227 protein-coding genes, 3 tRNA genes and 2 pseudogenes (1 of these 232 running past the window's edge) are annotated in these 206,423 nt (G+C 57.9%); 121 read left to right on the top strand and 111 right to left on the bottom strand.

The genetic code is table 11. The features are described 5' to 3' along the window. Positions 1–439 precede the first annotated feature (439 nt). The 4 genes from GOX73_RS09005 (at position 440) to GOX73_RS08990 (ending at position 4,363) form a co-directional block, all read left to right on the top strand. Positions 440–1,195: an allophanate hydrolase subunit 1 gene (locus GOX73_RS09005; protein ID WP_171124643.1), complete on the top strand. Its 756-nt coding sequence runs from the start codon at positions 440–442 to the stop codon at positions 1,193–1,195. Continuing rightward, positions 1,192–2,190, top strand: coding sequence for a biotin-dependent carboxyltransferase family protein (locus tag GOX73_RS09000; protein WP_171124641.1), 999 nt, complete (start codon positions 1,192–1,194; stop codon positions 2,188–2,190). The genes GOX73_RS09005 and GOX73_RS09000 overlap by 4 nt, the downstream gene beginning before the upstream one ends. A 12-nt stretch (positions 2,191–2,202) precedes the next feature. Further along, the gene (locus GOX73_RS08995) at positions 2,203–2,964 is read left to right on the top strand and encodes a LamB/YcsF family protein (protein ID WP_171124640.1); all 762 of its coding nucleotides are present in this window, start codon (positions 2,203–2,205) and stop codon (positions 2,962–2,964) included. A gap of 151 nt (positions 2,965–3,115) precedes the next feature. Continuing rightward, positions 3,116–4,363: a hypothetical protein gene (locus tag GOX73_RS08990; RefSeq protein ID WP_171124638.1), complete on the top strand. Its 1,248-nt coding sequence runs from the start codon at positions 3,116–3,118 to the stop codon at positions 4,361–4,363. 60 nt (positions 4,364–4,423) lie between these two features. On the opposite strand, the gene GOX73_RS08985 is transcribed toward GOX73_RS08990, so the two are convergent. Together GOX73_RS08985 and GOX73_RS08980 are read right to left on the bottom strand one after the other, a co-directional pair. Then, positions 4,424–5,806 (bottom strand): D-alanyl-D-alanine carboxypeptidase family protein, encoded by a 1,383-nt coding sequence (locus GOX73_RS08985; RefSeq protein ID WP_171124692.1) that lies wholly within the window; start codon positions 5,804–5,806, stop codon positions 4,424–4,426. Between the two features lie 280 nt (positions 5,807–6,086). Further along, positions 6,087–6,788, bottom strand: coding sequence for an HAD family hydrolase (locus GOX73_RS08980; protein WP_171124636.1), 702 nt, complete (start codon positions 6,786–6,788; stop codon positions 6,087–6,089). Positions 6,789–6,879: 91 nt separating this feature from the next. Here GOX73_RS08980 and clpS point away from each other — a divergent pair, with 91 nt between their 5' ends. Genes clpS through hemF form a run of 4 tightly spaced genes read left to right on the top strand, consistent with a single transcriptional unit; the run spans position 6,880 to position 9,940 of the window. Continuing rightward, positions 6,880–7,221 (top strand): ATP-dependent Clp protease adapter ClpS, encoded by a 342-nt coding sequence (gene clpS, locus GOX73_RS08975; protein WP_171123198.1) that lies wholly within the window; start codon positions 6,880–6,882, stop codon positions 7,219–7,221. A 30-nt stretch (positions 7,222–7,251) separates the two neighbouring features. Beyond that, positions 7,252–8,217, top strand: coding sequence for a class I SAM-dependent methyltransferase (locus tag GOX73_RS08970; protein WP_171124634.1), 966 nt, complete (start codon positions 7,252–7,254; stop codon positions 8,215–8,217). A gap of 36 nt (positions 8,218–8,253) precedes the next feature. Then, entirely contained in the window at positions 8,254–9,051 is a 798-nt protein-coding gene (locus GOX73_RS08965; RefSeq protein WP_171122384.1) for an SDR family NAD(P)-dependent oxidoreductase, read from the top strand. A gap of 4 nt (positions 9,052–9,055) precedes the next feature. Further along, on the top strand, positions 9,056–9,940 hold the full coding sequence (hemF, locus tag GOX73_RS08960) for an oxygen-dependent coproporphyrinogen oxidase (RefSeq protein WP_171124631.1): 885 nt from the start codon (positions 9,056–9,058) through the stop codon (positions 9,938–9,940). Between the two features lie 7 nt (positions 9,941–9,947). On the opposite strand, the gene GOX73_RS08955 is transcribed toward hemF, so the two are convergent. The 4 genes from GOX73_RS08955 to modA all read right to left on the bottom strand — a co-directional run bounded on the left by GOX73_RS08955 (position 9,948) and on the right by modA (position 13,017). Then, on the bottom strand, positions 9,948–10,355 hold the full coding sequence (locus GOX73_RS08955; protein WP_171124629.1) for a hypothetical protein: 408 nt from the start codon (positions 10,353–10,355) through the stop codon (positions 9,948–9,950). A gap of 92 nt (positions 10,356–10,447) precedes the next feature. Further along, entirely contained in the window at positions 10,448–11,545 is a 1,098-nt protein-coding gene (gene modC / locus GOX73_RS08950) for a molybdenum ABC transporter ATP-binding protein (RefSeq protein WP_171124627.1), read from the bottom strand. Continuing rightward, positions 11,542–12,234, bottom strand: coding sequence for a molybdate ABC transporter permease subunit (modB, locus tag GOX73_RS08945; RefSeq protein WP_171124625.1), 693 nt, complete (start codon positions 12,232–12,234; stop codon positions 11,542–11,544). The genes modC and modB overlap by 4 nt, the downstream gene beginning before the upstream one ends. A gap of 3 nt (positions 12,235–12,237) precedes the next feature. Next, positions 12,238–13,017 (bottom strand): molybdate ABC transporter substrate-binding protein, encoded by a 780-nt coding sequence (gene modA, locus GOX73_RS08940; protein WP_171124623.1) that lies wholly within the window; start codon positions 13,015–13,017, stop codon positions 12,238–12,240. Between the two features lie 224 nt (positions 13,018–13,241). Between modA and GOX73_RS08935 the strand changes: the two genes are divergently transcribed. Continuing rightward, entirely contained in the window at positions 13,242–14,495 is a 1,254-nt protein-coding gene (locus GOX73_RS08935; protein ID WP_171124621.1) for an aminotransferase class V-fold PLP-dependent enzyme, read from the top strand. Positions 14,496–14,568: 73 nt separating this feature from the next. Continuing rightward, positions 14,569–14,644, top strand: a tRNA-Val gene (locus tag GOX73_RS08930). Between the two features lie 272 nt (positions 14,645–14,916). On the opposite strand, the pseudogene GOX73_RS08925 reads toward GOX73_RS08930, so the two are convergent. Beyond that, a pseudogene (locus GOX73_RS08925) lies at positions 14,917–15,212 on the bottom strand (transposase); the annotation flags it as partial. Positions 15,213–15,487: 275 nt separating this feature from the next. On the opposite strand from GOX73_RS08925, the gene GOX73_RS08920 reads away from it, so the two are divergent. Next, positions 15,488–15,658: a hypothetical protein gene (locus tag GOX73_RS08920; protein WP_171124619.1), complete on the top strand. Its 171-nt coding sequence runs from the start codon at positions 15,488–15,490 to the stop codon at positions 15,656–15,658. A gap of 72 nt (positions 15,659–15,730) precedes the next feature. Here GOX73_RS08920 and GOX73_RS08915 read toward each other — a convergent pair. Further along, positions 15,731–15,796 (bottom strand) — tRNA-OTHER (locus GOX73_RS08915). Between the two features lie 107 nt (positions 15,797–15,903). Between GOX73_RS08915 and GOX73_RS08910 the strand changes: the two genes are divergently transcribed. From GOX73_RS08910 to GOX73_RS08855, 12 genes are all read left to right on the top strand, one after another. After that, complete coding sequence (locus GOX73_RS08910) at positions 15,904–17,043, top strand: tyrosine-type recombinase/integrase (RefSeq protein WP_171134872.1); 1,140 nt, start codon at positions 15,904–15,906, stop codon at positions 17,041–17,043. Between the two features lie 144 nt (positions 17,044–17,187). Continuing rightward, the gene (locus GOX73_RS08905) at positions 17,188–17,397 is read left to right on the top strand and encodes a hypothetical protein (RefSeq protein ID WP_171134871.1); all 210 of its coding nucleotides are present in this window, start codon (positions 17,188–17,190) and stop codon (positions 17,395–17,397) included. After that, positions 17,394–18,368 (top strand): toprim domain-containing protein, encoded by a 975-nt coding sequence (locus GOX73_RS08900; RefSeq protein WP_171134870.1) that lies wholly within the window; start codon positions 17,394–17,396, stop codon positions 18,366–18,368. Before GOX73_RS08905 ends, GOX73_RS08900 begins: the two co-directional genes overlap by 4 nt. Next, positions 18,353–19,633, top strand: coding sequence for a virulence-associated E family protein (locus tag GOX73_RS08895; protein WP_171134869.1), 1,281 nt, complete (start codon positions 18,353–18,355; stop codon positions 19,631–19,633). The genes GOX73_RS08900 and GOX73_RS08895 overlap by 16 nt, the downstream gene beginning before the upstream one ends. A gap of 423 nt (positions 19,634–20,056) precedes the next feature. Then, positions 20,057–20,566: a helix-turn-helix domain-containing protein gene (locus GOX73_RS08890; RefSeq protein WP_171134868.1), complete on the top strand. Its 510-nt coding sequence runs from the start codon at positions 20,057–20,059 to the stop codon at positions 20,564–20,566. Positions 20,567–20,897: 331 nt separating this feature from the next. After that, the gene (locus GOX73_RS08885; protein ID WP_171134867.1) at positions 20,898–21,068 is read left to right on the top strand and encodes a hypothetical protein; all 171 of its coding nucleotides are present in this window, start codon (positions 20,898–20,900) and stop codon (positions 21,066–21,068) included. Then, a complete protein-coding gene (locus GOX73_RS08880) occupies positions 21,061–21,288 on the top strand; it encodes a hypothetical protein (protein ID WP_171134866.1) in 228 nt (75 codons plus the stop codon). Before GOX73_RS08885 ends, GOX73_RS08880 begins: the two co-directional genes overlap by 8 nt. Next, positions 21,285–21,989 carry a hypothetical protein gene (locus GOX73_RS08875; protein WP_171134865.1) on the top strand — a complete coding sequence of 235 codons (705 nt, stop codon included), beginning with the start codon at positions 21,285–21,287 and terminating at the stop codon, positions 21,987–21,989. The genes GOX73_RS08880 and GOX73_RS08875 overlap by 4 nt, the downstream gene beginning before the upstream one ends. Before the next feature lie 199 nt (positions 21,990–22,188). Then, entirely contained in the window at positions 22,189–22,545 is a 357-nt protein-coding gene (locus tag GOX73_RS08870; RefSeq protein ID WP_171134864.1) for a hypothetical protein, read from the top strand. A 181-nt stretch (positions 22,546–22,726) separates the two neighbouring features. Next, positions 22,727–23,026, top strand: coding sequence for a hypothetical protein (locus tag GOX73_RS08865; protein WP_171134863.1), 300 nt, complete (start codon positions 22,727–22,729; stop codon positions 23,024–23,026). Next, complete coding sequence (locus tag GOX73_RS08860; protein ID WP_171134862.1) at positions 22,986–23,363, top strand: hypothetical protein; 378 nt, start codon at positions 22,986–22,988, stop codon at positions 23,361–23,363. Before GOX73_RS08865 ends, GOX73_RS08860 begins: the two co-directional genes overlap by 41 nt. An 89-nt stretch (positions 23,364–23,452) precedes the next feature. Further along, on the top strand, positions 23,453–23,743 hold the full coding sequence (locus GOX73_RS08855; protein ID WP_171134861.1) for a hypothetical protein: 291 nt from the start codon (positions 23,453–23,455) through the stop codon (positions 23,741–23,743). 888 nt (positions 23,744–24,631) lie between these two features. On the opposite strand, the gene GOX73_RS08850 is transcribed toward GOX73_RS08855, so the two are convergent. The 3 genes from GOX73_RS08850 to GOX73_RS08840 form a co-directional block, all read right to left on the bottom strand. Then, a tRNA-Arg gene (locus GOX73_RS08850) sits at positions 24,632–24,708 on the bottom strand. Positions 24,709–24,729: 21 nt separating this feature from the next. Next, a complete protein-coding gene (locus tag GOX73_RS08845; protein WP_171124617.1) occupies positions 24,730–25,206 on the bottom strand; it encodes a GNAT family N-acetyltransferase in 477 nt (158 codons plus the stop codon). Beyond that, the gene (locus GOX73_RS08840; protein ID WP_171122403.1) at positions 25,207–25,518 is read right to left on the bottom strand and encodes an ETC complex I subunit; all 312 of its coding nucleotides are present in this window, start codon (positions 25,516–25,518) and stop codon (positions 25,207–25,209) included. A gap of 181 nt (positions 25,519–25,699) precedes the next feature. On the opposite strand from GOX73_RS08840, the gene uvrB reads away from it, so the two are divergent. After that, the gene (uvrB, locus tag GOX73_RS08835) at positions 25,700–27,886 is read left to right on the top strand and encodes an excinuclease ABC subunit UvrB (RefSeq protein ID WP_171124615.1); all 2,187 of its coding nucleotides are present in this window, start codon (positions 25,700–25,702) and stop codon (positions 27,884–27,886) included. Positions 27,887–27,976: 90 nt separating this feature from the next. Continuing rightward, positions 27,977–28,405 (top strand): hypothetical protein, encoded by a 429-nt coding sequence (locus tag GOX73_RS08830; RefSeq protein WP_171122407.1) that lies wholly within the window; start codon positions 27,977–27,979, stop codon positions 28,403–28,405. A 121-nt stretch (positions 28,406–28,526) separates the two neighbouring features. Here GOX73_RS08830 and GOX73_RS08825 read toward each other — a convergent pair whose 3' ends face one another. The 3 genes from GOX73_RS08825 to GOX73_RS08815 form a co-directional block, all read right to left on the bottom strand. Further along, positions 28,527–28,817, bottom strand: coding sequence for an antibiotic biosynthesis monooxygenase (locus GOX73_RS08825; RefSeq protein ID WP_171122409.1), 291 nt, complete (start codon positions 28,815–28,817; stop codon positions 28,527–28,529). A gap of 210 nt (positions 28,818–29,027) precedes the next feature. Continuing rightward, positions 29,028–29,381, bottom strand: a complete 354-nt coding sequence (locus GOX73_RS08820) for an MmcQ/YjbR family DNA-binding protein (protein ID WP_171124613.1) — start codon at positions 29,379–29,381, stop codon at positions 29,028–29,030. Between the two features lie 9 nt (positions 29,382–29,390). Then, positions 29,391–29,687 carry an excalibur calcium-binding domain-containing protein gene (locus GOX73_RS08815; RefSeq protein ID WP_371808578.1) on the bottom strand — a complete coding sequence of 99 codons (297 nt, stop codon included), beginning with the start codon at positions 29,685–29,687 and terminating at the stop codon, positions 29,391–29,393. Positions 29,688–29,965: 278 nt separating this feature from the next. Between GOX73_RS08815 and GOX73_RS08810 the strand changes: the two genes are divergently transcribed. Beyond that, the gene (locus GOX73_RS08810; RefSeq protein ID WP_171134860.1) at positions 29,966–30,469 is read left to right on the top strand and encodes a HugZ family protein; all 504 of its coding nucleotides are present in this window, start codon (positions 29,966–29,968) and stop codon (positions 30,467–30,469) included. Here the strand turns inward: GOX73_RS08810 and GOX73_RS08805 are convergent. Together GOX73_RS08805 and GOX73_RS08800 are read right to left on the bottom strand one after the other, a co-directional pair. Further along, a complete protein-coding gene (locus tag GOX73_RS08805; RefSeq protein WP_171124607.1) occupies positions 30,454–30,861 on the bottom strand; it encodes a universal stress protein in 408 nt (135 codons plus the stop codon). The two genes, GOX73_RS08810 and GOX73_RS08805, sit on opposite strands and share 16 nt — an antisense overlap. Positions 30,862–30,927: 66 nt before the next feature. Further along, a complete protein-coding gene (locus tag GOX73_RS08800) occupies positions 30,928–31,254 on the bottom strand; it encodes an antibiotic biosynthesis monooxygenase (protein WP_171122419.1) in 327 nt (108 codons plus the stop codon). A 141-nt stretch (positions 31,255–31,395) separates the two neighbouring features. Between GOX73_RS08800 and GOX73_RS08795 the strand changes: the two genes are divergently transcribed. Continuing rightward, complete coding sequence (locus GOX73_RS08795; protein WP_171134859.1) at positions 31,396–32,058, top strand: hypothetical protein; 663 nt, start codon at positions 31,396–31,398, stop codon at positions 32,056–32,058. A gap of 31 nt (positions 32,059–32,089) precedes the next feature. Here the strand turns inward: GOX73_RS08795 and GOX73_RS08790 are convergent, their stop codons facing one another. From GOX73_RS08790 to GOX73_RS08780, 3 genes are all read right to left on the bottom strand, one after another. Next, a complete protein-coding gene (locus tag GOX73_RS08790; RefSeq protein WP_171134858.1) occupies positions 32,090–34,378 on the bottom strand; it encodes a glycosyl hydrolase family 28-related protein in 2,289 nt (762 codons plus the stop codon). A 232-nt stretch (positions 34,379–34,610) separates the two neighbouring features. Next, positions 34,611–35,774 (bottom strand): tyrosine-type recombinase/integrase, encoded by a 1,164-nt coding sequence (locus GOX73_RS08785; RefSeq protein ID WP_170794276.1) that lies wholly within the window; start codon positions 35,772–35,774, stop codon positions 34,611–34,613. Further along, entirely contained in the window at positions 35,771–36,331 is a 561-nt protein-coding gene (locus GOX73_RS08780; protein WP_171134857.1) for a hypothetical protein, read from the bottom strand. Before GOX73_RS08780 ends, GOX73_RS08785 begins: the two co-directional genes overlap by 4 nt. A 127-nt stretch (positions 36,332–36,458) precedes the next feature. Between GOX73_RS08780 and GOX73_RS08775 the strand changes: the two genes are divergently transcribed. From GOX73_RS08775 to GOX73_RS08760, 4 genes are all read left to right on the top strand, one after another. Further along, on the top strand, positions 36,459–36,662 hold the full coding sequence (locus tag GOX73_RS08775) for a hypothetical protein (protein WP_170794279.1): 204 nt from the start codon (positions 36,459–36,461) through the stop codon (positions 36,660–36,662). A gap of 60 nt (positions 36,663–36,722) precedes the next feature. Then, positions 36,723–36,944 carry a helix-turn-helix domain-containing protein gene (locus GOX73_RS08770; protein ID WP_170794280.1) on the top strand — a complete coding sequence of 74 codons (222 nt, stop codon included), beginning with the start codon at positions 36,723–36,725 and terminating at the stop codon, positions 36,942–36,944. A gap of 150 nt (positions 36,945–37,094) precedes the next feature. Further along, positions 37,095–39,437, top strand: a complete 2,343-nt coding sequence (locus GOX73_RS08765) for a DUF3631 domain-containing protein (RefSeq protein ID WP_170794282.1) — start codon at positions 37,095–37,097, stop codon at positions 39,435–39,437. 504 nt (positions 39,438–39,941) lie between these two features. Continuing rightward, a complete protein-coding gene (locus tag GOX73_RS08760; RefSeq protein WP_170794284.1) occupies positions 39,942–40,421 on the top strand; it encodes a hypothetical protein in 480 nt (159 codons plus the stop codon). A gap of 306 nt (positions 40,422–40,727) precedes the next feature. Here the strand turns inward: GOX73_RS08760 and GOX73_RS08755 are convergent, their stop codons facing one another. Next, the gene (locus tag GOX73_RS08755; protein WP_170794286.1) at positions 40,728–41,573 is read right to left on the bottom strand and encodes a GIY-YIG nuclease family protein; all 846 of its coding nucleotides are present in this window, start codon (positions 41,571–41,573) and stop codon (positions 40,728–40,730) included. Positions 41,574–41,882: 309 nt separating this feature from the next. On the opposite strand from GOX73_RS08755, the gene GOX73_RS08750 reads away from it, so the two are divergent. Genes GOX73_RS08750 through GOX73_RS08720 form a run of 7 tightly spaced genes read left to right on the top strand, consistent with a single transcriptional unit; the run spans position 41,883 to position 44,848 of the window. After that, on the top strand, positions 41,883–42,455 hold the full coding sequence (locus GOX73_RS08750) for a hypothetical protein (RefSeq protein WP_171134856.1): 573 nt from the start codon (positions 41,883–41,885) through the stop codon (positions 42,453–42,455). After that, positions 42,455–42,673 (top strand): hypothetical protein, encoded by a 219-nt coding sequence (locus GOX73_RS08745; protein ID WP_170794289.1) that lies wholly within the window; start codon positions 42,455–42,457, stop codon positions 42,671–42,673. The genes GOX73_RS08750 and GOX73_RS08745 overlap by 1 nt, the downstream gene beginning before the upstream one ends. Beyond that, positions 42,673–44,082: a hypothetical protein gene (locus GOX73_RS08740; protein ID WP_171134855.1), complete on the top strand. Its 1,410-nt coding sequence runs from the start codon at positions 42,673–42,675 to the stop codon at positions 44,080–44,082. Before GOX73_RS08745 ends, GOX73_RS08740 begins: the two co-directional genes overlap by 1 nt. Next, a complete protein-coding gene (locus GOX73_RS08735; RefSeq protein WP_170794293.1) occupies positions 44,082–44,309 on the top strand; it encodes a hypothetical protein in 228 nt (75 codons plus the stop codon). The genes GOX73_RS08740 and GOX73_RS08735 overlap by 1 nt, the downstream gene beginning before the upstream one ends. After that, on the top strand, positions 44,306–44,482 hold the full coding sequence (locus GOX73_RS08730; protein WP_170794295.1) for a hypothetical protein: 177 nt from the start codon (positions 44,306–44,308) through the stop codon (positions 44,480–44,482). The genes GOX73_RS08735 and GOX73_RS08730 overlap by 4 nt, the downstream gene beginning before the upstream one ends. Continuing rightward, a complete protein-coding gene (locus GOX73_RS08725) occupies positions 44,463–44,648 on the top strand; it encodes a hypothetical protein (RefSeq protein WP_170794297.1) in 186 nt (61 codons plus the stop codon). Before GOX73_RS08730 ends, GOX73_RS08725 begins: the two co-directional genes overlap by 20 nt. Then, complete coding sequence (locus GOX73_RS08720) at positions 44,645–44,848, top strand: hypothetical protein (RefSeq protein ID WP_170794299.1); 204 nt, start codon at positions 44,645–44,647, stop codon at positions 44,846–44,848. The genes GOX73_RS08725 and GOX73_RS08720 overlap by 4 nt, the downstream gene beginning before the upstream one ends. A 242-nt stretch (positions 44,849–45,090) precedes the next feature. Here the strand turns inward: GOX73_RS08720 and GOX73_RS08715 are convergent, their stop codons facing one another. From GOX73_RS08715 to GOX73_RS08685, 7 genes are all read right to left on the bottom strand, one after another. Then, complete coding sequence (locus GOX73_RS08715) at positions 45,091–45,387, bottom strand: hypothetical protein (RefSeq protein ID WP_170794300.1); 297 nt, start codon at positions 45,385–45,387, stop codon at positions 45,091–45,093. A 1-nt stretch (position 45,388) separates the two neighbouring features. Continuing rightward, entirely contained in the window at positions 45,389–46,219 is an 831-nt protein-coding gene (locus GOX73_RS08710) for an FkbM family methyltransferase (protein WP_170794302.1), read from the bottom strand. Between the two features lie 321 nt (positions 46,220–46,540). Beyond that, the gene (locus GOX73_RS08705) at positions 46,541–46,735 is read right to left on the bottom strand and encodes a hypothetical protein (RefSeq protein ID WP_170794304.1); all 195 of its coding nucleotides are present in this window, start codon (positions 46,733–46,735) and stop codon (positions 46,541–46,543) included. Between the two features lie 51 nt (positions 46,736–46,786). After that, complete coding sequence (locus GOX73_RS08700) at positions 46,787–46,960, bottom strand: hypothetical protein (protein WP_171134854.1); 174 nt, start codon at positions 46,958–46,960, stop codon at positions 46,787–46,789. Then, positions 46,957–47,562, bottom strand: coding sequence for a hypothetical protein (locus tag GOX73_RS08695; RefSeq protein ID WP_170794308.1), 606 nt, complete (start codon positions 47,560–47,562; stop codon positions 46,957–46,959). The genes GOX73_RS08700 and GOX73_RS08695 overlap by 4 nt, the downstream gene beginning before the upstream one ends. Beyond that, positions 47,549–48,205 (bottom strand): hypothetical protein, encoded by a 657-nt coding sequence (locus tag GOX73_RS08690; RefSeq protein ID WP_171134853.1) that lies wholly within the window; start codon positions 48,203–48,205, stop codon positions 47,549–47,551. The genes GOX73_RS08695 and GOX73_RS08690 overlap by 14 nt, the downstream gene beginning before the upstream one ends. Positions 48,206–48,227: 22 nt before the next feature. Further along, positions 48,228–48,440, bottom strand: coding sequence for a hypothetical protein (locus GOX73_RS08685; protein ID WP_170794310.1), 213 nt, complete (start codon positions 48,438–48,440; stop codon positions 48,228–48,230). 289 nt (positions 48,441–48,729) lie between these two features. Between GOX73_RS08685 and GOX73_RS08680 the strand changes: the two genes are divergently transcribed. Continuing rightward, positions 48,730–48,945: a hypothetical protein gene (locus GOX73_RS08680; RefSeq protein WP_170794312.1), complete on the top strand. Its 216-nt coding sequence runs from the start codon at positions 48,730–48,732 to the stop codon at positions 48,943–48,945. A 147-nt stretch (positions 48,946–49,092) separates the two neighbouring features. On the opposite strand, the gene GOX73_RS08675 is transcribed toward GOX73_RS08680, so the two are convergent. From GOX73_RS08675 to GOX73_RS08660, 4 genes are all read right to left on the bottom strand, one after another. After that, positions 49,093–49,494 carry a DUF4864 domain-containing protein gene (locus tag GOX73_RS08675; protein WP_171122423.1) on the bottom strand — a complete coding sequence of 134 codons (402 nt, stop codon included), beginning with the start codon at positions 49,492–49,494 and terminating at the stop codon, positions 49,093–49,095. A 48-nt stretch (positions 49,495–49,542) separates the two neighbouring features. Beyond that, positions 49,543–51,117 (bottom strand): lysine--tRNA ligase, encoded by a 1,575-nt coding sequence (locus tag GOX73_RS08670; protein WP_171124568.1) that lies wholly within the window; start codon positions 51,115–51,117, stop codon positions 49,543–49,545. Between the two features lie 134 nt (positions 51,118–51,251). Continuing rightward, positions 51,252–51,533 carry a 4a-hydroxytetrahydrobiopterin dehydratase gene (locus tag GOX73_RS08665; protein WP_254429142.1) on the bottom strand — a complete coding sequence of 94 codons (282 nt, stop codon included), beginning with the start codon at positions 51,531–51,533 and terminating at the stop codon, positions 51,252–51,254. Between the two features lie 78 nt (positions 51,534–51,611). Next, complete coding sequence (locus tag GOX73_RS08660; RefSeq protein ID WP_171124563.1) at positions 51,612–52,412, bottom strand: phenylalanine 4-monooxygenase; 801 nt, start codon at positions 52,410–52,412, stop codon at positions 51,612–51,614. Positions 52,413–52,520: 108 nt separating this feature from the next. On the opposite strand from GOX73_RS08660, the gene GOX73_RS08655 reads away from it, so the two are divergent. Both GOX73_RS08655 and GOX73_RS08650 read left to right on the top strand, forming a co-directional pair. Next, positions 52,521–52,988, top strand: coding sequence for an Lrp/AsnC family transcriptional regulator (locus GOX73_RS08655; protein ID WP_171124561.1), 468 nt, complete (start codon positions 52,521–52,523; stop codon positions 52,986–52,988). Positions 52,989–53,069: 81 nt separating this feature from the next. After that, complete coding sequence (locus GOX73_RS08650) at positions 53,070–53,492, top strand: tellurite resistance TerB family protein (RefSeq protein ID WP_170427104.1); 423 nt, start codon at positions 53,070–53,072, stop codon at positions 53,490–53,492. A 2-nt stretch (positions 53,493–53,494) separates the two neighbouring features. Here the strand turns inward: GOX73_RS08650 and dacB are convergent, their stop codons facing one another. From dacB to GOX73_RS08635, 3 genes are all read right to left on the bottom strand, one after another. Continuing rightward, positions 53,495–54,973, bottom strand: coding sequence for a D-alanyl-D-alanine carboxypeptidase/D-alanyl-D-alanine-endopeptidase (dacB, locus tag GOX73_RS08645; RefSeq protein ID WP_171124559.1), 1,479 nt, complete (start codon positions 54,971–54,973; stop codon positions 53,495–53,497). Positions 54,974–55,040: 67 nt separating this feature from the next. Continuing rightward, positions 55,041–55,661, bottom strand: a complete 621-nt coding sequence (locus GOX73_RS08640) for a nicotinate-nucleotide adenylyltransferase (protein WP_171124557.1) — start codon at positions 55,659–55,661, stop codon at positions 55,041–55,043. Between the two features lie 32 nt (positions 55,662–55,693). Further along, a complete protein-coding gene (locus tag GOX73_RS08635; protein WP_171124555.1) occupies positions 55,694–56,164 on the bottom strand; it encodes an MOSC domain-containing protein in 471 nt (156 codons plus the stop codon). Positions 56,165–56,302: 138 nt separating this feature from the next. Here GOX73_RS08635 and ettA point away from each other — a divergent pair, with 138 nt between their 5' ends. From ettA to GOX73_RS08605, 6 genes are all read left to right on the top strand, one after another. Then, positions 56,303–57,970: an energy-dependent translational throttle protein EttA gene (ettA, locus tag GOX73_RS08630; RefSeq protein ID WP_171122439.1), complete on the top strand. Its 1,668-nt coding sequence runs from the start codon at positions 56,303–56,305 to the stop codon at positions 57,968–57,970. A 66-nt stretch (positions 57,971–58,036) separates the two neighbouring features. Beyond that, positions 58,037–58,459: a hypothetical protein gene (locus GOX73_RS08625; protein WP_171134852.1), complete on the top strand. Its 423-nt coding sequence runs from the start codon at positions 58,037–58,039 to the stop codon at positions 58,457–58,459. A 4-nt stretch (positions 58,460–58,463) separates the two neighbouring features. Continuing rightward, a complete protein-coding gene (locus tag GOX73_RS08620; RefSeq protein WP_171124551.1) occupies positions 58,464–59,018 on the top strand; it encodes a DUF6680 family protein in 555 nt (184 codons plus the stop codon). 81 nt (positions 59,019–59,099) lie between these two features. Continuing rightward, positions 59,100–59,270 carry a hypothetical protein gene (locus tag GOX73_RS08615; RefSeq protein ID WP_171124549.1) on the top strand — a complete coding sequence of 57 codons (171 nt, stop codon included), beginning with the start codon at positions 59,100–59,102 and terminating at the stop codon, positions 59,268–59,270. A gap of 15 nt (positions 59,271–59,285) precedes the next feature. Next, positions 59,286–59,492, top strand: coding sequence for a cold-shock protein (locus GOX73_RS08610; RefSeq protein ID WP_170378838.1), 207 nt, complete (start codon positions 59,286–59,288; stop codon positions 59,490–59,492). Positions 59,493–59,684: 192 nt separating this feature from the next. Further along, on the top strand, positions 59,685–60,245 hold the full coding sequence (locus GOX73_RS08605; protein WP_171124547.1) for a L,D-transpeptidase: 561 nt from the start codon (positions 59,685–59,687) through the stop codon (positions 60,243–60,245). On the opposite strand, the gene GOX73_RS08600 is transcribed toward GOX73_RS08605, so the two are convergent. Then, a complete protein-coding gene (locus GOX73_RS08600; RefSeq protein WP_371808577.1) occupies positions 60,246–60,905 on the bottom strand; it encodes an arylesterase in 660 nt (219 codons plus the stop codon). A 26-nt stretch (positions 60,906–60,931) separates the two neighbouring features. Between GOX73_RS08600 and GOX73_RS08595 the strand changes: the two genes are divergently transcribed. Beyond that, on the top strand, positions 60,932–61,627 hold the full coding sequence (locus GOX73_RS08595; RefSeq protein WP_171124545.1) for an ABC transporter ATP-binding protein: 696 nt from the start codon (positions 60,932–60,934) through the stop codon (positions 61,625–61,627). Beyond that, complete coding sequence (locus tag GOX73_RS08590; protein WP_171124543.1) at positions 61,624–64,152, top strand: ABC transporter permease; 2,529 nt, start codon at positions 61,624–61,626, stop codon at positions 64,150–64,152. The genes GOX73_RS08595 and GOX73_RS08590 overlap by 4 nt, the downstream gene beginning before the upstream one ends. 2 nt (positions 64,153–64,154) lie before the next feature. On the opposite strand, the gene GOX73_RS08585 is transcribed toward GOX73_RS08590, so the two are convergent. Further along, positions 64,155–64,601, bottom strand: coding sequence for an Rrf2 family transcriptional regulator (locus GOX73_RS08585; protein WP_171122449.1), 447 nt, complete (start codon positions 64,599–64,601; stop codon positions 64,155–64,157). 95 nt (positions 64,602–64,696) lie between these two features. On the opposite strand from GOX73_RS08585, the gene GOX73_RS08580 reads away from it, so the two are divergent. After that, positions 64,697–65,266: a gamma-glutamylcyclotransferase family protein gene (locus tag GOX73_RS08580; protein ID WP_171122451.1), complete on the top strand. Its 570-nt coding sequence runs from the start codon at positions 64,697–64,699 to the stop codon at positions 65,264–65,266. A gap of 78 nt (positions 65,267–65,344) precedes the next feature. On the opposite strand, the gene gltX is transcribed toward GOX73_RS08580, so the two are convergent. Then, positions 65,345–66,670 (bottom strand): glutamate--tRNA ligase, encoded by a 1,326-nt coding sequence (gltX, locus tag GOX73_RS08575; protein WP_171124540.1) that lies wholly within the window; start codon positions 66,668–66,670, stop codon positions 65,345–65,347. Positions 66,671–66,808: 138 nt separating this feature from the next. On the opposite strand from gltX, the gene GOX73_RS08570 reads away from it, so the two are divergent. Beyond that, entirely contained in the window at positions 66,809–67,741 is a 933-nt protein-coding gene (locus GOX73_RS08570; protein WP_171124538.1) for an MBL fold metallo-hydrolase, read from the top strand. 3 nt (positions 67,742–67,744) lie between these two features. On the opposite strand, the gene GOX73_RS08565 is transcribed toward GOX73_RS08570, so the two are convergent. The 3 genes from GOX73_RS08565 to GOX73_RS08555 form a co-directional block, all read right to left on the bottom strand. Continuing rightward, positions 67,745–69,073 (bottom strand): FAD-binding oxidoreductase, encoded by a 1,329-nt coding sequence (locus GOX73_RS08565; protein ID WP_171124536.1) that lies wholly within the window; start codon positions 69,071–69,073, stop codon positions 67,745–67,747. A 141-nt stretch (positions 69,074–69,214) separates the two neighbouring features. Beyond that, positions 69,215–69,493 carry a hypothetical protein gene (locus GOX73_RS08560; protein ID WP_171124535.1) on the bottom strand — a complete coding sequence of 93 codons (279 nt, stop codon included), beginning with the start codon at positions 69,491–69,493 and terminating at the stop codon, positions 69,215–69,217. A 269-nt stretch (positions 69,494–69,762) separates the two neighbouring features. Beyond that, positions 69,763–71,421 carry an NAD+ synthase gene (locus GOX73_RS08555; protein WP_171124533.1) on the bottom strand — a complete coding sequence of 553 codons (1,659 nt, stop codon included), beginning with the start codon at positions 71,419–71,421 and terminating at the stop codon, positions 69,763–69,765. Between the two features lie 145 nt (positions 71,422–71,566). On the opposite strand from GOX73_RS08555, the gene GOX73_RS08550 reads away from it, so the two are divergent. Next, positions 71,567–73,027, top strand: a complete 1,461-nt coding sequence (locus tag GOX73_RS08550; RefSeq protein WP_171124531.1) for an MORN repeat-containing protein — start codon at positions 71,567–71,569, stop codon at positions 73,025–73,027. Positions 73,028–73,034: 7 nt separating this feature from the next. Here the strand turns inward: GOX73_RS08550 and GOX73_RS08545 are convergent, their stop codons facing one another. Then, positions 73,035–73,700 (bottom strand): SDR family NAD(P)-dependent oxidoreductase, encoded by a 666-nt coding sequence (locus GOX73_RS08545; protein ID WP_171124529.1) that lies wholly within the window; start codon positions 73,698–73,700, stop codon positions 73,035–73,037. A gap of 285 nt (positions 73,701–73,985) precedes the next feature. Between GOX73_RS08545 and GOX73_RS08540 the strand changes: the two genes are divergently transcribed. Beyond that, complete coding sequence (locus GOX73_RS08540) at positions 73,986–75,554, top strand: 2-isopropylmalate synthase (RefSeq protein WP_171122468.1); 1,569 nt, start codon at positions 73,986–73,988, stop codon at positions 75,552–75,554. A gap of 42 nt (positions 75,555–75,596) precedes the next feature. On the opposite strand, the gene GOX73_RS08535 is transcribed toward GOX73_RS08540, so the two are convergent. Further along, positions 75,597–77,330 carry an adenylate/guanylate cyclase domain-containing protein gene (locus GOX73_RS08535; protein WP_171124525.1) on the bottom strand — a complete coding sequence of 578 codons (1,734 nt, stop codon included), beginning with the start codon at positions 77,328–77,330 and terminating at the stop codon, positions 75,597–75,599. Positions 77,331–77,451: 121 nt separating this feature from the next. After that, positions 77,452–78,237 carry a 23S rRNA (adenine(2030)-N(6))-methyltransferase RlmJ gene (locus tag GOX73_RS08530; RefSeq protein ID WP_171124523.1) on the bottom strand — a complete coding sequence of 262 codons (786 nt, stop codon included), beginning with the start codon at positions 78,235–78,237 and terminating at the stop codon, positions 77,452–77,454. Positions 78,238–78,392: 155 nt separating this feature from the next. Between GOX73_RS08530 and GOX73_RS08525 the strand changes: the two genes are divergently transcribed. Genes GOX73_RS08525 through GOX73_RS08500 form a run of 6 tightly spaced genes read left to right on the top strand, consistent with a single transcriptional unit; the run spans position 78,393 to position 84,957 of the window. Beyond that, positions 78,393–79,439, top strand: coding sequence for a rod shape-determining protein (locus GOX73_RS08525; protein WP_039523195.1), 1,047 nt, complete (start codon positions 78,393–78,395; stop codon positions 79,437–79,439). A gap of 56 nt (positions 79,440–79,495) precedes the next feature. Beyond that, a complete protein-coding gene (mreC, locus tag GOX73_RS08520) occupies positions 79,496–80,398 on the top strand; it encodes a rod shape-determining protein MreC (protein ID WP_171124521.1) in 903 nt (300 codons plus the stop codon). Beyond that, on the top strand, positions 80,391–80,927 hold the full coding sequence (locus GOX73_RS08515; protein WP_171124519.1) for a rod shape-determining protein MreD: 537 nt from the start codon (positions 80,391–80,393) through the stop codon (positions 80,925–80,927). Before mreC ends, GOX73_RS08515 begins: the two co-directional genes overlap by 8 nt. Then, a complete protein-coding gene (gene mrdA / locus GOX73_RS08510; RefSeq protein ID WP_171124517.1) occupies positions 80,924–82,873 on the top strand; it encodes a penicillin-binding protein 2 in 1,950 nt (649 codons plus the stop codon). Before GOX73_RS08515 ends, mrdA begins: the two co-directional genes overlap by 4 nt. Next, a complete protein-coding gene (gene rodA / locus GOX73_RS08505) occupies positions 82,870–84,009 on the top strand; it encodes a rod shape-determining protein RodA (RefSeq protein WP_171122480.1) in 1,140 nt (379 codons plus the stop codon). Before mrdA ends, rodA begins: the two co-directional genes overlap by 4 nt. Positions 84,010–84,024: 15 nt before the next feature. After that, a complete protein-coding gene (locus tag GOX73_RS08500) occupies positions 84,025–84,957 on the top strand; it encodes a glyoxylate/hydroxypyruvate reductase A (protein WP_171124515.1) in 933 nt (310 codons plus the stop codon). Here GOX73_RS08500 and GOX73_RS08495 read toward each other — a convergent pair whose 3' ends face one another. From GOX73_RS08495 to GOX73_RS08470, 6 genes are all read right to left on the bottom strand, one after another. After that, complete coding sequence (locus tag GOX73_RS08495; protein ID WP_171124513.1) at positions 84,958–86,973, bottom strand: M3 family metallopeptidase; 2,016 nt, start codon at positions 86,971–86,973, stop codon at positions 84,958–84,960. It abuts the gene before it with no gap. Between the two features lie 58 nt (positions 86,974–87,031). After that, the gene (locus GOX73_RS08490; protein WP_171124511.1) at positions 87,032–88,069 is read right to left on the bottom strand and encodes a molybdopterin-synthase adenylyltransferase MoeB; all 1,038 of its coding nucleotides are present in this window, start codon (positions 88,067–88,069) and stop codon (positions 87,032–87,034) included. Continuing rightward, entirely contained in the window at positions 88,069–88,524 is a 456-nt protein-coding gene (gene dut, locus GOX73_RS08485; protein ID WP_171124509.1) for a dUTP diphosphatase, read from the bottom strand. Before dut ends, GOX73_RS08490 begins: the two co-directional genes overlap by 1 nt. A gap of 15 nt (positions 88,525–88,539) precedes the next feature. Then, entirely contained in the window at positions 88,540–89,736 is a 1,197-nt protein-coding gene (gene coaBC, locus GOX73_RS08480; RefSeq protein ID WP_171124507.1) for a bifunctional phosphopantothenoylcysteine decarboxylase/phosphopantothenate--cysteine ligase CoaBC, read from the bottom strand. Between the two features lie 63 nt (positions 89,737–89,799). Further along, the gene (locus GOX73_RS08475) at positions 89,800–90,615 is read right to left on the bottom strand and encodes a ChaN family lipoprotein (RefSeq protein WP_171122492.1); all 816 of its coding nucleotides are present in this window, start codon (positions 90,613–90,615) and stop codon (positions 89,800–89,802) included. Continuing rightward, positions 90,612–91,490 (bottom strand): RNA polymerase factor sigma-32, encoded by an 879-nt coding sequence (locus GOX73_RS08470; protein ID WP_171124505.1) that lies wholly within the window; start codon positions 91,488–91,490, stop codon positions 90,612–90,614. The genes GOX73_RS08475 and GOX73_RS08470 overlap by 4 nt, the downstream gene beginning before the upstream one ends. Positions 91,491–91,539: 49 nt before the next feature. Between GOX73_RS08470 and cobU the strand changes: the two genes are divergently transcribed. The 4 genes from cobU to GOX73_RS08450 are packed head-to-tail and all read left to right on the top strand — an operon-like array spanning position 91,540 to position 95,187. Then, positions 91,540–92,112: a bifunctional adenosylcobinamide kinase/adenosylcobinamide-phosphate guanylyltransferase gene (gene cobU, locus GOX73_RS08465; RefSeq protein ID WP_171124690.1), complete on the top strand. Its 573-nt coding sequence runs from the start codon at positions 91,540–91,542 to the stop codon at positions 92,110–92,112. After that, positions 92,109–92,687, top strand: coding sequence for a histidine phosphatase family protein (locus GOX73_RS08460; protein WP_171124502.1), 579 nt, complete (start codon positions 92,109–92,111; stop codon positions 92,685–92,687). Before cobU ends, GOX73_RS08460 begins: the two co-directional genes overlap by 4 nt. A gap of 58 nt (positions 92,688–92,745) precedes the next feature. Further along, on the top strand, positions 92,746–93,630 hold the full coding sequence (locus tag GOX73_RS08455; RefSeq protein WP_171124501.1) for a glutathione S-transferase: 885 nt from the start codon (positions 92,746–92,748) through the stop codon (positions 93,628–93,630). A gap of 45 nt (positions 93,631–93,675) precedes the next feature. Continuing rightward, positions 93,676–95,187: a YifB family Mg chelatase-like AAA ATPase gene (locus tag GOX73_RS08450; protein ID WP_171124493.1), complete on the top strand. Its 1,512-nt coding sequence runs from the start codon at positions 93,676–93,678 to the stop codon at positions 95,185–95,187. Here GOX73_RS08450 and gshB read toward each other — a convergent pair. The 3 genes from gshB to rsmI form a co-directional block, all read right to left on the bottom strand. Then, a complete protein-coding gene (gshB, locus tag GOX73_RS08445) occupies positions 95,184–96,116 on the bottom strand; it encodes a glutathione synthase (RefSeq protein ID WP_171134851.1) in 933 nt (310 codons plus the stop codon). The two genes, GOX73_RS08450 and gshB, sit on opposite strands and share 4 nt — an antisense overlap. Before the next feature lie 61 nt (positions 96,117–96,177). Then, positions 96,178–96,549 carry a YraN family protein gene (locus GOX73_RS08440; RefSeq protein ID WP_171124489.1) on the bottom strand — a complete coding sequence of 124 codons (372 nt, stop codon included), beginning with the start codon at positions 96,547–96,549 and terminating at the stop codon, positions 96,178–96,180. Position 96,550: 1 nt separating this feature from the next. Then, complete coding sequence (rsmI, locus tag GOX73_RS08435; protein ID WP_171124487.1) at positions 96,551–97,408, bottom strand: 16S rRNA (cytidine(1402)-2'-O)-methyltransferase; 858 nt, start codon at positions 97,406–97,408, stop codon at positions 96,551–96,553. Positions 97,409–97,496: 88 nt separating this feature from the next. On the opposite strand from rsmI, the gene GOX73_RS08430 reads away from it, so the two are divergent. From GOX73_RS08430 to murJ, 3 genes are read left to right on the top strand one after another with little or no spacing between them, the layout of a single operon-like run. Next, entirely contained in the window at positions 97,497–98,669 is a 1,173-nt protein-coding gene (locus tag GOX73_RS08430; RefSeq protein WP_171124486.1) for a penicillin-binding protein activator, read from the top strand. Continuing rightward, a complete protein-coding gene (locus tag GOX73_RS08425; protein WP_171124484.1) occupies positions 98,629–101,448 on the top strand; it encodes a [protein-PII] uridylyltransferase in 2,820 nt (939 codons plus the stop codon). Before GOX73_RS08430 ends, GOX73_RS08425 begins: the two co-directional genes overlap by 41 nt. Then, positions 101,445–102,986, top strand: coding sequence for a murein biosynthesis integral membrane protein MurJ (gene murJ, locus GOX73_RS08420; RefSeq protein ID WP_171124482.1), 1,542 nt, complete (start codon positions 101,445–101,447; stop codon positions 102,984–102,986). Before GOX73_RS08425 ends, murJ begins: the two co-directional genes overlap by 4 nt. Here murJ and GOX73_RS08415 read toward each other — a convergent pair whose 3' ends face one another. After that, on the bottom strand, positions 102,987–103,673 hold the full coding sequence (locus tag GOX73_RS08415; protein ID WP_171124480.1) for a rhomboid family intramembrane serine protease: 687 nt from the start codon (positions 103,671–103,673) through the stop codon (positions 102,987–102,989). An 86-nt stretch (positions 103,674–103,759) separates the two neighbouring features. Here GOX73_RS08415 and trpS point away from each other — a divergent pair, with 86 nt between their 5' ends. The 13 genes from trpS (at position 103,760) to GOX73_RS08350 (ending at position 115,318) form a co-directional block, all read left to right on the top strand. Beyond that, positions 103,760–104,788 (top strand): tryptophan--tRNA ligase, encoded by a 1,029-nt coding sequence (gene trpS, locus GOX73_RS08410; RefSeq protein ID WP_171124478.1) that lies wholly within the window; start codon positions 103,760–103,762, stop codon positions 104,786–104,788. Positions 104,789–104,847: 59 nt separating this feature from the next. Further along, positions 104,848–105,711 (top strand): branched-chain amino acid aminotransferase, encoded by an 864-nt coding sequence (locus tag GOX73_RS08405; protein WP_171124476.1) that lies wholly within the window; start codon positions 104,848–104,850, stop codon positions 105,709–105,711. 60 nt (positions 105,712–105,771) lie between these two features. Continuing rightward, the gene (locus GOX73_RS08400; protein WP_171122517.1) at positions 105,772–106,227 is read left to right on the top strand and encodes a universal stress protein; all 456 of its coding nucleotides are present in this window, start codon (positions 105,772–105,774) and stop codon (positions 106,225–106,227) included. Positions 106,228–106,236: 9 nt separating this feature from the next. Then, complete coding sequence (locus tag GOX73_RS08395) at positions 106,237–106,830, top strand: 2-hydroxychromene-2-carboxylate isomerase (protein WP_171124473.1); 594 nt, start codon at positions 106,237–106,239, stop codon at positions 106,828–106,830. Between the two features lie 69 nt (positions 106,831–106,899). After that, a complete protein-coding gene (locus tag GOX73_RS08390; RefSeq protein ID WP_171134850.1) occupies positions 106,900–107,463 on the top strand; it encodes a NifU family protein in 564 nt (187 codons plus the stop codon). Continuing rightward, entirely contained in the window at positions 107,453–108,040 is a 588-nt protein-coding gene (gene tsaB / locus GOX73_RS08385) for a tRNA (adenosine(37)-N6)-threonylcarbamoyltransferase complex dimerization subunit type 1 TsaB (RefSeq protein WP_171124469.1), read from the top strand. Before GOX73_RS08390 ends, tsaB begins: the two co-directional genes overlap by 11 nt. Then, positions 108,037–108,468, top strand: coding sequence for a GNAT family N-acetyltransferase (locus GOX73_RS08380; RefSeq protein WP_171124467.1), 432 nt, complete (start codon positions 108,037–108,039; stop codon positions 108,466–108,468). The genes tsaB and GOX73_RS08380 overlap by 4 nt, the downstream gene beginning before the upstream one ends. A 141-nt stretch (positions 108,469–108,609) precedes the next feature. Then, positions 108,610–109,608 (top strand): BMP family protein, encoded by a 999-nt coding sequence (locus tag GOX73_RS08375; protein ID WP_171124465.1) that lies wholly within the window; start codon positions 108,610–108,612, stop codon positions 109,606–109,608. 87 nt (positions 109,609–109,695) lie between these two features. Next, on the top strand, positions 109,696–111,225 hold the full coding sequence (locus GOX73_RS08370; RefSeq protein ID WP_171124462.1) for an ABC transporter ATP-binding protein: 1,530 nt from the start codon (positions 109,696–109,698) through the stop codon (positions 111,223–111,225). A gap of 1 nt (position 111,226) precedes the next feature. Next, positions 111,227–112,321 carry an ABC transporter permease gene (locus tag GOX73_RS08365; RefSeq protein WP_171122531.1) on the top strand — a complete coding sequence of 365 codons (1,095 nt, stop codon included), beginning with the start codon at positions 111,227–111,229 and terminating at the stop codon, positions 112,319–112,321. Beyond that, positions 112,321–113,289, top strand: a complete 969-nt coding sequence (locus GOX73_RS08360; protein ID WP_171124460.1) for an ABC transporter permease — start codon at positions 112,321–112,323, stop codon at positions 113,287–113,289. Before GOX73_RS08365 ends, GOX73_RS08360 begins: the two co-directional genes overlap by 1 nt. 338 nt (positions 113,290–113,627) lie before the next feature. Next, entirely contained in the window at positions 113,628–114,548 is a 921-nt protein-coding gene (locus GOX73_RS08355; RefSeq protein ID WP_171124458.1) for a sulfite exporter TauE/SafE family protein, read from the top strand. A 2-nt stretch (positions 114,549–114,550) separates the two neighbouring features. Further along, on the top strand, positions 114,551–115,318 hold the full coding sequence (locus tag GOX73_RS08350) for a TIGR02186 family protein (RefSeq protein WP_171122536.1): 768 nt from the start codon (positions 114,551–114,553) through the stop codon (positions 115,316–115,318). Positions 115,319–115,321: 3 nt separating this feature from the next. Here the strand turns inward: GOX73_RS08350 and GOX73_RS08345 are convergent, their stop codons facing one another. The 7 genes from GOX73_RS08345 to GOX73_RS08315 all read right to left on the bottom strand — a co-directional run bounded on the left by GOX73_RS08345 (position 115,322) and on the right by GOX73_RS08315 (position 122,233). Beyond that, positions 115,322–116,050, bottom strand: a complete 729-nt coding sequence (locus tag GOX73_RS08345; protein WP_171134849.1) for an SDR family oxidoreductase — start codon at positions 116,048–116,050, stop codon at positions 115,322–115,324. Continuing rightward, positions 116,047–117,579: an ATP-dependent RecD-like DNA helicase gene (locus tag GOX73_RS08340; protein ID WP_171124454.1), complete on the bottom strand. Its 1,533-nt coding sequence runs from the start codon at positions 117,577–117,579 to the stop codon at positions 116,047–116,049. The genes GOX73_RS08345 and GOX73_RS08340 overlap by 4 nt, the downstream gene beginning before the upstream one ends. Before the next feature lie 61 nt (positions 117,580–117,640). Beyond that, complete coding sequence (locus GOX73_RS08335) at positions 117,641–118,279, bottom strand: acyl-homoserine-lactone synthase (protein ID WP_171124452.1); 639 nt, start codon at positions 118,277–118,279, stop codon at positions 117,641–117,643. A gap of 83 nt (positions 118,280–118,362) precedes the next feature. Continuing rightward, entirely contained in the window at positions 118,363–119,082 is a 720-nt protein-coding gene (locus GOX73_RS08330; RefSeq protein ID WP_171124450.1) for an autoinducer binding domain-containing protein, read from the bottom strand. Next, positions 119,021–119,239, bottom strand: coding sequence for a hypothetical protein (locus GOX73_RS08325; RefSeq protein WP_171122368.1), 219 nt, complete (start codon positions 119,237–119,239; stop codon positions 119,021–119,023). Before GOX73_RS08325 ends, GOX73_RS08330 begins: the two co-directional genes overlap by 62 nt. Before the next feature lie 206 nt (positions 119,240–119,445). Beyond that, a complete protein-coding gene (gene ccrA, locus GOX73_RS08320; protein WP_171122546.1) occupies positions 119,446–120,732 on the bottom strand; it encodes a crotonyl-CoA carboxylase/reductase in 1,287 nt (428 codons plus the stop codon). Positions 120,733–120,868: 136 nt separating this feature from the next. Further along, a complete protein-coding gene (locus GOX73_RS08315; protein WP_171124447.1) occupies positions 120,869–122,233 on the bottom strand; it encodes a 1-acyl-sn-glycerol-3-phosphate acyltransferase in 1,365 nt (454 codons plus the stop codon). A 143-nt stretch (positions 122,234–122,376) separates the two neighbouring features. On the opposite strand from GOX73_RS08315, the gene GOX73_RS08310 reads away from it, so the two are divergent. The 3 genes from GOX73_RS08310 (at position 122,377) to deoD (ending at position 125,520) form a co-directional block, all read left to right on the top strand. Beyond that, positions 122,377–124,344, top strand: a complete 1,968-nt coding sequence (locus GOX73_RS08310; RefSeq protein ID WP_171122550.1) for a protein meaA — start codon at positions 122,377–122,379, stop codon at positions 124,342–124,344. A 128-nt stretch (positions 124,345–124,472) separates the two neighbouring features. Beyond that, the gene (locus tag GOX73_RS08305; protein ID WP_171122552.1) at positions 124,473–124,790 is read left to right on the top strand and encodes an H-NS family nucleoid-associated regulatory protein; all 318 of its coding nucleotides are present in this window, start codon (positions 124,473–124,475) and stop codon (positions 124,788–124,790) included. Between the two features lie 16 nt (positions 124,791–124,806). Beyond that, entirely contained in the window at positions 124,807–125,520 is a 714-nt protein-coding gene (deoD, locus tag GOX73_RS08300; RefSeq protein ID WP_171122554.1) for a purine-nucleoside phosphorylase, read from the top strand. A gap of 249 nt (positions 125,521–125,769) precedes the next feature. Here deoD and GOX73_RS08295 read toward each other — a convergent pair whose 3' ends face one another. The 10 genes from GOX73_RS08295 to GOX73_RS08250 form a co-directional block, all read right to left on the bottom strand. Continuing rightward, entirely contained in the window at positions 125,770–125,910 is a 141-nt protein-coding gene (locus GOX73_RS08295) for a hypothetical protein (protein ID WP_171124445.1), read from the bottom strand. Positions 125,911–126,047: 137 nt separating this feature from the next. Further along, positions 126,048–126,827: a succinate dehydrogenase iron-sulfur subunit gene (locus GOX73_RS08290; RefSeq protein ID WP_170414955.1), complete on the bottom strand. Its 780-nt coding sequence runs from the start codon at positions 126,825–126,827 to the stop codon at positions 126,048–126,050. Positions 126,828–126,839: 12 nt separating this feature from the next. After that, the gene (sdhA, locus tag GOX73_RS08285) at positions 126,840–128,648 is read right to left on the bottom strand and encodes a succinate dehydrogenase flavoprotein subunit (RefSeq protein ID WP_171124443.1); all 1,809 of its coding nucleotides are present in this window, start codon (positions 128,646–128,648) and stop codon (positions 126,840–126,842) included. Between the two features lie 22 nt (positions 128,649–128,670). Next, positions 128,671–129,042 carry a succinate dehydrogenase, hydrophobic membrane anchor protein gene (gene sdhD / locus GOX73_RS08280; RefSeq protein ID WP_171122560.1) on the bottom strand — a complete coding sequence of 124 codons (372 nt, stop codon included), beginning with the start codon at positions 129,040–129,042 and terminating at the stop codon, positions 128,671–128,673. A 10-nt stretch (positions 129,043–129,052) separates the two neighbouring features. Further along, positions 129,053–129,436 (bottom strand): succinate dehydrogenase, cytochrome b556 subunit, encoded by a 384-nt coding sequence (gene sdhC / locus GOX73_RS08275; RefSeq protein ID WP_171122562.1) that lies wholly within the window; start codon positions 129,434–129,436, stop codon positions 129,053–129,055. 203 nt (positions 129,437–129,639) lie between these two features. Then, complete coding sequence (locus GOX73_RS08270; RefSeq protein ID WP_171124440.1) at positions 129,640–130,302, bottom strand: DUF1194 domain-containing protein; 663 nt, start codon at positions 130,300–130,302, stop codon at positions 129,640–129,642. A gap of 57 nt (positions 130,303–130,359) precedes the next feature. Continuing rightward, positions 130,360–131,388 carry a MaoC family dehydratase gene (locus GOX73_RS08265; protein ID WP_171124438.1) on the bottom strand — a complete coding sequence of 343 codons (1,029 nt, stop codon included), beginning with the start codon at positions 131,386–131,388 and terminating at the stop codon, positions 130,360–130,362. Continuing rightward, on the bottom strand, positions 131,388–131,594 hold the full coding sequence (locus tag GOX73_RS08260) for a DUF1737 domain-containing protein (RefSeq protein WP_171124436.1): 207 nt from the start codon (positions 131,592–131,594) through the stop codon (positions 131,388–131,390). Before GOX73_RS08260 ends, GOX73_RS08265 begins: the two co-directional genes overlap by 1 nt. 10 nt (positions 131,595–131,604) lie before the next feature. Next, the gene (locus GOX73_RS08255) at positions 131,605–132,159 is read right to left on the bottom strand and encodes an NnrU family protein (protein ID WP_171122571.1); all 555 of its coding nucleotides are present in this window, start codon (positions 132,157–132,159) and stop codon (positions 131,605–131,607) included. 6 nt (positions 132,160–132,165) lie between these two features. Next, complete coding sequence (locus tag GOX73_RS08250; protein WP_171124434.1) at positions 132,166–133,023, bottom strand: CoA ester lyase; 858 nt, start codon at positions 133,021–133,023, stop codon at positions 132,166–132,168. Positions 133,024–133,194: 171 nt separating this feature from the next. Between GOX73_RS08250 and GOX73_RS08245 the strand changes: the two are divergent. Beyond that, positions 133,195–133,493: pseudogene (locus tag GOX73_RS08245) on the top strand (hypothetical protein). Here GOX73_RS08245 and GOX73_RS08240 read toward each other — a convergent pair. Further along, the gene (locus tag GOX73_RS08240; RefSeq protein WP_171122576.1) at positions 133,490–134,245 is read right to left on the bottom strand and encodes a sulfite exporter TauE/SafE family protein; all 756 of its coding nucleotides are present in this window, start codon (positions 134,243–134,245) and stop codon (positions 133,490–133,492) included. The pseudogene GOX73_RS08245 and the gene GOX73_RS08240 sit on opposite strands and share 4 nt — an antisense overlap. 147 nt (positions 134,246–134,392) lie before the next feature. On the opposite strand from GOX73_RS08240, the gene mdh reads away from it, so the two are divergent. The 9 genes from mdh to GOX73_RS08195 all read left to right on the top strand — a co-directional run bounded on the left by mdh (position 134,393) and on the right by GOX73_RS08195 (position 145,642). Further along, positions 134,393–135,355, top strand: a complete 963-nt coding sequence (gene mdh / locus GOX73_RS08235; protein WP_170353522.1) for a malate dehydrogenase — start codon at positions 134,393–134,395, stop codon at positions 135,353–135,355. 321 nt (positions 135,356–135,676) lie between these two features. Beyond that, positions 135,677–136,870, top strand: coding sequence for an ADP-forming succinate--CoA ligase subunit beta (gene sucC, locus GOX73_RS08230; RefSeq protein ID WP_170387497.1), 1,194 nt, complete (start codon positions 135,677–135,679; stop codon positions 136,868–136,870). Positions 136,871–136,953: 83 nt separating this feature from the next. Further along, on the top strand, positions 136,954–137,835 hold the full coding sequence (gene sucD, locus GOX73_RS08225) for a succinate--CoA ligase subunit alpha (protein WP_171134848.1): 882 nt from the start codon (positions 136,954–136,956) through the stop codon (positions 137,833–137,835). A 40-nt stretch (positions 137,836–137,875) separates the two neighbouring features. Next, a complete protein-coding gene (locus tag GOX73_RS08220) occupies positions 137,876–138,418 on the top strand; it encodes a DUF805 domain-containing protein (protein WP_171124432.1) in 543 nt (180 codons plus the stop codon). Further along, on the top strand, positions 138,415–141,372 hold the full coding sequence (locus tag GOX73_RS08215) for a 2-oxoglutarate dehydrogenase E1 component (RefSeq protein WP_171124430.1): 2,958 nt from the start codon (positions 138,415–138,417) through the stop codon (positions 141,370–141,372). The genes GOX73_RS08220 and GOX73_RS08215 overlap by 4 nt, the downstream gene beginning before the upstream one ends. Positions 141,373–141,375: 3 nt before the next feature. Then, the gene (odhB, locus tag GOX73_RS08210; protein ID WP_171124428.1) at positions 141,376–142,902 is read left to right on the top strand and encodes a 2-oxoglutarate dehydrogenase complex dihydrolipoyllysine-residue succinyltransferase; all 1,527 of its coding nucleotides are present in this window, start codon (positions 141,376–141,378) and stop codon (positions 142,900–142,902) included. 2 nt (positions 142,903–142,904) lie between these two features. Continuing rightward, entirely contained in the window at positions 142,905–143,174 is a 270-nt protein-coding gene (locus GOX73_RS08205; RefSeq protein WP_171122588.1) for a hypothetical protein, read from the top strand. Positions 143,175–143,246: 72 nt separating this feature from the next. Beyond that, positions 143,247–144,635, top strand: a complete 1,389-nt coding sequence (gene lpdA / locus GOX73_RS08200) for a dihydrolipoyl dehydrogenase (RefSeq protein WP_171124425.1) — start codon at positions 143,247–143,249, stop codon at positions 144,633–144,635. Positions 144,636–144,793: 158 nt separating this feature from the next. Further along, on the top strand, positions 144,794–145,642 hold the full coding sequence (locus tag GOX73_RS08195) for a TerB family tellurite resistance protein (protein WP_171124423.1): 849 nt from the start codon (positions 144,794–144,796) through the stop codon (positions 145,640–145,642). 9 nt (positions 145,643–145,651) lie between these two features. Here GOX73_RS08195 and GOX73_RS08190 read toward each other — a convergent pair whose 3' ends face one another. The 4 genes from GOX73_RS08190 to GOX73_RS08175 are packed head-to-tail and all read right to left on the bottom strand — an operon-like array spanning position 145,652 to position 148,557. Further along, positions 145,652–146,257 carry a pyridoxamine 5'-phosphate oxidase family protein gene (locus GOX73_RS08190; protein ID WP_171124421.1) on the bottom strand — a complete coding sequence of 202 codons (606 nt, stop codon included), beginning with the start codon at positions 146,255–146,257 and terminating at the stop codon, positions 145,652–145,654. Continuing rightward, positions 146,244–146,984 carry a 1-acyl-sn-glycerol-3-phosphate acyltransferase gene (locus GOX73_RS08185; RefSeq protein WP_171124419.1) on the bottom strand — a complete coding sequence of 247 codons (741 nt, stop codon included), beginning with the start codon at positions 146,982–146,984 and terminating at the stop codon, positions 146,244–146,246. The genes GOX73_RS08190 and GOX73_RS08185 overlap by 14 nt, the downstream gene beginning before the upstream one ends. Further along, positions 146,984–147,883: an ABC transporter permease gene (locus GOX73_RS08180; protein ID WP_171124417.1), complete on the bottom strand. Its 900-nt coding sequence runs from the start codon at positions 147,881–147,883 to the stop codon at positions 146,984–146,986. The genes GOX73_RS08185 and GOX73_RS08180 overlap by 1 nt, the downstream gene beginning before the upstream one ends. After that, positions 147,880–148,557, bottom strand: coding sequence for a cell division ATP-binding protein FtsE (locus tag GOX73_RS08175; protein WP_171122598.1), 678 nt, complete (start codon positions 148,555–148,557; stop codon positions 147,880–147,882). Before GOX73_RS08175 ends, GOX73_RS08180 begins: the two co-directional genes overlap by 4 nt. A gap of 184 nt (positions 148,558–148,741) precedes the next feature. On the opposite strand from GOX73_RS08175, the gene GOX73_RS08170 reads away from it, so the two are divergent. After that, the gene (locus GOX73_RS08170) at positions 148,742–149,518 is read left to right on the top strand and encodes a zinc-ribbon domain-containing protein (RefSeq protein ID WP_171124415.1); all 777 of its coding nucleotides are present in this window, start codon (positions 148,742–148,744) and stop codon (positions 149,516–149,518) included. Positions 149,519–149,527: 9 nt separating this feature from the next. On the opposite strand, the gene GOX73_RS08165 is transcribed toward GOX73_RS08170, so the two are convergent. The 5 genes from GOX73_RS08165 to argH form a co-directional block, all read right to left on the bottom strand. Then, complete coding sequence (locus GOX73_RS08165; RefSeq protein WP_254429141.1) at positions 149,528–152,068, bottom strand: TIGR02302 family protein; 2,541 nt, start codon at positions 152,066–152,068, stop codon at positions 149,528–149,530. A 37-nt stretch (positions 152,069–152,105) separates the two neighbouring features. Further along, positions 152,106–153,371: a diaminopimelate decarboxylase gene (lysA, locus tag GOX73_RS08160; protein WP_171122602.1), complete on the bottom strand. Its 1,266-nt coding sequence runs from the start codon at positions 153,369–153,371 to the stop codon at positions 152,106–152,108. Between the two features lie 65 nt (positions 153,372–153,436). After that, entirely contained in the window at positions 153,437–153,586 is a 150-nt protein-coding gene (locus tag GOX73_RS08155) for a hypothetical protein (protein WP_171124413.1), read from the bottom strand. A gap of 85 nt (positions 153,587–153,671) precedes the next feature. Then, positions 153,672–153,854, bottom strand: a complete 183-nt coding sequence (locus GOX73_RS08150) for an argininosuccinate lyase (protein WP_171122606.1) — start codon at positions 153,852–153,854, stop codon at positions 153,672–153,674. Further along, positions 153,854–155,242, bottom strand: a complete 1,389-nt coding sequence (gene argH / locus GOX73_RS08145) for an argininosuccinate lyase (protein ID WP_171124410.1) — start codon at positions 155,240–155,242, stop codon at positions 153,854–153,856. The genes GOX73_RS08150 and argH overlap by 1 nt, the downstream gene beginning before the upstream one ends. A 21-nt stretch (positions 155,243–155,263) precedes the next feature. Between argH and GOX73_RS08140 the strand changes: the two genes are divergently transcribed. The 10 genes from GOX73_RS08140 to GOX73_RS08095 all read left to right on the top strand — a co-directional run bounded on the left by GOX73_RS08140 (position 155,264) and on the right by GOX73_RS08095 (position 163,258). Further along, positions 155,264–155,830: a TlpA disulfide reductase family protein gene (locus GOX73_RS08140; RefSeq protein ID WP_171124408.1), complete on the top strand. Its 567-nt coding sequence runs from the start codon at positions 155,264–155,266 to the stop codon at positions 155,828–155,830. 90 nt (positions 155,831–155,920) lie between these two features. Then, a complete protein-coding gene (locus tag GOX73_RS08135; RefSeq protein WP_171124406.1) occupies positions 155,921–156,250 on the top strand; it encodes a hypothetical protein in 330 nt (109 codons plus the stop codon). Positions 156,251–156,311: 61 nt separating this feature from the next. Continuing rightward, positions 156,312–156,698 (top strand): hypothetical protein, encoded by a 387-nt coding sequence (locus GOX73_RS08130; protein WP_171122614.1) that lies wholly within the window; start codon positions 156,312–156,314, stop codon positions 156,696–156,698. After that, complete coding sequence (locus GOX73_RS08125; RefSeq protein ID WP_171124404.1) at positions 156,695–157,666, top strand: sterol desaturase family protein; 972 nt, start codon at positions 156,695–156,697, stop codon at positions 157,664–157,666. The genes GOX73_RS08130 and GOX73_RS08125 overlap by 4 nt, the downstream gene beginning before the upstream one ends. Positions 157,667–157,756: 90 nt before the next feature. Beyond that, on the top strand, positions 157,757–157,945 hold the full coding sequence (locus GOX73_RS08120) for a hypothetical protein (protein WP_171124402.1): 189 nt from the start codon (positions 157,757–157,759) through the stop codon (positions 157,943–157,945). A gap of 99 nt (positions 157,946–158,044) precedes the next feature. Next, positions 158,045–158,878 (top strand): EAL domain-containing protein, encoded by an 834-nt coding sequence (locus tag GOX73_RS08115; protein ID WP_171134847.1) that lies wholly within the window; start codon positions 158,045–158,047, stop codon positions 158,876–158,878. 182 nt (positions 158,879–159,060) lie between these two features. Beyond that, positions 159,061–160,236 carry an acetyl-CoA C-acetyltransferase gene (locus GOX73_RS08110; protein WP_171122622.1) on the top strand — a complete coding sequence of 392 codons (1,176 nt, stop codon included), beginning with the start codon at positions 159,061–159,063 and terminating at the stop codon, positions 160,234–160,236. 186 nt (positions 160,237–160,422) lie between these two features. Then, positions 160,423–161,145, top strand: a complete 723-nt coding sequence (phbB, locus tag GOX73_RS08105; protein ID WP_171122624.1) for an acetoacetyl-CoA reductase — start codon at positions 160,423–160,425, stop codon at positions 161,143–161,145. A gap of 302 nt (positions 161,146–161,447) precedes the next feature. Beyond that, the gene (locus GOX73_RS08100; protein WP_171134846.1) at positions 161,448–162,395 is read left to right on the top strand and encodes a transcriptional regulator GcvA; all 948 of its coding nucleotides are present in this window, start codon (positions 161,448–161,450) and stop codon (positions 162,393–162,395) included. Then, positions 162,392–163,258: a DMT family transporter gene (locus tag GOX73_RS08095; protein WP_171124395.1), complete on the top strand. Its 867-nt coding sequence runs from the start codon at positions 162,392–162,394 to the stop codon at positions 163,256–163,258. The genes GOX73_RS08100 and GOX73_RS08095 overlap by 4 nt, the downstream gene beginning before the upstream one ends. Here GOX73_RS08095 and GOX73_RS08090 read toward each other — a convergent pair. The 3 genes from GOX73_RS08090 to GOX73_RS08080 all read right to left on the bottom strand — a co-directional run bounded on the left by GOX73_RS08090 (position 163,255) and on the right by GOX73_RS08080 (position 164,526). Beyond that, a complete protein-coding gene (locus tag GOX73_RS08090; RefSeq protein ID WP_171124393.1) occupies positions 163,255–163,419 on the bottom strand; it encodes a YdcH family protein in 165 nt (54 codons plus the stop codon). The two genes, GOX73_RS08095 and GOX73_RS08090, sit on opposite strands and share 4 nt — an antisense overlap. Before the next feature lie 124 nt (positions 163,420–163,543). Further along, complete coding sequence (locus GOX73_RS08085; protein WP_171124391.1) at positions 163,544–164,314, bottom strand: tRNA1(Val) (adenine(37)-N6)-methyltransferase; 771 nt, start codon at positions 164,312–164,314, stop codon at positions 163,544–163,546. Beyond that, on the bottom strand, positions 164,311–164,526 hold the full coding sequence (locus tag GOX73_RS08080) for a DUF2007 domain-containing protein (protein WP_037316655.1): 216 nt from the start codon (positions 164,524–164,526) through the stop codon (positions 164,311–164,313). The genes GOX73_RS08085 and GOX73_RS08080 overlap by 4 nt, the downstream gene beginning before the upstream one ends. A 56-nt stretch (positions 164,527–164,582) precedes the next feature. Between GOX73_RS08080 and GOX73_RS08075 the strand changes: the two genes are divergently transcribed. Next, a complete protein-coding gene (locus GOX73_RS08075; protein ID WP_171124389.1) occupies positions 164,583–165,581 on the top strand; it encodes a polyprenyl synthetase family protein in 999 nt (332 codons plus the stop codon). On the opposite strand, the gene GOX73_RS08070 is transcribed toward GOX73_RS08075, so the two are convergent. The 4 genes from GOX73_RS08070 to soxR form a co-directional block, all read right to left on the bottom strand. Then, entirely contained in the window at positions 165,574–166,395 is an 822-nt protein-coding gene (locus GOX73_RS08070) for a 4-(cytidine 5'-diphospho)-2-C-methyl-D-erythritol kinase (protein ID WP_171124387.1), read from the bottom strand. The two genes, GOX73_RS08075 and GOX73_RS08070, sit on opposite strands and share 8 nt — an antisense overlap. Beyond that, entirely contained in the window at positions 166,385–168,100 is a 1,716-nt protein-coding gene (locus GOX73_RS08065) for a tetratricopeptide repeat protein (protein WP_174825613.1), read from the bottom strand. Before GOX73_RS08065 ends, GOX73_RS08070 begins: the two co-directional genes overlap by 11 nt. Before the next feature lie 101 nt (positions 168,101–168,201). Beyond that, positions 168,202–169,848 carry an electron transfer flavoprotein-ubiquinone oxidoreductase gene (locus GOX73_RS08060; RefSeq protein ID WP_171124383.1) on the bottom strand — a complete coding sequence of 549 codons (1,647 nt, stop codon included), beginning with the start codon at positions 169,846–169,848 and terminating at the stop codon, positions 168,202–168,204. Between the two features lie 135 nt (positions 169,849–169,983). Next, complete coding sequence (gene soxR, locus GOX73_RS08055) at positions 169,984–170,439, bottom strand: redox-sensitive transcriptional activator SoxR (protein ID WP_171122641.1); 456 nt, start codon at positions 170,437–170,439, stop codon at positions 169,984–169,986. A gap of 86 nt (positions 170,440–170,525) precedes the next feature. Between soxR and GOX73_RS08050 the strand changes: the two genes are divergently transcribed. From GOX73_RS08050 to GOX73_RS08040, 3 genes are all read left to right on the top strand, one after another. Then, entirely contained in the window at positions 170,526–170,906 is a 381-nt protein-coding gene (locus GOX73_RS08050) for a VOC family protein (RefSeq protein ID WP_171122643.1), read from the top strand. 141 nt (positions 170,907–171,047) lie between these two features. After that, positions 171,048–171,518 (top strand): transcription elongation factor GreA, encoded by a 471-nt coding sequence (greA, locus tag GOX73_RS08045; protein ID WP_171122645.1) that lies wholly within the window; start codon positions 171,048–171,050, stop codon positions 171,516–171,518. Between the two features lie 14 nt (positions 171,519–171,532). Next, positions 171,533–172,525 (top strand): hypothetical protein, encoded by a 993-nt coding sequence (locus GOX73_RS08040; protein ID WP_171122647.1) that lies wholly within the window; start codon positions 171,533–171,535, stop codon positions 172,523–172,525. On the opposite strand, the gene glp is transcribed toward GOX73_RS08040, so the two are convergent. The 5 genes from glp to GOX73_RS08015 all read right to left on the bottom strand — a co-directional run bounded on the left by glp (position 172,522) and on the right by GOX73_RS08015 (position 176,959). Further along, positions 172,522–173,787, bottom strand: coding sequence for a gephyrin-like molybdotransferase Glp (gene glp / locus GOX73_RS08035; protein WP_171124381.1), 1,266 nt, complete (start codon positions 173,785–173,787; stop codon positions 172,522–172,524). The two genes, GOX73_RS08040 and glp, sit on opposite strands and share 4 nt — an antisense overlap. Beyond that, the gene (gene mobB, locus GOX73_RS08030; RefSeq protein WP_171122651.1) at positions 173,784–174,275 is read right to left on the bottom strand and encodes a molybdopterin-guanine dinucleotide biosynthesis protein B; all 492 of its coding nucleotides are present in this window, start codon (positions 174,273–174,275) and stop codon (positions 173,784–173,786) included. The genes glp and mobB overlap by 4 nt, the downstream gene beginning before the upstream one ends. Next, positions 174,272–174,916, bottom strand: coding sequence for a molybdenum cofactor guanylyltransferase MobA (gene mobA, locus GOX73_RS08025; protein ID WP_171124378.1), 645 nt, complete (start codon positions 174,914–174,916; stop codon positions 174,272–174,274). Before mobA ends, mobB begins: the two co-directional genes overlap by 4 nt. A gap of 47 nt (positions 174,917–174,963) precedes the next feature. Next, the gene (locus GOX73_RS08020) at positions 174,964–175,917 is read right to left on the bottom strand and encodes an AEC family transporter (protein ID WP_171124376.1); all 954 of its coding nucleotides are present in this window, start codon (positions 175,915–175,917) and stop codon (positions 174,964–174,966) included. A 100-nt stretch (positions 175,918–176,017) separates the two neighbouring features. After that, the gene (locus GOX73_RS08015; protein ID WP_254429140.1) at positions 176,018–176,959 is read right to left on the bottom strand and encodes a formate dehydrogenase accessory sulfurtransferase FdhD; all 942 of its coding nucleotides are present in this window, start codon (positions 176,957–176,959) and stop codon (positions 176,018–176,020) included. Here GOX73_RS08015 and GOX73_RS08010 point away from each other — a divergent pair. Together GOX73_RS08010 and GOX73_RS08005 are read left to right on the top strand one after the other, a co-directional pair. Further along, complete coding sequence (locus tag GOX73_RS08010; protein ID WP_171124374.1) at positions 176,958–177,674, top strand: AzlC family ABC transporter permease; 717 nt, start codon at positions 176,958–176,960, stop codon at positions 177,672–177,674. The genes GOX73_RS08015 and GOX73_RS08010 overlap by 2 nt on opposite strands. Then, positions 177,671–178,003 carry an AzlD domain-containing protein gene (locus GOX73_RS08005; protein WP_171122659.1) on the top strand — a complete coding sequence of 111 codons (333 nt, stop codon included), beginning with the start codon at positions 177,671–177,673 and terminating at the stop codon, positions 178,001–178,003. The genes GOX73_RS08010 and GOX73_RS08005 overlap by 4 nt, the downstream gene beginning before the upstream one ends. Here GOX73_RS08005 and GOX73_RS08000 read toward each other — a convergent pair. The 7 genes from GOX73_RS08000 to GOX73_RS07970 form a co-directional block, all read right to left on the bottom strand. Beyond that, positions 177,992–178,624, bottom strand: coding sequence for a hypothetical protein (locus GOX73_RS08000; protein WP_171124373.1), 633 nt, complete (start codon positions 178,622–178,624; stop codon positions 177,992–177,994). The two genes, GOX73_RS08005 and GOX73_RS08000, sit on opposite strands and share 12 nt — an antisense overlap. A gap of 21 nt (positions 178,625–178,645) precedes the next feature. Beyond that, positions 178,646–178,780 (bottom strand): aa3-type cytochrome c oxidase subunit IV, encoded by a 135-nt coding sequence (locus GOX73_RS07995; protein ID WP_171122663.1) that lies wholly within the window; start codon positions 178,778–178,780, stop codon positions 178,646–178,648. A 68-nt stretch (positions 178,781–178,848) separates the two neighbouring features. Further along, entirely contained in the window at positions 178,849–179,409 is a 561-nt protein-coding gene (locus tag GOX73_RS07990; RefSeq protein WP_171124371.1) for a hypothetical protein, read from the bottom strand. Then, positions 179,396–181,234 carry a glycerophosphodiester phosphodiesterase gene (locus tag GOX73_RS07985; RefSeq protein ID WP_171124369.1) on the bottom strand — a complete coding sequence of 613 codons (1,839 nt, stop codon included), beginning with the start codon at positions 181,232–181,234 and terminating at the stop codon, positions 179,396–179,398. Before GOX73_RS07985 ends, GOX73_RS07990 begins: the two co-directional genes overlap by 14 nt. 64 nt (positions 181,235–181,298) lie before the next feature. Continuing rightward, positions 181,299–181,748: a DUF6173 family protein gene (locus tag GOX73_RS07980; RefSeq protein ID WP_171124366.1), complete on the bottom strand. Its 450-nt coding sequence runs from the start codon at positions 181,746–181,748 to the stop codon at positions 181,299–181,301. Between the two features lie 4 nt (positions 181,749–181,752). Then, positions 181,753–182,799: an MBL fold metallo-hydrolase gene (locus tag GOX73_RS07975; RefSeq protein WP_171124364.1), complete on the bottom strand. Its 1,047-nt coding sequence runs from the start codon at positions 182,797–182,799 to the stop codon at positions 181,753–181,755. Continuing rightward, positions 182,799–184,502, bottom strand: coding sequence for an acyl-CoA dehydrogenase (locus tag GOX73_RS07970; protein ID WP_171124362.1), 1,704 nt, complete (start codon positions 184,500–184,502; stop codon positions 182,799–182,801). Before GOX73_RS07970 ends, GOX73_RS07975 begins: the two co-directional genes overlap by 1 nt. Positions 184,503–184,639: 137 nt before the next feature. Between GOX73_RS07970 and GOX73_RS07965 the strand changes: the two genes are divergently transcribed. Further along, positions 184,640–185,590: an L-threonylcarbamoyladenylate synthase gene (locus GOX73_RS07965; protein WP_171124360.1), complete on the top strand. Its 951-nt coding sequence runs from the start codon at positions 184,640–184,642 to the stop codon at positions 185,588–185,590. Here GOX73_RS07965 and GOX73_RS07960 read toward each other — a convergent pair whose 3' ends face one another. Continuing rightward, positions 185,591–186,145, bottom strand: coding sequence for a YqgE/AlgH family protein (locus tag GOX73_RS07960; protein WP_171124358.1), 555 nt, complete (start codon positions 186,143–186,145; stop codon positions 185,591–185,593). 145 nt (positions 186,146–186,290) lie between these two features. Here GOX73_RS07960 and GOX73_RS07955 point away from each other — a divergent pair, with 145 nt between their 5' ends. Further along, positions 186,291–187,103 carry a protein-disulfide reductase DsbD domain-containing protein gene (locus tag GOX73_RS07955; RefSeq protein ID WP_171124356.1) on the top strand — a complete coding sequence of 271 codons (813 nt, stop codon included), beginning with the start codon at positions 186,291–186,293 and terminating at the stop codon, positions 187,101–187,103. Positions 187,104–187,108: 5 nt separating this feature from the next. After that, on the top strand, positions 187,109–187,528 hold the full coding sequence (locus GOX73_RS07950; protein WP_171124354.1) for an NUDIX hydrolase: 420 nt from the start codon (positions 187,109–187,111) through the stop codon (positions 187,526–187,528). Here GOX73_RS07950 and GOX73_RS07945 read toward each other — a convergent pair. The 7 genes from GOX73_RS07945 to GOX73_RS07915 all read right to left on the bottom strand — a co-directional run bounded on the left by GOX73_RS07945 (position 187,525) and on the right by GOX73_RS07915 (position 195,505). Continuing rightward, a complete protein-coding gene (locus GOX73_RS07945) occupies positions 187,525–190,923 on the bottom strand; it encodes an efflux RND transporter permease subunit (protein ID WP_171124352.1) in 3,399 nt (1,132 codons plus the stop codon). The two genes, GOX73_RS07950 and GOX73_RS07945, sit on opposite strands and share 4 nt — an antisense overlap. A gap of 6 nt (positions 190,924–190,929) precedes the next feature. Next, entirely contained in the window at positions 190,930–192,384 is a 1,455-nt protein-coding gene (locus GOX73_RS07940) for an efflux RND transporter periplasmic adaptor subunit (RefSeq protein ID WP_171124350.1), read from the bottom strand. Positions 192,385–192,488: 104 nt separating this feature from the next. Continuing rightward, entirely contained in the window at positions 192,489–193,031 is a 543-nt protein-coding gene (gene moaB, locus GOX73_RS07935; RefSeq protein WP_171124348.1) for a molybdenum cofactor biosynthesis protein B, read from the bottom strand. Between the two features lie 6 nt (positions 193,032–193,037). Further along, the gene (locus GOX73_RS07930) at positions 193,038–193,658 is read right to left on the bottom strand and encodes a LysE family translocator (RefSeq protein ID WP_171124346.1); all 621 of its coding nucleotides are present in this window, start codon (positions 193,656–193,658) and stop codon (positions 193,038–193,040) included. Beyond that, complete coding sequence (locus GOX73_RS07925; protein WP_171124684.1) at positions 193,655–194,254, bottom strand: metallophosphoesterase; 600 nt, start codon at positions 194,252–194,254, stop codon at positions 193,655–193,657. The genes GOX73_RS07930 and GOX73_RS07925 overlap by 4 nt, the downstream gene beginning before the upstream one ends. Further along, positions 194,254–195,018 carry a uracil-DNA glycosylase family protein gene (locus GOX73_RS07920; RefSeq protein WP_171124682.1) on the bottom strand — a complete coding sequence of 255 codons (765 nt, stop codon included), beginning with the start codon at positions 195,016–195,018 and terminating at the stop codon, positions 194,254–194,256. Before GOX73_RS07920 ends, GOX73_RS07925 begins: the two co-directional genes overlap by 1 nt. Before the next feature lie 97 nt (positions 195,019–195,115). Continuing rightward, positions 195,116–195,505: a hypothetical protein gene (locus tag GOX73_RS07915; RefSeq protein WP_171124343.1), complete on the bottom strand. Its 390-nt coding sequence runs from the start codon at positions 195,503–195,505 to the stop codon at positions 195,116–195,118. A 323-nt stretch (positions 195,506–195,828) separates the two neighbouring features. On the opposite strand from GOX73_RS07915, the gene GOX73_RS07910 reads away from it, so the two are divergent. The 6 genes from GOX73_RS07910 to GOX73_RS07885 all read left to right on the top strand — a co-directional run bounded on the left by GOX73_RS07910 (position 195,829) and on the right by GOX73_RS07885 (position 200,469). After that, positions 195,829–196,764: an aspartate carbamoyltransferase catalytic subunit gene (locus GOX73_RS07910; RefSeq protein WP_171124341.1), complete on the top strand. Its 936-nt coding sequence runs from the start codon at positions 195,829–195,831 to the stop codon at positions 196,762–196,764. Beyond that, complete coding sequence (locus tag GOX73_RS07905; protein ID WP_171124340.1) at positions 196,761–197,279, top strand: hypothetical protein; 519 nt, start codon at positions 196,761–196,763, stop codon at positions 197,277–197,279. The genes GOX73_RS07910 and GOX73_RS07905 overlap by 4 nt, the downstream gene beginning before the upstream one ends. Continuing rightward, on the top strand, positions 197,264–197,650 hold the full coding sequence (locus GOX73_RS07900) for a hypothetical protein (protein ID WP_174825611.1): 387 nt from the start codon (positions 197,264–197,266) through the stop codon (positions 197,648–197,650). The genes GOX73_RS07905 and GOX73_RS07900 overlap by 16 nt, the downstream gene beginning before the upstream one ends. Beyond that, a complete protein-coding gene (gene pyrC / locus GOX73_RS07895; protein ID WP_171124338.1) occupies positions 197,647–198,927 on the top strand; it encodes a dihydroorotase in 1,281 nt (426 codons plus the stop codon). The genes GOX73_RS07900 and pyrC overlap by 4 nt, the downstream gene beginning before the upstream one ends. Beyond that, a complete protein-coding gene (gene plsY / locus GOX73_RS07890; protein WP_171124336.1) occupies positions 198,927–199,532 on the top strand; it encodes a glycerol-3-phosphate 1-O-acyltransferase PlsY in 606 nt (201 codons plus the stop codon). Before pyrC ends, plsY begins: the two co-directional genes overlap by 1 nt. 460 nt (positions 199,533–199,992) lie before the next feature. Beyond that, complete coding sequence (locus GOX73_RS07885; protein ID WP_171124334.1) at positions 199,993–200,469, top strand: YHS domain-containing (seleno)protein; 477 nt, start codon at positions 199,993–199,995, stop codon at positions 200,467–200,469. 70 nt (positions 200,470–200,539) lie between these two features. Here the strand turns inward: GOX73_RS07885 and GOX73_RS07880 are convergent, their stop codons facing one another. After that, positions 200,540–201,523, bottom strand: coding sequence for a quinone oxidoreductase (locus tag GOX73_RS07880; RefSeq protein ID WP_171124332.1), 984 nt, complete (start codon positions 201,521–201,523; stop codon positions 200,540–200,542). Between the two features lie 194 nt (positions 201,524–201,717). On the opposite strand from GOX73_RS07880, the gene GOX73_RS07875 reads away from it, so the two are divergent. Further along, positions 201,718–202,575, top strand: coding sequence for a DUF2189 domain-containing protein (locus GOX73_RS07875; protein ID WP_171124331.1), 858 nt, complete (start codon positions 201,718–201,720; stop codon positions 202,573–202,575). 16 nt (positions 202,576–202,591) lie between these two features. Here GOX73_RS07875 and GOX73_RS07870 read toward each other — a convergent pair whose 3' ends face one another. Both GOX73_RS07870 and GOX73_RS07865 read right to left on the bottom strand, forming a co-directional pair. Next, positions 202,592–203,575, bottom strand: a complete 984-nt coding sequence (locus GOX73_RS07870; RefSeq protein WP_171124329.1) for an NAD(P)H-quinone oxidoreductase — start codon at positions 203,573–203,575, stop codon at positions 202,592–202,594. Between the two features lie 55 nt (positions 203,576–203,630). After that, positions 203,631–204,323, bottom strand: coding sequence for a COQ9 family protein (locus tag GOX73_RS07865; protein WP_171124327.1), 693 nt, complete (start codon positions 204,321–204,323; stop codon positions 203,631–203,633). A 111-nt stretch (positions 204,324–204,434) separates the two neighbouring features. Here GOX73_RS07865 and rpsU point away from each other — a divergent pair, with 111 nt between their 5' ends. Further along, positions 204,435–204,641, top strand: a complete 207-nt coding sequence (rpsU, locus tag GOX73_RS07860; protein WP_005614280.1) for a 30S ribosomal protein S21 — start codon at positions 204,435–204,437, stop codon at positions 204,639–204,641. 118 nt (positions 204,642–204,759) lie between these two features. Here rpsU and ppk2 read toward each other — a convergent pair whose 3' ends face one another. Next, the gene (gene ppk2, locus GOX73_RS07855) at positions 204,760–205,677 is read right to left on the bottom strand and encodes a polyphosphate kinase 2 (RefSeq protein ID WP_171122715.1); all 918 of its coding nucleotides are present in this window, start codon (positions 205,675–205,677) and stop codon (positions 204,760–204,762) included. Between the two features lie 345 nt (positions 205,678–206,022). Between ppk2 and GOX73_RS07850 the strand changes: the two genes are divergently transcribed. After that, positions 206,023–206,423: the 5' portion of a CPBP family intramembrane glutamic endopeptidase gene (locus tag GOX73_RS07850; protein ID WP_171124324.1), read on the top strand. It continues 388 nt past the right edge of the window; the window shows 401 of its 789 coding nt (coding positions 1–401); its start codon is at positions 206,023–206,025; the stop codon falls past the right edge of the window.

Below are 206,423 nucleotides of genomic sequence, written 5' to 3'. Positions count from 1 at the left end.
CGTCCGACCGTCTCTCCGATCCGTCAGCACCGCCTCAGCAGCGCCGGTGAAGGGGGTTCTAAGGTTTACCCCACAAAGCCGCAAGTGGAAAATTGCATATAGCGCGTTTTTTTTGCAATTCAGTTTTTTATAGTTCAATAACAATAACTTACATTACATCCATCTAGATGATTTCACACCTATTTACGATTATTGAATGAAGTACCAAGCAATCGCCACACCGCAGCACCCAAGTTCACCCTATATATAGTGAGATTTACTACTCCACCCACAACGCTGAAACGAGTCGGCCTTCCTGTTTTGAAGCACGCCAGACCCAGAATCAGGGGTTCGACACTCAGCTTTGAGTAAAATGCCCGGCAACAATGGCCAGAGGCTTGCGCAATCCAACTGAATGCGGTCAGGTCGACCGAAAAGGAACGCCTTAGATTTTCACGTCATGATATCGCCAGACTCATACCCCTTTCCAAGAATTCAACCCGTCGGCTTTGACGGTCTGCTTGTTTCATTTGCGGATACCATGGCGGAGTCATCAAACCGTGCGGCGCTGGCCTTTAGAAATGCTTTGGACCTAGCCCAATGGCACGGCGTTATTGAAACGTCCGCTTCGCTAGCCTCGGCCTATGTCCGCTTTGATCCCGACCAACTCCCTCACGCGGAAATCCGATCCCGTGTTTCCGAGTTACTTGGGCAGCAAAACTGGTTTGACGCCCCGATGCCCTCGGGCCGCAAATATTGGCGCGTCCCCACTGTCTATGGAGGGGACCTCGCGCCGCAACTGAACGAAGCGGCTGCCGCAGCCGGGCTGACACCGGATGAAGCAGTTCGACGGCTCAGCGACTCGCGCGTGCGTGTTTTGACGATCGGATTTGCGCCCGGGCAACCTTACCTTGGGCCTCTGGGGCCCGAGTTCAATATACCACGTCTGCAAGAGCTGACCCCTATGGTGCCCGAAGGGGCGTTAGTTCTGGCCATCTCACAGTTTGTGCTGTTCTCGGGGCCGACGCCAACCGGCTGGCGGCATGTTGGGCAAACCGCGTTTCGCTGCTTTCGGCCCGAGACCCCAAACAGCTTTGCCCTGACGCCCGGTGATGAGATGCAGTTCTATTCTGTTACTCAGGAGGACCTGGAAAATATTCGCGCGAACGACTTTGATGGTTCAGGCGGTGCGACGTATCAGGAAATCGGGTCATGAGCCTTTCCGTTCTGCGCATAGGGCCTGCTTGTACAGTGCAGGATCTGGGGCGTACCGGTTACTTGGATCAGGGTCTGTCCCGCTCGGGGGCTGCAGACATACTGGCCTTGCACGAAGGGGCCGCCTTGCTGGGCCAAGCGCCTGCATTGGCGGCTTTGGAAATGGCAGGCTTGGGCGGTGAATTCGATGCGACCGAACGCACACGCATTGCGCTGACCGGCGCGCCGATGCAGGCGAGCGTCGACGGAAACCCAGTCATTTGGAATGCGTCGCATGAATTAGATGCGGGACAGCGATTGACCATCGGCGCGGCAATATATGGGACCTATGGGTACTTGCATATCGGCGGCGGAATTGACGGCGACATGTTCCTTGGCTCTCGGTCTGCCCACCTAACGGCCAAGATCGGGCGGGCTGTACAAGCTGGTGACCGCTTGTCTGCCGGGGCCGGTTCAGGCGCTGTCGGGTTGAAACTGCAGCCGGACGACCGATTTTCAGGCGGGGTACTGCGGGTCGTCGCCAGCTTTCAAACCCCTTTGTTTGACCAAGATACTCTGGACCGGTTTGCCAATACGCAGTTCCAACGCGGTGCCCGGGCTAACCGAATGGGAATGCAGCTTGGAAGCGCCGGAGAAGGCTTTGCCGCCAAGGGTCAACTCAATATCCTGTCGGAGGTTATCACACCCGGCGACATCCAGATGACTGGCACCGGAAATCCGTTCATCCTGCTGCCGGAGTGCCAGACCACCGGAGGGTATCCGCGCATTGCAACCGTCCTTCCGTGCGATCTGCCGCGCGCGGCGCAAACGCCCGCTGGAGGACACCTGACATTCAAGTTTGTCACGATGGATGAAGCCGTCGCCCTGCACGCGGCTTTCCAAGGCGATCTGTCGCGCCTGCCCACTCAGGTTGAACCTCTGATCCGCGACCCACATGACATCCCTGACCTGTTGTCTTACCAATTGGTCGGCGGAATGATCTCTGCCACAGACTAAGGAGTTTTGCCGATGCCCAGCGTTGATCTGAATGCAGATATGGGAGAGAGCTTTGGCCCATGGAACATGGGTGATGATGCAAGCCTTCTCAAAATCATCACCTCGGCCAACATCGCTTGCGGCTTTCACGCCGGTGATCCGGACGTAATGGCACAGACGATGATACAGGCGGCAGAAAACAACGTTGGTATTGGCGCGCATCCGGGGTTTCCCGACCTTCAGGGATTTGGCCGCCGCAACATGAAAATCCCACATGACAGCCTGCGCAATCTTGTCCGGTATCAGTTGGGTGCAGCCATAGGGGTTGCCAAGGCCGTTGGCACCAAGGTCCGGCACCTCAAGCTGCACGGTGCACTGGCCAATATGTGTTCGGTCGACATCGACATGGCGCGGGCTTGCTATCAGGGTGCTCTGGATGTGGACCCGGACGTTATCATCATGGTTTTGGCCGTAACCAAACAGGAAGACGCCGTGCGCGAACTGAATTGCAAATGGGTCGGAGAGATTTTTGCAGACCGCGCTTATAACGACGACGGAACTCTGGTCGACCGCAGCAAACCCGGCGCGGTCATCTATGACCCGGAACTGGCCGGTCCGCGCATAGTGAATATGGTTCAGGAAGGGGCCATCATTACCGAATCCGGAAAACGACTGGAAACGTCGATCGACACCATCTGTCTGCACGGTGACGGGCCAACTGCTGTGCAGATTGCCCGCTCGGTTCGGGAAAACCTGATTGCGGGCGGCGTTGACGTGACAAAATTCATCCGTTGATCAGGTTGGCGTAACTCGGCCACCCCATGTCGTGACTGTTGCCCGGTACGGCCCCAGGCCCTAGCATGTGCGTAACTGTATGATCTGAGTACCACAAATTCCGGGAACGATCCGCGCCGATCGAGCGGCGCAACGGCAAGGAGCGCGCTTAATGTCTTTTGATTTGATGTCTTACGAACCCCGCGGCGACAAGAAGAACTCGGACTTCTTCAACGAATATCTGCCTATGATTTACGAACGCCGCTCAAGCTCGGGTATCGCAGATCAGGTCGGGCCGATGCGGGCCATTGTACTTCAGGTGGAACCGGATGCGCTGTTCGACACGCTAGTCGAACTCTACGTGATGACCCCCTATCGCCACACGGCCAGTTATCTTGGGCGAACGCACAAGTTTTCGGTTCTGCATTCTCATGCAGATTACCCCGCGCTAATCGTCATGGCTCCTCTCAGCCCGACATTCGAGGACTTCATTCCCCGTATCAATCGCATGTACCCGTTGGCCCGCAGCACGCCCCAGACCCGGTATGTCGGCGAGGTATTCGCGGCCTCCGACCTGAAGACGCTGACCAAAACGCTGGAAGATCAAAACATAAGATTTGAATATAGTGGCGATACCGAGAACCCGTTTTATACGCTGGACGGTTTCCGTTTCACGACGCCATCGGATTTCTCCTTCAATCGGGTCGGCTATTCCACGCTGGATTTCAACGACACGGACAGCCTTGGCCTGGGGGACCGTGTCTTGCTCAGCGACGCGGAACAAACCCGCCTGGATCAGGCAGCTGGTTTTGGGTCAGACAGCAAGATTGCACCTCTGATGTTGGGGATCGACCACCTTGCCACGCGGGTATTGGCCGGAGAGCGTGAGGATGCGATCCTCGAGTTTCTCACGATGGTGCCCTACTATTTCTGGGGTGCGTACAACATCTTTGACATGAATTCGTCCACCAATGTGAACCGCAATCCGAATGTCGACGATGACAAGAAATCGCCTGCCAAGGTATTCACGGCGAACAACACGCCCTCATTCGTGAATTCCTTTGCCAAGTTACCGATGCCCACCGAAGACTTCGTGCGCAACTTTGGCCGCCGCCTGCACCATATGGCCGTCGAGATACAGGATGGAGACCACAGCGCTGGTGAAAAGAACGTCGATTTCGTCGTGAACACCCTCAAGGACAAGGGCGTGCCTTTCCTGGCGCATGTAGTTGGCGAATGCAAAGACGACCCAAACCTGAAACAGATTTTCTCAAAACACTCCAAGCACACTCTGCTGATCACCGAGTATATTGAGCGCTGCCATCACTATGACGGCTTCTTCACCAAGGATAACGTCGCCGCGCTGACTGCCGCCGCCGGTCAGGATGAACAATATCAGCACGGCCACGTCTTCGACTAAGAAAAAGGGCTGCGAGTGTTTTCGCAGCCCATGTTCAGTCTGAAGATTGCATGTCGGGTCTTATGACGGCCCAATCATGAAACACGTCACGTTCCGTGCCTGAAGCCTGCGACAGGCCAAATCAGCCTGTTCGCGGGTCATGCCCTGAAACGTCGCATCAAAGCCGCGCGCGCTTTGGTTCACTTTGCGCAGCGTTCCTTCCAGAGTGGTCATTTCCGAAAGGGCTGTTTTCAACAGCACCTTTTCGGCCTCATATCGTGTTGTGTAGCGCCCGACATTCACACCCCAGAGGTGCCCACCCGAGGTGGACAGGCGCGTGACGATCTCCTGCTCGGGCTCGGGCTGTTCGATCGGGCCTGTAGAAGCAAGGACAAGATCTTCGGGACGGGCCGCCGGGCGGGTCGTATCCTCGGACGGGGTTTGTATATCTGCGGCGGCAATGGCTGCCGCAATCCCGTTCTGAATGCGCGTGCCGTTCTTCGCCGCGGTCGCCGCGACTGTACCGGCCACCTGAACGGCGGCCCCCGGTCCGGGGCGCAGTACCGGTCGTAAACTGGTGGTCGGCGCGCCGACCAACCGCGCCACTTGTACATTCAGACCCGCATTTCCTGCATATACAGGACGCGACGGTTTGCGAATGGGTGCGCGCGACGGTGCGCGGCGGAAACCCATGTCCAGCAGTTCTGCCACTTTGGCATTTCGCGACGCGCCGGATTTACCGCCGAATACCGTGGCAATGATCCGTTCGTCTTTGCGTTTGGCCGAGGCGACAAGGTTAAAGCCTGCTGCCCGCGTGTATCCGGTCTTGATCCCATCTGCTCCCCGATAAGCGGCCAGTAACCGACGGTTCGTGTTCGGCACCGTCTTGATCCCGGCATGGGTCGATTGACGCGAAAACAGGTTATAATACTGCGGGTAATCATACAGCAGATGCCGGCCCAGCGTGGTCATGTCCCGCGCGGTCGACAGGTGACCCGATTCCGTCAATCCATGAGCGTTCTTGAATGTCGTGCGGCTCATGCCCATGGCTTTGGCAGTCCGGGTCATGCGGCGGGCAAATGCTGCCTCGGACCCACTGATGGCAATGCCGATTGCTGTGGCCGCGTCATTGGCCGATTTAACGGCAGCGGCGCGGATCAGATACCGGAACGCGATCGTCTGACCCGTGCGAAGACCCAGTTTCGAGGGGGGTTCGGACGACGCTTTCTTGGTGATGCGAACCGGGGTGTCCAGTTCGATCTCACCGTTTCGCACGGCCTCAAACGCGATATAGAGCGTCATCATCTTGGTCAGCGATGCGGGGTGAAGCCGGGTGTCGGCGTTGCGCGAATGAAGCACCTCACCGGTGCGCGCGTCGATCACCATGGCCGCATAGGGCGCCGCCAATGACTGGAGTGGTGCAAAAGCAAGCAACCACACGAATGCTATAAGAATAAAGCCCATCCGGGCCGGAACTGTCCGCCGAACCTGCACGATCTTTGCCTCTGTCTACCTCGCGCTGCCGGGTTTTCCCGGTCAGCAAATCAATTATTTTATTATTCTTCAGGCTAACACAGAGACCCCATGAAATAAACCGTAAGCTGACAAATTCGTCGCTTTGTCGGCCACGATAGAAACACCATATGTTGCCCCACCTGCGCCCCAAACCACTAAATCCGGGACACCTAAGAATACAGCCCTTGTAATCGCTCTGTTTTTCCCGAACTGAGACCTATCGGCAACATCATCCAAGTGCCTGAACAAACCCTGTCAGCTCTCCCAGGTGTTGCAACTCTTTGAAGCGCGGATTGCCCAATGGTGTTTCTGCCTTTTCGATCTCCCAGACCAGTCCATGCGGAACATATACACCCCAACACCCTGCCTGAATCGGGGCGACCACGTCGGATCGCATCGAGTTCCCTACCATCATCGCCCGCTTGGGCCCCTCGCAATATCGGTGGAAAATCTCTCGGTAGGTCTCCGGGGTTTTCTCCGAGACAATCTCGACTTCATCGAACAACTCACCCAACCCTGACTGGGCAAGCTTACGTTCCTGATCAATCAGATCACCCTTGGTGATCAACACGACCTTATGTGTCGCGGCCACGCCCTCGATCGCTTCGCGTGCATGGGGAAGCAACTCAATCGGATGGGCCAGCATGTCCTGCCCTGCTTCGATCAACTGCCGAATGACTGACGCGGGAACGCGGTCTTCGGTTACTTCGATGGCGGTTTCGATCATCGACAGGGTGAAGCCCTTGATTCCGTATCCATAGTGTCGAATGTTGCGCTTTTCAGCTTCCAGCAAACGCTCCAGCAGGTGGTCGCGCTCGGCATGATCGGCAAGCAATTCCGCAAAATGGCTCTGCGTCAGTTGGAAGAACCGCTCATTGTGCCACAATGTATCATCCGCATCGAACCCGATTGTGGTCAGCTTATTTTCCATTGCAAATGCGTCCTGCTGGCTCTTTTCTCTGACCCCTTAGACGTTATATAACCGCACAGATAAACCGAAGCCTGAATCGGACAGCCGTGTGATGCTTATTGACCAATGGATGATGTCTGACAATTCCGACGACGATTCTGACTCGTCGGTTCTGGTCCAGACACGCCCCAAGACCAAGCGCCCGCCGCTGTATAAAGTCCTGCTTCTGAACGATGACTACACCCCGATGGAGTTCGTCGTTCATGTGCTTGAACGGTTCTTTGGAATGACACACGCCGAAGCGTTCGAAATCATGCTGACCGTCCACAAAAAGGGCGTTGCCGTGGTAGGTGTATTCAGTCACGAGATTGCGGAAACCAAGGTCGGGCAGGTTATGGATTTTGCCCGTCGGCACCAGCATCCTCTGCAATGCACCATGGAACGCGAAGAGTAACGCCAGCGGCGGCTCTTATCGGATTTGCCCATGTCCCCTCGCCTTGATCTTGCCCTGCAAAGCGGCCTTGTTCTGTCTCAACCGCTGACAGTCATCGGGCCGACACCGGCAAATGATCTGTCATCTTTGTCGCGCGGCACGCAGGTCGTTCAGCCCTTCAAACCGTTCCACGACCATTTTGCAGACCAGGGGTTTGCCGTAACGCCGCAGTCTCAGGATCCGTGTCAGGATGCGATCGTGATCCTGCCTCGCGCCAAGGCATTGGCCCGCAGCCATGTGCAGCAAGCCTCCGCACGCGCAAGCGGGGTGATCGTTGTGGACGGCGCCAAAACCGATGGCGTGGACAGTCTGCTGAAAGAGATCCGCAAGCGCACAGATGTTGAGGGGCCAATTTCCAAGGCGCATGGTAAAATCTTCTGGTTCCGCGCTGCGCCTGGTGCGTTTGACGACTGGGCCGCGCCACAAACCCAAATGGCGGACGGATATCAAACCGCTCCCGGCGTTTTTTCGGCAGATGGAGTCGATCCGGCGTCAACGCTGCTTGTGAATACGCTGCCGGACAAGATCGGAGCGCGGGTTGCTGATCTGGGGGCGGGTTGGGGATTTCTCTCAGCGTCGCTGATCCAAAAGGCGGGTTTGCGCCATCTGCACCTGGTCGAAGCCGACCATATCGCCCTGACCTGTGCGCAGGCGAATATCACCGATGAACGCGCGCTTTTCCACTGGGCCGATGCTGTAAAGTGGAAGGCGCCCGACGCGCTGGACACCGTCGTCATGAACCCGCCCTTCCACACGTCACGCAGCGCCGAGCCGGAATTGGGCCAAGGATTCATCAAGTCCGCCGCCCGCAATCTGGCCAAACATGGGGACCTGTGGATGGTCGCCAACCGCCACCTGCCATACGAAGCAACTTTGACTGAAAGTTTTGCGCGCGTTGAAGAAGTGTCCGGCGACGCACGTTTCAAAGTGTTCCATGCCTCTCGCCCTCGAAGGTGATCCCGGTTAACCTCCGCCTCAACTCAGGAGATTTGCATGTCCTTTTCCATCGCTGGCAAAACAGCAATCGTGACCGGCAGCGCCAACGGTGTCGGTTTGGCCATCGGTCGTCACTTTGCGGATGCGGGTGCCAATGTCATGTTTGCCGATATGGACGAAAAGCGTCTGGCCGATGAACTGGGCGAACAGGCCGATGACAGCAACATTCGCTTCTTTGCGGGTGATCTGCGGGAAAAGCTAACGATCGCCAATCTGCTTTCGGCCACCATAGACGCGTTTGATCAGGTGGATATTCTGATCAACGGGGCACGGCAGGTGATTCCGTCCGACCCTCTGGATACTGACGATGACTCGGTGCGGACTCTGCTGAACCAGAACCTGATGCCCGCTTTGCGGCTTAGCCAGGTTGTCGCCAAACGGATGATCAAACAGGCGGGTGACAACGAAAACCCCGCAGGGTCGATCATCAACCTGTCGTCGATTGCCGCCCGACGCACGCATCCGGATTTGATGGCCTATTCGGTTTCAACCGCCGCGCTGGATCAGATGACCCGGTCCCTGGCCGTGGCGCTGGCCCCGAGCCGCATCCGCGTCAACTCGATCGCACTGGGATCGGTGATGAGTGCTTCGCTGCAATCTACCCTGAAAGAGAACCGGGATTTCCGGGATGACATCGAAAAACACACTCCTCTGTCCCGTATCGCAGCCCCGACCGAGCTGACGGAGACTGCTCAGTTCCTTGCCTCGGACGCCGCCGGTTTCATCACCGGCCAAATTCTGACCATTGACGGTGGCCGCACCCTGCTGGACCCCGTCGCAGCCCCGGCGCACTAATCCAATGTTCGAAAAAGAAAAATCAACGGCCTCAGCCTGGTTCCGACACCTGCGTGATGACATCGTCGCGGCGTTTGAAGCGCTGGAAGACAGCCACGACACCGGCCCGCTCTCGGACGCCGAACCGGGTAGGTTTGAGGTCAAGGAAACGAAACGCCAAGCTGACGACGGCACGGATGCAGGTGGCGGCTTGATGTCCGTCATGCGCGGAGGCCGTGTGTTTGAAAAGGTCGGCGTTAACATCTCGACCGTTTACGGCACACTGGGTGAACGCGCGCAACAGGCCATGGCCGCTCGCAAAGGCATTCCCGGCATGACGGAAGACCCGCGTTTCTGGGCTTCGGGCATCTCATTGGTCGCGCATATGCAGAACCCGCATGTGCCGGCTGTCCACATGAACACGCGTATGTTCTGGACGCCGCATGCTTGGTGGTTCGGCGGTGGGTCCGACCTGAACCCCTGCATCGAGTATGATGAAGACACGGCCCATTTTCACGCCACCCAAAAGGCCCATCTGGACCCGCATGGGCCAGGGCACTATCCACGGCTTAAAGACTGGGCAGATGAGTATTTCTATATCCCGCACCGCAAACGCGCCCGTGGCGTCGGAGGCATCTTCATGGATGACTACTGCACCGGCGACTGGTCGGCGGATTTCTCGCTGACGCAAGACATCGGCAAGGCGTTCCTCCCTGCCTTTGCGCCACTGGTCGAAAAGCGCCGGGTTCAGGATTTTGATGCGGCAGATAAGGACGCCCAGCTTGTGCACCGTGGCCTCTATGCGGAATATAACCTTGTATATGACCGTGGCACCAAGTTCGGGCTGGAAACCGGCCATGACCCCGATGCCGTTCTCATGAGCTTGCCGCCGCTGGCGAAATGGGTCTGATCAGCGATCAGAACCCGAAATCCATGAAATTGTCATAACAATACCCCTGCGCGGATCCGGCGGACATGTTTTCACCGACGCGCTTGACCGTGACCGAGTAACCCGGAGTGGTATCGACCCCGTCGGGCGGGGTCAGCGAGAATTGCACGGTCCTCGTCTGTTTCTCGTAGGCCCGGGTGATGTAGATGCGCTGGGAGGCCTTGGTTCTGAGGGTGCGAATGGCAAAGTCGCCAATACCACACCAATACGCAACCGGCGCCGAAGAACCGGTAGTGGAAACCTGATAAATACCGTTCTTCAGGGGTGTAACCGTGGTTCTGAACGCCGGATACGCGCCGATCCCGAAACCGACTGCCTGCGCGAGTCCCGGCAGGGCAATCAACAAAGCCAAAAATGGTAGCTTCCAATTTCGCATAACAAAAATCCCGTGAAAAACCTGACCAGAACCATAGCAAACAAAGAGACCGAGTAAAGAATCCCGATCACAACGCAAGAAGGGCCGGTGGCCTAATAATTGCTCAGACGCCCGCCTACATCCTGCGGGGCCAAAGCGACGGTTTTGATCACCGCATAACAAACCCGACCGGGCTCCAGCCCCAAGGATGTGACCGAGCGGCGGGTAATCCTTGCCAGAACCGACCCAGCCTTGGTTTTTATGGAAACAATTGCGCCCGGCCCCTCACCTGCCCGGATCGTCTCAACCGTACCCTCAAGCATGTTCAAAGCAGAAAGCCCCTCGGGGCGTTTGCTGGACAGGATGACCTCTTGGGCCGGAATGCGGATACGCAGACTGGCTCCGATCTGATGAGGGATAAGCGGTAGAAACAGACTGGTGCCACCTGCATCCAGTTCGGTCAGCCCGTCTTCATGGTGCTTGGCCACGCGGACCTGCAGCACCGCACCGACGGATCTGACACCTGCTGGCGCAACCGACGGGTCGGCCAACACCTCGGACGCGGGACCATGGCGTACGGCTTTGCCGTCTTGCAAAGCCACCACCGAAGTGGCGAGGCGCGCGACCTCGGCCGCCGAATGTGTGACATACAGAATTGGAACGGACACTTCATCCCGAAGCCGCTCAAAATACGGAAGGATTTCGGATTTGCGCGCATCGTCCAGCGCTGCCAGAGGCTCATCTGCCAGGATCAGACGCGGGCTGGCCAGCAATGCGCGCCCAATCGCAACACGTTGCTTTTCACCGCCCGAAAGACCCGCTGGTCTGCGATCCAGAAGATGCCCGACCCCCAGCATTTCGATTACCTTCTCCGGGCTTTCCCTGCGGGCCCTTCTGGGCGCAAACCATCGCCCGAAGAATAGGTTCTGACGAACTGTGAGATGCGGAAACAGGCGCCCTTCCTGAAAGATATAGCCAAGCCGTCGTTTATGCGGCGGCAGCCACAGGCCACGCTCGGTGTCGAACAACTCCCAATCATCGATCGCGACGCGACCTGCCGACGGGCGCAACAAACCCGCGACCGCATTTACCACCGTGGTTTTACCCGCCCCGGATCGCCCGAATAACACCGTCACCCCGGGCGGGGCCTCAAAGCTAATGTCCAGTCTGATGTCTGGCAGATCGTGTTGCAGGCGTACAGAAAGACTCATGATCCGGCCACCCGTGCAGCGACCCGACGCCCTATGAATTCTGACAACAGCAAAGCGCCCATCGCGATCACGATCGAGATCACGACCAACCTTGTCGCGGCAGCTTCACCCCCCGGCACTTGCAGGAATGCGTAAACGGCCGAGGGCAGGGTCTGGGTCTGACCCGGAATGTTCGAGACGAACGTGATGGTCGCCCCGAATTCCCCCATCGCTTTGGCAAAGGCCAGTATCGCCCCGGCGATCACGCCCGGCAGGATCATTGGCAACGTTACGGTTGCAAAAACCAGCGGGCGCGACGCTCCCAGTGTGGCCCCTGCCTGTTCAAGTTTGGGGTCCACAGCCTCGATCGACAGCCGGATCGCCCGAACCATTAACGGAAACGCCATGATCCCAGCGGCCAGCGCTGCTCCGGTCCAGCGAAAGGCCACAACGATACCGAATTCCGCCAACAGCCTGCCCAAAGGCCCCTGAATGCCAAATGTAATGAGTAACAGATACCCTGTGACGACTGGCGGCAAGATCAAAGGCAAATGCACCAGCCCGTTCAGAACCTGCCGACCGGGAAACCGCCAGCGGGCCAAGGCATAGGCAACAAAGATGCCAAAAGGCAGCGTGACCAACGTGGCCCAGAAGGACACACGCAAGGATAGCTTCAGCGCCTCAAGCTCTTCCGGCCCTAGCCATCCCATGCGTTATCCACCCGGCAGGGCAAACCCCTGCTCTGCAAACACAAGGCGCGCCGCTTCCGAGTTGAGATGGGCAAGAAAAGCTTTGGCCCCGGCGGATGCTGGCAAGATCGCTGCCGCAGGGTAAATGATCGGCGGATGCAGGTCCGGTGAAAAGGTCGCAACGACTTGGACACGATCTTCAACCTTGGCGTCGGACCGGTAGACAATTCCCAAAGGCGCCGCCCCGGTTGCAACCAGCGCAAGCGCGGCTCGGACATTGTCTGTTTGCGCGACCTGATTTTGAACGCGGCTCCATTGACCCAGGCTTTGCAGCGCCGCTTTGCCATAGATCCCAGCGGGCACAGCATCCACCAGCGCCATAGCCAGATGCCGCCCATCCAGTGCAGCCTGCAGATCGACATCCGGCCTCATTTCGCCGATTGTGATTGCGTCACCACCAGCAATCAGGACAAGCCCGTTCCCCAAGAGATCGACACGAGAGGCCTCATCTATCAATCCCTGTTCCTGCAGGACATCCATCCAGTCCGCGTTGGCGGAAATGAATAAATCCGCGGGGGCCCCAAGCTGTATCTGCCGGGCCAAAACGGACGATGCTGCGTACGAGATGGTAACCTCCTGTCCGGATTGCTGTTCAAACGCGGGCGAGATCTCATCCAGCGCGGTTTTGAGGCTGGCGGCGGCAAATACCAATACGCCTTCCGCTTCCGCCCGCAGCGGACCCTGCAGCGACCCCACCAGAACGAGGGCCGCAATCAATACGCGGCGGGCACGTGACAGGAGCATATCCTTTTCGTTGGCATCGTTTCAGTCCCTTCGGGGATATCTGAGGCAACCGGGGGCACGCAAGCGCCTTTGCGGAACGCAGCCGCATATCAGGCAGATATTGAAAGAAAAATGCACAGCATCGCCATTTCCGTCAGTTGGTTTGCGACCAATGTCGCAAACGATATTGATCCAGACCCTTCACAGATGGATGCTGCAATCAACTCAGGAACAGGACGTCCACCATGCTGCACACTTCACCCGGTCTGATCGACGCCATTCGTTCACGCTTTGCCCATGTCGATGCCTGCCCCTTTCAAGGCCCCCGCATTTTTTTCGAGAACGCAGGTGGGGCTCTTACTCTGAACTCGGTCGTTGAAACCTCGGCCAAATTCGCCGCAATCCCTGACAATCAGGGACGAGACAACATAGCCAGCCATGCGCTTGTGGGCATCATCAACACCGCAAAGGCCGATTTGTCAGTATTCATGAACGCCTCGACAGGGCAATTCTTTGTCGGTGAAAGCGGAACTGAGTTGTTGTTCCGAATGATCCGAACGGCCTGTGTCAACGCACCCAAGGGCAGCAAAGTGATCGGCAGCTCGATCGAACACCCCGCAAGCCGTAGCGCCGCACGACGCTGGGCCGCGATTGCGGGGTTGGACTACGTCAACGTGCAGCATGATGACGAAACGGGTTTGGTCACAGCCGAAGATTACCGCGCAGCCCTGACGCCGGATGTGCGCGTCGCAACGATCGTTCACGCGTCGCCCGTTACCGGCATGGGCATGGACGTCGCGGCCATCGCGCGGGCTATACGTGACATCTCACCCGACTGTTTCATCATCGTCGATGGCATTCAACACGCGGCGCATGGGCAGTTGGACATCGACGGCTACCGCGTCGATGGCTATGCGATTTCGCCTTACAAAGTGTTTTCTCGCCACGGCTACGGAATTGCATGGATTTCAGACCGTTTGACCGCCCTGCCCCATGATCAATTGATCGACGCCCCATCAGAGGGGTGGGAGTTCGGAACCCGCGACACCGGGTCTTACGCAACGATGTCCGATGTTGTGGCCTATTTTGATTGGCTGGGGACTCAGGTCTCGGAAGAATCAGATCGACGCACCCGGATTGAGGCTGCGGGTCGCGCCATTCACGCCTATGAAACCCACCTGACCGACGCGATGATCAACGGCACCGGCAACCTGCCCGGCCTGCGAGACATGGATCACATCACGATTCTGGCTGGTGCGGACAACCCAGCGCGGGAAGGGCTGGTCTCAATCGTTGTGCGCGACACACCCTCCGCCCAAGTCGTGACGCGACTGAATCAGGAAGGTATCCGTACCCACATCAGAAAGGCCGACCACTATAGCGGCAATGTACTGACACCACTGGGCTTAAGCGACTGTATCCGTATCTCGCTCTGCCACTACAATACCGAACAGGAAGTGGCGCAGTTGCTGACCGTTTTGAACGAGATGGCGGACTGATCCGAAATCTGAGAAAGAAATTATGCAAGACCCTCTTGCACCCGCGCGCTGGCTTGGCTACATGCACCGTCACGGGTGATTAGCTCAGTTGGTAGAGCGCTTCGTTTACACCGAAGATGTCGGGAGTTCGAGTCTCTCATCACCCACCATTCTAACCTCTTGATAAAAAATAAAAGCCTTGCAAAATGGGGCATTTGGTCGTCGGACGGTCTTCTCTGCTGTGGGATCAATCTCCCGAATAATTCGGCGCGAAAAACACCATCAAGACAATCTCATCCGGTCCTTCGAAAGTATGTTTGGCGTGCGCTGGCACATAGACCAGGTCCCTCGGACTGAGTTCGACGGCCTTCGTGGTTCCATTTTCTTCGTTGACGATCAACTTACGCGTGATCTGCCCCACCTGAGTTGTCCATTCTGAATGTTAGTGCATGAGTGGCCTGGGTTCCACCGGGATGATGGTGTCCGGAGCCGGAGGGCGGTAGCCCAAAGCACTATGCGGTCGCTTGGTATTGTAGTGTTTCCTCCATTGTTCGATTAGTATTTTGCCTCCCTCAGGCTGTAGAAGACTTCTCCGTCAAGCAGTTCATCACGGAGCCGGACATTGAAGCTTTCACAGTATCCGTTCTCCCAAGGTGACCCTGGCTCGATGTAGGCGGTCTTGGCCCCGACCGCTGCAATCCAGTCTCGGACAGCCTGAGCAATGAACTCCGGGCCACTCATGCACTAACATTCAGAATGGACAACTCAGGTGGGGCTGGTCAAAGGGACTCGGTAATCCCCGTAATTTTCACTGAGAACCGACCCAGGTGAACAAATTGCCCCGACAGTTTTGTTTGGGGAGATTTGGAGTGATCGACATGGAGTTTTTAAGTGTCATACGGTGTTGGGCATTGCGTGACAAAATGCCGATGCGCGAGGTTTCACGGTGCACGGGATTTATTTGGCTATCTGTGATAGAGTGTCGTCCAGTTTATGAGTACCAGGATGTTGCAATGTTTGAATACGGAATAGCGACGGGCACTTTTACGGGCTCGGGTTCACGAAGTGGCGGCAGTAGCACAAACCTGTCTTATTGGGTCGGATATTTCGAACAAAACCCCGAAATATTGATTGCCTCGATTGTCGGAATTTTGCTGATCGCAAGGTACATTTTGGCCCGATAAAATATGCTCGGCACAACAGACGGACATACGCAGGCTGACCATTTCCAGTGGCTTTTCAGAGGGTGCTAAAAATGGCGATCCCGGAAGGACTCGAACCCTCAACCTGCTGATTAGAAGTCAGCATACCAATAGTATCACCAAGTTTCGAACAACCTCGTTTTCCCTTGTTTTACAGTTGAATGATTGGGTGTGAGACATTAGGATAGTTGGTAAGTCTGTAGCTAACTTTACCCAAGATTTACCCAATGCTGACCACCAAGCTAATCCGAACCGCGAAGCCGGGGATGTATACCGACAGCAAGAACGGGCTGTACTTGCGCGTCAGTAAGTCAGGCCGAAAGAGCTGGATGTTGCAGTTCATGTTCGGCACCGGAACGGATCGCAAGAACCGCAAAATCACCTTTGGCGAATGGCCCGACCTGTCATTGTCTGGCGCTCGTGAACGAGCCATCCAGTACAAAGCTATGATTGCAGATGGCAGGCACCCACATGATGATCACCCACTGCTGGATGATAACGTCCGTGAGGTTGTAGAGCTGCACATAGCAGAGCATTGCAGCAAGCTACGCTCTGGCCGAAACCCAGCCCGTGCGCTGCGCAGGGAGCTGGCAGAGCCATACGGACACCTGTCTATTAGTCAGTTGGGTGCAGAACATATTCGTGCCGCCATAGCGCGCATTCAGGATCGTGGATCACCCGTTGAGGCCGCTCGTTTCTATTCGTATGCGCACCGCTTTTTTAGTTGGGCAGTAAAGACCAAGGGTCTTGTTGCATCCAATCCCGTTGCGCTGGTCGAAAAGCCAAAGTCTGGTGCCAGTACAAGAGACAGAGTTCTGTCTGACAATGAGGTGACAAGAGTCTGGACAGCCCTGCAACACAACAACCCCGGCGACAGCCTAATCAAGCTGCTGCTTCTGACCGGATGTCGCCAAGGCGAGATTGCCAACCTCAAATGGGGCGATGTGAACCTTGATGAACGCTACTTCACACTGCGCAATACCAAGAACGGCGATACACGCGACGTACCGCTCAGCCCGTCAGCATTCGCCGTGATCAATGGCCTGCCTGTCATGGGTGAGTACGTTGTTTCAACAACAGGTGATCGCCCGTACAGCGGCTTTAGCCAACTGACCAAGCGCATCCAGCGCGACAGCAGTACAAGCGATTGGCGACAGCATGACTTGCGCAGAACAGTCGGCACTGGCCTGCAACGTCTTGGTACGGATCGTGAGGTCATACGCGCGGTGCTTGGACACCGACACTACGACGCAGCAACCCCAATCTATCTGCGTCACACGTTCTTTGATGAGGCGCGAGACGCCCTGTCCCAATGGGATAGGCATATCGTGCTGGCCTTGGCAGGTGAGCAGCAGCTAACCGCCTGACCCAAGGATACAGCGGCCTGCCCGCCGCAGCTGGGCAGCGTAGAAGGCACTACCCGACCGAGAAGGTCCAAGCGGTCACTGCCTTCGGTCAACGTCAACGACCTTCCTGCAACTGCAAGGGAGGCCATAGCTGTGCCTGCTAAAATGAGACGAGCTGCGGACTGCATCCGCGACCTGAACGGCGTCATGTCACCCGCCACCTTCTGGCGTAAGCAATCCGATCCCAACGACCCAATCCCGAAGATCGTTAAAATCGGGCCGCATATGTCAGCTATCCCGCTGGATGCGTGGACCCACTACCTTGAAAACATGGGCGAGATTTATGCCGGTCTCTATGACGGAGACGCAGCATGATCACCGACGAAACACGCGATGTCATTGCGGCCAACTGCTTTGCCATCGCTGAATATCTGCTGGGGCCCGCCGTTATCAAACGGCACGGCCAACTGCGCTGGGGCAACAAAGGGAGCCTGTCTGTCGAAGACAGCGGCACCTTCATGGACTTCGAAACCCGTGAACACGGCGACATGATCAAGCTCTGGTCGATTGCCCGAAAGGTATCCATTGGCGATGCAATCCGTGAGATCACAGACTGGCTCGGCTCTGGCACATTGCCTGTACAAAAGGAAGGTTGGGTGCGGCGATCCTCTAAGCCGAAAGGCATAGTCTGGCCCGAACACCTACACTCCGCTTGGACCAATGGACGCGACCTCAACATGCGCGACCTATGGCGATGGGAAAAACGCGGACTGCCCGTCACACTGGATAAAGACGGCCGAGTTGCCATGAATGTGTTTCCCAATGACATGCGCTGGTTTCCATTCACTCGCTACCTCAAGCAGTGGGGATGCATCGGAACCATCGCGTGGAAATACGATAACGGATACCTGCGCAGCTCAGCCCATCGGTTCTGGAACAAAAGTCAGGATCGAAAGTATGTCGCCGGGGCATGCGCAGCCAAGACAGCCCTGCACCTTGCATCAGATCGAACACGATCAGGTGTCGCTCTGGTTGGCGAAGGTATTGAGAACAGCATCGCCGCTTCCGTCTATTTGGCTGAACATATCAACCATCCCTTTTCCGTATGGGCAGGAGGTACCGCAACCCTGATGGAAGACTTCTGTCACGCGGAATGTGATCGCCTCTACATCGCGCACGATTGGGGCAAAGCAGGCGAAGCAGCCCGTGATGCAGTGGCCGAACGATACAGCGGGTACGGCGCGGAGGTGGCTGTGATGTCACCACCTCCAAACCGAGACTGGAACGACGCTCTGGTAGCCAACTGGACGCCAACAAAAGGACAGGCAACATGGAAAGAAACCTAAACCCTGTCCAGAGTATCGACGGGATCGACAGCAACGGCAAGCAAGTCGATCCAAGATTTGGCATCCCACCAGATAGGTTTGTGCGTGGTCGCGGCAATGAAGTTGTCTGGAACACAGCAAACGCAGAGCTGATGTTTGAGATGCACGATGATTGGAAAGGCTGCATCGTCTACGACCGGTTCAGCAGGCAATACGTTCTACTGAAGCCAATCGCAGGTAGCCGACAACCCGCAACATCATTCCCACGCGAATTCGAAGATCGCGACATCGTGTCAGCCGTTTCATGGTTCAATCGAAACGGTTTTCCAAAGGCATCTGAAAAGATCGTCAAGGCAACGCTGTTTGCTCATGCGGACGGGTTCACCATCAACCCGCTCGAAGACTACATGAACAATCTTCAGTGGGACGGAACCGAAAGGCTCAGCACTTGGGCCATCAGATATATGGGGGTGCAGGATAGTACATACGTGCGAGCGGTTTCGCGGCTGACACTCATATCCGCTGTTGCTCGGGCCATGAAGCCGGGGTGCAAGGTCGATACCGTCACAGTCTTCGAAGGTACCCAAGGCGCTAAGAAGTCCACGGCGATTGAAGTGCTATGCCCAAGGTCCGAGTGGTTTGGTGATAACTTGCCCCATCTGGCAGGCAACGAAAAGGAAGCGTCCCAGTATCTGCCGGGTCACTTCCTGATCGAACTCAGCGAACTCAAAGCCACCAAAGCCGAAACCGAAAAGGTGAAAGCGTTCATAACCCGTAAGGTCGAAGACTTTCGCAGACCCTATAAGCCGAACTATGGCAAAGAGCCGCGAATGAACATCTTCATCGGCACGACCAACAAAGACGACTACCTGACCGACCCAACCGGAAACAGGCGATGGTTGCCGCTCAGATGCGAAGACGAAATCGACATTAGTGGTCTTGCCGAGATCAAGCACCAGCTATGGGCAGAAGCAGTGGCCGCATTCAAATCAGGTGAACGATGGTGGCTTGTCGATGACATGGAGGCTGTCGCGCAAAAACAGCAATCCATGCGAATGCAGGATGAGCCGTGGCTTGAGCTGATCGCTGAATACGTCAAAGGGCTGGATCAAGTCTCACCCACACAAGTTCTCAACGGAGCAATCCAACTCACACCCGAGAGAATGGACTATCGCGCGACAGTCAGGGCAGGTGAATGCCTGCAAAGGCTGGGATGGGTGCGTAAAGGGCAAATCTCGTCGGGAGATTACAGGGGGAAATCCCGATACGTGAAACCGCAGAACTGAAAGTATGAGGGGGGCGTCTTCGCCCCTTTCACCACCCCGGCAGTGTAGAGGTGTAGAGGTGTAGAGGCTGTTTCCTATGTTTGTGATTTTTTTAAGTAGATATGTAGCTACTTTCTGGCATCCTGAATACAATCAATGACTTATAGGGTAGTGGCACTAACAATGTAAAACACCTCTACACCCTCTACATTTCTACTCAAATCGACGTTTTACCCTCTACACCCTCTACACCTTCTACACTTCTAAGCAGTGCCAGAGAGTAAGCCAGTAACCCCGTATGGGGTCTGGTCAGAGGGGTCCAAATACCCCCCGGTACCTTCTATAAAGAACGTCAAGGCATTACTGGCACTTACTATTCGGTTATTTTTGAGAATAGCTTCTCATTTCATTGCTTTTACAGAAGGCAATTCTTATGATTTTCTCATGGATAAGCTGCCTCTTTTGAAAGACGAGCGCCACGAAAAGGCGGTCATGTTGTTCTTCTGTGATGTGCCTGCGAAGGAAATTGCGAAGAAGCTGGGTGTGAGTTTGGCGACTGTGTATCGCTGGTTGTCGTTACCGGAGGTCAAGCAGACGCATGCTGATCTTGTACGGGCACAAATGCAGGGTGCCTTGCCTGAGCTGGTACAGAGTGCTGTTGAACAGGCGCGTAATCCGCGCACTGGATTGATGGCGAAGGTTAAGTTGATCGACGTTCTGATGAACGGGTCTGGCGTTGCTGAGCCGCCACCGGATCAAGGGTATCGCCCCTCTATCAGCATCAACCTCAATACGGATGGTGAGCGCGATCCAAGCGGCATGGTGTTTATCGACAGCAGCACGACGCACATCCCTGATTGGGGAAGCGAAGAGAGCGAGCTGGAACGCCTGCGCCGTGAGAATGAACAGTTGAAGCAGAGAATGCGCGACCCAGAACCACCGGAGGCCGCGTAATGCATCCGTGGAACAGGGGAATGGGTAAACCTGTTGTGGCTGGCAAGCAAGGGGATCGTTCGTTTAACGAGCAATTGATCCACGACATGCGGATCAAGACTATGCAGCAAGGCGCATCCTCTGGCCCTGATCCTAAGCCAGTGTCACCCCGATTGGAGCGCACCCAACGCTTCGATCCGTCTCCCCCGCCCAATCACGTTGCCCGCGATGCTGAGGACCGTGTTGGCTGTCGAGCTACAGACACAAGACAGCCTGCGGCGGGGGAAGACCGGAAAAAGATCGTCGCTGCAAAGCGAAGAACCAAGAAACTGAAGCTGAAAGGAGGGGAGTGATGCGCAAGCAGCCTCCTAAGCGTCCTCCAAAGAATGTGTCCATTCTGAGTGATCGCATCTTCTCACCGAAGCGCGGACAGGTGATCGAACCGCAGATTGAAGACAAACAACAACCGGGGCCGCATGTTCCGCTGCGCAGCCCAGATACGCGAGGACTGAAGAATGAGTGAAGGACCGAAGTTTACCGATCTGGTTGCGTCTGGCGACAGTGAAGCCCTGTTCATTCAGGATGTAATGCAGTCGTCCGATTACACCGCCATGAACGGCAACGAAAACACGGCTCATGCCCGTGAAGTTGTGTCATCTTACTTCCGTCGCAAGTTCGGAACCGGACCAGCGGAAGGCATGCGTCAGAAGAATACGGTTGGCAGAGGAGACCTATCCAAATGAGCAGCGAATATCAAAAACTGGTCGCAGTGCGTGACAAGGCTGTTCAGTCCGTTGCTGATACAGAATTGGCGATTGTCGAGATTGAGGCCAAGCTGACAGCCGCAGAGGAAGGGTCCAAGGTCACGAGTGTTGATCTGAAGGACGTTGATGGGGCCGCTCAGCGCCGCGCTGAGGAGCTGTCCAAGGTCATCGTGTTACGTGACATGCGAGACAAGGCAAAGGAGGCCCACGCAGCCGCTCAGCAAGCCGCGCGTGATGCCTATGCCGCCACCTGTGAGTGTGAGTACCGTGTTGCGCAGGAAGATGTCCTTTCTATCCTGTCCGACCTGTCGAAGATGGCCCTTGAATACCACGAACTGTTGGCTGATGCCGCGCGACTGTATTGGGCGCGTCTGGATCGACAGCCCGTCGCACACGCACAGTCACCCTTTGATCAGGCGCTGAATGATCTCTTCGATCTCGCGCTCAAGGGCGAAGGCTGCAGGGGAGGAACGAGTTTCCGCGACGTAAACACCGCTGCGAAGATCATCGAATTCTATCGCGGCAAGCTGGGCGGCGAGTACGGTTTGAAAATTCACACCCACCTCGAAACCAACAACCTGTGGCACCAGCAACCGCGTGACAGCGCGGCCTATCAAGGTGGATTGGCGCGGTACATGGATCAACGAAAGAAGCGGCGTGGTAAGAAATCCGCCGCCTGATGATCGTTCTTCGTACTGGCAAAGTGCCAGAGACCCCCAAGAAGCCTGTACAAAAGGCAAAGCGCACCTGTCTGATGTGCAGCAAGGTCTTCACGTCACAGCACGTAGGACATCGGCGCTGTGATCGCTGCAATAAGCACTTTCGTACCTACGGCGAACCGAGAGATGTCCTGTTCTGGTCCTCATGATGGAGTTACCTATGAAACTTGCCGGATCACCAATGAGGATCGAACAGGCCGAAGTCTTCAAAGACCTTGCCCTTACAAAAGACGAAATCGCTCTGATCAAGCGATACCGCGCGATGGATCGCGACGAAAAAGCAATCGTGATGAAAGAAAACCCAAACGGGTTTGCAGTCATGGAAAGCCTTTCCGTCAAAGCCCGCGTGTACCAGCAGGGCGTTGATGCGATGCTGTCCCGCACCAAAGTGTCCCGCGATGTCGAAACACTCAACACATTCGCCGCTGGTATTCGGGATGAAATCAAGCTGAGACAGCGGGTTCTCAAAATCCTGAAACGGGATGCCGCCCTGCTGAATAAAACGGTTACTTGGTAAATAGTGGATTCGTGTAATTACCAGATAAGCGTTGAATAGCCCTCAACACTCTATAGACTTGGTAACATGACACGTGGACCCGCATTCCGTAATCACGACATAACCTGTGCCGTGTGTGGCACCTTCGTTCCCATTGGCCTGCCTATTCGTACCGTCAGGATGCTCCAATCGCATCCAGACTATGTGGCAGGACATCCCGATGGAATGTGGCGAGACGATATGCGCAACCGCATCAACACATGCAGCGCCACATGCGCCGAACGCGGCAGATACCGCGCCCAAAACCATCACCCAATTGCTGATACAAAAAAGCAATGTCAGAATTGCAATACTGATTTCACGCCAAAACGAGCCACCGCACGCTTCTGCTCACCCAAATGCCGAGCCGCCGCTCACTACGCCAAAAGAAAAACCAACACTTCACGCTCAGAGTTCCAACAATGAAAAATTCAGAAAGAAATATTGCGAAACCCGTATCTGAGAGGGTGCGCTTTGTCATCGCGTATCTTCTTGCGAGCCCAGTAGCGGCAATGGGTTGGCATTCTTCGGATGACATGCTTATAGTTGTGGGGACTATCCTGTTATTTATAGTCAGCCTATGGCACGTTGATCGCTTAAACCGAAACTGGTTCTTTAGCCTATTAGGTGTCGTTCCAATCAGCGCATTGCTTCTGCTGTTTCTTCCGAAAAATAAGAAGAAAGAAGATAGCGAAAATGAAGAATGGCGCGCGCTCATGAAACTTCTAATCACGGTTACCGCATTTATCGCGATCTTCTTTACTGTTGGATTTACGCAAAAAAATGGCTCGCTGTTCTGATTAGAGTTAGGACCATTTGTTCAGCGTATACAGTCCTGCAATCGAGACCTCACACCCAATCGCGCAACAACTCAGTTCCGCTCAACGAAATGCCGCTCAACGATACATTACGCCAAAAGGAAGAAATGATGCACTACGGCGAAGCCCCACCATCCGATGACCCAAACGCACCACTGCACCTGTGGCAGCACTGGCGTACCGATATGCCGGAACCCATACCACCAGCCGAAGAACTCCCTATCATCGCCAACGCTAAAGCTATCATCGGTATCAGCGTCGTGGCACTTATCACATACCTCTTGTTCTTCTCTGAACCCGCGCAGGTTCAAAATGGTACTCAGGCCCAGTGGAAAGACGCCTTCGACGGGGTAAGGCGATAATCAATCACTGGACCAGCAGCACACCAAATAACCCGAACCCGAATTCACTCTGAATTCAGGAACCCATGACAGTTACTGCCTTTTTTGGGGAAACTCCTGTGACAATTTTAGTCTGCGGTACCCTATTACCAGCGGACACACTTAGATTTTTGGGGGGCCACCCATACACACAGGGGGAAGGCCACGCACCCCGGAGAAGTTCTAAACCAACCAAGCGAAGCGCACCGATCAACCAGTACTGCCCAGCCTGAAGAAGAAGAAGAAAGAAAGCAATGTCGTCCTGCCTTGCCTCCGCCCCCTTGGGGTGAGGGGGCGGCGTCAAGCCAGCCCTCACCACATTGAAAGAGAAGGGGTAGCATGAATACCACTGGCATTGCTGAGAGGAGAGGCAGGCACACACTGGCAAGCGAGAGCAGCAGGACCAGTGGCGAGAGACAGTGTATGGTCAGGCCACGCACCCAGCATCTGAAGCCAACCCAACGGCACAGCCCCGCTCAACTGAAGCTGAGGTACGAATTGAATTGCTCTGAATTCCCCAGTTCCTTCAGCTCTGCGGTATCAAGACTCTAGTCACTGCCCAGTGGGAGGGACAGGGTATAGCCACGCAGCCAGCACATTCAGGCCAGCACGCCGTACCTGAGTTGTCGTAGATGCTAAGCCAACTTGAATTGATCTTCCTTTAACTTCCCAGTTTTTCTGGCTCTGCCAAGACTGGGTTGATCGCCGCCGCAATGATGAACCGATCAACCCAGTCTTGGTTGCACCCAGCTTGCCAATGTAAGCGCGGTTGATCTGTCAGTGCTGATACAAAATAGAAAACAATTTACCCAAGATTTACCCAAACCTTCGTCACACTCTTCTTTGTAAAAGCATAAGGCATTGATTTGTTGGCGATCCCGGAAGGACTCGAACCCTCAACCTGCTGATTAGAAGTCAGCTGCTCTATCCAGTTGAGCTACGGGACCGCTGCGCCCTTCTTGCGGTTTTTATGACCGGGGTTCAAGAGCCAAGCGCATGAAGGCGCTGTTCGGATCCTCTTTGTAGCCAAAGATTGGCCCGCAATAGGAATAACCCAACGACTCATAGAGTTTTCGCGCCGCGTCATATTCAGGAAGAATGTCTGCTCCGGTCTCCAGAACCAACGCAGTCACGCCCTCGGCCCGAGCGATTTCTGCCAAACGGGTCATCATAATGCGCGCCAGTCCCCGCCCCCGTGCCTCTGCCAGGACATGAACAGATTTGACTTCGGCCGTCCCATCCGGAAGCTCCTTTAACGCACCGCAGCCTACGGCCTGACCCCCGTCATACATCGCCCAAAACCGAATTCCCGGCCCTGCCAGCCCTTCGGCATCCATCGTGTGATTGCTTTCAGCAGGACCTGCTGTTTCACTGTGGGCAAAATGAGCCTGAACCACCGGACGCAGCGCCGGTGAAGTCGGGTCGGCCAGCCGAATGTCGATCACTCAGTGTGTCCAGGGAGTGCGCCGGTCGGTGGCAAAATTCTCACCATAGCCGCGCGAGCGCAGGTTTGCTTTACGCTTGTGCGGCTCGCTGACCTGCGCGTCGATGCCGTTATCCTTGGCATAGTCCAACGCCTCTTCTTTGGTGTCGAACTTCAAACGCACCTGTGTCTGCGTGTCACTGGATGACGTCCAACCCATCAGCGGATCAACCTCACGCGCGGATGCCGGAGCGTACTCCAGTACCCACTTGCGGGTTTTGGCCATTCCCGAAGTCATTGCATTCCTTGCAGGCTGGTAAATCCGTGCGCGCATGTCGCCTCTCCGTACTCGCTTGGCTGAGGACGTTTATGCGTCAGAGCGCGCTCCGGGACAAGGTGGCAATTGTCGCGCCCATTCCCCTGCCTCAAGCCGCGTAATGAGACTAGAATCTGGATCAGGTCTTGCAGTTGGACAAAATAAGAACAAATGTAAGGACCTGATCCGGAGCCCGCCCATGCCTTATGCCCATTCCGACAAGACCCAACTGACCGCCGAAGACGTCCGCGCGCGCCTGAAACTGGAAGGCGGCAAACAGTTCGTTATGCACACTGAATTCAATGCGGCAGGGGACCAACCCACAGCCATCAAAGAGCTGGCGGGCGGCGTTATGGACGGCGAGCGCGATCAGGTTCTGCTGGGCGCTACCGGAACGGGCAAGACCTTCACCATGGCCAAGGTGATCGAGGAAACCCAGCGCCCGGCGATCATCCTTGCGCCCAACAAGACACTGGCTGCGCAGCTTTATGGTGAGTTCAAGGGCTTCTTCCCTGAAAACTCGGTCGAGTATTTCGTGTCCTACTATGACTACTACCAGCCCGAGGCCTACGTGCCGCGCAGCGACACCTATATCGAGAAAGAATCGCAGATCAACGAACAGATCGACCGGATGCGCCACTCGGCCACCCGCGCGCTGCTGGAACGCGATGACGTTATCATCGTGGCCTCGGTTTCTTGTATCTACGGCATCGGTTCAGTCGAGACCTATGGGGCAATGACGCAGGATCTGAAAGTCGGCCACGAGTATGACCAGCGTCAGGTGATGGCTGACTTGGTCGCCCAGCAATACCGCCGCAATGACCAGGCGTTTCAGCGTGGGTCCTTTCGGGTACGAGGCGACTCGCTAGAGATTTGGCCTGCTCATCTTGAGGACCGTGCGTGGAAACTGTCGTTCTTCGGCGAGGAATTGGAACAGATCACCGAGTTTGATCCCCTGACCGGCGAACGCGCTGCAACGATGGAACAGGTGCGGGTCTATGCAAACTCGCACTACGTAACGCCGAAACCGACGATGCAGCAGGCGATCATCGGGATCAAAAAGGAACTGCGCATCCGGCTGGATCAACTGGTCGGCGAGGGCAAACTGCTGGAAGCCCAACGTCTGGAACAGCGCACCAATTTCGATCTGGAAATGCTCGAAGCAACCGGCGTCTGCAACGGGATCGAGAACTACTCGCGCTATCTGACCGGTCGCGCACCTGGCGAGCCTCCCCCGACCCTGTTCGAATTCATCCCCGACAACGCCATTGTCTTTGCCGACGAATCCCACGTCTCGGTCCCGCAGATCGGCGGCATGTACCGGGGGGACTATCGCCGCAAGTTCACTCTGGCCGAACACGGGTTCCGCCTGCCGTCCTGCATGGACAACCGCCCGCTGAAGTTCGAGGAATGGGACGCCATGCGCCCTCAATCCGTATTCGTCTCGGCAACCCCTGCCAAGTGGGAGATCGAACAGACCGGCGGCGTCTTCACTGAACAGGTGATCCGCCCTACCGGCCTTCTGGACCCCGAGGTCGAAATCCGCCCCGTGTCGATGCAGGTAGACGACCTGCTGGATGAGGTACGCAAGGTCACCGCCAATGGATTCCGCACGCTGGTGACAACGCTCACCAAACGCATGGCTGAGGACCTGACCGAATACCTTCACGAGCAGGGAATAAAAGTCCGCTACATGCACTCGGATATCGACACGATCGAGCGGATCGAAATCCTGCGCGACCTGCGGCTTGGGGCCTTTGACGTGCTGGTCGGCATCAACCTGCTGCGTGAGGGGTTGGACATTCCCGAATGCGGTCTGGTCGCCATTTTGGACGCGGATAAGGAAGGGTTCCTGCGGTCCGAGACCTCGCTGATCCAGACCATCGGCCGCGCCGCGCGCAACGCCGATGGCCGCGTGATCATGTATGCCGACAAGATCACCGGTTCCATGGAGCGCGCCCTGAACGAGACCAACCGCCGCCGCGCCAAGCAGATCGCCTACAACGAGGAACACGGCATCACGCCCGAGACGGTGAAGAAAAACGTCGAGGATGTTTTGGCCGGGCTTTATGACGGCGACGTGGACATGAACCGCGTCACCGCCACCATCGACAAACCGATGCACGGCGCCAACCTCGAGGCCCATCTGGACGGGTTGCGTGAGCAAATGCGCAAAGCCGCCGAGAACCTGGAATTCGAAGAGGCCGCCAATATCCGGGACGAGATCAAACGTCTGGAAGCCGTCGATCTCGCCGTCGCCGACGACCCCATGGCACGTCAGTGGGCGGTCGAGAAGGCGTCCGAAGACGCGGTGAAATCGCGGGGGAGGTCAACGGCTGGTCGACCGGGGCAACGAGGTGGGAATGTGAAGCGACGGAAGCGTTAAACTGTTAACAACGCAACTCAAAGTCGCAGCACTTGGCGTTGTTTGTTTCAACCGCCTTGCCTAACCGCAGTCTGTGGCTAGGTTCAAGGTATGCGAGCCATTCTGATATCACTGATCCTTAGCACGCCTGCCTATGCGTGGGATGCAACAGTTGGTCCAATTTGCACGCTTTCGCACGAGACCGGCGCGGCGAAAATATTTCTCACATACGATCCATCGAAACCACTTTATTCAATCACCGTGACCCAAACGAACTCTGTTTGGAAACAGGCCCCTTGGTTTGCAATGCGTTTTGAAGGCTCGTCCCCGATCGAGATTGCTACATCGCGCCATGTTCTATCCGACGGCGCAACTTCTTTGACCGTCACGAATACGGGTTTCGGAAACGTGCTTGATGGGTTGGAGTACAACCGCATAGCCTACGCATTCACGCAGGATCATGTGGCCACATTCTCGCTGGACGGCGCTGCTGACCCCGTGCGGGTTTTTCGTGAATGTGCTGGAGCGCACCTATCTTAAAGCGTCCGGAACGCAACCATTCCTGACATAGTTCTCATTGCGTTTTCACAGCAATATGAATTAAGAGAGTAAGCCTCGAACGGTCTGAACCCGAGCGAGTGTTCCTCGCTCAGGTCAGTGTTCAGCCCTTATCCCAGTGGGCAACCACATCATACCCAACAGGCGTTGGCGGGCCTTCCATGAATTCGGCGAATTGGCCCCACAGCTCTGCCACTTTCGGGGCATTCGCGTTCGAGGTCGCCTCGCTCTCGACCACGGAGATCACATAGCCCGAGCCGTCTTCATTCATCACATTCGTAAAGCTATGCATGCCGGGCATGCCCATGATTTCTGACTTCAACGCGTTCATTTTCGCCGTCGCGGCCTCGCGTGTGCCTGGCTTCATTTTGAATTGAGTAATACGTGCAAACATGACTTTCCTCCCTCGTCTGGCGAAATTGCCGTAGGGCGCGACCAAAACGATCCCGCCGCGCGCAAGGTAGCATGGCGGCGTCAAATCCCGTATTGATACTTGTAGATTCAGAGTGTTTTCAACCGCGCGCCGTACCCGAGTATGCAGCCTAACACTCCAAGGTTGCAGCCCAGCGCGTAGAGCCGACATGTTGCAGGACTGCCGCGCAGCTTAAACCCCCAACTCCGCCCGCGCCTTCTTAGTCAGTTTCGTCACCACAAGATCATAAGACGTCACGATATGCTCGCACAGGGAGGCATCGCTCATCCCGCGTGCTTCGTAGACCTGAAGCCACTTCATCCCGCGCGAGGCCAAATAGGGCGCGGGACGGATGCCGGGTTGATCACTTAGCACCTCAAAGGCCAGATCGGTGGCTTTGAAAGTAAAGGCGTCGCGCCCCTCGTTCCAGCCACAGATCGCAAACACCTTGCCGCCCACTTTCCACACATCCGCATTGCCCCATTGCAAAACATGGGTGGTCGCCGTGAGGCCCGCGCAAAAAGCGTTGAAGTCGTCTCGTGTCATGTCAGAACCTTAGGGCCGAAGGAATTTTGCATTTCCAACCGCGCGACCAGCTGGGTCCGGTTGTGCTGTCTGCACGTCCTGGGGCGGTGCCGCCTGCAATTGCGGGTCACATGCAATTCCGTCGCCATCGGGGTCATTGCGCCGGTGATAGCCCGGCAACCCTTCAAAGAACGGTCCGGGTATGATGGCTTCAGCCGCTGGACAACCAGCCATAGCGATGAGGTGAAAAAGGGCTTCCTCCCGGCCGAATTCAGAGGTCCGTGTATAAACGGTTACCGCGATAGCCGCAGTCGTCACCGGCAGCATCAAAATCATGATCGCAATGCGCACGGGCGACAACGCGCGTCGTCGCACGGTATCGGCGCGCATGCGACGGGCCGGTGTATTCGGGTCTGTAAACAACTGTCGCGGGTGGGGGTCACGGGGCGGCATAGCTTATGATACATCGAATTTGCGGCGAATCCGAGGCCCCCTCGCCGATACTTCAAATTAGGTGGATTCGTTCTGTGGCACGTCATACCAAGTTCCCGCGGCCATAGATGTCGCAAAACCTGACGCACCCTGCCAAAGGCGCAAGAATTGACATGTCGAACACCGATCCATTCCGCCCTGTTGACGAAACGGCCCGTCAGTTGGCCCGCGATCTTATTGCCAGTGCAACCTATGGCGCTCTGGCGGTTTTGCGGCCAGATATGCCGGCTCCGTCAGTGTCGCGTATCGCTATTGCCGCAGACGAAAATGGAACGCCGTTTACCCTGATCTCGACACTGGCGGATCATACCCGTGCGTTGCAGGCCAACCCCGTTTGCGCAGTTTTACTGGGTGCACCGGGACCAACCGGAGACCCTTTGACCCATCCGCGGCTTACGCTGCACGCCAATGCGGTATTTGTTGCGCGTGGTACGGATGAACATGATCGCCTGCGCGCGCATTTCCTAAAGCTGCGGCCCAAGTCGAAGCTCTATGTTGATTTTACCGATTTCGGCTTTGTGCGGTTTCGCATTTCAGACGGTCTGCTGAGCGGCGGGTTCGGCAAGGCTTGGCGCCTTGCCCCATCGGACATATGGCCCGATCACCGCACCACGTGAACCGCGCAGGCTGCGTGGCGTACAACGTGGTTCGCCGTTGAACCAAGTAGCAAGTCCTGCATTCCTGGTCGGTGGGAGGCCATGATTATCAGATCGGGCTTATGCTCTTCGGCCCAGTCAAGAATGGTCCGCCCTGAATGCCCTTCGACCAATACACCATTGGCATTTGGCAGCTTCGCGGCCAAATCGTCCAATTCCGACTGCAGGGCCTTTCGTGCCTCGGCCAAATATTCGGGCGGCATGTATGAGATCGCATAACTGGGAATATGCTCGACCACATGCAGCAGGATCACCTGCGCATCCGGCGTCGCCAGCACCTCGGCCAGTTTCAGGGGGCCGGATATATCCCGTTCTGCATCAAACGAAATCGGGACAAGAATATTGTGATACATGGTGCGCACCTCCGTTCAATTTACGATAAAGATGCGTCGCAACAGAACGTGCTGCTTTGATTTAAGTCACGATCCGCCAAATGTTTCGGCGACATCATACATAACCGGCTCAAAGCTTCTGCACAATTCGTTGATCTTCCGGTTGCGCTCCCGCATTTCCGGGGTGCGCAGCATGGCCAGAAAATCCTCGCGACGCGCCCATTGCGAGTAATTGGCGATTCTGGTCTGCGCGTCATTCACATGCAAACCCGCAGCAACAAAACCAGGTTGTTTCGAGATGAAGTCCGCATAGGCGTCGGTCAAAGCCTCCAGCAGATCGTGACAGGTACCCGGGGTCATTTCAAAAGTGGTAATGACAGTCTGGACGCTTGCGTTCTTTGCAATCTTCGGCATCTGGATTCTCCCTTTTCCAATTGAACTTAACATAGGTTTCGGAAAGATCGCGGGTTTCCTTTGGCTTTTGCCCAAAGCTGCAATCATTGAAAATCAATACATCCTAACGATCCGTTAACCATGCTAACGGATGCTGCGCGAATGTGGCGGTTTGTTTCCCTTCTTCTGCTTATGTTGTCGGCTTCCCCCGCGTTGCCCGGCCCGTGGCTTCGCGAGAAGGACAGCGCCTTTACCGCCGCATCTGTCACGGCTTTCAAAGATGGGGACTATGGTTATGACTATAAGTCCGCGCTGTACGCTGAGTGGGGGTACAAAGATAACCTCACCCTTGGATTCGACTTTGAGGAAAACCGAGACCTTTACGGCCACGCAACCGTATTTGCGCGCCTGCCCTTGGCCAGCTTGGGCGAAAAGGGAAGGTTCGCGGCGGAATTTGGCGTGGGCGTGCACCACCGCCATAAGGGGGCGTGGGCAATGTACAAGGCAACTTTGTCCTACGGCAAAGGCTTTCAGACCGGCTGGGGCAATGGGTGGGTCGCGGTCGATACCACGTTGGAATACCGAACCCACAATGCCCTGATCCGAAAACTAGATCTGACTGCAGGCCTTAAATCACGACGCTGGGTTGACCCTTTGCTGCAGGTCGAAACCGCATATCGTTCCGGCGACGACCTATATTGGCGGGTGCGTCCGTCGGTCATGGTCCGCAATCCTGACAGTCCCACAACGTGGGTGCTGGGATTTGAACGCAATGATGCCCGTGATAACACAGGCATCAAGGTTGCGATCTGGGGAGAGTTCTGAGTGCACCGCGAACCACATGTGGAATTGCGGTTCAGTACTCCATGCGCACTATTGCCGACACTTGACCTCGGACACCTTGCGCCCATCGTAGTTGGATTTGGTCCCCGTTAGAGCCCTGCTCCAAGTTGACATACGGTGTGGTGTAGACCGTCGACCCGAACGTGTTCTTCAGTTGCCCAATAATTGTAACGGCATCGCATCCGCGTGCCCGGCCACCAAAAGGCAGACGCCCTTGGGTTCCGATCGTCCAGACCTGCGAGGTCGAACTTTTTGAGTATCGAAGCCGTAAGGGGTTTTCGACTTTTGCTGAAACGCCGTGGAACGTGTTGTCCTGAAACTTGACGTTAAGATGCGCCTTACGGTTCAGATCGGCAAAGGTCGTGTCCACTTGCTCCGCCCGGTTGATATTGCCGTTGGTCGAGCGGAACTTGTTGCCCGTCACCACGACACCGTTCAGAAAATGACCCGAACCATGGGGGCGAATAACGCTTGGACTAAACCACGGGGCGACGTGGCTGGAATAAAAGATATTGTCCGTGATGGTCATGGCGCTGAAAGAGAACCCACCACTGTAGACCGGATTGGCGTCCCTTTCATTCGTCCATTGGACAAAGCAGTTGTCGACGTAATTCTCGGAAATTGTCGAGCTGTTATAAGTGCCGATCATCACGAGGCCAGCCGTGCGGACGCCCTGCGGAATACTGTCGCCCTGAAAGAAATGGTTTCCCAGAACAAGGTTGTTCGTACCCGCAAGAACTGCAAAGTGCAAAAAACGTACCGCCCGATTGTGGCGCAGCTTGATGTCGTTTGCTGTCGCGTTCAACGCGATGGATTTGCGGTCCGAAACATTGAAGGATTCCTCGGATGACAGGAATTGGCAATTGTCGATCAGCATGCCCTGACACCCGGTTCCGATAGACGTAATCCCACTGTCCTTTGGGCGGCTGATAAAGCAATTGGTGATGGCGAATGTGCTGCCAGACGGCGCAAGGCGAATTGCACTGCAACGACCGTTGCACTGGAATTCAATCTCTTCCACTCCAAACTTGCGCAGTGTGCTGAAGCCACTGAAATCGAGAAGGTACTTAAAGTCGACAAAGGTGAATGTCTGCGTGCCTGAGGCGTCATAAATCGGAGCGTTCAGCGTGATCTCGCCCGCGCCGACGTTTTTGGATCGCACGTAGATTTCGCGCCCGACACCGCTGCCCTGAACCAGCGCGCCCACCGGGATATTGGCCACATTGGCGACATTTCTCAGGCGTGTCGGATCCGATGGATTGTAGGTCGCCACTGACGTGAAAGTCTCAGTATCCCAGGCAGAGCTGTTTCTGACATCAAATTGGCCATTGCGGATCACCCGGCGCGTTGAAAACCCGGCTTGTTTGTTTGGAACTGCCGCCGCCATATCAATTGGCTCGGTGATCGCAACCTTTCTGCCGCCCAGATCAAGGGACTCGTGGTCGGAATTGTTCAACAAGGCTTGAAACGCCTTTTTGAAAGCAAGCTCTTCATCACCAAACGCCGAGATGTAGGCCGGCAGATTGTAGTTCTTGGTCAAAAGCAACATCTTGTCGTCAGGCATGGTGACGGTGCCCTCGAATTCCACCTCTGACGACAGGGTCACGCTCTGCGCCAAAAAGTACGTTCCTTCGGAGACAAAAACGCGTCGCCCGCTTGCAGCCTGGTCGGCCGCCTCGAATGCGTCAGTGTCGTCAGCAACACCATCTCCTACGGCGCCAAAATCCCGCACATCGACTAGGCTGATCATGTCGCGCAGGAATACACCCGTGACATCCTCGATCTCGATATCGTCGACTCGGATAACCGAACCGTTCGCGCCTTCGATATCCAGCCCGAAATGCCCGTAGATCGCCTGAATTCCCCAAGGCATGTCCACACCGGCGCGCTGACCAGTGCCCACAATGGCCCTGACCTCGTGCACGGTGCCGTAGCCCGAAAGCTGCGTTGCCGAACCTTGTTCGACCACTCCGGTCACATGGGCATCCCCCGCGCCGCCTGCCCAGGCCGCGATGCGGACTTCGGGCAAAGGACCACTGATTGCTTTGACCCGCGCCTTGATCTGCAAGTAACAGCCCGGCAGCAGCGGGGTTTGCCCCATATATCGCAGCTTTTGCGTCGGGCTTACCTTCAGGATTTCAAGACAGCCTCCAAAATCCGCATCGGCGGGGACAAACGCGCCCGTGCCTGAACCGTCATATGTCGGCGATCCGGGCGTTCCGTCGCCGCTGGACCAAACATTGAGGCCATTTGCGAAAGCAGGCGGCATGAATACGATGCCGTCGGTGATTGCCTTGTTCATAGAAATCCCTTACCCATTAGCGCTACGGCAGGTCACCGTGCGCATAAACCCAGTGCCCGAGAGCCATGCCCAAGCGCGAAATCCTGAGTATCGAAAAGGAGTGAATAAACCGGCGAACCCTACGAACTGTGGATTCACAAAAGACGAACAGAGCGTGTTTTAGCGTACTCTGTGTGCTTCGATGGACGGTCGCCGCGAACTCCGCGAACTCGCTGTCCCCGTCCCGTCCCCGTCACTTCTTGGAAAAGAGCGAGGCCACGTGCGACACCGCTTTCCGCTGGTCGTCACTGTCTGGCCGGATGTAGTGCTGCTGCGCAGTCAAAGGCGTGTGGCCTAGTTGTTCGGCAACCACGTTGATTGGCACACCGGCGCGGACCATCTCTGTCCCCATGACTTTTCGCCAAACGTGGGTTGGTTGGAAGGCCGGGAGTTCGAGGCCCCGGCGGATGTCGGCCATCGCCTGCGTGTAGGTGTCGGTCTTTATCGCGTTGCCCTGCTGGTCCACGAAAACCAGCCCCAGTCCCTCGGTGTCCCAAGTCCCGGGTTCCGCCCGCAGCCGGTTCTTCCGGTTGACCTTGATCTGTTCGGTAAGAACCTCGACTGCATCGGGTGCAAGTGACAGGGTCCGCAGACTGGCTTCGGCTTTCACCGGGGCGATCTTGTAGTAGACCCGCCCGTCCTTGGCGACCCGCATCAACGACTGTTCTATCCGGATGGTCCCATGCTGCAGGTCGACCAGATGCTCGGGCAACCCGAACAACTCTGACCGGCGCAACCCGGTATATAGCTGGAAGCGCCCGGGCAGCCGCCACTTGGAATCGTCTATCGTGTCCAGATACATGCGCAACTCGCCCCGGGTCGGCATTGGCACCCGTGGCTTGGGCTGTGCTTTTGGGGCTTTGGCGGCTTCCGCTGGGTTCCACGACAACAACCGCTGCACACAGGCGTCCCGCAGACAAACCCGCAGGAGCGCTAGAACTCCGCTGACGGTTTTCGCGGCCAACGGCTTTTTCGACAACGATGCCTGCCCGGTGGTCAGGGCCACGAGGAATTCTTCGATGTTCTGAGTTGTCAGTTTCGACAGGGGCAGATGCCCGAAGTAGGCACACCATGCATCCACCCGGGTTTTGTGGGCGTAGTGGGTGTTCTCGCGGATATGGCCGAGGTCGAGCCGCTTTTGCAGCCAGTCCTCCGAAAAGGCAGTGACCGTGTCCCGGGTTTTGCGCACACCATCCTGATACTCGGCATCGTATGAAACCGCGAACTCCTTCGCTTCGGCGTGTGTCTTGAACACCCGGGTCTGGCGCACCCGCTTCTTCTTGACTGGGTCCCAGAACTCAGTTTGGACACGCCACCGGGGACCGGTTTTGCGTTGAACCTTTTGTATGCTGCTCATGACTTCGTCCTGTTCTTGCGCTGGATGAAAGTGTTCTTGTGCCGGGTGCTGCAAAAGGTCCGGCGACCGGTTGGGTTGATGAATACGCCCTCGCATTCGGGGCAAACATCCATGCGGTCCTGTTGCTCGACCGTCAGAAAAGCATCGACCAACACATCCCCTTCTGGCCGCAGGGCGACCCATCCGTGCGCACCGGGAGTGGGTCCAGAGGGCAGGAAGGCCACGAGCGGGGCTTCACCCGACATCAGGCGTCCCAAGGCCCCCGACAGGCTGACAACGCTGTTTTTCGGATAGGTCCATTCGTCGGGTGTCTGGCCAAACATCGACCGCAACTCCGAACAGACGACCACCAAGTCCCGCGCATACTCGCCCATCAATTCGCCGGGGGTCCCGCCGTACAATTCTTGAATCGCCAGTGACACGGGCAACCACTCGGGTTTTTCCGTGTCGAGTTCGGCGTCCCCAATGTCGAACCAGATGGCGTGTTTTCGTGATGGAATGTCTTTCGCGGCCCGCAGTCGCTCGACAAGTTCGGATGTATTGCTCGTAGAGTTCATAGAGTTCTCCAAAGTAAATTATATTGACAAAAAATCATACAACGACCCCCTAGACAAGTACCTATGTCATCTGTTGTTCTAGTTATAGATGATTCTTGAATGCCACTCAATCTAATTGGGAGATGACATGCCGCTTGAGATACATGGACATGGGGAAGTCCTGACCCCGAAAGAAGCAGCCGCCCGCGTTGGGCAGGTCCCCGCCACTATTCGCCGTTGGTGCCGGGAGGGGAAACTAACCGAAATCAGCATCGCCAACAAAAAGTACGTGCTGCCCGATGAGGTGGCCGAGTTGGTGAAGGTGAAGCCCCGAACTGTCGCCGCCGAATAACCGCTATCCCCAAGGGTCGCGGGGTAAGGCGACCCACCACTCAACTAAAAGGACGAAATCATGTCAAATTATCTGCCACCCAAGGACCGCCGTTTGACGACGGCGCAGGTTGCCCAGATCGCCGGGGTGTCCTCCGGGACGGTCAACCAGTGGGCCAAGAAGGGGCTGTTGCCCCGCTACTCCAAGGCCCCGAAGGGTATCAACACCCAGCAGTACTACTACGACGTTCGGGACGTCGAGGCGTTGTTTGCGAATGAGCAAGAAGCCGTAGCTGCTGAATAAGCAACAGGCCCCGGGGGACGAAACCCGGGGCCTATCTAATTGGCACCGAGGGAGTTGAAACCCGGTGCCTCCACCAACTGGGACGACCCGAACATGTCACATCATATCGTGTCAATTTCCTCGTTGCCCCGCGTTTCATAGGGGGAAACGATGACCATGCAACCGGACCAACACCCTGAACCAGAACTGTGTCGGGGTCACGGCATCAACGACAAACCCGGAGCCTCGTTCAACAGCATCACCGTGTCGGGTATCCGCAAACTGGCGGCCAGCCCGCAACGGGTACCCAAGGACAAGGCCGACTGGGTGATACCTTCAACCTATCGGGGGGCCGACGCCCGGTCAGCCATGCCCCAACTCGACAAAGGCGAGTTCTACATGCTCGTGGTTGATGTCGACGACGGGAACCCCAGTCTGGGCGAGGTGCGGGACGCGGTGGTGAAGGTTCTAGGCGTCTGCCAGACCATCATCTATTCGACCGCATCGGCCACCAAGGAACTGCGCAAGTGGCGGGTGATGATTCCGCTCCAAACGTCCATCGGCGGGGGCGAATACGAATTGTTCCAGCAGGCTTTGGTCGAGTTATTGGATGTCGCGGGCATCGACATGGATATATCGGGGACGCGGGTTGCCCAGTTGTCGTACCTGCCAAACCGGGGGCCGGATTTCTACGAACACCAATGCACTGACGACCCGGTGTTGTTTGTGGACCCGAAGCACCCACTGCGCAAACGCGCTGCCGCTATCCGAAAGGCCGCGCAGGTGGCAAACGAGGCCACGAAAGCCCAGCAGAAGGGCGGCGTATCGAACCAGATACAGAGATACAACGACGACCACCCGCTGGAAACCGAGTTCGAGCGGTTTGGGTACAAGAAGCAACGTGGCAAATTGTGGAGGTCGCCCAACGAAACACAGGGTGGCGGGACATCCATCCCGTTCCAGGGCCGGTGGGTTTCGTTCTCGGGCAAAGATACCGACGCGGGCATCGGGTTTGGCACCAAGACCGGCCACCGGTCGGGCGATGCGTTTGACCTGCTGGTGCACTACGAATACGGGGGCGACCGCGATGCCGCATTCAAGGCCATCGCCAAGGACTATCCATCGCTGTCCAAGCACCCCGAAAGGGACGCCATCGTTTCCGAGGTCGCCAAGGACCACGACCCCAAAGGGTTGTCGTCGCTCGGGGATGCAGTGGCCGAGATTGAGGCCCGGTTCAAGGGCGCGGGTATCCGGAAGCACAAAAAGCCCGAAATCGAGGCACTCGTCAAAGCCGTCTGGGAACGCGAATTTGCGCAGGAGGAAGCAAAAGGGTTGCCCGACGCCGTGCTGGAGTGGCCCAAACTCGAACCCAAGGGGGCCGAGGTGGTTTTGCCCGAACTGCTGGATGCGCTCGTGGACAGGTTCAAGAGTTATCTGTCGCTGGATGATCGAATCCTGGACCTGTTGGCCCTATGGGTCGTAGGCGCAGGAAATGCGAACCTGTTTTCCCAGTATCCCCGCGTCTTGATCAAAAGCCCCGAACCAAACTCAGGCAAGACGACCGTGTTGGAACTCATGGCCTTCACCGTCCCGCAAGCCGTCATACTGGACCGCTCGACCTCCGCTTCGGTGATAGCCATGTTTGATATCGCGAAAGGTTCTGTGGCGTTTTTCCTCGACGAACTAGACACGTGGGTTGCCACGAAAGAGGGCAACGACGACATGACCGGCATCTGGAACTCCGGTTTTGAGCGGGGTAAACAATCCGCAAAGATGGAGCAGATGGGGAACACGTGGCAACCCGTGTTTCGGTCGCTGTATGCGCCGGTCGCCGGGGCGTCACTCCACGACCTGCCTCCGGCAAACGAAAGTCGGGCCTACGTGGTTCGCATGGTGCCAGACCGCACCGGGACCAAGCAAAACATCCGGAAAGAAAAGAACGTGCTGGGAGGCAATCCGCTGGACGACCTTCGACAACAGGTGGTGGACTTCTGGGCTGGGGAACCCAAAATCGAACTGGCTCCGAGTACCGAGGACCTCGATGGGCTTGGGGGTCGGGACGCTGACCGGGCCGTGCCACTGATTTTGCTTGCGCGGTTCGCGGGCGGCGACTGGTACGACCGACTGCGGGCTGGGATGGCCTACATCCAAGACCGAAACGACCCAAAACAGGGGCCAAACCGAGAACTGTTGGAAGACCTGTGCCGGGTATACGTTGCTGACGACCCGGGACACCTGCCGAGTTCGGACGCGGTGTCACGTCTGGTGGATATGTCCGACCGTCCGTGGGGCGACCGGAACGCCGGGATGGGCATCACACAGGCCGAACTAGCGGACCTTCTGCGGCCCTACGACCTGCGCCCAAAGAACGTCTGGGTGGATGGAAAATCGCCCAAAGGCTATAAGCAGGATGAACTCGAACACGTGTTCGAGGTGTACCTTGGCCCCAACTGGCCTAGCGCCTATCTGGACGTACCTGCGGAAGACCCGTACCCCGACAGACCGGAGCTCTAACCGCTAGGGAAGCGCTCCTAGCGGGGCTTCGGGGCGATTGCTGGCGGGGATACGCTAGGAACCCAGAACCCCAAACGAACAAACCCCGCTCGTGCTCTGAGACATTGTCAACCGGGGGGTTGCTAGCGCCCTAGCGCCCCTCCAGGGCATGGAAAGAAAACACAGAAAGCGGACACCCCCGAACCCCGGGGCAGGTGCGCACAGGCCGTTTTATCCCCCGAAACCCCGCTAGGGCGCTAGGTGTTTATATTTAGATAATTTTTAGAACAAACTCCGTTCGGGTTCTTGGCGTATTCGAGGCCCTAGCACCTCCCATCGCTAGGGACCGCTAGCCGCGTTTGGTGCGGACCCAATCTATGCACGATTGGGTCGCTCGTGTTTTCATGGAAGCGAATGCGGGCGGAAATATTATGAGGAAGGGAACATCAAGCATTCGGGGATATATATACTCACACCACACCCCGCTAGCGTCTCCCTATCAAGCTACGAAGCGAGGATATTCGAATGCCAAAAGGAAGCGGTCTGACACCCCGGAAGAGTGTCGCGACATCGTCAGAACTTTGGAAGCATCTGGGTGACGACCCCATCGAATGGCCTGCAGATGTGGAGCCGTGGCAGCAAGACCAAGCGAAGGCCGAGCGCGTATTCCAAGAGGTGTTGTTGGGTCGTCCAAGATCTCGGTGGACGGGAACGGATGTCCATCTAGCCGCGATCTACGCTCGTACGCTTGTCGAACATGAGTACACGCATCTAATGGTGCAAAAGGAAGGTCACCTAACCCAAAACAGCAAAGGCGATTGGGTTCGGTCTCCATGGCTGAGCCTTCACATCAACCTGCAATCGCTTCTGATCGCCCAAGCCAAACAGTTGGGCATCGTGGCGCGTCCCGGAAACAACAAACCAGCAGACGATGAACGAGCATCAGCCGAGGCGGCAACCAAAAAGATAAACGAGAATGCTGTGCGACACGACCTGCTCGCTTGATTTGCGTTACAGATTAGGGTCAGGGCGTTTTAATTGAACCAAACCTCAAATACCGCTTCTTTGCGATAGCAGACGTTTAACAAAACTAAGTCAACGACTGAGTTGCGGACGAAGCTGCCGTTCGACCGTTTAGGCTAGCGGCGGCAAACGGCCCATAGCTGCCTATGAGACCAGCTAATGCGATTAGCAGTTCCCCGATCCTAGACAGACAAGAGCTCCGACGCAGGTGAGGCAACAAACACTGCAAGAATTAGAGACCAAATATAGAACTTTAAGAAATCAACCACCAAGACCTCAAGCAGACCCTTAAAAGCTACTAATAACACCTAGGTCAAAGCATTTTTTGACGCCAACGATGTTTACAACTACCCGGCTTTGCTGAGCATTCAGAGCAAATATTTCATCGACAGGATTTTCTGCTGCAATTATTGAAGCCATCTCCGTCAGAAGAATTCGGCAAGAAACCCCATTCTCGATTATGGCTGGAACGTCATCGACAATAAGTTTTCTCGGAATTTGACATGCTCCATCTAGAGACTTTCCGTTGATTGCTGCAGAAGCAACCAATACAGCAGCTTGCCTTAACGTTGGCCCCCCTTTTTTCTTTGGCAATATTAAGCTGGGCTTAACAGTTAGTTGTGAAATAGGCTTAATGGCAATTGAATCCATTACTCCAACACTAAGAAGATATCGGTTAACAATAGCCCTCTCTGGATTATTTTCGGGGATCCCGCCTAGTGTAGCGGCGTGCTTCCTTTTTGAAATGGGTGAAATACCAGTACTATTCCCTCCACCTGGAGCCAGGTTGGTTAGAGGGCCGCCTTCGTGTAACCTTCTAATCTGAGAAATTAGCCGAGCTTCTTCATCATAGGCATCCTGTTCATCGTCACCTTGATAGGCTATCTCATAAACAACACTACTGCCTTGCCTCCATAAAGACCTAATAACATTAAGCTTATAGGAGTTAGATTTTCGATCATTGGGGTGCCTGGCTTCAACTTCGTGATTGAAAACTCTATCCCCGATCCCCTTGCCGACGTAAAACGGGCGACCGTCCGGTCTTCTGAGAATATAGACATAATATCCCGAGTATTCAGAAAGGAACGCTTTGCATTCTTCTTTTGAGCCTTCAAAGATCTTTGCTTCACTCACTCAATTTTCCCTTTCCTCGCGTTGCCCCATGTTGATTGCTATCGCCGAAGCTCTCAACTGATAGCTGCGAAGCCTGGGTTCGTCAAAATAACGCATTACGAAACAATGAGTCGTGAACGATGCGGCGATCTGACAAAATCGCTCAGGTGACCGCTCAATGACCCAAAACGTGCCTGTTGCGGCTTCACCCAGCATGCTCTCATTGGGCTTGATCTTTGATCATCAACCATCACATATCAAAATCTGTCAATATTTTCAGCGATATATCAGCCGTGTTTTGTTGGGGTTAACGACCCGACGAGGTACACGATGCGGCTGACTGCCAAAACTGCTGAGCGCCACCTGCTTTCCTTACATAAGGACGGTGGAAGTTTGCGTCACCGCCTTTCCAAAGCCAGCCGTGCTGAGGAGGAAGGCACCCAAGGTGCAGCCGAAACCCGCGCCCGTATCTCGTCCCAAATCCGCCAAAAATATGCTTTCGCCGCTGCTGCGCGTTCGGCCATCGAACGCCGGGGTTTTGATGCCCGCCAAGCGGCCAGTGTTTTGCGTATACGTACCAAGTCCACCGCGTCGGTCTTGGGCGTTTCCCCCGACAGTCTGACAGCCTTTGCGCTTCTAGCCGTTCGTTTCGTGACTGGTTCAGAGCGGCTCGATTTGCTGGCTGTCAAAATGGATGCCTTGGCCCGCGACTGTCAGGATGCATGCGTTCGGTTCGACCGTCTGTCGGGGGAACTCACTTCGTCTATCCAATGCAGTTTGGCACTGGCCGAACTCGTGGACGCACTACCCGAGGCCGGGTTCAACCCCCGTTCCGGCAAAACCGAACAACTTCGCCGCACCTACACTGGTTTTGCGCGGCAAGCCAAAAAGGACTTTCGTTGATGCAGAACCCTTTTCGTGATCCGACCCCCGCGCCCCGCCCCACCACCAAGGGTGCGAACAACAAACAGATTGCCGAGGTGATGGGGCAACTCATCGTGAAGCACACCCGGGAAATCAACCGGCGGCTGGACGACCTAGAGGCCAAAGTTGACGGGATTGGGGAACAAACCGCAGCACATATCGAGGCGTCGTCGAAGGCGTTTCTGGAGGACAACTGATGCCCAAAGACATTTCCAACGACCCCCGCGTCCAAGCGCTGCCCGAAACGGTTCGTGGCAAGTTCATCAAGAAGGCCGAAGAACAACAGGCGGCCATTTTGTGGGATTCAATTGCGGAGGAGTACGCCGAAGCGAACGAGGCCCGCACCTACCTGCCGACCATCAAGGCCGAAATGGACAGCCTACGCCGTGCCGTAGACCGTCCCATCAATGTCGCGCTGACCCAGCCCAAACCGGCGACCGCCAAGAAGCCCCAGAAAGTGTTGCCCGCGTCCCGTCTGTTGGCCGCCAACATGACCGCACACATGATGCACAAGTTGGGTGGCAACAAGCCGGAATCGAACCTGCTCAAACTGCTGCCCGGGGACGAGCATCGTATCGCTCGGCGTCTGGCAAAATCGGCCACCGTGCCGGGTACAACGACGGATGCATCTTGGGGCGCAGAACTCGTCCAGTCGGATGTCGGGGCGTTCTATCGGTCCCTCTGCGAACGATCGGCTGTCGCACAACTGGCTGAGTTGGGCACCAGTGTTGATTTTGGCGGATCGGCCAACATCACCTTCCCCCATAGAAGCGCAAATGACGAAGGCAGCCTGAAACCGGCTTTCGTGCAAGAGCGGGCAACCATCCCAGTCAGTTCGGCGGCGCTTGGGTCGGTCACGATGTACAAGTTCAAGTTGGGCATCATCACCCTTGCAACGGACGAACTCATCCGGGTTTCCAACATCCTCGATGTGATGGAGCAACTCATCCAAGACGACGTTGCCGAGGGGCTGGATTTCCACGTTCTGGACCCGACCAGCACGTCAATTCCGGCAGTTCGTCCAGCCGCCATCACCGTTGCCGCGCCCAACCAAGCCAGCGCCGGGGATACGCTGGACAACGTGCTAACGGATATTCGTTGGCTTCGCGGCAACCTGAGCAACGCCCGCCGCCCTGCAATCATCATGCACAGCGACCACATGCGGGCCTTGGAAATGCTCCAAGTCGATGGCCGGTTCCCACTGGCCGCGATGGTCAATTCCGGCAGTCTTTGGGGGCTGACCCTGATACACAGTCCACACCTGACCAAGGGCAACGTCGTCGGAGTGGACGCCGCCGCCTACTACCATGCAAGCGACCTGCCCGAGTTGGATACGAGTTCGGCGGCAACCGTTGCGTTGGCTTCGGCCCAGCCACCCGACCCGCAGATGACCGCGACCGGGGCAACGGAAGATGCCGTGGACGACATCGACCTGACAGGCGGTTCCATACATATCTCGGATGCCGCCGGGACCACCCCGCCGACCAAGGTGGTCAGCACCTTCCAGACCAACAGCGTTGCCATGCGCATGGTCCATCCCGTGACTTGGAAGTCGATGCCGGATTCGGTGTCGTACCTGACCGGCGTGACTTGGGGAGGGGCATAATGTTTGAACCCAGCCCCAACCCCGACCTGTTGGTCGCAGTCGACAAAACCGGTGGCGACCTGTGTGCCGCCGTCCAACACAAGGTCACGCGGAGCGTTGTCGCGACCGTCACGGGCGACGGCGATGTGACCTACCACTGCGCCAAAACCAAGGTGATGCAAAAGGCGGTTGAGGAAGCGTTGTCCGGATATCGGGCAAGGCTCGAATACGAGAGGACCAAGACATGACCAAGGTTGTAACCCGGGGCGAATACACTGGCCTGTCCGACCGTTACTCGGCGGGCGTTCTGGTGCACGACTATTCCAAGCAAAAGACCCCGAAATCCACCGTCAAACCGAAGCAAAACAAGGTTTTCGGCGGGTCAATTCAGGAGACGCAACGTGGCACCCCTCAGGCGTAAAAACGGCGTCCTAGTCGGGCGTAACATCGACGAAACCGCCTTCGACCTGCAGGTTCCGGTTCAAGGCACCGTGCATCCCGGTCTGGTCCAGTTGGGCCGCAGCGAAGGTCTGAACCCGGCCCGGTTCTGGCCCTACTACATCGACCCGACCGAGACGACGCCATGAACCCGTCAGACCTCGACCTCGAAACGACCGTCCAGTTGATATCCGGTGTTGCATCCGAGGGCGTGTTGCAGGGCGTGATCCATCAAAGGGACGGAACCCCAATCGACAACGAAGCTTTGCAGCAAAGGATTTCGGAGGCCGTGTTGTTCGTCCTCCGGGAAATCGAGGCCAACCGCCTCGAAACGACCGGCCCACCGTAGGGCCAATTTAACCAGTGAGGAGAAATGACCATGGCCGTGAGAAACCGCCGAGACACTAGCCAGAACCCCGGGCCGACCATCCGGGTAGGTGTTGAGTACCGCAAGAACCAAGACCCGTCGTTGATTGTGACCGATCCGAGGACGGGCCGGTCCCACAGGATCGCGTTGAAGTTGGACGGACCGGAGGTTCGAGGCTTGTGCCTCAACAACCCGATCACGTTTAGAAACCTAGAAATCCCGATTTAAGCAAAGGACACCCCGGCGATGGTAAGCAAGATCAGAGGTGGCGCAAGTTTCGACTTGGTTGGGTTTAATTGTTCGTTCGATCTTTCGATGCGATCCAATCGGTTCATTAATTCATCATTCTTTGGATCGGCATTTGACGCATCGTCGAGGTCCGGCAGTTGATAGCTGTCGGTTGCATCCGAAGGATGGATCAAGGCTCTACGGCGCAGCTCGGCAGTATCGTAATCAAGGCAGGGGGCCGCACGTTTGATTGTGAAGCTTAATTGGGTGAAACTGGAGCCATGCTTGCGCAATCTATTTTATCAATTTGTTTGCTACTTCGAGGCTGGCAAAAAGGAAGTTTCCACCGGGGCGTTCTGAAACCTCTTTTGTCATAATTTCAGAGATATCATCGTTACTGATTTGCCTTAAATCTTTCCCAATAAGCCATGTATTATATCCAAAATCGCGCATTAGTTTGATTGCTTGAATATAATCTTCGTTTTCTTGTGGATGTCCCCGTTCATCCACCCAGCTTGGAAATATCTCGACAATCCAAGCTGTTTGTTGAACCCTAGACAACAAGCCGGTAGCCCCTCTCAACGCCTCAAGTTCAAAGCCTTCTACATCCATTAAGACCAATACTTTGCCCAAGTCGGACGAGCTTAAAACGTCGATTGGTACGATTGGTACTGCTTGTTTTTGTGTTTTGGGGTGGCGGTGGTTGGTTCGGAGAGTTGCCGTAGCAAAACCTCCGCTTATCTCAGTCACAGTAGGGTTTGGCCCTGCCGCTGCGTGAATGAGCGTCGCCTTATCCTGAAAACCATTATACGTCAGGTTCTTCATCAACATCTCAAAATTGGCATTGACGGGCTCAAACGCGATGATTGGCAGATTTAGGTGACGAGCAAGGCAACAATAAAAACCATAATGGGCGCCCACATTCAAAAACACGTCGAACTTTGGCAACGTCCGAGCAAGAAACTCCCGCTCTACTGTGTCCCAATCAGGGTCACGTTGGAAGTCAGCGCCATTGAATAAAAAGCCTTCTCTTGTTTGTTGAGGTGGTCTTGTCAATCTGCGCCTGTCAATTCTCCGACGGTTCCAAGTTCGCAGCTTATCGGAGAAGTTATCTAAAAGATCCATGAGACTCGTTTGGTTGCTGGCTGGAAAGTTATAGCATTTCTAAAGCATAGTTAGTGATAGCGGAACGAACAATGCACAAGCCGATCTTAATGTCTACATAGAGCGTTGATAAGCTTGGGGTCGCAAGCTCGGCGCGCACCTTTGAATTCCCAATGTCTGAATAATTATAATCACCGCTAGAACTGACACTCTGTCCAGTATGCAACAGTCAATTCGCGTTGTTGGGTCACGGGGGGCCATTTCGGGGCGCTCTCGGGTATTGATATAGCCCAGAACCCCGTCAGACCCGTCCCGTATACCTCCCGTTGGCTTCTTTGGGTGTCAGACGATGTCGTCCCAGTGGTTGGGGAGTTCCGATTCACGGGGCAAGACGTCCGGCGCGGACACTTCGTGCTTGGTCAGCCACTCGCGGATGGTGGTCCACTCGTCCTGTAGGCTGGGCTTCGAGCGCCATTCCTGCAGTTGTTCGAGTTTGCATTTGAAGTCAAAGGGGATAGTTCGGGGCCACTCGGTCATGGCCCATGTTCTACCTTTGTTCTTACTCAGGTCAAGTCACATTTTCGCGGATTACCGGAGTGCAAAATCCAGGATCACACACCCTATCGCGAACACGCATAGAAACAACGGACCCCAAGGGAAGTTCGCCTTGGGGGTCACTTGGATGTTGATTGTAATGTCGGGTTCTTGGGCCTCGGTTTCGGGCGTGTCCTTGGACCGGGGGAACTGAATGACGTTGGTCATGCCGTCAACCCCCTTTTCACAGCTTCCGCAACTCGGTCTAACTCTGCTTCCGACCGGCTGTGCCATTTGTTGTAGGCCGGTGGAGCCAGCGAGGGCATTTCGATAACGCAACTATTGGCGATGTCCAATCGAGCCAAATCGTTGGCCGCGCCGCGCCCATGCACAACTACGACCTTGGGCGAAATCCGGTTGTGGACCCACTCGAAAATCTTGGTTCCAACCCTGCGCTGATTTTCGGTCAGATCGGCGCTCATAGGCGTGGAAAAGCAGACCACGTTGGTTTCCAGAACCTTTGCTCCAACGTGTTTGAGGCGCTCCGATAACCGGTCGATGTTTGTCCGGGTCGGGGATGTCTCGCAAAGTTGTTCGTAGAGGCCACGGCACGACTGGCCGTTGCGATTGAACAGGGCATCAACGTGCCGCTCTTGGCTGCCAACGAGGTCCACAGAGTAGCCGTTGCGTTGGTTACGCCCGACGATGAAACAGTCGGCTTCGGATGGGTCCGACAGGTCAGTCATCCAAGGGCGCGGATATTGTCCCTCGCTGGGCGCTGTGTAGACGAACGCCTCATGATACAGGTCTTGGCTTTCACACACCCTCATATTTGTTGCCTTTGCTTCGGTTCTCAGACATTGGCACCACCCTAAGGTTCCATGGGGCGTGTAACATCGACTGAATAGCGCGGCAGGTGTTTTCACCTTGCAGTGGGATCACGTGGTCCACCTCATACCCTTCTGGGCAATTCTCATAGATGACTTCGATCTCATCATGCTCTGCCCATTCGGGCGTGGCGTCATAAAGTGCCGCGCGACGACGCGCCGCTTTAGCGTTGAACTTGCCGCGGTTTTTTTCAATCCACTTTCGCTGGTATGCTTGTTCGCGTTCGCGCAAATCTTCCGGCGTCCGTGCCGCTGCAATCGCAGAAATCTCAGCCTTTCGCTCACCCGGTGCCGCGTCAGTTCCGTGGTAATCTGCATACCAAGCATTGTACTTGTCGGTCCGACGGAATTCACGTTGATACTCGGCCTTAGCCTTACTCTCGCAGTCTTCCGATCCGCAAAAAATCTGATAGTTGCCGCTCTTGGTAAACTCGCACCCACAGATTTTACATTTGGGCTTAGGTCTTAACGCTGCTTTTGATTGGCGTCGGGCTCTTTGCGCTGCCGTTCTACAACTTTGGCATTGACGCCCGTGAACAAGAGCTTTGCTTTCGCCGCATTTGGTGCACGTCTTCACGTTGCTCATCTCCTAACCTCCTAGTGTGCACCTAGTTACGTGGCGTTAGTTTCGCTTGTGATTTCCTGCCAACTTTTACCTCTCGTACATCCACCTGTCCTAGGAACGAATCCAAGGTCACGGTTTCCCCGGCCATCAGCCGGTCTCGGGCCTCGTCTGGCATGGGCAGCATTTGTTCGAGTTCAACCAGCCCTTCGGCTGTCTCGGTGAACCCATTCGGGTGTGCAATAAGGTATGCGGTCATGTCGGTCGTCTCGCGGGTTATCTCTACCCCACGAATAAAATTATGCTGATGCTTCGCGACTATTTATCTTTTTATAACAGTATTTTATGGCGTTGCAATGCAACGATCTGACAACGACAGATTGACCCAAATATCGGGGACGTGATTTCTGGGGGAGTGGGCTTTGGTCGGCCCTCTCGCTGGTAAGTCGAACGCCCGGGGTCTGGTCGTCCCGGGCGTTGATTTGTACGCACACTTGAAATATGCAGACCGGCCTCTCAAGTTGATGAAACAAGCAAGGGAGGGACGAATGGAGTATGTGTTACATTCATCCGGTGGCTTTATCGCCAAAGAAGGCGGCAGATACATTGCTGGCACACTGACGAAAAACGCTCCAACAGCTGTTTTGCGAGTCACCTTTACTGCTGCAAAAGCGTTGCCCGTAGTCTTACCTTACGCCGCAGCTGGCGCAGTCGTTTTGTGGGCCGGGTATCAACTTTATCAATATGTTTACTCGAACGAGTGACGCCTCTCCCCGTCCCGCCCCCGCCTGATGACCTGTTCCATGGGCCAGAAACCACGTAGAGACGGGGTTTCGAGCGATATGCCCGAACCCCCTGTTAATCGAAAAGGAATTAATCGCCCATCACGCCTCCGTAACGGAGGCGTTGCATCAGGCGGACGGGTCGGAATTTCCAAGCAATTGGACGCCGTTGATCTTCCACCCGCTTTCAAGCTGGATCATTTGATAATCAAGGATATGGGCACGCCCGTCCCCATCCACGATCATCACCTTCTGCCACAGTGCCCCGGCAACTTCGCGCAACTCCAGAAACCTTACTTCGGACGGTCGCCAGACCATCGGATAGCCATTTCGCACCATCGCCCCGAAATTCTCGGGCGTGCGAAATATGTTCTGGATATTCGGGCTGGCAAAGGTAAAGGCGGTGACGAAATCATCCGCTTTGAACGCCTGAATCTGGGCTGCGATATTGGCCTCGATCTCGGCATCCTGAGCGGCACCGCTCGTGACCAGCCCAACACTGAAGGCTACGGCAAGAATAATACGGCGCATGGGGCCACCTCCTGATCCAAGAGTAGCCCCATGCGGTACTAGGTCAAATCAGACCAGTTCTCCGGCCAGCGCCTTGTCGATCAAGGCAATCGTTTCCGGCACGCCATACAGCGCGATAAATCCACCAAAACGCGGCCCTTGCGAGGCCCCCAAGAGGACTTCGTACAACGCGGTAAACCATCCCCGCAGCGGGTCGAACCGATCCCGCCCGATGGCATAGACCACGGATTGCAACGCCTCATCTTCGATCGGACCGTCATAGTCTGCAAGCGCGGCTTTTAGCGCTTCCAACGCCTCGCGCTCTTGATCTGTAGGTGCACGATGTTGGCGGGTTGGCTTGACGAAATCGTTGAAGTAGCGAACCGCAAAACCTGCCGCCTGATCAAGGTCAGGATGCGTTTCGGCCGTGGCTTCAGGCGCGTAGCGACGGATAAAGCCCCACAACGCCTCTTTGTCCTCGGCGCCGGACACAGACGCAAGATTCAACAACATCGCAAACGACACCATCAGCGTTGATTCAGGAACGTCGCCGCCGTGGATGTGCCAAACGGGGTTGTTCAACTGCGCCTTCAATTCTTGCCCCGGATAAGCCCGCAACTGCTGGTGATACTCATCCACCGCTTTGGGAATGACATCAAAGTACAGACGCTTGGCCGTCTTGGGCTTTTGGTACATGAAATACGACAGGCTTTCGGGCGCGGCGTAGGTCAGCCACTCCTCCATCGACAAGCCATTGCCTTTCGATTTCGAGATCTTCTGCCCCTGCTCATCATTGAACAACTCATAGCTCAGCGACTCGGGCGGCTGTTTGCCCAGCGCCCGGCAGATTTTCGACGACTGCGTGACCGAGTCGATCAGGTCCTTGCCAGACATCTCATAGTCCACGCCCAACGCGGCCCACCGCATGGCCCAATCCGGCTTCCACTGCATCTTGACGTTGCCACCAGTGACCGGGATTTCGACCTTTTCACCGTCGGGTTCCTGATAGACGATCGTCCCCTTGGCCACGTTACGCTCTAGCGTGGGAACCTGCAGAACGTGACCGGTTTTCGGGCTGATCGGCAGGAAGCAGGAATAGGTCTCGCGCCGCTCGGCCCCAAGGGTCGGCAACATGATTTCCTGAATCTTCTCGAACCGGTCCAAGGCCGTCAGAAGCATCTCATCAAACTTGCCGCTGGTGTAGTAATCGGTGGCCGAAGCGAATTCATATTGGAACCCGAAGCTATCCAGAAAGTCACACAGCATCGCGTTGTTGTGTTGCGCGAACCCTTCATGCGTCCCAAACGGATCGCGCACTTTGGTCAGCGGCAGGTGCAGGTCTTCTTTCAACTCTTCCTGCATTGGTACGTTGGTCGGCACTTTGCGGAAACCATCCATATCGTCCGAGAAACAAATCAGCTTGGTGGGAATATCGCTGATCTGCTCAAACGCGTGACGCACCATCGAAGTCCGGGCAACCTCGCCAAATGTTCCGATATGCGGCAGGCCCGACGGTCCATACCCTGTCTGAAACAGCACATACCCCTTTTCCGGAGCGCCCTTCTGATAGCGTTTGAGCACCCGGCGCGCCTCTTCAAAAGGCCAGGCCTTGGACGACATCGCGGTTTCACGCAGTTCAGACATTATTCGACAAGCTCCATCGGGAAAAACAGCGCCGGTCGCCGCATGCAACCGACCGGCCCCTCCTATTGTGCCGGTGCAGCATGAGTCAATAAAGGCTGGGGTTTTTCCTGACGGGAAAGCCTGGAAACGCGGGATCACTCGGTCAGTTGATCCAGTTTAGCCGCCCAAATGAAATCATTCTCGCTGAGCCCGCCAATTTCGTGCGTCGTCAATTTGACATCCACATAACCCCAGCCAAACGCAATATCCGGATGGTGGCCCTGTTGATCCGCAAGCCACGCACAAAGATTGGCCAAATACGTTGCCTTGGCAAACCCCTTGAACGCATAGTGGCGGCTCAGCGTTTTTGCGTCTGCGCCCAGTTTCCAGTCAGCGGCAAGCTCAGCCATATGCGTATTGGCCTCATCAGCCGTCAAAGGTGGGATTCCTCCAGAACAGGGCACACAGGTCCGGTCTGATAGGCTGCACGTCTCTCCAGATAGGGTCATTTTCATTCACTCCGCTGCAGTTACTTTTTCCGGAAATTTGTTCGGCAGCAGCCCAAGGGTCTGCGCTTGCCGTACATCAGCCAACAGGTCTCGGTCGGCGGCCTCAAACAGGTTTTCGGGCGAGTTTAGCACGAAATAGCCCATTTGATGCATGTCGATCCGATAAGGGGTACGCAGGATCGTAAGAACGTCGAACGGATCCCGGTCAGGTATGTCGCTTTCCACGGCATAGACCAACTCTGTCGGCGACGAGGCAAGACCCGATCCAAGCGCCTTGATCTGGCCGTTTTGACGGCGCAAACCAAATTCGATCGAGAACCAGTAGAGGCGGATCAGCCACGAATAATCCTTTGCACCGGCCTGAACACCGGCCTTGCCAATCGCATGGCTAAAGGCGGCGAAGCGCGGATCACTCAGCAAGGGAGTATGGCCAAAGATCTCATGAAAAATATCGGGCTCTTCGATGTAATCAAAATCCACGCGCGAGCGGATAAAGGATGCGGCTGGGAAAACGCGGTCGGCCAACATACCAAAAAAGGTTTTGAACCCAATCAGGGCAGGCACCGGCTGCACCCGCCAACCGGTAAGGTCCAAAAGCCGCTCTGAGATTGCGGCGCAAGAAGGTACGGACGTTTTCGGCATATCCAGACGAGCCAACCCGTCCAGGTAATCCTGAGCCATATAACGTTGAACATTTGCCTCTTGAGCTGCGTAGAGATCGGCCCAAACGGCGTCCTCTTCTGGCGTATAGGCAATATGTCCGCGCGCATCGGCGACTTTGGCGACGTATTTGGTCGACTTCGGCATCACGTTTCCTCCTCAAGAGAATTTTAGCTACGTCGACAGAGGGAATTGGTTTGGATTCATCCGAAAATTTCGATATTTTGGCAGATACATGTCGAAAAAATGAAAAATATGACACGAAATCTTCAAACCGCCGATATCACCATTCTGCAAGAGCTTCAGGCCGATGGTCGCTTGTCCATGCAGGAGCTTTCTGATCGAACAGGATTATCCGCGTCACAATGCTGGCGGCGCGTGCGCGATCTAGAGGCCGTCGGTATTATCGCAGGCTATACGGCTCAGATACGCGCCAAGTCCGTTGGGCTGAACGCAATCGCCTATGTCCATGTAGCCCTGCGCGAACATCAGGAAGACAGCATCAACGCCTTCCTGCGCCTGATCGAAACCGAACCGCAAATTGTCGAGTGCGCCTCAATTACCGGGGATCACGACTTTATCCTCAAGGTCTATGCCAAAACCCCCGAAGAGCTTGAGCATTTCATCATGCAACGCCTTTTAAAATCCGGTTTGGTTCGCGACACGCGCAGCAATTTTGTGCTGCGCCAGACAAAAACACGCGGGCCTTTGCCCATTCTCTAACAGCGGCAAAGCAAAATCCGTTGAACCTGCCTGCCAGCCCTCCTATCGTGCGGATGCAGAAAGCCTAATCAGGACGACACCATGACCGATCAAGTACCTCATCCTATGTCCCCCCAAGATTGCCTTGTCGCGATCATGGTTGCGATCTCTGCCTCTGACGAAACCATACGCACTGCTGAACTGGTCAAAATCGAAGGCGCGGTGAACATGCTGCCGGTCTTTGCCGAATACGACATCGACCGGACACGGCGTGTTTCGCAAATCGTATTTGACCTATTCGAACAAGAAGACGGGCTGGATGCGCTTTTCGGTCTGATCCGGGACAACTTGCCCGAACGCCTGCACGAAACGGCCTATGCTCTGGCTTGCGATGTTGCCGCGGCTGATGGATCTCTTGCGGAAACCGAGCTACGCCTGTTGGAAGAAATCCGGTACGAACTGAACATCGACAGGCTGCACGCCGCCGCAATCGAACGGGGCGCACGGGCGCGTCACACCACCTGATTTCAACTGCCGTTCAGGGTTCCCCAACGCTCGATCAAGGCGCGCTGTAATCTGCGAGAACGACTGTTCCAACTGCGCGCGCCCTGCGGACGCTCGCGCTGGGCCCGTGGGATCGTGGCCCGATGATCAACATCAGCCGTGAAGATAGCGAAAGCCAGTTCGGACCCATCCGGCGTCGTAATGAACCCGCCCAACCCGGACACAAAATTCAACGTCCCGGTTTTGGCGTCTACCTTGATTGGGTGGTCCTTGACTGGACGCCCCTGGCTGTCCGCCAAAGTGAACTTTTTCAACAAGGGCCGAAGGGCACCGGTTTTCTGTGCTTCGATCAGCGCCTTGACCAAATCTTCGGGAGCGACACGGGACGCATCACCTAGGCCCGAGTGATCAACCATTGCAATCCCGTTTACGCCATATGTCTCGGCAGCCCAGCGGTTCATCTCTGCGGCTGAGTCCGGTAAGGTCTGAAGGTCTGCGCCCCGTGCTTTCGACGCTGTCATTCCAACCAATTCAGCGGTCAAGTTGGTCGAATACTTCAGCATCCCACGAAGAATACTGTCAAGAGGATCACTTAGATGAACAACCAGGTCCGCACCCAGGGGCGGCTCACGCGTCACCTGAACGCGGTCCAGTACGATCCCATTAGACCGGGCCAGTGTTCGGAAGACATCACCCGCGTAAAGGGCGGGCTTGCGAACAGGTAACCAACGCGCCCCCCCATTGCCCAGTGCGGCCTTGGCGACAGTCCAACGATCCTGCCGCGCGCTTGGCTCATAGGTATAGATCGGAGTCTTGCGCCCCTCGACCCGCATAGTCGCCATATCGACCGCTGGATTATACCGCGCGCTTCGTGCGTCCATCGCAATGTCGTAGTCCGTCCCCTCGCGCTTCCATTCAAAATGTACCCGGTTGAAGTTAAGAGATATTCCACTGATGGCCGGGCTATAACCCAAGTGATCCGGCTGACCGGGGTCAATGCTGAACACGTAGGGCAAGGCTCCGTCATACACCTTGAACGCGCCGCGCACTTCGATGACACCCGCCTCACGCAGATTAGCCGCCATCGTCGCCAGCGCATCAGTGTCCAACAGCGGATCACCACCGCCAACAAGAACCAAATCGCCTTTCAGGACACCATTTTCAACCGGCCCGTCCGCAACCAGTTTTGTTTCGAACCGATAGTCAGGACCCAAAACATCCAATGCATAAAGGGCCGTCAAAGCTTTGCCCACGCTGGCCGGGGGCAAACCCAGATTACCGCCAACCGCTTCCAGCTTGGCCCCGGTTTCCACATCGGCAACGGCAAAGGCAACTTCACCTTTCAGACCGGCTGCTTTGATCAGGCGCTCCGCCCCGTTGGGCTGCGCTCCGCGAAGCTGCGGTCTCAGCGATACTTCGGGCGGATTACCGAAGGCCGCAACGGGGCCAAAGGCGGCGCCAAGCCCTCCTAAAAACTTACGACGTGAAAAACGATCAGCCATGGGTCAATTAAAATCCCAGAGATCACAGGCGCACAACCGGTCACAGATCATTATGCGCCCTCTGGGGCTATTCGGGCAACACCTCATTCGCCCAAGCGCCCCGAGACCGCAGATCGGTTGAACTGACATGGACCATCGGCACGTTCACGAAACACCACGCCGGGGCCTCAGCCCGCCCAAGCAAATGCCGCGCCTGCCCATCGATCCGATACTTGGAATAAATCCGCGCCGCAGGCGACATTCGGGCAGATATCCGGTCACCCGGGCGCGCAACAACGCCAACGGGCACACTGTCCATGATCAACCGCCAATCTTTCCACCGATGGAACTGAGCCAGATTATCAGCCCCCATCAACCATACGAACCGGACCCCAGGATAAAGCTTCTGCAATTTCATCAGGGTATCTGATGTCGCCCGCGTACCAGTAAGGGTCTCGATACCCGTAACCGCAACGCGAGGGTGCTGCATAACTTCACCCGCAGCCGCAAGCCGGCGCTCCAACGGTGCGGGCCCTTGATCTTTCAACGGGTTTCCCGGCGTCACCAGCCACCAGACCTGATCCAAACCAAAGGCTTTCATCGCTTCAAGCGTCACATGCACGTGTCCCTGATGTGGTGGATCAAATGACCCGCCAAACAGCCCAACGACCTGCCCCGGCCGCGCAAATGGAATATCGTGTCGAAACATCCCTTGCTGTTGTTCAGAACTGTGGCAGCTTGTCAATCAACAGGTTTCACTGCATCCCCCAGCTTGACCCGCCCGGGCCGGACCACTTCTGCACACCAACCGCCGTGTCCACGCACGGCAGAGTATCCGCCCTTGCCCAGCGCCTCTTCCATCCGGCTGCACGGCGCACAGATCACGGTAAAGCGCAAGATGGCCTCGCCCACCTGCACCTCACGCCCCTTGAGCGCGGCCAGATTGATCCCCGAAACCACCAGATTGCGCCGCAGGGTTTTCGGCGTAACCGGCCCCCGCCCCAGATAAGAGCCAATCGCGGCCAGATGTTCCTGCTGAATCAGCGTGACCGCCCGCTTGCCCGCGCGACTGCGATCGCCTGAAAGCCCTTCGTCAGAAATAAAGACGTCTATTTTCTGATTCATTTCTGCACGGCGATCCGTGCGCAATCCGATCCAATCGATCCGGCCGGGAATTGCCCAACCCGCAATTAATTCCGCCAATCCGCTCAATACACAGCCCTCGGTCGCTCCTGTTCATTTACCCCGCGACATTTCCAAATGAAATTCACAAAGTCACCAGCTTGCCCCGCCCGCCCTGCTTGGATATCTAGCGGTCTAACCTGATTTCCCCGACCCAGAGGACGCGACATGGCCGCCTATCAATATGTCTACCACATGCAGGGTGTCTCCAAGACCTATCCCGGTGGCAAGAAGTGCTTTGAAAACATCCACCTCAGTTTTCTGCCCGGCGTAAAAATCGGTGTCGTCGGCGTCAACGGCGCGGGTAAATCGACGCTGATGAAAATCATGGCCGGCCTCGATACGGACTTTACTGGCGAGGCTTGGGCCGCCGAGGGTGCAAAGGTCGGTTACCTGCCGCAGGAGCCACAGCTCGATGAATCGCTGTCCGTGCGTGAAAACGTCATGCTGGGTGTAGCCGCGAAAAAGGCCAAGGTTGACCGGTTTAACGAGATCGCCATGGAGATCGCCGAGAATTACTCGGACGAGCTGATGGAGGAAATGACCACCCTGCAGGACGCGATTGATGCGGAAAACCTGTGGGACCTCGACAGCCAGATCGACGTCTCGATGGAGGCGCTGCGCTGCCCGCCGGACGATGCCAATATTGCCAACCTCTCGGGCGGTGAGAAGCGCCGCGTGGCGCTCTGCAAACTGCTGCTGGAAGCACCCGACATGCTGCTGCTGGACGAACCGACCAACCACCTGGACGCCGAGACCATCGCCTGGCTGCAACAGCACCTGATCGACTACAAGGGCACCATCCTGATCGTCACCCACGACCGCTATTTTCTGGATGACATCACCGGCTGGATCCTCGAACTCGACCGCGGCCGCGGCATTCCCTACGAAGGCAACTACTCTGCATGGCTGGAACAAAAAGCCAAACGGCTGGAACAGGAAGCCCGCGAGGACAAGTCCAAGCAGAAGACGCTCCAACGGGAACTGGAATGGATGCGTCAGGGCCAAAAGGCCCGTCAAGCCAAGTCCAAGGCCCGGATCAACGCCTATAACGAGCTCGCCGAGCAGTCCGAACGCGAAAAGCTGACCCGTGCCCAGATCGTCATCCCCAACGGCCAGCGCCTTGGCGGCAAGGTGATTGAGGTCGAAGGTCTGTCGAAACACATGGGCGACAAGCAACTGATCGAAGGGCTGGACTTCGCCCTGCCTCCCGGCGGCATTGTCGGCGTCATCGGCCCCAACGGTGCCGGTAAATCGACCCTTTTCAAGATGCTGACCGGTCAGGAACAGCCCGACAGCGGCACCATCACGCTGGGCGACACGGTCGAGCTGTCCTATGTCGACCAATCCCGCGACGACCTTGCCGACAACGATACGGTGTGGGAGGCGATCACCGGCGGGGCCGAGATCATCCAACTGGGCGACGCGCAGGTCAATTCCCGCGCCTATTGCTCGTCCTTCAACTTCAAGGGCGGCGATCAGCAGAAAAAGGTCTCGCTGCTGTCGGGCGGTGAGCGCAACCGCGTCCACATGGCCCGCCTGTTAAAAGAAGGCGGCAACGTCCTGCTGCTCGACGAACCGACCAACGACCTCGACGTCGAAACCCTGCGCGCACTGGAAGACGCGCTGGTCGATTTCGCCGGCTGCGCCGTGGTGATCTCGCACGACCGCTTCTTCCTCGACCGGATTTGCACGCATATTCTGGCGTTTGAGGGCGATGCGCATGTTGAGTGGTTCGAGGGCAACTTCGAGGACTACGAAGAGGACAAAAAGCGCCGTCTGGGACCGGACGCGCTGGAACCCAAGCGGTTGAAGCATAAGAAGTTTGCGCGGTAATTGGTTCAGGTTCTTCGAGTTCTAAAAATGAACGTTTAACTTACTCGACTTCGCAGACTATTTTTCATGACCGCACAACATCTTGCGACGCAAGGTGTTGTGCGCAATATATGTTCTACAAATTCAACCATTTGGGAACAAAAATTTATGATCGACGGAATCTATACTGCATACCTCAGCGGCCAGGCTGGCCAAGCCATGGCGATGTTTGTTTTTCGCTCTGGAGCAGTCGCAGGAGCAGACATCGCTGGCCTAACCTATTCCGGTTCTTACACGACCAACGAAGGACGAGTTGTTGGTGAAATTGTTTATAGAATGCCAAAAGGCTCCGTCTCAATCACCGGTGCTTCATTTGAAGAGCCCTCTGGAGAAATAGCCGTACCTTTTGATTTCCCGGAAGTTTTAAATCCTAACGAGACTTATCGGATTAGTACGCCTATCGGTCCATTAAATGCCAAATTCCATAAGAACGTAGAGTTTGCGGAGTGAGCCAATGGACCAAACTCTTTACGCCATTCTGACCCTTGCAGCGATAGTGATAGGCCCAATCTCTGCAGTTCTCATCACCCGGTGGCTTGATGATCGCAGTGAAGCGAAACGCAGACGGTTTGAACTTTTTAAAGACTTAATGCAAACCCGTGGTATCAGACTTGATCCCGTCCACGTTGCGGCGTTGAACATCGTAGAACTAGAGTTTTACGACAAACAAGCCGTGAGGGCGGCTTTTCAAAAGTACATTGAACACCTTAGTGCGCCAGAGCCGAATAGCAGTGACGAAGATTTAAATCGACACTATGACCATCGCTCAGATTTGTTCATGGATCTTGTTCATCAGATCGGAATTGTAGTTGGGTACAACTTCGACAAACGGGAATTGGAACGCAGAAGCTATGTTCCCAAAGGCTGGAACGACGAAAACTTCATCCAACGCAAGAATGCGGTACTGCTCAATCAGCTGCTTGAAGGTCATCGCCCGCTACCTGTGTCAAATTTTATTGCACAAAATAGCCCTTTCCCTGAACCACCTGAGCTGGAACACAGTGAATGAGAACTCACTTTTCCAAACTTGGTGTCGCGGAGCTTTTGGGCCCAGACGACAAAAATAGCTTTCTTGAACAGGTGGAGGAAGATGGCGAAAAATATCTGCCTGAGTGATCCACCCTTGCCACACGCCCACCCCAATGCCATATCCAAAGGGCTTACGTTTTTCTATTTCGACCTACTGTCTCCTTCTACGGCGCTCAGTCACTCGATCCAGACCGACGACGCCAGGCTGCCGCATCCACGTGGGCAGCACTAAACAGGAGACACGGATATGCCTGCAGGCACCGTTAAATGGTTCAACACCACCAAAGGCTACGGCTTTATCGCACCCGAAGATGGCGGCAAAGACATCTTTGTGCACATCTCGGCCGTCGAACGCTCGGGCCTCACCGGTCTGGCCGACAATCAGAAAGTCACCTACGAGCTGCGCTCGGGTCGTGACGGCCGCGAAAGCGCTGACAATATCGAACTGGCGTAAGCCGTTCCAAGGGCAGGGATAATCCCCTGCCCTTTTTCTTTTTCGACTTGTTTTTTCGACCGGCGGCACCACGGCGATACTGTGTCCGCAGGAATACATCACTTTTCGGTTACTCTGTCCCGGTGATTGACCGGATCGGATATCATTCAACATTATCGTTATGATTTCCGTGTTAATTTGAAGAGAACCACCATGTTCACACGTCGCACATTCGTTACCACAGCCGCAGCCACCTGCTTGATCCCCGGAATGGCCACGGCAAAGAAAAAAGCCGTCGAATACGATCCCACGCCACAATATGTGCGGATCAAGAAAGAATTTCTGCCGGGCCAGTTGTTGGTGGTTCCGCGCTCTTTCTACCTCTACTACGTCACCGAACCGCGCAAGGCCATTCGCTATGGCTGCGGTGTCGGCAAGGCCGGGCTGGAATTCACCGGAACCGCTACGATCGACGTCAAGAAAGAATGGCCCACCTGGCGGCCGACCGAAGAGATGATTGAACGGGAACCAAGGACATATGCCCGCTTCAGGGACAACGACTATGTCCAACCGGGTGGGGGCGACAATCCATTGGGTGCCCGCGCTCTTTATCTGTTCCAGAACGGAGTCGACACCTATTTCCGAATTCACGGAACGACGCAGCCGCAGACGATCGGAACAGCGGCCTCGAACGGGTGCATCAGAATGCTGAACGCGCACGTCATCGACCTGTACGAGCGTGTTCCGGTCGGAACCGTTGTGACGGTGGTCTGATCAGTCGTTGATCTGGTTCACCAGGTCCAGAACACTTGGGCCGATCGCCTCGACAATCAGAGAAACACCCTTGGCGTTCGGGTGGATGCCGTCGGGCTGGAGGTACGCGCGGACGGCATTCGGATCGCCCTCTGCCACCAATCCCGCAAAAAAATCCGGAGCGTATCCGGTCTGAAACTGTGCGGCCAGATCGGGGTAAATTGCGTCAAATTCTGACTTATATGCCGCGCCGTAATTTCCCGGCGCTTGCATGCCGACCAGCAGGACCTCGACCATTGCGGCGTCCGTGGCCTGCAAGATCGCTTCGAGGTTAGAGCGTGACACGGCCGGGTCGATCCCCCGCAACAGGTCATTCCCACCCAATGCGACGATCATTCCGTCCACCTCGGGCGTCAGGGTCCAACCGACACGCGACGCCCCACCCGCAGTGGTATCGCCGGACACTCCGGCGTTAATCAGCCGCACGTCGGCCCCTTTGTCCCGAAGCCAGCTTGAAAGCTGCGGAACAAATCCCTCCTGTTCGGGTAACCCATAGCCTTGGGTCAGCGAGTCGCCCAAAGCCGCGATCACAACGGTTTCGGCTGTGACCGCAAAGCCGCAGCACGCAAACGCGCCCGACATCCAAGCCTTGCGCAAAATCCCAACCGCTCCATATCCCAATTGACCGCCTCCGATTGGATTGACCTATGACATCACCAGTACTCTCGCTTCAAAATGCTGCTTTGTCGCTGGATGGCAATGCCGGTCGGGTGGATATTCTGCACGACATCAATTTATCAGTAAACAAGGGGGAAACGCTGGGTCTGGTTGGCCCGTCCGGGTCGGGCAAGTCGTCATTGCTGATGCTGATGGGCGGGTTGGAGCAGGCAACAGGCGGCAGGATTACCGTGCTGGATCACGATCTGACCGACATGGACGAAGACGCACTGGCCCGTTTCAGGCGCAGCGCGATGGGTGTTGTTTTCCAGAACTTCCACCTCATCCCCTCGATGACGGCCTTAGAGAACGTCGCCACGCCGTTGGAACTGGCCGGACATCGCGATGCCTTCTCGCGGGCAGAAACGGAACTAGAGGCCGTCGGGCTGGCGCATCGTCGGGATCACTACCCCGCGCAACTATCGGGCGGTGAGCAACAGCGCGTCGCCCTTGCACGCGCCGTCGCGCCGCGCCCTCAGATATTGCTGGCCGACGAACCCACCGGAAATCTGGATGAAGCAAACGGTACTGCGATTGTTGACTTGCTGCTCGACCTACGGGATCGACATGGCGCCACCCTCATACTGGTCACACACAGCCACAGCTTGGCCCAGAAATGTGACCGGGTGATCCGGTTGCGCGACGGGCGCATAACCGAAGACACGCAGCAAGAGGCCGCAGAATGAGCCTGCGCCTTGCCGCGCGTTTGGCGCGTCGCGAACTGCGCGGTGGGCTGCGGGGGTTTCAAGTATTCCTCGCTTGTCTGGCGTTAGGGGTCGCGGCAATCGCCGCAGTCGGATCCGTTCGCCACGCCATCCAGACTGGACTGTCCAAAGAAGGCGCGTCCCTTTTGGGTGGCGATGCCCAGTTGGAGTTCACCTACCGCTTTGCCAATGACGACGAACGCGCCTGGATGCAGAAAACGGCAGAAGCCCTGTCCGAGGTCGTAGATTTCCGCTCAATGGCCGTTGTCCAGTTGAACGGCGAAACGCAACGCGCCCTGACACAGGTGAAATCTATTGATGACGCCTATCCGCTTTTGGGGTCGCCCGTGTTGGAGCCCGAGATGCCGCTCTCGGTCGCGATGGATGGGCAAGGGGTACTGCCTGGTGCCGTCATGGATCGAATTCTGATCGACAGGTTAGGTTTGTCGACAGGCGACCGAGTTACGCTTGGAACTCAGGACTTTGTATTGATGGCAGCCCTGCTGCATGAGCCGGACGGGGCCGCAGACGGGTTTGGGTTGGGGCCGCGAACGATGGTCCGCACAAAGGATCTTCAGTCGTCTGGACTGCTGGCACCGGGAACGCTGTTTTCAACAAAATACCGGTTGGAGCTGCCGCAAGACGCTGATCTCGGAACGCTATCGGCAAGTGCACAGACGTTCTTTGACGGAACTGGCATGCGCTGGACCGACGCACGAAACGGAGCACCGGGAATTTCCGAATTCGTCGCCCGACTAAGCGCCTTTCTGGTTTTGGTCGGGTTGTCCGGTCTGGCAGTCGGCGGCATCGGTGTTTCCGCCGCAGTGCGCGCTTATCTCGCCCAGAAAACCGAAACAATCGCAACCCTACGGACATTGGGCGCAGATAAAGCAACCATCTTTCAAACCTATATGATCCAGATCGGTATCCTGTCCGGCATTGGCATCGTGATGGGCCTGATATTGGGCGGAGTTGCGCCTCTGGTCTTGGCGCCTTTGATCGAAGCCCGCCTGCCTGTACCCGCTGTTTTTTCACTCTACCCGCAGCCCTTGGCAGAGGCCGCGCTCTACGGGCTTTTGACTGCCTTTTTATTCACACTTTGGCCACTGGCCCGAACAGAAGAAGTCCGCGCCGCAACCTTGTTTCGCGATGCCCTGACCTCGGCAAGGGTTCTGCCCCGCCCAGTGTATGTGATTGCGACTGGCATTGGTCTGGTGCTGCTGATTTCAGCCGTAGCGTGGTTCAGCGGGTCCGCGCGCCTGACGCTGTGGACCAGCGGAGGGTTGATTGCCGCGCTACTTCTTTTGTCGCTTTCTGCACTGGGTATCCGCAGGCTTACACGCCTCGCGGCAAAACCGGCACGTGGTCGCCCCGCCCTACGCTGGGCGCTGGCGGCGATTTCCAACCCCCGCGAAGGCGCAGCTTCGGTCGTGTTGTCCTTGGGATTGGGTCTTTCTGTATTAGCGGCAGTCGGACAAATCGACGGGACATTGCGCAATGCAATCTCAGGAAACCTGCCGGACGTGGCACCATCCTACTTTTTCGTCGACATTCAGAAAGACCAGATGCCCGGCTTTTCTGACCGATTGTCAAAAGATTCAGCCGTCACCCGCGTAGAGAGCGCACCGATGCTGCGGGGCATCATCACCCAGATCAACGGACGCCCGGCGCGGGACACAGCTGGTGATCATTGGGTTCTGGATGGCGATCGCGGCGTGACGTATTCGGCGCTGCCCCCAAAAAACACACGGATTACCGCAGGCCAATGGTGGCCAGAAGATTACTCGGGCGGCCCCCAAGTCAGCTTTGCAGCCGAAGAAGCCGAGGAAATGGGCCTAAAGCTCGGTGATGAACTGACGGTCAACATTCTGGGGCGTGATATTACGGCCAAATTAACCTCACTGCGTGAAGTAGATTTCTCGACCGCAGGAATAGGTTTCATCATGTCCATGAACCCGTCAGCCCTTGCCGGTGCACCGCATAGTTTCATCGCCACCGTCTATGCCGAAGAACAGGCCGAAGCCGCCATTCTGCGCGATCTGGCCGGGCAGTTTCCAAATATCACCGCGATCCGCGTGCGCGATGCGATCGACCGAGTGTCGGGCCTCTTGGCAGGTCTGGCGGCGGCAACGTCTTACGGGGCAGGTGTTTCGCTACTGACAGGCTTTTTGGTGTTGATCGGCGCAGCCGCCGCAGGCGAACCCGCCCGCAGGTATGAGGCCGCAATCCTTAAGACACTGGGCGCCGACAGACGCCGCATATTGCTGAGCTTTGCCCTGCGCGCAGTACTTCTGGGGGCTGCGGCAGGCTCCGTCGCATTGCTGGCCGGTGTTATGGGGGGATGGGCCGTGGCGACATTCATCTTTGACGCGGATTTTACCGTCATTTGGCCTTCGGCCATCGGCATCGTATTGGCCGGTATCTTCGTGACCCTGGGCGCGGGCCTTGGCTTTGCCCTGCGCCCCCTTGCGGTGCGCCCGGCCCGCATACTGCGAGCCAGCGATTAAACTTACCTTGCACAGGCCACCGGTTGCAGAATTTTCAACAACTGGTCGTTGTCACACACCAGCGCGTCCAAAGTGATCTCATCCAGCGAGGCATAGAATACTTCGGCCGCATCCTGCAGCGCCAGTCGCAACCGGCAGGCATCTGTCAACGGACAGGTATTATCGGCATCCGCAAAACACTCTGCCAGCGGCAGGTTGCCCTCCACATGGCGGAAAACCGACCCGATACGGATCTGATCGGCCGGACGCGCAAGCGCCAGACCACCGTTCCGCCCGCGTTGCGTGCTGAGATAATTCAGTTGACTAAGTTGATTGATCACCTGCGCCAGATGGTTTTCCGAGATATTGCAGGCTTCGGCGATCTCGGACTTGGTCACCAACCTGTCTTGATGCGCCGCACAATACATCAACAGGCGCACTGCTATGTTCGTCCTTTTGGTGATGCGCATGATGGCCTCCCAAATTTCAAGATGGGATCTTATTGCATGTCTGGCAAAAAGGCGGTTTGACATACATCAATTGCCCCAGCAGAACACAGGAAGACATGGCAGATCCCTATTTCTTTGGCTACGGCAGCCTCGTGAACCTCGCCACCCACGACTTTCCCGATCCCCGCCCCGCCCGGCTAAAGGGGTGGCGACGCGCATGGAAGCATACGGACCTGCGACCAGTCGCTTTTCTGACTGCGGTTCCGGACGCAGACTCTGAAATCGATGGCATGATCGCCCATGTTCCCAAAAACGATTGGGCCGCGCTGGATGAACGGGAATGGGCCTACGACCGCGTACCCGCGACGCATTCCATCTCGCATCCCCTGACCCACGATGTTGAGATCGCCGTATATGCCGTTCCGCATGAACGGCACGGCGAGCCGACGGACCAACACCCTCTATTGCTCAGCTATATTGACGTCGTCGTTCAGGGGTATCTGCGCGCCTTTGGCGAAGAAGGGGCCGAACGTTTCTTTACCACCACTGACGGGTGGGACGCGCCGATCCTGAACGATCGGGTCGAACCACGTTACCCGCGCCACCAACAGCTCAAACCCGACGAAACACGCTTTGTCGACGACCGCCTACAGCATCTCTCTGCAACCATCGTTAACGCCCAATAAAAAAGCCGAGGTCAAACCCCGGCCCTTCTTCTGTTCAAAAATACTTCCGTCGGAGACACGCGCCACAAGGCGCGTTCATCACCCCCGCGCGCGGATCACTTGCAGCAATGGCAACAAGGCGGCCATCTCGGGACCCCGTTCCATACCCGTCAGCGCCTTGCGCAAGGGCATGAACAGACCTTTGCCTTTGCGGCCTGTGGCCTCCTTCACGGCGCTCGTCCATTGGCCCCAGGTTTCCCCATCGAACGGACCTTCGGGCAGCAGCGCAACAGCCTCGGCGATGAACTCGCGGTCTTCGTCAGCGATCAATGGCTCGGCCCCATCGCGGCACAGCTCCCACCAGCCTTTCAGATCGGCCAGCGTGGTGATGTTCTCGCGCGCCATGGCCCAGAAGGGTTCAGCCAGTTCCGTCGGTACACCAGCGTCCGCCACGGCGTCGGCAACATCCGCCAGCGGCAAAGACTGTAGGTGCTTTGCAGTCAGAGGGAACAGGTCCTGCACGTCGAACTTGGTCGGCGCCGCACCGAAGCGGGTAATATCAAACCCGTCAATCAGATCGGCCATGTCCGGGCGCAATTCGACCGGGTCGGACGAGCCCAGACGCGCCATCAGGCTCAACAGAGCCATCGGCTGCACACCCTGTTCGCGCAGATCGCGCAACGCCAGCGTGCCCAGACGTTTCGACAGCGCCTCACCCTGAGGGCCGGTCAACAGCGAATGATGTGCAAAGCGCGGGCATGTGCCGCCCAGTGCCTCAATGATCTGAATCTGCGTCGCGGTGTTTGTCACGTGGTCCGAGCCACGCACCACGTCCGTCACACCCATCTCAGTGTCATCAACAACCGACGCAATTGTGTAAAGAACCTGCCCGTCGCCGCGGATCAGCACTGGGTCAGAAACCGATGCCGCATCAATCGAGATGTCGCCCAGAATGCCGTCATTCCACTCGATCCGCTCGTGATCAAGCTTGAAGCGCCAGACGCCGTTGCCACGTTCGGCGCGCAGGGCCTCTTTTTCAGCATCGCTAAGGTTCAACGCCGCGCGGTCATAGACCGGAGGCTTGCCCATATTCAGTTGTTTCTTGCGCTTCAGATCCAGCTCGGTCGGGGTCTCGAACGCCTCATAGAACCGGCCCATCTCACGCAGCTTGTCGGCAGCCTCGGCATAGCGGTCCAGCCTGTCAGACTGACGCTCAACCCGGTCCCAATGCAGGCCCAGCCACTCCAGATCCTGTTTGATCGCGTCGACATATTCTTCCTTCGAACGCTCGGGGTCGGTGTCGTCGATGCGCAAGATGAACGTGCCGCCAGCCTTGCGGGCGATCAGATAGTTCATCAGGGCGGTGCGCAGGTTGCCCACATGGATGTAACCGGTGGGCGACGGGGCGAAACGGGTGGTTGTCATAGGTGTCTCCTGTTGGCGCGGCTCTTGTCACAGGATGGGCGTTTTGTCCAGCCACGGCCCCGTTCACGGTAACTTCAAGTGGCAAGTTGATATTGACGACCTATCTTTCACCTGCTGGGATACACAGGGAGATCAAAAATGACCGTTAAACTGACCCGCCGGGCCGCTTTGGGCGCTGCGGCGGCATTGCCGTTTGCATCAGCAGCCACACCGCTTCTGGCTGCAGGGGCTGAAACCAAGGCCAACTCGACCATCGCCAAATCCTTTCAACTGGGTGATTTTACCGTCACGACCCTATTGGATGGCAGTCTGCCCCGTGATGGCGCCAAGGAAATCTTTGGCGGAGGCGCCTCGGATGAGGATTTCGCCAAGGTCTCGGCCGATAATTTCATCTCACCCGACGTAGCACAGTTCTTCTTCACCCCGACGCTTGTCAATACAGGGTCCGAGCTGGTTCTGTTCGACACAGGGCTGGGCCAAGGCGGCATTCAGGCCGCGCTGGCGGATGCGGGGGTGTCTACAGATCAAATCGACGTCGTTGTGATCACCCATATGCACCCCGACCATATCGGCGGCATGACCACAAACGATGCGCCCACCTTTGCAAATGCGCGCTTCGTGACCGCATCGCCGGAATATGATTTCTGGGCCGCGCAAGACGCCGGGAACCGCGTTGGCGATCTGGTGGCCGCCAAAGTCACCCCGCAGGCCGAGAAAATGTCGTTCCTTGAGGACGGGGACGAGGTCACCTCGGGCATTACCGCCGTGGCCGCATATGGACATACACCGGGCCACACGGTCTATCATCTGGAAAGCAACGGCCAGCGTCTGGTGCTGACCGCTGATCTGGCGAACCACTATGTCTGGTCTTTCGCGCATCCGGAATGGGAGGTCCGTTTTGACATGGACAAAGCCGCTGCGACACAGTCACGGCGCAACGTGCTGGGAATGCTGGCGGCAGACAAAGTTCCGATGATCGGATACCACATGCCCTTCCCGTCGGCAGGGTTTGTCGAAACCCGCGGCGACGGATTCCGCTTTGTCCCGGTCAGCTATCAGATGATGGGCTAACCCCTAATATCCAGGATCCGGCCGCACCTTCCAGCCGTCTGTAAACCGAGACAGACGAAACGCGGCCGGGTCCACGCATGGGGCGGCTCCGGTCACAAGATCGGCCATCAACCGCCCTGCCCCGGGCCCGATACCGAACCCGTGGCCCGAAAATCCCGTGGCGATGAACATTCCGGGCATCTCGTCGACGCTCGACATGACCGGAATTGCATCTGGGGTCACATCAATCAAGCCCGCCCAGCTTTGAACAATCTCTGCCTGCTTCAATGCAGGTACGCTTTTGCTGGCCCGTGACCAAACCTGTCTCAGAACTTTGCGTGACGGTTCCGGGTCCAGAACGCGGCAATGTTCAAACGGCGTGACATCCGTGGGCAGCCACCTCCGGTCCTGTTGTGCCTCAGCCGCCCATCGTTTGGAAAAGCGGAACCGCAGCGACCGCCACTCTTGCCTGTAGGCCGGCAGAAATCGCCGCGCCAACCTAAAACTGTCAGGAACGATATCGACCGTGTTTTCGTGCCCCGAGGCAATGGAATAGCCCCCGTCCGCGCGTTTTCTTATGGCAAAGTCATCAGACCACAATGCCGTTTCAGGTCCGTCAGCGGGCGAAGTGCGCAGCACCGTGTTCAACACCTTGAGTTGCGGCAGGTCGATCCCCGCATTTCCAGAAAAAAGACGCGACCAGGCACCGCCGGCCAGCACGACCTGTGTGCAGGTCACGCGCCCCCTTTCGGTGAAGACACCTGCGACGCGACCGCCTTGCACATCCACGCTGCGCACCGCGCAGTTGGTCATCACCGAGGCACCTCGGTCGCGCGCAGTTTCGGCCATAGCAGGCGCGGCCCATTGCGGCTCGGCACGGCCGTCCTGCGGCATATGCAAGGCCCAGTCCAAATCTGTGGAACACCCCGGCAAAAGCTCTTTCAGGTCCGCCCCGGACACCATTCTTGCACCTGTCTGCAGCCCGTCCACATGGGCCAGCCAACGCTCCAGATTGTTGCGGTCGCGGGGGCCCGATGCACCAAACAAAATTCCCGAGCGGACAAAACCTGTTCTTCGACCGGTCCTACGGTCCAGGTCATCCCACAGACGCTGAGATTCGATCATCAGCGGAATTTCCCGGGGATCCCGCAGCCCTGATCGAACCCACCCCCAATTACGAGAGCTCTGTTCGCCAGCGATATGACCCTTTTCGCAAAGCAACACCGACAAGCCGCGTTCTGACAGCTCCAAAGCGGTAGCACAGCCGATGATCCCGCCCCCGATGACAACGACGTCCACGGCTTTGGGTAAGCTCAGATCAGGTTCGACAGGAATAGGTTTCGGGCCGGGCATTTACCGCTCATTATTCATTGCTCCGACAGCAATGAATGCCCGTCAATCGTGCCGAAGCAATACGACCGAAGTCGAGTTTGACACTATTTTGATAATATGTGGCCGCTGCGCACGCTTCGCTTCTAGTCGCGACCGAAACGTTCAGGCAGCGCCGACCAATTCAGCCCATTTCTGGCGTAGGGCAGACGTGAAACCAATGACCGTTTCCGAGGAATCCTCGACCTTTTCGTCTTCGGCGTCCAACTCTGCGGTTTCAGCGGGCCGCGCGATTTCGGGTTCGACCGTCCGAGGAGAGGCCTCCTCGCTCAGGAGGTCGGCTATGACAGTGTCAATCTTCGCCTCGTCCAGCGTTTGCCCTTCGGATTCCATCGACTTCCACGGCAAAGGCGAGTGGAGAGGTTTATCATATTCCTCACGCATAATCGTACCAGACCATTACAACCAAAACCCATATCAGTGTTCCGCATTTGGCCAGATAGCTGTCAAAGGCTCGTTGCCCAGTGCAATGCGTCACACCCGCCCCACATGAGGCGATAATTCAACAAAACTATGGCGAAAAGATGTCAGATCATCAAGCAGCCACCCCTGCTCCCAAGGGAAGCGGCCACAAACCCATGGGATTTGGAAACAGTTCGATAAATGTGAATAATTTGTATCCGAAACTGGACGCTTTGCGGCCCGCGATACCTTTAGGATCGGTCGCGCCAGCGGTTCACAATTGGGTATCTGCGATCCAACCAAAAGGCACGGCTGGTCAAGCGTGTCCCCGGCGCGGACTGAAAGCGTTTGTATTCGCTGACATAGATCAGATGCTCGACCCGGCGCGCCACGTCGCCATCGAAACCAGCCGCGACGCAATCCGCAATAGACCCCTCCTGATCCACCAGAATATCCAAAATCGCGTCCAAAACAGGATAATCCGGCAAACTATCGCTATCTTTCTGATCCTCGCGCAGTTCCGCACTTGGGGGTTTGTCAATCACGGAAGGCCGGATCACCTCGCCCGATGGACCGGACATCCAGTCACGATGATTGGCGTTGCGCCAGCGACATGTCTCGAACACACGCGTTTTGTACAGGTCCTTGATGAGGTTATAGCCCCCATTCATGTCGCCATAGATCGTGGCATACCCAACGGCAACTTCGGACTTGTTGCCAGTGGTCAGCAGCATCTCGCCAAATTTGTTCGAGATCGCCATCAACAGCAACCCGCGCAACCGGGATTGGATGTTCTCTTCCGTCAGGTCCGCATCTCGACCAGCAAATAGCGGCGACAGCGTTTCTGTCACCGCAGCCCGGCTGTCCGAGATAGGGACAAAGTCATAGTGAACACCCAGCGCCTTGGCGACGGCCTCGGCATCATCCAATGACTCCTGGCTGGTATATTCCGACGGCAACATCACACAGCGGACATTCTCGGGTCCAATCGCGTCCACGGCGATTGCCGCAACAAGGGCCGAGTCGACGCCCCCCGACAATCCCAACAGCGCTTTCGGGAAGCCTGTTTTTCTCATATAGTCACGCAACGATTGAACCATCGCGCGATAGTCCTGCTCCCATTCATCAGGCTGCGGCGCAACGTCAGCGGGCGCGATCCGCCACCCCTCATCACCACGCTCAAGATCAACATGGCGCAGGGCTTCGTCAAAAACCGGCATTCTGAAGGCAAGTGTGCCGTCCGGGTTCAGGCCAAATGTGCCACCGTCAAAAACCTGATCATCCTGTCCACCGACCATATTGAGGTAGATCAGCGGCAAGCCCGTTTCGACAACCCGCGCAACCATATGATTCAGGCGCACATCGTACTTGTTGCGAAAATATGGGGAACCATTCGGAACAAGCAGAAATTCGGCACCTGTTTCCTCAAGCGTTTCGGCAACATCCGGGTGCCAACTGTCTTCACAGATAGGGCTGCCTATTCGCGTATTGCCGACAGAATAAGGGCCGCCTAGCGGGCCTGAGTCATACAACCGGACTTCGTCAAATACTGTCTCGTTGGGCAGGTGGTGCTTCAGCACCTTGCTGCCAATCTTGCCATTCTTGAGGATCAGGTAGGCGTTATGAAGGTTTTCATCCTCGACCCAAGGCCCACCGATGGCCATTGCCGGTCCGTCAGCGCATTTGGCAGCCAGTTCTTCGATTGCAGCCATGGCAGCCCGATGAAACGCAGGCTTCATCACCAGATCCTGCGTATTGTAGCCGGTAATGAACATCTCAGGCAGCGCAACCATGTCGGCCCCGGCCTCGCGCGCGTCTTCCCATGCGGCGATAGCCTTGGCGGCGTTGCCGTCAATATCCCCCACAATAGGGTTGAGTTGCGCCAGAGTGATGCGGAATCGGTCGGCCATGCTGCCCTCTTGCCCTCGTCTGTTCTAATGCCATTTAACAGATCGCACCGCGAGGAAAAGACAAATGCGGCAAAAGCCGTTGCCCTGCCCCCATCGGTATCTTAGTTTTGCGCAAAAGGACGATAACCGGGCAGGCTGAACAACCATGAACGCATTCCGCACTTCGATTGCCGCAACTGCGATGGCCTTGATGACACTGTCCGCCTCCGCGCAGGATGGTCAGGTGATTGTCGCGGATGACGAAGTTGGCGGTGTTTACGAAGGCACTTTCCTGAATGGTTTGCGCCACGGCACCGGAACCTATCGCCTGCCAAACGGATTCGAATATTCCGGCGAATGGGCCGAGGGCGAGATTCAGGGCAAAGGTGTTGCGCGATATGTGAATGGCTCGGTCTATGAAGGCATGTTTGCGAAAGGCCAACCGGAAGGTCAGGGAAAGATTATCTATCCCGACGGCGGCAGCTATGTGGGCGCGTGGGCCAACGGATCAATCAACGGCGACGGCATTGCGACTTATGCAAATGGTGTGATCTACGAGGGCGCATTCAAAGACGCGCGTTATCACGGCAAGGGTGTTCTGACTGACCCAAGCGGTTACGTATATGACGGCGATTGGGTGGACGGAACCAAACAGGGCAAGGCAAAGATCACGTCGGCACAGGGCAGCGTGTATGAGGGGGACGTCCAGAACGGCCAACGCCACGGTCAGGGCACGCTGACCATTCCCGATGGCATGACATATACAGGCGCATGGACCGAAGATCGCATGACCGGTAAGGGGCGTTTGCTTCAGGCGAACGGCGACCTCTACGAGGGTGATCTTGTGGATGGCCAGCGTCAGGGCAAGGGCAAGGCAACCTATGCCAATGGCGCGACGTACGACGGCGATTACCTTGACGACCGGCGCCACGGAAAAGGGCGTTTTCTGGGAACAGACGGGTTCGAATACAACGGTGACTGGGCGGACGGGCAGATCCAAGGGTTTGGCGAACTGACCTACCCCGACGGCTCGACCTACGTGGGTGACTTCAGCGCGGACCTGCCGCACGGCAAAGGGATGCATACATATTCCGATGGAATCATCTACGAAGGCGACTGGATTGCCGGTGTGTTTGAAGGAACCGGCAAGGCAACCTATCCAAATGGCGCTGTCTATTCCGGACAGTTCAAAAATGGTCTCAGTCACGGGACGGGTGTTCTGACATTTGCCAACGGATACCGGTACGAGGGCGACTGGGCAGAAGGCGCGCGGCAGGGAAAAGGAAAAGCCAGCTTTCCTGACGGAACCGTGTATGACGGCGAGTTTTCTGACGGAAAACGCCACGGACAGGGCACCATCACAACACCGCGCGGCTTCACCTATACCGGTGGATGGGTCGATGGCAAAATAAGCGGCACCGGGGTCGCAACCTATGCCACGGGGGATGTGTACGAAGGTGGATTTCTGGACAACAAGCGCCACGGTGACGGCACAATTCGCTACGCCAATGGTCAGGAAGAATCCGGTATCTGGGAAAACGGAGTGCTTCCAGAAGAAAACGTGGCAGAGCCTGCAGTAACACCTTCGACAGAGACCCCCGAAGAGGACACGCCCACGGCTGACTGAGCATCGCTCACCACGGCACGGTCTCACCTTTCCAATCAAAAAATCCGCCTGTCTGGGCCGGAGTAAGACGGTCTATAACGCCCAGCAAATTCTTGGCGGCCTCTTCTGGCGCGACAGATGGATGGCGTCCGGAATATTTTTGGGTAAAGCTGGTGCGAACTGTCCCTGGATGCAAGGCGACGCAAATGGATTGCGGATGCGTGCGCGCCAATTCTATCGCCGATGTGCGCACGATCTGGTTCAAGGCAGCCTTGGCTGCGCGATAGCTGATCCACCCACCCAGACGGTTATCGCCGATCGACCCGACGCGGGCAGACAGGATCGCGACGACGCATTGCCTGTCGCGCGGCAACAACTTATGTGCGTGCCCAAGTACCAGCGCCGGCCCGACCGCGTTGAGTGCAAATTGATCCATCATGACAGGTGCCGAGATTGACTTGATCGTCTTTTCTGGCTCGGCCCCGTTCACCTCCAGCGCGCCAGAGGCGATCAAGATCATGTCAAACGGGCCATTCAGCTTATCCAACCCCCGGTCCACGCTTTCAGGGCCTGTCAGGTCAAAACCATCAGACGACCGGGACAAGCCCGTCGCCAATACACCGCGCTGTCGCAATCCTTGGCACAAAGCGCTGCCAATTCCGCCTGATGCACCGATGACAAGAGCTGACTTCATCATCAGTGACCTAGCTGCCAGGTCGCATGGATCAACCGGGTCGAAAATGAAAACCTTCTGACGGCTATACGCAAATTCCTTCTTTTCATTCCCGGCATGGGTTGTATAACCTCAATCCTATGATCAACCGCGCAGATATCCTTGTTGCCGACACCGCCACCCGCGGTGCGTCACTGCGTGGCCTACTGATCCTAATCCGCCTCTGAGCGTGCCATCCGGCGCGCCCGCTCAGAGGAGGACGCCCGCGCGCCATAGGCTTTAGGACAGAAGAAGAAAGAGATTCCCATGACCAACGTGACCGACCAAGACCGCGTCTTGATCTTTGACACCACTTTGCGCGACGGCGAACAAAGCCCTGGCGCGACCATGACCCACAACGAAAAGCTGGAGATTGCCGAGCTGTTGGACGAAATGGGTGTCGACATCATCGAGGCCGGTTTTCCGATCGCCTCCGAAGGTGACTTCAAAGCAGTCAGCGAGATCGCCGAGCGGTCGAAAAACAGCCGCATCTGCGGTCTGGCCCGCGCCAATTTCGCAGACATTGACCGCTGCTGGGAGGCGGTGAAACACGCCGAGAAGAACCGGATTCACACCTTCATCGGCACCTCGCCCCTGCATCGCGCCATACCGAACCTGACCATGGACGAGATGGCCGACAAGATCCACGAAACGGTTAGCCATGCCCGCAACCTGTGCGAAAATGTGCAATGGTCGCCGATGGACGCGACGCGGACGGAATGGGATTACCTCTGCCGCGTGATTGAAATTGCGATCAAGGCCGGGGCCACCACGATCAACATCCCCGATACCGTGGGCTATACTGCTCCGGTCGAAAGCGCGGATCTGATCAAGCGCCTGATTGATACGGTTCCGGGCGCGGACGAGGTAGTTTTTGCCACCCACTGCCACAATGACCTTGGTATGGCGACCGCGAACTCGCTGGCTGCTGTCGCAGGCGGGGCGCGTCAGATCGAATGTACCATCAACGGTTTGGGTGAACGCGCGGGCAACACCGCGCTTGAAGAGGTCGTGATGGCCCTGCGGACCCGCAATGACATCATGCCTTGGACCACGGGCATCGACACCACCAAGATCATGCATATCTCGCGCCGGGTGGCGACTGTGGCGGGCTTCCCGGTGCAGTTTAACAAAGCCATCGTCGGCAAGAACGCCTTTGCCCATGAAAGTGGCATCCATCAGGACGGGATGCTGAAGAACCGCGAAAACTTCGAAATCATGCGCCCCGAAGATATCGGCCTGTCCGGAACATCCCTGCCGTTGGGCAAGCATTCAGGCCGCGCCGCATTGCGCGACAAGCTGGAAACGCTGGGCTATGAAGTTGGCGACAACCAGTTGCGCGACATTTTCGTGCGCTTCAAAGATTTGGCCGACCGCAAGAAAGAGGTGTTCGACGACGACCTCATTGCCCTGATGACGTTGGATGATGCCGACGACTACCTCCAACTGGTGTCCATGAAAGTCACATGTGGCACCGGGGGTCAGGCGGAATCGACGGTCGAGCTGGAAATGGACGGCAAGGACATCATCGCGACGGAACATGGCGACGGACCGGTGGACGCGACCTTCAAGGCGATCCGGTCGATCTATCCCAACAAGGCGCATTTGCAACTGTACCAGGTTCACGCGGTAACCGAAGGCACCGACGCGCAGGCCACTGTGTCCGTGCGGCTGGAAGAAGACGGCATGATCGCAACGGGGCAATCGGCGAATACCGACACAGTCGTTGCATCTGCCAAGGCGTATATCCACGCACTGAACCGGTTGATCATGCGACGTGAAAAGGCAGGCCCCGGCGCGGACGCCCGCGAGATCAGCTACAAGGATCTGACATAAACCGGACGGCCCGCACAAGCGGGCCGTTTTTCGTTTGGCGCGTCAGGCCAAACCGGCTTTTTCCAAACCCCGAACGAAATGGTGCAGATCGTCTTCCTTGGAATAGTGCAGGGTTGCGACGATATCCTCGATGCTGATGTCTGGTTGCGCGGCCTCGACTGCCTCGGCATGTTCGCGCGCTTCGGCATCATTTCCAAGCCAGGCATGACAAGCCGCAACATAGGCGTTTTGGACCATGTCCAAGGACGGCAAACGTCCGAAATCATCTAGCGCCTGATGATAGTTTTTGGCGCAGAACCGTGCCTTTCCCAGATGGCTCCAGAACCGGGCGGGGTGATGCGGGTTCAGGCGCATGGCTTTCTGTATCCATTCCGCCCCCTCGTCGGGTCGGCCTGACCAGGTCAACAACTCTCCCATCTGGACAACGACAAGATCGTAATTGGGATTCAGAGACAACGCTCTTTCCTGATGGTACCGCGCGCGCCCAAGATTGTTTCGCAAGATCTCGACCGCCGCCATCAGGCGATGCACGTCAGCGTCGTTGTCATCCAGCGATGCTGCCTTAAGTATGGCCTCTTCGCATTCGGCCAGCATCGCTTCGCGGTCGTCACACCAGCCGTACCCCCAGGCCTGTCCACGGATACAACCGCTCCAGGCGTGGGCATGCGCATAATCCGGATCCAGTTTGATTGCCCGGTCGATCATTTCGGTCGCTTCGACATTCGCTTGGCGCGTGCTGCGATGGTGCAGCACCTTGGCCGCCAAGACACACTCATACGCTGCGAAACTGGAGGGTGTCTTGCGCGTCAGACCCTCTTGCTGCGATGCTTCGATCCGCCCCGGCAAGGTGGCGACCACAGCGGAAATCACTTCGTCCTGAATCGCAAATATGTCGTCCAGATCGCGGTCGTATTTCTCGGCCCAGACGTGCCCGTCATTATCGCTGTCGATAAGCTGAACGGTGACCCGCACCCGGTTTCCGGCCTTTCGCACACTGCCCTCGACAATGTACTGCGCCCCCAGTTTTTCACCGACCTCCCGCACATTCACGGCCTGTCCCTTATAGACAAAACTGGAATTTCGAGAGATTACGAACAACTCGTGCCTTCGGCTAAGTTCGGTCAGCAGGTCCTCGGTCAGACCATCTGCAAAGAACTCCTGCTCGGTGTCGCCGCTCATGTTGGCGAAAGGCAAAACCGCAATCGAAGGCTTTACGACCTTGGTGTCCGCTTCTTCTATCGGCTCGACGTCGTCAGTAGGTCTATCCAACTCGACGCGATAAGCATGGACGGGTTGAGACAGGTTCTTTAGTTCGAGATTGCCCAAGTCCTGATATTGAAATTCAAGTCGACCAGACACCTGATCATGCACTGTGCCTGAAATCACCACACCTCCGGCATGGGCTGACTGCTCCAACCGGGCGGCAATGTTTACGCCGCTGCCAAAGATATCGCCGTCTTCGAAAATGATCTCATCAAGATTGATGCCAATCCGGAACTGTATGCGTTGATCCCTTGGGACATCTGCATTCCGCCGCAGCATCCGGTTCTGAACCTCGACCGCGCAGGTAACCGCATCGCTGGCGCTGGAAAACTCGACCAGCATCCCGTCGCCGGTGGTCTTGATGATCGTGCCCCTGTTCTTGTCGATGGCCGGATCAATCAGTTCTATTCGGTGCGTGCGCAACCGCGCCAGCGTGCCTTGTTCATCGTTCTCCATCAAACGGCTGTACCCGACCATGTCGGCAGCCAGAACCGTAGCAAGTCGGCGATCCATGGCACCCCTCCTCGCCCGAATTCTAGGGCCGAAAACCCCATTGTCATAAGGAATTTTCAAAAAACACCCTGTGCGTGTATAGGGTGGAGGTCAATGCGACCGACGCATGTATTCAGGCGTCTTAAAGCCCGGCAAAGAGTGAATCCAGCCGACGGGTTTCCTCATTGAACCCAAACGGGGCGTTCACAACGAACATTCCGGAACCGATCATGCGGTGCCCTTCGCGCGCGGCCGGAAACCGGACTTCATGACATTCGGCTTTCGGCAGGTTCTGTTTTACCAGCGCCTCAACCATCGCTTTGTGCCGCCCGTCGGACAGGATCGGATACCACAACGCAATCACCCCAACGTTCCACTTGCGGTGCAGCTTGGAAATGATCCCAGGCAAGCGATCGTACTCCGATTTCACCTCATAGCTTGGGTCGATCAACAGCAGCCCTCGGCGTGGTGTCGGTGGCAGCAACGACTGCGCCAGTTCGTAGCCATCCTGCTGGTAGATCTTTGCCCCGTAGGCAGACACCGTCAACGACAGTGCCGCGTATTCCTGCGGGTGCAACTCGGCAAAGTGCAAACTGTCCTGTTCGCGCAGCAGGCTGGCAGCGATCAGGGGCGAACCGGCATAGCTGTTCTCACCATTACGCGCCCGAACAATACTTAGCGCCTTTGACAAGGGATGATCCGCGCTGAACCACCCTTCGCGCCGCGCCCGTTCGATTCCGGCGGCGGCCTCGCCCGTCCGCACGGCCTCGGCTGCATCCAACTGATACAAGCCACGGCCCGAATGCGTCTCGAGATAGGTCAGAGGCTTGTCCTTGCGGGTCAGATATTTCAGCATCCATGCCAACAAAGCGTGCTTTTGCACATCAGCCAGATTTCCAGCGTGGTAAATATGTTGATATGAGAGCATGTTGCCTTCTAAAGTCCCTCTCAATAAGGCGGAAAGGTGCTGATTGACGCGGAATCAGCCCTTTTACCGGGCGAGATGGCACCCTATAAGACATCCGTCCCGGAACCGTCGAGTCGCGGGCAGTAGAAATTCTGACGAACGGGATCAGTGAACACATGGGAATCTTTGGCAATCTGGGCGGCTTGTTCACAGCGGACATGGCCATTGACCTTGGGACAGCGAACACGCTGGTTTATGTCAAAGGGCGCGGTGTGATCCTGTCGGAACCCTCAGTGGTTGCCTATCACGTCAAGGACGGTGTCAAAAAGGTTCTGGCCGTGGGTGAGGACGCCAAGCTGATGCTGGGCCGGACACCGGGGTCCATCGAAGCGATCCGCCCGATGCGCGAAGGTGTCATCGCGGATTTCGACACCGCCGAAGAGATGATCAAGCACTTCATCCGCAAAGTGCACAAACGCTCGACCTTCTCTAAGCCCAAGATCATTGTCTGCGTGCCCCATGGTGCGACACCCGTTGAAAAACGCGCGATCCGACAGTCGGTTCTGTCCGCAGGCGCGCGCCGCGCAGGCCTGATTGCCGAACCGATTGCAGCCGCCATTGGTGCCGGGATGCCGATCACTGATCCAACCGGCAACATGGTCGTCGACATCGGCGGCGGTACTACAGAGGTTGCGGTCCTGTCGCTGGGCGACATCGTCTACGCGCGATCGGTCCGCGTGGGTGGCGACCGCATGGATGAGGCAATCATCTCGTACCTCCGCCGCCAGCAGAACCTGTTGGTCGGTGAATCCACCGCTGAACGGATCAAGACCACCATCGGCACCGCCCGCATGCCCGACGATGGCCGCGGCCAGTCGATGCATATCCGGGGCCGCGACCTGTTGAACGGCGTGCCGAAAGAAATCGAGATCAGTCAGGCGCAGGTTGCCGAAGCGCTGTCAGAACCCGTCCAGCAGATTTGCGAGGCGGTGATGACCGCGCTGGAAACCACGCCGCCCGATCTGGCCGCGGATATCGTGGACCGGGGTGTCATGCTGACCGGCGGCGGCGCGCTACTGGGCGATCTGGACCTTGCGCTGCGCGAACAGACCGGTTTGGCCGTGTCGATTGCCGATGAAAGCCTGAACTGTGTGGCTTTGGGCACTGGCAAGGCGCTGGAATATGAAAAACAACTGCGCCACGCGATTGACTACGAAAGCTAAGGCGCGCACCCTTTTGGGGTGAAAACTCGGGCAAGAGCAGCACGGGAAGGTAACCTGTGGCAAAGGACCGATCACAGCGCGACGAATACACAACCCCCTTACGCCGCCTGCTGCTGGGGATCGTGGTTCTGTGTCTGCTGGGCATCTTTCTGGTCTGGCGCATTGACAGCCCGCGGGTGGAGCGGTTCCGCGCACAGGTCGTAGACACCGTCGTACCCTCGATGGATTGGGCAATGGTTCCGGTCACGGCCGTCGTAAACCTTGTACGTGATTTTCAAAGCTATCAGCGCCTGAGCGAGCAAAATCAGGAATTGCGCAGCGAACTGCGCCTGATGCGCGCGTGGAAAGAAGCGGCCCTTCAGCTTGAACAGGAAAACGCGCGCCTTCTTGACCTCAACAATGTGCGGCTTGATCCGCGCCTGACCTATATCACGGGCGTCGTAATGGCGGATAGCGGCTCGCCCTTCCGTCAGTCTGTTCTGCTGAATGTGGGCGAGCGTGACGGGATTATGGACGGCTGGGCCACGATGGATGGGATCGGCGTGGTGGGGCGCATCTCGGGCGTTGGCCCGGACACGGCGCGGGTGATCCTGATGACCGATGCCTCCAGCGCGATACCCGCAACGATTCAACCTTCTGGCCAGACCGCACTGATCGCGGGGGATAACACGCCTTCTCCGGCGGTCGAGTTTCTTGAAAACCGCGAACTGGTACGTCCCGGTGACCGGGTTGTCACATCGGGCGATGGCGGCGTTTTCCCGGGTGGTTTGTTGATAGGCCAGATCACGGCTGACCCCGGTGGGCGCCTGCGGGTCCGTTTGTCTGCTGATTTCGAAAGGCTCGAGTTTCTGCGGGTCCTACGGTTCCATTCTGCGCCTCCGATTGAGGATTCCGGCGATATCGTCGGGCCAAGACGACCCGAAACTGCCATAGCACCTGCAGAGGCCGGCGATGGATAGGCAGGTCTCGCAGCTTTGGACCAAGCGGGCGCTGTATCTGTTTCTGGCCTTTATGATCATGTTTCTGCATCTATTGCCGCTGAACACACAACCGGGGCGCTTGCCGTTTCCCGACCTGCTGATGGCCTTGACCTTCGCTTGGGTCTTACGGCGGCCTGAATACGTTCCAATCCCTTTGATCGCGATCGTGATGCTGCTGGCGGACCTGTTGTTGCAGCGCCCCCCGGGATTGCTAGCTGCGCTTGTTGTTCTGGGGTCAGCCTATTTGCGCGGGGCCGCGCCCGGTATGCGCGATGCCGGATTTTTTGCCGAATGGACAACCGCAGCCGTCGCGATCACGGCTGTTTTTGTACTGAACCGCATAATTCTTGCTATTCTAACCGTGCAACAAGCGGCATTGGGGCCGATGGTGATACAAGTGGTTCTGACAATTGCAGTTTATCCGCTGATCGTTCTGCTCAGCCAAAGCGGATTCGGCGTTCGACGCGCCTCGGCGGTGGATTCTGCTGCAGCGGGGCTTCGGTCATGAAACAGCGCAAGACCAAATCGCAGGGGCTTGCCTATAAACGCCTGCCGCGCCGCGCGGTGGTATTGGGCGGCTTGCAGGCGGCCTTCATCGGCGGGTTGGCGGCCCGAATGCGGTTCATGCAGGTGGATCAGGCTGACGAGTACCGCCTGCTGGCGGAAGAGAACCGCATCAATATCCGACTTATCCCCCCAACACGCGGACGGATCTACGACCGTAACGGACAAATTATTGGACAGAACTCGCCATCCTATCGGATCGTGATGGTCCGAGAGGATGCAGGCGATGTCGATGCCGTCATCTCCAAACTGTCCGATCTGATCCCGTTGACCGAGGACGAGATCGAACGCGCCAAGACTGAAATGCGCCGGTCGGCCCCGTTCCTGCCGGTAACGCTGGCGGATCAGGTGACGTGGGAAGATATCTCAAAAGTCGCCGTCAACGCCCCTGCCCTGCCCGGTGTCACCCCCGAAGTTGGCATGACCCGCCAATACCCAAGATACGAAGACTTTGCCCATGTCGTTGGGTATGTCGGCCCGGTCAGCGACTACGACCTCAGCCAGATCGAGGATCCCGAGCCGGTTCTTCGTATTCCCCGTTTCCAAATCGGCAAGGTCGGTCTGGAAGCCAAACAGGAAGGCACATTGCGCGGCAAAGCAGGCGCCAAACGGGTCGAGGTCAACGCCACAGGCCGCGTGATGCGCGAATTGGACAGGCAAGTGGGTGAGGCCGGTGCCGATCTTCAGCTATCCGTGGACGCAGACCTGCAGCAATACGCACAGGCACGTTTGGCAGGGGAAAGTGCCGCAGCCGTTGTAATTGATTGCGAAACCGGGGACATACGCGCCATCAGCTCTGCCCCTAGTTTCGATCCAAACCTGTTCGTGCGCGGCATTTCAGTCGCGGATTATCGGACGCTGACTCAGGACAACTACCGCCCGCTGGCCAACAAGACGGTGCAGGGCACTTACCCTCCCGGCTCGACTTTCAAGATGATCACCGCAATGGCCGCGCTTGAGGCCGGGGTAATCGGCCCGTCCAATACCGTGTACTGTCCCGGCCACCTGAAGGTCGGCAGTCGCAGGTTCCACTGCTGGAAGCGCGGCGGCCATGGCACCGTCGATCTGGAAACATCGCTCAAACGCAGTTGCGATGTTTACTACTATGACGTGGCTTTGCGCACCGGTATCGACCGGATCTCGGACATGGCGCGCATATTCGGACTGGGCGTGAAACACGACATACCGATGTCCGCCGTTGCCGCAGGGCTTGCACCGAACCAGGAATGGAAACAGCGCGTGCATGGTCAGGACTGGCTGGTGGGCGACACGGCGAATGCCTCGATCGGTCAGGGGTTCATGCTGGCGTCACCGTTGCAACTGGCGGTCATGACGGCGCGGATCGCCACAGGGCGTGCTGTCTCGCCGCGTTTGGTACGGTCAGTGAACGGTGTCGAAGAACCCTCGGGCGCGGGTGAACCTTTGGCGGTGAACCCAAACAACCTTGAGCAGGTGCGCAAGGCGATGTTCTCGGTCTCGAACGACCGGCGTGGAACGGCCTATCGCAGCCGGATTATCGCTGATGAGTTCCGCATGGCGGGCAAAACCGGAACCAGTCAGGTGCGCAACATCACCAAGGCTGAGCGCGCTGCTGGTGTTATCCGCAACGAAGACTTGCCATGGGAACGCCGTGACCACGCGCTGTTCGTCAGCTTTGCGCCGTATGACAACCCAAAATATGCCGTCGCTGTTGTCGTGGAACACGGCGGCGGAGGCTCCAAGGCGGCGGCGCCGGTTGCGCGGGATATCATGCTGCAGGCCCTTTACAACGGCACACCGCCACTGGAAGCCTACCCGGTGGCCGACCGCGACCGCATCAAGGAACAGCAAAAACGGCTTGAGGGTGATCGCCGCCCCAAAGCGCGTCCGTCCGAAAAGGACCGCGCATGAGCTATCTTGAATACGCCGTCAAATCCACTCCGTCAGGGTTTCGCAAGTTTCTGTTTATGAACTGGCCGCTCACCCTGTTGCTGATCAGCACGGCCAGCGCCGGGTTCCTGATGCTGTATTCGGTGGCCGGAGGGTCTTGGACCCCCTGGGCGGAACCTCAGATGGAGCGGTTCGGCCTTGGCCTAGCGGTCATGTTCATCGTGGCGCTTGTGCCGATCTGGTTCTGGCGCAACATGTCAGTGGTGGCCTATCTGGGCTCGATCGCTTTGCTGGTATTCGTGGAGCTGTTCGGCACTGTCGGAATGGGCGCACAGCGTTGGATTGATCTTGGGTTCATGCGGCTGCAACCATCCGAAGTCATGAAAGTGACGTTGGTGATGCTGCTGGCGTCGTACTATGACTGGTTGCCATCGCACAAAACATCGCGTCCGATCTGGGTGATCATCCCCGTTATCCTGATCTTGATTCCCACATTCATGGTGCTACGCCAACCGGATCTTGGCACCTCGATCCTGCTGCTCGCAGCCGGGGGTGGCCTGATGTTTCTGGCGGGCGTCCACTGGGCCTACTTCGCCGCAGTGATCGCTGCGGGTGTCGGTCTGATTGCCACCGTTTTCAACAGCCGTGGAACAGAATGGCAGCTTCTGAAAGACTATCAGTTCCGCCGCATCGACACGTTTCTCGACCCGTCTACCGATCCGCTGGGTGCGGGGTACCATATCACGCAGTCGAAAATCGCCTTGGGGTCTGGGGGGTGGAACGGGCGCGGATTCATGCAGGGCACACAATCGCGGCTGAACTTTCTGCCTGAAAAACACACCGACTTCATCTTTACCACGCTGGCCGAAGAGTTCGGCTTTGTTGGCGGCATCACACTGCTGACCCTGTACGGACTGATCCTGATCTTCTGCATGGTCACAGCGCTGTCGACGAAGGACAGGTTTTCTTCGCTGGTGACACTCGGGATTGCATTGAACTTCTTCCTGTTTTTTGCCGTGAACATGTCGATGGTCATGGGCCTTGCCCCGGTCGTGGGTGTGCCCCTGCCAATGGTCAGCTATGGCGGATCGGCTATGCTGGTTCTGATGGCAGCCTTTGGCATTGTCCAAAGCGCCCATATCCACCGTCCCCGGTGATCGGAAAGGCCCCCAATGTCCGTGAACGTCCTGTTTTCCGCCCGCCCCGAGCTTTGGCCGGTATATCAGCCGCTGTTGTCAAAGTACCTGACCGAAGCCGGATTGAACTTCCGTCTGTCAACTAACATCGAGCCGGATCAGGTGGACTATATCGTCTACGCCCCAGATGGCGGGCTTCTGGACTTCGCGCCATATACACGCCTGAAGGCCGTGCTGAGCCTTTGGGCCGGGGTTGAAAAGATCGCGGGCAACGAAACCCTGACCGTTCCTCTGGCGCGGATGGTAGATCACGGCCTGACGCAGGGCATGACAGAATGGGTGGTGGGGCATGTTCTGCGCTATCACCTTGGGATGGATCAGCACATTTCTGTTCAGGATGGCGTATGGGCACCGGACGCCCCGCCATTGGCGCCTGAGCGACGGGTTTGCATCCTGGGTCTTGGAGCATTGGGTGATGCCGCCGCGCGCGCCCTGGCCACGCTTGGTTTCGAAGTCACGGGCTGGAGCCGCACCGCCAAGGATATTCCGGGGGTAAGGTGTCTGCATGGTGACGCGGGGCTGCGTACCGCCCTGTCACAAGCTGAAATTGTCGTGCTGCTCTTGCCGGATACGCCTGTGACCGCAAATACACTGAACGCCGAAACGCTGGCCCTGCTGCCGAAAGGCGCATGCGTTATCAATCCCGGCCGGGGGCCATTGATTGACGATGACGCGATGTTGTCAGCCCTGAACTCCGGCCAGATCGGGCACGCGACGCTGGATGTATTTCGGGTGGAACCCCTGCCCGGCGATCATCCCTATTGGGCGCACCCCAAAGTGACGGTCACGCCCCACATCGCATCGGAAACCCGCCCGGCCACGGCCGCGCAGGTCATTTGCGACAACATCGTCCGAGGTGAAGCCGGGCGACCCCTGCTGCACGTCGTGAACCGCAATCTGGGATACTGATCAGGCCGAGATCAGGCCACGGCCTTTCAACAACGCCTCAACCCCCGGCAACCGGCCCCGGAAGGCCAGATACAGGTCTTCGGCCTCGCGCGAGCCGCCGGTGGACAGGATATTCTCCTCCAGAGCCTTGGCGCGGTCGGGATCAAATGCCCCTCCGGCCTCTTCAAAGGCGGCGAAGGCGTCGGCGTCCATGACCTCGGACCACATATAGCTGTAATAGCCCGCGCTATAGCCATCGCCCGCAAACACATGGGCGAAATGCGGCGTGGCATGGCGCATCCCGATGGCCGGGAGCATCCCCAGACCCTTTAGCACCTGCGCCTGTGTCGCCATCGGGTCTGCCGGGGCCGCGCCGTCGTGGAATTCCAGATCGACCAGCGCCGAGGCGACATATTCGACCGTCTGAAACCCCTGATCGAAATTGGCGGCCTTCAACACCTTGTCCAGCATGTCCTGCGGCATCGGCGCGCCGGTATTAGCATGGGTGGCAAACTCGGCCAGAACCTCGGGGACTTCCAGCCAGTGTTCATAAAGCTGGCTGGGCAGTTCCACGAAATCGCGCGCCACAGATGTACCCGAGATACTTTCATAGGTCACATCCGACAGCATCTGGTGCAGCGCATGACCGAATTCATGAAACAGTGTCCGCGCATCATCATAGGACAGCAACGCCGGATCGCCTTTGGCGAAGTTGCAGACGTTGATCACGACCGGAGCCTGCACCGTGGGGAATTTGGCCTGAGACCGCATCGCGCTGCACCACGCGCCGGATCGCTTGGACCCGCGCGCGAAGTAATCCCCGATGAAAACCGCGATATGCTGGCCGTTGCGCGTGACCTCCCACGCTCGGCAATCAGGGTGATAAAGCGGCACATCCAGCGGCGCGAACTCCAGCCCGAACAGGCGGTTGGCGCAGGCAAAGGCGGCCTCCCTCATCCGGTCCAATTGCAGGTAAGGCTTCAGCGCGGCCTCATCCAGATCATGCTCGGCCTTGCGACGTTTCTCGGCATAGTAGCGCCAGTCCCACGCGGCCAGAGGGCCATTGACCCCATCCGCCTGCATCATCTGCGTCAGAATCTCGGCATCCGCATCCGCGCGGGCCTTGGCCGGTTCCCAGACCTGCATCAACAGATCACGCACCTTGTCTGGTGTGCGGGCCATCTCGGTTTCCAACTTGTAGGCGGCGAAATTGTCATAGCCCAGCAACTTGGCGCGTTCTTCGCGCAGGGCGAGGATTTCGGCAGCGATCTCGCGATTGTCCGTCTCGCCCCCGTTCGCGCCACGCGCGGTCCACGCCTTATACGCCACCTCGCGCAGATCGCGGCGGGGCGAGAATTGCAGGAACGGCACGATGATTGAGCGCGACAGGGTCACGACCGGACCGTCTGCGCCCTTTTCCTGCCCTGCGGCGCGGGTCGCATCCACGACGAAATCGGGCAGACCTTCCAGATCATCCTCGGACAGAGGCATGAACCACTCACGCTCATCCGCCAGCAGGTTCTGGGTAAAGGATGTACCCAGCGAGGCCAGTCGCGCCTTGATCTCCTGCATCCGCGCGTCTGCATCCCCAGTCAGCGCCGCACCCGCGCGCACGAACCCGCGATGGGTCAGCATCAGCAACCGAGACTGTTCGTCCGTCAGGCTCAGATCGTCCTTCCGCGCCCACAGGTCGGCCAACCGCTGAAACAGCGCCTTGTTCGACGAAATGCCCGAGAAATGCGCCGCCAGCTTGGGCGAAAAATCCCGCTGCAATTCCTCGCGCGCCGGGTTGCTATCGGCCCCGGCCACGGTGAAGAACACCGACAGGACCTTGTCCAACTGCTCACCTGCGGCCTCAAGCGCCTCGACCGTGTTGGCGAAGGTGGGCGCGTCTGGGTTGCCAGCAATCGCGTCGATCTGCGCGTTGTGGGCCTTTAGGGCAGCGTCCAGCGCGGGGGAAAAATCGCTATCGGCAATCGTGTCAAACGGCGCAATTTCAAACGGTGTGGTCCAGTCGGACAGGATCGGGTTGGTCATGAAACTCTCCTTTGATCGCAACCTAGGAACGCGGGGCAGGATGATCCAGTGCGCGCACTCACTTACCGCAAATCGGACAATCGGCGCGGCGTGACAGGGTGATCTTGCGGCTTTCCCCATAAAGCGCGTCATAGATCAGCATCTCGCCGCGCAGGGCCTGCCCCGCCCCGGTGATCACCTTGATCGCCTCGACCGCCATCATCGAGCCGACAACGCCGGGCAGAGGGCCAATCACGCCGGCCTCAGCACAAGAAGGGGCCAGACCGGGGGCCGGGGCCTCGGGGAAAATGCACTGATAGCAAGGCGCGCCGTGGGCAGGGTCAAAGACACTCAGTTGTCCTTCCCATTGCGACAACGCGCCCGAGATCAGCGGTTTTCCCAACGCAACGGCGGTGCGGTTGGCCAGATAGCGGGTGTCGAAATTATCCGTTCCGTCGAGGATCAGATCAAAATCAGCGAACAGGTCTGCTGCGATCTCGTCAGTCAGGCGGCGGTGATAGGGAAGCACGGTCACGTTGGGGTTCTGCGCTTTCATGGCCTGCTGGGCCGAGAACACCTTGGGCATCCCGATATCCGCATCCCGATGGATCACTTGCCGTTGCAGGTTGGCATTTTCGACCTCATCATCGTCGATCACGCCGATGGTCCCCACCCCGGCAGCAGCCAGATATTGCAGCGCGGGCGCGCCCAGACCACCGGCACCAATCACCAGCACGCGGGCCTGTTTCATCTTTTTCTGACCCGGGCCACCCAGTTCCCGCAACACGATATGGCGGGCATAACGTTCCAGTTCGGTTTCAGAGAATTGGTCGGATGGCATGGCGGGCTCCTGCGTGGCGGGCGTCGCGCGGTTGCGTAACGCTTTCAGCACCCTTCCATAAACCAGAACCAGAACCGCGAAACCACCCAGTATAAGCCACATGGCAGCGGACCCGCCAGTTGCCGCACGCAGGGGGTGGCCGTCGGGCAGCACCAATTGGGCTGTTATTACGCCCAACAGCAACACCGCGACCGAAGCCAGACGCGCCGTACGGGACACTCCGGCAAGATAGCCGATACCCCACAACCCAGCGGCCAGAATGAGGACCAACAGCATCAGCCGCGCCCGGTTGACCCGAAACCGCCAGCCCCGCGCGCGGTGTCGCTGAGTGTATCGGCGGCCTCAAAAGTGGCCTGCACAACGGGGGCCACGATCAGTTGGGCGATGCGTTCCCCATGCGTGATCTCGAACGCCTCCTGTCCGGCATTGAGAACGATCACCCCCAACGGACCGCGATAGTCGCTGTCGATTGTGCCCGGCGTGTTTGGGAGCGTAATGCCATATTTCAGCGCAAGCCCGGACCGCGGGCGCACCTGCACTTCGAAACCCTGAGGGATTTCGATCCGCAACCCGGTTGGAATTAGCGCCCGTTCGCCGGGCTGCAAGGTGACTGACGCACCGTCCGGCATATTAGCCCGAACATCCGCACCGGCCGCACCGGCGGTTTCATAAGAGGGCAAGGGCACCGAGGGGTCCGCTCCGTCCTCGCGGATCACACGAATTGCAACCATCTGAGTTCCTTTTGCCTAGCCGTTCAAGGCATCCGCGATTTTGTCGGCCAGCCGCTTGGCCACGGCGTCCTTGCCCATACGGGGCCATTCTTCCGAACCCTGATCCGAGATCAGGACGACCGCATTTTCCGAGCCCCCCATGATCCCCGTCGCCGGGCTGACGTCATTGGCAACGATCCAATCACACCCCTTGCGTTTGCGTTTGGCCGTCGCGTGTTCAACCACGTTGTCCGTTTCGGCGGCAAAACCAACAACCAACGGGGGGCGTCCGTCGTTCATCTGCGCGACCCTTTTCAGAATGTCCGGGTTCTCGGCAAACTCCAGTGCAGGAAGACCGTCACGGGTTTTCTTCAGCTTCCGGTCCGAGGCGCTGGCCACGCGCCAATCCGCCACAGCAGCAGCAAAAACTCCGGCGTCCACAGGCAGCGCGGCGTCCACCGCGTCAGACATCTGCTGGGCAGTCTCCACAGGCACTACGTGCACCCCGTCCGGGGCTGACACATCGGCGGGTCCGGTCACAAAGATCACCTCTGCACCCAAAGCAGCCAGCGCACGCGCCACCGCAGCGCCCTGCGCACCCGAAGACCGGTTGGCAATATACCGAACCGGATCAATCGGCTCATGCGTTGGGCCAGAAGTTACAAGAATGCGTTTCCCCAAAAGCGGGCCATCACCAAGCTGGGCCTCGATCGCGGCAACGATTTCCAAAGGCTCGGACATACGGCCGGGGCCATATTCACCACACGCCATGTCGCCTTCATTCGGACCGACAAAGCCGACCCCATCAGATTTCAACGTCCGCAGATTGCGCTGCGTCGCGGGGTGATCCCACATGCGCACGTTCATGGCAGGAGCGCACAAAACCGGTGTGTCTGTCGCCATCAATAGGGTCGAGGCCAGATCATTGGCCAGCCCGCCCGCCATTTTCCCCATCAAATCCGCCGTGGCTGGCGCAACAACAAGCAGATCCGCCGACCGGGACAATTGGATATGCCCCATCTCGGCCTCATCCGTCAGATCAAACAGATCGCGATACACCTTTTCCCCGGCAAGCGCGGAAACAGACAGGGGTGTCACGAATTCTTCAGCCGCACGCGTCAGAACAGGCGTTACAGACGCGCCGCGTTCCTTCAACCGTCGGATCAGGTCCAACGATTTATAGGCCGCGATCCCTCCGCCGATGATCAGCAGAATGCGTTTCGATGCCAGCATGTTGTGCCCTTCCCATTCCGGTCGGCCCCGACATTAGGCAAGGCCGCCGAACAGTTCCAGCGGTTAATTCTGCGTCTCAAACGCAAGGCAGGGGTCTTCCCGTTCGACCGAAGGGCTGTCAATCACCGCGTCGAATTCACCTTCGATGCTGCCGTCCTCGGACTGTCCCAGAACGAATACCTTCAACCCCGGGCGCAACCGAGACAAAAAGGTCGGGACGCCCCAATCCTTGCGCGCATGGCCATTTCCCGTGATCACAGCAACCGGGCCACCCGTTTCATCCGTTGCACGCAGAATCGACCGTGTAAGAACGGCATCACGTAGCCGCTGAATGGCAACCATTTGCGGCAATGCGCTTTCGGGAATGGCATCGCAATGCGCGGCAAGCTGATCGGCCTCGCGCGCCATCTGCTCGGCGGTCGACAAGGGGATCGTCAGACCATATCGCGCCGCATCCGCGCCCAATGCGGTCGCGGCCCCCCGCTCCATCGCGGCGCGGGCAGCGGCGCGTGGAACCATCGCGCCATAGACCGGCGCATCTGTTGCCTGAAAAACGGGGTAATACATGCTCAATGGTGGCCAGCCGGACTCGGCCCACCGCAATATTCGCGACAATTCCTCGGGGTTGGAGGCCGCTTTCTGGGCAAGTCGCTGCGCCCCCTCCTCGGTCACCATTTCCCATACCACGGCCGAGGGCGACACGATCTTCAATGCCTCGGTCTGCACCATGTGGTGTTGGGGATTGTCATGGATTTCACCCAGAATAACCACGTCCGCCGACCGCATCGCGGCCGCAACGTCGTCTGGAATATGTTGATCAGCCCGGCCCTGACTGACCGTAACCATCAATGCACACAGCAGAATCGCAATCTGTTTCATGCGATGAAGTGTTGCACCTCGCGGGATTGCGCTTCAAGGTTCTTGCGCATTTTCACGAATGCCGCCGCTTCCAACTGGCGCACGCGTTCCTTGGACAGGCCAAGCTCCTGACCCAAACTTTCAAGCGTCCGCGCAGGTTCGCGCAGCTTGCGTTCGCGAACAATAAACCGCTCTCGCTCGTTGAGCGCCTTCATCGCGGTCACAAGCCATTCCCGCAACTGTTCGGTGTCGTGAGTGTTTTCGACTGTCTCAGCAGCCTGTTCGCGCTCGTCTTCCAACGCATCAATCCACTCGCGCCCGTCTTCATCGGCAGACTGCACAGCGTTCAACGAGAAATCGGAACCGGACAGCCGCCCTTCCATCATCTCGACGTCGCGCAGGGGCACGCCAATCTCAGCGGCAATCATCTGATGCAACTGGTGACGATCCAATTGCATTACTTCTGTCGCGGCTTCCCGCTCCAGCCGAGCCTGGACACGGCGCATATTGAAGAACAGCGATTTTTGTGAGGAGGTCGAGCCCGTCCGAACCATCGACCAGTTCCGCATCACATAGTCCTGAATGCTGGCCTTGATCCACCATACTGCATATGTGGAAAAGCGCACGCCGCGATCCGGGTCGAACTTGTCGGCGGCCTTCATAAGACCAAGCCCCGCCTCCTGGATCAGGTCATTCATGGGCGCACCGTATCGTTTAAACTTGGCCGCCATCGAAATCGCCAGCCGCATATAGGCCGTGATCAACCGATGCAGAGCTTGCTCGTCACGTTGGTCGCGCCATGCATACGCAAGTTTCAATTCAGTTTCCGCGTCCAGCAATTCCGCCTTCATTGCCTGTCGCGACATTGAAAAATCGTTTGAATTGTCCAGTGCCATGGAAATCTCCCCTTTTCACAGGCGCAGCACGGCCTTGCTTTGCCGACTTATGGTCGATACGCAGAACAAAACCGGGTGGATCACATGGAAGGTAAGAATAGTGTATCCGGATTTAACCTTTGTGATAGGGGGCGCGGCCTCAGGCAAATCTGGCTTTGCCGAACAACTTGTTGTTTCATCAGATAAAAACCGCACTTACCTTGCCACATCACAAGTGTTTGATGATGAGATGCGCCTAAAGATTGATCGCCATATCGCGCAACGCGGCCCGGATTGGTCAACGATCGAGGCATCGCTGGACCTTGAACCAGCCTTATCAGCTCTGACACCGGACGATGTGTGCCTGATCGACTGCGCGACCATGTGGCTGACCAACCATATGCTGGCCGAAAACGACCTGGTGCAAGCCCAGACTGCCCTGTTGAAGGCCCTCGCAGACTGCAAGGCCCCGGTCGTTATTGTTTCCAACGAAGTGGGTCAGGGCATCGTACCCGAAAACGCCCTGTCCCGCCGCTTTCGCGAGGCGCAGGGGCGGTTGAATATTGCGCTGGCGGCTCAGGCAGAACTGGTAGTTCAGGTTCAGGTCGGTCTGCCGCTGGTTCTGAAAGGACAGCTACCATGACTCGCCTGCATCTTGTCCGTCACGGCCCCACCCATGCCAAAACCATGGTCGGTTGGTCCGACTTGCCTGCTGACCTCAGCGATACGGCCGCTGTGGCGCGACTGCATGACCATTTACCGCCCGAGTCACTGGTGATTTCCTCGGACCTGTCCCGCGCGGTCGATACGGCATCGGCCATACAAGGCGCGCGCGCGCGCTTGCCCCATCACCCCGACCTGCGGGAAATCAATTTCGGCACGTGGGAGTTGTGCGGATTCAAAGATATCGAGGCCGACGACCCCGAGCTGGCCTTTGCCTACTGGGACAACCCAGGCGACGTGCGCCCGCCCGAAGGTGAAAGCTGGAATGAGGTCCGGGCGCGCGTGGATACCGTTGTTGACGCATTGATCACACAGCACACCGGGCAAGACCTGGTCGTTGTTGCGCATTTCGGGGTCATTCTAACCCAGGTACAACGCGCATTGGATGTTACCGCTCGAGAGGCGTTCAGCCACAAGATCGACAATCTGTCAGTCACAGAGCTGACCCATCACGGCGACGGGTGGTCTGTTGGGCGGATCAATCACCTTCCGTGATCTATACCCGCACAAATCACTGATTTACGGATAGGTTTTCACGCGCCATCCTGCGGTCATGACCTATGATCTGTTTATTGGGGACCGCCTGTTTTCCAGTTGGTCCATGCGTGGCTGGTTGATGCTGGAAAAGTTCGACCTGCCGTATCGAACGCATATGATCGGCCTTTATTCAGGCACAATGGCCGAAGATATGAAGCCACTTGCGCCAGCGCGCCTTGTACCTGCCCTGCGCCTGCCGGAAGGTACTGTTGTGGGAGAAAGCCTCGCCATGGCCGAAACGCTGGCCGAGCGGCACCCCGCGGCCGGACTGTGGCCCAAAGACCCGTCAGCCCGTGCAACGGCGCGGTGGTTGTGCGCCGAAATGGTGGCCGGGTTCTCGGCGTTGCGCGGGGAATGCCCGATGCAGCTCAAACAGTGTTGGCAGGGGTTCAAGCCTTCGTCAGGAACTCTGAACGATCTAGAACGGATCGAAACGCTCTGGCATCACGCGCGCGACGTGTCCGGTTCGACGAGCGGCCCGTTGTTCGGCACCTATTCTTTGGCGGATGTATTCTATACGCCGGTTGCAACGCGCATCGTCGGGTACGGGCTGCCCGTGTCCGATGCCAATCGGCAGTATTGTCTGGACCTTCTTTCTGACCCAACCGTCCGGCAATGGCGCGCGATGGGGCTGACCGTGAATTATACGCCATTTCCCTATCCACAGGATCTTTCATCACGGCCTTGGCCTGTTGGTGGGCGCACTGATGCAAGAGCCGTTTCCGGAACCAATTCAATCAACAGCGCCTGCCCTTACTCTGGCGAACCGGTCACTCATGTTCTTGAGTTGAACGAACGGCTTTGGGGTTTCTGTAATGCGTTCTGCCGCGACAAAACCGTTGCAGACCCTGAAGCTTGGCCAAAATTCACCGCGATGGTAGCCGACGTTAACGATTCCTAAACTGCCCGCGTGCCAGCAACGACCTGTTAACCAAAAAGGTCGTTCATGGTCGCCCGCTCACATACCGTCGCTTTCCAAGGGGTCGAGGCCCGCCCCGTCGAGGTGCAATGCGCTGTCTCGCCGGGCCTGCCCGCTTTTTCCATCGTCGGCCTGCCCGACAAGGCTGTGTCCGAGGCCCGCGACCGCGTCCGTAGCGCACTCAGTTCCATGGCGATCGCGCTACCGTCGAAACGTATCACCATCAACCTGTCCCCTGCCGACCTGCCGAAAGAGGGCAGCCATTTCGACCTGCCCATCGCCGTCGCGCTGCTGTCCGCACTGGAAATCATCCCGCCCGACGCCGCCGAAAGCGCGGTGTCGCTGGGTGAACTGTCGCTGGACGGATCGCTGGTTCCCGTGGTTGGCGCCCTGCCTGCGGCGATGACTGCTGCCGCCGAAGACCGAGCACTGCTCTGCCCCAAAGCCTCCAGCGCCGAGGCCGCTTGGGTCGACGCCACACAGGTCATAGGGGCCGGATCGTTGGGGGATGTGGTGCGACATTTCTCAGGCCAGGCCCCGTTATCCGCCGCCCAACCCGGCGAGGTCAGCCTTGCACCCAGCGCCCGCGACCTGCGCGATGTGAAAGGACAGGAACGGGCCAAACGCGCGCTCGAGATCGCCGCCGCCGGGGGACATCACCTGATCATGATCGGCACGCCGGGGTCGGGGAAATCCATGCTGGCCGCACGTTTGCCCGGAATTCTGCCGCCGCTGACCCCGGCCGAGGCGCTGGAAACCTCGATGATCCAATCGCTTTGCGGCTTGCTGGACGAAGGCGGCATCAGCCGCACCCGTCCGTTTCGGGAACCGCACCACACCGCTTCGATGGCTGCAATCGTTGGCGGTGGAAAAGGCGCGAAACCGGGGGAAATTTCTCTGGCCCACAACGGTGTGCTGTTCATGGACGAATTCCCGGAATTCCCGCGCACAGTTCTGGAAACCCTGCGCCAACCGATCGAGACGGGCGAGGTCATGGTCGCCCGGGCCAATGCGCATGTGAAGTATCCCTGTCGTTTTATGCTGGTGGCCGCCGCCAACCCTTGCAAATGCGGTTATCTGACGGACCCCGCCCGCGCCTGTTCCCGCGCACCGGACTGTGGCGAGGATTATTTGGGCCGCATTTCGGGCCCACTGATGGACAGGTTTGATCTGCGCCTCGAAGTGCCGCCAGTCGGCTTTACCGATCTTGATCTGCCCCCATCCGGCGACAGTTCGGCCACTGTTGCCGCGCGCGTGGAACAGGCACGTGCTGTTCAGGCGCAGAGGTTCGAGGGCACATCGACCCGACAGAACGCGGATGTGGAAGGTGCCATTCTGGAAGAAATCGCAGCGCCAGACGCCGAAGGCAAAGAATTGCTGTTGAAGGCCGCTGAACGGTTTGGCCTATCCGCGCGCGCCTTTCACCGTATTTTGCGGGTGGCGCGCACGATTGCCGATCTGGACGGAGCGCCGGATGTAAAACGGCCCCATGTGGCTGAGGCGCTGAGCTTTCGCGTCAGCGCACAAGCCGCGTCTTAGACCTTGGCCTCAATCGCGTGCCAGATTTTTTCAGCGATGTTGACGCCGTCAAACCGCTCCAGCTCCTGAATGCCGGTGGGCGAAGTCACGTTGATCTCGGTCAGGTAGTCGCCGATCACGTCGATCCCAACAAAAATCTGGCCCTTTTCCTTCAGTAACGGCCCAATCGCGGCGCAAATTTCAAGATCGCGCTCGGACAGGCCGATCTTTTCAGGACGCCCGCCGACATGCATGTTTGACCGGGTTTCGCCTGCCGCTGGTACACGGTTGATCGCGCCAACCGGCTCTCCATCCACCAAAATGACACGCTTGTCGCCATTGCTGACGTCAGGCAGGAACTTCTGAACGATCAGCGGTTCGCGCGAGAACCCGGTGAACAGTTCATGTAGCGACGTCAGATTGCGATCATTTGCATCCAACCGGAACACGCCCGCGCCACCGTTGCCGTAAAGTGGTTTTAGGATGATATCATCGTGCTTTTCCTTGAACGCCTTAATCGTCTGCAAATCCCGAGCGATGGTTGTGGGCGGGGTCAGTTCCGGGAAATCCAGCACCAGCAGCTTTTCGGGATAGTTCCGCACCCAGAACGGATCGTTGACCACCAGCGTCTGCCCTTTGAGGCGATCCAGCAAATGCGTCGACGTGATGTAATGCATGTCGAACGGAGGGTCTTGCCGCAGCCAGACAACATCAAACTCGGCCAGATCAACCTCACGCTCGGAGCCCAGCTCGGCCGGGTTCCCGGCAATCCGCTGCACCGTCATGTCCTGACCGCGCGCCGTTATGCGACCTTCCTGATAGGCCAGTTGATCCGGCCCATAGAAAAACAGGGAATGGCCGCGCTTCTGTGCTTCTTCCGCAAGGCGGAAGGAACTGTCGGCATTGATATCCACGGCCCCGATCGGGTCCATCTGAAAGGCGATTTTCATGGCGTGTCCCTCAGTTTCACGCCAGATACATGGCCCAGCGCGCCCAAGGGTTCAATGGGTGTCAGTCCTGACCAAAGGCGTTTTCAATAATTTGAACAGCGCCCGAGGCATCCACCAGCGCCGCGTCGAACCGAACATTAGTGAGTTGACCACCCGGTTCATTCTCCAGAAATTGCGCGGCAGAGGCGCAAATGCGGCTCATCTGTCGGCGATTGATCCGAGCGGCAGCCATTTCAAAGCTTTGGCTTTTCTTGACCTCGACAAAAACCAGCCCTTTGGCGTCTCGGGCGATCAGGTCGATTTCCCCGCCCGCGCCACGCCAACGACGATGCAGGATGGTGAATCCGCGACGCTCGTAATCTGTCGCCACTCGCAATTCCGCAGCCTGCCCCGCGTGAAAAGACACAGAGCTTTGCACGGATCGCCTGGACATTTCATCCCTTTCCCAGCTTCAATGCCTTCTGGTAGATCGGTCGGCGCGGCAACTTGTACATTTCAGATACAAGGTCAGCGGCATCGCGCACCGAATGCGTCTCCAAGGCACGTTTCAATGCCTCGTCTACGTCAGATTCGTTAACGGTTTCCGAATGCCCGCGATCCACCAGCAGAACAATTTCGCCTTTGACGGTTTGCCCCGCGATCTCGGTTGCAAGCGTGCCCAGCGTGCCGCGCCGAACCTCTTCGAATTTCTTAGTCAACTCGCGACACATTGCGGCCTGCCTATCCCCTCCCAGAACATGTGCCAGATCCGCCAAAGATGCGGCCACACGTTTTGGCGATTCGTAGAACACCAGCGTTCCGGGCACATCCCTCAACGCTTCGATCCGCGTTCGGCGCGCCCCCGATGCATTCGGCAGAAACCCTGCGAAAAAGAACGCATCCGTCGGCAGGCCTGCAAGTGTCAGGGCCATCAACGCAGCAGATGGACCCGGCGCACAAGTCACCATATGGCCGGCCTCAGCCGCCTGTTTTCCCAGATCATAACCCGGATCGGCGATCAGCGGCATCCCGGCCTCGGACGCATAGACCACCGACTGACCGGCCTGCAGCGCGTCCAGTATCTTACCCCGCGCACCTGCGCCGCTGTGATCGTGGTAGGCCAGTATCCGACGCCCCTCCAACGGAACTCCGTGGATCTCCATCAGCCGTCGCAGACTGCGCGTGTCCTCGGCCGTGATCATGTCTGCCGAAGCCAGCAGATCCAACGCCCTGAGCGTAATATCGCGCGCCGTTCCGATCGGAGTGGCAACAAAATACAGGCCCGCGCCCAATCTGACTTTTTGGTGATTCAAAGCTGGACCCTCACAGCGTGACGTTTATTATCGCGGCATAACAGACTTGCGGTACTCCAAGCCGCCGGGACAGGGAGTTTTCATTTAGATGTTTATCCATTGCAAGCCCGTTCGCAAACTGGCGAAAACCGCCGCCGTGCTGGCAACTGCCGCATTTCTGGCTGCCTGTGAGACAGGTAATCTGGGTGGTGGACCATCAATCAATACATCCGCGCCTGTTCCTGTTGCCCTGCTGGTGCCCGCGGGTTCACCCCAGTCTGGTGACGCAGCATTGGCACGCAGCCTTGAAAACGCCGCGCGCCTTGCAATGTCCGACCTACAAAACGTGACTATTGATCTACGGGTCTACGATACACAAGGCAGTTCCAACACCGCCGCCGAGGTCGCACAGCGCGCTGTGGCAGACGGGGCGAAAATCATCCTTGGCCCCGTTTACGCGCAGGCGGCAAACTCTGCCGGGCTTGCTGTCCTGAACAATAACGTCAACGTGCTGTCTTTCTCGAACAATACCAGCATCGCGGGTGGAAATGTCTTTGTTCTGGGCCCGACGTTCCAGAATACGGCCAATCGCCTTGTGAACTTCGCCGGTACGCAGGGAAAAACCGGTGCCGTGATCGTCCACAGCAATGACGCCGCAGGTCAGCTTGGCCAGTCGGCGATCGCCAATGCGCTAAGCAGCAGCCGGGTGAACAACGCCGGTACGGTCGCATATGACCGCTCACAGCAAGGTGTCATCAACTCGGTACCCACGATCAAGGCCACAGTCGATGCGTCAGGCGCCGATTCCATCTTTTTGACCGCTACCACAGCGGGGGCATTGCCGCTGTATTCGCAATTGCTGCCCGAAGCTGGTGTTTCGCCTGCAACGACGCAGTTTATGGGTCTGACGCGCTGGGACATCCCCGCCCAGACGCTTGAGCTGCCGGGCGTGCAAGGCGGGTGGTTTGCGCTGCCCGATCCATCCAAGGCACAAGCCTATCGCCAGCGCTATAACAATACCTATGGCGAAGCGCCGCATCCGATCAGCGGCCTGGCCTATGACGGCATCGCGGCGATCGCTGCGTTGGTCAGCCAAGGTAAGTCGAATGCGCTGACAGCGTCGGCACTAACACAAAATGCCGGTTTCCAAGGTGTTGGCGGAATTTTCCGCCTACGCTCGGACGGTACGAACGAACGCGGTCTGGCTGTCGCCACGATCCAGAATAAACAGGTAGTAGTGATTGACTCCGCCCCACAAAGCTTCTCTGGCGCTGGCTTCTGATCGGCCCGCGCTGACCCTCGTTCCGCGCGGCGAACTGATATGCCCGGCTGATGACATATTCGACAGTAACTCTGTTATGGCGCAACTGTCGGAAGCCTTCAAAAAGACATCGGAAAACGCCGCACGGCGCAATGAAACCGTGCGAGTACTGCGCGATGCCCAAAAAGCCGGACGTCAGGCCATTGCCGACGCATTTGCCAAACGTCCCTTCGATGCGCGTCCGCTCACCCGTTCTTATACCTACCTGACCGACGGTCTGGTCTGCACTGCCATGCAAGTGGCAAGCCTGGACCTGCATCCGCTGGCCACCCCGACGCAGGGTGAAAAGATTGCCGTACTGGCGGTGGGGGGATATGGGCGCGGTGAAATGGCCCCGGCATCAGACGTCGATCTTCTGTTCCTGACCCCCTACAAGATTACCGCCTGGGCCGAGAGCGTGATCGAGTCCATGCTCTATATCCTCTGGGACCTGCGGCTAAAGGTCGGGCATTCCTCACGCACCATCAAAGACTGCCTGCGGCTTGGCGGCGACGATTTCACGATTCGTACCGCGATGCTGGAACAGCGTTATCTGGCAGGTGACCAAACGCTTGCCGGCGATCTGACAAAACGGCTGCGCGAAGATCTATTCAAGGGCACCGAGCGTGCCTTCATCGAAGCCAAACTACAGGAACGTGACGAGCGACACATAAAGCAAGGCCAGCGCTACATGGTCGAGCCCAACGTGAAAGAAGGTAAAGGCGGGCTTCGGGATCTTCAGTCTTTGTATTGGATCGCCAAATACATCTACGGCGTACAGGATGTGGCCGAGTTGGTGCCCCTTGGTCTGTTCACGCCGGACGAATTCGCCACCTTTGTTCAGGCCGAGGATTTTCTGTGGGCAGTGCGTTCCCACCTGCATCTGGTGACGGGACGGGCCACTGAACAACTGACCTTCGATTTGCAAGTCGAAGTGGCCGATCGCATGGGGTACGAAGACAGGGCCGGACGCCGCGGCGTAGAAGTGTTCATGCAGCGCTATTTCCGCGAGGCCACGAAAGTCGGGGAACTGACGCGTATTTTCCTGACCAAACTGGAAGCAAGCCACATGAAAGGTGCGGCTTTGCTTGAACGTATTCTGCGTCGCCGCCCCCGGGTCAAACCCGGCTTTCGCGTCGTTCACGGTCGACTGAACGTCGCCGACCCGGACCAGTTCCTTGTCGACAAGCTGAACATGCTGCGCCTCTTTGAAGAGGGGTTGCGCACCGGAATGTTGATCCATCCCGACGCGATGCGACTGGTTACCGCGAACTTGCATCTGATCGACGAGGACATGCGCGAAAACAAGGAAGCCCAGCGCATTTTCCTTGATCTGATGCTGAAGCACGGAAACCCTGAACGGGCCTTGCGCCGAATGAACGAACTGGGGGTTCTGTCTGCTTTCCTGCCGGAATTCGAACACATCGTCGCAATGATGCAGTTCAACATGTATCACAGCTATACGGTGGATGAGCACACCATCCAGTGCATCGTAAACCTTGCCCAGATCGAGCGCGGTGAGTTGGTGGAATCCCTACCGTTGGCCTCGTCAATCCTGAAAGAGGGCATTAATCGCAAGGTCCTGTATGTGGCGCTGCTGTTACATGACATTGCCAAGGGGCGGCCCGAAGATCATTCTATCCTTGGCGCGCAGATTGCCCGCAAGGTCGCGCCCCGTTTGGGGCTGAACAAGAAGGATGCGGAAACCGTCGAATGGTTGGTGCGGTATCACCTGTTGATGTCCGACATGGCGCAAAAGCGCGATATTTCGGACCCGCGCACGGTAAGGGATTTTGCCAAGGCGGTGAAAACGGTTAAGCGGCTGGACCTGCTGACGGTTCTTACAGTCTGCGATATCCGCGGTGTGGGGCCGGATACCTGGAACAACTGGAAAGCAACCCTGCTGCGGGCCCTGCACGCCGAAACAAAGCGCGCACTTGAGACAGGAATGGAAGACCTCAACCGTGCCAATCGCGGTGCGGGTGCCAAGAAAGCGTTGCGCGCGAAACTGGCCGAATGGTCAAAGGGTGACCTGAAGACGGAAACTGCTCGGCACTATGACCCCTATTGGCAAGGTCTGCACCTTTCAACGCATGTCGAGTTCGCCGAGATGCTTAGGGACCTTGATCGCAACGGGGATTCAGGTGGGATGGAAATCCGCCTGCACCCGGACGAGGATCGTGATGCAACGCGTGCCTGTTTTGCCATGGGCGACCACCCGGGTATCTTTGCGCGAATTGCGGGGGCGCTGGCCTTGGTCGGAGCAAACGTGGTCGATGCACGCAGCTATACCACCAAGGACGGATATGTGACCGACGCGTTCTGGATTCAGGATGCCGAGGGACGCCCGTTCGAGTCCAGCCGACTGCCACGCCTGACGCAGATGATCCACAAAACGCTTAAGGGTGAAGTGGTCGCGCGCGATGCCCTGAAAACCCGCGACAAGATCAAGAAGCGTGAGCGCGCATTTAACGTACCCACCCATATCATCTTCGACAATGACGGGTCCGAGATTTACACAATCATCGAAGTGGATACGCGCGACCGCCCCGGGCTACTGTATGATCTGGCCCGCACGCTGGCCGCCGCCAATGTCTATGTGGCAAACGCCGTGATCGCGACCTATGGCGAGCAGGTGGTCGATACCTTCTATGTCAAAGACATGTTCGGGCTGAAATACCACTCGGAAGGCAAACAGCGCACACTGGAGGCCAAGCTGCGCAAAGCCATCACCGAGGGCGCCAAGCGCGCAGCCTCATGAAGCAGATCCGGCTGTTTTCGGGCCTGTTCACGGTCGGGTTCTGGACCCTCACCAGTCGGATATTGGGATTTCTGCGTGAAATTCTGCTTACGGCCTATATCGGGCCGGGGCCAGTGATGGACGCGTTTGTCGCCGCATTTCGCCTGCCAAACATGTTCCGCCGATTTTTCGCCGAAGGTGCATTCAACGCCGCGTTTGTGCCGATGTTCTCGAAACGACTGGAGGGCGAAGAGGACGCGCAGGGCTTTGCACAGGATGCCTTCAACCTGCTTGCGGCGGCGGTGCTGGCACTGGTCGGGCTTGCAATGGTTTTCATGCCCGCTCTGGTCTGGGTAACGGCCGAAGGGTTTTACGGCGATGAACGGTTCGATCTGGCGGTCGACTACGGCTATGTGCTGTTCCCATACATCCTTTTCATGTCATTGGCCGCGTTGTTTTCGGGCGTTTTGAACGCTACAGGCCGGTTTGCGGCTGCTGCGGCCGCGCCGGTTCTTCTAAATGTCTTTGCCTGTGCCGCCCTGATCGCCGGGGCCATGTCCGGCGGGGAAGTGATCCGCTGGCTAATCGCCGTAATCCCGCTGGCCGGTATTGCGCAACTGGCGTTGGTCTGGGTCGCGACCGAGCGTGCCGGATTCCGCATTCGCCCCGGGCTACCAAAACTCAGCCCCGAGATGCGGCGGATGGTGCGCATCGCTGTTCCTGCGGCGCTCGCCATGGGGGTGACGCAGGTCAACCTTGTGGTGGGACAGCTTGTGGCGTCCAAGACGGAAAAGGCCGTTAGTTGGCTATTTGCAGCCGACCGCCTGTACCAGTTGCCCTTGGGCGTCGTCGGCATCGCTGTTGGCATTGTCCTGCTGCCTGACCTGTCACGACGCCTGCGCGCCGATGACAAGGACGGCGCACGCAACGCGTTCTCGCGCGCGGGAGAGTTCACGCTGCTGCTGACGATCCCGTCGACCGTGGCTTTCGTGATCATTCCGAATCCGTTGGTTTCAGTCCTGTTCGAACGCGGTCAATTTAGCGCCGAAGACACGGCGGCGACGGCCCTTGCCGTCGCGATTTACGGAATTGGGCTGCCCGCCTTCATGCTGCAAAAGCTGCTGCAACCTTTGTTCTTTGCGCGCGAGGACACGCGGTCGCCCTTTCACTATGCGGTGGTCGCCATGATCATCAACGCTGGGCTGGCCTTTGGGCTGTATCCGGTGGTGGGATGGATTGCGCCTGCGATCGCGGCCTCGGTCGCAGGCTGGGCCATGGTCGGGCTGCTGATTATCGGGGCACGGCGCATGGGGGAAGAAGCCCGGTTTGACGACCGTTTCAAACATCGTGCGTGGCGCATCATGGCCGCGTCTGCCGGGATGGGCGTTGTGCTTTTCGCCGCCATTCATCTGTTTGGCTGGGCGTTTCACGTACCCGGCTGGCGGTATCTTGCATTGATGCTGCTGATCTTGGTTGCCGCCGTCACGTATTTCTTTCTTGGTCACCTAATGGGCGCTTTCAAGGTGTCTGAGTTCAAGACGGCTCTGCGCCGGTCGTGATCAATCCCGCCGTATACGCCCCACGATCCGCGCCCAGCCACCCGGAGCCAGAAAGAACGACAGGCCAAAGCCGGTGGCAAACCCACCCAGATCAGCGACCCAATCCAGCGTTCCGCCAAATAGAAGGCCGAACAGCAACTGAATGCCCATCAACACCACAATCAGGCTGAAGGCGCGCGACTGGTTCTCTCCGATCAGCGACAGCTTTCGCCACAAAATCCACGTGAACGCTCCAATCAGGCCGTAGACCGGGGGGAATCCTCCGACCAGCGGATATTGCGGATCAAGCGGCACAGCATAGATCAGTGCGCCGCCGATACCGGACAGCACAAAGATTACCAGCATCTGCACGCTGCCAAACACTTCGGCCACCATCTTTCCCATGGCCAACACAAAGACACAGACAAAGACGGCCTGGGTGAAATTGGCCGACACGAACGGATAGGTCACGAAACGGATCAGATGTTCGAAAGGCCACCGGCCATTCTCAGCCATCCAGTCAAAGATGTCGGGCGAAAACGAATACTGCTGCAACGCGTCCAGCCGCCAGCCGATAGCAGACGGCCCTCCGACCAGCCCGCGTGAGCCCAGCATAAAGATCAGCTCGATCCCGAAGATGAACAGAACCAACGCCACCACAACGGGCGGCAGAGGGTTCACGGCTGGCGTATAATGCTCACTGCTCATTGGGCTGGCCTTTCGCGGCTGTTGACGTCCCTTGACCTCATGGGTAAGCGACGGGGGCTGATTTTTCCAGACGGGAGTTCCCTTCGATGACCGAAACCCAGTTCACACCGCGTGTGTTTTCCGGCATCCAGCCTTCGGGAAACCTGCACCTTGGTAACTATCTGGGTGCGCTCAAGCGTTTTGTGGATATGCAGGGCGAAGATTACGAGACCATCTATTGCATGGTCGACCTGCACGCGATCACCGTCTGGCAAGACCCCGCCCGTCTGCGTGAAAAAACCCGCGAGGTTTGCGCCGGTTTCATCGCCGCCGGGCTGGACCCCGAGAAATCTATCCTGTTCAACCAAAGTCAAGTGCCCGAGCACACGCAACTGGCGTGGATTTTCAACTGTATCGCTCGCATGGGCTGGATGCAGCGGATGACGCAGTTCAAGGACAAGGCGGGCAAGAACGCACAGAACGCTTCGCTTGGCCTGTTTGCTTATCCGGCGCTGATGGCGGCGGACATTCTGACTTACCACGCAACGCACGTGCCAGTGGGTGAGGATCAAAAGCAGCATCTGGAGCTGACCCGCGACATCGCGATCAAGTTCAACCATGACTATGGTGTCGAGTTCTTCCCAGTGACCGAGCCCGTGATCGGTGGCCCCGCGCCGCGCGTGATGAACCTGCGGGACGGGTCGCGTAAGATGTCCTCCTCGGACCCGTCGGACATGACGCGGATCAACATGACTGATGGCGCTGACGCCATTGCCAAGAAAATCCGCAAGGCCAAGACGGACCCGGATGCCCTGCCCTCAGAAGTTGACGGCCTGTCGGAAAGACCCGAAGCGCGCAATCTGGTGAATATCTACGCGGCCCTCAGCGACCAAACCGCCGAGCAGGTTCTGGCCGAGGTTGGCGGCAAGCAGTTCGGAGAATTCAAGCCCATGCTGGCGGAATTGGCTGTGTCGAAACTGGCCCCGATCTCGTCCGAGATGGCGCGACTGATGGGTGAAGAGGCCGAGATTGATCGCATTTTGGCCAATGGCGCGGAAAAAGCACGCGCGATTGCCGCCCCGATCCTGCAGCAGACCTACGACATCGTGGGCATGGTCGGCGCAAAACAGGGCTGATTGCGCTGGACGTTGCCGTTGCGTCTTCCTAGGTTTGCCGCAAAGCTTGGGAGGGCGTCATGGCAGTCGGCAAAAACATCCGTACCTATTTCGAAGGTCAATGGCATGACGGGGACGCGCCGATCATGCGTGCGGCTGATCACGGTGCATGGCTGGGATCGTCAGTCTTTGACGGGGCGCGGTATTTCGATGGGCTGGCACCCGACCTTAAGGCCCATTGCGCCCGCGTGAACCGCTCGGCCGAGGCGCTGATGCTGACACCGACAGTGACGACAGATCAGATGGTCGAGATCGTGGGCGAAGGTCTTGAAAGCTATGCGCCCGACTCTGCCGTCTATATCCGCCCGATGTACTGGGGCATCGACGGGGACGCGACCGCGATTGTCCCGCAGGAAAACAGCACCGGCTTTGCCATTTGTCTGGAAGAAATTCCGATGGCCCCCGAGACCGCCTCAGCAACGCTGGGATACACGCGCTTCCGCCGTCCGGTTCTGGAATCAGCCGTTGTGAACGCCAAGGCGGGCTGCCTTTACCCGAACAATGCGCGGATGCTGCAAGAGGTCCGGTCCAAGGGCTTTGCAAATGCCCTGGTGGCTGACGCTCTTGGGCATGTAGCTGAAACCGCTACTGCCAATATCTTCATGGTTCGTGACGGCGAGGTCTTCACCCCCACCCCCAACGGCACTTTCCTTGCCGGGATCACGCGCGCGCGCCACATCGAAAACCTGCGTGCCGATGGTGTGACCGTGCACGAATCCGTCCTGACCTTTGATGATTTCCATAAGGCTGATGAAGTCTTCATGACCGGCAACATGAGCAAGATCACCCCGGTCACGGCGCTGGAGGACACGCAATATCAGGTCGGGCCCATCGCCCGACGTGCGCGCGAGCTGTATTGGGACTGGGCGGCCAGCACGCGTTAGGCATCGGTTGCCAGCGCGCATCAGGTCGGGCATGATCGCCCGAAATGAATGAGGACACCCATGCGTAAGTTCCTGGTCGTATTGGATGACAGCCGCGAATGCCTGAACGCGATGCGGTTTGCAGCGATGCGTGCGGCCCATACGGGCGGCGGTGTGACGATCCTATCGGTCATTCCCCCCGATGAATTCAACCATTGGATCGGTGTGGCCGAAGTGATGCGCGAGGAAGCCCGCGAACGTATCCACGCCCATTACGAGGTATTCGCGAAGTGGATGCGCGACAAACAGGGTGTCGACCCGGAACTGGCCATTCGCGAAGGCGAACCGGTGGCGCAGATCATAGAACATGTACAGTCCGACCCCGAGATCGGCGTGCTGGTGCTGGGCGCTGGTGTCGAAAAGAAAGGCCCCGGGCCATTGGTAACTCAACTCACCAAGAATTCTGGCAGCATGCCCATTCCGATCACGATTGTTCCCGGCGATCTAAGCAAGGAAAAGCTGGAAGAAATCACCTGAGGCCTAACCATGCCGCATAGCATTCAGTTCTGGTTCGAATACGCTTCGACCTATTCTTACCTCAGTGCGATGCGTATCGAGGACGTCGCGACCAGCCACGGGGTCACTGCCGAATGGCAGCCTTTTCTGCTGGGGCCGATTTTCGCGTCGCAGGGTTGGGATAATTCTCCGTTCAACCTGTACCCGGCCAAGGGCCGCTACATGTGGCGCGACATGGAACGACTGACGGCGCAGCGAAACTTGCCCTTCCAAAAACCCAATCCATTTCCACAAAACGGCTTGAAGGCGGCGCGGCTTACGTTGGCCATCGAAGATCACGCGCAAAGAGCCGCGTTCAGCCGCGCAGTTTATTCGGCAGAGTTTGCAAACGGGCAAAACATCGCGGACGACGCTGTATTGCGCGCATGCCTTGCCGAAGCCGGATTATCGCAGGACCTGCTTGACAAGACGCAGGACCCCGCAGTCAAGGCCGCGCTTATAACACAGACAAAAACAGCGCAGGATAATGGGCTGTTTGGCGCCCCCAGCTTTCTGGTGGGCGGGGAACTGTTTTGGGGGGATGATCGGTTGGAGGATGCGGTCAGGTTTGCCACCACAATTTAGAACGGTTCCAAATCTTGACTTCCTGCGCGCGGACCCGCATATCATGAGCAACGAAAACGGAGCCGCGCCATGTTCATCCAGACCGAATCCACGCCGAACCCTGCAACGCTGAAATTCCTGCCCGGCCAAACCGTGCTGGAGGTTGGCACCGCAGACTTTCCAACAGCGGAAGCGGCAGAAAAATCGCCTCTGGCGAGCCGTATCTTTACCGTTGATGGCGTGACTGGCGTTTTCTTTGGCAACGATTTCGTGACCGTCACAAAATCGGATGACGTGCAGTGGGACCATATCAAACCGGCCATTCTTGGCGCGGTCATGCAGCACTATCACTCCGGCCAACCGGTCATGGCGTCGGACGCGACCACAGCTTCTGGCCATGCAGAACACACCGGTGAAGATGCTGAGGTTGTGAACCAGATAAAAGACCTTCTGGACAGCCGCGTTCGGCCTGCCGTGGCGCAAGATGGGGGCGACATTACCTTCCACGGATTTGACCGGGGCGTGGTCTATCTGCACATGCAGGGCGCCTGCGCGGGCTGCCCTTCCTCGACCCTGACGTTGAAAATGGGGATCGAGAACCTTCTGCGCCACTACATTCCCGAAGTGACCGAGGTTCGCCCAGTTGCCGTCTGAACCGGTTATTCTGGCTTTCGACACATCGGCCGCGCATTGCGCGGCCGCTTTGTTGCAGGGCGACCACATTGTCACGTCAAAGGTCGAGGTTATGACCCGCGGCCAGGCCGAACGCCTCATGCCATTACTGGAAGAGGTTCTTGCAGAAGCTGGGCGCACATGGGGTGATCTGTCCGCGATTGGCGTCGGGATCGGGCCGGGCAATTTCACTGGTATTCGGATTTCAGTTTCTGCTGCGCGCGGGCTGGCCCTTGGTCTGGGGGTTCCCGCAGTCGGTGTGTCGGGCTTCGAGGCAATATGTGCGGATTTTCAGGACAGAATTCCAGCAATCCGCGCGCCGCGAGAGCGGGTATATATCTCAACCCCGGAAACCGGTCCTATGCTGCAAACTCTGGAATCCGCAGAATCACTTGGCCCGCTGGCCTTCAATGATGACGCCGATCAACAGGTCCGGGCCATCGCACGCATCGCGGCGCATCGTTGGCGAACTGTGACTGAACCTCCGGCACCTCTTTACATAAGGTCGGCCGATGCCGCCCCTTCACGGGACGTTCCACCGGCATTGCTGGACGAATGACACCGGAAGAGCTGGCCGAAACTCATGCGGCGGCGTTCACGCAATCCCGCCCGTGGACGGCTGCCGAATTTGCCGACCTGCTGTCAAACCGGTTCACGCATGTCGTTGGAAATTCAAAATCTTTCGCTCTGTTTCAGGTGATCGCGGACGAAGCGGAATTGATCACCATTGCAACGCACCCCACACTTCTGCGTCAGGGGCTGGCAAAACTGCGTATGAACGAATGGCACACCAAAGCCAAAAATTTAGGCGCATCCCGTTCGTTTCTGGAAGTGGCCAAAAACAACTCTCCTGCGATCGCTCTTTATGAGCAGATCGGATACCGCCCCTGCGGGTTGCGCAAAGGGTATTACCAGCAGGAAAACAATAATAAAATTGATGCCGTTGTCATGGAATTCACCCTGACCCGACATCAGGCAGCGAATTAATTCGACCAGATGGTCAAAAATCTGTTGACCACGGCTGTTGCAAACGTCCTTAATTCCCGCCATCACAAGAGTTATGCTCGCTCATAGTGGGTAAACGGGGCTATTTTGGCTCCGACCGACAATAACAAACGGGAGTATGAAATGAGCCTGATGAAATCCTTGATGGGCGCTGCCGCCGCCGTCGCTCTGACTGCGGGTGCCGCATTGGCCGAACCGGCCCTGATCTTTGACCTGGGTGGCAAGTTCGACAAGTCGTTCAACGAAGCCGCACATAACGGCGCACAGCGTTGGGCCAACAAGACCGGCGGCACATACCGCGAGATTGAGCTTCAGTCCGAAGCGCAGCGCGAACAGGCCCTGCGCCGCTTTGCCGAAGCAGGCGCGAACCCGATCATCACCATGGGCTTTGCGATGGCCGACCCGCTTGCCGCCGTTGCAGGTGACTATCCGGACACCAAGTTCGTCGCTGTTGACGTGAACTGGCTGGATGCACCGAATATTCGTCAGGTCAGCTTTGCCGAGCATGAAGGCTCTTATCTGGTTGGCATGATGGCGGCTATGGCGTCTGAATCCGGGACTGTTGGTTTCATCGGTGGCATGGATATCCCGCTGATCCGTCACTTTGGCTGCGGCTACGCGCAAGGTGCCAAGGCAGTGAATCCTGATATCGAAGTGGTTGCCAACATGACCGGCACCACCCCTGCCGCATGGAACGACCCGGTGAAGGGCTCGGAACTGACCAAGGCGCAGATCAGCCAGGGTGCTGACGTGATCTATGCAGCCGCAGGCGGCACCGGCGTGGGTGTTCTGCAAACCGCTGCCGACGAAGGCATCCTGTCGATCGGCGTTGACAGCAACCAGAACCACCTGCACCCGGGCAAGGTTCTGACTTCGATGCTGAAACGTGTGGACGTTGCGGTTTATGACGCAATGACCGCAGGCGAAAACGTCGAAACCGGCGTGTTCACCATGGGTCTTGCCGAAGACGGTGTTGGCGTTGCCATGGACGACAACAACAAGGAACTGGTCTCGGCACAGATGGCCGATGCTGTCGAAGCCGCGCGCAAGGGCATCATTGATGGCGACATCAATGTGGTTGCGTACTACGAGAACGACACCTGCCCGGCACTGCAGTTCTGATATCGCGCGAGGCGGGGGCTGACCTCCGCCTTGCACCCATTTTGCCGCGTTGTGCATCGCGGCCTTTCGGCAAACCAAGGACAAGACATGACCGTCCCCGCCATTGAGCTCAAAGGGATTTCCAAAGCCTTTGGGCCGGTTCAGGCCAATAAAGACATCTCGATCAGCGTTGCCCCCGGTACGATCCACGGGATCATCGGTGAAAACGGTGCGGGCAAATCCACGCTGATGAGCATCCTCTACGGCTTTTACAAAGCCGATAAGGGCGAGATCTGGATCAACGGTACCAAAACCGACATCCCAGACAGTCAGGCAGCGATCGCAGCCGGCATCGGGATGGTGTTCCAGCATTTCAAGCTGGTGGAAAACTTCACCGTTCTGGAAAACATCGTTCTGGGCGCCGAAGACGGCGGGCTGTTGGCCCCGTCGCTGTCAAAGGCGCGTAAGGAACTGAAAGCGCTTGAAGAAGAGTATGAACTGTTCGTGGACCCTGACAAACGCATCGACGAGATCGGTGTGGGGATGCAGCAGCGTGTGGAAATCCTTAAGGCGCTGTATCGTCGGGCTGAAATTCTGATCCTGGATGAGCCTACGGGTGTGTTGACGCCGGCCGAAGCGGATCAATTGTTCCGCATTCTGGACCGCCTGCGTGCCGAGGGTAAAACCATTATCCTGATCACCCACAAGCTGCGCGAGATTATGGAGGCCACAGACACCGTTTCCGTGATGCGGCGCGGCCAGATGACGGCAACCGTCAAAACGGCCGAGACCAACCCACAGGAACTGGCCGAGCTGATGGTGGGCCGCAAGGTCCTGTTGCAGGTCGACAAGGTGCCCGCTCAACCGGGCAAACCCATTCTGGAAATCGAAAACCTGCGGGTCGTCGATGAGGCCGGTGTCGAACGCGTCAAGGGCATTGACCTGACCGTACGCGCAGGCGAGATCGTGGGCATCGCGGGTGTCGCCGGAAATGGCCAGTCCGAGTTGCTGGAGGTATTGGGCGGAATGCGCCCCGGCCTTGGTTCGATCAAGCTGAATGGCTCTCCTCTGGCGCTGAGTGGTGCTGGATCGGACGGGCAGGCCCGGCGCGCCCAACACATCGCCCATGTGCCCGAGGACCGTCAGCGCGAAGGTCTGATCATGGACTTCCACGCGTGGGAAAACGTGGCGTTCGGCTATCACCGGGACCCGGAGTATAAGCGCGGCATCTTCATGGATAACGCCGCCCTGCGCGCAGACACCGAGCGTAAGATCGAAAAATTTGACGTCCGGCCGCCAGATGGGTGGCTGGCCGCCAAGAATTTTTCGGGTGGTAACCAGCAAAAGATCGTCGTGGCCCGCGAAATCGAGCGCAACCCCGACCTGTTGCTGGTCGGTCAGCCCACGCGAGGCGTGGATATCGGCGCGATCGAGTTCATTCACAAACAGATTGTCGCCCTGCGTGATCAAGGAAAAGCAATCTTGTTGGTTTCTGTCGAACTGGAAGAGATATTCTCGCTGTCCGACCGGATCGCTGTGATGTTCGACGGACATATCATGGGTGAGCGTCTGCCCCATGAAACGGACGAAAAAGAACTGGGCCTGCTGATGGCCGGTGTTGCGGGAGAGGCCGCGTAAAATGGATAAAATGCCCAAATGGGCCGACGTCATCCTGATCCCGCTGATCAGTCTGATATTGGCCGCAATCCTGTCGGCGCTGGTCATCCTCGCCATCGGAGAAAACCCTCTCGAGGCTGTAAACCTGATGGTCACCGGCGCGTTGGGGTCCACCTATGGCTGGGGCTACACCCTGTATTACGCGACCAACTTCATGTTCACCGGGTTGGCGGTGGCTGTCGCCTTTCACGCCCGGATGTTCAATATCGGCGGCGAAGGACAGGCCATGTTGGGCGGGCTGGGTGTTGCCATGGTCTGTCTGTATATTGACTGGCCACATTGGAGCATCGCGTTGCTGGCCGCATGTGTCGGCTCGGCGCTGTTTGGCGCGATGTGGGCTGCAATTCCGGCCTATCTGCAGGCAAAGCGTGGCAGCCATATCGTGATCACCACGATCATGTTCAATTTCATAGCCGCTGCGTTTCTGAACTATATGCTGGTCAACGTGATGCGTCCGCAGGGCTCGCAAGACCCCGCGACGGCACGCTTCCCCGAAACTGTGCATCTTCCGACGTTCCAGTCGATGTTCTCGACCGCCGAGAATGCCCTGTTCCGCGGCGCGCCTGCGAATATCTCGTTCTTTGTCGCTTTGCTGGCCTGTGTCGTGGTCTGGGCGCTGATCTGGCGCACTCGGCTGGGATACGAAATCCGCGCCTACGGCCATTCCGAAACCGGTGCTGTTTATGCCGGGATTTCACCCGTGCGTATCACCATCATCGCGATGCTGATTTCGGGCGCGCTGGCCGGCATGATGGCCATCAACAACGTAATGGGCGAGGCCGAACGTCTGGTTCTGAACTCGACCGAGGGCGCAGGCTTCATCGGGATCGCTGTGGCCCTGATGGGTCGATCTCATCCGTTTGGCGTGTTCCTTGCCGCGCTCCTGTTCGGCTTTCTGTATCAGGGCGGCGCGGAACTGGCGTTGTGGACCTCGATCCCGCGTGAGCTGATTGTTGTTATCCAGGCCCTTGTGATCCTGTTCACCGGAGCACTGGACAACATGGTTCGGATGCCGCTTGAAAAGCTGTTCCTCAGCCTGCGGAAAGGAGCACAGTGATGGAGTTCTTCGTAACGCTCATCCAGGTCCTTGATTCCACCATCCGTCTGGCAACGCCCTTGCTGCTGGCATGTCTGGCAGGGCTTTATTCAGAGCGGGCGGGTATTTTTGACATCGGTCTGGAAGGCAAGATGCTGATGGCCGCCTTCTTTTCGGCTGCGGTGGCTGCCGTGACCGGCTCGGTCTGGCTGGGCCTTCTGGCGGGGATCGGGGCTTCGCTGATCCTGTCGGCGCTGCATGGCGTGGCATCAATCACGTTTCGTGGCAATCAGCTTATTTCGGGGGTCGCCATCAACTTTCTGGCGTCGGGGCTGACTGTCCTAATCGCTCAAAGCTGGTTTCAGCAAGGCGGCCGCACTCCGTCGCTGTTTGGCGGCGGCCGTTTTGAGCCGATCAATTTCCCCTTCGCAGACGCCCTGAGCGACGTTCCCATTATCGGACCTATCTATTCCGAACTGCTGTCGGGGCACTCAATTCTTGTCTACGTCGCGTTCCTGATGGTCCCTGCGACATGGTGGATTCTGTATCGCACCCGCTTTGGCCTGCGCCTGCGCGCTGTGGGTGAAAACCCTGCAGCGGTGGATACGGCCGGCGTTTCCGTTGTTGGCCTTCGGTTCGCAGCCGTCGCGATCTGCGGCGTTTTGTGTGGTATTGCCGGAGCGTATTTGGCCACCGCCCTGCAGGCCGGGTTCGTCAAAGAGATGACAGCCGGGCGCGGCTTTATCGCACTGGCTGCGTTGATCTTTGCAAAATGGCGCCCGTGGCACGCGATGTGGGCCTGTCTGTTGTTCGGCCTGCTGCAGGCCGTGGCGTTGCGGTTCCAGAATATCGACCTTGGCGGTGTTGTCATTCCGGTTCAGGTCATGGACGCCCTGCCCTATATCCTGACCGTAGTCATTCTGGCCGGGTTTGTGGGCAAAGCAATCCCACCGCGCGCAGGTGGCGAGCCTTATGTGAAAGAGCGCTGATAAGTCCAGATATGGACATATTTCAGTCCTGTTCGCTGCAGAGCGGCATGCAGAGTTGATTTTGCATGCCGCAAAGGTTCTAAAGAGGTATGCGCGTGTTTCCTGTGATATCCGACCTCGAACAAAGACCCACCGGGGTCCGGGGCGCACTGGAACACAATTGGGAAAAGGCGGTATCGCAATTTCCATTACGTAACACGGGTGTTTTCATCGGACTGATCGCAACCGGGTCGCCAAGCTGTTTCACTGCCTCAGGATGCGTTAATGCGCAACTACGTCACTTTTCGCCGGACCGTATCGCAACGTGCGATGCATCCAGCCTCAACCGTTAAATAGTCATGCAGATTTATCTACCAATCGCCGAAGTCTCTGTGAACGCCTTTCTGTTGCTGGGGCTGGGCGGGATGGTTGGCATCTTGTCGGGCATGTTTGGTGTCGGCGGCGGCTTTCTGATGACGCCGCTGTTGTTCTTTATCGGAATTCCCCCGGCCGTGGCCGTGGCGACCGAAGCCAACCAGATCGTCGCCTCTTCGTTTTCCGGCGTTCTGGCGCATTTCCGACGACGAACTGTCGACTTCAAAATGGGCACGGTCCTTCTGACAGGGGGGTTGATCGGTGCGGCGCTTGGGGTAGTCGTCTTTAACTATCTCAAAAGTCTGGGCCAGGTCGATCTGTTGGTGACGCTGTGCTATGTCGTCTTTCTTGGGGTCGTGGGCAGCCTGATGTTCGTCGAGAGCCTGAACGCATTGCGCAAATCAAAGAAGGGCGGCGGTGCCCCTGCCCCCCGGCGGCAGCGCGGCTGGGTTCACGCGATGCCGTTCAAGATGCGTTTCCGCACCTCGGGCCTGTATATCTCGGTCATCCCGCCTATGCTGGTCGGCCTTTGCGTCGGCGTTCTGTCCGCGATCATGGGAGTTGGCGGCGGATTTATCATGGTTCCTGCAATGATCTATCTGCTGGGGATGCCCACAAAGGTCGTTGTCGGAACTTCGCTATTCCAGATCATCTTTGTGACCGGCTTTACCACAATGCTACATGCGACCACCAACTATACGGTGGATATCGTACTGGCTGTCCTGCTTTTGGTCGGCGGGGTTGTCGGCGCGCAGATCGGAACAGTGATCGGATCACGGATGCCTGCGGAACAGTTGCGCGTGCTTCTGGCGGCGTTGGTTTTGGTTGTTTGCGGCAAACTGGCCCTGGACTTGCTGATCGAACCCTCCGAGCTTTACTCGCTTGGCACGGAAGGGGGGCATTGATCATGCTGAAACGCCTGATCCTGCTTTTTGCGTTATGCGTCACCCCTGCCCTTGCCGAGGATGAGCAGGTCGTGCTTGGCCTTAGTCATGACCGCGTGGCCATCACTGCCACATTCGATGGTTCTGAAATCCTGATCTTTGGCGCGGTCAAGCGTGAAACTCCCATCCCCTCGGGCCCACCGCTGGAGGTCATTGTGGCCGTTGCTGGCCCCTCGAGCCCTGTCATGGTTAGACGCAAGGAACGCAAGCTGGGGATTTGGGTAAATACCGACAGCGTCCTGGTGGACCTTGCGCCCAGCTTTTATGCCGTTGCGACCAGTTCACCGCTGGATGACATTCTGTCGGATACCGAGGATCTGCGGTACAGAATTTCAATTGAACGCGCCATCCGTTCCGTTGGTGCAGCGATGCATATCCGAAGCGCACAGGACTTTGCCGATGCCGTCGTCCGCATTCGCGAAGATGAAGGGCTTTACTCGATCCGTGAAGACACCGTGGCCGTGGACGAACAAACCCTGTTTCGAACCTCGATCGCCATGCCCGCCGACTTGACCGAAGGCGACTATACCGCGCGCATTTTCCTTACCCGGGACGGCAGCGTGATTTCACAGTTCGAAACCACGATCGACGTTCGCAAAGTCGGTCTGGAGCGGTTCCTTTACAACATGTCCCGTCAGCAACCGGTTTGGTACGGGCTGATGTCTCTGGTAATAGCCATTGCTGCGGGCTGGGGCGCGTCCACCGCTTTCCGTTTACTGCGCGAGAACTAAAGGCTACCCGCGACCGATATAGGGCATGGTTGTCGCCATCACGGTCATGAACTGGACATTGGCCTCAGCCGGCAAGGACGCCATGTGAAGCACGGACTGGGCCGCATCCTCAACCGCCATGGTTGGATCGGGCTGCTCACCCGCCGCAATCGCATTGTCGACCAATCCCTGAACCATCTGCGTCCGCGCGTTGCCGATATCAATCTGGCCGCAGGCAATCCCGAAGTCGCGCCCATCCAAGGACAGACTACGGGTCAAACCGGTGATTGCATGTTTCGTCGCTGAATAGTGGACCGAGTTCGGGCGCGGCACATGCGCTGCAATCGAACCGTTATTGATGATCCGCCCACCCTGCGGGGATTGGTGCCGCATGATCCGAAACGCCTCGCGCGCAGATAGGAACATCCCATTCAGGTTGACGTTGACGCTTTGGTACCAATCCTCCAACGCGATTTCGTCAATCGTGCCGCCGGGCGCAAAAATACCCGCATTGTTGAACAGCACTTCCAATCGTCCGGCCTTGTCCAGAAAGCGGTTGAACGCGCCCGAGACCGCCTCGGGTTCTGTCACATCCGCCGGCAAGGGAACAGCGTTAGATCGGCCACTGGACATCGCCGCCAAAGTGTCCGCGCTGCGCGCCAAAAACCCAACGGTCCATCCCTCATCCAGAAAAAGCTCGGCCGTCGCGCGCCCAATGCCCGCGCTGGCCCCAGTGACTATGATCGTCTTCATGTTTCTTCTGCCTCCAAAGTCAGCGAGGCCGCCGGATGCGCACGCAGATCATCCACCAGCAGCGGGTGGGTGGGTTTGGCCAAGCGGTTGCGCACCACCCAGATCAACCTCTCTTGTGCGCGGGTGATGGCCACATAGGCCAACCGCTTCCACAACGGCTGCCCGGCCTCTGTCCGGCCCATCCGGGCGGCTGCATAAATGTCCGGGGCAAAGACCTGAACCGTGTCCCACTGCGACCCCTGCGCCTTGTGGATCGTCACGGCGGCCCCATGCAGAAAGGTTGCGCCCATTCGCGCGGCATAGGGGATAAAGGGCTCTTCCTCATCCGGCATCTCAATTTTCACAATCGACGCAGCGCTGACCTGCGGGTCTTCGGCCCCCATGACGTGCAACCGGGAAAACCCCGGTTTACGTCCCGGCCCCAGATAGATGACCTGAGCACCCTTGATCAGCCCGCGCGCCTCAAGGTCCAGACGCTTTTTGCGATGTTTCAAGGGCAGCTCAATCCCATCGCAAATCAACGGCTCACCCTCCAACAACTCGGTGTCGGGGGCGCCGTGGACGTGCCGGAACGCCTGAATCAGACGGATACGCGTCGCATTGCGCCAGACCAGAACGGGGCTGCGAGCCATCAGATCAACTTCGACTCTTTGTCCCCAGACAACACGCTCATCCTTTTGGGCGGTCTGTTCGACCAGCCGTTCGAAATCTTCGAAACCCATCTGCGGGTCTGCCAGCGCATGAGCGAGGTCCAGAATAGGGTTATCCGCAGTCTGTCTGTGTACCCGGTGCAAAATCTGCTTACGTGGTTCGGGCAATGCGTCAAACACCATGCTGCCGGATTGATTGACCGGGGCCAACTGGGCGGGGTCGCCAAAAAGCAACAGCGTTGGGAAAATCTCTTGCAAATCCTCGAATTGGCGATCATCCAGCATCGAGGCCTCGTCCACGAACCCGATATCAAGAGGTTCATCCCGACGTTTCCAACCCGTTATGAAATCGGACCCGCGCAACCCCGCGGCTGCCAAAGCGCCGGGGATGGACTTGTTGTTCTGATAAAACGCAGCCGCGCGGTCCAGCGCTTCGTCCGTCAGCCCTTCGATCTCGGGCTGCTCATCGTTGCCCGCCAGCCATTCGGCGATGCGTTCGTATTCCGGGTCATATACTGGCGTATAAAGGATACGATGGATCGTTGTCGCGGGCACCCCGCGCAGGCGCAACACACTTGCTGCCTTGTTGGTCGGCGCAAGGATGGCCAAGCTGCGCTTTTCGCGGGCCTTGCGGCTTTCGAAATCGCCCGAGACAACCTGAACGCCCGTTTCTGCAAGGGCCTTGTAAAGCTCGGCCAGCAAAAGGGTCTTCCCGGATCCCGCCTTACCGATAACCGCCATGACACCGGATTTCCCGTTGCCCGGAAGCTTCAGCAGGGCGTCGTCATCCAGATCAACTCCGGCGGATTTGAGCATCTCGGCAATGCTGTCATAGGCGGCGGCCTGATCATCAGAGAAGGTCACGGGGGGCAAAGACATGGCGCGACCCTACAGGGCCACGCCAGCTATCACCAGATACGGAATTACGTTTTCGCGTGCTTCAGGCTGACAAGGAAAATCGGTGTTGCCGCCCGGTCCCGAACGCGGTCTTGAACCACAGCCGAGACAATTCCCGCGGGATACCCGCGCGCTCTGCAACCCGATAGCAGTCTTCAGCCGAATAGGGCCAAAGCCCCACGGAAATCTGGTCACGGCCTTTACCTTCGGAGCCTAAAACGTTCGGCGATGACCCGATAAGGCGATAGATCCGAATCATCCGCGCATCAAAAACACCCGCGATGTGAGTCAGGCCGAATCCTTCCATGATTTCACCCCCACTCAACATGATTGCCCCAGCGGTATGAGGGCTAGCCGTGCGGGACAGGCAAAAGCGAGTCACCTCCCAGATCACGGGGCTGTTGATCGGCTCACCCCCTGTCAGATGTCCGAAAACCTCATTCACCATGACGCGGCCCGTTGTCGGCAGAACCCGCATGGACCCGCCATGGCTGCCGTCCTCCTCCTCCCAGATGACATAGAGCGGGTTCAGATCATCGTATTGATCCCGCTCCTCTCCGTTTTCATTGACGTAAACATCCCAGCCCAGCCGGGTTTTGAACTGATCCGCGCGATCGCGGAACATTCCGTCGGCCAGCTTCGGAAACTTGTGCAATTCATCTGCGAACAAATAGCGCAACATGACTTTTTCCCCTTGTCGTCCTGTGCAGGAACGAAGGGGGTACAAAGTCGTAGTTAATTTCCCGTTCGAGGAGCGCCCGACCGTTAAACCACTATTAATCCTCGGCTGAGTGCGGTGGCGATGGCGTGGGTGGTGTTCTGCGCCCCAAGCTTGGCACGGGCGCTTTCGATGTAAACACGTAGCGCATGCTCTGAGATTGACAGGGAATGGGCCACCTGCGCCCGGTTATAGCCCAGCGCCAGCAATGTCATGGCATCCACTTCTCTTGGAGACTGCCCGCGGGTCGCGTCCGGCTGCCTGTCACTTTCAAACTCCAGCGCCTTGCGATTGAAAAAATGAGCAATCAGGATCAATTCGCGCCCATGGGTTTCCATGAAGCTTTTCCAGGTGTCATCGTCACAAGAGTGATTTACCGTAAACAGGGCGAATTGCCCGTTCGGGCCACGGATCGGGATTGAATAGCCCTGATTACCTACCCCATGTTCCAGTGCATCTTTATAGAAGTTTTTTGCGACCTTTCTCGACCAATCCAATGTCTTCCAGTCAACAGGATGGAATCTTTGGAAACACCCCAAAATCACAGGGTCAATTCGGTGGTAGTTTTTCTCTCGGTATCTTTCGGCCCACCGATCAGGATACGTAGTATAGCCGTATTGATCACCGGCCCCGTCAACCCAATGGTAAATGATATGTTCGATCTGCAGCCTGTCGCGAAGCCGAACGGCGACATCGCCAAGTTCGTCAAGCGTGCTGGTGTTTTCCAAGTCCTCCAGAACTTGACTCAAATCGAGTTGTATTCCCATCCGCGGGTGCCCGTGCCTCGTTGCTTGCGGACGCAATCTCGGCTGCGGCGATCAGTTTGGTGTCATCCAACTGTTCGGCAAGCGCGGTCAGACCGTTTTCAACCGCAAAGGCGTTGAGGTCCGACAGAACGTCCAGTATCCACTCATTTCTCGCCATCTAGGGTCGCTCCGAAAGGGTTAACGAAGGGTTAACACAACTATAGCATATGGGATGTTTTTTGCCCTATTCACCGGTTTCTACTCCCCCAAAATAGGGGGCAGCGTTTTGGTAACTTATTGAAACAAAAAGATATGGATGAAATAGAAAACGCCCGCGAACCGAAACAACGATTCGCGGGCGAAACTGTTTAGGATTCAGCCGGTTTAGCTGCGTGCGTCCAGAACCTCTTCCAGTGTACGCATTCCTGTCCGCGGTGCCTGTACCAGAACCGACATGTTGCCTGGCTTGTGCTCGTTCCGCATCATCTTCATGTGCGCTTCGGGCAGTTCATTCCACGAGAACACTTCGGACATGCACGGATCCAGACGACGCTCGACCATCAACTGGTTCGCGGCTGACGCCTGCTTCAGGTGAGCAAAGTGTGAACCTTGCAGACGCTTCTGGTGCATCCACATGTAACGCACATCGAAGGTTAGGTTATAGCCGGTGGTCCCCGCGCAGATCACAACCATGCCGCCCTTTTTCACCACGAAGGTCGACACCGGGAATGTGCTTTCACCGGGGTGTTCGAAGACCATGTCGACGTTCACACCCTTGCCGGTGATGTCCCAGATCGCCTTGCCGAATTTGCGGGCTTCTTTGAACCACTCGGCATATTCCGGTGTGTTCACCGTGGGCAGTTGACCCCAACAGTTGAAGTCTTTGCGGTTCAGAACGCCCTTGGCACCAAGGCCCATCACAAAGTCACGCTTGCTTTCGTCCGAGATCACACCGATCGCGTTTGCACCAGCGGTGTTGATCAACTGGATAGCATAGGACCCCAGACCACCCGAGGCACCCCAGACCAGTACGTTCTGGCCGGGCTTCAGGTCATGCGGCTCATGCCCGAACAGCATCCGGTAAGCAGTTGCCAGCGTCAGCGTGTAACAGGCGCTTTCTTCCCAGGTCAGGTGCTTGGGACGCGGCATCAACTGCTGTGCCTGCACGTTGGTGAACTGAGCAAACGATCCGTCGGGCGTCTCATAGCCCCAAATCCGCTGGCTGTCCGAATACATCGGATCACCACCGTTACACGCTTCGTCGTCACCATCATCCTGGTTGCAGTGGATCACGACCTCGTCGCCCACTTTCCAGCGCTTAACCTTGTCACCGACGGCCCACACGATGCCCGATGCATCGGAACCTGCGATATGGAAAGGCTGACCGTGGCCGTCAAACGGGCTGATCGGCTTACCCAGCGACGCCCAGACGCCGTTATAGTTCACACCGGCGGCCATAACCAGAACCAGCACCTCGTGGCTGTCCAGCTTGGGAACATCGACCACTTCAAGCTGCATTGCCGTGTCCGGCTCACCATGGCGTTCTTTGCGGATCGCCCATGCATACATTTTCTTTGGAACAAATCCCATCGGGGGGATTTCGCCCATCTCATAGAGGTCTTTTTCCGGCGCGTCGTAGGACGCGATACCGCTTTCGGTGTCCAGAGCCATGTTGGCCTCCTATTATTTCAACCCTTCGCCGCGATGCAGAATCGCAGCATTAACAGATGAGATATTGGGCATTGAGCAACATTGCAATAGAATTTGCACCTATTTTGTAATTTTATGACCCAGCAGACGCAGAAATTTACTTTGCTGCCGCAGCATTCATGCCTTCGACATCTATGGGCGCGGACGCCGCGTAATAGCTCAACAGGTCAACCCTTTGGCCGGATTGAGATATTTTCCCGTCCACCTGTTTCAGAATCCGCCGCTGCACGAGTTGATCCAAAGCCTGTGTGATTGCTGTGTCCTCGGGGCCTACCAAAGTTCCGTCACGTCGCATGAGTTCAGACACGAAGATACGCACGTCATCTTCCAGCAATTCCCCGCGTTCTTGAATCAGTTTGCAGATGGCAGGCAAGGGAACCAAAGGAATCGCGTCGCGGATTTGGCCCATCAAGGCGCGGGCAAGATCTGTCATGACATCCCGGTCGTGATCTGATCGGAAGTCCTGCAAAGAAATCGGCTGACCATACCGGACCGAGGCCAAGCCAAATCGCGTGTATCGCCCGATCAGCTTTCGCCCAATCTGTTTCATGATCCAACCGGTGATCACCCCGATCCGGGCGCGAAAGCGCCGATCGCTTCCGAGGGCCGCTTTGGTCAGGATCGTATCCTCCAACACCCGGTCATAATTCAGGGCCACTGGAACAAAGACGACGTCTTTCCCTTCTGGACTGGTGCCATCCAGAATATATTTCAAAAGCCCCAGCTTCGGCCGCCCCAATGCTCCGGTCAGGCTTAGCCCCCCCTCTGGGAACATGGCCTGTGTCACCCCGGCTTCGGTTGCATGTCGCACGTAGCAGGCCAGCACCTGACGATAGAGTTCACTGCCCGATCTGCGCCGAATAAAGTAAGCCCCCATCGCCCGAATCAACCGGCTAAGAGGCCAGACCCGCGCCCACTCACCGACGGCATATGACAGTGCAGAGTGCTGAGCCGCCAGGTAGGTCACCAGAACATAGTCCATATTGCTTCGGTGATTCATCACGAACACAACGGTCGCGTCTGGATCAATGTTCTTGATGGCCTCTTCGTCCTGATAGCTAAGGCGCACATCATAGAATGCGTTGCTCAGCATCCGCGCCAATCTGATTGCAAAGCTGAAATAGGCAACTGCGGAAAAGGATGGCACGATCTCACGCGCATATTTTCGCGCCTGCTCGAACGCGACCGCCTCGGGGACACCTGTTTCGCGTGAATGATCCTGCACCGCCTGCCCCACCTGAGGATCGTAGATCAGGCGCTGAATCATGTCATGACGTTCAGCCAGCTTGAACGGTTGGATCGGTCGTTGAAGCCGTTCGTTCAGGCGTTTGACCGCGCGCTCCAGTCGACGTCGAAAGAACCACCTCACGGATGGGAACAGGAAATGCGATGCCAACGTGACCGCGGCAAACACCAGGATCAGCAAAAAAAGCCAAAGCGGAAGCTCAACGGTCTGAGTCATGCGCGCACCCTGCCAGCAAACGTTGCGTCCTACAATCAGAACAAGCCAGAATGCCGCGTCGCAGCGAATTGACATATCCCGAAAATTGCGCTTTAGAACCCATGGACGTAATTTTCTTACCCACCTGAGATACGAGGCACGTTATGACGCAGACGCAGAAAGATCGCCCCTGGCTCATCCGAACCTATGCCGGTCATTCCACCGCCAAGGCATCAAACGCACTGTATCGTGGGAACCTTGCCAAGGGTCAAACCGGGCTTTCTGTGGCCTTCGATCTGCCGACGCAAACCGGTTACGACAGCGACCATACCCTGGCACGCGGCGAGGTTGGCAAGGTGGGTGTGCCGATCAGTCATCTGGGCGACATGCGGGTTCTGTTCGACCAGATTCCGCTGGAACAGATGAACACCTCGATGACCATCAACGCGACCGCTCCTTGGTTGCTGGCGCTGTATATTGCAGTCGCCGAAGAACAGGGCGCGGATGTCTCGAAACTGCAAGGGACCGTTCAGAACGACCTGATCAAGGAATACCTGAGCCGCGGCACTTATGTATGCCCGCCCAAGCCCTCGCTCAAGATGATCGCGGATGTGGCCGAGTATTGCTATTCCAATGTGCCAAAATGGAACCCGATGAATGTGTGTTCCTATCACCTGCAAGAAGCGGGCGCGACACCTGAACAAGAGCTGGCCTATGCGTTGGCAACCGCAATCGCCGTTCTGGACGAATTGCGCCCGCGCGTACCGGCCGAGGATTTCCCGGCGCTCTGTGGTCGGATTTCGTTCTTCGTGAACGCAGGCATCCGGTTTGTGACCGAGATGTGTAAGATGCGCGCCTTTGTCGACCTGTGGGATGAGATTCTGCAGGACCGCTACGGCGTCGAAAATCCAAAGTTCCGCCGCTTCCGGTATGGCGTGCAGGTGAACTCTTTGGGTCTGACGGAGCAGCAGCCTGAAAACAACGTCTATCGTATTCTGATCGAGATGCTGGCTGTGACCCTGTCCAAGAAAGCCCGTGCCCGTGCCGTGCAATTGCCTGCGTGGAACGAGGCATTGGGCCTGCCCCGCCCTTGGGATCAGCAATGGTCCATGCGGATGCAGCAGATTCTGGCCTATGAAACCGACCTGCTGGAATATGACGACCTGTTCGAAGGCAATCCCGCCGTGGATGCCAAGGTCGAAGAGTTGAAAGAAGGGGCGCGCGCCGAACTGGCCAACCTGGATTCGATGGGCGGCGCGGTCGCGTCGATCGAATACATGAAGTCCCGCCTCGTCGATTCGAACGCCGAACGCCTGAACCGGATTGAGCGGAACGAAACCGTTGTGGTCGGTGTGAACAAATGGACTGACGGCGAAGCTTCGCCCCTTCAGACCGAGGATGGCGGCATCATGGTTGTCGATCCGGCGGTCGAACAGGAGCAGATCGACCGCCTGAACGAATGGCGCACTCAACGTGACGAGGCGGCAGTAACCGCGGCACTGGCTGCACTCCGCAACGCGGCACAGACGGGCGCCAACGTCATGGAGCCGTCGATTGCCGCAGCAAAAGCAGGTGTAACCACAGGTGAGTGGGCGGAAGAAATGCGCAAGGTCTACGGCACCTATCGCGGCCCGACAGGGGTTTCAGGGTCTGTGTCCAACAAGACCGAGGGGCTGGACGACCTGCGTGCCGCCGTTGACGCGGTTAGTGATCAATTGGGACGCCGCCTGAAGTTCCTAGTTGGTAAACCCGGGCTGGACGGCCATTCCAACGGGGCCGAACAAATCGCCTTCCGGGCACGCGATTGCGGCATGGATATCAGCTATGAAGGTATTCGCCTGACACCCGAGGAAATCGTGGCTGCTGCATCAGAAGACAAGGCACACGTCATTGGATTGTCGATCTTGTCTGGCAGCCACATCCCGTTAGTTCAGGACGTCATGACCCGACTGCAAGAGGCTGGTCTGACGGATATCCCTGTTGTCGTCGGCGGGATCATTCCTGATGAAGATGCAGCAAAACTGAAAACTATGGGCGTCGCGAAAATCTACACGCCAAAGAATTTCGAGCTGAATACGATAATGGGCGACATTATCACTCTGGCTGATCCGCAGAATTTGGCAGCAGAATAGCCGACCCTCTCGTTTCTTTTATCGGTATGCCTATTCCCTTTGGTAAAGGGGATAGGTAAAACCCATGCCTGCACTTAAAGTGAGCCTTAAGGGAGGCTGCCCATTCGGGCATGGCATGGAGAATAATAATGACAATTGATCTCGAGGTTATGTCGCGCAAGGAGCTAATTAAACTGCGTGATAAAATCGAAAAGGCGCTTAAAAAGGCGGAAATACGGGAACGGCAAGAAGCATTGAAAGCCGCTGAACAGGCCGCTGCTCAATACGGGTTCTCTTTGTCTGAATTGGCTGCAGACGGCGCTGGGTCGGGAAAAGGGTTTAAGGCCAAGGCCAAGTACCGCAACCCCGCAGACCCCTCACAAACCTGGTCTGGTCGGGGACGCAAGCCGCAATGGATACACGACGCGCTTAAGTCTGGTGCAAGTATCTCGGATCTGGAAATCTGATTGGAATAAAAAACAAATGACGATTCATATTGGCGCTGAAAAAGGCGAAATCGCAGAAACTGTTTTATTGCCGGGTGATCCCTATCGGGCAAAATGGGCGGCGGAAACATTTTTGGATGACGCGAAACAAGTCAATAATGTGCGCGGCATGCTGGGATTTACCGGAACCTGGAAAGGAAACCCCGTTTCCATTCAAGGTAGCGGAATGGGAATGCCGTCATTGTCGATCTACGCGAACGAATTAATTCGCGACTTTGGCGCAAAAACGCTGATCCGGATCGGATCGTGTGGGGGAATGCAAGATAGTGTCAATGTCCGCGATGTCATTCTGGCAATGACTTCGACAACACTAAGCACCCCGTCGCGTGGCATCATGAAGGAACTCAACTTTGCGCCTTGCGCGGATTGGGGTCTGCTGCAAGCAGCAGCTCAAGCGGCCGAGGCCAGCGGCACTCCGACCCACATCGGGGGAATCTACTCCTCGGACGTGTTCTATGATGAACGGCCCGACCTGAACGAACAGATGGTCCGTCACGGAATTCTTGGCGTCGAAATGGAAGCAGCCGAGCTTTACATTCTGGCCGCACGGCACAAGTGCCGGGCTCTGGCCGTTCTGACCGTATCCGATCACCTGCTAACCGGTGAGGCTCTGCCCGCATCCGAACGGGAAAGCAGCTTTGGCGACATGGTTGAAATCGCTCTGCGTGCGGCGTTCCCAAATGCCGCCTAAACAGGACGGGACGATCAGAGTATCCTTTTGAGATTACTTCCTTAGGCAGGTTTTAGGGCTATCAGCCCCAACCTGTTGCGCCCCGCAATAGGCGCAAATCCAGACACCCTCCTTACGGTGCTGACGCCAGCGGCAGTCACGTGTCAAAGACGATGTTCGTGACCGCCAGATGAAATACGCAAAAACGCCAGCGGCCAGCAAAAGCAATAGAATGGGCATGCTTATGCATTACCCATTCCTTTAATGCGTTCAAGCGGCGTTCGCATATTCGAACAAGTCTGGTTCATGGGTGTCAGACGCAACAGGTTCCGGCGTGTAATAGGCCCAAGCCTGTTCCAGTGCCTCAAGCGCTTCGTCTGCTTTGGTTTTTTTTTGGTTTTGATCCCGCATCGGAGCGATCCCTTTTACAGTTGAATCACTCCTCCCTGCGCACAAGATAGTGCCAAGCAGGGAAGGCTGCATCGCATTGTTTTGCAACCTCGCCATGCGCTTGCCGCAATGCGGCAAGCACTGATTTTGCGCGCACCTTAAACTGCGCGTTCGACCATCATCTTCTTGATCTCGGCAATCGCCTTGGCCGGGTTCAGACCTTTAGGGCAGGTCTTGGCGCAGTTCATGATCGTGTGGCAGCGGTACAGCTTGAACGGATCTTCCAGCTCATCCAAACGCTCACCGGTCGCCTCATCACGGCTGTCGATGATCCAGCGATAGGCATGCAGCAATGCTGCAGGGCCAAGGTAACGGTCGCCGTTCCACCAGTAGCTGGGGCATGAGGTCGAGCAACTTGCGCACATCACGCACTCATACAGACCATCCAGCTTTTTGCGGTCTTCGATGGACTGCTTCCATTCTTTCGCGGGCCGGTTGGTCTTGGTTTCCAGCCACGGCATGATGGACGCGTGTTGCGCATAGAAATGGGTCAGATCGGGGATCAGGTCCTTGACAACCGGCATATGCGGCAGCGGATAGATTTTCACGTCGCCCTTGATCTCATCCATGCCATAGATACAGGCCAGCGTGTTGATCCCGTCGATATTCATCGCGCACGACCCGCAAATCCCTTCGCGGCAGGACCGGCGGAAGGTCAGCGTGGGATCAATCTCGTTCTTGATCTTGATCAGCGCGTCCAGAACCATCGGGCCGCAGCTATCCATATCAACGAAATACGTATCGACACGCGGGTTCTGCCCGTCATCCGGGTTCCAGCGATAAATCTGGAACTTGCGCACATTGGTTGCGCCTTCGGGCTTTGGCCATGTCTTACCGGTGGTGATCCGGGAATTCTTGGGGAGGGTCAGTTGTACCATAAGTTCCTCTCCTTAGAACGTCCGCGCCTTGGGCGCGATTTTCTTCAGGCTGATGCCGCCTTCATCCTCGGTGGTCAGAGGATCGACGATAACGGGGCGATAGCTGAGTTCGACCTTATTTCCTTCAACCCGGCTGACCGTGTGAACGCGCCAGTTTTCGTCGTCACGCTCGGTGAAGTCCTCATGCGCGTGGGCACCGCGGGATTCCTTGCGCGCCTCGGCCCCAACAATAGTGGCAAGCGCGCTTGGCATCAGGTTGGTGAGTTCCAGCGTTTCCATCAGATCGCTGTTCCAAACCAACGAGCGGTCGGTAACTTTAAGGTCATCCATCTTGGCGGCAATCGCCGTCATCTTCTCGACGCCTTCGGCCATTGTCTTGGCGGTCCGGAACACGGCTGCGTCGGCCTGCATGGTTTTCTGCATCTCAAGCCGCAGGTCAGCCGTTGGGATAGACCCGCTAGCGTTGCGAACAGCATCAAACCGGTCAAATGCCTTATCGACCGAAGCTTGGTTCAGCACCGGGTTCGGCGCGTCGGCATCGACAACCTTACCCGCCCGGATCGCAGCCGCGCGACCAAACACCACGAGGTCGATCAGAGAGTTAGACCCCAGACGGTTCGCACCGTGGACCGAGGCACATCCGGCCTCACCCACGGCCATCAGACCCGGCACAACTGCGGTCGGATCTTCGGCAGTCGGGTTCAGAACCTCGCCCCAATAGTTTGTGGGGATACCGCCCATGTTGTAGTGGACAGTCGGCAGAACCGGGATCGGCTCTTTGGTGACATCGACACCCGCAAAAACGCGGGCCGACTCCGAGATACCCGGCAGGCGTTCGGCCAGCGCTTCGGCTGGCAGGTGGCTGAGGTTCAGGTGAATGTGGTCGCCATTGTCGCCATGGCCACGCCCCTCGCGGATCTCCATCGTCATCGAACGGCTGACATAATCGCGCGGCGCAAGGTCTTTATACTGGGGCGCATAACGCTCCATGAACCGTTCGCCTTCCGAGTTGGTCAGGTATCCGCCCTCACCCCGTGCGCCTTCGGTGATCAAACAGCCTGAGCCGTAGATGCCAGTCGGGTGGAACTGCACGAATTCCATATCCTGCAGGGCCAGGCCCGCACGTGCCACCATGCCACCACCGTCACCGGTGCAGGTATGGGCCGATGTTGCGCTGAAATAGGCGCGGCCATAGCCGCCGGTCGCCAGCACCACCATCTTGGCGTTGAAGACATGCATCGTGCCATCGTCCAGCTTCCAGCAGACGACGCCCTGACATTGCCCGTCATCGGACATCACAAGGTCGATGGCGAAATATTCAATATAGAACTCGGCATTGTTCTTCAGCGATTGACCATAGAGCGTGTGCAGGATCGCGTGACCGGTCCGGTCGGCGGCGGCACAGGTCCGCTGCACGGCGGGGCCTTCGCCGAATTCCGTAGTATGACCACCGAACGGGCGCTGATAAATCTTGCCCTCTTCGGTGCGGCTGAATGGAACGCCGTAATGTTCCAGTTCGTACACCGCCTTTGGTGCCTCACGCGCCAAATACTCCATCGCGTCGGTGTCACCCAACCAGTCCGAGCCCTTGACGGTGTCATACATGTGCCACTGCCAATGGTCTGGTCCCATGTTTGACAGGGATGCAGCAATACCGCCCTGCGCCGCAACCGTGTGCGAGCGGGTCGGGAAAACCTTGGTGACACAAGCCGTGCGCAGGCCTTGCTCGGCCATGCCCAGAGTGGCGCGCAAACCGGCGCCGCCGGCGCCGACAACAACCACGTCATAGTCGTGTGTTTCGTATTCGTATGCAGCTGTCATTTGTTTTTATCCCTACCGCGCCTTAAAGCGCCAGCTTCACAAGGGCAAAAAGCCCCGCAGCAATCAAAGTGTATCCAAAAGCTGCAACTGCCATCAGGCTCAGCTTTTCTGCGACGCCGTGCACATAGTCCTCAATCGCCACCTGTGCCTCGCGGACCAGGTGAATAATAACGACGACCAGCGTCAGCCCAGTTATGATCGCCGGGAACGGACGGCTGTAATAGGCAAGAACCTCTTCGTAGGTTCCGCCCAGCCCGTTCGCGAAAGTGAACACAAATAGTGGAACAAGGAAAACCAGTGCCGTCGAACTGGCCATCATTTGCCAGTGATGATGTGTCCCCTGCCGGCCTGCACCTGTGCCCTGCGCACGTTTACGGTCTGTCAGATAACTCATGGTGTCCCCCTTAGACCGCAATCGCTGTTATGAACGAAAGAACGGTGGCCAGCACCAACATGCCGATCCCCAGCTTTTCCGAGATGTTGACGTCCACGCAATACCCCAGATCCCAGATCACGTGGCGCAACCGCCCGAGCATGTGATAAAAAATCGCCCAGGTCGCGCCAAACATGACCAGATCGCCCAACCAGCTTCTCATCAAGCTATCAATAAAGTTGAACGCGGACTCTGACGTTGCGGCTGCCAGCAGCCACCACACAACGAAGAATGACATCGCCAAGGCTGCGATTCCGGTGATCCGCACCAGAATAGAGGTCGCTGAGGTCAACTGCGGGCGATAAATCGTAAGATGTGGTGAAAGAGGGCGATTGCCCCGATTTACATCGGCCATGTCGGATTGGCTCCTTTTCGGTTGCTTCCGAAGGTTTTACTGTTTTTTGCAAGTCTGTCACGCGCTGCAACTGCAAAAAAGCTCATATTTGGCGCAAAATGGTGGATATTTTGAAATTGTGATCACACAAAATAATGACGTGATCACAAATGAAATCACAGCTTTCAGATGTTAGCGCCTTCACCTCCGAATCTGACCCAAAGCTATTCCAGCCCGGCGGTTTGCTGTGTCACTTCGCGCAGCAGTTTCTTACGAATTCGTTCGGGGTAATCTTCGAAACCGGCGGCAGAAACGACGAATGCGCCTTCGCCAACAATAACATTCTCAAAGAAATATGCGGTCAGGTCCGGTTCGGTTTCCTCGATGGCAATCGCGTTCACAGTCACGCCCCGGCTGCGCAAAACGCCATGAATTTCCGTCGGTTCAACCCCTTCATTTGAAATTCCGTCGCCCGAGATGTCAATCAAGTGCCTTTTGCATTCAGAAACCGTATTGAAACTGGTTAGGGTCATTTCCAGTGCTTCGCCTATCGCCGTTGAGAAGTTGCGCCACACACGCGGGTCCGATGCCACTTGTCCAGCAAAGGCGTCCAGCGTTTCGAAACTGTCAATTCGCGTCCATGGTATCGTCACTTTCTGACGCGATGCGCCAGTCCACTGCACCAGCAATAGGCGCGCGTCACCGCGCACCAATGCCTCGGACACAATGGGATCACGCAACCCGGCCGCAAGGCCGTCCATCTGGATACGGTACTCGGTGGAATCAACAGACCCCGAAACGTCCACAGCCAAAGCTAAGGCCAGATCACAAGCCAAAGCAGGTGGGGTCAGGCAGACAAAAACAGCAATCGAGCGAAACACGAGCATGACCGCAGCCTAGCACGTTTGGGAAAGGCTGCGATCACATGAATGTGGGCAGGCTGATCAGATGGGCATCAGGGCCCAATAGTCTAGATCAAGCAGGATGTTCGGCATGTACCGGCCATCTTCGTTCTTAAGCTCAAAAGGCTCCCCACCTTTGGTCGCCACCAATCGCAAACGGATCGCCCCAACTCCGGGAACATCTGTCTCGGCCTTGTCCAGAACCTCGGACCACGCCTTGATCGTATCGCCAGCGAAGCACGGGTTGGCGTGTGCACCGCCGTTCAGGCCAACCACCATCTGTGCATTGGCTAAACCGTTGAACGACAGCGTCCGCGCCATCGAGATCACGTGTCCGCCATAGATCAACCGCCCTTCGGGTCGAAAGGTCAGGTCAAAATGCACCTTGGCAGTGTTCTGCCACAGACGCGTGGCCAGCATATGCTCGGCCTCTTCCACGGTCACACCATCCACGTGGTCAATCTTTTCGCCGATCTCATAATCGCCCCAGCGATGCGCCTCACCCGCTAGGGCGAAATCGTAGTTCGAGAAATCCAATCCCTGCGGGATGACCAGATCGCCCGGCTCCAGCGCCTTTTTCAGTTGCGGCACAACCGCTTCGGGCGCTGGGGAGGACAGGTCCGATTTGCGCACCATCACCCAGCGGACATATTCCATGACCGCCTCGTCGCGCTGGTTCAGACCACGGGTGCGCACGTAAACCACCCCGGTCTTGCCATTCGAGTTCTGCTTAACCCCGATTACCTCGGATTCCGACCGCAGCGTGTCCCCGGGATAGACCGGCTTCAGCCAGCGCCCCTCGGCATAACCCAGATTGGCCACCGCGTTCAGCGAGACATCCGGCACGGTCTTGCCAAACACCACGTGAAACGCCGCCATGTCGTCCAACGGGCTTTGCGGCAGGCCCGAGGCCCGGGCGAACTCATCCGAGGAATACAGCGCATGGCGCGCCGGATACAGCGCGTGATACAACGCACGTTCGCCATCGATCACGGTGCGCGGTACCGCGTGCTGCAGCACCTGCCCGACGGAATAATCCTCGAAAAAGCGGCCCGGATTGGTTTTTGCCATTATTGCTGTCCCAGTTTCATGTCAGAAGAATAATCTGCCGCGACCTCTTTGGTCACAGCCTGCGCACAGCGCATCACGTTATTGGCGGTGTCAAAGGCATAGGACGGGTCGCCATACAGTTCCCAGCCTTTGGCCAGCGCGTCGGACACTTTGTGGCAAAAGGCCGAGGTGTCCTCTTCCGTCAGCAGACGATAAAGTTTTGCCATCCTCAGCCCCTTATGATCCGAACGGCGACGGGCCAACCAACCCGTGAATATAGCCGATCACGCCCAGCAGCACGATTGAGGCCACAAAGAACATCGCATCCTTGCCATAGGTGCCGGGCTCACCAGGGGTCCAGTCGGGTTCGGCCCGGTTGATCATAACCACCTCGACCAACGCCCACAGGAACAGCCCGCCAAACAGGATGATCGAGGCTAGATCGCCATTGACCAGCAAATGCGCAAATGCCCAAGCGCGGAAGCCTGCCAGTTGCGGGTGGCGCATCTTGTTCAGCAGACGGCCTTTTTTCCCAGCGGGGCTCATCATGAAGATGGCGATCAACACCAACAGATTGTTGATGTGAACCATGAAAGTCGGCGGTGCCCAGACATAGATGAAATCGGTCATGCGATAACCGAAGATCATCAGCAAGATCGCCGCCACCAGCGCTAGCGCCACCGCGCCTTTGCCGCCATTGCCCATCGCCGCGCGTTGCGCTGGCATCACACGTTTGAACAGATGCGCGGCCCACCAAAGCGCCACACCAAGGATCAGAAGAACAAAGCCCATGCTGGCTTACCCCGCTTGCAAAGCTGAAATCGCCTCTGCTTTTGCCAGAATTTCGCGGGCGGTTGCAACGTGCAGGTTTTCCACGATCTTGCCATCCACGACAGCAACGCCCTGCCCTTGTGCTTCGACCTCTTCAAAGGCGGCAATCTGACGTTGCGCCAGGTCAATTTCGGCGTCCGACGGGGCGAAGGCCGCGTTCGTTATCTCGACCTGAGCGGGGTGGATCAGGGTCTTGCCGTCAAAGCCCATGTCACGGCCCTGCGTGCATTCTGCGGCCAGACCTTCGTCATCCTTGAAAGCGTTATAGACGCCATCCACGATGATCAGCCCCTCGGCCTTGGCGGCCAGCAGACACAGGCCCAGCGACGTCATCAGCGGCAGGCGGTCGGGGCGGAACCGGGTCTGCAATTCCTTGGCCAGGTCGTTGGTTCCCATAACAAAGCCCGCCATCAGCGGATGCGCGGCGATCTCGGCGGCGTTCAGCATTCCGCGCGGGGTCTCCATCATCGCCCAGATCGGGATATCGCCAGTGATCGCGGCCAGCGCGTCCACATCAGCGGCCGAGTTCACCTTGGGCAGCAGAACCACATCGGCGTCCATGTCCCGCACGGCCTCGGCATCGGCGCGGCCCCATTCGGTGTCCAGTCCGTTGATCCGCACAATCTTAACCCGCGCGCCATATCCACCCGCGGCCAAAGCGACCTTGAGCGTTTCCCGCGCGTTGTCTTTTTCGTCGGCGGCGACGGCATCTTCCAGATCAAAGATAATCGCGTCGACCGGCAAGGTGCGCGCCTTGTCCAGCGCCCGATCTTTCGAGCCGGGGATATACAGAACAGAACGATAGGGGCGCTGACGGGGGTCCATTGGCCTCTCCCTTGTGAAATAAAATTGCGCGGAATGGGGCATTTTTTGTCGGAAAGTTCAAGGACAAAATCGCCGCGTTGCAGCATTCGCGACGCAACGTGCGTCGGTTTAACCAGATTTCGGCACGTCACTTGCACCCTTTTGGACAGATGGAATCGAAAGGGTGCAAGGATGCAGAATACGCTGTTCAAGATGACGATGGGGCTGGGCATCATGGTTCTGGCCGCCGTTCAGGTGCAGGCACAAACCTGCGCGCCCCGCGAGGAGATCATAAAGCGACTGGCTGAAACCTATGGCGAGACCCGACAGGGTATTGGCATCGCGCGACAAGGTGCGGTGGTGGAGGTCTATGCCTCGACCGCAAGCGGTAGTTGGACGATTACAGTGACGTACCGGACGGGATGACCTGCCTGATCGCGTCCGGTCAGTCCTACGAGGACACGGCCGAGGCACTGCCGCCCAACGTCTAAGTCAGTGCATCCCAGATCAGCTTGCTTCCCGTCAGAGTCAGCAGGACATAGGCGATGCCAAAGAATAAGCGTTCGGACATCATAAAATGTGCCCGGACACCCAACCACGCGCCAAGAATGGCGAAGGGGGCCAGCAGCAAGTCCGCCAGCGCCGTGTGCCACGTAAACAGGCCCAGATAAGCGAAGGGCACGAATTTCACCGCGTTGATGACCCAGAAGACCAGCACGGTGCTGGCTTGAAACTCGGTCTTCGTCAAGCGTTGCGACAGCAGGTACACGGCGGCAGGCGGACCGCCAGCATGGCTGACAAAACTGGTGAACCCGGCCACCAACCCTGCAAACAGCCCGGCCGACGGCGGAAGACGGTTGGCAAAACCGCGAATCCAGCCCCTGCTTTGCGCCACATGCCAAATCACGAACCCGACCGAGATCCCTCCGATCAGCAGGCGAAGCAAGTCGTCGTCGGTGGCACGATAGAGCCACGCGCCCAGCGCGACACCCGGCACAGCCCCCAGAATCAACAGGCGCGAATCCGGCCAGCTCCACCGTTTCCAATAGGGTTTCAGGGTGGCAACGTCGATCACCATCAGAATCGGCAACATCAACGCCAGCGCCTGTCCGGGCGTCAGGATCAACGCCAGAATCGACGAGGACGCAAAGGCCACGCCCGACCCGAACCCTCCCTTGGAAATGCCTGCAAAGATCACGGCAGGGATAGCCACGGCAAAGAACATCAAGTCCAGTTCGAACATTCAGCATTCCAGAAAAGCAAGAATTCACGCCCCTTGGACGCTAGGAAAATCGGTATGCGGTTGTATGCCACGCAGCAGAACACTTGCACAAATCCGTTTTACCGACTAGCACAACCGCGATTTCAAAACCCATCGGAGATATTCCAAATGGCCAGACCCAAGATCGCGCTGATCGGCGCAGGTCAGATCGGCGGCACGCTCGCCCACCTCGCTGCAATGAAAGAACTGGGTGATGTCGTCCTGTTTGACATCGCCGAAGGCACACCGGAAGGCAAGGCGCTGGACATCGCTGAATCCGGCCCCTCCGAAGGGTTCGACGCCAAGCTGAAAGGCACCCAGTCCTATGAGGACATCGCTGGCGCCGACGTCTGCATCGTCACCGCCGGTGTTCCCCGCAAACCGGGCATGAGCCGCGACGACCTGCTGGGCATCAACCTGAAGGTCATGAAGTCCGTGGGTGAAGGCATCGCCGCCAATGCGCCCGATGCGTTCGTCATCTGCATCACCAACCCATTGGACGCGATGGTCTGGGCGCTGCGCGAATTCTCGGGCCTGCCCCACAACAAGGTCTGCGGCATGGCAGGCGTTCTGGACTCGGGCCGTTTTGCGCATTTCCTGTCGGAAGAGTTCAACGTGTCCATGCGCGACGTCACAGCATTTGTTCTGGGCGGCCACGGCGACACGATGGTTCCGTCGGTGCGCTATTCGACCGTTGCTGGTATCCCGCTGCCCGATCTGGTTGAAATGGGCTGGACCACACAAGAGAAACTGGACGCCATCGTTCAGCGTACCCGTGACGGTGGCGCCGAAATCGTTGGCCTGCTGAAAACCGGCTCGGCCTTCTATGCTCCGGCAACATCGGCGATCGAAATGGCCGAAGCCTACCTGAAAGACCAGAAGCGCGTCCTGCCCTGTGCCGCCTATTGCAACGGCGAACTGGGCGTTGACGGCATGTATGTAGGCGTCCCCACCGTGATCGGCGCGGGCGGCATCGAGCGTGTTGTCGACATCAAACTCAACGAAGAAGAGCAAGCCGGTTTCGATAACTCGGTCAACGCTGTGAAGGGCCTGATCGAGGCATGTAAGGGCATCGACAGCTCTCTGGCCTAATTTCGGCCGTTTCGACATTCCAAACCGGCCCACAAGTTGGGCCGGTTTTCTTTTGTACTGGCCTCTTGATCCGCAATACTTGCGGGAAGAGTATTAGCGCAAACACCTCAAACACCCTTTTTGAATGTGTTTTCAAAGGCGCGAAACGATTTATCGAATCATAAATTTAACTTCCGTCATTTTGTGATCACACCCCAAAAAAGTGTGATCACAAACAGTAAAAATCTCTGTGAAAAAGGGCTTTGAAAACAAAAAAACCTTTAAATTTACCCTTCGGACATTTCTATAACGAAGTAATCGTAGTCAAACGGGACAGTTTCGATGAACATTCACGAATATCAGGCCAAGGCTCTTCTTCGCAGCTATGGCGCTCCGGTCTCTGAAGGTCGCGCGGTTCTGCGCGCCGAGGAAGCCAAAACCGCAGCCGGTGAACTGGACGGCCCCTTGTGGGTTGTAAAGGCCCAAATCCACGCGGGTGGCCGCGGCAAGGGCTCGTTCAAAGAGGCTGACGCCGGTGAAAAAGGCGGTGTCCGTCTGACCAAGTCGGTGGAAGAAGCCGCCGAAGAAGCCAAAAAGATGCTGGGCCGCACGCTGGTCACACATCAGACCGGCCCCGCAGGCAAGCAGGTCAATCGCATCTATATCGAGGCTGGTTCCGGCATCGAACGCGAACTGTATCTGGCCCTTCTGGTGGATCGCCAAACCAGCCGCATCTCGTTCGTCTGTTCGACCGAAGGCGGCATGGATATCGAAGAAGTGGCCGAGTCCACGCCTGAGAAAATTCTGTCCTTCTCGGTGGACCCTGTGACAGGCTATCAGGCCTATCACGGCCGCCGCATCGCCTTCTCGCTGGGTCTGGAAGGCGCGCAGGTCAAGCAATGCGTCAAGCTGATGGGTCAACTGTACCAAGCCTTCGTTGAGAAGGACATGGAGATGCTGGAGATCAACCCGCTGATCGTGGCCGAAGGCGGCGACCTCAAGGTACTGGACGCCAAGCTGGGCTTTGACGGCAACGCGGTTTACCGCCACCCCGACATCGCCGAGTTGCGCGACGAGACCGAGGAAGACCCCAAGGAACTCGAAGCCTCCAAGTACGACCTGAACTACATTGCGCTGGACGGCGAGATCGGCTGCATGGTCAACGGTGCCGGGCTTGCGATGGCGACCATGGACATCATCAAGCTGTATGGGGCTGAGCCTGCCAACTTCCTCGACGTGGGCGGCGGTGCGACCAAAGAGAAAGTCACTGAGGCGTTCAAGATCATCACCTCGGACGAAAACGTCAAAGGCATTCTGGTCAACATCTTCGGCGGCATCATGCGCTGTGACGTCATCGCCGAAGGCGTGGTCGCCGCGGTGAAAGAGGTCGGCCTGAAGGTTCCGCTGGTCGTGCGTCTGGAAGGCACGAATGTCGAGAAAGGCAAAGAGATCATCAACACCTCTGGTCTGGACGTGATCGCGGCGGACAACCTGAAAGACGGTGCCGAGAAGATCGTGAAGGCGGTAAAAGGCTGATTGTCATCCCGTAAGGCGGGCTTCAGCCCGCCTTTCCCAAGATTTTGGCGGGCCAAAACCCGCCCTACAAAGGAGAACGCCAGATGGCAGTCCTCATCGACAAAAATACCAAAGTGATCTGTCAGGGCTTTACCGGCTCGCAGGGCACATTCCACAGCGAACAGGCCATTGCTTATGGCACCAAGATGGTCGGCGGTGTAACCCCCGGCAAAGGCGGGATGACCCATCTTGACCTGCCCGTGTTTAACTCGGTCCACGAGGCCAAGCATGTGACCGAAGCCAACGCCAGCGTGATCTATGTGCCGCCGCCTTTCGCGGCTGACTCGATCCTCGAAGCGATTGACGCCGAGATGGAGGTGATCGTCTGCATCACCGAAGGCATCCCGGTTCTGGACATGATGAAGGTGAAGCGCGCGCTGGAAGGCTCGAAATCGCGCCTAATCGGCCCGAACTGCCCCGGTGTCATTACGCCCGACGCCTGCAAAATCGGCATCATGCCCGGCCACATCCACAAGCGCGGCTCGGTCGGCGTTGTGTCGCGTTCCGGCACCCTGACCTATGAGGCCGTCAAGCAGACCACCGATGTGGGTCTAGGCCAGTCCACCTGTGTGGGCATCGGCGGCGATCCGATCAAAGGGACCGAGCATATCGACGTGCTGGAATGGTTCCTGGCGGACGACGAAACCCACTCGATCATCATGATCGGTGAGATCGGTGGCTCGGCCGAGGAAGAAGCCGCACAGTTCCTGGCGGATGAGGCCAAGAAGGGCCGCAAAAAGCCGGTTGCCGGTTTCATCGCAGGCCGCACAGCCCCTCCGGGCCGCCGTATGGGCCACGCGGGCGCGATCGTCGCCGGCGGCAAAGGCGGTGCCGAAGACAAGATCGAAGCCATGCGCTCGGCCGGTATCGTTGTGGCAGAAAGCCCCGCGACGCTGGGTGAGGCCGTGCTGGAAGCGATTGGTTAAAGCGGCGGCTTAGCCGTCTACTTTGGGAGGAACGGAAAACATGACCTTTGGTGAGGCTGTCAAAACGTGTTTCTCAAAGTTCTTAACATTCTCGGGCCGCGCCTCGCGGCCCGAGTACTGGTTCTTTTTCCTGTTTATCGTGATCTGGAATATCATCGCCGGGATTATTGACTGGCAGTTTTTCACTCAGGTCACCACGACGGAAACGGACACGACGAAATCCGTCACCGCCACATCAAGCCAACCGGTACAGTCGATCGTCGGCGTAATCGTCTTTTTCCCGCATCTCGCGGTCGCATGGCGCCGGATGCATGACACCGGGCGCAGCGGGCTTTATGCGCTGCTGCCGATCCTGCTGATCCTCGGAGCCGCCGCAGTTCTGATTTTCGGAATTGGTCTGGCGTCCAGTTTCCAGCACGGTGGCAATCTGGACATCCTGTTTACCCGCGCCACTTTGCTGGTCGTCATTCCGACGCTTCTGGTTCTGGTGGTGTCGCCTCTCCTGGTGCTGTGGTGGCTGACCCGCCCCAGTCAGCCGGGCACAAATCAATACGGTCCCAACCCATATGAGGTAACCCAATGACCGAACACTCGCCCAACTCTGCCTTTCATGCCTCAAGCTTTATGCAAGGGCATAATGCCGAATACCTAGAGCAGCTTTATGCTCAGTACACAAAAGACCCCGGCGCGGTAGACGCGGCCTGGGCCGAGTTTTTCAAGGCCATGGGCGACGCGACGCCGGACGTCCAGAAAGAAGCCGAAGGGCCATCATGGGCGCGAACCGACTGGCCGCCGATGCCAGCGGATGATCTGACCGGGGCGCTCACTGGGGAATGGGCCGAGATTGACGCCAAGGCGGCGGGAAAAAAGATCAAGGACAAGGCGGCAGACAAAGGCGTTGAGGTCAGCGACGACCAGATCAAGCGCGCCGTTCTGGACAGTCTGCGGGCGCTGATGCTGATCCGGGCCTATCGCATCCGGGGCCATCTGGCCGCCAATCTGGATCCGCTGGGGATGCGGGCGGCCAGCACCCATCCTGAACTGGACCCCAAGACTTATGGGTTCACCGAGGCCGACATGGACCGGCCGATCTTTATCGACAACGTGCTGGGTCTGCAGATGGCCTCGATGCGGCAGATCGTCGATATCGTGAAGCGGACCTATTGCGGCACCTTCGCGCTGCAATACATGCATATCTCCGACCCTGAACAGGCCGCGTGGCTGAAGGAACGGATCGAAGGATACGGCAAGGAAATCGCGTTTACCAAGGAAGGCCGCAAGGCGATCCTGAACAAGATGGTCGAGGCCGAGGGCTTCGAGAAATTCCTGCACGTCAAATACATGGGTACCAAACGGTTCGGTCTGGACGGGGGTGAGGCCCTGATCCCCGCGATGGAGCAGATCATCAAGCGTGGCGGTGCCTTGGGCGTCAAGGAAATCGTCATCGGGATGCCGCACCGTGGCCGTCTGAACATTCTGGCCAACGTGATGCGCAAGCCCTATCGCGCGATCTTCAACGAATTTCAGGGCGGCAGCTTCAAGCCCGAGGACGTGGATGGCTCGGGCGATGTGAAATACCACCTCGGTGCTTCTAGCGACCGTGAATTTGACGGCAACAGCGTGCACCTGTCGCTGACCGCCAACCCCAGCCATCTTGAGGCAGTGAACCCGGTGGTTCTAGGCAAGGTCCGCGCCAAGCAGGATCAGTTCAAGGACGCCGAGCGTACCTCCGTGATGGGCATCCTGCTGCACGGCGACGCAGCTTTTGCCGGTCAGGGTGTTGTTGCCGAAGGGTTTGGCCTGTCTGGTCTGCGCGGTCACAAGACCGGCGGCACCATGCATATCGTGGTAAACAACCAGATCGGCTTTACCACCGCGCCGCATTTCAGCCGCTCCAGCCCATATCCGACGGATATCGCGCTGATGGTTGAGGCACCTATCTTCCACGTGAACGGCGACGACCCCGAGGCCGTGGTTCACGCCGCCAAGGTCGCCACTGAATTCCGCCAGAAGTTCCACAAGGACGTGGTCATCGACATCTTCTGCTATCGCCGGTTTGGTCACAACGAGGGCGATGAGCCCATGTTCACTAACCCGATCATGTATAAGAAGATCAAAACGCATAAGACCACGCTGTCGCTGTACACCGAGCGTCTGGTCAAAGATGGCCTGATCCCCGAGGGCGAGATCGAGGACATGAAGGCCGCGTTCCAGGCTCATCTGAATGATGAGTTCGAGGCCGGAAAAGACTACAAACCCAACAAGGCCGATTGGTTGGACGGGCGCTGGTCGCACCTGGACAAGAACAAGGAAGAATATGTGCGTGGCGACACTGCGATCACGCCCGAGACAATGGCCGAGATCGGAAATGCGCTGACCCATGCGCCTGCGGATATCGCCGTTCACAAGACGGTGTCGCGCCTGCTCGATCACAAGAAGCAGATGTTCGACAACGGCAAAGGTTTTGATTGGGCAACGGGTGAAGCGCTGGCCTTCGGGTCCCTGCTGACCGAAGGCTATCCGGTGCGTCTGTCCGGCCAGGACGCGACGCGCGGCACATTCAGCCAGCGCCACTCTGGCTTTGTGCATCAGGAGACCGAGGAACGGTATTACCCGCTGAACAATATCCGCGCCGGCCAGTCGCAGTATGAAGTGATCGACTCGATGCTGTCCGAATACGCGGTGCTGGGCTTTGAATATGGCTATTCGCTGGCCGAACCCAACGCCCTGACCCTGTGGGAGGCGCAGTTCGGCGATTTTGCCAACGGCGCGCAGATCATGTTCGACCAATTCATCAGCTCGGGTGAATCGAAATGGCTGCGTATGTCCGGGTTGGTGACGCTGCTACCGCACGGGTTCGAAGGGCAAGGCCCGGAACACTCGTCCGCCCGGCTTGAACGGTTCCTGCAGATGTGCGGTCAGGACAACTGGATCGTGGCGAACTGTACGACGCCCGCGAACTATTTCCACATCCTGCGCCGACAATTGCACAGGACATTCCGCAAACCGCTGATCCTGGTAACGCCCAAGTCGCTGCTGCGTCACAAGCTGGCTGTCAGCACGGCCGAGGATTTCACCACCGGGTCCAGCTTCCACCGGGTGCTGTGGGATGACGCGCAGCAGGGGAATTCCGACACCAAGCTGGTCGCAGACAAAAAGATCAAGCGGGTCGTTCTGTGTTCCGGCAAGGTCTACTATGACCTGCTGGAAGAGCGCGACGCGCGCGGTATCGACGATGTCTATTTGTTGCGGATCGAACAATACTATCCCTTCCCCGCGCACTCACTGATCAACGAGCTTGAGCGATTCAAAGGGGCCGAGATGGTCTGGTGTCAGGAAGAACCCAAGAACCAAGGGGCCTGGACCTTTATCGAGCCGAATATCGAATGGGTCCTAACCCGGATCGGTGCCAAGCATACACGGCCACGCTATGTCGGCCGCGCGACGTCGGCCTCGCCCGCAACGGGTCTGGCCAGCCAACACAAAGCCCAACAAGAAGCGCTGGTGAACGAAGCGCTGAGCATTGAAGGAAAATAAGCAATGTCCATTGAAGTTCGTGTTCCCACGCTGGGCGAGTCGGTCACCGAGGCCACGGTTGCAACCTGGTTCAAAAAACCGGGCGACGCAGTGGCTGTGGATGAGATGCTGTGCGAGTTGGAGACCGACAAAGTCACCGTCGAAGTCCCTTCGCCTGCCGCTGGTGTGATGGGTGAGATTGTTGCAGCCGAAGGCGAAACCGTAGGCGTTGACGCTTTGCTGGCGACGATCGCAGCCGGAGAAGGCGCCGCCCCGGCTCTGGCGGCGGCCCCAAGCCCTGCACCTGCCGCCGCACCCGCGGCGTCTGGCGGAAGCGTGGACGTGATGATTCCTACGCTGGGCGAATCCGTCACCGAAGCGACTGTGTCCACTTGGTTCAAACAGGTCGGCGACAGCGTCGCGCAAGACGAAATGCTGTGTGAGCTTGAAACTGATAAGGTCTCGGTCGAGGTTCCCGCCCCGACGGCTGGCGTATTGGCCGAGATTGTAGCGCCCGAAGGCACCACCGTAGACGCAACGGCAAAGCTGGCCGTGATTTCCGGCGCAGCGGCAGGTGCAGCCCCGGCACCGTCAGCACCGGCAGCGGCACCTGCCGCGGATACCGGCGATGGCGGTGGCAAGGATGTCGCCAACGCACCGTCCGCTGAAAAAGCTATGGCCGAAGCAGGACTGTCTGCAGATCAGGTCACCGGAACCGGGCGCGATGGCCGCATCATGAAAGAGGACGTCGCAAACGCTGTTGCAGCGGCCGCTACGGCACCAGCACCTGCGGCGGCTGCCCCCGCCCCTGCTTCCCCTGCCCCACGCGCGCCGGTTGCCGCAGAGGATGCCGGGCGCGAAGAGCGTGTGCGCATGACCCGTCTGCGCCAGACCATCGCCAAGCGCCTGAAAGACGCGCAGAACACGGCCGCGATCCTGACCACCTATAACGAGGTGGACATGACCGAAGTGATGGCCCTGCGCAGCCAGTACAAAGACCAGTTCGAGAAAAAGCACGGCGTCCGTTTGGGCTTTATGTCCTTCTTCACCAAAGCCTGCTGTCACGCGCTGAAAGAAGTACCTGAGGTGAACGCCGAGATCGACGGAACGGATATTGTCTATAAGAACTTCGTCCACATGGGCGTGGCTGCGGGAACTCCGCAGGGTCTGGTGGTTCCGGTCATCCGCGACGCGGACAGCATGTCCTTTGCCGAAATCGAAAAGGCGATCGCAGAAAAAGGCAGACGTGCCCGTGACGGCAAGCTGTCCATGGCCGAGATGCAGGGCGGCACCTTCACCATCTCGAATGGCGGTGTCTATGGCTCGCTGATGTCTTCGCCGATCCTGAACCCGCCGCAATCGGGCATTCTGGGTATGCACAAGATTCAGGACCGCCCCATGGTGATCAACGGTGAGATCAAGATTCGCCCGATGATGTATCTGGCCCTGTCCTATGATCACCGGATCGTTGACGGCAAAGGCGCGGTGACGTTCCTTGTCCGCGTAAAAGAAGCGCTGGAAGACCCACGCCGCTTGCTGATGGATCTGTAATCATGGCGACTCATGTACTTTGGGAGGCTGACGTGGCGGACTTTGATGTCTGGCTGAAAGTCTTCCGCGAAGACCAAAAAATGCGAGAGGCCGCGGGAATCCGCGACCTCCACATCTGGAAAGACCCAGATCAGAAAGACCACGCAGTTGCTTTGTTCGAAATCACGGATCTGGAGCGCGCTCAGGACTTTATTGAATCTGAGGAACTGGCCATGCATCACGAGCGTGGCGGAGTTGCCCATATCAAAACAAAAATTCTGACACCGGTCTGACTATTGCCGGGTGCGCCATCCCATGATGGCCACCCGATTTAAATTTAACTCCTCAGGTTCTAGGAGAATAAAATGGCAAACTATGATGTCATCGTTATTGGCGCCGGCCCCGGCGGCTATGTCTGCGCGATCCGCTGCGCCCAGTTGGGTCTGAAGACCGCTGTCGTTGAAGGGCGTGAAACGTTGGGCGGCACCTGCCTGAACGTAGGCTGCATCCCATCGAAGGCATTGTTGCACGCATCGCACCAGCTTCATGAGGCCGAGCATAACTTTGCCAAGATGGGCCTGAAGGGCAAAAGCCCCTCGGTCGATTGGAAGCAGATGCAGGCCTATAAGGACGAGGTGATCGACGGTAACACCAAGGGCATCGAGTTTCTGTTCAAGAAGAACAAGATCGACTGGCTTAAGGGCTGGGGCTCAATCCCTGCCGCAGGTCAGGTCAAGGTGGGCGATGAGGTCCACGAGGCCAAGAACATCATCATCGCCTCAGGGTCCGAGCCGTCCTCGCTGCCGGGTGTCGAGGTGGACGAGAAAATCGTCGTGACTTCGACCGGTGCGTTGTCGCTGGGCAAAATCCCGAAAAAGATGGTTGTGATCGGCGCGGGCGTGATTGGGCTGGAGTTGGGCTCGGTCTATCAGCGTCTGGGTGCCGAGGTGACTGTGATCGAATTCCTCAACGAGATCACGCCGGGTATGGACCCCGAGGTACAAAAGACGTTCCAGCGGATTCTCAAGAAGCAGGGCCTGAAGTTCGTCATGGGCGCCGCGGTGCAAAAGACCGAAGCCACCAAGACCAAGGCCAAGGTCACCTACAAGCTGCGCAAAGATGACAGCGAGCACGTGATCGACGCCGACACCGTGCTGGTCGCCACCGGGCGCAAGCCGTTCTCGGATGGTCTGGGACTGGATGCTCTGGGCGTCGAGATGACGCCGCGCGGCCAGATCAAGGTTGGCAGTGATTGGCAGACCAACGTGCCCGGCATCTACGCCATCGGTGACGTGACCGAAGGCCCTATGCTGGCCCACAAGGCCGAAGATGAAGGCATGGCCGCCGCCGAGCAGGTCGCAGGCAAGCATGGCCATGTGAACTACGGCGTCATTCCGGGCGTGATCTACACATGGCCCGAGGTCGCCAATGTCGGCGAAACCGAAGCCACGCTGAAAGAGGCGGGTCGCGCCTATAAGGTCGGCAAGTTCATGTTCATGGGCAATGGACGCGCCAAGGCGAACTTTGCCGCCGACGGTTTCGTCAAGATTCTGGCCGACAAGGAAACCGACCGCATTCTGGGCGCACATATCATTGGCCCCGCTGCAGGTGACCTGATCCACGAAGTCTGCGTCGCGATGGAGTTCGGTGCGTCGGCTGAAGACCTGGCCCTGACTTGCCACGCCCACCCGACCTACTCGGAAGCCGTGCGCGAGGCTGCGCTGGCCTGCGGGGACGGCCCAATCCATAGCTGACCTTTCAGCACTCAAAACATCAAAGGCGGGCCAAAGTGTCCGCCTTTTTTATTCCGCGACTCTGCCTTAGTTTTGCTCTCGCTTAGGTTGATCAACACCTTGTGACCGCTGGGCGCGTCCCTGCGGCTGGGATCGAACAAATTTTTTTTGAGGCTGATATGAGATTTCTTTCACTTTGCGCTGCGGCGCTGATTATCGCGTTATTTTTCGGACAAGAGGCACAGGCGGGGCGCGCGGGTGGCGTCTGGGGTACATCCGAGCAGATGACCCTGATTACCCCCACGGATATTGAAGACAACAACGGTCAAAATCTGTCGTTGTGCCATCTGACCAAGAAAACGCACATCATGTTCGCCGGGGTTTGGCGCAGCTCTATCGGCTATGTGATGGCGCCGAATAAATGCGACAGCGACAGTTACTACAACATGCCCGCAGACAGGCTGGAGCTTGGGAAAGCACTGGGAGACTTTCCTTCGGACTTGTCAACGCAACCCAAAATGTCCCGTGCGGACATGGTGTCCGGCTTTTGGGGCTTGGGCGCAATCGCCGTTCTTCTTATTTTGGCCGGAGCAAAAAAGGCGGGGCAATCCAAGCGCACGAAAGAACGCTATGCGGAAATGGGCATAGCAAATCCTGCAGCGTTGCAGGCAATGGATGCGATGTGCCACGCTGCAAAAGCGGACGGTTCGCTTGATGCGGTGGAAATTGCAACGATGGCCAACATCGCCCAGCAGATGACGGGTGAAACCTTTGATGAATCCCGTATTCGCCGCATCTATAATATGGCCGAGGCCAAACCAACGGATGCGCAATTTGCGGCCTTTGGCCGTGGGCTGACTGCCGATCAGAAACGCATGGTCATGCAAGCCACGCTGATGATCGTGGGCGCAGATGGCGATCTGGACAAGGCTGAAACAGTGTTTATTCACAAACTGGCCAAGGGTCTCGGCATCAGCGTGGACGAGGTCAAGGCGATGTTCCAGAACATGGCCGCTCAACCCGCCTGATCTGCGGATTTACCACATCGTTTTCGCGGCGCGTGCTTGCCATTCCAGATCATAGCGCGCGCCGCCCTCTTCTCCGCTTGAGGCTTCGGCCAGAATTTCACCGATCGTGGGAAGGTTGGCGCTTTCGTCACCGCTGTTCCAGGTGCGCGCCCGGATAAGCGCGCGGGCGCATTGTGTGTAGACCTCGGCGATGTCGACAACGATCACCGTCGCTGGACGTTTGCCGTTTTTCTCAAACCGCCCTGTCAGAGCCTTGTCTGCCGTCAGTCGGGCCGTGCCATTCACACGTACGACATTGTTTGACCCCGGCACCATGAACATCAGGGAAACGCGCGGGTCGCACACGATGTTGCGCAGGCTGTCCAGCCGGTTGTTGCCCCGCCAGTCGGGCATCGCCAGCGTTCTGTCATTCAGTTCCAGAACCACGGGCCCGTCATCTCCGCGCGGGCTGCCATCCACACCTTCCGGACCGACCGTGCTGAGGACGCACAAGCGCGACGCCATGATCCATTTTCGGTACAAAGGGGTCATCCGGTCCGCCACTTTGCGTAGGGATGGCGCGCCTGGCGTACCATAGAGGCTTTCGAGCGTTTCTATGTCCTCAATGAACTCCATCTGGATCAAACCCCACTTCCCGCATCAACGCATATGAACGCGTTTCGATTGCCTCTTCCAGTCGGGTCAGAAACGCCTCCCGCTCGACACCCGGCTCGATCGGGTCCAGGAAATCGACAATCGCCAGACCGGGTTTTCGCATCACCCCGGTCCGAGGCCAGAAAACTCCGGCGTTAGTAGCCGCCGGAACACAGGCAAAACCCAACCCTTCGTACAGCACTGCGGCACCAACCTTATAGGGTTTCCGCGCGCCGGGGGCGACACGCGTGCCTTGCGGATAGATGACCAACTGACCCGGCTCGGCAAACTCTGTCGCGACGTCCTTTACCATCTTGGCCACCGCTGCGCCTTTCTTGCCGCGATTCACCGGGATACACCCAAGCCGACGAGCGTAAAGACCAATCATCGGAGTCCATAGCAATTCCCGCTTCATGATGAACTTTCCATGCGGGACCGCGTGGAAGATTATCATGATATCCAGAAACGACTGGTGTTTGGCCCCGATTACCACTTCATCCACGGGCACCGTGCCGCGAACTTCGAAGCGAATACCAACCATCCAACGTGCCAGCCATAGGGTTGTGCGGGCGTACAGCTTGCAGGCCTGCAACGCGCCTTTCTTGGCAAACAGGGCGTAAGGCGCAAAGACAATGCCCAGAACCAACATCCAAGCGTAAATCACGATCATGAAAATCAACGATCGAATCCACTGTATCGCATCAGCCATCACGAAAGCTCCGTCAATTTGCGGGTTGCCGCGGTCCAGGTGGCCAGAAACGCAACTGCGGCTCCCATAAGGGGGATAAGTAACGGCAGAAACCAACCCAGCCCCTGAAACCCGAGGCCGGTCAGGAACCCACCCTCATCCGAGGCTTCGGGCAGCAGCAAGACCCCTGTCATCCCAAGCACAACGCCGACCAAGGCACCAAAGAACGCGCGATACGTAAACCGACGCACGAAAGCATTTGCGATGAATCTGTCGCGCGCGCCCACAAGCCGTAGAACTTCGATAATCTGCGCATTGGCCGCAAGTGACGCGTTTGCAGCCAATGTGATCATGGCCGCCGTCGCAACACCGATCAGCAGGATTGAAATCCACCCCAGCCGTCGCAGCGACGTCGCCGCATCGACCAGTGGCTCGCGCCAACGGGTATGGTCATCCAGCACAGCGCCCGGCACCTCGGCCCCAAGCCGCAAGCGAAGGCCGGTTACATCCAGCCCTGGCGCGCCCTCGACGATCTCGATCAGTTGCGGGACGGGCAGCGTATCCAATGGCAGGTCCGGGCCGAACCACGGAGACAGCAGGGCCAATTGCTCATCCGATGTCAAAGCCCGCGCAGATGCAACTCCGGGCGTTTGCGACAGCACCGTCAACGCGGCCTCGGTCTGCGCGGCAAGCTGATCGGACGGGGCATTGATGCGCAACGTAGCGGCCCCTGCCAGCTCGGTCGCCCAACGGTCCGCCAGTCGCCCCGATGCCAGTGACAGGGCCAGTGCAAACACCGCAAGGAAAGCCATCGCGCCTGAGACAAACACTGTAAGCTGCGCCGTATACCCCGTTGGGGGAACAACGCGATCAGCCCGCTTGTCCCGTTTCAGCAGATTGCGAATGGTACCCTCGCTCATAGATCTGCTCCGGCCAGTTGGACCTGTCGTTGCGAGATGCGCAACACACGCGCCTGAACCTGGCTTTTGGCCGCCCGGATGAGGCTAAGGTCATGGGTGGCGATCAAAACGGTTTTTCCCATCTTGTTCAGCTCCACCAATAGACGCAGCAGACGCTGGGACATCTCCCAATCGACGTTCCCGGTGGGCTCGTCTGCCAGCACGACATCCGGCGACAGGATCACTGCCCGGGCCAGGGCTGCGCGTTGACGCTCACCACCGGACAGTTCGGGCGGAACCGCCTCTTGCCGCGTGCCAAGCCCGACCCAGTTCAACAACTCGGTCAAGTCCTGCTGCTGCGCAGATTCGGCACGGCCCGACACCATCAGCGGCAGGGCCACGTTCTCGGCCAATGTCATGTGATCCAAAAACCGGCAATCCTGATGCACGACTCCGATCCGGCGGCGCAGCAACGCCATTTGATCGCGGTCCAGCGTGGCAACATCTTGCTCAAATGCCTTAAGCTGGCCTGAGGTCGGCAACAGCGCCCCATAGCAGAGTTTCAAAAGGGTCGTCTTACCCGCCCCCGACGGCCCGGTCAGAAAATGGAACGAACCCGGGTTCAACTGTAGGGAAACATCGCTCAGCAATGCCCCTCCACCATAGGTATAGCTGACGTTTTCCAGCTCGATCACAGGCGCCCCCCGGTTATTCTGTTGTTCTTCTTGCCCGAGCATGGTGACGGTTTCAATGCCTGCACCGGGTCGAATTGGTGACACTTGCGGCGTGAAACCGAAAACACTCTTTGCTGTCAGGTCTTAACGGAATATCATTCCTGAAAAAACTATCATCAGGTCAATACTATGGCCGGGAGGCAGCATGCGTCTTACTTGTCCTAATTGCGGTGCCCAATACGAGGTGCCAGACGAGGTTATCCCTTCAGAGGGGCGTGACGTTCAATGCTCCAACTGCGAAAAAACATGGTTCCAAAGCAAAAACCCAGAACCCGTGGCCACGCCCGAACCAGCGAAACCCGAAACCGGCACGGCTGAGAAAACCCCGGCAGAACCTGCGCCGGAACCACCGCAAAAACCTGCAGCGGACGCGGAACCGGAAACCCCAACGGCCGAGGACAAACCGTCCGAGGACTCAGCGTCGGGCAACGTTGATCCTGCCGTAGCGAACATCCTGAAAGAGGAAGCCGCGCGTGAGGCTGACCTGCGCGCGAAAGAAGCTGAAACTCTGGAAACGCAGCCCGATTTGGCGCTAGACGCGCCTCCAGAGCCTGAGCCAGAGCAGGCAATCAAGGACCTGACGGCAAGGGAAACGGCCGAGGATGCCGGTCGGAAAGACGCGCTTCCCGATGTCGACGCAATCAATTCCTCGCTGCGTAGCGAAGAACCCGCACCCAAGAAAAAAAAGAAAAAGAAAGAAGAGGTGGAACTGGTACCGCGCAAGTCTGGCGGTGGGTTCCGGCGTGGTTTCCTGCTGATGATCATCATTGGCGTTATCCTGTTCCTGATCTACGGCAACGCACAACGCATTTCCGAGGCCGTACCGCAGGCTGATCCTGTCCTTGATGGCTATGTGACACTTGTCGATCAGGCACGCGTTTGGCTTGAGGCGCAGACCGGAGCCGGCACACCGCAGAACTGACCTGTCGCGTTAGAACCGCTCCAGCAGTCGCTTGAGATATTCCAGTTCAATCTCAGGCCGGTCCGATTCTCCGGTCCGTCGGCGGATTTCGTCCAGCAATTCCCGTGCCCGGCGATAGACATCTTCGCCCTGCAGCAGGTTGTCATCGGTTGAAATCGACCCTGCTGCACCCGGGTTACGACCCAGAGGATCGCGATTGTTGGCCTGCATGTCGCCTTCCTGCGCGCCTTGACCGCGCTGGTTCTGCTGGTTCTGGGCTAACGCTTCACCCAGTGAACGCATACCTTCGCGCAGGGCTTCCATCGCCTCGGACTGGCGATCAATCGCCTCGGCCAGATCGTCACCGCGCAGCGCTTGCTCGGCCTCGTCCATGGCGCGGCCCGCACGACCCAGCGCGTCGCGGGCAGATTCGCCCTCGGGCGTTCCAGCGCCGGGCAAGTTCTGTTGCTGTCGACCAAGCTCATCGCGCAAGGCTTGCTGGCGATCGGCCAGCGATCCCTGACCCTGCTGACCTTCTCCGGCCTGATCCGAACCCTGACCCTGACCACCTTGGCCTTCGTGGCTTTCGCCACGGCCCTGACCCCCATTTCGGCCTTCATTGCCCTGATTTTCACCAGCTTGCGCGCCGGGATTGAACTGTTCCTGCAAATCGCGGAAAGCCTGATCGCTCAGCCCCTGCTGTTCGCGCAGCGTCTCGGCCAGACCTTCCATCGCCTGCTGGCCTTCGGACTGCTGGCCCTGACCCTGACCTTGCGTGATGCGCATGTTTTCCATCATCTGCTGGAACTCTTCCAACGCCTGCTGCGCCTCGGCCATACGGCCCTGTTCCATCAGTTCCTGAATACGGTCCATCATGCGTTGCAGGTCGTCCTGCGTCATTTGCATGGTTTCGCCGTTCTGGCCTTGCTGACCTTCCTCACCGCCATTTTCCTGCGCCAGCCGCTGAAGCTGCCGCATATAATCCTGCGTAGCCTCGCGCAGTTCTTGCATCAACTCGGCGATTTCTTCATCGGTTGCGCCGTTCTGCATTGCCTCGGTCAGGCGTTCCTGCGCGCGACGCATCCGTTCCAACGCATCCGCCAGCGTTCCTTCCTCGATCAGAACCGCCAGATCCCACAGGGACTGAGCAATCTCAGCCTGCTGTTTCGGTTTCAGGCCGTATTCGGTGAATGTCTCAAGCCGCCGAAGCGTCACGCGCAACCGCAGATAGGCCGTATCCGATCGGAACACGTCTTCGGGCAAATGAGACACTGCCCGCAAAAGCTGCGCAACGCGCGTGGCGTTCTCGCGTGTCCATAGCAGATCGCGCCGCTGTTCGATAATCGCCGCCGCCAAGGGATCGAAAAAACGACGGGCAGGCAGCGCCGTCATATACGGTTCGGACTGCGTTTCCTGATCTGCGGCATCGCGCGCGGTCAGAGTGATTTTGACAGGCAGATGCGCCCAGGGGTGTTCCGAGAAATCCTCGATAAAGTCCTCGATAAAGTCGGTGCGATCCCCTGTAATCGGCATCGGCAATTCAACGGAAATTACATCGCGTGGTTCTGGCTCATGCGTCAGACCATAACGGCGGTCAACAGAGGCAAGGTCGAGTTCGATGGTGGCCGAACCGGATTGAACGCCATAGTCATCACCAGCCGCAAAGGGCAGCTTCATCTGCCCTCCAGCTTCGGCCTCGGCTATATCCGCAACGGCAATCTGGGGCGGCGCGTCCGCTATGATATCCAGCGTCCAATCTCGTCCAGAAGGACCATCAATCCTCAAAAGCCCGGACCGGTCAGCAACAAATTCCTGCTCGGGCGCGGTTGCAGCTTCGGTCCCCAGCAGAGTGGTTGTTTCGGTAAGGCTGTGCGCACCAACTTCGCCATAAAAGCGAAGCGTTACCCGGCTGCCCTGCGGGATCGACAGCGTTGGGTCGGATTGATCGGCCAAGTAGAGCGTCGGCAGGCCGGTATATCGGGGCGGCTCTACCCAGCCTTCCCAACTTGGCCCCTGCCCCGCCATCGCGGCCCCCGGTGTCATCTCGGCCACCGATCCGATGCGCCAGAACGACCCGAACAAGGCAGCGATCACCAAGGCCAGCAGCGCCGAATAGCGCAGGGCATAGGGGTCGCGATCCGCAAGGCGCAAGTTTGGCTTGACCGGTTCGGCCTGTGCCGCACGCTGGGCCATCCGGTTTTGGTGCGCGTGCCACAAAGCGACAGAGTCCGCATCCATCGCGCCAATTGCCTGACTGTCCATAAGCGCCTGAATAGGTCTGCCCGGAAGGGTCTCATCCAGACGCATCAACGCTTCGGCCCGGGACGGAAGATGGAATCGCCTTGCCCCCAAAGCCAGCGCAGCCAAAAGGCCCAGCATCGAAAGTGATCCGACGATCCAGACGGTTTCAACCGTCACAAGATCTTGCAGGCCCAGCATTAACGCGGCCAGAATCACCATAAGTACAGAAAAAAACGGCCAAAAAGCACGCCATACTCGCTCGGCCAGCATCCCTGCATGCGTCAGCAGCAGGGACAGTCTTGGGATCGGCAAGGTCGGTCTTGTGCGCAAGGCGGGCCTCCGTCAACGGGCCCGCGCGCCTATCGCGTCAAAGCCACTCTGGTATGGTATCGCGGTTTATCATTTCGTCAAAGCTTGGGCGTTCACGAATTACGGCGAATTGATCGCCATGCACCAGAACTTCGGGGATCAGAGGGCGCGTATTGTATTCGCTGGCCATCACCGCACCGTAGGCCCCGGCGCTGCGGAAGGCGACCAGATCGCCCGGCGCAAGCGGCGGCATGCTGCGCTGTTTGGCGAATGTATCGCCGGTTTCGCACACGGGGCCCACGATGTCATAGGGTTGCTGTTCCACCCCCGGCGCGGGTTCATTCACAGCGACGATATCGTGATGCGCCTCATACATCGCAGGGCGGATCAGGTCGTTCATGGCCCCGTCGAGGATCAGGAAATCACGGCCTTCACCCGATTTCACGTAGATTACTTTGCTGACCATCAGACCCGCATTGCCCGCAATCAAGCGACCCGGTTCGATCTCGATCTCACAGTCCAAATGGCCCAGTGTCTTTTTGATCAGTGCGCCATATTCCACCGGCAGCGGCGGCGCATCATTCGCGCGAGTATAGGGGATACCCAAGCCTCCGCCCAGATCCAGACGACGGATATTGTGACCTTCGGCGCGCAGCTGCTCGGTCAACTCGGCGACTTTGGTATAGGCTAGCTCAAACGGTTCCAGCTCGGTCAGCTGCGAGCCGATATGAACATCGATGCCGATCACCTCCAACCCCGGCAGGCTGGCTGCATGGGCATAAACCTCGGACGCGCGGGCGATCGGAATGCCGAACTTGTTTTCCGACTTGCCGGTGGCGATCTTGGCGTGGGTCTTGGCGTCCACATCCGGGTTCACCCGCACGGTGATCGGTGCCACAACGCTCAGTTCCAGCGCAATCGCGTTGATCACTTCCATTTCAGGTTCGGATTCCACGTTGAACTGGCGGATACCGCCGGTCAGCGCGGTGCGAATCTCATCCGCCGTTTTGCCAACACCCGAGAATACGATCTTGTCGCCCGGCACGCCTGCGGCCTTGGCCCGCAGATACTCCCCGCCCGAGACCACATCCATCCCCGCGCCCGCCTGCGCCAGCGTCTTCAGGATCGCCTGATTGCTGGCTGCTTTCATCGCATAGCAGACAAGGTGGTCCATGCCGTCCAGCGCATCATCAAACAGCTTGAAATGCCGCAGCAGGGTCGCTGTGGAATAGACATAGAAAGGGGTTCCGACGCTCGCGGCGATTTCGGAGATTGGGACATCCTCGGCGAAAAGCGCGCCGTCGCGATATAGAAAGTGATCCATACCCGCGCGCTTAGACCAAAAAGGGCGCGCGGATCAATGGATTCTGCGCGCGCCCTTGCGTTGCATTAGTTGGATGTTGAAACGCCGACCCGTCCGTGGCCGGAAATCTTGATCCCTGACCCGCCCGAGTTGGTCTCGGGCTCTGGGCGCGGGTTGTACGAAGGATCACACGCCGCCAGAACGGCAAGCGACAGGATCAGGCCAATAGTTTTCATTCGTGTCTCTTCGGAGTTAAGGCGCCAAAGCGCCAGTTACCGGGTGCAAATGGGCGCGGAGCCAGAGAATTGCAATCTTCGCTCGTCAGCGGCCCAGGTAAATTCCCAACCCGCCGCGTTGCAGACCAATTCCGCCACCCACATGCGTGCCGCTGCTGCCGACGCCGATGCTGGCATTCATCGTCGGCTGAATCGGCTCGCCGTCCGCGCCGCACCCGACCAGTACCGCTCCGAGCGAGACCAAAAGCAAAACTCGCATGATCTGCATTACACCAACGCCTTCCACCGCTTGATCTGGGCACGCACCTGATCCGGGGCTGTGCCGCCGTAGGACTGACGCGAGTTTACCGAGTTTTCGACGGTAAGAACAGAATAGACATCCTCGGTGATATCCGCGTGAACCGATTGCATGTCTTCCAGCGTCAGGTCAGGCAAATCGCAGCCCTTGCTTTCGGCCATCGCGACCAACGAACCGGTGACGTGGTGCGCGTCGCGGAATGGCAGGCCCAGCACCCGCACCAGCCAATCGGCCAGATCGGTCGCGGTCGAGAACCCAGACCCCGCCGCAGCAGCAAGGCTTTCCCGGTTGGCGGTCATGTCCTTGACCATCCCCTCCATCGCGGCCAGCGCCAGCATCCAGTTGTCGGCGGCGTCAAAGACCTGTTCCTTGTCTTCCTGCATGTCCTTGGAATAGGCCAGCGGCAGGCCCTTCATCACCATCATCAGGGCGGTATTCGCGCCGTAAATCCGACCCACCTTGGCGCGGATCAATTCCGCCGCGTCGGGGTTTTTCTTCTGCGGCATGATCGACGACCCGGTCGAAAAGCGATCCGAAAGCGTCACAAACCGGAACTGGGCCGAGGACCAGATCACCAGTTCTTCGGCAAAGCGCGACAGGTGGACGGCGCAGATCGAGGCGGTTGACAGGAATTCCAGCGCGAAGTCGCGGTCGCTGACGGCGTCCAGCGAATTCGCTGCGGGGCGGTCAAAGCCCAGCGCCTGCGCGGTCATGTCCCGATCAATCGGGAAGGACGTTCCGGCTAGCGCCGCAGCACCAAGGGGGGATTCGTTCATCCGTGCGCGCGCATCGCGCACACGCGACAGGTCACGGCCAAACATCTCAACATAAGCCATCATGTGATGGCCCCACGTCACCGGCTGCGCGGTTTGCAAGTGGGTGAAACCGGGCATGACCCAATCGGCCCCGGCCTCGGCCTGTGTCAGCAGTGCACAGATCAGGGCCAGCAGGCCGGTTTCGGCGGCATCAAACTGATCGCGGACCCAGAGTTTGAAATCCGTCGCGACCTGATCGTTTCGCGAACGCCCTGTGTGCAAACGGCCTGCGGGTTCTCCGATCACCTCTTTCAGGCGCGCTTCGACATTCATGTGGATGTCTTCCAGCGCGGTCGAAAACTGAAACGAACCGGACTGGATTTCTGACAAGACTGTGAGCAGCCCTTCCCGAATGGCCTGCGCATCACTATCACTTATGACGCCTGTGGCAGCCAGCATGGCGGCATGGGCGCGCGAGCCTGCGATGTCTTGGGCTGCCATCCGCTGATCGAACCCGATCGAGGCATTGATTGCCTCCATGATCGCGTCTGGACCGGCGGCAAAGCGGCCGCCCCACATCTGGTTCGAGGATTGATCGGTCATGTAAGAAAACCCGGAGTTGATATGCGCCTATTTCGTCTGATCCCCCTTTATATGGCCCTTGCGCTGGGTGCAAATGCGGCTTTGGCTGCGGATGTCGAATCTCTGAAGCCGCTCCGTGACGGCACGCTGAAACGGCTGATCCTGCACAGAGAACCCAAACCTCATGAGTTGGTCGAATTCCAGCTTGAAGATGACGGCGGCACCGCAACGCTGGCGGATTACAATGGCAAGTATGTTCTGGTGAACTTCTGGGCCACGTGGTGCGCCCCTTGCCGTAAGGAAATGCCCCAGATTGCTGAGCTGCAGGAAGAGTTCGGCGGCGACAAGTTCGAGGTTGTCACCCTGGCCACAGGCCGCAACTCGGCCGCCGGGATCAAGAAGTTCTTCGAGGAAAACGGCATCGATAACTTGCCCCGCCATCAGGATGCGGGCTCGGCTGTTGCGCGTGAGTTCGGTGTGATTGCCTTACCGATTACCGTGATCCTGGATCCCAATGGCGACGAGATCGCCCGGCTTATCGGAGATGCCGAGTGGAATTCAGACAGCGCGAAAGCGATTATCGCGGCTCTGGTGGGTGCGGAAAGCTAGGCCCAACGCACCAAACTCCATTCTGTGCTAAACTAAAACCGGCCCCAACGGGCCGGTTTTAGTTTGTAACCTGCAGAAAAGGAGACAGCGATGAAACCGGTAGTCTTACTGATTGGCCGCTTGCCAAATGTGATCGGTGATGTTGCACGGCAATTGGACCATATGCCCATTCAATGGCTCGGCGCGCATGATCAGGATGAAGTCAGGCGGCAACTGGATGCCGAACCGCAGATTGCCTGCGCCATAATTGGAGCAGGGCTGGACGACAAAATACGTGGCGAACTGGTTGGAATAATTGCGTCACGCAGGCCGGATATCTGTATCCACCTCAAAGATCGGGCCTCCGGTCCCGAAGGGTTGGTCCCGTTCGTCAGACGCGTTGTTCAACACGAAGTCTTGACCGACGCTCAGGCAAGCTGACGCCACGCCACCTTTGACAGTTTCCGCCGGGATTTGCACTCTGCCCGTCGGGAGGAAGGCTATGCCGCTTGAATTACTGCTGGTTCTGGTGGTTGGAGGAATCGCCGGGATCACGTTGATGATGCATCTCTCGGGCAAATCCCGTGTGCGTACCCTGACGCCGGAAAGCGCGCGGTCGGAATGGCTGCGCCATGTGCCGGATGATGACATCATAGATGTGACAGTGGCCCATGATGGCCATAGCGCGCTGATCCGCACCCCTTCTGGTAGCGGGCTGGTGTGGTCCTTTGGCGCAGACACTGTGGCCCGTCATTTGCTGGACTTTGACTGGATGGACCATCCGGACGGATTTGAAGTCTTTTTCCACGAATTCGGCACACCCAAAGTCCTTGTCCGCCTAGACGAATTCGAACGCCAGCACTGGCAACTTCTTTTGGAGCCTGCATGACCGATCAAGCTACATTTCCAGACGCCGTGCAATGGGCCATTCCCTTTTTCATTGCCGCCATTCTGGCCGAATTCATATGGATCGCCGTGAAAGGCAAAGGGGGCCGGTACGAGACCCGGGATTCTGTCACTTCGTTGATCATGGGGGCCGGCAATATCGCCTCGGATCTCATGGTGGGGTTCCTGATATGGGCCGGGTTCATGTGGCTTTGGCAAATCACTCCGCTGAATCTGGGCACGTCGATCCCGGTGATTATCCTGTGCTTCGTGCTGGATGATCTCCGGTATTACTGGGTGCACCGTTTCGGTCATCGCATCCGCTGGGTCTGGGCCAGCCATGTGAACCACCACAGTTCGCAGCACTACAACCTGACAACGGCGTTGCGACAGACCTGGACCTATTCATTCACCTTCATGATGGTCGTCCGTTCACCATTGATCCTGCTGGGGTTCCACCCTGCAATGGTGCTGTTCTGCGGCGGTGTGAACCTCGTCTACCAGTTCTGGATTCACACTGAAGCCATCAAGAAAATGCCCCGCTGGTTCGAGGCCGTAATGAACACCCCTAGCCATCACCGCGCCCACCATGGCCGCAACGCACGCTATCTCGATTGCAACTATGCGGGCACCTTCATCATCTGGGACAAACTGTTTGGCACCTTCGTCCCCGAGCAGGAAGACGACAAAGTCGATTATGGTCTGGTTCACAACATCGGCACGTTCAACCCATTGCGGGTCGCCTTCCATGAATGGGTCGGTATCTGGCGTGACGCCACGCAACCGGGGCTGACAGTGCGGCAGCGGCTTGCCTATTGCTTCGCGCCTCCGGGCTACAGCCACGACGGAAGTCGCGACAACTCGGAACAGATCAAAGCCAAGCACATTGCCCGCCATCCCGAAGATCGCGGGTCGCCCGGATTTGAACAATTCGAAACAGAAATGCCCAATTCGCAGGCAAAGCGCGTCTGACGCCTCCACCCAACTTATGTCTGATCTTGAAATGTGATGCGCGCAATCCATATCAACGGGATACGCGAAACACACAGCAGGAGGCAGGACATGACCCGATTTATGACCGCATCGACCATATTGGGTCTGACTGGTTTGCTGGTTGCAATGTTCGCCGCGTTAAGCGGAGCGTTGCCCCTGTTGATTGCAATTGGGTTTTCCATGTTGGCGCTTGGCTTTACCGGAGCCGTAATCGGGGCCGCTGCGTCTCTGGGGCGAGCTTGGGAAGCGGCACGATAACGCTGACGCACGGATCATTCCCACCCACCGTTAACTGCAAATTCACGAGTATGCCTTGAAATCGAAACCTGACCTATGGCGGCAGGGATTGGCAGACTCATGCAGGACAAAACACTGGCAGACATGCCCGAGGGGTCGGAAAACCCCCTGAATGCGGCTGTCACTTCGCGCGATGCGACGGCGGTACAAATGGCCTCCGAAGCGATAAAGCACAAACAATGCAAACTGGCTTTCCAACCCGTCATACAGGCCAGTCCTCCGCACAGCGTCGCATTCTATGAGGCGTTCATCAGGGTTCTGGACGAAACAGGCCGGGTGATCCCTGCGCGTGAATTCATGCCGCAACTGGAAAAGACTTCAATCGGTCGTGAAGTGGACTGCGTCGCGCTTGAGATGGGATTGCGCACGCTGGCCCGGAATCCCGACATCCGAATGTCGATTAACATGTCCGCACGTTCGATCGGGTATGGGCGATGGTCCCGCGTGATGGAACGGTTTCTCAAGAAGGACGTTAGCATAGGTGAGCGCTTGATTTTGGAAATTTCGGAAAGCTCGGCCATGACCTTGCCTGATCTTGTGGTCGATTTCATGGACCGTATGCAGCCTCGGGGGGTTGCGTTTGCACTGGATGATTTTGGCGCCAGCAATTTCAGCTTTCGCCATTTCCGCGAGTTCCTGTTCGATGCGGCCAAAATAGATGGCCAATTTGTCCGCGGCATCAGCACCAACCCTGACAATCAGGCACTGGTGCGCGCCCTGATCGCCGTCGCGCGTGAGTTTGAAATTCTGGTCACCGCCGAATCGGTAGAAACCAGAGAAGACGCGGAATTCCTTATCGCTAACGGCGTTGACTGCCTTCAGGGTTTTTTGTTCGGCTCGCCTTCGATCAAGTCTCCGTGGAAGGCGGAAAAAACACCTAAAACAGCAAGTTAACCGGGAACAATCCGCCCAAACCCCGCCTGAGACAAGCTGACCATTGCTGCAACTGCAGCATTGCGCTATTCCAAGTGCAGTTGGAGCGGGGGATCACGAGGCGCTCTTTCTGTCAGGGGGCCACCCCTGCGACCTGCGCCGTCATGTTTCCCACAGAACCTTGATGGTAAAGGATTGTCTTAATGACCAACGTAGTAATTGCATCCGCAGCACGCACAGGCGTCGGCAGCTTCGGCGGATCATTCGCCAACACCCCTGCCCATGACCTCGGCACGGCAGTTCTTGAGGCCGTGGTTGAGCGTGCCGGAATCGAAAAAGGCGAAGTCAGTGAAACCATCATGGGTCAGGTACTGACCGCCGCGCAGGGTCAGAACCCCGCGCGTCAGGCGCATATCAACGCCGGTCTGCCCAAGGAAAGCGCCGCCTGGGGCATCAACCAAGTCTGCGGTTCGGGCCTGCGGGCGGTTGCGCTGGGCGCGCAACACATCCAGTTGGGCGATGCGGATATCGTCGCCGCCGGTGGCCAGGAAAACATGACCCTGTCCCCCCACGCCGCTGCGCTGCGAGCCGGTCACAAGATGGGCGACATGAAATACATCGACACCATGATCCGCGATGGTCTGTGGGATGCGTTCAACGGCTACCACATGGGTCAGACCGCTGAAAACGTGGCCGAGAAATGGCAGATCAGCCGCGATGCGCAGGACGAATTCGCAGTCGCCAGCCAGAACAAAGCCGAGGCCGCGCAAAAGGCCGGCAAGTTCGCTGACGAGATCACGCCCTTTACCATCAAGACCCGCAAGGGCGACATCGTGATGGACAGCGACGAATACATCCGCCACGGCGCAACGATGGAGGCTATGGCCAAGCTGCGCCCCGCGTTCACCAAGGACGGCTCGGTCACGGCGGCGAATGCGTCCGGTCTGAATGACGGTGCGGCGGCGACCCTGCTGATGTCGGCCGAGAATGCTGAAAAACGCGGGATTGAGCCTCTGGCCCGCATCGCATCTTATGCCACCGCGGGTCTGGACCCGTCGATCATGGGCGTCGGCCCGATCTATGCATCGCGCAAAGCGCTGGAAAAAGCCGGCTGGTCGGTTGACGATCTGGATCTGGTCGAGGCCAACGAAGCCTTCGCCGCACAGGCCTGCGCCGTCAACAAGGACATGGGCTGGGACCCGTCGATCGTGAATGTGAATGGTGGCGCGATTGCCATCGGCCACCCGATCGGTGCCTCGGGCTGCCGGGTTCTGAACACGCTTCTGTTCGAAATGAAGCGCCGCGACGCGAAAAAGGGTCTTGCGACCCTCTGCATCGGCGGCGGCATGGGCGTCGCCCTGTGTGTGGAGCGCGACTAAGTGGCTTGAAACCCGAATACAAAGGGGCGTCCGGTGGGCGCCCTTTTTTGTTACACTGGGGCTTGCCCCACAGATGCGACGATATTACCGTGCGGAACTTCAAAACTCAGAGCGAAATAATATTGCGCAAGATCACCTCTCAAAGTAACAGCATTACCAAGACGATATGAATTGGAGGAGTCCTAAATGGCACGTACAGCACTCGTCACCGGCGGTTCCCGCGGCATCGGCGCAGCAATTTCCAAGGCGCTCAAGGCCGAAGGATACAATGTTGCAGCCACCTATGCCGGCAATGACGAAGCCGCAGCAAAATTCACCGAGGAAACCGGCATCGCCACGTACAAATGGAATGTTGCCGACTATGACGAGTCCAAGGCTGGGATCGAAAAGGTCGAGGCCGAGGTCGGCCCGATCGACATCGTGGTCGCCAATGCAGGCATCACCCGCGATGCGCCGTTCCACAAGATGACCCCGGAACAGTGGCATCAGGTAATCGACACCAACCTGACAGGTGTGTTCAACACCGTGCACCCGGTCTGGCCTGGAATGCGCGAGCGCAAGTTCGGCCGCATCATCGTCATCAGCTCGATCAACGGTCAAAAGGGCCAGTTCGCACAAGTGAACTATGCCGCGACCAAGGCAGGCGATCTGGGCATCGTGAAATCCCTCGCGCAAGAAGGCGCGCGCGCAGGCATCACCGCAAACGCGATCTGCCCCGGCTACATCGCAACCGAGATGGTCATGGCGGTCCCTGAAAAAGTGCGTGATTCCATTGTTGCGCAAATTCCGGCTGGTCGCCTGGGTGAGCCCGAGGAAATCGCACGCTGCGTTGCGTTCCTGGCGTCGGACGATTCTCAATTCATCAACGGCTCGACCATTTCGGCCAATGGTGCACAGTTTTTCGTGTAATCCGAACACGGAAAACAAAAAAACGGGCCGGTCTTTTCAGACCGGCCCTTCTTTTATCCCGTAAGGACGCGCGCGCTGCGTTCAGCGGGAACCAAAAAGCCAGTTCATGGCCTGCTTAAGCATCTTACCGCGTTCAGCATGGGCCCGCTGAAAGGCGCGGGCGGCTGCGGGGTTTGTTGTCATCTCGATCATGGCAGACATCCTTTCAGTTCAGCTTTGTTTGACTTGAGCTGAATATGCGCCTTATCAGTGTTGGCGACAAACGAGCTTTCTGCGAACTTCAGTTAAGAATTTCTTATGCCATGAGCGACTACCTTCCCCCTCTGACCGCGTTGCGCGCCTTTGATGCCGCCGCGCGCCATATGTCCTTTGCGAAAGCCGCCGAAGAACTGCATGTCACCCCTGCGGCCCTGTCCTTTCAGATCAAATCGCTTGAGGAACATCTGGGCCGCCCGTTGTTTCGCCGCCTTAACCGAGCCGTCGAACTGACCGAGGCAGGGCGCGCACTGGCACCCGGCGCAGCAGAGGGCTTTGCCGCATTGCAGGCCGCCTGGCAGGCGGCCCGAAGACAAGGAAACGATACCAGCCTGACCGTGACCGCAGGCCCGGCTTTGACCGCCAAGTGGCTTGCCCCGCGCCTTTATGAATTTGCACGGGCGCATCCTGAGATTGACCTCAAATTCTCGGCCACCTTGCGCAATATGGATCTGGAGCGTGACGACGTAGATGTGGCGATCCGGTTTGGCTATGGCGATGACGAGGGATTATATTCCCTGCCCGTGCGCAAAGAATGGCTGACCCCAGTCATGACACCTGAAATGGCCGAACGCTATGCAACGCCCGACAGCCTGAAAGACGCCCCCCTGATTTTTGACGACTCGATTGCGTTTCTCCAACCGCCCAGTGACTGGCCCACATGGTTTCGGGCGGTCGGCGTAAATTATGCGCCCACACATGGCGCCCATTTTTCGAATGCAGACCACGCGATCGACGCAGCGGTTGCGGGGGTTGGGGTTGTGCTTGGTCGCCGCGCGATGATCATCAAGGACCTGACCGAAGGGCGCTTGGTCGCGCCGTTCAAGACGGCCATCGAAACGCGGGGGCGGTTTCGTTTTTTGTGCCTCCCGGGGGCAGAGAACCGCCCCCAAATCGCCGCCTTCCGGGATTGGTTCATGGACGAGATTGAAAAAACCGCGCATATCTCGGATGAATTCGAAATCATTCCGGTGGAAGAGGTCCCTGCCCTATGACAAGAACCCGTGCGACAGGGATCGGATTTATCGCGGTCCTACTTTGGTCTTTGCTCGCCTTGTTCACGGTAGGATCTGCGCCCACACCACCATTGCTGTTAAACGCCATATGCTTCTCAATCGGCGGCACGCTTGGGTTAATGTGGACCTGGGCCAACGGTGGCCTGTCTCAGCTTCGAAACGTGCGCTGGACAACCTACCTGTTCGGAACGATCGGGCTGTTTGGCTACCACGCGCTGTATTTCTCGGCCTTGCGCATGGCACCTGCGGCCGAGGCTGGCTTGATCGCATATCTCTGGCCCTTGCTGATTGTCCTCTTTTCCGGGCTGCTGCCGGGCGAGAACCTGCGTCTGGGACATCTGTTCGGTGCCTGTCTGGGGTTCGCCGGGGCCGCTGTGATCATTGCCGGGGGCGGAAGTGCAGGATTCCAATCGGATCACCTGCCGGGATACGCCCTGGCCCTGTTATGCGCGCTGACATGGTCCGGCTATTCGGTGCTATCCCGGCGCTTGGGCGACACGCCGACAAGCTCAGTCGCCGTGTTCTGCGTTGCTACGGCCATAGCGTCCGCTTTACTGCACCTGGCCGTTGAAGAGACCGTGTGGCCGGACACAGCGACAAGCTGGGTTTCCGTGCTGGCCTTGGGTCTGGGGCCGGTGGGACTGGCGTTTTATGTCTGGGATATAGGGGTTAAACAAGGCGACATTCAGATTCTGGGAACGGCGTCCTACGCGGCACCCTTGTTGTCTACGCTTATTTTGGTAGTGGCCGGGATCGCGGCCCCCTCGTGGGAGTTGGCGATCGCGGCCGTTTTAATTACGGGCGGCGCGACAATCGCGGCACGCGCCAGTGTGAGCAGTTAACTGGACAGGCGCTCGATCTCTTCTTTCAGTTTCAGCTTCTGTTTCTTGAGTCGAGCGATATGGAGATCATCGATACCTGGCGAGCGTTGGGCTTGTTCTACTTCGAGACCGAGAGTTTCGTGCTTTTTCTTCAGTTCCGTCAGATGTGCGCTCACGCTCATGGCGATACTCCTTTGTTGGTGCCTCAGGTTTACGTAAGAAGTTGACCACATCGTTTCCAGCCTGTCACGCTGCAGACGCACAGAATCTGTAATAAATCCGACAAATTCGGCTGGTTAATGCCTATCAATCCGGGAAACAGCCCAACGCAGCGCCATCGCGCAACACCGAAGATACGTGCGGCGTATAGCTTTCCCCGTCTTTTTCGTGGCGCTCTCCTGCGTGCAAAATCAGGGGTGCATGCAGTTGGAAAGCTGCGCGCCCCCCCTTTTTTGCCCGCAAAATCACCAGCTCGGTCTTGCGCCCGGACCGGGCTGACAGCGGCACAACTTCGATTGATCCCAGCCGCCCAGAACACGAGGTCAGCATTTCCGGCAACCGATCCGCCTTTTGGATCATGTGTAGGGAACCCTTCGGCGCAAGGCGTTTGGCTGCAGCGTCAAACCAAAGGTCCAGCGGTGTATCTCCGCCCAATGCGACGCTTCGTCCCTGATCCACGGACGGGCTATGCGCCCCGACACGGTAATAGGGCGGATTGGCGATCACATGATCAAACTGACGCTGTTTCAGGTCCGACGGCATGGCAGTCAGGTCCGCTTGAATAACTTCCAGCCGTGCGGCGTTTTCAACAGCGTTCCGACGAGCCAGATCAGCATATGGCGCCTGTAATTCCACCCCGACAGCCTGCAACCCCGGCACACGTGCCATCAGCGACAGCACCGCTGCCCCAGCCCCGCAGCCCAACTCCAGCACGCTTTGGCCCTGTTTTGCCGGAACACAAGCGGCCAGCAGGATCGGGTCCACCCCGGCGCGGTATCCGCCACGAGGTTGCCACAGGCGCACACGGCCACCCAGAAAGTCATTCAGGGTCAGGTCATCATCGTCAAACAGGGTCATCGGCCCAACGGAATTTCATTGTCACGCATCACGCGCTCGGCCCGCGTCAGGTCATCGGCCCGGACCATCAGGCGGCGCGGGAAAATTCCTATGCCACCTTCGAGGATGCTCATATTTACGTCCATCTGAAAGCAGTCTATATCCTCGCCTTCAAGAAGGGCGGATGCAAACGCCAGGATCGTTGGATCGGTGCTGCGCAAAAGTTCTTTCATGGGGATGGATGTAAGGGCAAGGTGCGGCAGAAGTCGAGCCTTGTATCAGGAGTGTGATGACGATCAGCACGGTCTCAAAACCGCATGAGCGGCTGGCGGAAATTCTCGCGGGTGAAATGGACGCAGTAAATGAACTGATCCGAACCCGCATGGCGTCCGAGCACGCCCCGCGTATCCCGGAAGTAACGGCGCATCTGGTCGAGGCGGGCGGCAAGCGTTTGCGCCCGATGCTGACCCTGGCCGCAGCGCAACTGTTTGGCTATCAGGGCAGCCACCATGTACGGCTGGCAGCGACTGTTGAATTCATCCATACCGCCACCTTGCTGCACGACGATGTTGTGGACGAAAGCGGCCAGCGACGCGGACGTCCCACCGCAAACCTTTTGTGGGACAACAAGTCCAGCGTTTTGGTGGGCGACTACCTGTTCTCGCGCAGCTTTCAGTTGATGGTCGAAACAGGATCGCTGCGCGTGCTTGATATCCTGGCAAACGCGTCAGCGACGATTGCCGAAGGTGAAGTCCTGCAAATGACAGCGGCCACCGATCTGGGCACCAACGAAGCGATCTACTTGCAGGTTGTACGCGGCAAAACGGCGGCATTGTTTTCGGCCGCGACCGAAGTGGGCGGTGTCATCGCCGGTGCGGCAGAAGAGCAGGTTCAAGCCCTGTATGACTATGGTGATGCGCTGGGGATCGCCTTTCAGATCGCGGATGACCTGTTGGATTATCAGGGCGACAGCACTGCGACCGGCAAAAACGTCGGTGACGATTTCCGCGAACGCAAACTGACCTTGCCCGTAATCAAGGCCGTCGCGCAAGCAACCCCAGAAGAACACGCATTCTGGGAGCGTACGATTGGCCGTGGCCGTCAGGAAGACGGTGATCTGGACCACGCGCTTGGGTTGATGGCCAAATACGGCACGCTGGACGCCACGCGCTCGGATGCGCTGGGATGGGCGAATAAGGCCAAAGCGTCGCTCGACATTCTACCCGACCATGAAATTCGCACGCTGCTGCGCGATTTGGCGGATTATGTGGTGTCTCGCCTCAATTGAGCTGAACCGCGCGACACCACCAGTCGGGATAGGCTGCGCCAATCTCGTAGGCTGCGTAATGGGCCGCCTTCATACTGGGATAGAGCGCAAAGCACGTCGACCCTGACCCTGACATCCGAACAAGCAGAGCCTCCTTGGTGGCGGCAAGTTCATCCAGAACCCGACCAACCTCGGGTGCAAGCTCCTTGGTCGGGCCTTCAAGATCGTTTCGTTGATCGCGCAACCATGTGGCACAGTCCTCAGCGGCGGCAAAGATCGGTATATCATCCGGCATGGGGTCGTTGTTGCGGCTATCCAGTGCAGAGAAGACGGCCCCTGTGGGAACCTCAACGCCCGGATTGACCAAAAGGGCTGGCATTTGTGGCAAAACAACCGGTGTCAGCCCGTCGCCAATGCCGCGCATTCGGCTGGCCTGCGCAGCAATGCAGACGGGGATATCCGCGCCAAGTGACAAAGCGATCTCATCTGGAATGCTGCCGCCCTGATCGCCAACCATGCGCAAAGTGGCCGCGGCATCGGACGATCCGCCACCGATCCCGCCACCGTGCGGCAGCACTTTGTTCAGGTCGATATGCCCTGCCCAACCTGCGGCTTTGGCCGCTTTCCAAACCAGATTACGGTCATCCGCAGGAACGCCCGCCGCATGCTCACCTGTAACCGTGATCGACAGGTGATCTCCGCGCGTGAAGCGCAGCGTGTCACCCACATCCGCAAATACCACCAGTGAATCCAGCAGGTGATACCCGTCGGCCCGTCGACCGGTCACATGCAGAGTCAGGTTGATCTTGGCGGGCGCGAAAGCCTCAGCCTTCATTTGCGACCTTCAAAGGGTCAGCCCCCTCTTCGGCCAGAACTGCATCCAGCCCGATCTCTAGCTTGCGGCGAATTCGGCCCGGGTCGGCTTCACCATCCGTATCATCTGGGTCAATAAAGGACAGGGCACGCTTCCACTGGAATTCAGCCTCGCGCGCGCGTCCGACGGCCCAATAGACATCCCCCAGATGGTCGTTCACCACGGGATCCACCGGCATCAACTCAACAGCGCGCTCCATATGCTCAACCGCTTCGTCATAGCGTCCGAGACGGAACAGAACCCAACCCAAGCTATCCACAATGTAGCCGCTGTCAGGCCGCGCGGTGACAGCGCGTTCGATCATGTTCAATGCTTCGTCCAGCTTTTCGCGCCGCTCAACCAGCGAATACCCCAGATAGTTCAACACCTGCGGCTGATCCGGGTTCAGTTCCAGCGCCTGCCGGAAATCGGCCTCGGCCTGATCCCAGTTCTTGAGCCGCTCGTGCGAGATGCCACGCGCGTAATACAGGAACCAGTTTCCCCCGACACCGCCTTCAATCAGTTCGATGGCCTTGTCATAGGTTTCCACCGCATCAGCATAGTTCTCCTGCCGTCGCTGAAGATCGGCCAACGCAACATGAACGCTGGGCAGGTTCGGACTTTGGGTGGCAAGGGTCTGCAAGACTTCGGCGGCCGCATCGGTTTTACCTGCGCGGCCAAGCACCTCGGCGCGGCCCAACTCGGCTGCGTGATAATCGCTGCTTTCGGCAGGCACTTTGCGATATGCCTCAACTGCCAGATCATATTGCTCGAGCTCGTCCAGCAACTCAGCGCTCAGCAAAATTGCGTCAACGTGGTCAGGCCGTAAGAAAGCTGCGGTTTGTGCGTAAAGCAGAACGTAGTTCTCCGCCGCCTCGGTGCTGAGCGCAGCCCCCACGGAAAAGAACACTTCTGCCATGCCGTCCTGCGCCGTTCGCACATGCGTGAAGGGCAGGGTTTCTTCCGCTGTCAGGCGCGCCTCATAGCTTTCGATGGATGGGTCGCTGCCAGCGGCAAACACGTCATCCAGAAAGGCCAGCGCATCCTGGTTGCGATCAAGCTGTGACAGCACCTCAACCCGTGCCAGTGCCGCACGTCGCGTGAATTTAGCAACCGCCCCTTCGTCGGCTGCAAAAATCGCTTCGGCCCCTTCGAAATCCCCGACCGAGGCCAATGCCAGCGCCTTGTGGTAAAGCGCGAATTCCCGCAGTCCTTCCTGTGTCGCCACCTGATCGAACTGATCCATCGCTTTGGTCATGGACCCCTGACCAATGTGGGCCCATCCCAGCATCAAACCGTCGACCAACGGTCCGACGCCCTGCGTTTCGGGATCAAGTGCCAACAACTCGTCCAGCTTGTCATCCGCAACAAGGTTGGCGGCGATAACCATCCGAGCCGCCTGACTGGGAAGGTCCATTTCAACAACTGTGCGGGCCACAGGCTGAGCGCGCTGCAACTCGCCCAGCGACAGCCTGGCAACAACGACGCTTTCCAGCAGCTTGTGGTTTTCGGGGTCAGCGCGCAGGGCCTGAGCAAAGTAACGCTCGGCTGCGGTATAATCGTTCTGGAAAATCGCCTGACGCCCGGCCAAATATGGCCCGGACCCGGTATCCGAAAAAGCCGGAAACGTGACTGACGAAGAAAGCAGCGCAACCAGCGCTGCGCGACGGAGGAGGGAAGCCACCAAAATCCTGCCTTGCTATTGTTTACTGACCAACAAGCTAGGACTTTGGTAGGTAAGAGGCAATGGCAGAGCCTTCACGACCCTGCCAGTGCCCGTCTTTTCGCTTACATGTTGGGATAGTTTGGCCCGTCACCGCCCTGTGGCGTGGTCCAGGTGATGTTCTGGCTGGGATCCTTGATATCGCAGGTCTTGCAGTGAACACAGTTCTGGAAGTTGATGACGAATCGCGGTCCGTTCTCATCCTCGACCATCTCGTACACGCCTGCCGGGCAATAGCGTTGCGCCGGTTCGTCGAACTTGGGCAGGTTGACATTGACCGGAATCGCCGGATCGGACAGCCGCAAGTGGCAGGGCTGACTTTCCTCATGATTGGTCATTGCAAACGAGACATTGGTCAAACGGTCGAACGACAGCACGCCATCGGGTTTGGGATAGTCGATGGGCGTGTGCTTGCTGGCCTCTTCGGTTGCTTCGGCATCGTTCTTGCCGTGACCCAAAGTGCCAAACAACGAAAAGCCCAGCGTGTTGGTCCACATGTCCAGACCACCAAAGGCAAGAGACGCCGTCAGGCCCCATTTCGACCACATCGGTTTGACGTTGCGCACCTTCTTCAGGTCGCTGCCGATGGCACCGTCGCGCACGTCGGCCTCGTAAACAGTCAGCTCATCGCCCGCACGGTCGGACTTGATCGCGTCAAACGCGGCCTCGGCCGCGGCTTTACCCGACAGCATCGCATTGTGGTTACCTTTGATGCGCGGCACGTTGACCATACCCGCCGAACAGCCCAGAAGCGCCACGCCCGGCGCGACCAGTTTCGGCATCGACTGATAGCCGCCTTCGGTGATCGCACGCGCACCGTAAGCCACGCGCTTGCCGCCTTTCAGCAACTCGGCCACCATCGGGTGATGCTTGAAACGCTGGAATTCCATGTAGGGATACAGGTGCGGGTTCTTGTAGTTCAAGTGGACCACAAAACCGACGTAGACCTGATTGTTTTCCAGGTGATAGATGAACGACCCGCCGCCTGCGTTGCTGCCCAGGGGCCAGCCCATCGTGTGCGTGACCGAGCCTTCCTTGTGCTTGGCCGGGTCGATCTCCCAGATTTCTTTCATGCCGACGCCGTATTTCTGCGGCTCTTTCCCGGCTTGCAGATCGTACTTGGCGATGACTTCCTTGGACAGCGACCCGCGCACGCCTTCCGACAGGAAGACGTATTTGCCGTGCAGTTCCATCCCCGGCTCGGTGTTGGGGCCATATGAGCCATCGGCTTCCAGACCAAAGACACCGGCGACCACGCCTTTGACTTCGCCGTTCTCGCCGTAAACCAGCTCGGAACACGCCATGCCGGGGAAGATTTCCACGCCCAGCTCTTCGGCCTGTTCAGCCATCCAGCGGCAGACATTGCCCATCGACACAATGTAATTGCCGTGGTTGTTCATCAGTGGCGGCATCGGCCAGTTGGGGATGCGGATCTGTCCCGCCTCACCCAGCATATAGAAGTTGTCCTCTTCGACCGGCGTTTTCAGCGGCGCGCCTTTTTCTTTCCAGTCTGGGATCAGCGCATCAAGGCCACACGGGTCAAGAACCGCACCCGATAGGATATGCGCGCCCACTTCCGAGCCCTTTTCCAGAACCACAACATTCAGGTCCGCGTCCAACTGTTTCAGACGGATGGCCGCCGACAGGCCCGCGGGGCCTGCACCCACGATCACCACATCGTATTCCATCGCTTCGCGTTCAATCTCGGCCATCGCGGGCTCCTTAGCTAACTTTCCGAATTGGCGCTTTCACTGCGTGGTCTGCGCAATTTTGTTTCACGGGTGATTACATGGTCACAAAGACCTTGGTCAATCAAAACACGGCGTAACATTGCTGCAATGCGGCAGTTATGCCTCGGGAGAGTCCCCCATCAGATACCTGGGACCGCTACCATAGGACTTGGCACGGTCATCCGGGTTGTAAAGCGCGCATTTCGGCAGGCTTAGGCACCCGCAACCAATACAGCCGTCCAGATTGTCGCGCAGTCGTGTCAGTGTCTCGATTCGCTGATCCAGATGGGTCCGCAACCCGACACTGATTTTCTGCCAATCCTTAGGGGTCGGGGTCCGATTGCCCGGCAAGCCTGACAACACTTCACGGATTTCGGGCAAGGTCAGGCCGAACTGTTGTGCGATCATGACAAAGCTCAGCCGACGAATATCGGCGCGTTGATACCGTCGCTGCCCGCCCGCATTCCGCCAAGGCGCGATCAGGCCCTGCGCCTCGTAATATCGAATGGCCGAAACTGCCAACCCCGTACGCCGTGCAAGAGCGCCAATTGCAAGCCCCTCAGATACCGCCATTTTATCCTCATAAATATCTTGACCTAAAGTTAGGTTTAGAAATTACGGTGAGTCGGGACAAGCTTCAAACTTAATAAGGAGTTCCCATGATGGCGACGCTTGAACACACAAACTTCACGGTCCGCGACCCTCAGGCTTCGGCCAAGTGGATGCACGATGTCTTTGGCTGGAAAACCCGCTGGGAAGGACCGGCGATCGCGGGCGGATATACGGTCCACGTGGGCAGCCCGCACACCTATCTGGCACTTTACGCACCCAGCGATCCCAAACCATCAGGCGAAAGCAGCTATGACATCATTGGCGGGCTTAATCATGTTGGTGTTCTGGTCGAAGATATCGACGAAACCGAAGCCCGGGTTGTCAAAGCCGGGTTCACGCCAAAGTCGCACGCGGACTACGAACCCGGTAAACGGTTCTACTTTGATGACGAAAACGGCATAGAATTCGAAGTCATTAGCTACGACTAGGCTGTAATCCGCAGGTTGGGCGGCTTCGCCCCCTTGCATTTCCCGCGCCATTTGGGTCAGGTAATTGACGACCCATCAATTCGCCCCGACGCTTGTCTCATGCGGCGGGGCGAAACAATTTTATGCGTGGACGAAAAGAACATGGAAAAAATTCCGATGACGCCCGCGGGCAATGCCGCGCTCGAGGCGGAACTGAAAAACCTCAAGTCGGTCGAGCGCCCGGCGATCATCGAAGCCATCGCCACGGCCCGCGAGCTTGGCGATCTGAAGGAAAACGCCGAATACCATTCGGCCCGTGAAAAGCAGGGCTTTATCGAAGGCCGCATCAAAGAGCTGGAAAGCATCCTGTCGCTGGCAGATGTGATAGACCCTGCCAAGTTGTCGGGCGCGATCAAGTTCGGTGCAAAGGTCACGCTTGTCGACGAAGACACGGATGAGGAAAAGACCTGGCAGATCGTGGGTGAGTATGAGGCCAATATTGAAAACGGCCTGCTCAACATCAAATCCCCCATCGCCCGCGCCCTGATCGGCAAGGACGAGGGTGACAGCGTCGAAGTCCGCACCCCCGGCGGTGTGCGCTCTTATGAGATTTTGAACATAGAATACGCCTGACCGGAGCGGTAACCATGTCCGAGCCCACGCCAGAGCAGGAAGACGAACGGCCGACCGCACTGGGCATATATGACAAGCCTGCAACGTCGTCAGTGACCGAAATCGAGATTGTCGCGATCGCGCTCAGCGTGATCTGGCTGATCGTGTCGGTCGTGTTTCTGGTCCTGCCCGGCAAGGTGGAAGGCGGCAGCTTTGTCGTCACCTTGCTGGCTGTCTTCATGCCCGTCGCGATGATCTGGGTTGCGGCCACGTCGATGCGTGCCAGCCGGGTCATGCGCGAGGAAAGCGCCCGGCTGCAAACCGCCATTGACGCGATCCGGCAGGCTTACGTGGTGCAACAACAGCGCGCCGCCAGCGGGTACGAACCCGCCGTTACCAAGAAACTGGATGAAATCGCTCAGACCGCAAAAAAGACCGAAAGCGCACTGGCAACCTTTTCGACCCAGCGCACCGAACCCGCGCGTAGCACAATCAACAGTGGGACAGGGGACCAAACTTCGCTGGAGCTGGGCACGCAGGCCGACGAGATTGCCCCGCGGCTGAGCACGGATGTCTTTATTCGCGCGCTGAATTTTCCCGAGACACAGGAAGACACCGAAGGCTTCGACGCGCTGCGGCTGGCCCTGAAGGATCGAAAAACGGCGCAGTTGGTGCAGGCGTCACAGGATGTTCTGACCCTGCTCAGTCAGGAAGGCATCTATATGGACGACCTGCGCCCCGACATGGCGCGACCAGAGGTGTGGCGGCAGTTCGCCCAAGGCGCGCGCGGTCGCGCCGTTGCGGCATTGGGCGGAATTCGCGACCGATCGTCCCTTGCACTGACAGCTGCACGCATGAAGCAGGACCCGATTTTTCGGGACGCGGCACATCATTTCCTGCGCCGGTTCGATCACATGATTGTCGAGTTTGAACCGGATGCCAGCGATGCCGATCTGACCGCGCTTGGTGATACGAGAACCGCGCGGGCTTTCATGCTTTTGGGGCGTGTGGCCGGTACGTTCGACTAAAGCCCGAAACTGCCATAGGGAATAAACCGCACCGTGTCGCCCGGCTGAATGTGGCGGGCACCGTCCTCGATCTCGACCAGACCCTCCGCCCAGCTCAGCCCGCTGATCCGACCGGACCCTTCCGAGGCAAAGACTTCGACTCGGCCCCCGCGAACACGGCCGCGCAGGTATTCACGTCGTCCGGGTTTCTTGTGTTTTTCAAACGCGGCAGGAAGATCAAAGCCCTGCGGCGTCGACCAGCCCTCGCCCGCCAAAAGACCAAGCGCTGGCCGTGCAAAAATCAGCGTGCAGACCAGCGCCGCCACGGGATTACCCGGCAGGCCGAAAACAGGGGTTTCCTTCCACATCCCAAGCGCCAGAGGGCGCCCCGGCTTCAATGCAATCCGCCATTCCTGCATCGCACCGGCCTGTTTCAACAAGGCTGACACGTGATCTTCATCCCCCGCCGATGCCCCGCCGCTTGTCAGGATCACATCCGATTGCCCGGCTGCAAGATCCAACCTGTCCTTTAGGATCGCACGGTCATCGGGGACACGCCCCAGATCAACCGCTTCGAATCCCATTTTCCCGATCATCGACAAAAGCATCGGGCGGTTGGCGTCGAAAATCTGACCCGGCCCAGCGATGTCGCCGGCTTCAATCAGCTCATCGCCTGTCGACAGAACGGCAACGCGCAACTTGCGGCGGACCGTCACCTTGGCAATCCCTATCGCCGAAAGAAGCGCAAGGTCTGCCGGGGTCAACCGTCGCCCGGCGTGCAAAACCGTATCGCCTTCGTTCACGTCCTCTCCGGCGCGGCGGGCGTTTGCGCCTTTCCTGAGCGGGCCGTGAAAGGCGATATGGCCATCCTTGACGGTGACGTCTTCCTCGAGAACGACAGTGTCCACGCCCTCGGGCAAGGCGGCGCCCGTCAAAACCCGCAGGGCATGGCCCGAGGCCACCCGCCCCTCAAAGGGTATCCCTGCCGCTGCACGTCCATCTTGCAGGGGCATCACCTGCGGCCCTTCCGGGGCAGCGCCAGAAAACCCATACCCATCCACGGCGGAATTCGGCTGCGGCGGGTTTGAACGCAGCGCCTGAATATCTTCAGCCAGAATTCGCCCCTCGGAGTCCGAGACCGGAGTCGTCTCAGACCCGGTCACACCTGTCAGCCTGTCCTGTAACAGGGCCAGGGCATCATCCACCGGCGTCCAGCTCACCCCGGCGGGCAGCGCAAAACAATCGTTGCTCAATGGGGGCGGTGCGATGTTCGGTTTGCTCATAACCCGACTTCCTGCAGGATAAAATCTGCGATGGCCTTTGTGTCGTTCAGGTCGAAAACGGGCACATTCAGGTCCATCAGGGTATCGCTAGCCACGGCGCGGATCGTGTCATTCTCCTCCGCCAACAAGCTATTACCGGGCTCGGCCCTGAAAGCTTCGATCTTGGGATGGGCTTCACGTTTGAAACCTTCGATCAGAACCAGATCAACCGGGGTCAGTCGGGCGAGAAGGCTTTTCAAGGACGGCTCGGGCGCTCCGCGCAATTCCTGCATGATGGCGATCCGTTGGCCCGAAGCCAGCAAAACCTCATTGGCGCCGGCGGTACGATGGCGATAGCTGTCGGTGCCCTTCTGATCGACATCTACACTGTGATGCGCGTGTTTGACGGTGGAAACGGAAAATCCGCGCCCGCTGATTTCCGCCACCAAACGTTCCATCAGCCCGGTTTTACCTGCGTTCTTCCAGCCGGTGACGCCATAAACTCTCATGCCTGCGCCAACAATTTCTGCGCCCGGTCCAGATCATCCGGCGTGTTGACGTTGAAGAAAGGATCAAACGGATCAACAGGAAACAGCGCCTCGCGCCCCGCATGTTGATCCGTCCACAGCACGACTTTGCGCAAACCACCCTGCAAAGCCGCGCGCAGGTCGTCACGCAACGCCACGGGCCACAGTCCAAATGTCGGATGCCGGTTGATCTTTTTGCCACCCCCGGATTTCAGGGTCTCATCCCCCGTGCGCGGTGTGGTTGCAAGAACCAGCGGGTTGGCCTGCCCTTCTGCTGCCTCGGTCAGGCGCACAACCAGATCGCGCGGAAAGAACGGCGTATCGGCGGCGGCAGTAACGATACATTCGGCACCCTGTTCAGCCGCCCAGTCGAGCCCGGCCAGAACGCCCGCGAGCGGGCCTGCAAACCCTTCGATCGTGTCGGGAACAATCGGCAGGTCGTACCCACCAAACCGGGTCGGATCGCCATTCGCGTTCAGCGCCAGATCAGCCACCTGCGGGCGCAACCGGCCAATCACGTGATCCAGCAAGCTTTTGTCGCCAATTTTCAGCAGGCCCTTGTCTCCACCCCCTATCCGGGTGGCCAGACCGCCTGCAAGGATAACGCCGAGAGGTTTGTTCATTCCTGTACCTGATTGGGATCAGTCGCTTACAACCTTGTAAATCGAACTCAGTTCAATTGGAACGCGGTTGGATAAAGGTTGTGTAAAACAAATAACCACATGATCAACGTTCCCACCGACAAAAACGACGTTGCGGAAACGATGTGCGCGGCCAGTTGCGGTTCCTGATCATAGTGCTTGGAAAGCAGAAAGATGTTCTTGGCGGTCGGAACCGCCGCTGAAACCGTTGCGGCGATTGTCCAAAGTGGGTCCAGACCAATCAGATGCGCCGCCAGAAGCACCAGCCCGGGCGCAGCGATCAGCTTGACCAGTGTCAGAAGCAGGATCAAAGGCCCCGTTTGAATAATCGTCCGCACGCTGGTCGTGAAGCCGATTGCAAACAGCGCAACCGCGGCCAAAGCTTGGCTCAGAAGTTCAAGGTAATCGGATACCGAGTCCGAAAACCCGATCCCGGTGAAGGAATACGCGACCCCCAGCAATGTGGCCGCGATGATCGGATTTTTCAGCACGTTCAGGAAAATCCTGTAGATTGGTGTCTTGGCGCTGGCCTTATGTCCAGCCGAGCTTTCTAACACGGTCGTCATGACCAAAAGCATCAAGGCGACAACCAAATTCGCCAACACAGCCGGTAGCGCACCCTTGGCTCCGAAAATCGCGTGTAGAACGGGCAACGCAACTAAAGCCGTGTTCGAGGCAACCCCGGCAAAGGCCGCGACGGTGGCAGAACCGGTCTCAAATCCCGTGAAACTTTTCAATCCTGCGAAAAGCAGCACAAACAAAAGCAGCAACGTCCCGCCGTAAGACAGATAGAACCCATAATTAAGAAGATTTTGGAACTCTTCCTGCCCGATCAGATAGAACATGATGGCCGGGATCAGGACATAAACCGCAAACTGGACCAGCGCGTCAGACGTGTCCTGGCCCAAAAGGTTCGTCCAGGAAAATACGTATCCGGTCAGGATTACCGCGAAAACCGGCGCGATAAGATTGATCAGTTCCATGTTGCCATCAGGTGGGAATTCACCTGCGCTTCTGTTTACCCTGCCCCATCCTAGGGCATATCCGGCGGAAATCGCAGAATTATTTACAAAGGGTCCAATTCTAGCCCAATGCACTTTTCCTTTTGTGCTTTTTCTCTTCAACCGGAACGGTTGCCGGGTCCACGTCCCGCACCAGCCGATTTTCACCGGCCAGACACACGAAACGCTGCCCGCGCATCCGACCGATCAGCGTCAATCCAACCTCGCGCGCGATCTCAACGCCCCAGGCAGTGAAACCCGAACGGGATGCCAGAACAGGAATACCCATCATCGCCGTCTTGATCACCATTTCCGAGGTCAAACGACCGGTGGTGTACAGGATCTTGTCCTCTGCCGCTTCGCCCTCGGACAGCATCCAACCGGCGATCTTGTCGACCGCGTTGTGCCGACCCACGTCCTCCATATAAACCAGCGGACGGTTTTCCCGGCACAACACCGTGCCATGGATCGCACCCGCCTCAAGATAGAGCGAGGGTGTGCGGTTGATCTTGGCCGCCAGATCATAAAGCCACGATGTGCGCACGGTGACCTGAGGCAAGCGCACGTCTTCGAGACCCTCCATCATATCCCCAAAGACGGTTCCAACGGCGCAGCCACTGGTTCGGGTCTTTTTCTTGAGCTTATCCTCATAAGACGTCTCGCGCGCCGTGCGGACAACGACGGTTTCCAGATCTTCATCGAAATCGACACGGGTAATCTGGTCGTCAGGCAGCAGCATGCCCTGATTGCGTAGAAAACCCAGCGCCAGATATTCGGGGTAATCGCCAATGGTCATGGCGGTCACGATTTCCTGTGAGTTCAGGAAAATCGTCAGCGGACGTTCTTCCACCACTGAAATCTGGCTGGCTTCGCCGTTCTGATCCACACCTTCGACGGCACGTGTCAGGCGGGCCGCCCTGGGGTCGGGGGCGATGATGTAGTCTGACAGGTTCTGTTCCGTGGCCAATTGCAACCCTTTCCCAAGACCGCTACTGCTGCGATCAACACCATAGGATTTAGCCATGGCAGACACCACATCCAAGTCATACTTCTGGAAAGGGTTTCGGGACGGGACCCCGTTTATCTTTGTTGCGATCCCGTTCGGCACACTGTTCGGCGTGTTTGCGACCGAAGCAGGCTTGAACATCGTCCAGACGATGGCTTTCACCTCAACCGTTTTTGCCGGGGCCGCCCAGTTTGCCGCCCTGCAACTGCTGCAAGATCAGACCCCGACCGCGATCATTCTGGTATCCGCCTTGGCGGTGAACCTGCGCATGGCGATGTACTCGGCCTCATTGACGCCGTTTCTGGGCGCGGCCCCGATGTGGCAGCGTGCTTGCGCGGCCTATCTAACTGTCGACCAATCCTATGCCAGTTCGATCGTTCAGTTCGAGAAAGAGCCAAACATGAGCGTCCCGCAACGGATGGCCTATTTCGTCGGCTCGGTCACGCCGATCACACCTCTTTGGATACTGGCAACCTACCTCGGCGCGGTTCTAGGTACGCGTATTCCGGAAAGTTGGGCACTGGATTTTGCCCTGCCGATCACATTTCTGGCGATGATCGGCCCGATGATGCGCACCCTGCCCCATGTGGTGGCGGCACTTGTGGCGATCATTGTGTCCCTGCTGACGGTGGCGATTCCGTTCAATCTGGGCCTGCTGATCGCCGGGTGCGCCGGCATGATCGCAGGCGCGCAGGCCGAATTGATGGCCGAACGCAGAAAGGCCGCCGCATGACACAGCCTGATCCTGTCACTATCTGGACCATCATCATCGGGCTTGCCATCGGCAGCTATGCCCTGCGCTTTGTCTTTATCGGCCTGGTCGGAGATCGCCCGATGCCGCCATGGTTGCTGCGCCATCTGCGCTATACGGCCGTGGCAATCATTCCTGCGCTGATCGCGCCGTTGGTCGTCTGGCCCACGGCAACAGGCGGTCAACCCGACGCACCGCGCATGGCAGCGGCGGCTGTGGCCATAACTGTCGGACTATTCACCAAGAACGTGATCGCGGCCATCTTCAGCGGGGCCGCAACGCTTTACGGGCTGCTCTACCTATTGGGCTGAGTCAGCCTCCAACTGGTTCAAACGCGCATTGTTGAAGGCGAGACCGGTTTGAAGATCGGCGTCGTCGTTTTCCCGGTATTCAGCGGTTTGAACACCCGGTAGCTGGGCAAACTGGTCCGACAACTTGACGGGATAGAACGTGGTTTGGATCTGCTCGAATCCCGGCACCTGCTGCAGCAACTGGGCCGTCGAATTGGCACAAAACGCACCCGCAACCGGCCCCGACTGCTTGGCAAGCTGCAGGGCAATCTCGGCCTGTTGGGAGGTCACTTCGACAGTTTGAATGCGCGCATAATGCGTTTCGCGCGCGTGGCTGCTGCGATAAGCGCGTTCCACATTCGGGGTAATGCCGTACAGGACGTCGTCCTTGATCGGCACCACATCCGCCCTGAATGATCCGGCGGGGTCAAAGATTACCCGCTCGCTGCCGCTGATCATCAGCGACGTATGGGCACCTGAACCCGTCCGGGTGCTGATCATTGTATAAAGGGTCAGGGTCGACGGCCCCGGATCGCGATAGGACCGCGCCGAAATTTCAGCCAAATCCGCCTGCGGACGCTGTGACCCAGCGCAACCCGCAAGTGTCACAGCCAGCAGGCAGGCAATCAAAACCCTGATCACGGCCAACCCCGTTTTTCGGATTTAAGCGGCAAAGACCGCCAGGAAAAGGCAGAGGAAGGCGATGGCAACCACACACCATGTGGTCGCTTTGATGAACCCGTTGAAGGTTTTGGTTTGGACGGTGATGTCCATTTCGCCGTGCTTGTGTTCAGCCATGATTGTCAGAATCCCAATTCGCGTGTTTGAGATGTTGGATAATCGAAAATCCCGGGCCTGTCACCACGTCATTCGCGCGCAGGGGTCAGGGGTGGAAACACCGAACATCCCGGATAGCCGAACCCCCAGCGCCACGGAAGCCCGGAACACGGAGCTCCGCCAAATCGGACGGCTGCGTGCATTGCCTCGGCGGTCACGGAGTGCGCTAGGCGAATCTGATCCGGCGTCATGTCATAGCGCTGTGCGTAGCCATCGGCGTGGTCTTCTCCGTGCTGTTTGACACAGGCGCGCAAGGCGCTGTCCGCTGCCACGCGTGCCTCGAAACTGTCATCGGCCGTAAGCGCGCCACCGGCATTATGATAGGCGCGGTCATGGGTGACGCAGCATCCCTCCCACGGCGGGTGGGCTTCGTAGAGCGCGCTGAACTTGGGAAATGTATCCGCAACAAAACGCCAGCTTGCCGACAGGCCGCCCGAACAGCCATCTGTTTCAAACGGCGTCAAGGCGGCCTCGTCCAATTGCGCGACCAAGGCGCGATGCGCGGGCATTTCGATGCTGCGCAGGACATCCTGCGAATGCGCAGGTGATGCGATCAGCCCCACCGCAAAAATCAGGTTACGGGCTGTCATCTCGCATCGCCTCTGTGTCTATTGACAGACCAAACGCGTTGGCCAGCCACAGCACCAACCGCTCACCCGGCCCCATTTCGGCACGTGCGCGCAGAACTTCGTTTGCCATAGCGGGGCGGTCTGTGATCAGCCCGTCCACGCCCATCGACGCCATCGCAGACATCTGCAGCGGATCATTGACCGTCCAGACATAGATGTCCTTGCCCGCCGCCTGAACCGAACGCACCAGCCCCGGCGTGGCCATCGCAGCATTTACAGCGACAAAATCCCCTTCAAGCCCTGACAGATCACCGATTGCGGTGGCCGCAAGAACCCCGGCGCGCCAGTCCGGGCGCAATTTCTTCATCTTTTGCACGGCCGGATACTTCAGCGACATCGTGGCGATGTCGTCCTGCATATCGAATTCCTCGACCAAGGCCGCCACGCGGTTTTCCAGATCAACGTCGTGACCATAGTATTTCAATTCGATGATGACCTTGGACTTGCCCTTGGCCGCCGCCAGCACGTCGCGCAGGGTCGGGGTGCGTTCTTCCGCGTATTCGGGGTCAAACCAACTGCCGATGTCGATCTCGGCCACCTCTTCCATGGTCACATCCCAAACCTTGGTGGGGACGCCCGCCAGTTTCATGAAATCGCTGTCATGAGCAACGATCACCACATCATCCGCAGTTTCCTGCACGTCGATCTCGACCCAGTCGGCGCCGTCCTCGATCGCCTTCAGGACAGCCGCCATCGTGTTTTCCGGCCGCAAGGCCGCGGCCCCGCGGTGGCCAATGACCTCGGCCCGGTCGGGGGCCTGTACCTGTTCCAAAAGATGCTGACCAAACCACAGACCGATCAGCACCGCGACCACAGCGCCGCCGACTGCGGTGAACAACGGCACCCGCAGGCTGCCGGGTTCGGGGTGTGGAGGCTCATCCGTCCTGATTTCAAAGAACCTGTCCAGAACCACGGCCAATGCGCCCAGCGCGGTCGCTGCCAAAACCAGCCCCGCCAGCGACCATAACCCGGCAATCAAAAGGCTGTAGGTCAATGCCAGGCGCAGGTTCGAGCTGTCCTGAAGTGGCACGATGGCGAACAGCACCCCGGCAACCCATGCAATCAGCGTCGCAATCAGCAGCCGCACTATCAGCCACACCGCAAGTTCGATCTTTAGCTGCCCCCGTTTCCCTTCCATCCTTTCGGTGCTGAGGGCGAAGGTCTCAGCCGGGCGCACCTGTTCGAACAGAACCAGATGCAACGACAGCGCCCATCCCGACAATCTACGGATCAGAACCCAGGTCATGACCAGCAAAACAGCCCCGATCAGAACCACGGCCACCCAAAAAGAGGGCGGTTTGAAAGTCAGGTAATAGTTGATGTCATATTCCGTCAGTGTCCACCAAGCGATCAGGGCAGACACCGCAGCGAAGGGCAAAACCAACAGCAAGACCCGCAGAACAAACCGCACCGCGAAGCCAAACAGCGCTGGAAGGCTCGACAAAATCAGGCCAATGGCAGCGCTTCCTGCGCGCCATGGGTCAGATTCCCCCATCCGCAGCGATCCCGTCATGACAGAAAATACGAACACTTCGGCCAGCAGAAACAGGCTCAGAACGGCGACAGCGACCAAAAAACCGGCCGGAGATAGGACAAAGGCCGCGATGTCCTGATCCGTCAGCGCCGTCTGGCTGGACAGTGAAACTGCAAGGTTCGCGGCAATCGCCAGCCCCGGTGTGATAAGCGCGATCAAAAGCAGACGCACCACGAAATAGATCGGAACAAACACGCGGCGGCGCGCCCATGCGCCTTTGTAGGCATTTGTAACGGCTGAGAAACTTGTCACCTGACGCCCCCCTGAATGATCCCTTCATTCAAGGCCGCGCCGTCACGAATTGCAAGTCAGGCGATCAGCTTTCTTCCAGATTAGCCGCCAGCCGGAACCCGATGCGATTTGCGGGTTTGTCTTCGACCGATTTCGGCAGGGCGCGCAGCATCACGTTCAATTGGCTCACATGCTGCACAAGCTGGGTTCGCGCACCAGTCGCGTCCGAACCGTAGAAAGTGAGGACATCGGGGTCAAAATACCCCATCCCTTCGATCCGCATTACACCCGCATCGCCGCCGGTAAAGCCCATCGCGATCTCGTGGTCGCTGTCCAATGTCTGCTCAAAGTTCTGGATGTACAGGATCAGACGCTCATAGGCCCATTGCGCAGGGCTTTTGGTTTCTACGGGCGTCTTCAACGGGTCGGGCAGGTCTTTTGCACCGGATTTCGCATCGGGGTTGGAATGAACCTCGTAACATCGGGGAAGAGCCGCGGATTCTGCTGCCTCGGCCGAGGTTTCGATCTTGTCCATACCTTTACCCTTTGCGCTGAAACTCCCACGCCCCGTCCGCGCGGAGCGTCCGGGTGACAGCACCAATGTGGTAAAGATGGTTGAGATGTGCAACCGACTCAACCAAAGCCAGCCCGTACTCACCCTCGGAAATCTTGCGTTTGAACAGCGGAAGGAAACAGTCGGCGGCGGTTCTGGGCGTGTCCAGATAGTCGCGCAGGCGATCCAGTGCACTGTGGTGGTTTTCGATCAACTGCTTCATCCGTAGTGGCAAACCGGTAAATGGCAGCTTATGCCCACCCAGCGCCAGTTGGTCAGGCCGGGCCAGACCTTGCAGACGCTCGCACGCCTCCAGCCATTCAGCGACCGGGTCCGCCATCGGTTCGGTGACAAAGACGCCAAGGTTGGGACTGATCGAACTGAGAATCTGATCACCCGTAATCACCAGATTGTCGTCGCGGCTCCAGAATGTGGCATGTTCGGGTGCGTGGCCATTGCCCATATGCACGACCCAGTCGCGACCACCCATGCGGATCACGCCATCCTGCTTGATCCGGGTAAAGCCCAAAGGCATCGGATAAACCGTGTCGCAATAGTTAAAGGGCCGCTCGGTCAAGCGCTTGGCCAGAATGTCCGGCGCCATGCCAGCGCTGCGATAATAGTCCAGCGTTTCCTGCGGCCAGTTTTCCTGCACATCCAGCGTCAGCATTCGCGCGAACAACCACGCCGTGCGGGTCGTGATCAGTTCCGCGTCGTGTTCGGATTGAAACCAACCTGCATTGCCGATGTGATCCGGATGATGGTGGGTGACCACCACGCGTTTGACCGGCTTACCCGCCAAGGGGCCAGCCATCAGGGTTTCCCAGATGGCACGGGTCTTATTCGACGAGAATCCGGTGTCGATCAGCGTCCATCCATCACCGTCATCCAACGCATAGACATTGACATGATCCAGCGCCATGGGCAGCGGTAACCGCATCCACAGAATACCTTCGGCGACCTCGATCGCTTGGCCCGTAGCCGGAGGCTCGGGCCATGGATAGCGGATCGCCAAAGAGGTATCGCCGTCCATCAGGCTGCCAGTTCGTCCGCGCTGAGGGCATAGACATCGTCCGCGCCGTTCTGCGCCTGCGCCAGAAGACCCGCGAATTCAGGCAGCAGCGCATTTACATAGTAGCGCGCCAGCTTAAAGCGGGGGCCTTCCGGTTCCGCCAGAGCCGCCTTGAGGTGATAATGCCCACCCAGAACACGCGCGAAGGCGTGCAGATAGGGCACCGCACCGGCGAAACGGGTATTCATGTCGGTCTGCGACACAAGCCATTCGGTAGCTTCACGCAGGCTCTCGGTGGCTTCCCAGACAGGTCCGGCCAATTCGGGCATAGTCGCGCGCGCTTTTTCTGCGTGATCTTCGATTTCGTCCAGAAGGCGGCTGGCCGCTTCGCCACCATCCATCATCTTGCGGGCAACAAGGTCCATGGCCTGAATGCCGTTGGTGCCTTCGTAGATCGCAGTCACACGGACGTCGCGGTAAAACTGTGCAGCTCCGGTTTCTTCGATGAAGCCCATGCCGCCATGCACCTGAACACCGGTTTCCGAGACACGCATACCGGTTTCGGTGCCGAACGCCTTGCAGATCGGGGTCAGCAAGGCCGCACGCGCGCTCCATTCCGCGTCACCAGTGGCATCGGCCATGTCGATCGCAGCCGCGTTTGCCAGCATGATCGAGCGCGCAGCAAAAGTGTCGGCCCGCATCGCCATCAACATCCGGCGCACATCCGCGTGGTCGATAATGGTCCCGGACGGTGTCTTGCCCTGTTTCCGTTCCAAAGCGTATTGCACCGCGTGCTGATAGGCACCTTCCGCAGCACCCACTCCCTGACCGCCAACGCCCAGGCGCGCGTTGTTCATCATGGTGAACATCGCGGCCATGCCGCCATTTTCCTTGCCCACAAGCCAGCCCTTGGCGCCGTCATACTGCATTACACAGGTCGGCGACCCATGCAGGCCCATCTTGTGTTCCAGCGAAACCACTTTCAGGTCATTGGCCACACCGGGGTTTCCACTCTCGTCCGGCAGGTATTTTGGCACCAGAAACAATGAGATACCTTTTGTGCCCGGCACTCCATCGGGCAGACGCGCCAGAACCAGATGGCAGACGTTTTCGGCAAAATCGTTGTCACCCCACGAGATATAGATCTTCTGACCTGACACCGCATATGTGCCGTCGCCATTGGGTTCCGCTTTTGAAGTCAGCGCGCCAACGTCCGATCCGGCCTGCGGTTCGGTCAGGTTCATGGTGCCCGACCATTCGCCTGCGATCATCTTGGGCAGGTACAACTCTTTCAACTCATCACTGGCGTGATGTTCCAGCGCCTCGATCTGGCCCTGTGTCATCAAAGGGGCCAGTTGCAGCGACAGACAAGTAGCAGCCATCATTTCGTTTACTGCTGTGGTCAAAGTCATCGGCAGGCCCATGCCACCATATTCGGGGTCCGCGCTCATCCCGATCCAACCGCCTTCGGCAATCGCTTTCCAGCCGTCCGCATAGCCCGGCGAGGTGCGCAGCACGCCGTTTTCCAGACGCGCGGGTTCCAAATCACCGGGGCGTTGAAGCGGTGCCATAATCTCTTCGCACATCTTCCCGGCCTCGGTCAGGATGGCGCTGACTACGTCCTCGCTGGCTTCCGCGAATTTTTCAGTCGCAGCGATCTGGTCAAACCCGATCGCGTTTCGTAGCAAAAATTCATAATCAGCGATTGGCGCGCGGTACGGCATGTCTTCCCTCGGAGTTGTTTCGTTCGGTTTAATATGGCGGGGTTGGAAATTCCACCGCCGACCTATATGCATCTGGGTTTGAACGATTACGTAGCTTTACCAATGTTACACGCAATCAAAACGCAGCGTCACCGCCAATGAGTCCTAACGGCACACGGGAATATACCGCGACCCCCAGCGGAATAGCGCAGGCTGCGGACCTGTTACGGCAGGGGCTGTTGGTCGCCTTTCCGACCGAAACGGTTTACGGGCTCGGCGGAGATGCCCGAAATGGCGAGGCCGTGGCCAGCATTTACGCCGCCAAGGGACGCCCCAGTTTCAACCCGCTGATCGCGCATGTTGCGTCTGTCGAAGCCGCTCAGCGCTTTGTTGAATGGTCCGATCTGTCGGAAAAGCTGGCGCGAGATTTTTGGCCCGGTCCGCTAACATTGGTGCTGCCCTTGCGCCCAGACCACGGCATCTCTTTTCTGGTGACCGCCGGGTTGGACACGCTGGCCGTGCGAGTTCCAGCGCATCCCACGGCACGCGCGCTGCTGGGTGCGTTTGACGGGCCAGTTGCGGCGCCTTCGGCCAACCCTTCGGGTCAGATCAGCCCGACCACGGCCGATCACGTGCGGGCCGGGCTGGACGGTCGCATCGCCGCCATTCTGGACGACGGGCCCTGTGGTGTGGGATTGGAATCCACCATCGTCGGGTTGGCTGGCGCCCCGGCCCTGCTCCGCCCCGGCGGAGTGGCGCTGGAACAGATCGAATCCGTTCTGAACACTAAACTGCATCTCCACCTGCCGGGGGACCCGTTATCCGCGCCGGGGCAATTGCAGTCGCATTACGCCCCGGACGCACCTGTTCGGCTAAACGCCTGCGAAACGCAGGGCGACGAAGTTCTGCTGGGGTTTGGGGCGGTCGAATGCGATTTGAATCTGTCGCCGGACGGAAACCTGACCGAGGCAGCGGCCAATCTGTTTGCCGCGCTGCACAGCCTTAACGAGACAGGCCGGCCCATTGCGGTATCGCCGATCCCGGATCACGGTTTGGGTGTGGCTATCAATGACCGGCTCCGCCGCGCAGCCGCCCCGCGCGATAGCTGATCAGGCGCGCCCGGCGCTGGCCGACAAAGTCAGAGGGTCCACACCCAGCGTTGCAAGTGCAGCTTCCCATTTCTCATCATCAGGAACGTCGAACACAAGACGCGACGACGCCTCGGTCGTCAGCCAACCGTTTCGGGCGATCTCGTCCTCAAGCTGCCCCGGCCCCCAGCCAGAATAGCCCAGCGCCAGCGTGGAATTCAAAGGCCCCTTCCCCGAGGCAAGATCTTCAAGCACGTCCAAAGTGGCGGTCATGCTGAAATCGTCCGAGATTTTCATCGAATGCAGGTTCGCGTCGTAATCCGAACTGTGCAGCACAAATCCACGGGACATTTCGACCGGACCTCCGAAATGGACCAGCCGCTCGCCTATGATCGGGATCTCGCAGGCGATATTTAGCTGTTCAAGCAGGGCTTTGATCCGCAGGTCCGACGGTTTGTTCACAATCAGCCCCATGGCACCGTCTTCCCCGTGGCTGCACATATAGACCACCGAATGATCAAAGCGCGGATCCCCCATGCCGGGCATGGCAATCAACAGTTTTCCGGTCAGGTCCATAAAATGCCATCTCTTGCTGAGTACCCTTCAACAATGACCTTGGGGGACTTGGATTGGCAAGAGATCAACGCAGATTTCCGCGGATTTCATTCTGGTGACCGGAACGTGACTTGGATTCTGGCCCAACTCCGCGCATGTATTGGGTATGAAAGTAAACGGGACATTACCTGCGGTCGCATTGACCCTGAGCTTTTTGACATCCGGGCCAGCTTTGGCTCAGGTCACAGGGTCGGTGGTCGAACTGGACGTGCTGGATGGGGGTCGCACCGCGCAGGGCACCTATCTGGGGGCTATGCGTTTGACCTTGCAGGAAGGTTGGAAAACCTACTGGCGCGCGCCCGGAGATGCCGGAATTCCGCCTCAGTTTAACTGGAGCGGCTCGGACAATGTGGGCGATATATCCTTTACATGGCCTGCGCCCTCGGTCTTTGATCAGAATGGTTTAAAATCTATCGGATACCAGGATCAACTGGTTCTTCCCGTTGAAATCACACCGAAGAATGCCGCCAAACCCGTTCGCTTGCGGGGAACAATGGATTTGGGCGTCTGCAAGGATGTGTGCATCCCCGAGCAGTTGGGCTTTGATCATACGCTAAATGCCGATGCGGGTCGCAATCCCGCAATCGCCGCCGCGCTTGCGCAGCGCCCGTTTTCCGCGAAAGAGGCGCGCGTGGCGCACACCAGTTGCCGTCTGACACCCACGTCGGACGGAATGCAGATCGAAGCCCGCGTCACCATGCCCTCGGCCGGAGGGCGTGAGATCGCCGTGATCGAACCCGGCAACCCGATGCTGTGGGCCTCGCCCCCGGAAACGGAACGCCAGGGTGACACGCTGGTTGCCACGTCTGAGGTAATCAGCGAATCCGGCGGTGCCTTTGCGCTGGACCGATCCGAGATTCGGATTACCGTTTTAGGCGCGAGCCACGCGGTTGATATTCAGGGGTGCAGCGCAGGCTGACAGGCATGACGCAAACTCCCAAAATCGGCGCATTGGCCGTCGTCGTCCATAACGAACAGGTTCTGTTGGTCCAGCGCAGCAAACAGCCCGACGCGGGACTTTGGGGTTTTCCCGGCGGCCACGTGGAATGGGGCGAAACTGTTCTTGAGGCCGCGCAACGGGAATTGCGCGAAGAAACCACGGTCATTGCCGAGCCTTTGCGATATCTGGATAATCTGGACCTTCTTCGCCGGGACGCGCAAGGCGCGGTGCTGTCGCATTACCTGCTGGTCGGTGTCGCCTGTGCATACCGCTCAGGAACCCCTATTGCCGCAGACGACGCGCGGGATGCGCGCTGGTTTCCTTTGGCTCAAATCCGTCGCGGCGAGCTGGCCATGAGCGACCGAGTGCCTGATTTGCTGGAAACCGCGCTAAACCGCGATTAGGCTGGCCGCCCTTTCAGACGTACATACAGCAGGCTGGACAATGTGACGGAAAGCAGAAGGATCAGCACCGCCCCGGCAAAGAAGGCGCCAAGCCCCATCTGCAATACAGCGAGTCCATCCTCACCGGCATAAAGTCCCGACAGCGGTCCAAACGGTATGCCGGTCACGGCTGGCAGAACCATCGTCACGCCAAGCCACAGCAACATGACCAGCCCCGTCACAGCCAGCGCACCGCGCACGACACGGTCCGGTGCCCGCAGCCCCCTGCGCATGGCAGTCATCGGGCGCGACAGGTCATTTAGAATGGCCAGCAGCGCAGGAACCAGCAGCAGAACCAGCAGCATCCCGAAGGCCAGCCCGTAGACCAGAGTAATAACCGTCGGCTTGAGGAATTGCGCCTGTTGCGACCCTTCATACAAAAGCGGCGTGAGTCCCAGAACAGTAGTCAGCGTCGTAAGCATCACCGGCCGCAAACGGTCTGCCGTTCCTTCAATGATCGAAGGCACAAGCCCACGCTCTTGCCGGTAAGCGTCGATGGTCGTCACCAGAACAATCGAGTCGTTGATGATGATCCCAGTCATCCCCAACAACCCCACTACTGTGAACATGCTCAGCGGCACGTCCCAGACGTAGTGCCCCCAAATCGTTCCGACCAAGCCAAACGGTATGATCGCCATAACGACCAGTGGTCGCGTCCAACTGGCGAAGACCCAGGCCAAAACAAGGTAAATCCCCGTCAGGCACAAAATCAGACCAGTCCGCGCCTCGGACAGGAATTCATCCTCCTGTTCACTCAGGCCTGCCATCGTCCATTCGACCTGACGCTCCGAGGCGATGCCAGGCAAAATCTCTTCCTGCATCGCGCGGGCGATTTCGGCGGCCCGGGCGGGGTCATCCTCGGAAATGTCGCCATAGACCGAGACCACACGTAGGCCGTTTTCACGCCGCACGGTCGAGAACCCGGACTTTCGCTGTACGGACACGATATCGGCCAAGGGTACATAAACGCCGTCTGGCGTGCGCATCAGCGTTCGCTCAAGGAAGTCGGCGGTCAGTTCCCCCTCGGGAAGTTCCACGCGAATCTCGGCGCTTCGGGGACCATCGGGGAAGGTGGCGGCCTCAATACCGTTCAACCGGTCGCGCAGAACCCGACCAAGCGTTTCGATCCGGAAACCCAGCGCCTGCCCCTGCGCTGTGAGATCCAGTATGAACTCTTCCTTGTCATATGCCAGATTATCTTCAAGGGCCGAGACTTCGGGGTATTTCGAAAGTTCGGATTGCAGATCTTCAGACGCGGATTTGAGCGTATTTACGTCCGCGCCATAAAGCTGAACGTCAATCGCATCACCACCCGGACCGGACCGCCAGCCCCGGAAGCTGAGGATTTCCACCTTGGGATGGCGCGGAACAAAGTCCTGTAGCTCGCCCACAAATTCAAAGCTGGAATAAGGGCGCAGATCGGCGTCGATCAATTCAATCGAAATCCCGCCCAACAGGTCCGAATCCTTGCCATCCGCTGCCGACAGACCGCGCCCCGCGGTGCCGCCAACTTCGGCTAGCACATATTCGATGGGATTGCGCCCATGGCGTTCTTCGTAAATCTCGCCCAGTTCTTCGGCTGCGCGTTGGACCTGCTGCATCATTGCCAGTGTATCGGCGCGGGTCGCGCCCTCGACCATGATGAAATTGCCTGTGATCGAGCCGCGCTCTGGCGCGTTGAAGAACCGCCAGTTCACGTCGCCCCGAATGAAAAGCGCGATCTGGCTGGCCAGAAATACGATCATGACCGCAACGACGACATACCGCGCCCAGATTGCCCATGCGATCAAGGGCCGGAACAAAGTGTCCCGGACCCAACGGAACCCCCGATTTACCACCCGGTTAGGCAAGTCATACCAATGTTCCTTGGCCGAATGCGCGATTGCGTGGGCCATGTGGTTGGGCAGGATCAGAAAACACTCGATAAGCGAGGCGATCAGGACCGCGATGACAGTAAAGGGGATATCGCGGATCAGCTCTCCGAACCGCCCGCCAATGGCAGTTAACCCGAAAAAGGCGATCACAGTTGTCAGGGTCGCGGCAAAGACAGGCATCGCCATGCGCCGCGCGGCGCGTTCGGCAGCGATCATGGGGGCCTCGCCCAGCCTTCGCGCCCGGAAATCCGCGTGTTCGCCAACAACAATCGCGTCATCGACAACGATGCCAAGCGTAATGATCAGGCCAAACAACGAGACCATGTTGATCGAAAGCCCGCCTATATACATGAAGGCGATGGCCGCAGACATGGCCACCGGAATACCCGCCGCAACCCAAAAGGCGATGCGCGCGTTCAGAAACAGGAACAGCAGGCAAACGACAAGCCCCAGCCCGACAAGCCCGTTGTCGATCAGAATATCCAGACGGTTGGTAATCGCCTGCGCCCGTGTGCGGATCAACTCAACCGTCACGCCTTCGGGCAGGCTAGCCTGCATCTCGGCAACCACATCTTCGACGGTATGCTGAATTTCAATGGCATCCCCGAGGTTCGAGCGGTCGACCCGCACGGACATGGCCGGGTTTTCGCCCACGTAATAACTGCGGTTCCGGTTGACGCCCTCCACCCGGATCACGGCGACATCGCCAATAAGAAGTTTTGAGCCGTCCTCGAAATTGCGGAGTGGAATGCCTTCGATTTCCTCTGGCGTCCGCTTTTCGGTGCCGGTCCGAATGCGCGCATTGGCTCCGGTAACATCACCTGCTGGATTCGCCGTTACTTCGGCAGCGATGGCCGAGGCGATCTCGGACAGGGTGATATCATTTGCGATAAGCTGCGCTGTCGGAACTTCGACCACGATACGAGGGGCCGCAAGGCCACGGATCGTCGTCCGCGTGACACCCACGGCGAACAGGCGGTTGATCAACTCATCGGTGAACTTGGCCAGATTGTCAGGCGCGACAGGTCCTGTGACCACCACATCCGTAACTCGGTCGCGCCACCCGCCGCGGCGTATAGTCGGTTCGTCGGCGTCTTCCGGCAGGTTGGTCACACCGTCGACGGCGGTTCTGACATCCTCCACGGCGCGGGACATGTCCCAGTTGGGCTCGAACTCCATCCGAATACTTGCCCGCCCCTCGCGCGAGGTGGTTTCGGTACTGGCCACCCCCTCGACCGCCAACAGCGCAGGTTCAAGAAGCTGAACGATGCCATTGTCCACGTCTTCGGGACCGGCCCCGTCCCACGCGACGTTCACATCGACGCGCTCAAGAATGACATCGGGAAAAAACTGCGCGCGCATGTTCGGGATGGCCGCTGCCCCCAGAACAAGCATGACAAGCAGCAAAAGATTGGCGACCGTCCTGTGCTGGGTAAAGTAGCTGAGAACGCCGCCTGCCGCACCGGGTATGTCGCGCATCATCGGGCCTTACCCCCCTGCCCGATTTTCCAGACGCCGCACAAGTGACGCCGGCACTTTCGCCTCGCGCAACTGCCCCAGAACGCGGTCCTTCACAGCATCCGGCATTCGATCACTGGCTTCGACCTGCGCCACCAACCGCGCGCGTTGTTCTTCGGTCAGCTCGACCATATCGGCCAATGCGCCTGCGTTGGCCTCGGCTCGCAGGCGTCGCACCCGGACACCCGCCCCCAGCAGGGGAGTTCTGCCGACCACAACCTCTCGGCCTTCCAGACCCTCACCGCGCAACAAGACCTCATCCCCCTGACGACGAACAAGCTGCACAGGCAGCGACTCAAGCCGGTCCCCCTCGCCCAGCACCAAAACCGTGCCGACCGCATCCAGAACGGACGAGGGCAGGCGCACGACGTTGTCCAACGGTTGCTCCTCAACAGTGACCGTCACGAAATCGCCGGGCTTGAACCCGGATGCATCGTCCAGACGGGCATAGATCAACCGCCCGGTCTGCCCTTCGCCCGCCGAACCGCTGTCGCGGCTGATGCGCCCTTGCGCCATCAGGTCGGTGCCTGTGACCTCGAGCGACACTGTGACAGGCGCGTTGATCAACCCGCCCTGCGCATCCAGCAGGCGTACATATTGCGCAGTCGAGACGCGGAACGCCACCTCCAGCGCATTCGGATCGACCAGTTCCGCCAGCTTTTCATTGGCGGACACCAAGCGCCCTTCAACCAGAGTCACATCCGTCAGCGTACCGCCAAACCGCGCCTTTACTGTCATGTCGTCCAGATCACGCTCGGCGGCCTCCAGCGCGATACGCGCCCGCGCCAGCAGGGTGGTTGCCTGATCCACGCGCGATTCCGCCTGCGCCAGTGCAATCCGCCGCGCCAGAACCGACTGTTGAGCGGATGCCTCGGCCAGTTCAGCCTCTTCCACGGCGGCCGGGGTTCCGACGCCCCGCGTCTGCAAGTCTTTCTGACGCTGCAAGGCACGACCGCGCAGGCCTGCCTGCGCCTCGGCTGAATTCAACTCGTCCTGCGCCAGCAGCAAAGACCGCTCGGCATCACGTTCCTCGAACTGAGCGTCCAGAAGATCGGATTTCGCACGATCCAGTGCAGATTGCGCATCGGCGGGGTCAAGCTCGACTAACACTTCGCCTTGTGTCACCACGCCGCCATCCTCGAAATCTTCGGACAGCGAAATCACCCGCCCCCCTAAAGCGGCGCGTAGTTCCAGCCGCCTGCGGCTTTGCACTTCGCCGAAGGCCTCCAGATAGGGGATGACAGTCGTAAGCTCAGCTGGCTGGACGGAAACGGCAAACACACGCTCGCGCGCCTGCGGAGCCTCATCGTCGCGTGTCAGCACATCCTGAACAGCGCCCGAGATCATTTGAACAGCCACAAACAGCAGGGCCAGCGTCAGAAACGCCAGAAAAACACCGACAAGGCTCTGCCGTAGAAATCGCATTCACTTTTACCCCGGTTGCATCAGGCTGCCATTTGCAAAAGGTAGCCGGGCTGTCGAAATTGCCAAGCTACAAAGCACGTTAAACGCTTAAACGTGTGAACAGTTTACTTCCGTCGCAGATGTTCGTCCAATCTGGGCATTATTTCCACGAAATTGCAGGGCCGGTGTCGGTAATCGAACTGTTTTTCCAAAATGCCGTCCCACGCATCCTTGCACGCGCCGGGGCTGCCGGGCAGCGCAAACAGATAGGTTCCTCCGGCTACGCCGCCGGTTGCGCGGGATTGCACCGCCGAAGTGCCGATTTTCTCCATCGACACTATGGTGAAAACGGTGCCAAACGCGTCGATTTCTTTCTCATAGACGTCGCGATGCGCCTCGACTGTTACATCGCGCCCGGTCAGTCCGGTACCACCGGTCGAAATCACGACGTCGATTTCCGGGTCCGCGACCCAATTCCACAACTGCGCAGCAATCTCGGCACGCTCATCCCGGATGATCTTGCGGTCCGCGACTGTATGGCCAGCCCGTTCGATCCTGTCGACAAGCGTCTGGCCCGAGCGATCTTCCTCCAGCGCGCGCGTATCCGATACGGTCAAAACAGCGATCCGGACGGGGATGAAATCCAAGGTTTCGTCAATGCGCGACATTTAGCGTCAGGCCCTTTCCATGATGGCAAGTCGAATGGCAAGGGCCGTGAAAATACCGCCCGTCACCCATCCCATGATACGAGAGGCGCGCGGGTTCGAGATCAGCACTCGCCCCGCACCGCCTGCGAAAACCCCAACCAGCCCATTCACCACGAATCCGCCCAGCGCGATGATCACGCCCAAGATCAGGAATTGCGGCAGGATCGGACCGATGGCCGGGTTCACAAATTGCGGGATAAAGGCCAGCACGAACAGAATGACCTTGGGATTGGTCAGGTTCACAACCAGCCCGTCCCGAAACGCGTATCGCGTTGGTTTGGCGGGTTTGTCGTCCGAAACCGCCCCATACCGGATTGCACCCCAGGCCAGATACATCAGATAGGCCACGCCCATCCAGCGGATCACATCAAACAACCACGGCAGGGTAGACACGGCAGCACCCAAGCCAAGCCCTGCCAGCAACACGTGAACCATCAGCCCCGCGGAAACCCCCGCACTGGCGATCAGTGCAGGTTTCGCACCAGACCGCAGCCCCTGTCCGAAACAGAACATCATGTCAGCCCCCGGCGTGAAGTTCAGCGCCATAGCCGCCGGGATGAATGCCAGCAACGTCACCGTTTCGATCATGAGGTCACCTCGAACCAGTTCACTTTAGGACCAAGATTGGCGATCTGCGTGCGTCCGATGGCGCCACGATAGCCCCAACTGTCATGGATATGGCCGTGCAAAGAGTATTGCGGCTGCAGGCGTTCTATCGCATCGCGCACGGCAACCGACCCTACCGCATCGCCCATTGACGTCGTATCGCCATACCCTTTGGGCGGGGAATGCGTGATCAGGATATCAGCGGCATCGCAACGCTCCAGCAACTCGGCCGCTTCCGAATCCGACAGGTCGCAGGACCACTCACCAAACGGCGTGGCAGGAACACCATATCCAAGGCCAAACAGACGCAGACCATCCACAGTCATCCCCGACCCGTGTAGAACGTGGACACCCTCGGGCGCGGCACCCGTCAATTCGGCCGCGCTTTCGGCGTTTCCGGGGATCAGGACAAGAGGGGCGGAAATCTCTGACAGCATCGCCATCGCCTCATCCAAACCCTGTCGCATGTTGCAGTAATCACCCGCGCCGATCACCAGATCAGCCTCGGCGCTGGCCACGGCAATCTCGGCCGCGCGGTTGCGTGCCATATGCAGGTCTGAGAACGCGAGAATTCGCATCACTTACCCTCCAGCCAGGCTTTCAGTTCTAGCAAATCCGCCCATGCCTGCCGTTTCAACTGTGGCTGACGCAGCAGGTCCTCGGGTCTCAGCATCGGGATCACCGGCAGGTCAAACCCCAGATCCCACTTACCGCGCAGCCGGGTGATCCCGCGCCTGCCCAACACAGCCTGAGAACTGATGTTGCCCATGACCACCAGAACATCTGGCTTGGCCAGCGCTACGTGTCGCTCCAGAAACGGCTGCATCATACCGATTTCCTGAGGGTTCGGGTCCCGGTTCTGGGGCGGGCGCCAGGGAAGAACATTGGTGATATAGACGTTTTTGGACCGGTCCAGATCTATCGCGGCCAGCATCCGGTCCAGCAACTGACCTGCTTTGCCCACGAAAGGCTTGCCCGCGCGGTCTTCTTCGCGGCCCGGCGCTTCGCCGACGATCATCACCCGCGCACCCGGTGTGCCATCGGCAAAGACCAATTGGCGCGCCCCGCGTTTGAGATCACAATGCTCGAACGCATCCATCGTGCTGCGCAACTGATCCAACGACCCTGCGCCGGCGGCTGCCGCCTTTGCCACGGCAACAGGATCCACCTGTTTCGGCTTTTCGGGCGTGGCTTGGGCTGCTTTGGGCTTTTTGGCCTTGGGCGCAGTGTCGGGCAGCGCATAGCGATCCACCGGAACATCCCCGGTCGCTTCTGTTGCGCCCAGTTCGACCTGCCATTCCAGCAAAGCCCGCGCCGTGTGATAGTCCAAAGCCGATTCCATACCCCTCAATCTAACCACCTTTTGACCGAGGGAAAGCGAATAGCACTTGATCGGATGGCCCGTCCCGCTCAGCATTGTCTCATTCATGTTGGTCCTATTACGATTCCTTGCCATTGCACTGTTGCTGATCCCCCTCGGCGACCCCGGTTTCGCGCAGCTTCAAAACCGAGGCGGTCTGTATGACAGGAACACCTTTCCAAACCGGGGCGGCATCTATGAGCGGAACAATCAGTGCCCCGGTGGTCAGTTCAAATGCGGTGCGCGCTGCTGTTCCGGCGGGCAAAGATGCAGTTTCGACGGCCACTGTATTCCGATGGGCGGCACCTATTGCGGGGGTGGGCGCACATGTGGCCCGTTCGAGCGGTGCGTCGCAGGCGGCAGATGCGCACCACGAGGGGTAAACAAGTGCCGGTCGCGCCTTGACTGCCCCGGCGGCAGCTTTTGCAATACGCGGGGTGAGTGCGAGCGGACCACGCCCGATCTTCAACCGCTCCCTTCCTTAAAATGCGATGACGGACGGACCTGCGATTCGGGCTCCGCTTGCCTGCCCGGCGGTGGATGCTCGCGCCCGGGCTGGTTTTTCTGCGAAAAAACCGGGTCGCAATGCCGTCCCGGGTTCAAGTGTTCCAAGAATCAGGGCTGTGTCCCGGTCAAGGCGGTGGACTGCGGCTATGGCAAATGGTGCAAACCCGGTGAACAGTGTCTGCCCGACGGCGGGTGCGAGAAACTGCCCGAAGGGTCCGATCCGTAGGTTGCCTTGCCTCGCGCAGCTTCTTATAAGCGGCTCGATTGTCAGACAGGAGCCCGCCCATGCGTTTCGCCCATCGTCACCTTCTTGGCATCGAGCATCTGTCGCAATCCGATATTACCGCCATTCTTGATCTGGCCGAAAAATACGTCGATCTGAATCGTCAGCCAGCCAAGCGTTCAGACGTGCTGTCGGGGCTGACCCAGATCAACATGTTCTTTGAAAATTCGACCCGCACACAGGCCAGCTTTGAAATCGCGGGAAAGCGATTGGGCGCGGATGTGATGAACATGGCGATGCAGGCCAGCTCGATCAAAAAGGGCGAAACGCTGATCGACACGGCGATGACCCTGAACGCGATGCACCCCGATCTTCTGGTGGTGCGGCACCCCCATTCCGGCGCGGTCGACCTGCTGGCACAAAAGGTTAATTGCGCCGTGCTGAACGCAGGCGACGGGCGCCACGAACACCCCACGCAAGCTTTACTGGACGCGCTGACAATTCGCCGCGCCAAGGGTCGGCTGCACCGGCTGAACATTGCAATCTGCGGGGACGTGGCCCATTCGCGCGTGGCCCGGTCGAACTTGATCTTGCTGGGCAAGATGGAAAACCGCATCCGGCTGATCGGACCGCCGACTCTGGTGCCCGGTCAATTCGCTGACTTCGGTGCTGAAATCTATGACGACATGAACGAGGGGCTGAACGACGTGGACGTCGTCATGATGCTGCGCCTTCAAAAGGAACGGATGGACGGCGGCTTCATCCCTTCGGAACGCGAATACTATCACCGCTACGGGCTGGACGCCGCGAAACTGGCGCAGGCCAAGCCAGACGCCATCGTCATGCATCCCGGCCCGATGAATCGCGGCGTGGAAATCGACGGCACTTTGGCCGACGACATCAACCGCTCGGTCATTCAGGAGCAGGTCGAGATGGGCGTCGCCGTCCGCATGGCCGCGATGGAGCTGCTTGCCCGCAACCAGCGTGAGGCCGCATGAGCGATCTGACCGTTGCCCCCCATGAACACGGCGTGATCCGCCTGTTCACGCTGGGCATGCGCCCGGAAGAGGCGAAGTTTCTACGCGAACCGGGCGCTGCGGATCAGGTTCTGGGGGTTGCGGGTCTGGACCCGAATCAAATCGACATTTTCCCGGTCGCCGACCTCGAAGACCTGGGGCTTTATGGATATCTCAACGAGGGGTGCGGGGTAACGGAAGATCAGTTGAACCGCACAGATCTTGAGGCGGTTGACGGCTGGGTCATGGCCGTTCGCAGCGCAGCTTTCGCTGGAAACGCCGCCGAATTGCACCCCGATCCAAGGCTGCACCTCATCGGCCTTTATACGGAAGAAACAACCAATTGGTCCGGCGGTGCCATTGCATCTGAAAGCGCCAAGCCGTTTTCGGTCCCGCAGACAGCTTCGGCTGACGACACGCCGCGCCGTGTCGGGTCTGCTGTCTTGGCGCTTGTGATCCTGTTTTTGATCGGGAGTGTTCTTTGGCTGATCCTGTGACCTTCACCGCCGATAAAAGCACCTATATCCGCACCAACACATGGCTGGCCGCCTTTGCCATGGCGGGTGCAATGGTCGTGCTTTGGCTGGTCGGAAATCCTTACATCTGGACCGGAGCGCCTGCGGGCCTTGCAGCGGTTGGCGTCCGTGCATGGTATCTGGCCTCGGAAGAACTGACCAACACGTGGAAGATGTCCGAGACTGCCCTGACGGGCCCCGGCCCACGCAACGTACCCCTGAACCAGATCGAGGCCGTCAACATCATGGGTAGCTTCGTTCAGATCGTCACAAAGGGCGGCGACAAGCACCTGATCAAATATCAGGCCGACCCCGCTGCCACCAAAGCCGCAATCGAAAGGGCCATGGCATGACCGACCAGCTTTTCACCAACGCCCGCCTGATCGACCCCGAGGCCGGGACAGACAGCCTCGGTTGGCTACAGATAGCCGGAGGCCGGATCGTCGCGCGCGGCGAAGGGGCGGCCCCATCCACCGACGCGCAGGTGATCGACTGCGGAGGGCATCGCCTTGCCCCCGGCATCGTCGATATCGGCGTCAAGGTTTGCGAGCCGGGCGAGCGGCACAAGGAAAGCTATAGATCCGCAGGTCTGGCCGCCGCTGCGGGGGGCGTGACCACAATCGTCACCCGGCCCGACACTCTGCCCGCCGTTGACACACCCGAAACGCTGGAATTCGCCACCCGCCGCGCACAGGCGGATGCTCCGGTGAACGTCATGCCTATGGCCGCCCTGACCAAAGGGCGCGAGGGGCGCGAGATGACCGAGATCGGGTTCCTGCAAGACGCGGGTGCCGTGGCCTTTACCGATTGCGACCACGTGATCGCCAATACCAAGGTGTTTTCCCGCGCGCTGACCTATGCGAAATCCTGCGGCGCGCTGGTGATTGCCCATCCACAGGAACCGGGCCTCAGCGCAGGGGCCGCCGTCACCAGCGGCAAGTTCGCCGCCCTGCGCGGCTTGCCCGCCGTTTCCCCCATGGCCGAGCGGATGGGGCTGGACCGCGACATTGCCTTGCTTGAGATGACCGGCGCCGCCTATCACGCCGACCAGATCACCACCGCCCGCGCCCTGCCTGCGCTGGAGCGCGCCAAGCGAAACGGGCTGGATATCACCGCAGGCACTTCGATCCACCACCTGACGCTGAATGAACTGGACGTGGCTGACTATCGCACCTTCTTCAAGGTCAAGCCGCCGCTGCGGTCCGAGGACGACCGGCAGGCCGTGATCGAGGCAGTGCGGACCGGGCTGATCGACACGATCAGTTCGATGCACACTCCGCAGGACGAGGAAAGCAAACGCCTGCCGTTTGAAGAAGCCGCATCCGGCGCTGTGGCGTTGGAAACGCTGCTGCCTGCCGCGCTGCGTCTGTATCATAGCGAACAACTTGACCTGCCGACCCTGTTCCGCGCCATGTCCCTGAATCCGGCCAAACGGCTGGGGCTGGAATCCGGCCGCCTGGCACCGGGTGCGCCTGCTGATCTGGTTCTGTTCGACCCGGATGTCCCATTTGTGCTGGACCGGTTCAGCTTGCGATCAAAGTCGCAGAACACACCGTTTGACGGCCAGCGGATGCAGGGTAAGGTCACCGCAACATATGTCGCGGGACAAGAAGTTTACCGGAGACCCTGATGCCACCATTTGACAGTTCCATGACCCAATTACTGCTGTGGGCTGTGTTTGGATACCTGATCGGGTCCATCCCGTTCGGGATGATCATTGCCAAGGTCATGGGCTTGGGCAACTTGCGCAATATCGGGTCTGGCAATATCGGCGCAACGAATGTGCTGCGCACCGGCAACAAATCGGCAGCCGCCCTGACGCTGCTGTTAGACGCGGCCAAGGGCGCAGTTTCAGTCCTGATCGCACGAGCGATGGCCGGCGAAGATGCGGCTCAGGTCGCGGCGCTGGCGGCCTTTCTGGGGCACTGTTTTCCAATCTGGCTGGGATTCAAGGGCGGCAAAGGGGTTGCCACCTTTCTGGGGATTTGGCTGGCCTTGGACTGGCGCGTTGGCGTGGCGTGTTGCCTGACATGGTTGGTGGCGGCTGCGATCTGGAGGATTTCGTCGCTGGGCGCACTTGCGGCGGCGGCGCTTTCGACCATTTGGGTCATGATCCTGACGGACACCACTACATTCGTTCTCGGAGCGATCCTGACCTTGCTGGTCTATTGGCGGCATAGCGCAAATGTTGCGCGTATACGTGCCGGAACAGAACCCAAAATCGGGCAGTCTTGACCGCGACACAGCCCTTTCTACAGGCATTTTTTGCCCTACCCGCTGGAACATCAACGGGGCGGTTCAAAGGCAATCCCTATGTCCTGACCCGAACCGAGCTGGCCGGGGGCAAATCCCACAAACTTGTCGCCCATCAATTAGGTGGGCCGGACTATATCAGCCTGAACCTTTACCTCACGAAAAACAGCGGCGCCTTGCTGCGCCCATGTGAGATATCGGTGCAAAAAGTCACTGAGTTTGTTTTTTGTTTTCAGCCGGATTATTAGGCATCGCCCTATTTTCATGCCTGAAATCCAATTATTACAGCGCCCTCACATTTCATTGTTTTGAACGTGATGCCAAGGCCGCCCATTTCGGGGTCGTGACGGCCAATTCCCGACCGCACTGAACAAAATCTCGAGAGTTTACCGGGCACAATTTGCGCGTCGTCCGGTGGCTCAATTCACGAAAGGTGAAAACCATGAACAAGATCAAATCCCTCATCGGCGGCGTTGCGCTGTCCGTCGCAGTCGCAAGCACAGCTCTGGCCGTTGGTGTTGAACTGAACGCAAGCTCGACTGGTCTGGCGTTGCAGGGCTATGACCCGGTTGCCTATTTCACCGTTGGCGAAGCGACCAAAGGCGACTACCGCATCACCGCGCTGCACAACGACGCGCTGTACCGTTTTGCATCGGAAGAAAACAAAGTCGCGTTTGAAGAAAACCCCGAAGCGTACCTGCCTGCATATGGCGGCTACTGTGCATTCGGCACCGCAATGGGCTTTAAGTTTGACGGCGACCCGAACTACTGGAAAATCGTTGACAACAAGCTGTACCTGAACCTGTCGTCTGACATTCAGGAACGCTGGGAAGGCGACATCCCGGGCTTTAACAAAGCCGCAGACGCCAACTGGAAAGACATCGCAAGCAAAACTCCGGCCGAACTGCAAGCGCAGTAAGCCAACCCTTGCGAAGAAAAGACCGGCGGCAGGAATGCCGCCGGTTTTCTTTTTTGACGACGGTTGCCGTTTACAATTCCAGCACCGTGCTGCCTGTGGTCTGGCGCGCTTCAAGCGCGCGATGGGCGTCCGCGACTTGTTCCAGCGGGAAACGCTGATCTATGTGTATCTTGACCTCATTGCCCGCCACCTTGCCTAACAAGCGCCGAGCCATGGCCTGACAAACAGCGTGATCGGCAATATGGGTGAACAAGGTCGGCCGGGTGATTTGAAGCGACCCCTTCTTGCCCAGAATTCCGATATCCATCAGCGGCACGGGACCCGATGCATTCCCGAACGAAATCATCATTCCCAGCGGCCTAAGGCAGTCCAGCGACCCGTTGAACGTATCGGCCCCGATCGAGTCCATCACCACATCCACGCCTTTGCCACCCGTAATCTCGGCGACGCGTTCCGCAAAGTTTTCGGTCCGGTAATTTATGCAATGGGTGGCACCGTTGAACTGCGCCAGACTGCATTTCTCATCCGTGCCTGCGGTTCCAATCAGCTTGATGCCTTCGGACTTGGCCCATTGGCAGGCAATCAGGCCCACACCCCCGGCTGCCGCATGGAACAGAACGGTGTCTCCGCGTTTCAGCGGCGTCGTGCGATGGAACAGATACTCAACCGTCATACCCTTGAGCATCATTGCCGCCGCCGCGTCAAACGAGATTTCATCAGGCAGGGGACAGACCTGAGCCGCAGGCATGACACGCGCTTCGCAATAGGCGCCCGCTGGGGCCGCGGCATAGGCGGCACGTTGGCCGGGTTCCAGATGGGTCACACCGTCGCCAACGGCTTCGATTATCCCTGCGGCCTCCATACCCAGAGCGTGCGGCAACTCCATCTGGTACAGTCCGGTGCGCTGGTACACGTCGATGAAATTCAATCCGCAGGCGTGATGGCGAATGCGTACTTCTCCGGGTCCCGGTTCACCAAGGGGGCGGTCTTCGATCTTGAGAACCTCAGGGCCGCCGTGTTCGTGAATAACGACGGTTCGTGCCGTTTGATGCATGCTGAACCTCCTGTTGTCTGCCGCCAAGCTAACACGCCTGCGACACATAACAATCGGCACAATACCGCGAGCAACCGCCAAAACAGAAAAAATTGTGTTATACTGGTGCCTAAGCGTTGCCGGCTGGTCCGGCCAAAGGCAACTGTCGCCGGATCATCTCTGCTGCGTTCAAATGCAAACCGGAGGGGATGACGATGGCCAAGACTATTGGAAATCCGATCAGCTGGGCAGCCCGCAATATTGGTGCGACCGGTGATCATATCGCAGAAAGCGTGACCCGTATCGGCAGTTCGGACACGCAGCAATTACCGCGGGTTCAGACTCTGACCCTGAGCGACCTCTGGGCCTGTCTGCGCGCGGGTTCGGAAGATTTTGTGGAAACCCGGGCAGACGCGATTTTCGTCGTGCTGATCTATCCGATCGCAGGGCTTTTGATGTTCGGGTTCGGGCTGAACAGGAACATGGTTCCTTTGCTGGCCCCGCTGATCGCAGGGTTCGCCCTTGTCGGACCAGTGGCTGCCGTGGGCCTTTATGAAATCAGCCGCAAACGCGAACAGGGGGCCGAAGCCCATTGGCTGGACGCGTTCGGCGTTTTCCGCTCTCCCTCATTCGGGGCGATACTTGCGCTGGGTTTCTACCTGGTCATGTTGCTGCTGATTTGGCTGATGGTTGCGCAAAGCATTTATGTCCAAACCCTGGGACCCGATTTGCCAACGTCCCTTGGGGCATTCCTGACCGAAGTCTTCACGACCCGCGCAGGCTGGACCATGATCCTAATTGGCAATGCAATCGGGTTCCTGTTTGCCCTAATCGCATTGGCCATCAGTGTGGTCAGCTTCCCATTGCTCTTGGATCGCAAGGTCGGTGTGCCGGTGGCCGTCGTAACATCGGTACGGGTGTTGCGACATAACCCGGGGGTTATTCTGACATGGGGACTTATCGTTGCCGCCTCATTGATTCTGGGCGCAATTCCGATGCTGCTGGGGCTGATTGTGATCATTCCGGTTCTGGGCCACGCCACATGGCATCTGTATCGCCGCGCCGTGGCCTGAACCGTTCGGCTGGCGCTTAGCCGACCTTCAGAACGATCTTACCAATGTGGCCTGAGCTTTCCATTCGGGCGTGCGCCGCCGCTGCATCGGCCAGCTCGAATTCGCTGTCCATCACAGGAGCCACTTTCCCGGCGTCAAGCAGAGGCCAGACGGCCTCGCGCAGGTCCTGCGCGATCTTCGCCTTGGCCAGATCGGATTGCGGACGCAAGGTGCTGCCGGTCAGGGTCAGACGTTTCACCATCATCATGGCAAAGTTCAATTCGACCACCGGCCCCTGCAGAAAGGCGATCTGAACCAATCGCCCGTCCTCGGCCAAGGCTTTCACGTTGCGCGGGATGTAGTCGCCGCCCACCATATCGAGGATCAGGTTCGCGCCGCCTTCGGCGCGCATCGCTGCCACGAAATCCTCATCGCGATAATTGATCGCCTTTTCCGCGCCCAGCTTTTCGCAGGCCGCGCATTTTTCAGCCGACCCGGCGGTTGCAAAAACCCGCGCGCCAAACGCATTCGCCAACTGGATAGCCGTTGTACCGATTCCGCTGGAGCCGCCATGGATCAAAATCCGCTCGCCAGCTTTCAGACCGCCGCGCGTAAACACGTTTGACCAGACCGTAAAGAAGGTTTCGGGCAGGCACGCGGCCTCTTTCAGGCCCATGCCAGCGGGCACCGGCAAGCAATGCGCGGCGGGTGTGGCCACGTATTCAGCATAGCCACCTCCCGGCAAAAGCGCGCAGACATTGTCGCCCACGGACACCCCTTCGACACCGGCTCCGACGGCTACGATTTCACCAGAAGCCTCAAGCCCCGGCAGATCACTGGCACCCGGGGGCGGATCATAAGCCCCCGCCCGTTGCAGCGCGTCGGGGCGGTTCACACCCGCGTAAGCCACTTTCAGGACAACCTGACCGGCTTGTGCCTCGGGCACCGGGCGTTCAACCAATTGCAGAACATCCGGGCCGCCGGGCTTGGTAATTTCAACGGCGCGCATCGTTTGGGTCATGGGCAAATCTCCTTTGCCCAATGCCTAACAGCCAAATAACGAAAGGCCCAGACGCTTACTTGCGTGGGTTCAGCATTCCCGGCAGATCAGCTTTCATTTTCATCGGAGCCTTCACTTGACCCGCCAGCCAGTTCGGAACCGCAAGAAGCGGCTTAAACAAAGGGTTCCCGTTCACCTGCGCCTTGATCTTTTCGAACTGCATGACATTGTCGATGCGGCGGTCCAAAAACTCCCACGATTTTTGATGGTTCGGCGAATCGTCCCCCAGCCAGAACAACACGGTTGAGGAATAGACCCCAGACAGCGTCGCGCGCTTGGTGTACCAGTTCACGTCGTCAGACGTATCGCCCAGCGTTTCCCAGATCAGATCGCAGGTCTGCCACATTGCTTTGGCCCCATCGGCCGCGTACATCGGCAGTGAAAAAAGTGTCACGCCCCGGCGCACCAGTTCTTTGTCCTCAACCGCTTCAAGGCGGAACCGGACGGCGGCGGCGATACGGTCGCGGAACTTCAGATCGCTTAAATCCTCGGATTTCAAGCGCTCCACCATCGCAGCGTCCCCCCGCGCGTGAAACGCTAGCGCCAGGTCGACCGCACCACGGGGGCAGATGGCGCGCGCCAGCGCGTCGTCCATATCGCAATCGGCTATGGCCATTCGAAAGCTGGTTTCAGACCAGCCGTCAAAGGGCACATGGGCCAGCATCGCGTCCAATAGCTGGGTTTTGGCGTCTTCATAAGTGGTGGTCATGGCGGTACTCCGGGTTCTTGCACCAGTACTAGACAAGTTAGGGACGCTTTGCTATACGGCCACTTCCTGCAATTTCCTTGCAACTCTATCTAGAAAGGTGGTGACAACCACATGCAGGTTAGTGTTCGCGACAATAACGTCGATCAGGCGCTTCGTGCCCTGAAGAAAAAGCTGCAGCGCGAAGGCGTGTTCCGTGAAATGAAGCTTAAGCAACATTTCGAGAAACCGTCCGAGAAAAAAGCGCGCGAGAAAGCTGAAGCGATCCGCCGTGCCCGTAAACTGGCACGCAAGAAAGCCCAGCGCGAAGGTTTGCTCTAAGCACCTGACGCTCGTCCAGCTTTGGATGACACTATTTGACGACCCCCGAGGCCACGCCCGGGGGTTTGTCGTTTCAAGGCCAAAGAAAAACGCCCCCGAAACATCAGGGGCGTCAGGATCAATAGATTTTGGGAACGTGCAACTCATCCGGCAGGATGCGGCGTTCATATTCCGGGTTGTACTTACGATCCGGCAAATTGACCTTTTCTTGCGGTACGTCCGTATAGGGGATCTTGGTCAGCAGGTGTTCGATACAGTTCAGCCGCTCGCGTTTTTTGTCGTTGCCTTCGACGATATACCACGGTGCCTCGGGAATATTGGTGCGGAACAACATATCCTCCTTGGCCTTGGTGTAAGCTTCCCAGCGGATGCGGGATTCCAGATCCATCGGAGACAGCTTCCACTGCTTCATCGGGTCGTGGATGCGCATAAGGAATCGCAACTGCTGTTCCTCATCCGTGATCGAGAACCAGTATTTCAGCAAGATAATCCCCGAGCGCACCAGCATCCGTTCAAATTCGGGAACGTCCTGAAAGAACTGTCCGACCTGATCCTCGCTGGCAAAGCCCATGACCCGCTCGACGCCCGCACGGTTGTACCATGACCGGTCGAAAAGAACGATTTCACCGGCCGCAGGCAGATGCGGAACGTAGCGCTGAAAATACCACTGGCTTTGTTCCCGGCGGCTTGGCGCTGGCAAAGCCACAACCCGCGCGACCCGAGGGTTCAGTCGCTGGGTGATCCGCTTGATCACCCCCCCTTTTCCTGCGCTGTCGCGGCCTTCGAACAGAATACAGACCTTGGCCCCGGTATGCTGCACCCAGTCCTGAACCTTGATCAACTCGGCTTGAAGGCGCAGCAGGTTGCGGAAATAGACCTTGCGGTCCAGCATCTCGGGGTGCTGATCCTTGTAAATCTTGCGGATCTCCATTGACAGCATTGGCTCGCTAAATTCGATCTCGAAATCTTCGTCCAGCGTGTCTTCCAACTCGGCTTCCAGCCAGTCTTTGGGGGCATCGTTGTTTTCGTAAGCCAAGGTCTGTTCCTTATCTCATATCGGGCTCGGACCGTACCGGGCGAGTGTAAACGCCTGATGTCATCAGAAAAATTGATGAAGGCCCTTTTCCTAAGCTTAACCGCACTGGGCCGCAAGGTCACTGCGACACGAGAAAACGCGTAAGACAGCACTGGCAACAAAGAATACACACGCCGTGTACACGCGGCAAAAATACCGCATAGCCAAATGGTTGGCACCGCTGCCCCGCACGTTATCTTGCCTTATTCAACCGCGTGAACGCATCTGTACCTGAAGCAAACCCGCGAGAGTCCCGTGACACATTTTGCATCTTTGCTACCCGCAATTTGGCCCTGGCTGATACTCATGACTGCGCAGATCGTCGCGGTCGCTGGCAAGAGGATGCTCTGCCTTGCTTTGCTCGCCATGTTCGGCGCGGCCGCTCTTACAACCGGGTTGATCACCCCAATCGCGCTTTGCATTGCGCTTGCGGGTCTTGGTGGCGCGGCCATTATACCTCGGTTATCCGGGTATTCTGCAGGATTTGGGCATACCGCAATGATCCTGTGGGCCGCTGCCTTGGGTGCGCATCTGGTCCCTGGTTTCCACAACCTGCTGATTCTTGATCAGGTCCAATCGGGACCAGACAGCACGGCGTTCAGCATGTACCTGAACCTGGACAAACCCCTGGTTCTTTTCGCCGTTCTTCTGGCCTGGCCCAACGTGAACACCCCAATCGCGCAGGTTCGGCGTTTCCCCTTGTTCGT

This window comes from Ruegeria sp. HKCCD7221, assembly GCF_013031225.1.
Classification (GTDB): Bacteria; Pseudomonadota; Alphaproteobacteria; order Rhodobacterales; family Rhodobacteraceae; genus Ruegeria.
The sequence above is the reverse complement of the archived record's forward strand: the minus strand, read 5'-3'. Positions and strand labels throughout refer to the sequence as shown.

Coding starts and splice junctions, on each gene's coding strand:
- GOX73_RS09005 (WP_171124643.1), top strand. CDS start 440: ATGATATCGCCAGACTCATACCCCTTTCCAAGAATTCAACCCGTCGGC.
- GOX73_RS09000 (WP_171124641.1), top strand. CDS start 1,192: ATGAGCCTTTCCGTTCTGCGCATAGGGCCTGCTTGTACAGTGCAGGAT.
- GOX73_RS08995 (WP_171124640.1), top strand. CDS start 2,203: ATGCCCAGCGTTGATCTGAATGCAGATATGGGAGAGAGCTTTGGCCCA.
- GOX73_RS08990 (WP_171124638.1), top strand. CDS start 3,116: ATGTCTTTTGATTTGATGTCTTACGAACCCCGCGGCGACAAGAAGAAC.
- GOX73_RS08985 (WP_171124692.1), bottom strand. CDS start 5,806: ATGGGCTTTATTCTTATAGCATTCGTGTGGTTGCTTGCTTTTGCACCA.
- GOX73_RS08980 (WP_171124636.1), bottom strand. CDS start 6,788: ATGGAAAATAAGCTGACCACAATCGGGTTCGATGCGGATGATACATTG.
- clpS (WP_171123198.1), top strand. CDS start 6,880: ATGCTTATTGACCAATGGATGATGTCTGACAATTCCGACGACGATTCT.
- GOX73_RS08970 (WP_171124634.1), top strand. CDS start 7,252: ATGTCCCCTCGCCTTGATCTTGCCCTGCAAAGCGGCCTTGTTCTGTCT.
- GOX73_RS08965 (WP_171122384.1), top strand. CDS start 8,254: ATGTCCTTTTCCATCGCTGGCAAAACAGCAATCGTGACCGGCAGCGCC.
- hemF (WP_171124631.1), top strand. CDS start 9,056: ATGTTCGAAAAAGAAAAATCAACGGCCTCAGCCTGGTTCCGACACCTG.
- GOX73_RS08955 (WP_171124629.1), bottom strand. CDS start 10,355: ATGCGAAATTGGAAGCTACCATTTTTGGCTTTGTTGATTGCCCTGCCG.
- modC (WP_171124627.1), bottom strand. CDS start 11,545: ATGAGTCTTTCTGTACGCCTGCAACACGATCTGCCAGACATCAGACTG.
- modB (WP_171124625.1), bottom strand. CDS start 12,234: ATGGGATGGCTAGGGCCGGAAGAGCTTGAGGCGCTGAAGCTATCCTTG.
- modA (WP_171124623.1), bottom strand. CDS start 13,017: ATGCTCCTGTCACGTGCCCGCCGCGTATTGATTGCGGCCCTCGTTCTG.
- GOX73_RS08935 (WP_171124621.1), top strand. CDS start 13,242: ATGCTGCACACTTCACCCGGTCTGATCGACGCCATTCGTTCACGCTTT.
- GOX73_RS08920 (WP_171124619.1), top strand. CDS start 15,488: ATGTTTGAATACGGAATAGCGACGGGCACTTTTACGGGCTCGGGTTCA.
- GOX73_RS08910 (WP_171134872.1), top strand. CDS start 15,904: ATGCTGACCACCAAGCTAATCCGAACCGCGAAGCCGGGGATGTATACC.
- GOX73_RS08905 (WP_171134871.1), top strand. CDS start 17,188: ATGAGACGAGCTGCGGACTGCATCCGCGACCTGAACGGCGTCATGTCA.
- GOX73_RS08900 (WP_171134870.1), top strand. CDS start 17,394: ATGATCACCGACGAAACACGCGATGTCATTGCGGCCAACTGCTTTGCC.
- GOX73_RS08895 (WP_171134869.1), top strand. CDS start 18,353: ATGGAAAGAAACCTAAACCCTGTCCAGAGTATCGACGGGATCGACAGC.
- GOX73_RS08890 (WP_171134868.1), top strand. CDS start 20,057: ATGGATAAGCTGCCTCTTTTGAAAGACGAGCGCCACGAAAAGGCGGTC.
- GOX73_RS08885 (WP_171134867.1), top strand. CDS start 20,898: ATGCGCAAGCAGCCTCCTAAGCGTCCTCCAAAGAATGTGTCCATTCTG.
- GOX73_RS08880 (WP_171134866.1), top strand. CDS start 21,061: ATGAGTGAAGGACCGAAGTTTACCGATCTGGTTGCGTCTGGCGACAGT.
- GOX73_RS08875 (WP_171134865.1), top strand. CDS start 21,285: ATGAGCAGCGAATATCAAAAACTGGTCGCAGTGCGTGACAAGGCTGTT.
- GOX73_RS08870 (WP_171134864.1), top strand. CDS start 22,189: ATGAAACTTGCCGGATCACCAATGAGGATCGAACAGGCCGAAGTCTTC.
- GOX73_RS08865 (WP_171134863.1), top strand. CDS start 22,727: ATGTGGCAGGACATCCCGATGGAATGTGGCGAGACGATATGCGCAACC.
- GOX73_RS08860 (WP_171134862.1), top strand. CDS start 22,986: ATGAAAAATTCAGAAAGAAATATTGCGAAACCCGTATCTGAGAGGGTG.
- GOX73_RS08855 (WP_171134861.1), top strand. CDS start 23,453: ATGCCGCTCAACGATACATTACGCCAAAAGGAAGAAATGATGCACTAC.
- GOX73_RS08840 (WP_171122403.1), bottom strand. CDS start 25,518: ATGCGCGCACGGATTTACCAGCCTGCAAGGAATGCAATGACTTCGGGA.
- uvrB (WP_171124615.1), top strand. CDS start 25,700: ATGCCTTATGCCCATTCCGACAAGACCCAACTGACCGCCGAAGACGTC.
- GOX73_RS08830 (WP_171122407.1), top strand. CDS start 27,977: ATGCGAGCCATTCTGATATCACTGATCCTTAGCACGCCTGCCTATGCG.
- GOX73_RS08825 (WP_171122409.1), bottom strand. CDS start 28,817: ATGTTTGCACGTATTACTCAATTCAAAATGAAGCCAGGCACACGCGAG.
- GOX73_RS08820 (WP_171124613.1), bottom strand. CDS start 29,381: ATGACACGAGACGACTTCAACGCTTTTTGCGCGGGCCTCACGGCGACC.
- GOX73_RS08815 (WP_371808578.1), bottom strand. CDS start 29,687: ATGCTGCCGGTGACGACTGCGGCTATCGCGGTAACCGTTTATACACGG.
- GOX73_RS08810 (WP_171134860.1), top strand. CDS start 29,966: ATGTCGAACACCGATCCATTCCGCCCTGTTGACGAAACGGCCCGTCAG.
- GOX73_RS08805 (WP_171124607.1), bottom strand. CDS start 30,861: ATGTATCACAATATTCTTGTCCCGATTTCGTTTGATGCAGAACGGGAT.
- GOX73_RS08800 (WP_171122419.1), bottom strand. CDS start 31,254: ATGCCGAAGATTGCAAAGAACGCAAGCGTCCAGACTGTCATTACCACT.
- GOX73_RS08795 (WP_171134859.1), top strand. CDS start 31,396: ATGTGGCGGTTTGTTTCCCTTCTTCTGCTTATGTTGTCGGCTTCCCCC.
- GOX73_RS08790 (WP_171134858.1), bottom strand. CDS start 34,378: ATGAACAAGGCAATCACCGACGGCATCGTATTCATGCCGCCTGCTTTC.
- GOX73_RS08785 (WP_170794276.1), bottom strand. CDS start 35,774: ATGAGCAGCATACAAAAGGTTCAACGCAAAACCGGTCCCCGGTGGCGT.
- GOX73_RS08780 (WP_171134857.1), bottom strand. CDS start 36,331: ATGAACTCTACGAGCAATACATCCGAACTTGTCGAGCGACTGCGGGCC.
- GOX73_RS08775 (WP_170794279.1), top strand. CDS start 36,459: ATGCCGCTTGAGATACATGGACATGGGGAAGTCCTGACCCCGAAAGAA.
- GOX73_RS08770 (WP_170794280.1), top strand. CDS start 36,723: ATGTCAAATTATCTGCCACCCAAGGACCGCCGTTTGACGACGGCGCAG.
- GOX73_RS08765 (WP_170794282.1), top strand. CDS start 37,095: ATGACCATGCAACCGGACCAACACCCTGAACCAGAACTGTGTCGGGGT.
- GOX73_RS08760 (WP_170794284.1), top strand. CDS start 39,942: ATGCCAAAAGGAAGCGGTCTGACACCCCGGAAGAGTGTCGCGACATCG.
- GOX73_RS08750 (WP_171134856.1), top strand. CDS start 41,883: ATGCGGCTGACTGCCAAAACTGCTGAGCGCCACCTGCTTTCCTTACAT.
- GOX73_RS08745 (WP_170794289.1), top strand. CDS start 42,455: ATGCAGAACCCTTTTCGTGATCCGACCCCCGCGCCCCGCCCCACCACC.
- GOX73_RS08740 (WP_171134855.1), top strand. CDS start 42,673: ATGCCCAAAGACATTTCCAACGACCCCCGCGTCCAAGCGCTGCCCGAA.
- GOX73_RS08735 (WP_170794293.1), top strand. CDS start 44,082: ATGTTTGAACCCAGCCCCAACCCCGACCTGTTGGTCGCAGTCGACAAA.
- GOX73_RS08730 (WP_170794295.1), top strand. CDS start 44,306: ATGACCAAGGTTGTAACCCGGGGCGAATACACTGGCCTGTCCGACCGT.
- GOX73_RS08720 (WP_170794299.1), top strand. CDS start 44,645: ATGAACCCGTCAGACCTCGACCTCGAAACGACCGTCCAGTTGATATCC.
- GOX73_RS08710 (WP_170794302.1), bottom strand. CDS start 46,219: ATGGATCTTTTAGATAACTTCTCCGATAAGCTGCGAACTTGGAACCGT.
- GOX73_RS08705 (WP_170794304.1), bottom strand. CDS start 46,735: ATGACCGAGTGGCCCCGAACTATCCCCTTTGACTTCAAATGCAAACTC.
- GOX73_RS08700 (WP_171134854.1), bottom strand. CDS start 46,960: ATGACCAACGTCATTCAGTTCCCCCGGTCCAAGGACACGCCCGAAACC.
- GOX73_RS08695 (WP_170794308.1), bottom strand. CDS start 47,562: ATGAGGGTGTGTGAAAGCCAAGACCTGTATCATGAGGCGTTCGTCTAC.
- GOX73_RS08690 (WP_171134853.1), bottom strand. CDS start 48,205: ATGAGCAACGTGAAGACGTGCACCAAATGCGGCGAAAGCAAAGCTCTT.
- GOX73_RS08685 (WP_170794310.1), bottom strand. CDS start 48,440: ATGACCGCATACCTTATTGCACACCCGAATGGGTTCACCGAGACAGCC.
- GOX73_RS08680 (WP_170794312.1), top strand. CDS start 48,730: ATGGAGTATGTGTTACATTCATCCGGTGGCTTTATCGCCAAAGAAGGC.
- GOX73_RS08675 (WP_171122423.1), bottom strand. CDS start 49,494: ATGCGCCGTATTATTCTTGCCGTAGCCTTCAGTGTTGGGCTGGTCACG.
- GOX73_RS08670 (WP_171124568.1), bottom strand. CDS start 51,117: ATGTCTGAACTGCGTGAAACCGCGATGTCGTCCAAGGCCTGGCCTTTT.
- GOX73_RS08660 (WP_171124563.1), bottom strand. CDS start 52,412: ATGCCGAAGTCGACCAAATACGTCGCCAAAGTCGCCGATGCGCGCGGA.
- GOX73_RS08655 (WP_171124561.1), top strand. CDS start 52,521: ATGACACGAAATCTTCAAACCGCCGATATCACCATTCTGCAAGAGCTT.
- GOX73_RS08650 (WP_170427104.1), top strand. CDS start 53,070: ATGACCGATCAAGTACCTCATCCTATGTCCCCCCAAGATTGCCTTGTC.
- dacB (WP_171124559.1), bottom strand. CDS start 54,973: ATGGCTGATCGTTTTTCACGTCGTAAGTTTTTAGGAGGGCTTGGCGCC.
- GOX73_RS08640 (WP_171124557.1), bottom strand. CDS start 55,661: ATGTTTCGACACGATATTCCATTTGCGCGGCCGGGGCAGGTCGTTGGG.
- ettA (WP_171122439.1), top strand. CDS start 56,303: ATGGCCGCCTATCAATATGTCTACCACATGCAGGGTGTCTCCAAGACC.
- GOX73_RS08625 (WP_171134852.1), top strand. CDS start 58,037: ATGACCGCACAACATCTTGCGACGCAAGGTGTTGTGCGCAATATATGT.
- GOX73_RS08620 (WP_171124551.1), top strand. CDS start 58,464: ATGGACCAAACTCTTTACGCCATTCTGACCCTTGCAGCGATAGTGATA.
- GOX73_RS08615 (WP_171124549.1), top strand. CDS start 59,100: ATGGCGAAAAATATCTGCCTGAGTGATCCACCCTTGCCACACGCCCAC.
- GOX73_RS08610 (WP_170378838.1), top strand. CDS start 59,286: ATGCCTGCAGGCACCGTTAAATGGTTCAACACCACCAAAGGCTACGGC.
- GOX73_RS08605 (WP_171124547.1), top strand. CDS start 59,685: ATGTTCACACGTCGCACATTCGTTACCACAGCCGCAGCCACCTGCTTG.
- GOX73_RS08595 (WP_171124545.1), top strand. CDS start 60,932: ATGACATCACCAGTACTCTCGCTTCAAAATGCTGCTTTGTCGCTGGAT.
- GOX73_RS08590 (WP_171124543.1), top strand. CDS start 61,624: ATGAGCCTGCGCCTTGCCGCGCGTTTGGCGCGTCGCGAACTGCGCGGT.
- GOX73_RS08585 (WP_171122449.1), bottom strand. CDS start 64,601: ATGCGCATCACCAAAAGGACGAACATAGCAGTGCGCCTGTTGATGTAT.
- GOX73_RS08580 (WP_171122451.1), top strand. CDS start 64,697: ATGGCAGATCCCTATTTCTTTGGCTACGGCAGCCTCGTGAACCTCGCC.
- gltX (WP_171124540.1), bottom strand. CDS start 66,670: ATGACAACCACCCGTTTCGCCCCGTCGCCCACCGGTTACATCCATGTG.
- GOX73_RS08570 (WP_171124538.1), top strand. CDS start 66,809: ATGACCGTTAAACTGACCCGCCGGGCCGCTTTGGGCGCTGCGGCGGCA.
- GOX73_RS08565 (WP_171124536.1), bottom strand. CDS start 69,073: ATGCCCGGCCCGAAACCTATTCCTGTCGAACCTGATCTGAGCTTACCC.
- GOX73_RS08560 (WP_171124535.1), bottom strand. CDS start 69,493: ATGCGTGAGGAATATGATAAACCTCTCCACTCGCCTTTGCCGTGGAAG.
- GOX73_RS08555 (WP_171124533.1), bottom strand. CDS start 71,421: ATGGCCGACCGATTCCGCATCACTCTGGCGCAACTCAACCCTATTGTG.
- GOX73_RS08550 (WP_171124531.1), top strand. CDS start 71,567: ATGAACGCATTCCGCACTTCGATTGCCGCAACTGCGATGGCCTTGATG.
- GOX73_RS08545 (WP_171124529.1), bottom strand. CDS start 73,700: ATGAAGTCAGCTCTTGTCATCGGTGCATCAGGCGGAATTGGCAGCGCT.
- GOX73_RS08540 (WP_171122468.1), top strand. CDS start 73,986: ATGACCAACGTGACCGACCAAGACCGCGTCTTGATCTTTGACACCACT.
- GOX73_RS08535 (WP_171124525.1), bottom strand. CDS start 77,330: ATGGATCGCCGACTTGCTACGGTTCTGGCTGCCGACATGGTCGGGTAC.
- GOX73_RS08530 (WP_171124523.1), bottom strand. CDS start 78,237: ATGCTCTCATATCAACATATTTACCACGCTGGAAATCTGGCTGATGTG.
- GOX73_RS08525 (WP_039523195.1), top strand. CDS start 78,393: ATGGGAATCTTTGGCAATCTGGGCGGCTTGTTCACAGCGGACATGGCC.
- GOX73_RS08515 (WP_171124519.1), top strand. CDS start 80,391: ATGGATAGGCAGGTCTCGCAGCTTTGGACCAAGCGGGCGCTGTATCTG.
- mrdA (WP_171124517.1), top strand. CDS start 80,924: ATGAAACAGCGCAAGACCAAATCGCAGGGGCTTGCCTATAAACGCCTG.
- rodA (WP_171122480.1), top strand. CDS start 82,870: ATGAGCTATCTTGAATACGCCGTCAAATCCACTCCGTCAGGGTTTCGC.
- GOX73_RS08500 (WP_171124515.1), top strand. CDS start 84,025: ATGTCCGTGAACGTCCTGTTTTCCGCCCGCCCCGAGCTTTGGCCGGTA.
- GOX73_RS08495 (WP_171124513.1), bottom strand. CDS start 86,973: ATGACCAACCCGATCCTGTCCGACTGGACCACACCGTTTGAAATTGCG.
- GOX73_RS08490 (WP_171124511.1), bottom strand. CDS start 88,069: ATGCTGTTGGTCCTCATTCTGGCCGCTGGGTTGTGGGGTATCGGCTAT.
- dut (WP_171124509.1), bottom strand. CDS start 88,524: ATGGTTGCAATTCGTGTGATCCGCGAGGACGGAGCGGACCCCTCGGTG.
- coaBC (WP_171124507.1), bottom strand. CDS start 89,736: ATGCTGGCATCGAAACGCATTCTGCTGATCATCGGCGGAGGGATCGCG.
- GOX73_RS08475 (WP_171122492.1), bottom strand. CDS start 90,615: ATGAAACAGATTGCGATTCTGCTGTGTGCATTGATGGTTACGGTCAGT.
- GOX73_RS08470 (WP_171124505.1), bottom strand. CDS start 91,490: ATGGCACTGGACAATTCAAACGATTTTTCAATGTCGCGACAGGCAATG.
- cobU (WP_171124690.1), top strand. CDS start 91,540: ATGGTCGATACGCAGAACAAAACCGGGTGGATCACATGGAAGGTAAGA.
- GOX73_RS08460 (WP_171124502.1), top strand. CDS start 92,109: ATGACTCGCCTGCATCTTGTCCGTCACGGCCCCACCCATGCCAAAACC.
- GOX73_RS08455 (WP_171124501.1), top strand. CDS start 92,746: ATGACCTATGATCTGTTTATTGGGGACCGCCTGTTTTCCAGTTGGTCC.
- GOX73_RS08450 (WP_171124493.1), top strand. CDS start 93,676: ATGGTCGCCCGCTCACATACCGTCGCTTTCCAAGGGGTCGAGGCCCGC.
- gshB (WP_171134851.1), bottom strand. CDS start 96,116: ATGAAAATCGCCTTTCAGATGGACCCGATCGGGGCCGTGGATATCAAT.
- GOX73_RS08440 (WP_171124489.1), bottom strand. CDS start 96,549: ATGTCCAGGCGATCCGTGCAAAGCTCTGTGTCTTTTCACGCGGGGCAG.
- GOX73_RS08430 (WP_171124486.1), top strand. CDS start 97,497: ATGTTTATCCATTGCAAGCCCGTTCGCAAACTGGCGAAAACCGCCGCC.
- murJ (WP_171124482.1), top strand. CDS start 101,445: ATGAAGCAGATCCGGCTGTTTTCGGGCCTGTTCACGGTCGGGTTCTGG.
- GOX73_RS08415 (WP_171124480.1), bottom strand. CDS start 103,673: ATGAGCAGTGAGCATTATACGCCAGCCGTGAACCCTCTGCCGCCCGTT.
- trpS (WP_171124478.1), top strand. CDS start 103,760: ATGACCGAAACCCAGTTCACACCGCGTGTGTTTTCCGGCATCCAGCCT.
- GOX73_RS08405 (WP_171124476.1), top strand. CDS start 104,848: ATGGCAGTCGGCAAAAACATCCGTACCTATTTCGAAGGTCAATGGCAT.
- GOX73_RS08400 (WP_171122517.1), top strand. CDS start 105,772: ATGCGTAAGTTCCTGGTCGTATTGGATGACAGCCGCGAATGCCTGAAC.
- GOX73_RS08395 (WP_171124473.1), top strand. CDS start 106,237: ATGCCGCATAGCATTCAGTTCTGGTTCGAATACGCTTCGACCTATTCT.
- GOX73_RS08390 (WP_171134850.1), top strand. CDS start 106,900: ATGTTCATCCAGACCGAATCCACGCCGAACCCTGCAACGCTGAAATTC.
- GOX73_RS08380 (WP_171124467.1), top strand. CDS start 108,037: ATGACACCGGAAGAGCTGGCCGAAACTCATGCGGCGGCGTTCACGCAA.
- GOX73_RS08375 (WP_171124465.1), top strand. CDS start 108,610: ATGAGCCTGATGAAATCCTTGATGGGCGCTGCCGCCGCCGTCGCTCTG.
- GOX73_RS08370 (WP_171124462.1), top strand. CDS start 109,696: ATGACCGTCCCCGCCATTGAGCTCAAAGGGATTTCCAAAGCCTTTGGG.
- GOX73_RS08365 (WP_171122531.1), top strand. CDS start 111,227: ATGGATAAAATGCCCAAATGGGCCGACGTCATCCTGATCCCGCTGATC.
- GOX73_RS08360 (WP_171124460.1), top strand. CDS start 112,321: ATGGAGTTCTTCGTAACGCTCATCCAGGTCCTTGATTCCACCATCCGT.
- GOX73_RS08355 (WP_171124458.1), top strand. CDS start 113,628: ATGCAGATTTATCTACCAATCGCCGAAGTCTCTGTGAACGCCTTTCTG.
- GOX73_RS08350 (WP_171122536.1), top strand. CDS start 114,551: ATGCTGAAACGCCTGATCCTGCTTTTTGCGTTATGCGTCACCCCTGCC.
- GOX73_RS08345 (WP_171134849.1), bottom strand. CDS start 116,050: ATGAAGACGATCATAGTCACTGGGGCCAGCGCGGGCATTGGGCGCGCG.
- GOX73_RS08340 (WP_171124454.1), bottom strand. CDS start 117,579: ATGTCTTTGCCCCCCGTGACCTTCTCTGATGATCAGGCCGCCGCCTAT.
- GOX73_RS08335 (WP_171124452.1), bottom strand. CDS start 118,279: ATGTTGCGCTATTTGTTCGCAGATGAATTGCACAAGTTTCCGAAGCTG.
- GOX73_RS08330 (WP_171124450.1), bottom strand. CDS start 119,082: ATGGGAATACAACTCGATTTGAGTCAAGTTCTGGAGGACTTGGAAAAC.
- GOX73_RS08325 (WP_171122368.1), bottom strand. CDS start 119,239: ATGGCGAGAAATGAGTGGATACTGGACGTTCTGTCGGACCTCAACGCC.
- ccrA (WP_171122546.1), bottom strand. CDS start 120,732: ATGGCTCTGGACACCGAAAGCGGTATCGCGTCCTACGACGCGCCGGAA.
- GOX73_RS08315 (WP_171124447.1), bottom strand. CDS start 122,233: ATGACTCAGACCGTTGAGCTTCCGCTTTGGCTTTTTTTGCTGATCCTG.
- GOX73_RS08310 (WP_171122550.1), top strand. CDS start 122,377: ATGACGCAGACGCAGAAAGATCGCCCCTGGCTCATCCGAACCTATGCC.
- GOX73_RS08305 (WP_171122552.1), top strand. CDS start 124,473: ATGACAATTGATCTCGAGGTTATGTCGCGCAAGGAGCTAATTAAACTG.
- deoD (WP_171122554.1), top strand. CDS start 124,807: ATGACGATTCATATTGGCGCTGAAAAAGGCGAAATCGCAGAAACTGTT.
- GOX73_RS08295 (WP_171124445.1), bottom strand. CDS start 125,910: ATGCGGGATCAAAACCAAAAAAAAACCAAAGCAGACGAAGCGCTTGAG.
- GOX73_RS08290 (WP_170414955.1), bottom strand. CDS start 126,827: ATGGTACAACTGACCCTCCCCAAGAATTCCCGGATCACCACCGGTAAG.
- sdhA (WP_171124443.1), bottom strand. CDS start 128,648: ATGACAGCTGCATACGAATACGAAACACACGACTATGACGTGGTTGTT.
- sdhD (WP_171122560.1), bottom strand. CDS start 129,042: ATGAGTTATCTGACAGACCGTAAACGTGCGCAGGGCACAGGTGCAGGC.
- sdhC (WP_171122562.1), bottom strand. CDS start 129,436: ATGGCCGATGTAAATCGGGGCAATCGCCCTCTTTCACCACATCTTACG.
- GOX73_RS08270 (WP_171124440.1), bottom strand. CDS start 130,302: ATGCTCGTGTTTCGCTCGATTGCTGTTTTTGTCTGCCTGACCCCACCT.
- GOX73_RS08265 (WP_171124438.1), bottom strand. CDS start 131,388: ATGGCAAAAACCAATCCGGGCCGCTTTTTCGAGGATTATTCCGTCGGG.
- GOX73_RS08260 (WP_171124436.1), bottom strand. CDS start 131,594: ATGGCAAAACTTTATCGTCTGCTGACGGAAGAGGACACCTCGGCCTTT.
- GOX73_RS08255 (WP_171122571.1), bottom strand. CDS start 132,159: ATGGGCTTTGTTCTTCTGATCCTTGGTGTGGCGCTTTGGTGGGCCGCG.
- GOX73_RS08250 (WP_171124434.1), bottom strand. CDS start 133,023: ATGGACCCCCGTCAGCGCCCCTATCGTTCTGTTCTGTATATCCCCGGC.
- GOX73_RS08240 (WP_171122576.1), bottom strand. CDS start 134,245: ATGTTCGAACTGGACTTGATGTTCTTTGCCGTGGCTATCCCTGCCGTG.
- mdh (WP_170353522.1), top strand. CDS start 134,393: ATGGCCAGACCCAAGATCGCGCTGATCGGCGCAGGTCAGATCGGCGGC.
- sucC (WP_170387497.1), top strand. CDS start 135,677: ATGAACATTCACGAATATCAGGCCAAGGCTCTTCTTCGCAGCTATGGC.
- sucD (WP_171134848.1), top strand. CDS start 136,954: ATGGCAGTCCTCATCGACAAAAATACCAAAGTGATCTGTCAGGGCTTT.
- GOX73_RS08220 (WP_171124432.1), top strand. CDS start 137,876: ATGACCTTTGGTGAGGCTGTCAAAACGTGTTTCTCAAAGTTCTTAACA.
- GOX73_RS08215 (WP_171124430.1), top strand. CDS start 138,415: ATGACCGAACACTCGCCCAACTCTGCCTTTCATGCCTCAAGCTTTATG.
- odhB (WP_171124428.1), top strand. CDS start 141,376: ATGTCCATTGAAGTTCGTGTTCCCACGCTGGGCGAGTCGGTCACCGAG.
- GOX73_RS08205 (WP_171122588.1), top strand. CDS start 142,905: ATGGCGACTCATGTACTTTGGGAGGCTGACGTGGCGGACTTTGATGTC.
- lpdA (WP_171124425.1), top strand. CDS start 143,247: ATGGCAAACTATGATGTCATCGTTATTGGCGCCGGCCCCGGCGGCTAT.
- GOX73_RS08195 (WP_171124423.1), top strand. CDS start 144,794: ATGAGATTTCTTTCACTTTGCGCTGCGGCGCTGATTATCGCGTTATTT.
- GOX73_RS08190 (WP_171124421.1), bottom strand. CDS start 146,257: ATGGAGTTCATTGAGGACATAGAAACGCTCGAAAGCCTCTATGGTACG.
- GOX73_RS08185 (WP_171124419.1), bottom strand. CDS start 146,984: ATGGCTGATGCGATACAGTGGATTCGATCGTTGATTTTCATGATCGTG.
- GOX73_RS08180 (WP_171124417.1), bottom strand. CDS start 147,883: ATGAGCGAGGGTACCATTCGCAATCTGCTGAAACGGGACAAGCGGGCT.
- GOX73_RS08170 (WP_171124415.1), top strand. CDS start 148,742: ATGCGTCTTACTTGTCCTAATTGCGGTGCCCAATACGAGGTGCCAGAC.
- lysA (WP_171122602.1), bottom strand. CDS start 153,371: ATGGATCACTTTCTATATCGCGACGGCGCGCTTTTCGCCGAGGATGTC.
- GOX73_RS08155 (WP_171124413.1), bottom strand. CDS start 153,586: ATGAAAACTATTGGCCTGATCCTGTCGCTTGCCGTTCTGGCGGCGTGT.
- GOX73_RS08150 (WP_171122606.1), bottom strand. CDS start 153,854: ATGCAGATCATGCGAGTTTTGCTTTTGGTCTCGCTCGGAGCGGTACTG.
- argH (WP_171124410.1), bottom strand. CDS start 155,242: ATGACCGATCAATCCTCGAACCAGATGTGGGGCGGCCGCTTTGCCGCC.
- GOX73_RS08140 (WP_171124408.1), top strand. CDS start 155,264: ATGCGCCTATTTCGTCTGATCCCCCTTTATATGGCCCTTGCGCTGGGT.
- GOX73_RS08135 (WP_171124406.1), top strand. CDS start 155,921: ATGAAACCGGTAGTCTTACTGATTGGCCGCTTGCCAAATGTGATCGGT.
- GOX73_RS08130 (WP_171122614.1), top strand. CDS start 156,312: ATGCCGCTTGAATTACTGCTGGTTCTGGTGGTTGGAGGAATCGCCGGG.
- GOX73_RS08125 (WP_171124404.1), top strand. CDS start 156,695: ATGACCGATCAAGCTACATTTCCAGACGCCGTGCAATGGGCCATTCCC.
- GOX73_RS08120 (WP_171124402.1), top strand. CDS start 157,757: ATGACCCGATTTATGACCGCATCGACCATATTGGGTCTGACTGGTTTG.
- GOX73_RS08115 (WP_171134847.1), top strand. CDS start 158,045: ATGCAGGACAAAACACTGGCAGACATGCCCGAGGGGTCGGAAAACCCC.
- GOX73_RS08110 (WP_171122622.1), top strand. CDS start 159,061: ATGACCAACGTAGTAATTGCATCCGCAGCACGCACAGGCGTCGGCAGC.
- phbB (WP_171122624.1), top strand. CDS start 160,423: ATGGCACGTACAGCACTCGTCACCGGCGGTTCCCGCGGCATCGGCGCA.
- GOX73_RS08100 (WP_171134846.1), top strand. CDS start 161,448: ATGAGCGACTACCTTCCCCCTCTGACCGCGTTGCGCGCCTTTGATGCC.
- GOX73_RS08095 (WP_171124395.1), top strand. CDS start 162,392: ATGACAAGAACCCGTGCGACAGGGATCGGATTTATCGCGGTCCTACTT.
- GOX73_RS08090 (WP_171124393.1), bottom strand. CDS start 163,419: ATGAGCGTGAGCGCACATCTGACGGAACTGAAGAAAAAGCACGAAACT.
- GOX73_RS08085 (WP_171124391.1), bottom strand. CDS start 164,314: ATGACCCTGTTTGACGATGATGACCTGACCCTGAATGACTTTCTGGGT.
- GOX73_RS08080 (WP_037316655.1), bottom strand. CDS start 164,526: ATGAAAGAACTTTTGCGCAGCACCGATCCAACGATCCTGGCGTTTGCA.
- GOX73_RS08075 (WP_171124389.1), top strand. CDS start 164,583: ATGACGATCAGCACGGTCTCAAAACCGCATGAGCGGCTGGCGGAAATT.
- GOX73_RS08070 (WP_171124387.1), bottom strand. CDS start 166,395: ATGAAGGCTGAGGCTTTCGCGCCCGCCAAGATCAACCTGACTCTGCAT.
- GOX73_RS08060 (WP_171124383.1), bottom strand. CDS start 169,848: ATGGCCGAGATTGAACGCGAAGCGATGGAATACGATGTGGTGATCGTG.
- soxR (WP_171122641.1), bottom strand. CDS start 170,439: ATGGCGGTATCTGAGGGGCTTGCAATTGGCGCTCTTGCACGGCGTACG.
- GOX73_RS08050 (WP_171122643.1), top strand. CDS start 170,526: ATGATGGCGACGCTTGAACACACAAACTTCACGGTCCGCGACCCTCAG.
- greA (WP_171122645.1), top strand. CDS start 171,048: ATGGAAAAAATTCCGATGACGCCCGCGGGCAATGCCGCGCTCGAGGCG.
- GOX73_RS08040 (WP_171122647.1), top strand. CDS start 171,533: ATGTCCGAGCCCACGCCAGAGCAGGAAGACGAACGGCCGACCGCACTG.
- glp (WP_171124381.1), bottom strand. CDS start 173,787: ATGAGCAAACCGAACATCGCACCGCCCCCATTGAGCAACGATTGTTTT.
- mobB (WP_171122651.1), bottom strand. CDS start 174,275: ATGAGAGTTTATGGCGTCACCGGCTGGAAGAACGCAGGTAAAACCGGG.
- mobA (WP_171124378.1), bottom strand. CDS start 174,916: ATGAACAAACCTCTCGGCGTTATCCTTGCAGGCGGTCTGGCCACCCGG.
- GOX73_RS08020 (WP_171124376.1), bottom strand. CDS start 175,917: ATGGAACTGATCAATCTTATCGCGCCGGTTTTCGCGGTAATCCTGACC.
- GOX73_RS08010 (WP_171124374.1), top strand. CDS start 176,958: ATGGCAGACACCACATCCAAGTCATACTTCTGGAAAGGGTTTCGGGAC.
- GOX73_RS08015 (WP_254429140.1), bottom strand. CDS start 176,959: ATGGCTAAATCCTATGGTGTTGATCGCAGCAGTAGCGGTCTTGGGAAA.
- GOX73_RS08005 (WP_171122659.1), top strand. CDS start 177,671: ATGACACAGCCTGATCCTGTCACTATCTGGACCATCATCATCGGGCTT.
- GOX73_RS07995 (WP_171122663.1), bottom strand. CDS start 178,780: ATGGCTGAACACAAGCACGGCGAAATGGACATCACCGTCCAAACCAAA.
- GOX73_RS07990 (WP_171124371.1), bottom strand. CDS start 179,409: ATGACAGCCCGTAACCTGATTTTTGCGGTGGGGCTGATCGCATCACCT.
- GOX73_RS07980 (WP_171124366.1), bottom strand. CDS start 181,748: ATGGACAAGATCGAAACCTCGGCCGAGGCAGCAGAATCCGCGGCTCTT.
- GOX73_RS07975 (WP_171124364.1), bottom strand. CDS start 182,799: ATGGACGGCGATACCTCTTTGGCGATCCGCTATCCATGGCCCGAGCCT.
- GOX73_RS07970 (WP_171124362.1), bottom strand. CDS start 184,502: ATGCCGTACCGCGCGCCAATCGCTGATTATGAATTTTTGCTACGAAAC.
- GOX73_RS07965 (WP_171124360.1), top strand. CDS start 184,640: ATGAGTCCTAACGGCACACGGGAATATACCGCGACCCCCAGCGGAATA.
- GOX73_RS07960 (WP_171124358.1), bottom strand. CDS start 186,145: ATGGACCTGACCGGAAAACTGTTGATTGCCATGCCCGGCATGGGGGAT.
- GOX73_RS07955 (WP_171124356.1), top strand. CDS start 186,291: ATGAAAGTAAACGGGACATTACCTGCGGTCGCATTGACCCTGAGCTTT.
- GOX73_RS07950 (WP_171124354.1), top strand. CDS start 187,109: ATGACGCAAACTCCCAAAATCGGCGCATTGGCCGTCGTCGTCCATAAC.
- GOX73_RS07945 (WP_171124352.1), bottom strand. CDS start 190,923: ATGATGCGCGACATACCCGGTGCGGCAGGCGGCGTTCTCAGCTACTTT.
- GOX73_RS07940 (WP_171124350.1), bottom strand. CDS start 192,384: ATGCGATTTCTACGGCAGAGCCTTGTCGGTGTTTTTCTGGCGTTTCTG.
- moaB (WP_171124348.1), bottom strand. CDS start 193,031: ATGTCGCGCATTGACGAAACCTTGGATTTCATCCCCGTCCGGATCGCT.
- GOX73_RS07930 (WP_171124346.1), bottom strand. CDS start 193,658: ATGATCGAAACGGTGACGTTGCTGGCATTCATCCCGGCGGCTATGGCG.
- GOX73_RS07925 (WP_171124684.1), bottom strand. CDS start 194,254: ATGCGAATTCTCGCGTTCTCAGACCTGCATATGGCACGCAACCGCGCG.
- GOX73_RS07920 (WP_171124682.1), bottom strand. CDS start 195,018: ATGGAATCGGCTTTGGACTATCACACGGCGCGGGCTTTGCTGGAATGG.
- GOX73_RS07910 (WP_171124341.1), top strand. CDS start 195,829: ATGCGTTTCGCCCATCGTCACCTTCTTGGCATCGAGCATCTGTCGCAA.
- GOX73_RS07905 (WP_171124340.1), top strand. CDS start 196,761: ATGAGCGATCTGACCGTTGCCCCCCATGAACACGGCGTGATCCGCCTG.
- pyrC (WP_171124338.1), top strand. CDS start 197,647: ATGACCGACCAGCTTTTCACCAACGCCCGCCTGATCGACCCCGAGGCC.
- plsY (WP_171124336.1), top strand. CDS start 198,927: ATGCCACCATTTGACAGTTCCATGACCCAATTACTGCTGTGGGCTGTG.
- GOX73_RS07885 (WP_171124334.1), top strand. CDS start 199,993: ATGAACAAGATCAAATCCCTCATCGGCGGCGTTGCGCTGTCCGTCGCA.
- GOX73_RS07880 (WP_171124332.1), bottom strand. CDS start 201,523: ATGCATCAAACGGCACGAACCGTCGTTATTCACGAACACGGCGGCCCT.
- GOX73_RS07875 (WP_171124331.1), top strand. CDS start 201,718: ATGGCCAAGACTATTGGAAATCCGATCAGCTGGGCAGCCCGCAATATT.
- GOX73_RS07870 (WP_171124329.1), bottom strand. CDS start 203,575: ATGACCCAAACGATGCGCGCCGTTGAAATTACCAAGCCCGGCGGCCCG.
- GOX73_RS07865 (WP_171124327.1), bottom strand. CDS start 204,323: ATGACCACCACTTATGAAGACGCCAAAACCCAGCTATTGGACGCGATG.
- rpsU (WP_005614280.1), top strand. CDS start 204,435: ATGCAGGTTAGTGTTCGCGACAATAACGTCGATCAGGCGCTTCGTGCC.